Genomic DNA, 226,046 nt, shown 5'->3' on the forward strand with positions numbered 1-226,046 from the left:
GCTGGTCCGAACCGGGCTCAGTCGAAAATTCCTTGATGTTGCCGAGGCACTGACGTGTTTCACCAAGGGTGGTTTCGGGTCTGCGACGGTTCTTGTCTGTGGCATGTTCGCGGCCATTTCGGGATCGGACGCAGCTGGTGCGGCCGCGGTCGGACGTATGACTATCGCACGCTTGGTCGAAAGCGGCTATCCGCGCCCCTATGCCTGCGCTCTGGTGGCGGCAGGCGCCTGTACCGGCATTTTGATCCCACCGTCGATCGCTTATATCATCATCGGCCTTGTTCTGGGGATATCCGCATCGACCTTGTTCCTTGCGGCCTTGATCCCGGGGATCGCGATCCTGTTGTCGATCCTGATCACGAACCTGATCGTGAACCGCATCTACGCCTATGAAGGTGGCGGACAGATGACGATGGCCGAATGGTTGGGTAATCTGGGCCGTGCTCTAAAATCCGGTTGGTATGCGTTTATCGTGCCGGGCATCATCTTTTACGGCATATTCTCGGGCCGCCTGACACCAACAGAAGCGGGTGCAACGGCCGTCGTCGTGACAATCATCATGGGCTTTATTCTGCGGACGCTGTCCCTTGCGGATTTTCCCGCCATGCTAGTCAGTTCGGCAAAGGTGAACGGCGTCATCCTTCCCATAATCGCTTTCTCGGCTCCGCTGGCCGAAGCGCTGGCCATCATGGGCGTGCCGCAAGGTTTTGTGACATCGGTGACCGGGCTGACGGATGAACCATGGTTACTTATCCTGCTGATGATCGGAATCCTAATCGCCGCCGGTTGCGTTATGGAAACCACGCCGAATATCGTGATCCTTGCGCCTATCCTGAAACCACTCGCGGACAACATCGGCATGAACGAGATACAGTTCTGCATCATGATGATCACAGCTCTTGGCGTAGGCTTCATCACGCCGCCATTGGGGCTCAACCTGTTCGTGGTGTCTGGCATAACCGGGGAATCCATCCTCAAGATTGCCGCCCGTGCCGTTCCCTTTGTTCTTTGCATGTTCTTGGTTGTGTTGCTGATTGCTTATATGCCAGCGATTTCGACTACATTCTTGCCTGAAATCTACAAATAGGACCTCGCTAAGATGAAACGTGAATACCTGAAAAAAGCGACCCTAACCGCTAAATCGGATGCTTCCGAAGTCCACGAGACGGTCAGGACAATTCTGGCCGATATCGAAACGGGCGGAGATGCAAAGGCTCTGGAATACGCAGCCAAGTTCGACCGTTACGATGGCAATGTCCTATTGACCGCCGAGGAAATCGAGGCTGCAGCCGCGCTCGTGCCGGAAAAGCTGAAAGCGGACATCCGGTTTGCACATGACAACGTCAAACGGTTTGCCGAGGCGCAAAAGGCCACGGTATCCGATGTCGAGGTTGAGATCGTACCGGGCATGGTTGCGGGGCAAAAGGCGATCCCGGTTGATGCGGCGGGCTGTTATGTGCCCGGTGGTCGCTATAGCCACATTGCGTCAGCCATCATGACGGTGACAACGGCCAAAGTTGCAGGCTGTGGTCACATCACCGCTTGCTCGCCCCCCCGTCCGGGTGTGGGTGTTGCCCCGGCCATCATCTATGCGGCGCACCTGTGTGGTGCGGACAAGATCATGGCGCTGGGTGGCGTTCAGGGCGTGGCCGCAATGACGTTCGGACTGTTTGGCCTACCCAAGGCCAACATCCTTGTGGGGCCGGGCAATCAGTTTGTCGCAGAAGCCAAGCGTATTCTCTTTGGCCGCGTAGGGATCGACATGATCGCGGGCCCAACGGACAGTTTGATCCTGGCAGATGCGACCGCTGATCCACATATCGTGGCAACGGATTTGGTCAGCCAGGCCGAGCATGGCTATAATTCGCCTGTTTGGCTGGTCACAGATGACCGGGTGTTGGCCGAAAAGGTGATGGAGCTTGTGCCTGCCCTGATCGATGATCTGCCCGAAGTGAACCGCGACAACGCCTTTGCCGCCTGGCGCGATTATGCCGAAGTGATCGTATGTCCAGACCGCGAGGAAATGGCCGCGTGCTCCGATGATTACGCGCCCGAACATCTGACGGTACAGGCCGAAGATCTGGATTGGTGGCTTGATCGGCTCACCTGTTACGGCTCGCTGTTCCTTGGGGAAGAGACAACCGTTTCCTATGGCGACAAGGCAACGGGCACCAACCATGTGCTGCCAACGTCAGGGGCCGCGAATTATACCGGCGGTTTGTCGGTCCATAAATACATGAAGATCGTCACTTGGCAGCGCGCCACACGCGAAGGTGCCAAGCAGGTGGCCGAAGCCACAGCGCGCATTTCCCGCCTTGAGGGGATGGAAGGGCACGCCCGTGCTGCGGATGTTCGTCTGGCCAAGTATTTCCCGGATGAAGCGTTCGACCTGACTGCAAATGGCTGATCCACGATCTCTGTTTGACCTGACTGGCCGTGTGGCCTGTGTAACCGGCGCCAGCTCCGGCCTCGGGCGGCGTGCGGTCATCGCACTGGCAAGCGCCGGGGCCCGCGTGGTGGGCGTAGCCCGGCGCGAAGACGCCCTGCAGCGCTTGCAAAACGAGGTCGGCAAAGATGTGGATTACGTTGCAGCAGATGTCGCCGACCGTGATGCACTCTCGCACTTGGTAGAAGCGGTCAGCGCACCGTTCGGCGCGCCAGACATCATTGTGCACGCCGCTGGCATCAACATCCGTCAGACGGCGGATGACGTGACCCCGGAAGGCTGGGATCAGACCGTGGCGCTGAACATCTCGGCTCCGTTTTTTCTGAGCCAGGCGTTGGTGCCCGCGATGAAAGCCAAGGGGTGGGGGCGGATCGTGAATTTTGCGTCGCTCCAAACCACGCGCGCTTTTCCCGGTGGCATCGCCTATGGGACGACCAAGGCGGGCATTGCCCAACTGACCCGCGCTATGGCCGAGGCGTGGTCGACTTATGGCATCACAGCCAATGCGATTGGGCCTGGGTTTTTTCCGACAGAACTGACCGAGGCCGTCTTTGCCGATCCGAACCGAGCCACGCGCAATGCCGCCCAGACCTGCATCGGACGCAATGGCCGTTTGGAAGACATGGACGGCCCCATGCTGTTTCTCTGCTCGGACGCGTCCGGTTACGTGACCGGACAAACCCTAATGGTCGACGGAGGGTTCACAGCAAAATGAAAGCGTTGGTCTATGAAGGCGTCGAAACGCTTGGTGTGCGAGAAGTCCCCAACCCGACAGTCGGTCAGGGCCAGTCGCTGGTTCGTATCGAAGCCTCGGGCATCTGCGGGTCGGACATGCATGCCTATCTTGGCCACGACGACAGGCGCCCTGCGCCCCTGATCCTTGGCCATGAGGCCGCAGGTGTGATTGAAGGCGGCGCCCGTGACGGCGAACGGGTCACGATCAACCCGCTGGTCAGTTGTGGCACCTGTCCCGCGTGTCAGACGGGCCGCGATAATCTGTGCCCGGACCGTATGATCATTTCCATGCCGCCGCGCGAAGGGGCCTTTGCCCAATATGTGGCAATGCAAGGCAGCAATCTTATCGTGGTGCCGGATCATGTTCCGTTGCAAAAGGCTGCGCTGGCCGAACCTCTGGCCGTCAGTTGGCATTCCATACGGTTGGGGCTGATGGCGCTTGATCCGGGTGCCCGCCGCACCGCGCTTGTGCTGGGGGGCGGGGCCATTGGTCTTGCTGCGGCCCTTGCCCTCAAGGCACAAGGGGTCGATGACGTAACTGTTGCGGAACCCAGCGACAAGCGACGCACATTCCTGGAAGATCAATGCTTAGTGAAATCTGTACCCGCGGGGGCAGGGCAGTATGGCATCGTGGTCGACGCCGTCGGATACGCGGCAACACGCGCCGCAGCCTCTGCCATGGCTGAACCCGGGGGTGTCATCGTTCACATCGGTCTGGGTGAAGATACAGGCGGCCTCGATATCCGGCGGATGACCTTGCAAGAGGTGACGTTCATCGGAACCTATACCTACACGCCGCAGGACTTCCGGGATACCTGTGCGGCACTTTTCGATGGCGCGCTTGGCCCGCTGGATTGGGCGGAACATCGCAGCCTTGATGATGGACCGCAGGCGTTTGCCGATCTACGCTCGGGCGCGGTTGCGGCCCCCAAGATCATCCTCGACCCGTGGGCCTGACCCCTATGATCACCAACCAAATGGAGACACAGCATGTATCATAAAATCCTCGTCCCGATGGCGCTGGACCATGGCGTGTCGATCCATACGCTCGAGATCGCCAAAGCGCTGAGCGCGAAGGATGCCCAGATATTCGCCCTTCACGTCCATGAGGCGCCCCAAGGCTCGGTCAGTGCCTATCTGGACGAAGAAACGGTTGCCGCCGGGTTTGAAAAAGCGCGCGCTGATCTTGAGGGTAAATTGTCTGGACATCCCGGTGTCACGCCGGTGATTGTAAAGGGACATTCGGCCCGCACTATCATTGACTATTCCGAGGCGCATGGCATCGACTGCATCGTGATTGGATCCCACAAGCCCGGCCTCAGAGACTATTTCCTTGGCTCCACAGCTGCCCGCGTCGTGCGGCACGCAGGCTGTGCCGTCCATGTGCATCGCGCGTCCTCTTGAGGACGCCCTCCACCTCTTTCAAGAAAGGCTCTTCTGGAACATGAACATAGACAAGAAGATCACCGACGATCTTGTCGCGAATGATATCTCATTCGTGACGACGGTGCCCTGCAAACAGCTTGCGGGCGTTATCGAAGAAATCGACCAACACCCGGATATCTTCCATATTCCGTCGAACAAGGAAGACGAGGGCATGGGCCTATGTGCCGGTGCGTGGATGGGTGGAAAACGCCCTGCGATCATCATGCAGAACACAGCCATTGGGGTGACGATCAACACTCTTGCGACGTTGATCCAGTATTACCGGATGCCTCTGCCGATGTTGATCAGCTACCGCGGAGAGCTCCGCGAACCTGTGGCGTGTCAGGTGGAAATGGCGGTGCATACCAAGGCGCTGCTGGCGCAGATGAATATCCCCACCTACCACTTCCATCACCAGAAGGATGTGGAAGAGCTGGATATGATCCTGAAGTATACCTTTATGTGCAACAAACCCGTGGCAATCCTGACCGATGCCAATTTCTGGGGAGGCTATGGCGACCAATGATCCGTTCTGAAATCCTCAAGGAAATTGCACCTCAACTTCGTGATCAACTAGTGGTCTGCAACATTGGCATCCCCAGCCAAGAACTGCATGCCATCGACGATCAACCAACGAATTTCTACATGCTCGGCACGATGGGCCTCGCTTCGTCAATCGGCTTGGGTCTGGCGCTGGCTCAGCCAAAAACCGTGATCTCTATCGATGGGGACGGGTCGGTGTTGACCAATCTGGGCACCTTGCCAACCATTGGGAACAATATGCCCCCGAATTTCATCCTGATGGTCATCGACAACGGATCATATGGATCAACCGGTGATCAGCCGACCTATACAGGGCGCAAAACCGATCTGGCGGGCATGGCGCGTGCGGCCGGATGTGACAATGTCGTTGAAGTACAGGATGTTGATACCGGCAAAGCACTGCAAGAGGCGATGGACGCACAGGTCGGCACGGTCATGATCGTGAAATGCGACAGCGGAAATGCCAAGATGCCAGTCATTACAATGGACCCGGTGATCATCAAGGATCGCTTTATGAAAGCGGTGGCTGGTTGATGAACCGCGCCGCGCGAATTCATTCCAGTGAGGATGCGCGGCGTTTGGCCAAGGCACGTCTGCCTTGGATGGTGTTTGACTATATCGATGGAGCCGCAGGGTCAGAAACAGGGGCTGCGCGTAACCGCGCTGCTCTGGATGACATTTGCCTTGAACCCCGAATATTGAAAGACGTCAGCAATCGGTCTTTGGACATGCCGCTGTTTGGCAAGATTGCCAAGCGGCCCTTTGGCATTGCGCCGATGGGGATGTGCAACCTGTCCAGACCTGGTGCCGATCTGATGCTAGCGCGGTTGGCCGCACGCGAATCCGTGCCCTTGGGGGTATCGACCGTCGCCTCAACCCCGCTGGAAAAGCTGATCGAGGTCGCCGAGGGGCACGCGTGGTTCCAGCTTTATTTCAGCGGGGACGGAACGGGGTCGTTCAAGCTGGCAAAGCGGGCGCAAGATGCCGGATACGAAACCCTGATCGTCACCGTTGACGTGCCCGAGGTTGGTCGCCGTCCGCGTGAGCTGCGCCATGGTTTTACCATGCCGTTTCGTATCGGCCCACGCCAGTTTCTGGACTTTGCCCTGCACCCGCAATGGTCGCTTATGTCACTTGCCGCAGGTCGTCCGCAGATGGCAAATTTCGAGATGCCGGGCTTTGAATTCGACCGCACCGAAAGCCGCGCGAGGGCGACTTGGACAACATTGAAGGCTCTGCGCGATTTGTGGCAGGGCAATCTGGTAGTAAAAGGCGTGACCAACGCCGAGGATGCGCTGCAGCTGAAATCCGAAGGCGTTGACGCCATTCAAGTGTCAAATCATGGCGCACGGCAACTTGAAAGCGCACCCGCTGCCGTTCACGCGCTGGGCCGGATACGAGACAGCGTTGGTGCGGATTTTCCGCTATTCTACGACAGTGGCTTACGATCTGGCGAAGACGTTCTGAAAGCCCTCGATCAGAGTGCAAATTACGTGTTTTTTGGGCGCGTATTGCAATTTGCCATCGCCGCGGCCGGCGAAGAAGGTTTGCATAGACTGTGGAATATCCTCAGCGAAGAGTTGTCCAGTGCACTTGCTCAGGTTGGTCGGACGAAACTGACCTGAAGCAACTGAACAAATGTGAATGCCGTCGGTAATGCCTCTAACGCACTCGATCCGGATGCCGTTACGAACTATTTTGCCCCGGATGCTGTGTTCGACTACGCCAGCGGCTCGAGGTGTTTGCCCGCAGGTTCGAGAGCACTAAGACCCTGAATTGGGAAGCGTTGGGAAACCTAAGCAGCCCTTCATTTCAGACGCGCATGCGTGCGCTTTGCAGGAATCGAAAGCCGATCACGTTTCTTTCGCCGACCGCGATTTTAGCCAGTTTACGACTTGCATCACCGCGTGTTGGTTTGCGGCCGAACGCTCTATGAGGAGGTAAAAATCGCTACCACCGATGTCTCTTGCCGCACCAACCTCTACCAGGCGTCCTGCCTCAAGATCTCGGGAAACCATGAAACGGCTGACAAGGGCCACACCCTGCCGCGCGATCGCAGCGTCAACTGCAAGCGCTGTCTGGCTTAATCGAAGGCCGCGTTGCGATTTGTCACGAACCCCTAGGTCTGCAAGGTATCGCGGCCAAAGGTCATGCGTGTCATGAATTTTGGGCAGGCGTGCAAGGTCATCTGGTGTTAACGAATTGAATCCGTCGCTGATAAATTCGGGTGCGGCGACGGCAATCACCTCTTGTCTGAAAATAAGCGCCGCCCGAAGCGCGGCGCCAAACGGCGGCGATCCCTGCCGGACGGCAAGGTCGATCCCGTCGCTGTGAAAGCTGGAGACTTTTTCAGTGGCCATGATCCGCAAGTCGATTTCCGGATGGCTCTCAGCAAAGTCCGGCAGATTCGGGATCAACCATCTGGCAGCAAAAGTCGGGGTGACGCTTATTATAACCTTGTCCGGTTCCGGCTTTAGCTCGGCGGTTGCTGATCTAAGGCTCGCAAAGGCAACCGATATACGTGCGTGATAGCTACGGCCAACCGAGGTGAACTCCAATCCTTTGGGCACCCTTTCGAACAATGTGACTTCTAGGTGAGCTTCCAGCAGTCGCACCTGCTGCGCCACCGCCCCTTGTGTTACGCCCAACTCATCGGCAGCGGCGCGGAAACTGAGGCGGCGCCCAGCGACTTCGAAAGCCCGTAAACCGTTGAGGGGAGGAAGATCAGCCATGAGACAATAGTATTTCTACTGTAATGAAACATCAAATCTCAATCGAACGACCCATCGAAACGGGATATTTTCGCAGAATACATAAGGGGAATCGTCAGATGGCAGTAGAAAAAGTAGCTTTGATTACCGCGGGCGGGAGTGGCATGGGGGCTGACGCGGCGCGCCGGCTTGCCAAAGATGGCTTCAAAGTCGGCATCCTCTCTTCTTCGGGTAAAGGCGAAGCACTCGGCGCCGAGCTGGGTGGTTTTGGCGTCACTGGTTCTAACCTCAGTGGTGACGATCTGACTGCTTTGGTCAAGGGCGCGACGGAGCGTTGGGGCCGCGTCGATGTCTTGGTCAATTCCGCCGGTCATGGCCCGAAAGGGCCCGTATTAGAGATCGGTGACGATGACTGGCATCAAGGGATGGAGGTCTATCTGATGAATGTTATCCGCCCAACACGGCTGGTGACACCCTTGATGCAGCAACAGGGCAGGGGGGTGATTATCAACATCTCTACGTTCGCGGCGTTCGAGCCCGATCCGCTGTTTCCAACATCAGGCGTCTTCCGGGCAGGATTGGCCGCCTTTGCCAAACTCTATTCCGATAAATATGCCGCAGAGAATATTCGCATGAATAACATCCTGCCGGGTTTCATCGACAGCCTGCCCGAAACAGAAGACCGCAAAGCCCGGATTCCGATGGGGCGTTACGGTCATGCTGCGGAGGTCTCTTCGCTTGTCTCATGGCTGGCGTCTGAAGGCGGTGGTTATATGACGGGTCAAAACTTGCGCGTTGACGGAGGATTGACCCGCGCTGTCTGAGGCAACGTATCTGTTTGCACAACATCAAGCCTCAATGCATTTGTGCATTGCCTGAGGCAGTACAAAAGGAAGCGGGCCGGTCGGCACAATGCCGATCGGTAGGTTGATGCCGTAAACTTGCTGCATCAGGTCGTCGGTGAGGATATTTGAAGGTGTGCCAGAGCCCCAGACAGTGCCCTGTGACATCACGTAAATACAGTCTGCAAATAACGCGGTGAGGTTCAGATCGTGCATCACCACCACCACACCTCCACCTTGGGCGGCAAATTCGCTTGCGATACCAAGGACCGTAAATTGATGCGCGATATCCAGGCTGGCAACCGGTTCGTCCAGTAAAAGCCAGCTGGGATGATCGGCCCGTTGTGCCTGCCAGACCTGCGTCAAAACACGGGCTAACTGTACGCGCTGCTGCTCACCCCCGGACAGGGTCTGGTAAGACCTCTGCTCGAACCCTGCTAGGTCGACATGTGCCAGGGCGGTAGTGACCGAACCGTCATCTTGTGCGGCCAACCCGTTTGCCAGCCCCAGTCTGACAATCTCGTGCACTTTGAAAGGAAAGGCCACGCTGGTCGATTGTGGCAGCACGCCCCGTTTCGCGGCCAGTTGCCAGGGCTTTAACTCTGAGATGTCGTGGCCGTTCAGGGTGACGGTTCCGGTCGAGGCAATCTCTCCGGCCAATGCCTTTAGTAAGGTCGACTTGCCCGATCCGTTCGGCCCGATGATTGCGGTGACCTGACCGGGATCGGCCTTGAAATTCACGTCGTGCAAGATGTCCTTTCGGCCCAGACTGACGCAGATGTTCTTACCTTGCATGATTTACATTCCCATAATGCCGTGGCGGCGCAGGAGGATCCAAAGAAAGACCGGTGCGCCGAGAATTGCCGTGACGATCCCGATTGGCAGTTCCGCCGGGGCCACCACGACCCGGCTGATCATGTCGGCGCATAGCAGCAGACTGGCACCCAGCAGGGCGGAGTTCATCAAAAGCCTGTGGTGGTCCGGCCCCGTGGCCAGCCGTAGCAAATGGGGGACCACAATTCCGATGAACCCGATGCCGCCGGACACGGCAACAGCGGCCCCGGTGGCCCCGGCAACGGCCAGAATGGCAATGTTCTTGCTGCGCTGAACCGGGATGCCCATGTGATGGGCCACCGCCTCTCCCATCGCCAGACCGTTAAGCGCGCGAGCCAGAAATTGTGTGCTTGCAAGGGCAACCAAAATGATAGGCGCAGCCGAGGCGATTTTGGTCCAGGTTGCCCCAGCTAACGATCCCATTCCCCAGAACGTCAGGTCGCGTAATTGCTGATCATCGGCCATGTAGACCAGAACACCCGATGCAGCGCCGGATAAGGCACCTAATGCAATGCCGGCCAGTAGCATAGTTGCGACCGATGTCCGCCCTCCGCTGGTCGAGACACGGTATAGGATCAGAACAGACGCCCAGCCACCAAGAAAAGCAGCAATGGCCACTAACCCGTTTCCGGTCCAGACCAAAACCGACACTGGCACGTGGCTGCCAAGCATGATGGCTGAAATTGCGCCCAGACCTGCGCCCGCGCTGACGCCGACAATTCCGGGGTCCGCCAACGGGTTTCGGAAAAGCCCTTGCATGACCACCCCTGAAACAGCCAGTGCGGCACCGACCAGAATCCCCATGGCAAGCCGGGGCAAGCGTATGTCCCAAAGGACAATCCGATTCAGGTCAGACAGGGACCGCCCATTGATTAGGTCGATCACCGCCATGTTTAACGACGCATCCGAAGCACCGACTGAAATGCTTGCGGCGCTGGTCAGGCCAAGCAATACTAGTAAGGCCAAAGTAACCCGCCGTGCGGTTGCTCGCCGATTGTACCCAGGTGCCTCGGCGCTCATATGATCCAACGTCAGCGTCATGAGCCACCTTCATCCTGCAGGGCTGCTGACAGATCAGAAATGGCACTGGCGGTTCTAGGGCCAAACCCAAGAAGATATGCACCCTGCATGCGGATCAGCATCTTGTTCTGGCCCGCCGGGGTCAGCTTGACTGCGGGCAGTGAAAAGAGCGCGGCATCCTCGGTATTATTATCACCCCGCCGATCCATCATAAGGATGACATCAGGCGCAGCCGACACCAGCGCTTCGGGCGTCATTGGCTTGTAACCTGACACTTTGGCGGCGGCATTTACACCGCCAGCCAATCGAATGATGCTGTCTGCTTGGGTATCCACACCTCCCACTGTGATCCGGTTATCCTGCACCGACAGAACAAACAGAACCCGTTTCGGGTTGGATCCTGCGGCACTACTAGCCGCCAATTCCGCCTGATTGATCTGGCGTATGGTTTGCGCTGCCAATCCCTCGGCAGCAACGTCAGCTCCCAGCACGGCCCCAACGGTTTGGATTTTTTCGACCACGCCTTCCAGAGAGAACCCATCCTTGATCGTGACGTATTGCACGCCCGCTTCCTGCAGAACCGCAATCGCCTCTGGTGGTCCTGAACCTTCAAGCGCCAGGACCAAGTCTGGTTCTACCGACAAAACGCCTTCGGGCGACAGCGCGCGTCGGTATCCGATATCGGGCAGGTTCATCGCTTCTGTCGGGTAGGTTGATGTTCGGTCGCGACCAACAAGCCTGTCTTGCTGACCCAGAGCGTAGACGATTTCAGTGATGGAACTGCCGATCGCGATGATCCGCTTTGGTTCGTCGTCCGCAGCCTGCGCGACCTGTGTACTTAGCAGCATAGCCAAGGCAGGCCAGATCACTCGCATCCTGTTCATGTCAGCGCGGCCTCGGGTTGGGGTTCAAGTGCGGCAACTAACTCATTCCAGATTGGGCGATGGTCGGTATCGCCGGTGCGCTGACCAAATATCTGGAAGATCAGCCCACCTTCTGCATCGAACGCCTCGACCGAGACGGCGGGGCCGCGCTGAGTCGGTTTGGTGACAGCCCAGACCTCTGCAATATGGTCCGTCCTCAGATGCAGATTGAAACGCGGGTCAAGCACATTGAACCAGGGTCCCATCTGCTTGATCGTTCCGATAAGGCCACCGTGAATTTCGATACATCCACGATTGCCAACAAAGATCATCACCTCAATTTCCTTGTCGCACACCTGTTCGAACATTGGTGATATTACCGACGGCGTCAGTTCCCTGACAAGCGGTTGGCCGGCGATGCGATAGGCCCCCAATCGGTTCATCTTGAGCTTTGAGGTCAAGCGCATGAACTGGTGGGTGTCCGTCATCTTGGCCCATTCCGCACGTAGGATTTCCGTCTTTTCGGGGTTGGCCTTGGGCGCTTCGGTCGGTCGGCGCGGTTCTAAATCAAGAGTTTGCGATTGGTCCTCAGACGCAAGGGCGCTGACAAGCTTATCCCAATGGTCCAGATCCGATCCTTCGCGCAGGAATATCTTGTGCACCGCATCGCCTGCGGCATCAAAGACCTGAAGCGAGCGTTTCACACCGCTGTCGGTTTTGCGTTCGATCGCAAAGGCATGGACCCAGTGGCTGGGAAACATGCGCAAATCAATCTCATCCGTCAGAACCATCGAGGCATGCGCGCCCGAATGGTAATTGTCGTATTGTCCGACCTTTTCGATCACGCAGGAGATATTGCGCGTCAACGCCATGACCTCTCCCAACCCGTTGAGCATTGGGAAAATGTCATCAAGGCTAGCCGACAGCCGCGTTACGTCCAGCCCAGCGAAGGCTGCAACCAGCTGCCCTTCGGTCAATCCAAGCGATTCTGCCAGATCGCGGTCACGCTTACCGCTGTTTTGCGCATAGGCTGCGCGAATTTGATCGGGGGTGTTAGGCACCTGTTCCGTCATGGGGTTTCCCATCTTACGAGTTGATTTTCGGAGGTGCTGGCCCGGCTGCCGATTTCCTCGGCTGCCCGCTGGCAAGAGCCGTCAGAACGACTGCGATTTATTGTTGACTGTTTTAGTAACCTTTATTAACGAGCACAAGTCGCCAAAATCGGCGAGTCTAAAAAACAATAAAACAGACTGACCAAAGCCAGCATGGCGCAAGCATTTCAGGTCCTCCTACTGTTTCGAAGGGACAGAGATGCGTGTGCAAATACGGAAGATAGCTTTGCTGGGAACGGCTTCGTGCCTCAGCATGATTGCGGCTGGCGCTATGGCGCAAGAACAAGACGATGGTTTCCTGGGCACCCTGATACTTGGGGAAAGCAAACGAGAGATTCAGACAGACACTGCCGTGCCGGTCACAAATATTGATCAGGAAGAGATCAACGACCGGCAGGCCAATACGGTTGCAGAGCTGATCGACTCGGTTCCGGGGGTAAGCCTGGTGAACGGCTCGACCCCTCAGGGATCGGGCATCAATATTCGCGGCTATGGTGCAAACGGCACGTTCGGAACCGACCAGAAGGTACTGATCCTGGTCGATGGCGCCACAACGGGCGCGGAAGAGCTGTATCGGATCGGCAACCAGCTTTTTACTGACCCCCAGCTTTACAAAAGCGTCTCGGTCATTCGGGGCACTGTCGGTTCATTCGAATATGGGTCCGGGGTTGTTGGTGGTGTCGTTCAGCTGGAAACCAAGGGCGCGTCAGATTTCACCGGTGGAGAGCCGGGTTTCCGTTTCCGTCAAACCTTTGAAGGGTATTCCAACGGTAACGGATTTGCCTCGTCCTCTATCCTGGCTTGGCAGCCGAATACCCAAACGGAATTTCTGTTCAACTACGCCTATCGGGATCAGGACGATCAGGAGGATGGAAACGGCAATACGATCGGCAACAGCGCGTTCACGCTGCCGTCGCTTCTGGCTAAGGGCAAATACAGCTTCGGCAACGATCTCGAACATTCGTTCACCGCATCCTACAACCAGTCCACATCTGAAGAGCGCGACGTCCCTTATGACTCGTTTGGCACCACGTCGGATGCCTTTGGTAATGTAGACCGTGATATCGAAACAAAGATCGGTATCCTGCGGTATCAATATCAACCCGTTGGAAATGATCTGGTCGATCTGGATGTGAACCTCAGCTATTCTGAGCAGGCGATCGAAAGCAGCTATGTTTCCGGGTCTTCCAGCCTTGAGGGCACGCCATTCTTCCCTGGAATTCAGGCTCTGGCTGATGCCACGCATAACTATGAAACGACAAAGCTGACGATCAAGAACACGTCGTATTTCCAGACCGGCATCGCCTCGCATGATCTGCGGGCAGGGATTGAATTCATCAACCGCGAACGGTTGGACGCGGCATCGGCGCCGGGTGGAACCGACCGTCGATTTGCCCTGTTTGCTGTGGACGATGTGCAGATCGGTGACAATCTGACGATTACCCCCGCGGTGCGATATGAGACGCAGGACATCGACGGTGATGATGACGCCGCGGCCCCGTTCAACGAAAGCTATGACAACAACGCGCTTATGGGCGGGTTGTCGGCGCGGTACGCGTTCAACAGCGGTTTCGCGATCTTTGGTGGTGCGGCCTACACGGAAAGCCTGCCGATCATCGATGATCTGGGCACGCCGCTTTACATGACGCAACCCGAGAGATCCCGCACGTGGGAAGCTGGTTTTTCCTATGATCGCGGTGACGTGTTTGCCGAGGGCGACGTGATCCGCGCCAAGGTCAATTTCTATCAAACGACCCTGTGGGATATCACCTCCTACGTCTCTGGCACCCCGTCTCAACCCCTGTCCGAAGTGGAAACAAAAGGCGCCGAGATCGAAGCCTCTTATGCCAATGCGGGTGGGTTCTACGTCGATTTCAACTCGAACATCGTGACGGGTACGGAAACCAGCGCCACCGGCGATGACTCGCGTTGGCGGAATGAGCCGTCGGATTCCGCGCGCCTGACATTGGGCAAGCGGTTCGGTCAGACGTTGGACGTCAGCTGGGAAATCTTCGGTGCCCGGGCCGGAACGGACTCGAGCGGGGACGCGACCGCGGGATACGGAGTAAACTCTCTGCGTGCGACCTACATGCCGCAAGAGGGTGTGTTTGAAGGCTTTGAGCTGCGCGCCGGTATCGAGAACATCCTTGATAAGGACTACCGCCCGAACCTGTCGACCCGCAATTCGACGGGCCGGACCTTCAAGCTCGGCCTGGCCAAAACCTTCTGATCCCAAGGAAAGGACCCGTTATGCGAAGTGCGGCAGCAAACAAAGCCAGCGCTGTCCTGTCGACCCTGCTCTCAGTCTTGGGGGCAGGGATCGCCAGCGCAGAAGAGGTGCCCAAGACTGGCGGCGTATCAATCGAACTCAGCTCTGCCGAAGCAAGGGGGCAAAACTGTCTGCTCAGCTTTGTCGCCGAAAATATGCATGAGGTCGACATCAACGGTGCGGTCTATGAAACCGTCCTGTTTGGCAAAAACGGTGCGGTCGCGTTAATTACCCTGCTGGATTTCGAAGAACTGCCCGCAGGCCGCCCACGGGTCAGGCAGTTTCAATTCACCGACATGGCCTGTGACCAGATCAGCCGGATTCTGTTCAACGGCGTGCAGGAATGCATGACCCAGAGCGGTAACAAAGATGCCTGCATGAATGGCCTCAGTCTAAAAAGCCGCCTTGAAACTGAGATGATTGGATAAAGCTATGTCCGAAATGCTGCAAAAACTGATGGAAATCATGCAATTAGGGGGCCCGGTGGTGGCGATCCTGATTGCAGCCTCAATCGCGACCCTCGCCTTGGTCTTTTACAAAATCTGGCAATACAAAGCGGCGGGAGTCGGCCGTCACGTCGAATTGTCAAGGGCGATCGACGCATGGGACCGAGAAGACCCCACGGCCGCCAGAATATACCTGAACAAAAGCCGTAGTTACCTGGCGCCGGTGATCGCAATGGCATTGTCCGGGAATGATCGCACCTTGTCCGAACGGGTCGATGCCGAGGCTGAGACGCGATTTGCAAAACTGGAACAGGGTCTCAACGTGCTGGATATCGTCTCGCAACTTGCGCCCCTGCTTGGATTGTTCGGCACAGTGCTGGGCATGATCGAAGCCTTCCAGACCCTGCAGGGGGCAGGCAACGCTGTTGATCCCTCGCTGCTGGCCGGAGGGATCTGGGTCGCACTGATGACAACGGCGGCGGGGCTGGCTGTGGCCATGCCGACGTCACTGATCCTGACCTGGTTTGAGGCCCGCGTGAACCGAGAACGCGTCTTTACCAACCGTGCGCTCAGAACAATATTTGCCCCCGGCCATGCCGAGGAGACCGAGCAAACGGCAGGGGCGTCAATTACGGCGCTGGTACATGGCGCTTAATGTGCAAAGAAAGCGGCGCAAACGCCTGTCAATGACGTCGCTTATAGATGTCATCTTTTTGCTGCTGTTGTTTTTCATGCTGACATCCACATTCTCAAAATTTTCCGAGATTCAGTTTTCGACGGCCTCCGTCGGCGGCGCGGAGCCAGACCAAGCCATCCGGTTTATTAAACTGGATGCAGACCGAATTCTGGTCGATGGTGCGCCTGTACCATTGGCGCAGGTCGCCCCAATGCTGCTCGACGCCAATTCCCAAATCGCGCTCATCAGCCTCGGACCAAAAGCAACCTCTCAGCAGCTGATTGATCTGCTCATCGTGCTGGCACCTGTCGAAAACTTGCGCACTCAGGTTTTGGGCTGATGCAGTTGAAATCGAAGCCCAGACAAAGCCGAGAGCCAACCATCGCGCTGATCAATGTCGTGTTCCTGATGCTTATATTCTTCATGATCGCAGGCACCCTTACGCCGCCGCTCAACGGATCGGTTCAGCTTGTCGAAACGATGGATCTGGAGGGACGCGAGCCGCCTGATGCATTGGTTATCCGTGCGGATGGCACACTTGAATATCGCGGGGCAGAGCTGACCAATGCTGCGGCCTATGTAGAGCGGGCGGCTGTTGATCTGCCCTTTGATGCGGTTCGGATCGTGCCGGATCGATCCTTGCCTGCGGTTGCGCTCAAACAGATCAGCGATGACTTGCGCGGGTTGGGTGCAAGTCAGGTTTATGTCGTGACCGAAAGGGGATTACGGTGATAACCAAATCCCGCGCGGTGGTTCTGATTTCTGTCGCATTGGCCGTAGCGACACATGGCCTTGCGCTTTTGGATTATTCGACCGCCGAACAGGTGCAGGTCGAAGGTGGCGGAGAGGAGAGGGCCGCCGCGCTGGGATCTGTATTCAAGGACTTCGTCGCCGGAACAAATGCACCAGCACCGGCCAGCACGCGCAAGAAACCGGCAGCACCTCATCGGTTGCAACCCAAGGCCCGCCCTGTCAAGCAGCAGCGCACAACGTCGCCGCAAACTCTCAGCCCGGTTGTGAGCAGCGCTACGGCCGCGACCGCTGTTGCGCCAAGCCCTCTCAGGCCTCAGGACGCTGAAACAACGAACAGACAGGGTGATGCTGCTTCGGTGTTGCCGACCGAGGATGCCAAGCCGCCGGAACCGAAGAAACAGGTAAGCAATCAAACTGCCACCGCGCATGGCAACGCGAAACAATCGGGGAAGAAAGGTGACGCCACCGGGAAAACCACGAAAGGCGCGGCAAATGTTGCTACATCCACGTCAGCGCTGACCGCATCCGGCAATGCTGACGCCAGCAACTATGCCGGACAGATTAAACGCAAGATTATCCGCGCCCGGAGAAAGAGCGCCAATATTCGAGGTGCCGCGTTGGTGGCCTTTCGAATAGCTGAGAACGGGACATTGCAGACGGTTGGAATAGTACGCAGTTCGGGATCAAAGCGGTTGGATCAGATCGCCCTTGCCCAGGTGAAAGCGGCTGCACCCTTCCCGCCACCTCCGGCAGGGGTGAGACGAGATTATTCTTTCGAAATCATCGGGCAGCGATAGGTGTCATATCCGATCGAGCCAAAGGGCCCCTTTATAAAGATGGGGACACGGCTGCGCTTTGCGCCATCAACTATGAACACCGGTGATCATGGCGACAATTTCGTTCTTGTCGGTCTCGGCAGTTGTTCTGACACCTATCTGTTCACCCCGGCGTAAAACGCAGATGCGGTCGGCAAGACGAAAAACCTGATCCAGGGAATGGCTGATGATCAAGATTGCCAGATTGCGATCCTTAAGTGACGCGACGAGGTCCTCAACCTTTGCAGTCTCTGCAACGCCAAGTGCTGCAGTGGGTTCATCCAGAAGGATCAATTTGCTGGCCCAATGGGTTGCTCGCGCGATAGCAATGCCCTGTCTTTGGCCTCCGCTCAAATCACGTATGGCTGCGCGCTCAGAGGGGATGCGCACGTCAAGCTGATCAACAAGGCTTTGGGTTTCGGCACGCATGCGTGCTTTATCCAGCAGTCCAAAGGGTTTGCGCGTCAGTTCGCGGCCCAGAAACATGTTCATATAAACCGGCTGTTCGTCAGCCAATGCGAGGTCCTGATAGACCACCTCAATACCATGTGATCGAGCCGCGCTTGCATCCGAAAAACCGACTTCTTCGCCGTCAAGCGCGATCTCGCCGCTGGTTGGTCGATGCACGCCAGAGATGATCTTGACGAGCGTGGATTTACCCGCGCCATTATCACCGACCAGAGCCACGATTTCACCGGGGTAGAGGTCCAGTGAAAAATTCTGGATCGCGACCACTCCGCCAAAAGATTTGTGGATTTGCTTGAGGGAAAGAACCGGAGTCATTGCGCAAATGCTCCCGGCCAGCTGACGTGGTCGCCAAAGCCGTTTTCGATTGAGGTAAGCTCTGGCATTCCGCTGTCTACGCCTTTTATCCCGGCAACCAAAGCGCGGGTCACAAAGGCCTGCCCACGGAAACCGAAGACAACCGTGTCGCCTGGTGCGGGGTTTTGATCACTGTCGCTGTCGATCATGGCGTAGTAATCTATTGCGGAATAATCAGGAATTTCGACATTTCGCAGGGCTGACCGGCTGATTGTCGGGCTGCTGCTGACCAGCGCCCGAACCTGGTATTTCGGGAAAACCGGATCGATATAGAGCCCGCCGCCAAAGCAATAGGCTTTCCCGCCGTGATGGTGCGAGACCTCGGAAAGGTAAAGTACGGCGGGATCCTCAGGAAGGTCTTCTACCGCATGGAGAGGCGTCGTGCCATGTAGGCCATTGCCCGGTTCAACCTGCGTGGCCCCGGCTTCGGCTAATGCCGGAAGAACAGCTGAAGATGTCGTTCCGGGGGCATTGATTTCGACCTCCGTACGCCCAGCACGCGCCAGAGCTTCTGCAGCCATGTTGAGCGTGTGGAGGTTTGGGGTCGGCACAACCTTGCGGTCATCCTGGTCGAAAAGCAGGGCGGGAAAGGTCGTAATGCCTGCAAAGCGCCCGCCCTGCAGCGCATCCAAACGGTCAGCCACTGCCAGGATATCATTCGCGTCAAATCCCCCCTCGTGGCCACGATAAAACGTATCCCCTTCAGTCTGGATGCGCGCCATCAGTGCCTGTTCTCTCTCGGCCCGAGCAGAGGCGTCTGCCGCCTCTTTTGCCTTGTTGTCCGAGAATACCGTCCAATAGTCCGGGCGTAGTTTGGCTGCGGCGAAGAGAGCTTCTTGGCGGGGCACCTGTACAAGGTGACCCAAATGACCTGTCCTTAAGCCAGCGCGGTCACATGCCAAGGCGCAGGCCATATCCACGGCGACGGACCGGCTGATGCCACCGCGCATGACCGCCTGACAAAAGCCGGAATGGCGGCCCACCTGTTTGGTCATGGCAAAAGTTGCAAGGCCATGCCCACGGGCCACATCAGAGAAAAGGCGCGCGTTGCGTTCGACGGCATCCAAGTCAAGCACATAGGCGTTTGCGGGGATCTTCCCTTGTTGATGCAAGGCCATGGCGGCCTCGATGAACTTGGGGTTGCGGCGTATGAGAAGATCAAGAAACATTGGGTTGCTCCGGTGTCTATCGGCGGATTTCGCGGAGTGAAATTGCTACGGCGATCAGTATGATCAGCCCGCGTACGATCATCTGGTCCGAGACCTGCAGCCCCATCAGGATCAGCCCGTTATTCAGCATTCCCATCATGAGCGAGCCCAAAAGCGCACCTATTATGGATCCCTTGCCGCCATTAAGCGCAGTGCCACCTACGATGACAGCGGCAATGACTGTCATCAGATCGCTTTCGCCCATTGTATATTTGGCGGCTTGAATACGCCCGGCATAGAGCAAACCAGCCAGCCCAGCGGTTGCGCCGCACAAGGTCAGAACCATCAGCCGGATACGGGGAACCCTGATGCCAGAGACTTGGGCTGCGCGGGCATTGTCCCCAACGGCCAGAACGTGTGCGCCAAAACGTGTGTGCCGGTAGATGACATGGCCAATCAGCACTGCAATCACGGTCCAGATAACAAGTGAAGGTACACCAAACAGCTTGCCCGAGCCGAAGACCCCGGTGAAAGTCCCGTTAACGACAGGAATGGATCGCAGATCGGTCATCGAACGCGCAATTCCGGCAAATAACCCCATGGTGGCCAAGGTCACCAGAAATGATGGCAACCGCAGATAGGCCACCAAAGCACCATTGAACGCGCCGATCAGAATGCCTGCGCCAAGCCCCGCTGCGACACCCAGGATCATTGGGCCGTTCTGCATCGCAACAGCTGCCGAGAGGGCTGCAACTGCAACGACAGAGCCAAAACTCAGGTCGATCTCTCCGGCTGACAGGGCAAAGACCAATCCGATGGCCATGATCGTGGCTGGGGCTGTCTGAAGGACGATATTTGTCAGATTCCGACTGGTCAGAAACCCGTCATCGTAGAGAGTGATCCCAAAAAACAGAAAGATCGCAAGAAAGCCGAAATAAATGACGCAGCGCTGTAGATCCAAGTCGCGCATACGTTGAAAAGCCTGTTCCATGGATGCCTCTGGGAATATCCGGTTGCGGCAGGTCGCCAGAGGCGACCTGCCCATCAGGTCTCTACTTCGATGTCAGACTGGCTGGTGCATCAATATTCAGCGAGTTTTGCCATCCATCGGCAACGTTGTCCGCTGTCACTGTCAATGCAGGGGCTACAACAAAGGATGGTACGTCCTCGCCCAGCAGGTCGAGCACGGCACTGGCGGCCATTGCACGCCCCAGTTCATAGGCTTCATCGGCAACAATCGCCGCGACATTCCCACCCTGAACCATATCAAGGGCAATCGGCTCTGACAGATCCAATGTCACGATCTTGGTCGAGGTGTTTCCGTTCGTCCGCAGCGCTGCAAGAATACCCTCTGCCGGACCAGCCCAGGTTACGTAGATTCCACCCAGGTCTGGGTTTTTCAGCAGCATAGCATTGGCAATCTCTTCGGCGCGCGCAGGATCAGAAATGCCTTGTTCTGCAACGATTGTGATGTTCGGATAGTCGTTCTCAATCGTGGTCTTGAAAGCGTTGTCGCGCTGATTGGTCACATAATAATCTGCGTCGTGGTAAATCCATCCAACTGTTCCTTCATTGCCCATGGCAGCCGCAAGCGCATCCGCCGCTTGTTTGCCCATCTGAAACAGATCATCCGTCACGATTGCCGCATAATCGTCCGGGTGCTTGTAGCCGGCCGGCAGGTTCGAGAGGAAACTTAGGGCAACTCCGGCCTCTTTTGCCTCTGCAAATGCTGCGGCAGAGGTCACCGGGTCCAGAGGAAGCGACAGAATGATATTGGGCGATTTGGCCATGACCGTCTCGATATCGCTACGTTGTTTTGCAGCATCAAATCCTGCGCTTGTCACGGCAACGACCTCGATCCCCAGACGCGCAAATTCATCGCTGGCACCTGCTGTTACCGCATTCACAAAGTCGGATTGGTCATGCCACAGCAAAGCAGCTGAATATCCAGCCTCTTTCACCTTTTCGACATCATCATCAGCGACAACAACCATTGATGAAGGGGTGGCACTTTCCCCCGCTGGACCGATGGTTTCGGCGTATAAGCTGCTCGCTAGCGCGAACATCGCGGTAGCGGCAAATGTGCTTCTAACAAGTGACATGTTTGTCCTCCTCAGTTTGGATGCATTGCGAGTGTGTCCGACGCACCGAACTGCGCTATGAAAAGCGCAAAGGCTCGGACGGCGGCGAGGTATTCTTCGACCTCAATTCGTTCTTCAAAAGTATGCGCCACGGCGATATCACCCGGTGCGCAGTAAACGGTTGGACAGCCGATCTGTTCTGTTAAAAATGGCATCTCAGACCAGTAGGGCGCGCCGCCGATTTCTACTTTTCGGGACAGAGTTTGCTGTACACAGTTTTGCAACAGGCGAACCGCCTCAGTATCGGGGTCGTTTTCAACTGGTGAGCCGCCCTTGGGATGATCACGACCGGCTGGGTAGTCGATGCACACCTCTATGCCCGTGGGTAGGTGATCCAGGCCAAGCGCTGATTCCAATGCTGCCACTGCAACATCAAGCATTTCGCCAGGTCTAAGTTTCCGGATCAGCGAGAGCCTGCATTCTCCGGGCACTGCGATAAACCCGCCGCCATCGATATGCGTCACCAGAACAGAAGAGGCACCGACAAGGTCATGACGCGGGCCCGCGTTCAGTTCTTTTTCATGATCCCAGATTTTCGACAGAAGCGTATGCGTTGCTTTCAATGCATCGACCCCCAATTCGGGTCGGCCGAAATACGCTGTTTTTCCAGTTATCGTGATCTCGGCGATAAAGAACCCGATCTGGGCGGAATAAATGTCCAAACTCGTTGGCTCGACATAGATCGCGAAATCAGGACGGGGGATTTCGGCGGACTTGATGCGTCCAACCAGATCTTTCGCCCCGGCGCTGACGCCGCTGCCAGGTTCACCGCTTTCTTCGTCACCGATGAAGGCAAAGGTCAGACTGGCTGAAGGCATAACGCCAAGTTTTTGCAGCAGGCGATACCCGGCAATCGCAGCGCAGATCCCACCCTTGAGGTCGCTTGCCCCACGCGACCAGATGTGCCCGTCCTGTTGGGCCGCGCCGAATGGATTTTTGCGTGCATCGTCTTCCCAATATTCCTCCCAGCCCCGGATATGCACCGTATCCGTATGGCCCAAAATCATGAGGTTGGGTCCCTCCACAGAAGCAATTCCCCAGACATTTTCGCGTTCACCCGTGAAACAGCCCCGTCCGGTATTCAGCCCCAGGGCCATAAGTTGCTGGTCCAGAAAACGCGCAAAACGTGTTTCATTGCCCGTCACGCTTTCGATGGACAGGGCATCGCGCAACAGAGTCAGGTCTGCATCAGCATCCTGTTCTTGACTCAAGCGTTCTGAAAGAGCCTTAGCGGTCATGACATACTTGCCTTGAAGGTATCGAGCGCTGGAGGTGGTACGTTGATCTCGGCACCTTTCTGACCCTCGGCGAAAAGAGAGATATGTAGGTGCGACAGGGCTATAGACACACCTCCGGCAAGGGCAGCATGCGGACCCAGCTTTGAGGGCTGGATCTCTATTTCACGGGGGTAGCACTGGGCGGCAAAGCGTCTGATCCGGTGCATCAACTCGTCACGCGCGCCGATAGAGCCCCCCATCACGATAAGGGACGGATCAAGGACCGCTACAATCGACGCCGAAGCCCGCGCGATCTGATAAGCGACATTGTCCAGCGTTTGCTCGGCTGCTTTGTCGCCGTTGTTGGCAGCCTCAAAGATCGCAGGAACTGAGCAAGTTTTGCCCGTGAGCGTCCTGTATCCGCCAATGATTGCATCAGTGGCGGTTACGCGTTCCAGCGCGCCTATTTTATGGCTTTCCTTTGCAATGGGATCGGCACCAAAGGGAAGAAAACCTATTTCGCCAGCTGCACCAGATGCGCCGCGCAACAAAATACCTCCGACGACGATTCCTGCACCAATTCCGGTTCCGACGGAAACGAAGACCAGATCATCCTGGTCGCTTCGATGATCCATCCAATGCTCGCCCAGAGCGGCAAGGTTGACGTCATTTTCGACAAGGATTTCTATCCCAAGCCGTTCGTTCAAAGTGCCAGCAAGATCAATCTGATCCAGCCCGGTTATGTTAGGCGCCATCAGGACCGCGCCGGTCCTGCTGTCCGGCACGCCTGGGACACCGACGACAGCGATTTTCAATTCGCCTGACGGGCATTGGGGGTCGTCTGCGGTTGCGCGAACCATACGGGCAACCTGATCGACCACTTGTCTGCCGCCGCTTTGTTCTGTCGGCTCTACGCGCTCGGCCAGAACGCGACCGGTCAGATCGCATAGTGCGACCCTGATCTTTGTTCCACCCAGATCGACGCTGGCGACCGTTGCCGCATCCGGAGCGATTTCATATACCACAGCGCGGCGTCCGACATGCCCCTCGGTCTGACCGACTGTCCGCACCCAGCCATCGCTTTCTAGGTTTCCGACAATTTCCGAGATTGTCTGTTTCGAAAGACCGGTCAGCTTCGACACGCTGGCGCGCGAAATGGGCCCATAGGTCGCAATCGCCTGAACGACCGCACTTTGAGACATTCGTCGAGAGATTTTCGTCTGCGCTGCCACGTCGATTCCATTTATTCGTTCTGTTACCGAACTAAATATGGAGAGCGATTTGAGTCAACCCCGTTTTTCTGCGCTAAAGCATGAAATACGAAAAATGAGCCTGCTGCGTCCGGGTTGAATTTTGGCTAAAGGCTTGGAAGCCGTTCTGAAATTCGGTGCTGGGTCAGAAGGTTTGGGTAAGGGTGCCCGAACCAGAAAGAATCTGATTGCGGGCTAAGAAAACCGGCTTATCCCAAGATGGTCTCGATCTTTTCAAGGGTCGCAATATTTACAGCCACGCCTTGTGTGGCCGAGGCGACGCGTTTTGCGCGTCGGCCATCGCCAGGCAAATGTGCATCGTCTTGCGATCGAATGGCACCGACGAGTTCCTCGATGCCCTGAGCAAAGCCACCCGACGACGATGTCGCCACAGGGTCGATCGCAATGAAAAACTGTCCGGTCTTGGGCGGACCGCCAGCGGTTCCGGAAAAGGGCGAGGCGTTGATGCCCAGAGTGGCCCCTGTAAGAGCGGCCGCCATAACTTCGGTCAGAAGGGCCACACCGACGCCCTTGTACCCACCAGAAGGTGCCATGGAGCCCTTGAGGCCCACATTGGGATCAGTGGTCGGGTTGCCCTCGGCGTCCAATGCCCACCCAACGGGGATCGGCTTTCCTTCTCTGGCATGTTTCATGACCTCGCTCTTGGCGATTGTACTGGCGCTTTGATCGATCAGCAGGGCGGGTTGCCCATCTGTACCGGGTACGGCAACGGAAAAGGGGTTGGTCCCTACAACCGGCTTTGCGCCACCCGATGGCGCGATCGAGGCTGGCGCGTTGGTAAAACCAAGCCCGACCAGCCCGGCCTGTGCCAGACGATAGGTGTGATAGCCCAGCACGCCGCAGTTATAGCTGTTGCAGATGCTCAGCACGGCAACGCCCTGTTCGCGCGCAGCGGTGATCAGCGTCTCATACCCGAGATCGATGGCTGAATGGGCAAATCCGGTTGCGGCATCTACGGTAACTACACCTGGCTTGGGCCGTGTCATGACCGGTTTGGCAAGCCCGTCGACCTTGCCACATTGGACATGCTCACAATAGATCGGGATATAGGCCAGTCCATGGCTTGCCACGCCGTCCGCCTCGGTTGCCGCGGTCGCAACCGCCAGCGGGCGGGCGTTTTCCGGTGAAGTCCCCGCAGCAACAAGCGCGCGAAACGACAGGTCTTCGATTTCGTTCAGAGTAAGGGTCCGGGTCTCGGTCAAATCAGTACCTCATCAGTCATTATCAGAAAGCCCGGCCCCTGCACCCAGCAGGCGGGATTCCTCGGTTGCGGGGGCATAGGTGCGGTGGGCAAAGCGATTCAGCGTTGCCCAAGCCTGATCAGTCGGGGCGGCGCGGGTTTGATGTGGGCGGGGGCCTGTGCGCTGTTCCCCCAGCGAAACTACCACCCTGCGCGCCTGGGCGGGTAAGGTATCTGGGGTCGACACGGAATACCCATCACATGCCGCCAGATGCCCATCACAATCAAGCACCACACAGCCCTTGAGTTCACGTGCCGCATAGGCAGCAAAGGGCAGTAACAGGGCAGGGATTGCAATGTTGGCCATCTCAACCGGTCCGGCGCGCAGCTGTTCGGCACAATCCGACAGCAAGGTGCCAGTGGCCAGAGGGCACAAAGCGCCCTTGCCCTGCCATGGGCCCTGCATCGCATCTGGTCTGTGATCTGCCGGCGCCGCAGCCAAACCCAAGTCCAGCAGGTGGGCCAGCTCTGCAGTCCCGTCCAGCCCATGCCCGCACAACCAGCGTGTGGCCTTGGCGGCCTCTTCTGCCAGACCCCAGGCATAACCTGCCCCTCGGGCAGCGCGTTTAGAGGTGGCTTCGATCTCGTTCAGTGAATAGGTCATTGCGGCAACTCCGGATAAACCCAAAGATCGGCATTTTCCGGCGTTAACTCATCAGGATATGGTGCGCCGGAATACATGCAGATCCGCACCCAGCGGTCCGACCGGGGGTCAAAATGGGTTGCCCCAAAAAACGACAGCTTGGCCCGCAGCATGTCGATAGGCAGGACAGCGGCGCTGATCGTGTTGTCGTGGATTTCACCATAGGGGGCTACTCGGCTCATTTGAGCGCGGCGCAGGGTGTGGCGATGTTCAGGATGGCGCAGCAGAAACTCTGCAACGGAGGAGCGAGTATCCCATTCGGCAAGCGCCTTATTCGTCATCGCGGCGTCACGGGCCGGGGCAAGGGGCTGTTCGTAACCGGCTATCGGTTCCTCAAAGCGCTCACCCAGTCGCGGCTCCAGCTTCTCCTCGGAGACATACCAGGCCCGCGCACAGTTTTCCGCTGCGTTCCAATCCAGATCCAAGGCCCAGCCAAAACTGTTACTGATCAGATCGCGCGCAGCGCCTACCGACATTGATCCATCAATCACATGGGCACTTGAATTACTGTCGGCCATACAACAGCTCAGCCCATCGACCAATTCGCCATAGGGCTCAAGGATAAGCGAGGCGAGCAGTTCCTGGCCCTCCTCGCTCAGCGCGGATTGCGACCACAGGATCAACCGATCCCAGGGTTGGTTCTGCGTCAGATCATCCCTGTCCAGATACCCAGAGATTGCCTGCAGATCGTTGTTGAGCGCCGCCAGCTTATCGCGCTGGACCGGGTGCTCAGACTGCCACCAGGACATCGAGAGTTTGCTACGATCATAGATGCCACGGAATTGACGGGCCTCATCTTCCGAGGCGGTCAAGAGCGACCGTACGCGGGCGATGGCCTCCTCTCGCGCCATGATCCAGTTGTTGAACAAGATCGGATGGTTGACGATGAACGGGGCCATGCCCAGACCTGTGGAATTGCCAATGCCGAGCCAACTGGCGATCTGCGGATCTAACTGCGCGGTTTGATCGCCGCCCTTCACTTGGGCCATATGCTGCACCAGATCGCGCACAAAGGTCCGGGTCAGGTAGACCGACAACATCTCGGTCTGGAACGGGCCGTTGACCTCGGGGCGACTGGCTGTTTTCTCGCGATCTGCAGCCCCAAACTTGCCGGAACCATACACGGCGGTTGTCCGCATCAGGTAGCCAACCTGATAAATCTGTTCCAGATCGGGTTGTTGACCAGCGGCCAGACGGTCGACCACATGTGCCCACAGGCGGACTGACCGGTTGGCGCGCGACAATGACAGTTCTGACTCGCTGACGCGACCGGCCTCTTGCACTGGTACGTTTTGCGACAGGCGGTGAATATCATCCGCCGTCGGAATGCCGTCAAATAGCGCGAAGGTGGCATCCCAGGCCTCGGCGATGACCCGGTCCGAGCGTTTTTCGGGCGGCAGATCATGGGCAAACGCCACAAGAGAATATGCGTGATCAGGGCCTTGCGCGGTATAGACTGCATGGCCAACGCCGTGTTCGTCAATCTCGAACGCAGGGCGGGAAAAACTCCAGTTTTCCTGCGCCATACGGCGGGTCAGTTGCCGCATAAAGCTGAGACGGCATTGATGCAGCGAGCCCAGCCGCGACAGCCGCATGACCATCGCGGGATCACGTCTGACATTTTCAGTCTGCACGCGTGTATTCATAGTGTTACCCTTGTGGGACGAAGTTCTCGGCAAAGAACTGATACCAGTTCCTGCCCATGATCCCGGCCACTTCGTCATCGTTCAGGCCGGTCGCGCGTAACCCTTGTTCGATGTTCCCAAAATCTCGGTTGTCCTGAAACCAGCCCGGCATGGGCGGAAAGCCTGGTGCCGAAGCGGATCCCTCGCCATAGTCGATTTCCTTGGTCCAGCGGCCAACCCGCATCCATTCCACAATGCTGTCGGGTTGATCCTGACACAGGTCTGTGCCGATCCCCAGATGCTGCGCGCCGTATTTGTCGGCGGCGCGCGCGATCATCTCGCAAAAACTGTCCAGCGTGCAGTCGGATTTATCTTTCAGATGGTGGGGATAAACCGAAAAGCCAAGCATCCCGCCATTTTCCGTCACTGCACGAATGACATCGTCACGCTTGTTACGCAGCGCGGGCGACCAATCATACGGGTTCGCGTGAGTGATGGCTATGGGACGCTCGGACAATTCAGCGGCCTCGATGGTGGAACGGTCCGCCGAATGACTCATGTCCACTACAAGACCTACGCGGTTCATCTCTTTGATCACCTGCTTGCCCATACGGGTGATGCCTGTGTCTTCGGCCTCATAACAGCCGGTCGCCAGCAAGGACTGGTTGTTATAGGTCAGCTGCATGAAACGGGCGCCAAGATCGTGCAGGATTTCGACTAGCCCGATATCGTCTTCGATGGGCGAGGGGTTCTGAAAGCCAAAGAACACAGCCGTCCGGCCCGTTTTACGAGCCGTATCGATATCGCTGGCCCAGCGCCCTTTCATGATCAGGTCCGGGTATTGTTCGAACCAGCGGTTCCATTTCTCGAAATTCAGAACCGTTTCGCGAAAGTTCTCGTGGTACGAGATGGTGACGTGGATCGCGTCCACGCCCCCGTCACGCAGTTGGCGGAAAATCTTTTCCGACCAGTTGGCATATTGTAGCCCGTCGATCCGCATCACACGGGGCCCGCGCTGATATAGGCGGTTTTGACCGTGGTATAGAACTCGGCCGCAGCCTTACCCTGTTCGCGCGGCCCGTAAGAGCTGTCGCCGCGGCCGCCAAAAGGCACGTGGTAGTCGGTGCCTGCAGTGGGCAGGTTCACAGTCACAACACCAGTGCGCGCATTGCGACGGAAATGCGTGGCGCGGGCCAGCGATTTGGTCACGATGCCCGAGGTCAGGCCAAAGTTGGTGTCGTTGACGACGCTCAGCGCTTCGTCATAGCTGCCAACCTTGATGACACTGGTCAGGGGTGCGAACATTTCTTCGCGGTTGATGCGCATGTCGTTGTTGGTGTTCAGAAACACGCCCGGCGTCATGTAGAACCCGTCATGAGGCATCTCCAGCCGGGTTCCGCCACAGGCCAGCTCGGCCCCTTCGGATTTGCCCAGATCAACATAGGCCAGGTTTTCGCTCAGCTGCTGTTGGCTGACGACGGGACCCATCTGCACGCCTTCCTCCAGCGCGTGGCCGACCTTCATCGCTTGCGCACCGGCCACCAGCTTTTCGACAAACGCGTCATGGATACCCGCATGCACAACAAGGCGCGAAGACGCCGTACATTTCTGTCCGGTGCCGCCAAACGCTCCTCCCAATGCCAGAGTAACGGCCAGATCCAGATCGGCATCGTCCATCACAGCCAGCGCGTTTTTTGATCCCATTTCCATCTGAACTTTGGTCAGGTTCTGGATGGCGGCTGCTGCGATACCCTTGCCGACCGGGACTGACCCGGTAAAGGAAATTGCATTGACCTTGGGGCTTTCGACCAGGCGTTGCCCGATGCTGCGCCCCGAACCCATGACCAGACTGAACAGACCTTTGGGGATGTCCTGACGTTCGATGATTTCGGTCAGTGCGACAGCGGATGCCGGGGTGATGTTGGCGGGTTTCCACACAACCGCGTTGCCATAGCACAGTGCTGGAGCAATCTTCCACGAGGCAGTCGCGGTAGGGAAGTTCCATGGGCTGATGATGGCGACAACGCCGACAGCTTCGCGGCGAACGTCTACTTCGATATCGGGGCGCACAGAATCTGCGTTCTCACCGATTTGACGCAGGCATTCAGCTGCGTAGTAGGTAAAGAACTGCCCGGCGCGGAACACTTCGCCTTTGCCTTCGGCCAGCGGCTTGCCTTCTTCGCGCGCCAAGAGCGTACCCAGTTCTTCGGCCCGGGCCATCATTTCATTGCCGATAGCGTTCAGAACGGCTTGCTTCCGTTCGATGCCATAGGCGGCCCATTCAGCCTGTGCAACACGGGCTTGATCCAGCGTCGCCTCAAGCTGGTCAGCGCTGGCCTGTGCAAACATGCCGACCAGATCGCTCAGGTCCGAAGGATTGCGGTTTTCGATTTCAGACTCACCTGCCAGCCATTCGCCAGCAATCAGATTCAGTTGTGTCACGTTACGCCCCAGTGCGATTTCATTTGACCTAGGATGGATTTTTTGGCGAACATCAGTCAAACTCAATTAAATGAAACAAATTGCAGAAAAATTGAAGTATGGCGATCAAGATTGAAACACTGCGCAGTTTTTGCACGGTTGTGCAGACTGGTAATCTGACCGAGGCCGCCGACCGTCTTGGGCGAACGCAATCGGCGGTGTCAATGACGCTGAAGCAGCTTGAGGAGCACCTGGGTAAGAAGCTGTTCGAGGGAGAGCGCAAAAACCGACTGTCAGAAGTGGGTCGGCAGGTTCATGATTTGGCTTTGAAGCAGGTCAGACAGTTCGATCAAACAGTTCAGGATATCGAGGCAATAGCCAGCGCAGAGTACGGCCTGTTGCGGATCGTGTCTGTGCCGTCGGTGGCGGCTCTTGCCTTTCCCAAGGTGCTGAGTCACATGAATAGCCATTTCCCCGATATCAGGATCGAGCTCCGCGATACCGATACACAGCAGGTACTGGACGCGGTTGTGCAAGGAAAAGCGGATATCGGCATTGCATCCGGATATCTTGCGCTAAACGGGGTCACAGCCACGCCCTTGTTCGAAGACAGGTTTGGGGTGGTTTGCACGGCTGCTCACCCGCTGGCACAGCAATCGGAGATGCCAACCATCGAACAGGTGGCTTCGGTTCCCTTCATACGCAATGCTCTGTGCGATCTGGTTCAGTCCCCGCGGTTTCACGCGGCGATTTCGAAGGCCGGTGTGACCATTCAGAACACCCATTCACTGATCGCATTGGTGCGCACCGAGGAATGGGTGACGGTTTTGCCGCAAACCGTTGCACGGTCTCTTCCTGAGGCTATCGTCTTCCGTCCTATAGCTGATCTCGAAGATCAAAGGCAGGTGTATCTTTATGTCTCGCAACGCTCGCGCTTTCAAACGCTGACGGACGCGTTTGGGGACTTCATCCTGAAGCAGGATCTTGTACTGGGATCTGAGAACTGACTGGATAAAATCTGTGCCCCTGTCTGAGATGGCGCCGCTTAGGGGATATTGATGGCAGGCAAGCCCGCTCAAGAATCGGCTGTACCTGTTTCAGGCGTCATATCGATCAAGATCAGAATAAACCGAAACTAACCTGCGAGAAAGCCGCATAAATCGATTTGTGGCATGTTGTTCTTGATGGGTCATGTGTCGGCATGTTTGAATTTTCCTGTCAAACCGGCGCGCCCGGTAACTGGCTAAGAAAGGGGGATGGAACGTCATCCCGATGTCGTTTGACAGGCGTACCGCTGCCCAGAGGGTAAGAAGAACAGCGCCTCGAACGCCCAACACGGAGAAATAATATGAACAAACTCACTATGTTACTGGGAGGCGCGTCGATGATGGTCGCTGTGCCTGCTTTTGCTGCTGACATTGTGATCGGTGTGCCGAACTGGCCATCGGTAAATGCAACAGCGCACATTCTAAAGGTTGCGATCGAACAAAATCTGGGGCTCGAGGTCGAGCTTCAGAATGGCACCAACCCGATCGTGTTCGAGGCGATGGATTCCGGCGCCATGCACGTACACCCCGAAGTGTGGATGCCGAACCAGCAGAACCTGCATGACACCTATGTAACCGAAAAGGGTACAGTTACCTTCAATTCCAATGGCGTTGAGGCGTTTCAGGGAATGTGTGTCGACAAGGCGACCGCTGATGCCAATGATATCCGGTCCATTGACGACCTGACCAATCCTGACATCGCGGCACTGTTCGACAGCAATGGCGACGGGCAGGGCGAAGTATGGATCGGTGCCCCCGGCTGGGCGTCGACCAATGTCGAGAAAATCCGGGCCAAATCATATGGCTATGACCAGGTCATGGAATTGACCGAGATAGACGAAACCGTCGCCTATGCGAACCTTGATAACGCGATCAAAGCGGGTGAGCCTTGGGTGGGTTTCTGCTATACGCCGCATTACGTGTTTGAACTGCATGATCTTCAGATCCTGGAAGAGCCAGCCTATGACGCAGCAAAATGGAATGTCCTGCAGCCCACGGATGATCCGGATTGGCTGGAGAAATCCGAAGCAGGTGTCGCCTGGGATTTGGCCTATCTGCACCTTCACTATGCCAAATCTCTTGAGGATGAGTACCCCGAGGTTGCTCGGCTGTTGTCCAACATGAAACTGGATACTGCCGCTGTCTCGGCCATGACTTATGCGCTTGTCATAGATGGCAAAGAGCCGCTCGCATATGCCGAAGAATGGGTCGGTGCGAACGAAGATGCGGTTCTGAACTGGATGTCAGAGTGATCGGTAACGCTCGGAACTGAATTACAGATAGGCCGCCGGGAATGCCTGGCGGCCTGTTTTGCATTGAAGGGGCAAGTATGACCGAAACAGTCGTTAAACTGACAGATGTCTGGAAGATTTTCGGTGCGCGGGCAGAGGAGGCTATGACCGCAGTACGGGATGAAGGGATTGGAAAGCCGGAAGTTCTCGAAAGGTATAACTGCGTGGTTGGCGTGCAGGGCGCGTCTTTCGAAGTTCCGCGCGGCGAGATTTTCTGCATCATGGGCTTGTCGGGGTCGGGTAAATCGACCCTGGTGCGCCACGTGAACCGCTTGATCGAGCCGACCTCAGGCAAGATCGAGATTCTGGGCCAGGACGTATCCAAAATATCCGAGGCTGAACTGCGCCGTATCCGCGCGCAGCAGATCGGGATGGTTTTCCAGCATATGGCGCTGATGCCGCACCGATCTGTCAGAGACAATGTGGCCTATCCTCTGGAAATTCGCAAAGTGTCCAAGTCCAAGCGCTGGGCAGTCTCGGACCATGCGCTGGGTCTGGTGGACCTAACCGGGTACGAAGATCGCCTGCCCAAAGAATTGTCGGGCGGGATGCAGCAGCGTGTTGGGATTGCCCGCGCGCTGGCCTCTGATCCGGAAATCCTGTTAATGGACGAGCCCTTTTCTGCGCTCGATCCGCTGATCAGGCTGCAGTTGCAGGACCAGTTCAAAGCGCTGGTCGCCCAGTTGCAGAAGACCACATTGTTCATCACCCATGATCTGGACGAAGCTATCCGCATTGGCCACCGGATTGCGATCATGAAAGATGGTGTCATCGTTCAGATCGGCACACCGGAAGACATCGTGATGAATCCGGCCGATGACTATGTGCGCGAGTTTGTTCAGGGCATTTCCAAGTTGAAACTGGTCAAGGCACACTCGATCATGGAGCCACTGGACAGCTATTCCGGCCCGACCGACGGCGCGCCGCGCGCGGATGAGGGGGCCGATCTGGATCAGTTGATCGACCTGGCTGTCGACACGGACCTGCCGGTGATCATCACCGATGCAGGGCAAGACGTCGGCGTCGTCACCAAACCGCGCCTGCTGCGCGGAATTCAGGGGGGCAAAAATGACTGATGCAACCACCGAAGTGAAAGTCACCGCCGCCTCGGATATCGAGGTCGACCACGAGGCGCTGGATCGCTCGATCCACAAATTCGCAGGTCCGAACGGGGACTATTACGTCAGGGCGTTTCACAAGATCCATGACGCAACCAGTGCGGTTCCGAATACGTTCAACCGCTGGGCTGCGGTTCTGGGGCCATTTTGGTCGGCATCGCGGGCGATATGGGGGATGTTCTGGACCTTCCTGATCCTTGAAATCATCGCCTGGGTACAGATCGGGCGCGGTGCCTGGGGCAACCCGGGTGCTGATATGGCGGAACGTGCCGAACGTCAGCAAGCGCGCGCAGACGAGCTGTTGGCCCGGGCGGCTGACGCGACAGAAAAGGCCGATATCGACCGCTTTACCAAGCTGGCAGAGAACATCCAGAAAGCCGCCGATACCAGCTTTGGAAAAGCCGCGGCCGCGCAGTCTGAAGCGCTGAGCATCATGATCACCGGATTGCTGATGCTGCTGGTCTTCAAACTGGCACAGGGCTTCTATGCCGACCGCGTCTATGAAAAACAGTATTCAAAATGGCGGACCGATCCGGACAGTACCGAAAGTGGTCAGTCCAGGCGAAATATGGTGCTGGGGGCTGTGCTTGTTGCGGCGATTGGGCCGTTGATTGTCTACAAATTCACGGTCAATGCCTCGCTGGCCATGTTGGATGCATTCCCCGAAAAAGAAGTGTCCGCACTGATATTGGGTGAGGGCGGCGGGACCTTGTTTTCAAACCTTGCAAGCTGGATGGAGGCGCAGATAGATGCGGCCGCTCTTGCTGGCGGGGACGTATTCGATGGGATCGTCGCTGGGGTTCGGTCAGTTCTGGATGCCCTGACCATTGCGCTGATCGGGTCGCCTTGGCCGGTTGTGATGTTGGTGATATGTGTGACGGCTTGGCGGGCTGCAGGCCCCCGAGTGGCGATCTTCACGGCGTCTTCATTGGCCTATATCGCCTTGCTGGGATATTGGGATGTGGCGATGGAAACCGTGGCGCTGGTCGGTGCGGCGGTGCTGTTATGCGTTGTTTTTGGCATTCCACTGGGCATTTGGTTTGGCAAGTCCAGGCGTGCCTACCGCGCGGCAGAGCCCGTGCTGGACTTGATGCAGACTTTGCCGGCCTTCGTCTATCTGATCCCGATCATCGCCTTCTTTGGCACTGGCAACCCGCCGGGCATTCTGGCCACGATCATCTTTGGCATGCCGCCGGTCATCCGGCTGACCGCGCTGGGCATGCGCGGGGTGCCCGACAGTATCAAAGAGGCTGCTGTGGCCTTTGGGGCTTCGAAATGGCAGTTGCTGAAGGATGTCGAGATACCTCTGGCCTTGCCGTCGATCATGACCGGGGTGAACCAGACCATCCTAATGTGCCTATCGATGGTGGTGATCATTTCGCTGATCGGTGGCGGAGGGCTGGGCAAGGAAATCCTTGAGGCGTTACAATACGCAGCCAAGGGGCCCGGCCTGTTAGGCGGCTTTGCCATTTTGTTCCTTGCTATGGTCATGGACCGTATTGTTCAGGGCGCATTCCGGCGAGAAGACGAAAGAATCTGAACTTCTATGCCCTTGGCCCAGGCCGGGGGCATTTTTTTACCGGAGGATGAAATGGTCGACCGCTATGAGCAGTCCATGATGGACAATTTGTACTGGTGGGGCATACCGACGATGTTTCGCTGCCCCAATATCGGACCCGAGGGGCAGGATATTGCACTTGTTGGTGTGCCGCATTCGACCGGAAACGGGACAACCGAAAGGGATCAGCATCTGGGCCCGCGCGCCTTGCGGAATGTCTCGGCGGTACAGCGCAGGGTCCATTCGGTTTTTGAGATCGACCCCTGGAGCCGCGCCAAGATTGCCGATGTCGGCGATGTACCCTTTCCGCGCGCCAACGACAACGAAGACTGCATCGAACGCATTACCGCCTTTTACAAAGGCATAGATGCGGCAGGTGCGCGCCCGGTATCCGTTGGCGGTGACCATTCCATTACCGGCGGGATCGTACAGGCGCTGGGATGTGGGAAGCTGGCCGGAGGAGAGCCGATCAGCTTTCTGCATCTGGATGCGCATACGGATGTGTTCACCAAGGTCGACCACTTTCTGGGGGCAAAGAAATCGGCAGCCCATTGGGGGGCTTATCTGGCCGATCAGGGGCAGGTTGATCCAGCCCGTTCGATGCAAATCGGCCTGCGAGGCCATCCGCGCAGCCTGGACTGGCTGCAGCCTTCTTACGACTATGGGTACAACATCGTCACCATGCGCGAATTCCGTCAGCGCGGGCTTGCAGATGTAGTGGCGCAGACCAAAGAGGTTCTAGGCGAACGACCGGTCTATATTACCTTCGATCTGGATTGCCTTGATCCGACAATCGCTCCGGCGGTTTCTAATCTGGAACCGGGCGAAAAGGGGTTCGATATTGATGAGGCCGTGGGTATCCTGCGTGCCGCGCGCGGTTTGAACATTGTCGGCGGTGACGTTGTTTGCATGATGCCGACTAAGGACAGCCCCAACAACATCACCGCCCTGACCGCGGCGGCGGTGATGTTCGAGATGATCTCGATGATTGCCGAAAACACCGGTTAGCGGCGGGCGTCTACGGCCTGTGCCAGAACACACAGTAGCTCGAACATCAGTGAGATGCCCAGCCAGGCCGTGCCCCCAGCGGCATCGAAGGGGGGCGCGACCTCAACCAGATCAGCGCCGACCAGATTGACGCCGCTTAACTGGCGGATCACCTGCTGCGCCTGAAAACTGTTCGGCCCGCCGATCTCTGGCGTGCCGGTACCGGGGGCATAGGTGGGGTCCACAAAGTCGATGTCATAGGTGCAATAGGTCTGACCTGTTCCGACGATCTCCCGCACCTCCGCCATGACATCGTCAATGCCGCGGTCGAACAGTTCTTCGATGCGGATGATGCGGATGCCCTGTGCCTCGGCCCAATCGATATCGTCTGTGTTATAGGACGTCCCGCGTATGCCGACTTGGACAAAGCGCTTGGGGTCCACAAGGCCCTCTTCAACGGCACGACGAAACGGTGTGCCATGGGTGTATTTGTAGCCACCGAAATAGCTGTCGAACAGGTCGGTGTGGCTGTCGAATTGAATAAGGCCTAACGGTTCCGACTTGGCCAGAGCGCGCAAGACGGGCAGGGTGGTCAGGTGGTCGCCGCCCGCGGTTAGCGGCGTTATGCCCCGTTCGGTCAGATCGTCATAGAAAGACGTGACTCGGTTCATGGTGTCTTCGATGTCCACCGGATTCGGCGCAACATCACCCAGATCGGCACAATTCACCATCGAAAACGGCGCAACCCCGGTGACCGGGTTCATTGCCCGGATCATGGTGGAAAAGTCGCGCAACTGCCGAGGCCCATGCCGGGCGCCTGGGCGGTTTGTGGTGCCGCCATCCCACGGGATCCCGATGATCCCAATATCAACTTCGTTGATCCGGTCGTCCTTGGGGGTCAGTTCGGGAAGGCGCATGAACGTGGGGACACCAGCGAAACGCGCAAGCTCCATTGCCGAGACCGGCTGAAAGAAGGGATTTGTCATGAGGGCCTCATCTGAGTGTATGTGCTGCAAGCCTACTGGCTAGAGTCGGTCGACGTAAGTCTAATAGAGAATGCGAAACCGTCTGCGGATTTCAGCGTCCTGTTCTTCGGTCAGGTATTGCGGATGATGTCGTGCCAGGATGTCCTTTGCGTGCCGGCGGGCAACAGTCCACGCATCTGCGGCCCCTTCGGTCTGCCATGTCCGGGGTTCGTTCCGGTCAGCCAGCGCTGGATAGAAGTAGTCCCGTTCCATCGCAGCATAGGTGTGGGCGCTTCCCAGAAAATGACCGTCGCCTAGTACCGCATGACAAATGGCGTCGAATCCCAGGTTTTCGTCGGTCACTTCGATGCCGCGCAAAGCGCGATAGGTGTGAGAGTGCATTTCGTCGTCAAGAACGAACCCTTCGAAACTGGCGCCCAGCAAGGATGCGGTCATGCCCGAGCTTTCGTAGATCAGATTGCCGCCAGCCAGCGCTGCAGCCAGCGAGGTCATTCCTTTCTCGGCTCCGTACTGTGCGTCGACAGCTTTCGCATCAGTCATCGAGGCGGCCACACCCGAAGGCAGCCCCAGCGCGTTGGTGATCTGCGCCGACGCCGCGTTCAGGATGGCGGTCTCACCGCTGCCGCCTGCGAAAGAACCGGTGCGCAAATCGACGATGAAAGGCCAGTTGGAAAACACCATCGGAAAGCCGGGTTTGATCGCATTGACCATAACAAGGCTGGCCAGTGTCTCGGCCAAAGATTGCGCCAGAAACCCGGCAAGTGTTGCAGGGGCGGTGGCGCCTGCCTGTGCAGCGGTAATGCAGGACATCGGGATATTATGGGCGATACATTCATAGACAACGTCCACCGCATCTTCGCCATAACGCAGTGGTGAAATCACCGGACTTATGTGGGCTTTCAGGAACGGCCGCTTGGCAAACTCGCCTGGCCCGCCTGCAACGATGTCGAGCATTTCGACGATCGGGGCCACATGTTCGGCAAGGGTAAACGACGTGGCAATCGGTTTGGTGGTATTGCGAACCAGAGCGTAAACCGTGTTCGCGTCCAGATCGAAAACATCTGGCAGATCAGTCGCGACACAGCAGCGCGTAAACCAGCTGACATTGGCCAGCGTATCCTGAAGCCGCGTGAAATCATGCAGATCGGCCAGCGTGGACGGGCGATAGTGGCCGCTCTCCAGATCCAGCGTCTGCACCGCCGCACCGCCGGTACCAAAGAACACACGATTTCCGCCCACTTCGATCGAGCGCGCTTCGTCCCGGCCATGAAACGAGAAAGTCTTGGCAGCGGACCCAATAGCGTCTTCAACCATGTTTCGAGGAAATAGCAGCCGCCCTTGCTGTCCGGATTGTGCACCGGCTAACCGCAGATCGTTGGCCAGCCTGTCCGGGACCTCGCCCATGCCGAGAGTTTCCAGAAGCCTTAAGGCGGTATTGTATATTTGTTTGACTTCGGATTGTGTCAAAGGTTGAAAGCGACCACCGGCTTGCCCGGGGGGGCACGGATCTATGGCGGGCTCTGCTGCGCGTTGCGCAAGACGCGCATTTCGACCGCTTCTTTTACTGCCCTTTGACAACGCCCAATCCTTTTCATGTCAGAAGTCCCGGAACCGTAAAGGGCGATGCGGGGTCTCTGCAAAAGGGAAATGCGCCTTTCAGAATCCTCAATCGTAGTTTCGATTTTTCAGCACAAGCCATTCGTAAGCTGTTGCGAAGACCCGTTTTCAGCAAAACCTATTGGGGTTCAGAGGAGCAAAGCCAATGAAGTCGCGGACAAAAGTAGTGGTAATTGGTGGCGGGATCGCAGGGTGCTCAACTCTGTATCACCTGACGCAAGAAGGATGGGCAGATGTCGTCCTGGTCGAACGAAACGAGTTGACCTCTGGTACCACCTGGCATTCAGCCGCGCAGGTGACGAATTTTGGAACAAACCAGACCATGGTTGGACTGAAATCCCATTCGATCAAACTGTACCAAGACCTGTCTGCGAATCCCGACTATCCCATCAATTACCACCATGGTGACGGCGGAATCAGGTTGGCGAACACCCAAGCGCAAATGCAGGGATACCGACATTTCGCTTCGATGGCCCGGGGTATGGATGTCCATTTCGAGGTTATTGATGCCGAAGAATGCGCTCGGCGGCACCCTCTGATCTCGACCGAAAACCTAATTGGCGGGCTGTGGGATCCTTTGGACGGGGATATTGATCCGGCTCAGCTGTGTCAGGCGTTGGCCCGGGCCGCACGTTTGGCCGGGGCCGAGGTGTACCGGAATACCCCGGTTGTCGGGTTGATCCAACACAAGGATGACACCTGGACGGTGCAGACCGAACACGGTGATATCGACTGTGACATCGTGGTGAATGCCTGCGGATATCGTGTAAACGAAGTGGGCGCCTTGATGGGGGTGCACCACCCCGTGGCCTCGATGGAGCATCAGTATTTTCTGACGGAAGAAATTCCTGCAATCCGTGATGCGGGCCACCGAATGCCTTTGCTGCGATGTCCGATCAGCGATTTCTACTGTCGACAAGAAAAGAACGGCCTCTTGCTGGGGTTCTATGAACTGGGCTGCAAGACCTGGGGCATGGACGGGATCGATCCAAATTTTGTAAATGCGCTTTGCCCGGACGATCTGGACCGCGTGTCGGACGTGCTGGAAGGCGCTTTTGCTCGGATGCCTGCGCTGTTAGAGGCCGGGATTCACACGGTCGTCAACGGGCCGATAACCTATACGATTGATGGTGCACCACTTGTCGGGCCGATCCCGGGCAAGCGCAACGCCTTCTGTATTATCGGCCTGCGGGCTGGATTGGGTGAGGGCGGTGGCCATGGTTGGCTGTTGGCCCAGCAGATTGTGCATGGAGAGGCCTGTTATGACACCTGGTGCCTGGACCCGCGTCGGTTCACGGGCCACGCAAATGTGGAATTGACGGCGCTAAAGGCAGTTGAAGATTACCAGAATGAATTCCGCTTTCACCTCCCGCATGAACACCGCCCTGCAGGAAGGCCCGCCAAGACCACAGCGCTGACCCCGGTTCTAGCGGCCGAGGGCGCCGAATTCACTGTCGTCAATGGATGGGAAAGGGTGGATTACATCAAGCCTGACCCAAGCTTTGAGCCGACCCTCAGTTTCGATTTTGACGAAACCTATGATCTGGTCGGGGCCGAGGTGGCAAATGTTCAGTCCAATGTCGGGTTGTCCGAGGTGAATGGTTTCAACCGTATCGAGATTACCGGCGCGGATCGGCATGCCTTTCTGGATCGTCTGTTTTGCGGTGATGTCACGCGCCGCGACGGCAGGGTTGGGCTGGGTTATCTTTTGAACCATCACGGGATGGTCAAAGCCGAAGCGACTGTGGCGAACCTGCCCGCCAGCGATCGCGGTCCTGCCCGGGTCTGGTATGGCTCGGCGGCGGCAAGTGAATTCCACGATATGGATTGGCTAAAGCAGAACCGCCACCCCGATGAAGACGTGCATTTACGCAGTCTGACCAACGACTGCACCATTCTGATCCTTGCCGGCCCGAAATCACGTGATGTGCTGGCGTCCTGCGCGCGCGGTGATTGGTCCCCGGCAGCTTTTCCATGGCTGAGCGTCAGGGAGTGCTTTGTTGGCTTCGCTCCGGCAACGGTAATGGCGGTGAGTTTTTCTGGCGAACTTGCATATGAAATCCACGTTCCCAACCCTTCGCTTTATAGCGCATATCTGGCGCTGCGGCGGGCTGGGGAGCGCTTCGGCCTCAAGTTGTTTGGCGCTCGGGCGATCGACTCCATGCGGATGGAAAAGACGTTCCTGCACTGGAAGGCTGATTTGATCACTGAGTTTGATCCTTTTGAAACAGGTCTGAATCGGTTTGTGAGGTTGGAAAAGGGCGACTTCATCGGGCGCGATGCCCTGCTGAACCGTGATGCTGATGGGCCGCGCAGAAAACTCGTGCCGCTCCGGTTGGAAACAGGACAGGGACCTGCCCATGCCGGGGCTTCGCTGATGCTGGGTGACACGGTTGTCGGGACAATCACCTCGGCCGAGTGGGGGCACCGCACCGGCCTCAATCTTGCCCATGGATTTGTCGATCCGTCACTTGCAGAAATCGGGTGCAAGATTGAGTTGGATCACTGTGGAATACGGGTCAACGCAACGGTGATCGCGCCTTCGCCCTATGACCCGGACCAAAGCAGGCTCCGGGCTTGACGCAGAACGGGCTGCAAGTTCATCATTGCAATGAGGGGCGTTCTTTGTTTCGCTAGTTTTGATGTAATCGAAACAACGGACTCTAAATGTGCCAAAGTCGCTAAGCCTCCGCTGGCTGGAAGTCTTTCAGTTGGTCGCAAAGTCAGGATCGATCCAACAGGTCGCATCGGAAACCGGTTTGTCCATCAGCACAGTTTCCAATCACCTACGAAGCCTTGAGACCGCGTTGGGCATTGATTTGGTGGATCACGGGCGTCGTCCAATGGGTCTGACACCTGCCGGTGAAGTCTATGCGCGCCATGTCCGCGATGGGCTGATCGTTTTGAAAAAGGCCGAGGCGGAGATCCGGTCGGGTAACTGGCGCCATGCGACGGATTTGAGGCTGGCACTGATTGATGATTTCGACAATCAAATCTCGCCAGACCTGTTTCGGTTTCTTGCGCATGCTTTGCCGCGCTGCAGTTTTCGGCATTTCACACGCCCCAGCCATGAGATCATTGCCAAGTTGCAGGAACATAAGCTGGATGCAGGGGTGGCGACCCGACCGTTCGAACGGACCGAGGGCCTGATCGAATACCCGTTGATGCGCGACCCTTTTATCGTTGTTTTGCCCGGAGCGTTCAGTGGCATGCCCGAGGAGATGTTTTCATCAAACGCAGAATTGCCGTTGCTGCGCTATTCGCGTGATTACGTGATCGGCAAGCAAATTGAGATACAGCTCAGGCGAGGTAAATTTGATCTGCCCAACAGGTTCGAACTGGAATGCAATCAGTCGATCATAGGATTGGTCGCTGAAGGCACCGGTTGGACCATCACCACGGCCGCAAGTTTTCATAGGGCCCACAGATTTCACGACCAAGTTCGGGTGGTGCCATTTCCCGGCCGAAACTTTGTAAGAACAGTGTCTTTATTCACGACCGACGTATACCCCGAGACCACTTCGAAGCTAATCCAGAGAGCGATGGGAAAGCTCATCCGTCAACATTTTACCGACCCGATGTGCGCAAGTCACGCCTGGTTGAAAGGTGAGTTTCGCACCATGGAAAACGAGGCCGCCTGAAGTCAGCCGGGTCGCCCCAGCGATTGGCGTTCGACCAAATTGGTTCGCAACTGTACATTGCAACTTTCGGTGGGCTTTTCGATCAATCCAACCAGTTCCAGCGCAGCCCGTCGACCCATTTCCCGATGTGGGACATGCACGGTCGTCAAGCCTGGATCGGTGATCTGCGCCAGTTCGATATCGTCGAACCCTGTGACGGAGACGTCCTGAGGAACTCTAAGCCCCATCTCCTTGGCCCGGCGCGACGCACCGATAGCCAGAACATCGTTCCCGCACAGCACCGCTGTTGGTCGATCTTGCCGAGACATCAGACGGGAAAACGCCTCTGCCCCGTTTTCGATTTCATATGGCGTTTCTACGATCGTCAGCCGGTCATTTGGGATGTTGTTGCGGCGCATTGCTTCTTGCACCCCTTCGATCCTCAGTCGGGCACGGTCGTTTCCGGTGCTGACACCAGAAATCATACCCAGGGTTCGGTGACCCAGCTTGATCACTTGATTTGCCAGTTCGGCCATGGCCGCACGGTTGTCAAATCCGACCGAAGGGACTGGTGCGTCTGCCTGAAACGACCAGGCTATCAGAACGGGAATCCTGCGCTTTGCGAGATAGTCATAGATCCGCGAGTCTCGATCATGCCCGATCAGCAGCAACCCATCCGCCCCCCGTGCGACCAGGTTGCGTATCTGCTCTTCTTCGATCTCAGGCTGATAGGCCGAACTAGAGACAAGCAGGGTATAGCCATGCTGGCGCAGCTCTTCCTGAAAGGCCTGAAGTCCACGCGCAAAGATCGCGTTTTCCATGGTGGGAATGATGGCGCCGATGGTGTGCGACCGTCTGGCAGCCATAACACGTGCGGCAAAATTCGGCGTGTATCCCAAAGCGTCAACGGCAGACTGAACCCGATCACGCGTAGCCTGCACCACCAGGTTCGGAGAATTGAGGCAACGTGATACCGTGGCGGTCGATACGCCCGCGAGTTTCGCAACATCCTCCAGGGTCGGTGCAGTTTTTGCCTTTGGCATTGTCAAACCTGAAATTTGATTTTGCAAATATGTGTAAGCTCTGCGCCGTTCAGGTGAAAGCGAAATGTAACCGCTTACAGAGATTGATTGCTTTGTCGCAGGCAAACCGGTGCCGGCTTGGCTCAGGAAAATACCAACCCGTCGCGATTTTGTGGGTGGATATTCAGAACGTAGAAACTTCAAGTATAAAATATTTTTACTTGAAGGGATGAGCCGCCTGGTCTAGCGTTTCAGGTAAAGCTGCGAATGGGGGAAGGTAACGATGCGTGTTGCATGTCTCGGCGGCGGGCCGGCTGGCCTCTATTTCGGGATTTCAATGAAGCTCCGCGATCCGGATGCCGAAGTGGTTGTTATCGAGCGAAACCGCCCAGATGACACCTTTGGCTGGGGCGTCGTGTTGTCTGATGAGACGCTGGATAACCTTGCCGCCAATGACGCAGCCAGCGCGGCGGTGATACGTAAACACTTTGCCTATTGGGATGACGTAGCACTTGTGCATAAAGGTCAGCGCACCGTGTCCAGCGGCCACGGATTTTGCGGGATCGGACGCAAGCAACTGCTGCTCATTTTGCAAGACCGAGCGCGCGAGCTTGGTGTCGAGATGCGCTTTGAGACCGAGGCGGCATCAGCCTCGGACTATATGATGAACTACGACGTCGTTGTGGCTTCGGACGGGCTGAACTCCAAGTCACGGGCCGAGTTCGCAGATGTTTTTCGACCCGATATAGACCAACGACGGTGTCAGTTCGTCTGGCTGGGTACGCATCAGAAGTTTGACGACGCCTTCACCTTTATTTTTGAGGAAACGCCAAAGGGCTGGGTCTGGGCACATGCCTATCAGTTCGACCGGGATACGGCGACTTTCATCGTGGAATGCTCGCAACAGACCTTCGATGCTTTTGGGTTTGGTGAGATGACCAAGCAAGAGTCGATCGCTTTGTGCGAAGACATTTTCAAAGATCATTTGGGCGGCCATCCCTTGATGAGCAATGCCAGTCATATCCGCGGCTCGGCCTGGCTGCGGTTTCCTAGGGTCTTGTGCGAAAAATGGAGTTACAAAAACCTGGTATTGCTGGGAGATGCCGCAGCGACCGCACATTTTTCCATTGGCTCGGGAACAAAGCTAGCACTGGAAAGCGCTATAGCGCTGGCTGACTTTCTCCATAAAGAAGATACGCTTGAAGCGGCTTTCGCGAGGTATGAGGACGAGCGTCGTCTTGAAGTGTTGCGCCTGCAATCGGCAGCGCGGAACTCGGTCGAATGGTTCGAGAATGTCGAACGTTACCTCGATCAGGATTCGGTTCAGTTGAATTACGCGATGCTGACACGGTCTCAGCGGATCAGCCACGAGAACCTGCGCCAACGCGATGCCAACTGGCTGGGGCATGCCGAGGCATGGTTCATGCAACAGTCTGGGGGCGCGGTTGATGGTCAGGCCCGGCCCCCGATGTTTGCGCCATTTCGCCTGCGGGGGATGCAGTTGAAGAACCGGATCGTGGTGTCACCCATGGCACAGTACAAGGCGGTTGATGGGTGCCCGGTTGACTGGCACCTGATCCATTACGGTGAAAGGGCCAAAGGTGGCGCCGGGCTGGTATACACCGAAATGACCTGTGTCAGCGCCGAAGGCCGGATCACCCCAGGATGCCCGGGGCTTTATGAGCCCGAACACGAGGCCGCATGGGCTCGACTCACCGAATTTGTCCATGCGGAAACCGACGCCAAAATATGCTGTCAAATCGGCCATTCGGGCCGCAAAGGTTCAACCTGCATCGGGTGGGAAGGAATGGACCAGCCGCTGAAGGAAGGAAACTGGCCTTTGATATCAGCTTCGGCGATCCCTTGGTCCGACGGTAACGCTGTGCCCAGCGCGATGGATCGTGCAGATATGGATAGGGTCACGTCCCAATTTGTGACCGCAACCCGGATGGCAGATCGTGCTGGGTTTGACATGATCGAACTGCATGCGGCGCATGGCTACCTCATCTCGTCCTTTATCTCTCCTTTGTCGAACACGCGCGACGACATGTATGGGGGCAGTCTTGAAAACCGTATGCGTTATCCGCTTGAAGTTTTTTCAGCTATGCGGTCGACCTGGCCCAAAGATAAGCCGATGGCGGTGCGCATTTCTGCCAATGACTGGGTCGGACCGACTGGCGTGACGCCGCAACAAGCTGTGGATATAGCGGCGATGTTCGATGCGGCGGGTGCAGATATCGTGGATGTTTCCGCCGGGCAGACTTCGACCGATGCCAACCCAGTTTACGGCCGTATGTTCCAGACCCCTTTCGCGGACCGCATTAGAAACGAATGCGGCATCAGTACAATGGCGGTGGGGAACATCTATGAAGCCGATCACGTAAATTCGATTCTCATGGCCGGTCGTGCGGATCTGGTGTGCCTTGCCCGGCCTCATCTGGACGATCCGTACTGGACCTTGCACGCGGCTACGGCGTTGGGGGACCGGCAGGAAACTTGGCCCCGCCCCTATGAAGCCGGGCGGGATCAGGCTTGGCGCCTGGCAGATCGCATGGCGGAAACGGCGGGTGAAGTATGAAACATGTCGTCATAACCGGCGGCGGCACCGGCGTTGGTGCGGCTATAGCCCAAGACTTCGCGAATGGCGGAGCAGCCGTTACCATTTTGGGCCGTACAGAGGCCAAGCTGCAGCAGCAAGCTTTGCCGTATGTCCTTTGTGATGTGACCGATGACAAGCAGGTCCGAGCTGCTATTGAAACAGCAAGGGCAGAACGCGGCCCGATTTCAATAGCGGTTGCGAATGCCGGCGCGGCCCATTCGCTTCCGTTTCATCGGATGACCGCCGATGATCTGCGGACCCTGACGGATGTGAATCTGGTGGGTGTTTTCAATCTATGGCAGGCGGCTTTGCCTGACATGCAAGCCGCAGGAGCGGGCCGTCTGATTGCCATCGCGTCCACCGCCGGATTGAAGGGCTATCCTTATGTTTCCGGCTATTGTGCGACAAAACATGCGGTGGTCGGGCTGACGCGGTCTCTGGCGGTCGAACTTGCGGCGACGGGCATCACTGTCAATGCGGTTTGCCCGGGGTTTGTGGAAACGCCGATGTTGGATCGCTCGATTGCGAACATCGTCGAGAAGACGGGAATGAGCTCAGAAAATGCGGTGAAAAGCCTGAAAAAGATAAACCCACAGGGTCGTTTCATCCAGGTCGAAGACGTAGCAGGTGCCGTGAGGTGGTTGTGCTCGGATGCGGCAAATTCAGTCAATGGCCACGCGCTTAGCCTGTCCGGAGGCGAGATATGAACCCAAACCCGCTTCAAGCACCATTGGAAGATCCATCCAAAGAGAGGTTGCGGTTATGGCTGCGGCTGCTCAAGACCACGCGTGGCATCGAGGCAGCGCTAAGAGAGAACCTCAGGTTAGAGTTCGACACGACACTGCCGCGTTTCGACGTGATGGCAGCCCTGTCGCGGTTCGAAGATGGGCTGAAGATGAGCGAAATCTCGGGTGCGCTGCGCGTTTCGAACGGGAATGTGACCGGAATCGTGGATCGGCTGGCTGATGACGGCCTGCTAGTGCGCGTACCTGTGCCTGGGGATCGTCGTGCCCATCGCGTACGCATGACACAAAAAGGGTGCGAGGAATTCGCACGTCAGGCCGCGGCGCATGAGGCTTGGATATCCGATATGCTTGGCCAGTTTTCCGCCGAGGACGCCCGCACTCTGACAACCGAACTCACTATTTCGGAGGAAATCGATGGCCAGTGACGTCAAACATTTTCGCTGCGAAATCCGGAACCGGGTTGCAACGATTGCACTGAACCGACCAGAGCGTAAGAACCCTTTGACCTTCGACAGCTATGCCGAACTACGTGATTGGTTCAGGGATCTGGTCTATTCAGAAGAGGTAGATGCAGTGGTGTTCGCCTCAAATGGTGGCAATTTCAGCTCGGGCGGCGATGTGCACGATATCATCGGTCCGCTAACGCGCATGAAGATGAAGGACCTGTTGCTCTTCACGCGAATGACCGGAGATCTCGTCAAGGCGATTGTGAATTGTGGCAAGCCGGTGATTGCCGCGGTGGACGGTATTTGCGTGGGGGCCGGGGCCATCATCGCTATGGCTGCGGATTTGCGTATCGCCACCCCGCAGGCCAAATGTGCATTCCTGTTCACGCGGGTGGGGCTGGCAGGGTGCGATATGGGGGCCTGCGCCATCCTGCCCCGTATTATCGGGCAGGGGCGTACGGCCGAACTGCTCTATACCGGACGCAGCATGACCGCTGATGAGGGGCTTTCCTGGGGGTTCTACAATGCGGTGGTTGATCCATCCGAGCTTGACGCTACCGCGCAATCTCTGGCTGACCGTATCGTGGCAGGCCCCAATTTTGCGCATATGATGACCAAGACCATGCTGGCGCAGGAGTGGTCTATGTCGATCGAACAGGCAATCGAAGCAGAGGCGCAGGCCCAGGCGATCTGTATGCAAACCGGAGATTTTGAACGCGCCTACAAGGCCTTTGTTGCAAAAGACAAACCAGTATTCGAGGGCGATTGATGGCAGATCAGAGCTTTCTTTCGTGGCCATTCTTTGACCCTCATCACCGGGGCTGGGCGGATCGGGTGCAAGAGGTCGCTCGGGGACTGACTATTGACCATGGCGACCCGGACCAGGCTTGTCGCGATCTGGTCCGCCAGCTGGGCGACGCCGGGCTGCTGCAGCCTACTTCGGACGAAAGCGGCCGTTTGGATGTCAGGACGCTGTGCCTCAGCCGTGAAACACTTGCCCGCCATGATGGGTTGGCCGATTTCGCCTTTGCAATGCAGGGGCTTGGAACCGGTGCGATCTCGTTGTTCGGCTCAAAAGGCCAAAAGGCGCATTGGCTGCCGCAAACGCGCTCTGGTCAGGCTATCGCGGCCTTTGCATTGACTGAACCTCAATCGGGGTCGGATGTGGCAAATTCGACAATGACGGCTATCCGTGATGGCAACGACTTTGTCCTGAACGGTGAAAAGACATGGATATCGAACGGGGGTATCGCAGATGTCTACACCCTGTTCGCCCGTACTGGCGAGGCACCCGGGGCCAAAGGGTTGTCAGCTTTTATCATCACTCCTGATCTGAAGGGTTTCGAAGTTGTCGGGCGACTGGACACAATCGCGCCACACCCATTGGCGACGTTGCGTTTCAATGATTTGCGTGTGCCGGCTAGCGCGATGATCGGTCAAGCTGGCGCAGGATTTCGTATTGCAATGTCTGTGCTGGACCTGTTCCGCCCGACGGTGGCGGCCGCTGCGCTGGGATTTGCACGACGCGCGCTGGATGAGGCGCTGACACGGGTATCGGAACGGCAGGTGCAAGGCGCCCCGTTGTTTGAATTGCAGATGGTGCAGGGGCACATCGCCGAGATGGCATTAGATGTCGATGCTTCGGCGCTTTTGATCTATCGGGCAGCGTGGGCCAAGGACAGCGGAGCGGCGCGCATCACACGTGAGGCGGCGATGGCCAAGCTGTTTGCTACCGATCAGGCGCAGTTGATTATCGACAAGGCGGTTCAGTTGTTTGGTGGCGATGGGGTGCGTTCTGGGATGGCGGTTGAATCTCTGTACCGAGAAATCCGTGCCTTGCGCATCTACGAGGGCGCCTCGGACGTTCAAAAAGTAATCATTGCACGTCAGACGATGGCCGCGCACATGGAGGGAAGGTGATGCTTGGACCGTCTGCACATACCGACACGTTCAGCCGCGATAACCTGCCCCCCCAGGATCAGTGGCCCGACTTCCTGTTGGCGGGTTTTGCATATTCCGATCATGTGAATGCAGCATATGAGCTGACCGATGCCATGGTTGCCAAGGGCTTTGGTGATCATACCGCTTTGATCGGCAATGGTCGGCAACGAACTTATAAAGAGCTCAGCGACTGGACCAACAGGCTGGCACATGTATTGGTCGATGACTTGGGGGTCGAGCCGGGAAACCGGGTGCTGATCCGATCGGCTAACAATCCGGCAATGGTTGCGTGCTGGCTTGCCGCAACCAAGGTGGGTGCGGTCGTCGTCAATACTATGCCGATGTTGCGCGCTGCAGAACTGACGAAAACTGTCGATAAGGCGGAAATCCAGTTTGCATTATGTGATACCCGGCTGATCGACGAAATACAGTCCTGCGCCAGTGATAGCCGGTTCCTGCAGCGGGTCGTCGGGTTCGACGGAACTTCAAACCACGATGCCGAGCTTGATCGTCTAGCACTTGAAAAGCCGGTACAGTTCGATTGCGTTAAAACCGGGCGCGACGACGTGGCCTTGTTGGGTTTCACCTCCGGCTCGACAGGTGAGCCCAAGGCCACCATGCATTTTCACAGAGATATTCTGATCATTGCCGACAGCTATGCGCGTGAGGTGTTGCAGGTCGTTCCAGAGGACGTTTTTGTTGGTTCTCCACCTTTGGCCTTCACATTCGGGTTGGGTGGTTTGGCGGTGTTTCCGTTGCGGTTCGGCGCGACTGCAACCCTGTTAGAACAAGCCTCGCCTGCGGGCATGATCGAGATAATCGAAAAATACAAAGCGACTGTCTGTTTCACTGCGCCAACCGCCTATCGGGTCATGCTGCAGGCGATGGATGACGGTGTAGATCTGTCTAGTCTGCGTGCGGCTGTGTCGGCGGGCGAGACCTTACCGCAGCCAATCTATGACGAGTGGATTTCCAAGACAGGCAAACCAATGCTCGACGGGATCGGCGCGACCGAGATGTTGCACATCTTTATTTCAAACCGGTTTGACGATCACCGCCCAGCCAGTACCGGCAGGCCGGTTACCGGATATGAGGCCAAAGTACTAAACCCAGACGGAACTGAAGCTGCAGTTGGGGATATCGGACGCCTGGCTGTTCGTGGTCCGACAGGGTGCCGGTATCTGAATGATAAGCGGCAGGCGGGTTATGTGACAGATGGGTGGAATATCACTGGTGACAGCTTTTATCGGGACGCAGAGGGGTATTTTCATTTTTCTGCGCGCAATGACGACATGATTATCTCGGCCGGATACAACATAGCCGGACCCGAAGTCGAAGCCGCACTTCTGGCGCATGAGGTCGTTGCGGAATGCGCGGTGATCGGCGTCCCAGATGCTGAAAGGGGTCATATTGTCCAAGCACATATTGTTCTGGCTTCAGGCACGGCTGATGACGCTATGCGCGAAGCCCTTCAGGCTCATGTGAAATCTATGATTGCCCCGTATAAATACCCGCGCTCGATCCGGTTCTGCGATGGTTTGCCCAAAACCGCGACCGGAAAAATCCAGCGTTTCCGCCTGAAATCATGATCAATGTATGTAGAATATAGCGGGAAGAAAGAATGTAAGAAAAAGACCGAATTGCCAAAGGCATAGACCGAACGTTGAGAATAATGACATAAATCGCGTTCATAGGGCCAACGAAGGGAGAAGACGATGAAGAGACTATTGGCGGCTGCAGCGATCACCGCGCTGTGCGCGACGGGTGTTACAGCGGAAGTTAAGGTGGGGATGATCACAACGCTTTCAGGCGGCGGGGCCGGTTTGGGCATCGACGTACGGGATGGGTTCATGCTTGCGATTGCTCAATCGGGGCGGAATGATATCGAGGTGGTGATCGAAGACGACCAGCGCAAACCGGATATCGCGGTACAGCTGTCAGACAAGATGATCCAATCCGAACGTGTAGATGTGATGACCGGTATCATCTGGTCAAACCTGGCGATGGCGGTTGTGCCAGCCGCCGTGAACCAGGACGTTTTCTATCTGTCACCCAATGCGGGCCCGTCACCTCTGGCGGGGAAGGGCTGTCACCAGAACTATTTCAACGTCGCCTGGCAGAACGACAACCTGCACGAGGCCGCGGGCGCATACGCCAATGGTGCGGGTTACAAGAGCAGCTTCATACTTGCTCCGAATTACCCGGCGGGTGTCGACGCGCTGACTGGCTATAAACGCTTTTTCGAAGGTGATCTGGCCGGTGAGATCTATACCGAGCTTGGCCAGACTGATTATGCAGCTGAAATCGCGCAAATCCGCGCAAGCGATGCGGATAGCGTCTTTTTCTTCCTGCCCGGCGGGATGGGGATTTCGTTTCTGAAGCAATATGCCGACAGCGGGATCGATCTTCCAGTTGTTGGCCCAGCCTTCAGCTTTGATCAGGGCATTCTGCAGGCGGTAGGCGATGCGGCGCTGGGCGTGGTGAACACTTCGCAGTGGAACAAGGATATCGACAACCCGACCAACGCTGCCTTTGTTGAAAGCTTTCAGGCAGAATACGGACGTCTGCCCTCGCTTTACGCCAGTCAGGGATTCGATACCGCTAACCTGTTGCTTGCCGCGCTTGACAAGGCTGACCCGTCAGATGCGGATGCCTTCCGCGAAGCGCTGAGGGCGGCGGATTTCAACAGCACACGAGGGGATTTCAGCTTTGGCCCGAACCATCATCCGGTTCAGACCATCTATGCGCGCGAAGTGATCAAAGAAGGTGATGTATTTACCAATAAGATCCTTGGCGTAGCTCTTGAAAACCACTCTGATGCCTACGCGGCCGAGTGCAAAATGTAACTGAATTTCTGCCTGCCCCTAAAAGTGGGCGGGCAGATCACCGGAGTTTCCATGTCCTCGATCCTGATTATCGAGCAGATCCTGAACGGGCTGCAGTTCGGCGTCATGTTGTTTTTGATGGCTGCTGGCCTGACGCTGATCTTCGGGGTGATGGGCCTGATCAACCTGGCCCATGGCTCTTTGTACATGGTGGGTGCATTTGCCGCTGCAGCAGTTGCAGGGGCGACCGGGTCATTTCTGCTTGCTCTGATTGCTGCTCTGGCTGCGGCCGCACTGGCAGGGGTGATCGTAGAAATGCTCGTTATCCGGCGGCTTTATCAGGCACCACATTTGGATCAGGTTCTGGCCACCTTTGCACTGATCCTGATCTTTTCCGAAGGGACAAGGTGGGTCTTTGGGTCTTTCCCATTGTTCCTGGATATTCCAGCGGCACTTTCGGGTCCGATCACGCTGCAGGGCGGGATCGAATATCCCCTCTATCGCCTAACCCTGATCGGGATTGGTCTTGCTGTTGCAGTAGGTTTGTGGGCCCTGATCGAACGCACGCGTTTGGGTGTGCAGATACGGGCCGGTAAGAACGACCGGGAAATGATTGCCGCACTGGGCGTCGACATCTCGAAACTTTATACGTTGGTATTTGCACTAGGGGCGGGGCTGGCGGGGCTTGCCGGTGCTTTGGTTGGGGCAATTCAGTCGGTACAGGTGGGCATGGGTGAACCTGTTCTGATCCTGGCCTTCGTGGTTATCGTAATCGGTGGCATAGGCTCGGTTCGAGGGGCGTTCATCGGGGCGCTGTTGGTTGGGCTAACCGACACGCTGGGCGGGGTTTTCCTGCCCGAGCTGTTCAAACTGTTCATGGAACCGGGAGCCGCTCAGAAAAGCGGCTCGGCTCTGGCATCAATGGGAATCTATGTCCTGATGGGATTGGTCCTGATCTGGCGCCCAACAGGTCTGTTCGGAGCCCGCGCATGAGAATGAATGAAAGATACATCAATGGCCTGATGATCGCCGGCCTGCTGGCGCTGCCCCTTTGGGCGCTGGCCGCGGACCAGCCCTTCACAATCACGCTTGTGACGCGGGCGGTGATCTTGGCGCTTGCAGCGGTTGGTCTGAATGTCATCCTGGGAATTGGGGGGTTGGTCAGCTTTGGCCATGCTGTTTTCTTCGGGATCGGCGGCTATGCGATGGGCATTCTGACCTATCACGCGCAGACCTACACGGCACTGGATCTGGGCTTGATTTCTATCGAAGGCAGTAAATCCATGCCCGTGATCTGGATAGTTGCGATGCTTACTTCGGGCATTGCTGCCTTTTTCGTCGGTCTTCTGTCCCTAAGAACGTCAGGCGTTTATTTCATTATGATTACGCTGGCCTTCGGACAGATGTTTTACTACTTCGCGATTTCTTGGGCGCAATACGGGGGCGAAGACGGATTATCCATCTATGTTCGCAACGGTTTTCCCGGCCTCAACACATTGGATCCGATCCAGTTTTACGGCATCTGTTTCGCGCTGCTATGTCTCGTCCTGTTCCTGTTTGCGCGGATGCAAGCCGCGCCATTCGGGCTGGCTCTTAATGCGACGCGGCAATCTACGGCGCGGGTCGAGACCGTGGGATTGAACCCCATGCGTCTGAAACTTCTGGCCTTTGTTCTGTCCGGCGCTGTCACTGGTCTGGCCGGGGCGCTGTTTGCCGATCTCAACCGGTTCGTTTCGCCGTCTATGTTCAGTTGGCAGCTTTCTGGCGAATTGATTGTGCTGATAATCATCGGAGGTGTCGGGCGCCTGATGGGTCCGGTAATTGGGGCTTGCGTGTTTGTCGCGCTCGAGCATTTTCTGGGCGAACTAACCGATTTTTGGCATGTATATTTGGGTGTTGTTCTGCTGTGCATCGTTCTGTTTGGTCGCGGTGGCCTGATTGGGCTGCTAACCGGGAAAGAGGGGGCACATGTCTGATCCGGTCCTTGCCACCGAGAGTCTGAACAAAAGCTTTGGTGCGTTAAAGGCTACGGATAACGTCTCGATTGATCTCAGGCCAGGAGAGATCCACGCCATCATTGGTCCGAATGGAGCGGGAAAATCCACGTTGATCCAGCAGATCTGCGGAGGTTTGCAACAGGATTCGGGGCGTGTTTTGCTGTGCGGACAGGATGTGTCGGACCTTGGCACGCAAAAGCGGGCAAGGGCAGGGATGGGGCGGACGTTCCAGATATCGGAACTGTGCATGGAAGATACGATTCTGGAAAACGTCGTGTTGAGCGCCATGGGTGCGGAAAACCTCGTATGGCGGTTCTGGAAACCTGCCTTGAAACGGCCAGAGCTGCTCGAAAGGGCCGAGGCTGCGCTGGAAAGGGTGGGCCTGGGCGATGAACGCGAAACGCGTTGTGCAAATCTCAGCCATGGTCAACGCCGCCAGCTTGAAGTCGCCGTGGCTTTGACTTTGTCACCTCGGGTCTTTGTCATGGATGAACCGATGGCCGGGCTTGGCGCTGGAGGGTCCAAGCGGTTGACCGGGTTTCTTGACGGTCTGCGGGAAGAGGCGCCCATCCTCCTTGTCGAACATGATATGGACGCCGTTTTTGCGCTGGCTGACCGGATCAGCGTATTGGTCTATGGCAAGGTGATCGCAACCGGGACGGCAGATGAAATCCGCGCAAGCCGTGAGGTGCGCGATGCCTATCTGGGGGATGAGGCATGACTTTGTTGCGGGTAGAAAACCTGACCGCGACATACGGCGTCAGTCAGGCTTTATTTGGTGTCGATCTTTCTCTGGCGCAGGGCGAGGTTACAGCCCTTATGGGGCGCAATGGGATGGGCAAGACCACGACTGTCAAAGCCATTTGCCGGATGATCCGGTCCGAGGGCACCTTGTCGCTGAACAATCAGAATCTGCACGCTTTGCCCAGCTATAAGGTCGCGCGTCTTGGTGTCGGGCTGGTACCCGAGGGGCGCCGGTGCTTTGCCGATCTGACGGTGCGCGAGAATCTGATCGCCGCTGCCAGACCCGGTGACTGGACATTGCAGAAGGTGGCTGAACTGTTCCCACGGCTAGAGGAACGTCAGGGCCAAGGGGCAGCCTCACTATCCGGCGGAGAACAACAGATGCTGGCTATCGGGCGCGCCCTGATGACAAATCCGCAGCTCTTGATCCTCGATGAAGCAACCGAAGGGCTGGCTCCGATCGTGCGACAGGAAATCTGGTCGGTCTTGCATCGCCTGAAACAGGAAACCAATGTTTCGATCCTGTTGATCGACAAGTCTCTGAAAGAGTTGGCGCTGGTGTCTGACCGCGCGGTCATTCTTGAGCGCGGTAAAACAGTCTGGTCTGGCGCGATGGTGGATCTCGGTCATGACATCACAGAAAAATATGTGGGGGTCTGATGACTTTTGAATTCCACCAAAAGGTTCTGTTCAAACATTGCGACCCGGCGGGGATTGTCTTTTTCCCGCGCTATTTCGAGATGATCAATGATTGCGTTGAGACCTATTTCGATCAGGTGCTATGCAAACCGTTTGAAGAGATTCATCCTGTTGGCGCAGTGCCTACCGCACAGATACAAACCCGATTTTCAGCGCCCAGCCGTCACGGTGACCATTTGATATTCCGGATGAAGATCACAAAGATCGGACGCAGTTCAGCCGAATACTCGGTCGTAGCCAGTTGTGCGCAAGAGGAGCGACTGACAAGCGTAGCAACGCTTGTTCATGTAGATTCAAAGGGCGGTCCAACGGCCTGGCCCGCAGACATCCGTAAAAAACTCGAGGCATTCAGGGACGACGCGCTATGAGCCACAAGACAATTCACCCCGACGGCTGGTTGCCTGCCAAAGGATATGCCAATGGCGTTTTGACCAAAGATGGAACGTTACATATCGGCGGACAAATAGGATGGGACGCGAACAAGAAATTTGTCAGCGGCGGGTTCATCGGACAGATGAAACAGGCGCTGAAGAATATCGTTGATATTGTCGAGGCCGCTGGTGGCTCGGCCCGCGATGTGACCCGCCTGACCTGGTTCGTAACTGACAAACGCGAATATCTGTCTCTGCAAGCCGAAGTTGGGGCCGCCTATCGTGAGGTTTTCGGCAGGCATTTTCCTGCGATGTCAATGATCATCGTGGCGGGTTTGGTCGAAGACGAGGCCTTGTTGGAAATTGAAGCGACAGCACATTTATCCTGAAGGCAAGCGACATTGAAACCGGCCCAGCGGAATGAATATGAGCGATTTTCACCATAGGAGGTGAGAATTCTGCCAAACCTCTTTTCTGAAATCACAGGGCCGCCGAAGCGGGTTGCAGCGGCCTAAATCGCGCTGGATTTAGTACTCGTACCGGAGTGAAAAGGCCAACGTGCAGGGCGTAACCAAGTCATTTGGGCGACCGATTGAATGGTGAAGGGAGACAAAGACAAACTTCCGCCGCTATTTCGTCAGATCAATCACAAATTCATATTTCAAACAGATCCTCAACAAAACATGAGGGTCGACGCAGTGAATAGAGTCACAAGGCATCTAAGTCTCGAAAGACGGCGGTTGTCGCTGATTGCGGCTCTGGCTTTTGCCTCAGGTTTCACTCTTTACGCACATATAGATGCAACGCGTTTCGGATTGCCCGTCCCGGTTGTTATCGGCCTGATCTATATGGCTGTCATTGTATGCGCGACGGCTCTATCCACCTATTTCCTTCCAGGCTTGCGCCGCGTCACGGATACGGTGGCGATGACGCGTCTGGCATTTGCTCTTTGGGTGGCCGGAACCCAAAGCCATGAGATCGCAGCCTCGCCCACAATCAGCGCCGCCGTTGTGGTAGGGGGCGCGATCTTCGTGTTGCAAACGGGTTCTTTGGTTCAAAAGCTGGCCGGTAATCGACCGGATTTCGGCTTTGTCCCTCACATTGTTGGAAACACGCGTCTGTTTCTGGCCTGGTTGGATAACGCCTGCGAATATCAGGGTGCCCGGGTCCAGCCGGTATTTGCAGGAAAGACGCCTCGAACGGTGGTCTGATGGCAAAACTCTGGTTTATTTGGTCAGCGTTGCACAGGCCGTCTGGGCCCATCTAAGGGCCAGAGGCGAAAGATGCGGCCCGACCTGTCTGAGAACCTTGGCATGATAGTCATTGATCCAGTCAATTTCTGACTGGTTCAGCATATCTGGCATCAACATATCCGTCTGGATCGGGATCCAGGTCATGTTCGAGAACTCCAGAAATCCGTCATCTGCCTCGACAATCTCGAACAGGTTTTCGATGCGAATGCCGAACCTGCCGGCCTCGTAATATCCCGGCTCGATCGACATAACCATGCCAGGCATCAGGTCGACCGGGTTGTAAGGTTTGCCAATGCGCTGCGGATGTTCATGGACAGACAACCGGTGGCCAATTCCATGACCCGTACCGTGGTCATAATCCAATCCCAGATCCCACAGCGGGCGGCGACAGATTGCATCAATGTGATGGCCCTGTGTGCCTGCAGGAAAGCGCAGCGTGGCCAGAGCGTGAAAGGCCTTGAACACTGCGGTATAGGCCCGGTCATATCCATCAGGCCGCTGAGGCCCGAACGAAAAGCTGCGCGTGGCATCCGTTGTGCCGGTGTCGTACTGCCCCCCGGAATCCAGCAGGTATGTGCCCCGCGGTTGGATCGGAACGGTATTGTTGGCCTCGGTCGCGTAATGGCACATCGCGGCATTGCCATCGGCGGCCGAGATTGTGTTGAAGCTTTCGTGGATGAACCCATCCTGAGCGCGGCGGAAGGCCAATACCCGCTGTTCTGCTTCACGCTCGGTCACCGGTTCAGCCTGTTTCTGTACCTGAGCCGCCAGCCAGGCGCAGAATTCGGTCCAGGCGATCCCGTCCCGGATATGGCAAGCGCGCAACCCTTCCAGTTCCGTTGTATTCTTGCGGGCTTTGGTTTTGCTTAACAATCCGTTGACCGGCACGCCCTTCGCTCCGGTACGCTCCAGCACTTGTTTGACCGCCGTCGGCGAAAAATCGGGGTCGAAAATCACAGCCTGGCCGGGCGCTGTGAGATCACTGAGTGTAGACAGAAAACCATCCGGCGCCTGAACCGAAACATTTTCCGGCATGTGGTCAGTGACATCGGCATCCAGTTTTTGGTCAGACACGAACCAGTGCACTTGGCCCGAGCTTTGCAACAGAAGGAAAGAGTTGGGAACAGGGTTGAAAGCCACGTCTGAGCCACGCACATTAAGCAGCCAGGCGATGTTGTCGGGCTGAGTTTCCACCAGCAAGTCGGCCTCTCGGCGTGTTAGCTCTGTGGCCAGATCCGAGATCTTATCACCCGCCGCCCGGCCCGAAAACTGAAGTGGAAATGGCTCGATCTGTCCTTGGGGGGCAGCGGGTTGGTCGGTCCAGATTGCATCGACCGGATTTGAAGCCGTCGCTACCATCGCGGCACCGCTGCCTTCCAGCCCGTGCTCAAATCGGTCAAACCAGACCGGCGGTAGGTGCATCGAGTCAAAGCCGATTTTCCATCCTTTCTGTGCAACGGCGGCCAGCCAGTATTCGGGCGGCTCGTTAAACAGATGATGGTGCGAGAAAACAGCCTCGGCACACTGGTTTGCAGCCTGCACCACATAGCGGCCATCGACAAATAAAGCGACAGTTTCGGGTGTGACGATGGCCATGCCTGCCGAGCCGCTGAAGCCAGTTACAAAGGCGAGGCGTTCATCATGAGGGGCAACATATTCGCCCTGATGTGCGTCGTAGCGGGGTACGATAAAGGCATCCAGACCTTGTGCTTTAAGCTCTGCGCGCAAGGCCGAAACAATCGCGGATCGGTCGGTTCCGGGGGCATCAAGCATCGGCATTTATCTCTTCAACATGGTGACAGGCGACCTCGCCACGATTTTCAGAAGGCATCAGGGCAGGCACTTTGGTTTCGCATATGTTGCTGGCGTGAGGGCACCGGACATGGAACGGACACCCTGAGGGCATGTTCAGTGGTGAAGGCAGCTCTCCCTCAAGCCGCTTGACGGCACCGCGGTTGTCGGGGTCCAGCGAAGGGGCGGCTGAAAGCAGAGCTTGGCTGTAAGGGTGGGAGGGGGCGGAAAACAAGGTTTCGCTGTCGCCGATTTCAACGATCCGCCCAAGGTAGATTACCGCGACCCGGTTTGAAACATGACGGACAAGCCGCAGGTCATGGGCCACAAACAGGATTGTCAGATCAAGTTCCCGCTGCAGGTCCAGCAACAGGTTTACCACCTGCGCCTGAACCGAAACATCTAGTGCCGAGACCAGTTCGTCCGCAATCAGAACTTCGGGTTCGACCGCCAATGCGCGCGCAATGGCGATCCGCTGACGCTGACCTCCGGAGAATTCGTGCGGCAGCTTGTCTTGCGCGTCCTTCGGAAGGCGGACCAGATCAAGCAACTCGGCCACACGGTCGGGAATTTCTGCTTCTGGGCGCATGTTGTGAACGCTCAGGGCTTCGGTCAGAATTTGCCCTGTTGTCATCCGGGGATTGAGCGATGAATAGGGGTCCTGAAACATCATCTGAACCCGGCGGTTATAGGTGCGGTCAGCTTTGATTTCGCCGTCGAATATGTCCTGACCTTCAAAGTGGATTGAACCGTCGCTGGGCTTATGAAGGCGCACGATACACCGGGCTAGTGTGGACTTTCCACACCCGGACTCTCCGACGACGCCCAGAGTTTCGCCGCGGGTCAGATCTAGGCTGACACCATTCAGCGCCCGTACTTCGCGACCAGGACGCCGCGAAATGACATCGCCGATGCTGCGGCCCATTGGGAACCGCAGATGCAGGTCACGGATTTGCATCAGGGCGGTCATGCGGCGTTCCCTTGGGTTTTGGTTATCGGGTTGAAACAGGCGACCTGTCTATGTTCGGTGATCAGGGTCATCGATGGGCGCTCTTGCGTGCAGGCGTCTATGCAGGCGGCACAGCGCAGTGCAAACGCGCATCCGGCAGGCAGGGCATCCAGTGCCGGCGGCACTCCGGGAACAGAATATAGCGGCGTGCGAGGAGCGATGTTTTCGGGCACAGACCGCATCAGACCCACAGTGTAGGGGTGATGCGGTGCCCGCAGCACATCGCGGACCGGCCCTTGTTCGACGATCCGCCCCGCATACATAACGGCCACGTTGTCGCAAGTCTGGGCAACCACGCCAAGATCATGGGTGACCAGCACAACCCCCATATCCATATCCTGCGCCAGTCGCAGGATCAGATCGAGGATCTGCGCCTGAATGGTCACGTCCAGTGCTGTGGTGGGTTCATCCGCCAGCAACAGTTTGGGTTCTGCGGCAAGCGCTATTGCGATCATGACCCGCTGGCGCATTCCGCCGGAAAATTGGTGAGGATAATCCTTCAAGCGTTGCGCTGCCGAGGGAATGCCGACGAGGTCCAGCATTTCGATTGCCCGATCCAAGCGCGCGGCGCGGGGCAGGTCGGTATGGGCACGCAGGGTCTCTTCCAGTTGCAGTCCGACTGTCAGCAGCGGGTTCAGCGAGGTCATCGGTTCCTGAAAAATCATCGCGATTTCGCGACCCTGAAACCGACGAAGAGCCCTGTCTGACATGGATATCAGATCACGCCCATTCCAGCGCACCTGGCCGGTCACGTCGCCATAGCGGCGCGCCAGCCCTATGATCGAGCGCAACGTGACGCTCTTGCCCGAACCGCTTTCGCCGACCAGCCCCAAAACCTCACCCCGGTTCACGCCGAAACTGACATCGCGAAGCGCAGGCAACGCTCGACCGTTCTTGTGAAAGGTTGTGCTTAGCCCGGTTACTTCTAGAAGTTTCGTTTGGTCCTGCATCGCTATCCCCGCGGTCTCAGCAGATCGGCAAGCCCATCGCCCAAAAGCGAAAAGCCAAGGCCGGTCAGAACGATGGCGATGCCGGGCATCAGGCTCAGCCACCAGGCGGTCGAGATAAAGTTGCGCCCTTCGGCGATCAGCACACCCCATTCGGCTTGCGGTGGTTGCGCCCCCAACCCCAGATAGCCAAGGGATGACCCCAGCAAGATCACCAGCGCCATGTCAGTCATCCAATAGACAATAACCGGTGTTATCGCGTTTGGCAGCAAGTGGCGGAAGATGATGCGGCTGTCGGAATATCCCATCACCACCCCGGCCGAGGCATAGTCATTCCCCATTTGAGCGATTACCTCGGCCCGCATCAGGCGCGCATAATAGACCCAGTAAACAACTGAAATCGCGATATACATGTTGATCAGGCCCGGCCCTAGAACCGCAACCACGGCAATGACAAGAACCAGGAAAGGAAAGGTGATTACGGCGTCAACGATGCGGCCAAAGATCATGTCCGCGATGCCGCGATAGTACCCGACCAGCGCGCCAACCGTTATACCGGTGACCAATGCGAATACAGTCCCGAAAATTGCCATCTGCATGTTGACCTGATAGGCCCAGATGACGCGGGATAGGCTGTCGCGCCCTAACAGATCAGTGCCGAACGGATGTGCCCAGGATGGTGGTTGGCGCAGGGCCTGATAGTCGATTGCACTTGGGTCATAGGGCGCGAATACGCCGGGAAACAGGGCAAGCAGCACCGAAAACCCGATGATGATGCACCCGGCCACGAACCCAGGCTTGCGCAAGGCCCGCTGCATGAAGGTGGGGCGCTGCGAGGTGCTGTTGAAGGTCGCGTCACTCATTGCAGGCGCATCCTTGGGTCAAGGCGACTCTGAAACAGGTCGGTCATCAGGAAAACCACGGAAACCAGAACAGCAAATGTCAGGGTCAGCCCCTGAATCAGGGGGTAGTCGCGGGCAAAGATAGCCTCGAGCATCAGGCGCCCCATTCCGGGCACGGCGAATACGGTTTCGGTGACCAATGTCCCGCTCATCAGATTGCCGATGGACAGGCCCAGCAGGGTTACCGTTGAAATCAGCGCATTGCGCAGGACGTGGCGACCCAGAACCAAACGAGGCGGCAGGCCTTTGGCACGCGCGAACTGGACATATTCGGCGTCCAGAACCTCGATAATCGCGCTGCGCAGGTTCCGCATGATGATGGCCGAGGTGTAAAGCGCTACGGTCACTGAAGGCAGGAACAGGTGATAGAGCCGCTCGGTAAAGGTGTCGCCATATCCTCCGACCGGAAACAGGCGCAGCTGTGCTGCCAGAAAGGTCAACAGAACGAGGCCAATATAGAACACCGGCATCGACAGCCCGATCTGAAAGACGGTGCGGATCACCGCATCAGGCCAGCGGCCCCGGTTGAGCGCAGCAACAAAGGCCAGCGGACCGGCAATCAGCAGCGACAAAACCACCGAATACACGGTCAGGAAGACAGTGATAGGAAGACGGTCAGAAATCACATTGATCACATCCGAGCGCATCAGGATAGACCGACCCAGATCGCCCTGCACGGTATTGGTAAGGAACAGCCAGAATTGCACCAGCATAGGTTCGGTCAACCCAAGCCGTTCACGGATGGCCTGGATGTCGGCGTCCGAGGCACGATCACCGGCCATCGCAATGGCAGGGTCCCCCGGTAGCAATCGAACAAGAAGAAAAATAATGATCATGACCAGGAAAAAGGTCGGGATCATCATCAGGAGTCGTTTGAAGATATAGGACAGGCTGGACAAAGCGAGCTCCGCAAATTTGTCCCGCCGCCTGAAAGCGGCGGGACCAGGGGTCTTACCTTAGCGGCTGACGGTTGCTTGATCGAAGATATTGTTGCCCAGAGGGGTCTGGACATAGCCTTCGACAGCCGAGCCAACAGCAACGGCAAAGGGCGTCTCATACATGAACAGCAGGGGGGCTGCCTCGGCATAGAGCTCTTGCATTCGGGCGAATTTCGCTTTGCGCGCCTCGGCGTCCATTTCACCGGCGGCTTCGTCGAACAGGGTGTTGAACTCGGCGTTTTCCCAGCCGGTTCCTACCGCCTTGGCTGTGGGCGTGTGGCCCAGCCAGCCCACCACTTGGCTGGGATCATTTACATCGTTGACCCAGCCATAGGTGTGAATGTCAAACTCACCTGATCGGTTCTTTGCGCCGCGTGTTGCGCCGTCCACTTGCTCGACCACAAGATCGACGCCCAGAGGAGCCCACATCTGCTGAAGCGCCGCAAAGATGGTCGCATCGTCCGCAGAACCTGCCAGCGTGGTAAAGGTGATTTCGGTTCCATCGGCAAACCCGGCCTCGGCCAACAATGCCTTGGCCTTGTCCACGTCATAGCCATAGAGCGGGGTCATGTCGGCGGCATATTGGGTAGCCTTGGCCATCAACGGCGAGCTCATCGGTTGACCCGCGCCATGCAGTACCAGCCCGATCAACGCTTCTTTGTTGGTGCCATAGTTCAGCGCCTGCCGGACGCGGGCGTCGGCCAGTGGGTTGGCAGAACCATCGGCTCGGTTATCGCGCGTATTGATTGGCGAATAGATGATCCGCGTGGACGGATAGAGGTTCATGTTGATGTTAGAATCCTGCTCCAGCTCGGCCACACGGCTGAACGGGATGAATTCTGCGGCATCAACTTCTCCGGCCTGCAAACTCAGGATGCGGGTTGCGTCATCCGGGATGATCTCAAAATGTACGGCATCCAGATAGGGCAGAGCTTTGCCGTCTGCGCCCATGCGCCAATAGTTTTCATTGGCGCAGAAATCCATCGATGCACCTTGTTCAAAGCCACACAGATAGAAGGGGCCAGAGCCTACTCCGGCGGCTGTGGCGGCAAATATCGCAGCGGATTTTTCCTGATCTGTTGCACCTTCTGCGGCCTCAAAGGCCGCTTTGGACACGATTGCCGTGTTGAATGTGGCCAGCATGGACAGGATGGTTGGATCCGGGCTGCCAAGGGCAACCGTGATCGCGTTTCCATCTGCGGTAACCGCGTCGATCGAACCCAGCAAGCCAGCCCAGGGGCTCAGGTCGGGATTGCGCGCTCGGTCGAGGGAAAAGACTACATCGTCACCTGACATGGGCGTACCGTTTGCGAATTTGATCCCCTCGCGCAGGGTCAGCGAAACCGTTTTACCATCGTCAGAGACTGTATAGGTCTCAGCAAGGCCGGGTTCGACGGAATTGCCGTCGGCACTGCTCCGCAGCAGGGTGTCGAACAGGCTGCCGACCATCCAGATATCAGGGTTGCGATCCGCATAGATCGGATCAATCAGGCGCGACCCGTCATAGCGTGCAAAGTTGAGTGTGCCGCCTCTTTCCTGTGCCAAAGCAGGCATGGCCAGGGTGGCGGCAACGGTTAGTCCCAAAACCGTCTTCAGTTTCATAATCAGTCCTCCCGCAGAATGAATTCATGCTCGGGGCGACCATATCCGATTCTTAACAATACTAAAGCTTTTTTTAGTGGTGGGTGAAAAATGGCCAAATGTATTTAGGCTGACCTCTGTTCGGTTGGTCAATTTAACTTGCCACAAAGCCGGAATCATTGATCGGAGAGGTTGTTACCCAAAGCTCTACGGCTTCTACGTCCCCCAATACGACTGAGAAATGACGGGTAGATGTGTCGTGGTGAACGACGTCACCTGGCGACATAATGAAAACCTTGTCACCAAGGTGATATTCAAGCCGTCCCGAGATCAGATAGCAAAACGCCTCGCCCTCATGCCGCATCTTTTCGGAAACGTGCCCCGGGGGGCGATGAACGATCTGTGGGTTGAACAATGCACCGGTAAAACCAGGGCCCAGCTTCTCATAAAACCTGCCCCGCATACCCAGGGAATATGTCTGGCGGTTGTCCTTTGCCACATATTCGCTGAACACCTCGGGTACGCTGAGCAGCTTTTCGATGCTGGTTTGAAGTGCAGCGGCAATCGCCATCAGCGAGGTCAGCGAGGGTGAGCTCAGGCCGCGCTCGACCTGAGACAGAAAGCCCGTTGTCAGATCAGAGGTCTGTGCGACCTTGTCCAAAGTCAGGCCCATCGCCTTGCGCCGCCTGCGAATTGCCTGCCCCAACTCGGTCGGCGTGCCCTTCGGCTTTGATTTGTCGCGCGCGTTTGCTGCGTTCATTCCCTGTCTCCCGGAATCGTGGGTTGCCGCGCATTCAACCGGATCGCAGAGGAAATATCAAAATTTTTTTTAGCAGAGGTAAATTTTTTTGGGAAAATCCGGGTGTAAACCTTCAAACCTCTCAATTTTTCCAACGGCTTAGTATCTAGCGAAACAGAATCAGAGTCTGATTGAGTGACGCCGATCCGCCGAGATCATGTCGCGGATGTTCTGGACGATTTGTTCCGCATGGGCGCTCGCCAATCGGTCGGCCTCGGTGATGTCCTGGGCCGCTATAGCTGCGATTATGTCGTCATGTTCCAGGGAATACCGATCCGGTAACCGATCCCCAAAGGACGAATAATAGGGCCGCATGATCCGTTGCCCTTCGTTCAGCAATCTGCGCGTCAGGCTTTCGTAATATGGGTTGCGCCCTGCTTTGGCGATTGCATTATGAAGCTCTGCATTTTTTGCGATCATGGTCAGAACGTCATTTTTGGCAGCTGCATCCGAAAATTCCTGCTGCCGCATGCGAATGTCGCACAGATCCTGGTCCGTTCGGTATTCGGCGGCCAGCCGGGTTGTAACGCGATACATCAGGGTCATCGCATCAAAGAATGTGTGAAGATTCAAAAAGTCTATGGGCGCCACGATGCTCGCGCGGTTCGGCAGTGTCGCCACCAACCCTTCCGACGTCAGCCTGACAAGGGCTTCACGGATCGGGGTGCGCGACATCGAGAACCGCTCGCTCAGCTTGGCCTCGTCTATGGCGCTGCCGGGCGCAAGGGCGAGGTCGATGATTTCGTCCCGCAGGGTTTCATAGACGAACTGAACGCCTGATCCACGTTTGCGGCCGGCTTCGACCGGCTTTCGTTTTTCCATGTCAGAGCATTCCCTAGCCGCTGGATCGCGGTCCATCTGCGTTCGCACATCAATTTTGCCACACGTACCGGTGCTAAGTCGAGTGTTAATCCCAGCCAAAAACCAGTTGTTTTTCACGTATTTTAGGGCCTTATTCCTTCTTGTCGAAAATTTGTCGACAAATAAAATATTTAAAGTAGACTGACGGTAAGATTACACGAATCCCTAACCCGGTGGGGCATTCCACCGGCCCGGCAATAAAATACGGAGACCCAAATCGTGAACCCGAATGTCTTTTCCGGATGCATCCCGGCCCTGATGACGCCCTGTCGCGCGGATCGCAGTCCTGACTTTGAGGCGCTTGTGCGTAAAGGTCATGAGCTGATCGAGACGGGCATGTCCGCGGTTGTCTATTGTGGCTCGATGGGTGATTGGCCCCTTTTGACCGATGCGCAGCGTATGCAGGGCGTCGAGGCGTTGGTCGGGGCTGGTATCCCGGTGATCGTGGGAACAGGCGCGATCAATTCGGCCTTGGCAATCCAGCATGCCGCACACGCGCAGAAAGTGGGCGCCAGCGGATTGATGGTCATTCCACGTGTACTGTCACGCGGCGCGTCCATGACTGCGCAGCGGCACCACTTCAAAGGCATTCTGGCCGCGGCACCGGATCTTCCCGCAGTGATCTACAACAGCCCTTATTACGGATTTACCACCCGTGCGGATCTGTTCTTTGATCTGCGCAAGGACCACCCGAACCTGATCGGTTACAAGGAATTCGGCGGCGCCGAAGATCTGCGCTATGCGTCCGAAAACATCACCAGCGGTGATGACAGTGTTTCCCTGATGGTCGGCGTGGATACCGCGGTGTTCCACGGGATCGTGAATTGTGGCGCAACCGGCGCCATCACTGGGATCGGGAATGTGCTGCCCCATGAGATTCTGCATCTGGTGGATTTGTGTCAGGCGGCGGCCAAGGGCAATGCCAACGCGCGTGCCCGGGCGTTGGAGCTTGAGGCGGCTTTGGTCGTTTTGTCGTCCTTCGACGAAGGCACCGATCTTGTGCTCTACTACAAACACTTAATGGTTATGACGGGTCATCCCGAATACACGCATCATTTCAACGAAACAGATGCCCTTACTGACAGCCAGCGCGGCTATGTTGAACAACAGTTCAGACTGTTCCGTACCTGGTACGAGAACTGGAGCAGTCAGGCCGGTTCTTCGGCGCAAAATGCAGCGTGAGGATTGGGTATGTCGTTGAATAATGGATATGTTTTTCGCGGTCAGCACTTGATTGGCGGTCAGTGGGTTGGAGCTGATGAAAGCTTTGCCTCCAGCCCCGTCTCGGGTGAGGGGAGCAACTTTGCTGCGGGAACGCCTGAGTTGGTTGATCAGGCCTGTACCCTGGCCGAGGCTGCCTTTGGAGATTACGCCAATCGCAGCCGAGGGGATCGAGCCAGATTCCTGAATGCTATCGCGGATGAGATCGAGGCCCGTGCCGAGGCCATCACCAGCATTGGCAGTGCAGAAACCGGTCTGCCCGAGATGCGTCTTCAAGGCGAGCGGGGACGCACGGTTGGTCAGTTGCGCATGTTTGCCGAATTCGTCCAGGATTGTGCGTATCTAGAGCGCCGCCATGATCTGGCGATGCCGGATCGCCAACCCGCCCCACGTCCTGACATCAAGATGATGCAGCGCCCGGTTGGCCCGGTGGCTGTTTTTGGCGCCTCGAACTTCCCCTTGGCATTTTCGGTTGCCGGAGGTGACACCGCATCGGCACTGGCCGCAGGTTGCCCGGTCGTGGTCAAAGGCCACCCCGCCCATCCGGGCACCGGCGAAATCGTCGCTGATGCCATCCACGCGGCGGCCAGGGCGACCGGTATGCCCGACGGCGTATTCTCATTGGTGCAAGGTGGGGACCGCAGCATCGGAGAAGCATTGGTAAAGCATCCGGCAATCCGTGCCGTGGGCTTTACCGGTGGGCTGGCCGGAGGCAGGGCGCTGTTTGACCTCTGCGCAAGCCGCCCAGACCCGATCCCGTTCTTTGGTGAATTGGGCTCGGTCAATCCGATGTTTGTTCTTCCAAACGCTATGGTCGCCAGAGGTGAAGAGATCGGCAAAGCCTGGGCGGGGTCGATGACCATGGGGGCAGGGCAGTTTTGCACCAATCCGGGCGTTGCCGTGATGATCACAGGCGATGATGCTGACCAATTTATCGATGCTGCTGCGAGTGCCCTGAGTACAGTGCCGTCACAGACCATGCTGACCGATGGGATTGCCGAGGCATTTCGATCCGGCCAATCGCATTTGGCCGAACATCCTGCCGTGCGCACGATCCATCAAGGTTCCACGGCAGGCCGTTCAGCTGAACCGGCGCTATTCGAAACCGATGCCGAAGCGTTTCTGGCTGATCCCAGCCTCAGCGAAGAAGTGTTTGGGCCCGCATCGCTGATTGTGCGCGTCGGCTCGGAAAAAGAGATGGTTGCCTTGTCAGCCCAGCTGGACGGGCAACTTACCGCCACGATCCAGATGGATGACAGCGACACTGCGCTGGCGCAGCAACTCTTCCCGATTCTGGAGCGCAAGGCCGGGCGGTTGCTGTTCAACGGCTTCCCAACCGGGGTCGAGGTGGTGGGGTCCATGGTCCATGGGGGGCCTTATCCTGCCAGCACGAATTTCGGCGCAACAAGCGTCGGCACAATGGCCATCCGCCGTTGGCTGCGACCCGTAGCATATCAGAACATGCCCGCCGCACTCAGCCCCGAAGATCTGGAAGGCTCGACGCAATAAGCGGTGAACCACAGGGCAGAGGCTAGAAATTTCCTCGGCCATATCAAAGGCTTTGGCCCCGGTGAACGGGGCCGGGCAGGGACACCAAGATCGGCTGTTCCGTATCATCCGCAACACTCTGCCATAGAAGCAGATCACCGGAAATTCCGCGTCATTCGACGTGCAAAATCGGGCTTTGGCCCATAACAGGAGGACAAGATGAAACTCTTCTCGAACTTTGCCGCCCTGGCGGTAACAGCCACGCTTGCAATGCCCGCAAGCGCCGCAGAAATTGAATGGAAGATGACCGCAGCGATTGGTGAAGGTTCATTCTTTTACCAGAACTTCATGGAACGATTTGCGGCTAATGTGGACACACTGACCGCGGGGCGCATGCATGTCCAACCTTTTGGCGCGGGCGTTCTGGCCCCGGCCTTCAAGGCGTATGAAGTAGTTCAGGACGGCATCGTCGAAGCCGGACATTCCACGCCGTCTTATCTGGTAAACCAGGACCCGACCAATGCCGTTTTCGCCAGCTTCCCCGGTGGCATGTCCGGCGAGGCGACCCTGCACTGGATCTATGAAGGCGGCGGTGAGCAGATGCTGCAGGATTTCCGCCGCGAAGAAATGGGTCTGCACACGCTGGTCGTTGGGGTCGGTACGTCCGAAGTGATGGCGCATTCGAACGTCAAGATCGAAACAACCAGCGATCTGAAGGGCGTCAAATACCGGACCTCGGGCGCATGGGCCGCTGTTCTACAGGAAAGCTTTGGCGGCGTTCCGACGGTTGTCCCGGGAAATGAAATCTACACTTTGCTGCAGCGTAAGGGTGTGGACGCGGTCGAATGGTCGACACCAGGAGGCAATATCTCTGAAGGTTTCCACGAGGTTGCGCCCTATATGATCATGCCCGGCGTGCATCAGCCGTCCTTTCTGTGGGAAGTCTTCGTCAAACAGGAAACTTGGGATGCTCTGCCCGAGGATATCAAGCTTCAGGTTACCGCAGCGGCCAAGCTGACAACATACGAAAGCTTCACACATTTCGGTCACACGGACATTCAAGCCATGGCTGCCTTCCGCGATACCAAAGTTGAAATCATCAACATGGTACCAGCGGAATCCGAAAAGATCCGCGCCGCCGGGCGCGATTGGGCCCGTAGCCAGGCTGCCAAAAAAGCCGAAGACGGAAGCGCCCGGATGCAAGAGGTTCTGGACAGCTACCTCACCTATCAAGCGAACTGGGCCGAGAATTCGGGTTATTTGGTTCGCGACAGCGCCGAATAGGCTCTGCCCTGACATTGGTTGGATGACCGGATATTCGTGCCGGTCATCCGTTTCCGGGGACATACATGACCACTATTCTCAGAGTCATCGACGCGATTGCCGGGGCGCTGGCCCTGCTGGGTCGATGCGTAATTTTTGCCCTGATCGTGGCAATGCTGTACGAGGTTGTTGCTCGCTATGCGTTTGGTGCGCCGACGCTTTGGGCGTTTGATATCTCGTACATGCTGAACGGTTCGGTTTTTCTGCTTGGGGCGGCTTATGCCCTGCGCTGTGACGTGCATGTCAGGATCGACTTTCTGTCTCAGCGTATGCCGATGCGGGCGCAGCAGCTGTTGAACGGTGCTGTCTTTCTGTTGGTCATGACACCGATCACGACCATCTTTGCCTGGGTTGCAAGCAAAAAAGCCTGGAAAGCACTGATCACCGGAGAGGTCGAAAGCGTCAGCCCCTGGGCGCCGGTTGTTTGGCCGTTTTACACGGTCATCGCCGTTGGTCTGGCGGCCTTGGCGCTGCAATTCCTGGCTGAGGCGATCAAGTTGCTTTCGGGGCGCAAGAACCCTGGTGAGGCACCGGGCGAACTGGACGGCATGGAAGAAAACCAATGACACCATTACTGATGTTTGCAGCCCTTTTTGTGTTGGTCTTTGCCGGAGTGCCGGTGGCCTTTTCGCTCATCATCATCTCCGTCGCCTTTGGCTACATGGTGTTCGGTGAGCTGATCTTTTTGCAGCTTTATGGTCCGCTGCTTCATACGGCTTCGAATTTCGTACTGGCAGCAATCCCTCTGTTCATTTTCATGGGGGCGATACTTGAGCGTTCGGGGATCGCGAAACGTCTGTTCTTTGCACTGCAGTTGTGGCTGGGCGGCTTGCCCGGTGGATTGGCGCTGTCGACGATTGCAATGTGCGCAGTTTTCGCCGCCGCATCCGGCGTTGTAGGCGCGGTCGAGATAGTTGTGGGGTTGATGGCCATCCCAGCCATGACCAAAGCGGGTTATCGTAATGACCTCATCGCGGGAACAATCTGTGCAGGGGGCTCACTGGGGACAATAATTCCACCCTCGGTCATTGTGGTCGTCTATGCGTCGATTGCGCAGCTGTCGATTGGCAAGCTGTTTGCCGCATCTATCCTGCCCGGCTTGCTGATGGTGGTATTCTTCGTGCTTTATATTTTGGTGCGCAGCATGGTCCGACCTGCTGACGCTCCTCCGTTGCCACAGGCAGAGCGCGCGATGTCAACCGGCCGTAAGATGAAGGTGACGTTGACGGCATTGTTGCCCCCGCTGGCATTGATTGTCCTGGTGCTGGGCTCGCTTCTGGCCGGTGTTGCCTCGGCCACCGAAGCTGCCGCAGTCGGGGCCGCCGGTACGATCCTGCTGGCTTTGATGTTTCGGGAACTAAACCTGAAACTGATGTCCGAGGCACTGAATGTGACCCTGCGCATCACCGCTATGATCATGTTGATCGTGGCCGGAGGAACGATGTTCACCAGCATCTTTGCGGTCACCGGAGGTGGACAGCTGGTGCGCGATACCGTTGCCGGGATCGGGTATGGCAATGCCGGTATCATCGCATTCTTTTTGTTGGTGGTTTTTTTCGCGGGCTTTGTACTGGACTGGGTGTCGATCGTTCTGATTTTCATTCCGATCTTTGCCCCGATCGTGAAATCCGCCGGAATTGATCCGATCTGGTTTGCCATGATGGTTCTAGTGGTGATTCAGACTTCGTATCTGACACCGCCAATGGCACCGTCGATTTTCTATCTTCGCTCAATCGCTCCGCGTGACATGAGCTATGGGCAGATGTATCGCGGCGTGTTGCCCTTTGTAGGGGCGCAAATGCTGGTTCTTGTGGTTATCATCCTGATCCCCGAAGTGGCGACATGGTTGCCAGAGATATTGGTCGGGCTTTGACATAGATCTTGGTCTTGCCCCTTCAGATGCCTGGCCCTGTTCAATGGGCTAGGTCATCGCCCTAGTTGTTTCGAAAGATCTTTCGGTTCCGGTAACTTGTCCGCATTCTGCGCCGCCCATTGATGCATCTCATACAGCAGTGGAAGCAGGCTTTGACCCAGAGGTGTGAGGCTGTATTCGACATGCGGCGGTATGGTCTTGAAGTCTTTGCGAGAGACAAAGCCCGTCGTCTGCAACTCGGTCAGCTGGCGCGTTAACGTTCGATGTGTGATGCGCCCGAGGTTTCGCTGAAGCTGGTTGAACCGGCAGTCCCCCTGCGAAAGCCAGTAGATGATCAACAGCTTCCATCGACCTGAGATCGCCGAGATCAATGCTTCGATCTGACAATGATCCTCTAACTCATCATGTTTCAAGGCAGTATCCTAGATGACCGTACTTGTTCGTGTGAACGTGCAATTTTAGATAGTGGTCAGAACGTTATGCCGCAACGGGGGGACCCTATGGCGAAGAAGAAAATTGTGATCATTGGCGGGGGCTATGTCGGGTTTGAAGTTGCCCGGGAACTGGACGCTTGCGCGGACGTCACCCTGATTGAGCAACGCGAAGCGTTCGTGCATCCGCCTGCAGCGATCCGCGCGCTGGTTGAACCCGCCTTGCTGGACCAGATCATCCTGCCATACGACAATCTGCTGCAATCGGGTAAGGTCGTGCGCGGGCGCGCCGTTTCGGTTTCTGAAACCGAGGTCACTTTAGAATCTGGAGCTGTCTTTCCGGCGGACTATATCCTGATCGCCACCGGATCATCCTATGCAGCGCCGTTCAAGCCGTCGGGTGACAGCATTGCGGATTTTCAGCAAGCGAGCAAAGACGTCAGCGCGCAACTGGCCAAGGCGAATTCAGTTGTGATCGTAGGGGCAGGCGCTGTCGGTACAGAGCTTGCGGGCGAAACAGCCTCGGCACATCCGGGTAAATCCATCACCCTGGTTTCGTCGGATGATACCTTGTTTCCCAAGTACCCGGCCAAGCTAGGCGCGCAGCTCAAAGGTAAGTTGGAACGGCTGGGCGTCACTGTCATTCTCGGCCAGAGGGCGCAGGATTTACGCCATTTGGATCGGCCCTACGAAGGATCCGTGAGCTTGACCGACGGTAGAGTGATCGCGGCAGATCTTATATTTCCGGTGGTTGGATCGAAACCCCAATCGTCTTTGGTTCAAAGCCTTCCGGGCGTGTCGGCTGATGCATTGGGTAGGGTCAAAACCGACAAATGGTTGCGACCGTCAAGCTATCCGAATGTCTTCGTCGGCGGTGACATTGCCGACATTGGCGACGGAATGACAATCGTAGCAACGGCACGGCAGAATCCCTGGCTGATCAAAACGCTTAAGAAAGTAATCGAGGGCGCACCCGTTGAAAGTCAGAAACCCTACGCGCCCTGGAAAAAAGCACCCATTCTGGTGCCCCTTGGCCCAGTCATCGGCAGCAGTTGGCTTTTTGTGACAGTGGGTGACTGGATCACACGCAAGATAAAGGGGAAAGATATTTTCATTCCCAAATATCGAAAGGCTTTTGGGATTTCGAGCTCGGGAAAATAGTTCCTCCTGAACATTGCGATTTGCTAATGTTCAGGTATCCCGCACAGATGATGTCTGTGACATTCGTGTTGGCCTGCCTCTAGTCGTGTGCGAGGTTGCGACTGGCTTGTACCTGCTGAATATCTTTCGGCCATGTGGAACGGATATAGGCCAGAACATCCCATATGCCGTCATCAGTCAAAGTGCCTTCGAAACCCGGCATGCCACTGTTGAAATTCTTGACGCCGCGTGCGGCCAGTGTCTTTGCACCGCCGAATTTGGTGTAGTCAAACAAAAGCAGGCTATCATGGTGCCATGTGTGCCCGGTCACGTCATGTGGTGGAGCAGGCATCACACCGTCTTCACCCGGTGTTTGCCAGTTGGGTTGGCCTTCCAGGTTAACGCCGTGGCACGCGGCGCATTGATCTACGTAGAGCCTCTGTCCATTCGCCACGTCTCTGTCTGTAAACGTATGATCCGCGGCAACGCTGGAATAAATGCTGCATAGGACCAAAATAAATAAGTGCCTGGTCATCTCCACCCACCTCAATTCGGAAGCGTCAGAACAGTTGTTAGTGTCGCCGTAGTTGTCAGCACCGCCAGAACGATCAGCGCCTCAACTTCGATGGATCGGGCGAGGTGCTGCGCCGCCTTGGTATCTCCGTCCAGCATTGCCGGAACAAATCGAAGCTTGTTCGCGGCGGCTAGGATCAATAGCAGCCCTACAAATAGTACTTTGAGCAACAGGGCCTGCCCATAACCAGTGGAAATGAGCGCTCGGATATCACCAACAAGCAACCAAGCCATCCAGAAACCTGCGACGATCAATGCGGGTACCATCAGTGCCGCAGCTTGGCCAAACCTATGCCCAAGTGCAGCAGCAGCTGCAATTTGCTCAGGTTGAAGAGCCATACTCCGCAGCGGGCTGAAGATGCCTACCCAGAAAGCTACACAGAGCAGGTGTGCTAGTAACAAGAGTTGGGTACCAAAATTCTCTAGATCCGATAGGTGCCCGATCTGTGCAAAGGACCACAGAGCCATCGTGCCACCCACAAGTGCGATCCCTAAACCAAAGCGCGGAACAGACAATCCGACAAGGATCATTGCTGCGCCTATCACTCGATAAACAAATACATCGCCTACGGATGTCTGCCAGAGTAATCCAAGCATCTCGGGGTCGACCAGCCCATCCGCTCCGCCCGTCAAGAGGGCTCCACGAAGCATGAACCCCAGTGCCGTCGCAATGAGAGCAAGCCATGCCAAGGCCATGGATTGGCGTTTCATCGCCAGGCTTATCGGTGTGACCAAGCTGGAATAGAGACACTTAACGACCACAAGGCCAGTGGCCCCCGCAAAGCCGATATAGAGTGCTAGCTTTGCGAGGATTGCAGCAATTCCCCAGATGTCTGGCATGCTCATTCCACAGTAAAGGTAAACGCGCCCTGCATCGCATGACCGTCCTCACCTAAACCGCGCCACTCGATGACATAGGTGCCCGCGCCATTGCCTGGCAATGGAATTTTGAACTTCTGAGCAAATCTTGCCTGGTCGCCCAAATCCAGTCGTACTGCCCCGTGTTCTTCGTGTGCCATCTCTATCCGGGTCAGCCGGATGTCTTTCGAGAAATTGAGGCCAACTTCAGCAGGCACAGTCGTTACTGTGGTTCCGTCTGCAGGTGTTGTTTCTGTGACCTTGGAATGCGCCAGCGCAAAACTGGGGAGCGCAGCCAAGAGTATAAGCATTACAATCTTCTTCATGGGCCTATCCTCAATTTATTCCGTTGGCGCGCTGGATTTCACGAATGTAGGCGATCACCATAGCGACGTCACCTCGCGTCAAGCCGTCGACGGGCGGCATGTCTCCAAACTGCCAATGGTGACTTCTTACACCCTGTGAAACCGCCCTCTGAAACGCTTCATCAGCGTGGTGACTAGGTTCGTATATCTTGTGGATCAGTGGCGGTCCTGCGCCGTCAATTCCGACCGCATTGACTCCGTGGCAAGTGGCACAGGAGGCATCAAAGACCCGCTGGCCGATTGCTGCATTGCCCTCAATAGGTGGCATCTGAATTGCGACTAGGTCGATTCTTGAAACTGTCGCCTGAGGGCTGGATTCTGCGATTGGGTCTGAACGAAAAACTATGAAAGCGGCAACAGCCGAGATGACGCAAGCGCCGATTAACAAGTGACTTTTCTTCATGGGTTGAACCTGACTTTGTGGAGGCTGGAAGTGCTGCGGCACATCGCAAACAGCCGCAAGGGCCGGTCACTTAGGCGCGCGCGGATCTTGGCAGCTTCAAAGGTCAGGGGGTCTGTAGGGGCTATCTGGTTCAGTCAACTTGGATTGGGATCCAATCTGGAACTCTCGGTCAAGCTGATATTGATTCCACACGACTTGGCTGTTCTGCGAGATCAGTACGACGGCTTGGCAAAGCAAGGGGTTACACTCTCCGGTACCGGCATTATCCGTGTCGTGATGGCTGCTTTGGGCCGAGATGTCAGGGATGCTTTTCACCGCGGCGGAGTGTCCTGCCGATTGCATATGGTCCCCGCAGTGAAGCCCGACGCAGGCATGAGACTCGCTAACAAATCCGGCCAGAATGACCAGAAGACTCGTCAATAGCGCAAATGTGTATCGTCGGATGACCATGATTCCGGACGCTAATGCAGCGGAACACACAAGACAACGCCTGCAGCTTCATTATGCGCCGCGCCGTTCTAAAGGAAATTACAACGCTGATTTTCGTGATGGGGCATTCCCCGCTCTTGTCCGGCGCGCGATTCTCATCAAATGCAGAGAGTCCGGGTCTATTTTGATTTCTATCAGTCGGGCCTAGCAACTGATTAGCGGCCAAACGGCAACACAGGTCGCAGCAGTGCCAACGCCGACGATCGGATAGTAGAGGAACTTACTCTGGGATTCAGTGGTCGCATCAATCTTCTGGAAGGTTAGTCACATCGTATATGCTTTGTGCATTGGCCGTTGGGCCGTTGTTCGATTTGTTGCATTTAAATCCGTCGAATAGTCGAGGTCTTCTCGCCACTCTCGCAGCAAATACTCCAAGTCGGAAATATGGTTTCCCAAGATCTTCTCATCGACGCGTGAGTTTGTGTATTGATGCAGATGTTGTAACTGCCCTTGCTGGCGAGAGCATCGGTCTGGCCAGCTACCGGCGATATTCTGGCGAAACTCATGTCTGACACGCTGCGGTGTCTGGCTGGGGTGGGCAGCGCTGGTTGCGAACGTAGCATCGCGTGCGGGTGGGGAATGTCTCTTTTGGGCCGACCTTATCTTTATTGGGAAAAGTTGGTCCTCAGTATATGCGCCGTTTCGTGACATCGTTCATGGGCTTGCAAAGCTGATTGCCAGCGCTTCTACCGCGTCCCCGTAGGTTGGGTATAGACCGGCGCGTTGTTCAAAGGCGTAAGCCTGAAAATAGTCCCAAAATAAGGTCACTTCCGTTCCAAAATAGTCTTTGAGCAAAGGAGTATTGCAAAGGTCGGCGCGTAGACAAAATTCAACCTCGCTGAAAAACACAACTACAGTGTCGATCTGCGCTTCGATTTCTTTGAGTGTATCTGCATCGCCTGTTTTGAGATTTTCCAATAGGTTCGCCCCGATCTGCTTACGGGCCAGTTGCCGGGCTCGCTCGGGCAAGTCCGCGGGTACTTCGCCCGCAGCTTTGATTGCGGGGATCAGAACGTTGCCTAGTTGGGTGTATGTTTCGCGTGCACCGGTTTTCTGCCAGTCCGACATCAACTCGATGGAGCGCTCCTTTTTTGTGTCGAGGTAGCCCTGATAGAAGTTCAACGCCGAGACCCCGGCCGAGGCGGCAATAGCGATCAGTGACAAAAGGCGAAAGGTGCTCTCAATTCGTTCCCATGCGGTTTTAGGCGCGGGGGCCGTGTCGGCGGTGGCAATTCGGCGGCCAAGCGGGCCGTCGTCTCCTGGTTCGACATCCTCGTCCGCCTGTACAGGTTCAAGAACACCGGAAAGTTCGGCTGCGCCCGGGTCCAGATCATTGGAACGCGTACGCCTAATCGACCGTTTGTCAGTTGGAGCAGTCAACGCGGACCTCAAATGTCAGTGTTTTGTCCTTTTCGAATTGCGCGGTTTCGACCTCGCGCGCAAGACAATCAAGCGCCGGTTCGGGTATTAGAAACGCCTGGTCCAGCTGCACCGGCCCCCCTCCATCGGTTTGCACGTCCGGAAGCGCAGTCGCACTGCGATCTAAACCACATGCGGACAAATCAACAAGGTGCACCTCTGAGTTGTTCTGTGATGCCGCCAAGCGTTCGTCGTTCAGCCGCTTGAGATAGCATTTCGCGAGCAGTTCGTTCAAAGTGACCTTTTCGGCGCAAAACCCGCAATCCGCAAAAACCGGCGGTGCGACGAGGGCACACGCGATGCAAATGGAGGCCGCTGATGTCAGGTTCTTCATTGTGTGTGTCCACCCAGGAGTCTTGACAGACAAGGATAAGCGCGACTCAGTTGTTTTGTGAACCCGTTTTGAGGCGTGCGTATAAGATGAGTTCGGGTCGGTACTCAAAGTGCATTCCATCGAAGTGGTGCCATTTGCCTCCCCAGATAAACCCAAAGCGTTCCATTTGCTGAACGAGCGCAACTGGGTATTGATTTTCGTAGGCCCCGGCGTTGCCTTCAGGAGCGCCTGACCAGCGCCAATAGCCGCCAAGCTGCGTGTTGAAGTCGACCGCGATACCAAAACTGTGCGCGCTTAGCCGTGGCGTGCCAGCGATACGACGCCAGTTAAAGCTTCCGCCGACTTGGGTGAAATATGGGTCAAAATCCTCACCACTGGCAGCCATCGCATCGAACGCAGCTTGTAATTGATGTGCAGCGCAGTGGTGGCTGTTCAAGGCAAAACGGGCGCGGCGCTTCGGCCCCTGGTATTCTGCGCGCCAGAGCCGGGCTGCAACCTGAGTTTCTGTTTGCCCATAAAGTGCGCGGAAGAAGGCGTCGTTGCGGGCGCGGCCTGGGTCGAACCAGGGTGTGTCACGCGCCGCGAGGTCAAAGGTCAACGGATAAATCTGCGCGAACTGGTCGATGATGGAGGCGTTCGCCAGCCGTTCCTTCGGCGGACCGTTATGAGCCGCGCCAAGTGGCAGCGTCTGGCCGCCCGTTGTCAGCGTTTTCGCTGCTTCGTCGACGGTCAGGCCGGGATATGCGGTCTCAAGTGCTGTGGCGATTGCGGACCGACCCTGCGGTAATGGCATCGCCAGAAAATCGCGGGGGACGCAGCCATCTGCACGCGCAAAACTCGGCAAGAGTCCAAGCGCAAGAGAGACAGCGACTAGCCGCGATATTAGCATCCATTGGCCCTTTCGAGCGCTTGCAGACGCTGCACCTCGCCTTGTTCGGCTGCTGTCAGGCGCGGGTTTCGAGTGGTGCATTGGCTTGTGTCAAAGGCAGCCCGCGCACGCGTGGACTGAAAGCAGAAGCCGTTGTTATGAAAGATGAGGTTGCGCGAGTACCAAAGCTGTTCGCAGGTGCTGGGCGGCGAAGGCACTGGTGCCACGGCCCTTTCGGCGGGTTGGGTAGCGGCACTGAGCGTGTCGATCCGGTCCTGAGCAGCGGCGGCATAGATGGGGCAGCCCGCGTGCATGGTCATGAACGCTTCCAGCGCGGAGGTGCTAGACGTGGTTTGTAGCACTTCCCAGTCAGCGCGTGCCGCGTCGCATGGGCTGATCTGAGGGGCAGAGGGTTGGGGCGTTGGAACAGTTACTGGGAGCGGGGCGGGGCCGCCGCGCTCAAAGGTAAATGTGCCCTGTAGCTGGTCGTAGTAAGCTGGGAACTGGTTGTGGTTCACACTGGCAGCCAGTTTACGCACGTCGGTCCGCACAAGGCGCACTAGCTCGTTCAGAGGTAGGCCGGGTGTGGTCATCCGCTCCAGCAGGGAGCGAGTGAAGACCGAGTTGGGGTTTGGGTCATTGTCCGACAGTCGGTCCAGCGCAGTCTGGCCTGTACCGGCAGAAAAGAGGACGAAGGCCCCTTCGGCCGGCTCCATTCGCGATAGCCCGCTCGAGCGGCCCACGGACCGGGTACCTTGGGTGGGGAATGGGTTGTCGCGGCAGGCATCGAGTATCATCAGTGCCACGCGCGCACCGCGGGACTGGATTACATCAAGGATCTGGTCAGCAGCGATGCTTTCGCCGGTCACAAAATCTTCTTCGCCCGGACGCACTTGGGGTACGTCGGTGGGCAGCAGGTAATTGCGACCTTCTACTTCGATGCCGTGTCCTGCAAAGTAGAACACGACCTCGTCTCCAGGACTGATCTGGCGAGAGAAATCTACAAGGCCGCGCCGCAGGTCCAGCCGCTCGGGGTCGATCAGTTCGGTGACCACAAATCCGAGTTCGCTCAGCGTGGCAGAGACGGCTCGAGCGTCATTGCCTGCCTTTTGCAGGTCGTTAATATTTTCATAGCTGTCGATCCCAATAACCATCGCCAGCCGTTCCTCGGCAGTGGCGAGCGAACCGCATAGCAGTGTGGCGGCGATCCACATAAATAAACGCAAAACGGTCTCCTTAACGTTTGTCGTACCGCTCTGAATTTAAGGCTAACGTGTGTGTGAGGTCGTGTCCAACTTCACCTAGAAAGCCGGGCGGAGCGTTGTCCACATTTTTGACAATGTCGACATCCAGAGAAATGGATGATGCAAATCTTTGCTTTCGCTGCTGCGCTGAAGTTGGATGTCCGCTCCGACGCGCAGAATCTCACTGGAACCAGCCAAGTTCCAGCCGTGCGGTGCCATTAATTTGGGGCAACGTAGTGGTTTGAGGGTGCCGGTGTTTCTGCTTCTTTGATCTGCGTTCAGACGCGCTTATTGAGAACTTTGAACCAAAGATATATTTTGACCGGATTGCGAACGAAAAGGAAAGTTCATGATCAGAACTACTGCACTGACGCTCTTAGCTCTCCTCTCGGCAACCTCGGCATTCGCAACTGTCGGGCTGTATTGCGAGGCCCCTGATGGATCAGGCGCTGTATTTGATGTCGGATTGGGAACTGTCCCTGGTCTCGCAGTTGTAAGCGCGACCATTCACGCAGACGGCAAACACTGGAGCCTTACTGAAGTCGATGGTGCGATACCAATCATCGTGGCACAGGGGGCCGATGTCGATATGCGTACTGTAATCGACTTTGCCGATCCCGAATACAGTCGGATCGTTGCCTCGGTTCGATTGATAACCGCTGTCGAAGGAGACAAATCCGTCACTGTAGGCACGCTCACGATTCCGGAAATCGGTGCCTTCCCGCTGGTTTGTGAAGGGCCGTAGCCGTTCGATGTTGTGCAATGTACCGGGGGCTAGCTCGGCGGAAGCGGTGATCCCAAATTCTGCTTTGCTTAAATGTCTGAAATGGGCCGCGAGAGAGAGTAGTTTTAGATTGGAGGTGCTGCACGTTCTGTGACCAATTGTCTGGCTACGACTCTTTCGCGATGAATCATGTACAACCCTGCACTGATGATGATTGCAATACCAAGTAGGCTAAGCGTGTTCGGAAAGTCATTGAAGACAAGATAGCCGAACAGGGTCGCTACCGGCAGCTCAAAGTACTGCAAAGGTGCCAATGTGGCTGAAGGCGCGAACGAAAGCGCATAGGTCATCATCATGTGGCTCACCGTTGCAAAAAAACCAGCTCCCAACAGCCACAACAAAGCGATGTCTGTCGGCCAAACAGGATCGAACAGCTCCGAACCAGAGCCTTGCGCAAATATTAAGATTGGAATGGAAAACAGGCTGGCAATCAGGCCAGTGTGGAATTGCAGAGCCACGGGATGCATCCGACGTGACAATCCTCGCGTCACAAGAATGTAGAAAGCGAAAGCAACTGCCGTACCAAGCGGAATTATTGCAACCGCGCCGAAGGCCGCGAAACTGGGCTGGATGACGAACATTACTCCAACAAACCCGACAAGAGCTGCCCCGACACGACGCGGACCTACGTCTTCACCAAGGTAAAACTTACCAACCAACAAGACAATGAACGGGGCCACAAACACGATTGCCAACGCATCGGCGAGTGGCATCACACGGATGGCAGCAATGAAGCAAAAAGTTGCGAACAGCAAAAGTAATGAGCGGAATGCGAGTACGATCAATTTGCCTCGCGCTACATGCAACGACAGCCCCATTATCCAGACGAACGGGGCCATCAACACGCACTGCACTACAAAGCGAGCAGCCGTAATCTGCCCAACTGGTACGCTAGCCGACGCGAGTTTTGCAGCTACGTCCAGCAAAGGAGCGGTGAGGCAAAATCCAAGCATCAGTGCAACTCCTGCAAGGATGCGATCCGTAGATTGAGGTATGGAATCAGCCGAGGACATCTCATCTTGTAGAAACGTCGCTAAACGCGTGTCTGTTCTCTATGCGACGCGGAGCAAAAATCCCTCAACTTGCGAGTTGGGGGTGGGTTAGAATTTGCGCTAGCAACGAACAGCAGGTTCGATGAGATGCGCAGCAGCAGATGGCCGGTTCAAAATTGGTCTACAAGCTCTTGATCTCGATTGCTGCTGCGATGGCAAAGGCGTCTTCAAGCTCGACGCTCAGATGCCGAACCGTGCTTACCATCTTTGCATGACCCAAGAGCAACTGAATCGCCCGAAGACTTCCTGTCTTTTCTTGTAGAACTGCGTGACTTTGGTCCGGCGCATTGATGGAGTTCCTTAGGCGCTGGCCTCGAAGCCAATGGGCTTCATCCAGTCCCGGACAATCCGCGCATACTGACGTGTTGAGATCTTCAGGAAAACTAAGTGATAGATCCACGGTCACAGCAATTACTTTCTTTTCAAGGGAGACACATAGAAAAAGCTGTAATTCCGACCCCTGTGAAGCTCTTGGTGATTGATCTGCTTGTTCGCGAATTCGAATTGGTTACTATTGTCGCATGACAAATTGGAAACCATCCCGAGATACGCTGAGTTCACCGCTGCATACGAGCCTTGCCACGATGATTGCAGGCGCGATCGAAGACGGCAGTTTGTCACCTGGACAGAAATTACCCACACACCGGAAACTGGCCGATGACCTGAGGTTGAGCGTTAATACCGTCAGCAAAGCTTACGACATTCTGCGTCGCCAAAACCTGATCGATGGTCAGATTGGGCGTGGCAGCTATGTTGTCGACACTGACAAAACCGACGGACAGCCATTCAAGTTGGAGTCAGAACCTCGAAACTTGTTCGACATGTCGATTTCGCGCCCCTTGTTTAATGGCCTGCATGTTGAGGCGATGCAATCAACGCTGAGGACTTTGCATGCCGGGCTCGACCCGGCCATATATCTTTCTACACGCCCGAATGTAGGCCACGAAACTCACCGAAAAACGGGAGTCAAATGGCTTTCACATTGCGGCCTTGAGACAAATGCAGATTCAGTCCTCATGACGAATGGGGTAACGCATGGAATGTCGGCAGCAATGTCTGCGATATTGCGTCCTGGCGACGTCATTCTGTCAGATATGGTCACGCATCACCTCTTGGTTTCGAGTGTCGCATATTTCGGATACCGACATGTTGGCCTTGAAACTGATGAGCACGGAATCCTGCCCGATGCATTGGAAAAGGCGTGCGTTGATAAGTCCCCTAAAGCATTGTATTTATTACCATCTCTTGCCAACCCTAATGTACATATGATGCCAGAGGAACGTCGGCGCCAAATTGCTGCAATCGCCCGCAAACATAGGCTGCATATTATTGAAAACGATGCGTTTGGTCCGGTCGCAGCGGATCGCCAGCCGCCTGTTTCGATGTTCGCACCAGAACTGTCGGTCTACCTGACGACGTTCACCAAATGCACGGTCAGCGGGTTGCGTGCGGGTTATGCCGTTGCTCCGGACCATTTGCTTCCTGCATTGACAGCGAGACTGATCGTATTTGGTTGGATGGCAACGCCGCTGATCTGCGAACTTGCCTCACGCTGGGTGGAAGATGGCACAGCACAAGCGCTGGCGGATTGGCAGCGCGCGGAAATTGTCAAGCGGTATCACATAGCAACGCAAGAGCTTGCTGGTTTTAAATGGACGGGCCATCCGGCCAGTTTGCATCTTTGGTTGCAGCTCCCTCCAGATTGGGATTCCAACAGTTTTGTCGCCCATGCCCGCGAACTAAATGTTGCGGTGTCCCCCGAAAGCCCATTCCTTTCTCCCAAGGCTACCCCAACAAATGCAGTGCGCATTTCGGTGGGAAGCATTCGCGAAATCGAACGTTTTCGCCAAGCTCTGAAGCTTCTGGCCGGTTTACTTTTGCGCCCACGCGAGCCTTTGCCGCAATTCGCTTACTAGAATGTAGCGCAACAATATAATAATTGACTCGCAGTACAATCTTCGGGATGTGGTGGAACATCACTAACAAAGAAGGTGATATCTGGGAGGATATGATGACCAAGACTGCACGTTTTACCCTGCGCGTCTGCGCACCCCTTGCTGCTGCATTGCTAACCTCAACTGCCGCTTATGCGGACAATTGGCGCTATGCTATGGAAGAGGGGCTGACAGATCCGCAAGGCCTGTACGCCACCAAGTTCAAAGAGGAAATCGAAGCCAACTCGGATCACACAGTCCAGATTTATCCTGTGGGTACGCTTGGTGAATCGGCCGACGCCATGGAGCAGGCCCAGGCTGGATTGCTGCAGTTCATTGATCAATCTCCAGGTTTCACCGGTGCGTTGATCCCAGAGGCCGAAGCCTTTCTGGTGCCATATATCCAGCCGACGGACCCTCAAGTCGTGCGCAAGTTTTTCAAAGAAGGCGTCGCTGTAAACGAGATGTTCCACGATATCTATCGCGAACAGGGATTGGAATTGTTGTCGGTGTTCCCGGAAGGTGAAATGGTGGTCACCACAATGGAGGAATTTCGGACACCTGCCGATTTGGAAGGTATGAAAATTCGGACCATGACCTCACCATTGCTTTTGGAGACTTACACGGCCTTTGGCGCTTCCCCGATTGCTATGCCTTGGGGCGAGCTGATCGGCGGACTGAAAACTAAAATGGTTGACGGGCAAGAAAACCCGGCAATTTGGATCGAGGCCTATGATCTGGATAACCTGACTAATGTGATGACCTATACCGGACATGGTCAGTACACGACTGCTGTGATGGCAAATGCAGAGTTTTACGACGCGCTAAGCGATGCGGACAAAGAACTTGTTCAGAATGCGTCGCAAGTCGCACTCGATTATATTCTTGATGTTGCCGTCGAACTGGATGCAACCGGTCTGGCAAAAATTCAGGAGAGCAATCCGGGCTACACAATAAACCGGCTAACCGAGGAAGAGCGTGCACCCTTTAAAGAACGTGCAAAAGCGGTCGAAGCAGCCTTTGTCGAAAGAGCGGGCGAACGTGGCGCTGCCATCCTCGAGCAAATGAAGAAGGATCTAGCGGCTGCGCAGCAGTAGCGCTTTGCCACAGGCATCCATCACGTTTGCGATGTGTTCATCTGAAAAATCGGTGCAGGCCCAGAACCATAGTTCGGGCCTGCAATTTGGAAATAGTAAACCGGCGATCAGCCTATATTGCGAATGTTCGGGGGGAATATGAGCGAAACGACGAAGAAAAAGTCGGGCCTTGCCGGAATTGTTGATGGCATTGACAAGGGGATCGCTGCGCTTGAGCGGGTGATCATGGCCACAGGCGTCATTCTGATGGCAGTCAACACCATCGCAAATGTCATCAGCCGGTTTGTTTTCAACCACTCCATTATATTCGCCGAAGAGTTGAACAGTATATTCATATTGTTGGTGACATTTGCTGGTATCGGCTACGCCGCGCGCCATGGTCGGCATATCCGCATGTCCGCCATCTCAGACGCGTTACCCGAACGGGTCAGAAAAATCTTGATGGTTGTAGTCACGGGAGTCACCGCTGTGCTGTTGCTGCTCTTGGCGTGGTACGCTGTGCAATACATCATCAGCATGTACGCCAAGGGGCGGGTCTATCCTGCCCTCGGATTCCCTGTTTATCTCAGCTACATCTGGGTGCCGATTGGGCTGTTTGTGACCGGGGTTCAATACGCGCTCACTTTCATCAAAAATCTTCAGGAACCTGAAATCTACCTGTCAACTGATCTGCGAGAAGCAGATGCGCGGGAACTGGAAGTGGAGCTTTAACCATGGCACTCTTAATGTTTTCCGCAATGGTTGTCCTGCTGCTTATGGGTTTCCCGATGATGGTACCCCTCATTGCCGGCGCGTTCATCGGCGTGATCGAGTTGTTTGGCACAATCGACAAAACTGAGTTTATGATTCAGCAAATGTTGGGTGGTATCCGGCCCTCTTCATTGATCGCCGTGCCTATGTTCATTCTGGCAGCGGATATCATGACACGTGGCCAGTCCGCAGGGCGGCTGATTGATATGGTCATGGCCTTTGTTCGCCATGTTCGAGGGGGGTTGGCCGTCAGTACAGCTGCGGCTTGTGCATTGTTCGGTGCCGTGTCCGGGTCCACCCAAGCCACGGTCGTTGCGGTGGGAACGCCACTCAGGCCCCGAATGCTGAAAGGTGGCTACAAGGATTCTTTCATTTTGGCCCTGATCGTCAACTCAAGTGACATCGCGTTCCTGATCCCGCCCAGTATTGGTATGATCATCTACGGTGTAGTTGCCAAGGCCTCCATCCCTGAACTGTTCATCGCGGGCATCGGGCCCGGATTGTTAATCCTGTTCATGTTCTCGGTCTACAGTATGATCTACGCCAAAATAAATGACGTCCCCACTGAACCGGCCGCCACATGGTGCGAACGCGCGGTAGCGGTTAAACGGGCCTTGTGGCCGCTGGGTTTCCCGGTTCTGATCATCGGCGGCATCTTCTTCGGCGTTTTCAGCCCGACCGAAGCCGCAGCAATCAGCGTGGCCTATGCGGTGTTGCTGGAAGTCTTCATTTTCAAAACAATGAAAATCACCGGCCTATACCAGGTCGCCCTGTCAACGGGCATGGTAACGGCGGTAGTTTTTATTTTGGTGGGTGCAGGTGCTGCCTTTGCCTGGGTTCTGTCATTCGCGCAGATACCGCAACAGATTTTGGGCGCTCTTGGCATTGATGAAATGGGGCAGATCGGCGTCCTGTTCACAATCGCGATTGCGTTCTTCATCGGCTGTATGTTCGTGGATCCCATCGTGGTCATCTTGATCTTTGTTCCGATCTTTGCGCCCGTGGTCGAGAAAACCGGGCTGGACCCAATTCTGGTCGGCACTTTGATCACATTGCAGGCCGCCATCGGCTCGGCCACCCCGCCGTTCGGATGCGATATCTTCACGGCGGTAGCGGTGTTCAAACGTCCCTATCTGGAAGTAATCAGAGGAACGCCGCCTTTCGTGATCATGCTTTTGAGTGTCTCGGTCTTGATGATCTTCTTCCCGCAGGTGGCACTGTTTTTGCGCGACATCGCATTTAACAAATAAAAGGAGCGACAAATGTTCAAATCAATACTCGCTGCTTTTGACGGGTCTGAAGGATCAGAGGCCGCCCTTCGCAAAGCCGCTGAATTGGCTAAGTTGTGTGATGCGGAAATGTTGGTACTGACGCTCTACCGTCATCATTCGATACTGGAAGGATCGATGTATGTCATTGATGCAGAAAAGCCCGATGATATTGACGGGATCATGCGCGATCACGCAAAGATTACTGCTGAACGCGGCGCGTCCATTGCGCGCGAGGCGGGGTGCGAGAACATCCGGGCCTTTGTCAAAGGCGGGCCAACGGCGCGAACTATCGTCAGCTTTTCCAAAGAACATGAGAATGACCTGATCGTCATGGGCAGCCGGGGATTGGGATCGATTGAGGGCTATTTGCTGGGCAGCGTCTCTCACAAGGTGACCAGCCTTGCGCAATGCCCGGTTCTGGTGGTGTGAGGATGGCAAAGGCTTTGGATATACAATCTTCGACTTCGTCTGTGGCTCTCGCGCTGGATGCTCGCCCTGTCACACATCGTATCGGGCTGGTCACGCTGGCCACGGATCATACGACGGAAACTGACTTCGCACGCATTCTGCAAGGGCATGATGTGGGCGTATATGTAAACCGGATCGGGTTTGAAAACCCAACCACACATGAAAGCCTTTTGAAGACAGGGCCGCTGTTGACCGATGCCGCAGCAGAGATCCTGCCTGGCGAGGCGCTAGATGTATTGGTGTATGGATGCACTGCAGCTTCGGTAGTGTTGGGGAACGACAAAGTGGCCGAGCACATGAACAGCGCAAAGCCAGGCACGCCTTGCGTCACACCCAGCTCGGCTGCCTTTGATGCATTTGAGGCTTTGGGGGTAAAAAAAGTAAGCGTTCTTACGCCCTATACGCAGGATGTGACGGATTCTCTGGTCACCTATTTCTCGCAACACGGCCTCGATGTGGTGAACGCAGTTTGCTTTGGATTGTCCGATGATCGCGACATGGCGCGCGTCTCAAGGGACAGCATTATCGAAGGTGGTGTTGCTGCGTGCGATCTCGATGCTGATGCGCTTTTTATTTCCTGTACGGCGGTGCGTGCCGCCCCATGTGTCGCACAATTGGAGGCCCGAATTGGCAAACCGGTTGTTACCTCCAATCAGGCGATGGTTTGGCGCTGCATGAGGCATCTTGGGATTACTTCGGATTATCCCGCGGGCGGTATGTTGTTCAGTAAATAGGAAAAAAGTCAGGACAAGAGATGAGCTCTGAAATCACACTTCAGGATAGTTTTGCTGCGCGCGCGCGGATCGCACAGTCGATCCGGGTCACGCCGACGGTGTCGTCAGACGCGCTCAGCAAAGCCACCGGCGGTGATATTCGCCTCAAGCTGGAGCAAGGCCAGATCACCGGCAGTTTCAAGCTGCGCGGGGCATCCAATGCTGTGTTGTCACTTAGCGATGCGCAGCGCGCCAAAGGTGTGGTGGGTGTATCGACGGGCAATCACGGGCGCGGTTTGGCCTATGCGGCAAAGCAGGCCGGGGTGCGGTGTATCATCTGCATGTCGGAACTGGTGCCGCAAAACAAGGTGGACGGCATCAAGGCGCAAGGCGCAGAGGTGCGCATTGTCGGGCGTTCTCAGGATGACGCACAGGTAGAAGTTGACAGGCTGGTCGCCGATGGGATGGTCATGCTTCCCCCGTTTGATCATCGCGATATCATTGCCGGGCAAAGCACCGTTGCACTGGAAATGCTGGAACAATCCCCGGATCTTGAAACGGTTCTGGTGCCGCTGTCGGGCGGCGGACTGATTTCCGGCGTCGGGATGGTGATGAAGGCGGTTAATCCGCAGGTCCGCGTTATCGGAATTTCGATGGAGCGCGGGGCGGCTATGTATGAAAGCCAGAAGGCGGGGAAACCGGTTCTGGTCGAAGAACTGTCGACACTGGCCGACTCGCTGGGCGGTGGGGTTGGATTGGACAACCAGCACACTTTTGCCATGACTCGTGCCTTTGTTGATGATCTGATTCTTGTGACCGAGACCGAGATTGCTGCTGCCATCCGTCACGCCTATTGGCAGGAACGTCAGATCATTGAAGGGTCCGGCAGTGTCGGCATTGCCGCGCTTCTGGCGGGAAAAATCAAAGACCCAGGTCGGTGCGTCGCGCTGATCTCGGGGCAAAACATCGACATGCAGCTGCATCACCGGATCATTTCCGGCGAAGATGTGGATGTGACGGCGGAGGGGTAGGATGCCGGAGATCAAAATACTGACCGAGGCCGAACTGCGAGATCTGGTGCCACTGGATATGGACGCGGTGGACTGCATTGAACAGGGCTTTACGACGCTCGCCGGGGGCAAGGTTATCATGCCGCCGATCATGACACTGATGGTCCCCGATCATAATGGCGAGGTATGTGTAAAGTCTGCTTATGTCCCCGGCATAGACAGCTTTGCCATGAAGATGAGTCCCGGCTTTTTCGATAATCCCAAGCTGGGCCTGCCCAGCACATCAGGCTTGATGGTGCTATTCTCAAGCACCACTGGCGTTCTGGAAGCTTTGCTTCTGGATAATGGTTATCTCACGGATGTGCGCACCGCCGCTGCGGGAGCGGTATCTGCGCGCCACCTTGCGCGCGAGGACGCGACACGCGCGTGTATCATCGGTGCTGGTGTGCAGGCGAAGCTACAACTCAAGGCGCTGACCCTTGTGCGCGGCATCGAAAGCGCTGTGATCTGGGCGCGGGATGCGGCCAAGGCCGAAACATTGGCGTCCAGCCTTCGCGAAGAACTTGGGGTCGACGTCACGGCCAGCACTGATAGGGCGGGTGCCGTGTCCTCGGCAGATATCATCGTCACGACAACCCCTTCGGCGACCCCGCTGATCAAAGCGGACTGGCTGCAACCGGGGCAGCTTGTCATTGCGATGGGTTCGGATCAGGAACACAAGGTCGAGCTTGACCCGGGTTGTCTTGCCAAGGCAACGCTCTATGTGCCCGACAGCCAAGCCCAATGCGCCCTCAAAGGCGAGCTGCGCAGCGCCATTGCGGTAGGCATTTTCCCGGCTGATGACAGGTTTGCTGAACTGGGTGATATCACCTCCGACAAGGCGCCGGGGCGACAATCCGACAGTGACATCATTATTGCTGACCTGACAGGTACGGGTGTCCAGGACACCGCCATTGCCACGCTTGCTCGCCAGCGCGCGGAAAACTCAGGCAAAGGCACCACGTTTTCAAGCTAACAACGGATTAACTCTATGCCAGAACCAAAACTCCACTTCTCACGCGATGAGTTCAGCCAGCGCATTGCAAAAACCCGCGCCGCCATGGCCGAACGTGGGCTTGACCTTCTGATCGTGACGGACCCTTCGAACATGAACTGGCTGACCGGCTATGACGGTTGGTCTTTCTACGTGCATCAATGCGTCGTGCTGAGTCTCACTGGCGAGCCGGTCTGGTACGGCCGTGGACAAGATGCCAATGGCGCGCTTCGCACCTGCTTTATGGATCCCGCCAATATCATCGGTTACCCGGACCATTATGTACAATCCACCGAACGTCACCCGATGGATTACCTGTCGGCACAGCTGGCCGATCGTAAGCTGGATAAGGGCCATATCGGCGTTGAGATGGACAACTACTGGTTCACAGCTGCGGCCTTTGCCGCGCTACAGCACCACATGCCAAATGCCAAATTTTCCGATGCGACTGCGTTGGTCAACTGGCAGCGTGCGGTAAAATCTGAAACCGAGCTGGAATATATGCGCCAAGCGGGCCGCATAGTGGGCCGTATGCATGAACGTATCTTTGAAAAGGTCGAGCCGGGCATCCGCAAATGCGATCTGGTGGCCGAAATCTATGATGCGGCCTTACGCTATGACGCACAGATCGGTGCGGGCGGAGACTATCCCGCGCTGGTGCCACTTTTGCCCTCAGGCGCGGATGCCTCAGCCCCGCATTTGACATGGGACGATCAGCCAATGAAATCCGGCGAAGGCACGTTTTTCGAGATCGCAGGTGTAGTCAAACGCTACCACTGCCCGCTGTCGCGCACGGTCTTCCTTGGAAAGCCCACGCAAACATTCCTCGACGCTGAAAAGGCTGTGCTTGAGGGCATGGAGGCCGGGCTGGAGGCTGCAAAAGAGGGCAACCTCTGTGAAGATGTCGCCATTGCCTTCTTCAGCGTGCTAAAGAAATACGGGATCACCAAAGATAACCGCACCGGTTACCCGATCGGTGTCAGCTACCCGCCCGACTGGGGTGAACGGACCTTCTCGCTTCGTCCCGGCGACAAGACGATTCTGCAGGAGAACATGACCCTGCACTTCATGACCGGCCTCTGGATGGAGGATTGGGGTTTTGAGATTACTGAAAGCATCCGCATCACCAGAACCGGCCATGAGTGCCTGGCCAACGTGCCCCGCAAAATGGTTGTGAAGGACTGAGTAATGACACCCAACCCAATTTCCCCGACGATCCCGCTGGATAGCGATGGTATCCACCACGGTTTCCTACGGCTGCCTTACAGCCGGGATGACAGTGCTTGGGGGTCAATTATGATCCCGCTAACGGTTATCAAAAACGGAGATGGGCCTACGGCTTTGCTGACCGGCGCCAACCATGGCGATGAATATGAAGGGCCCGTGGCGTTGCAAGAACTGACGGTTACGCTAAAGCCCGAGGACATCACCGGACGCGTGATCATCGTGCCTGCCTTCAATTATCCCGCTTATCGCGCCGGCTTACGCACCTCGCCCATCGACAAAGGCAATATGAACCGTGCCTTTCCGGGCCGGCCAGATGGCACCCCGACCGAAAAGATTGCCGACTATTTCCAGCGCGTTCTTTTGCCAATGGCCGATATTGCGGTGGATTTTCACTCGGGCGGAAAAACGCTGGATTTCGTGCCCTTCGCGGCGGCCCATATCCTTGAAGATAAAGCCAATGAAGCGGCCTGTTTCGCCGCGATGGCCGCCTTTAACGCCCCCTATTCGGTGCAGCTACTGGAGATCGACAATGTCGGAATGTACGACACGGCGGTCGAAGATATGGGTAAGGTTCTGGTTTCAACAGAATTGGGCGGTGGTGGCTCTGCCACAGCCAAGTCGATTGCCGTTGCAAAAAAGGGCCTGCGCAATGTGCTGATCCACGCAGGAATTCTGAAGGGCGAGATGCAGATTGATCCAACCGTGCGCCTGGATATGCCCGATGGTAACTGCTTCGTGTTCTCGGAAAACGATGGCCTCTACGAGCCGATGGTTGATCTTGGTGAACAGGTCAACCAAGGCGATGTTGTGGCCCGCATTTGGCCCGTTGATCGCACCGGGATTGCCCCGATTGAATACCGTGCCAAAGTTACGGGCCTTTTGATCAGTCGCCACTTTCCCGGTCTCATCAAAGCGGGCGATTGCGCGGCGGTGATCGGGTTGAACGTTGGATAACTTTATTCCCCGGAGGTGAGACCATGCGGCTCGACGCCCGCGATCTGGATATTCTACGGGTGCTTTCAACCGACGGGCGCATCACAAAAACGGCTTTGGCCGACCGCGTTGGCCTGTCGCCCACCCCCTGCTGGGAGCGGCTAAAAAAGTTGGAAAAAGCCGGGTTGATCAAGCGATATAGAGCCGAGATCAACCTGCGCAAACTTGGGCCACATGTAACTGTCTTTGTTGCGGCCGAACTGTCCGATCATACCGCCGCCAGCTTTCAGGCTTTTGAGGCCGCTATGCAACGCTATGAAGAAGTGTTGGCTTGCTGGGCGCTTGGCGGAGGATTTGATTACATCCTGCAAATCGTGACGCGCGATATCGATGCCTATCAACGCCTGATTGATGAAATGCTCAATGCTGACATAGGTCTGGAAAAGTATTTTACCTATATTGTCACCAAACCAGTGAAGGGTCAGGGCGTTCCGCCGATTTCCCTCATAGCTGGATGGCAGGAGTAACCCTCTGCCTGAGAGATGGTTGACAGCAGAATACTCTGCTTTGGCCCTGAAATTTGGTCTCATCCTTTGCCTGTAATGCCCGACATTGTCGGGCATCGAGGGAGAGGTATCCATGAAAGACACTGCACTTTCTGCGCGCGATGATATTGCTGACAAATCTTTGGCGCGCAGTTTTTCCTATGTGAATGGTAAATGGTGTGCAGCTTCGTCGGGTTACACCATCCGCGTCACCGATCCGGCAACTGGCGATGTTATCGGTGAGGCCGCCAGCCTTTCGGCAGAGGAATCCTCTGCCGCCGTGGATGCGGCACAAGCTGCCTTTCCGACCTGGTCGGGCCTCTTGCCACAAGACCGATCCGCCATTCTGCGCCGTTGGTTCGACCTGATGCTGCACCACAAAGAAGATCTGGCACGGATCATGGTACTGGAACAGGGCAAGCCCCTGTCCGAGGCGCGCGGTGAAATTGATTATGCTGCGTCTTTTGTAGAATTCTACGCCGAAGAGGCCAAGCGACCCAATATTGAAGGCGTCACCAGCCATCTGCCCGATGCCGAGGTCGAGGTTTGGCTAGAGCCGGTCGGGGTGGTGGCAATGATCACACCGTGGAATTTCCCTGCTGCCATGCTGACCCGCAAAGCAGCAGCAGCCATGGCAGTGGGATGTACGGTTGTGGCTCACCCCTCAGGTGAAACCCCGTTTTCGGCCCTCGCGTTGGCTGAACTGGCGGAAAAGGCGGGTATTCCGGCGGGCGTGTTCAACGTGGTCACCGGCCAGGCCTCGACCGTGGTCGAACCTTGGACGAAAGACACCCGTGTTCGGGCACTCTCGTTCACAGGCTCCACCGAAATCGGACGGTTACTTTACCGTCAGTCCGCCGACACAGTGAAAAAACTTGTAATGGAACTAGGCGGGCATGCACCGGTGATTGTGTTCAAAGGGGCCGATCTTGAAATTGCGGTTTCTGAAACGATCAAGGCCAAATTCGCCACATCCGGGCAGGACTGTCTTGGCGCCAATCGGATATTTGTGGAGCGCTCAATTTATGACGCATTCTGCTCGCAGTTTACCGAAGCGACCCGCAGGCTGTCCCTTGGCATCGGTATGGACGACCCCGATATCGGCCCTCTGATGAATGAAAAGGCGGTTCAAAAGCAGGAAGAACATGTCGCCGATGCGCTGGCCAAGGGGGCCAAATTGGCGTGCGGAGGTGCAAGGGATCCTCTCGGCCCGCTGTTTTATCAGCCCACGGTTCTGACCGACGTGCCCGCCGATGCCGTGGTTATGTCAGAGGAAACATTTGGCCCTGTGGCGGCCATTGCGCCCTTTGATACCGAAGAAGAGGTGATCGCCCGGGCCAATGACACCGAATACGGTCTGGTTGCGTATCTGCACAGCCATGACCCACGCCGTATTTACCGCGTATCTCGTGCATTGCAATTTGGCATGGTGGCGGTGAATCGCACCAAGGTCACCGGCGCGCCGATCCCCTTTGGCGGCACCAAACAATCCGGTCTGGGCCGTGAGGGGGCAAGACGGGGAATGGAAGAGTTTACCGAAATCAAATATGTCTGCCGCGACTGGGCATGAGGAGTGAAAAGATGCTGAAGAACGATCAACTTGACCAATGGGACCGCGAGAACTTTTTCCATCCCTCCACTCATCTGGCCCAGCACGCGCGGGGCGAAACAGCGACCCGTGTGATCAAAACCGCAAGCGGGGTCCATATCGAAGACCGTGATGGTACCAAATTGCTGGACGCCTTTGCAGGACTTTATTGCGTGAATGTGGGCTATGGCCGTCAGGAAATTGCCGAAGCGATTGCGGATCAAGCCCGCGAATTGGCCTATTATCATTCCTACGTAGGCCACGGCACAGAAGCCTCCATCACCCTGTCCAAGATGATCCTTGATCGCGCGCCTTCGAATATGTCCAAGGTCTATTTCGGCCTGGGCGGTTCAGATGCAAATGAAACCAACGTCAAATTAATATGGTATTACAACAATATCCTGGGTCGCCCCGAAAAGAAAAAGATCATCTCGCGCTGGCGCGGGTATCATGGCTCGGGCCTTGTCACCGGGTCGCTGACTGGGCTGGAACTATTCCACAAAAAGTTCGATCTGCCGCTCACGCAGGTGGTTCATACCGAAGCGCCCTATTATTTCCGCCGCGATAATCTGGACCAAAGCGAAGCCGAATTCGTCGCGCATTGCGTTACTGAACTGGAGGCGCTGATTGAACGTGAAGGCGCTGATACAATCGCCGCGTTTATTGGCGAGCCGGTGTTGGGAACCGGCGGTATCGTGCCCCCGCCCGAAGGCTACTGGGCCGCCATCCAGACCGTATTGCACAAGCATGATATCCTGTTGGTTGCCGATGAGGTTGTGACCGGGTTTGGCCGCCTGGGCAGCATGTTCGGGTCGGAGCATTACGGCTTGGAATCCGATATCATCACCATCGCCAAAGGCCTCACCTCGGCCTACGCGCCGCTGTCAGGTTCGATTGTTTCTGAAAAAGTGTGGAAGGTGCTGGAACAGGGCACGGATGAAAACGGCGCCATCGGCCACGGCTGGACCTATTCGGCACACCCGATCGGGGCCGCGGCCGGTGTGGCAAACCTCAAACTGATTGATGATCTGAACCTGATCGAAAACGCAGGCAAAGTCGGCGCTTATCTGAAGCAGTCGATGAAGGATGCACTGTCAGCACACGCCAATGTTGGCGATGTGCGCGGCGAAGGAATGTTGTGCGCGGTCGAGTTCGTGAAGGATAAAGATAGCCGCACCTTCTTTGACACCGCGGACAAGATCGGCCCGCAAGTCTCAGCCGCTCTTTTGGCACAGGATAAGGTCATCGCACGCGCTATGCCGCAAGGCGACATCTTGGGCTTCGCGCCACCGTTTTGCCTGAGTCGTGAAGAAGCTGATACCGTCGTCGCGGCAACTCTGCGCGCGGTTACAGCAGTATTGGGCTAGGGGATGTCTGTCTCGTCCATCCTTGGCTGAGTTGACAGCGGTAAACATTACCGCATCAAACTCTGGGGTGGGCGCAGCACTCGATTGAGACCGCTTTGATTTGGCAATATTGCCTGGATCAGGCCGCAATTCCAAGATTCCTTACTACAAGGCCCAATCCGGTCAAAGCGGCCAGGATTGAAACTTGAAACCAGCACACGTCACTATTGTCGCAATGTGCTACAGACCAGATGATTATCAATCATGGGTGGAGCGGCGGAAAAGTCCGCAACGTGTGGGTTGCCTTTCCTGTAGCCAGACAGACGATTAAGCAGGAGGAGCTCAAGCGGAAGTTGGAAGATTTCGAAGTTCCGCAAAGGAATTTTGAAGAGATGTTCGAACCGGTCGCCGAAATTCTGTCAAAATCTTGGAAAGTATGGAAAAAAAGCGACTATAGGGGCAAGAGAGCGCTGCTTAGAATGCTATTTGTTCAGAAGGGAAGCTACTCTTCCAAATCGGGTCTTCGAACCGGTGAATTATCTTTTCCATTCAGATTCTTAAGTGACGCAAATTATCTGAATGAGGTTTTGGTGGAGCCTAGGGGAGTCGAACCCCTGACCTCTTGCATGCCATGCAAGCGCTCTCCCAACTGAGCTAAGGCCCCATACAGGTACTGCAGAAGCAGTGGGCGGACGTTTATGAGACAGTGGCGCTAAGCGCAAGTCCAAAAACAGGCGTCGCCGTTAAAATTTTGCAACCAGATTGCAAATGGCGCGAGGCGGCGCGAGGCCGCCTCTGACCGTGATCAGCTATCGTCCTCTGCTGGAATGTCAGTGATGTCGTCCAGCGGAACTTCATCACTGCTGTCATCATCGTCATCCAGCAGATCATCATCCAGATCGACTTCGACTTCGTCGTCGTCATCCAGAACCAGTTCTTCCTCAGGCGCGTTTTCACGCGCCTTGGCCGATGCAGCATCTTCTGCATCTGCTGCGATCATCCGGCTTTTACCGGTTTCGAGTTCCACGATCTCGCCGGTATAAGGGCTAACGATCGGGTCTTTGTTCAGGTCATAAAACCGTTTACCGGTGGTCGGGCAAACGCGCTTTACACCCCATTCTTCCTTGGGCATGTCCAATCCCCTTGATATCAGGTGAGTCGTATCGACGATTCAGGTCAGGTGCCACAAGCAGCGGGCACTGTCAAAGCCTTTGAGCAGGAGAAACAGACCTATGGGAGATCACGCACTGCCAGGATCGCCTCCGGTGCCGCTGACATTGCGCAAATCGGCGCGGGCACGGCGGATCAGTCTGCGTATATCCCAGTTGGACGGGCGTGTTACACTGACCTATCCAAACGGTGTCGCTGAATCCGATGCGTTGAACTTTGCCCGCCAAAAAGAAAGCTGGATTCGGCAGCACCTGAGTGATCGGCCAGACCCCTCGGTGGTTCAATTTGGGCAGCATATTCCTGTTGAGGGCACCCAACGGCGCATTGTCCGGGCAACGGGCCGACGCGTTCTGTTGCAGGCGGATCAGATTTCAGTACCTGAAGGCGCTGAAGCGCGACGTTTGGCGCGCTTTTTGAAAGAACTGGCACGCGACCGGCTGACCGGCGCATGTGATGACTACGCAGCGATGTTGGGTAGGGCTTATGCCAGCATCTCTATTCGGGATACCCGATCGCGCTGGGGATCATGCAGTTCTGAGGGTGGGTTGATGTTTTCCTGGCGGCTGATTCTCGCTCCACCAGACGTCCTGCATTATGTTGCCGCACATGAGGTGGCGCATCTGGCCGAGATGAACCATTCCCCAGCCTTTTGGGCCCAGGTCGAGTGGTTATTCGGAGATTACAAAGAACAGCGGCGCTGGCTGCGCGACAACGGGGCGCAGCTGCACCAGTACAGATTTGACACGCCTGCGAGTTGACCTGTGCGGTGTTTGTGATCACATAGAGACATGTTGAACACACGCCCCTCGGAAACGCAGACCGCAACGCATGACCGGGTGTACCGGGCCCTGCGATCCCGCATCATGCATGGTGATATCGCCCCCGGTCAGGCACTGACCTTACGGGGAATTGGCAAAGAGTTTGGTGTCTCAATGACACCGGCCCGAGAGGCGGTGCGTCGGCTTGCGGCTGAAGGGGCGTTGTTTCTGTCTTCCTCGGGCCGCGTTTCTACGCCTGAGTTGACCAATGACCGGATCGAGGAGTTGGCCGCGCTGCGGGCTTTGCTTGAGGTCGAGCTGGCCAGCCGGGCATTGCCGCGTGCGCATATTGCCCTGATTGACCGATTGCAGAGCATCAACATGACGGTAGCCGAGATGGTCACCAAACGTGATGCCGTTGGATATATTCGCACCAATTTGGAGTTTCACCGAACTCTGTATCTGCGGGCGCAGGCCCCAGCGATGCTGGCGATTGCCGAAACCGTATGGTTGCAGCTTGGGCCGACGATGCGCGCGCTTTATGGGCGGCTGCGGCGAACGGAACCACCGCATCACCACAAGCTGATAATTGCGGCGCTAAAGGCCGGGGATGAGCCGGGTCTGCGCCTTGCGGTTCGCTCGGATGTTACACAGGGCCTGCGGATGCTGGTCAGCTAAGCGGCTTGTTGCCGAAGCTGCCGAAATCGCCCGGTTCGGTATCGCTGTTCTGGCCCCGGCGATTTCTCTGCGCTAGGCTGTGAGAAATCACAATAAGAGCAGTTTTCAACCATGATTGATCGACGGTTATTTTCCCTTGGGCTGGGCTCCGGCTTGTTGGTTGCCTGTACGGACAGCGTGCCTTCTTCTTCGGCGCCGGCCGCGCGCATGCAACCGGTTCGGAACGCGGGCTGGGACGCCTGGGTGGCGGGCTTCAAAAGCCGCGCGGCCGCACAGGGGATTTCGCAAAGCACAATTAACCGCGCCTTCCAGGGCGCCGGATATCTGCCCGGAGTGATCGAGCGGGACCGAAATCAGGTCGAGTTCAAGAGGTCGCTTGAAGACTACCTGGCGATTGCAACCTCAGATGAACGGATCGCGACCGGCAAGCAAATGCTGGTGCGTCATGCGGGAACGCTGTCTCAGATCGAGGCGCAGTACGGCGTGGACAAAGAAGTTGTCGTGGCAATTTGGGGGCTTGAAAGCCGTTATGGTGCGCGGCGTGGGGATGTGCCTGTTGTATCGGCCCTGTCGACGCTGGCCTATGACGGTCGGCGCGGGCAGTTCTTTGAGAGCCAACTGATGGCAGCGATGAAGATTCTGCAGAACGGCGACACGACGCCTGCCAACATGACAGGCAGTTGGGCTGGTGCTATGGGGCACACGCAGTTCATCCCGACCTCTTATCTGGCCTATGCGGTGGATTTCACCGGCGATGGACGGCGCGATATCTGGTCCGACGATCCAACGGATTCGCTGGCATCAACGGCGGCTTATCTGGCGCGTTCCGGTTGGGTGCGTGGACAGCCCTGGGGCGGTGAGGCCGGGGCGGTCTCAGGCACTCCGGTTGCCGTGCTGCAACCCCAGGTGCCGGGGCCCCGCATCGCCGTGTTCCGCAATTTTCAGGTGATTAAACGGTACAATAACTCGGACAGCTACGCGATCGGGGTAGGGCATCTATCAGACCGGATTGCCGGAGGCGCGCCGTTCCAGGCCTCTTTCGGACCGGATGCGACTGGTCTGACGCTTGAAGATCGCAAAGAGCTGCAGCGCCGCCTGACATCCGCCGGGTACGACACCGAAGGCGCAGATGGTGTAGTCGGTAAAAACACGACATCCGCGATTTTTGCGTACCAGCGGGCCAATGGGTTGCCCGCGACCGGAGAGCCCTCAGTTGCGCTGCTGAGGCAGTTGGGGGGCTGAGGAGGGTTACGCAGCCAGCCCTTTTGAGCCGATGTCGAGGAATTTTTGACGACGATCTCTGATCAGGGCGGCAGAATCCTTGCCGTCCAGATCCTTGAGCATCGCCGTAATTGCATCCCGCACGGAGTCCACGGTCGCGGCGCGATCACGATGTGCGCCGCCTTTGGGTTCCGAAATGATCCGGTCGCAAACGCCCAGCTTGTGCAGGTCTTGCGCGGTCAGCCGCAACGCTTCGGCTGCTTCGCGCATTTTCTCTGAATCTTTCCAAAGGATCGAGGCGCAGCCTTCGGGTGAAATGACCGAATAGACCGAATGTTCCAGCATCGCGACACGGTTTGCCGTTGCAAAAGCCACCGCACCGCCTGATCCACCTTCGCCGATGATGACCGAGACCAACGGGACGCCGATCTTCAGGCACATTTCGGTCGAGCGGGCAATCGCCTCGGACTGGCCGCGCTCTTCGGCGCCTTTGCCGGGATAGGCGCCAGCCGTGTCGATCAAGGTGATAACCGGCAGTCCAAAGCGTCCTGCCATCTCCATCAGTCGGACAGCCTTGCGATACCCTTCGGGGCGAGCCATTCCGAAATTGCGTTCGATGCGCGATTTGGTGTCGCTGCCCTTTTCGTGGCCGATCACCATAACAGGTTGATCGTTGAACCGCGCCAGACCGCCGATCACGGCCAGGTCGTCAGCAAAATTCCGATCGCCTGCCAGAGGTGTGAATTCGGTGAACAGATCTTCCACGTAGTCTTTGCAATGGGGACGTCCAGGGTGACGAGCGACCTGACATTTTCTCCATGGCGTCAGATCGGCATAGAGTTCGTCCAACAGCTTTTCAGCCTTGGCGTCCAAAGCGGCGGCCTCTGCGGCCACATCCATCTCTTCATTGGCGCGCGCCAGTGCACGCAGTTCCTCGGCCTTTCCTTCGATCTCGGCCAAGGGTTTTTCGAATTCCAAATACTGGGTCATGACGCCTCTTAACGCGGAAGTTCTCTGCTATATGGCCTGACGTCGCGTCGGATGCAACTCAGCAAGATCTGAAGGGTTGGCAAGGGTGCCGGCATTCGTCAAGCAGTTGCAGGCCTGTATACGCTCTTACCCCGACCACAGAACAGGGTAGAGCGACGCGACTAGCAGCCCCGCCATCACCCAGTTGAACAGCATCAACCGGCGCGGATTCGTGAGTACTCGCGCCATTTGCTGCCCAAGCACCGTCCACGTGCTGACCGAGGGCAAATTGATTGCGCCGAAAACAATCGCGACAATGACGATGGCGTTCAAGGTGCGGTCGGGGGTGTATACGGTTGTTGCTGTCAGGGCCATGGCCCAGGCTTTTGGATTGACCCATTGGAATGCTGCGGCCTGTAAAAACGTCATCGGTGTTCCCGCAGGCGCGCCCGCTTCGGCTGGGGCCGAATGCGCGATTTTCCATGCCAGATACAGCAGATAGGCCACCGACGCCGCTTTCAACACGGTATAGCTGATCGGATAGGCATCAAACACCTGTACCAGCCCCGTTCCGACCAGAAGGACCATGACTGTAAAGCCCAATCCGATTCCGAACATATGTGGGATTGTGCGTCGAAACCCGAAATTCGCGCCCGAGGCCATCAGCATCAGGTTGTTGGGTCCCGGCGTGATCGACGAGACGAAGGCAAAGGTGACGAGGGCAAAAAGCAATTCAGGATTCATAGCGCAGATAATTGATGGAATCCGCCCAAATGAAATTGCGTTTGCGCTGGTTATTGCGGTAATTCTGCAATTAATGATCAAGTTGGATGAAATAAATCGCCATATATTGCGTGAGCTGACACGTGATGGGCGGATAAGCAACCTTGAATTGGCCGATCGGGTCGGGCTGTCAGCCTCGGCCTGTTTGCGCCGTGTTCAGGAATTAGAGCGCGCGGGCGTGATCTCGGGCTATCGTGCTGTATTGAACCCACCTGCGCTGGGCATCGGCTTTGTCGCCTATATTGGCGTGGGGCTGGGCGAACATACAAAGGCCGCTCAGGAAGGGTTCGAGCGTGCATTGCAGCGCGCGCCTGAAGTGGTGGAGTGCCATAACATCACCGGCACGATCGAATACCTGTTGCGCGTGGAATGTGCAGATCTGTCGTCTTACAAAACTTTTCACACCGAAGTTCTGGGGACTTTGCCCCATGTCACGTCGATCACGTCCTATGTCGTCATGGGCTCGCCCAAGGATATGCGGGCCTGACATTGGAAAGATGATTCTGTACCGGCTTGCCGGAGTTGGATTCACGTTTTACTGTCTTGCCAAAGAATTGACCAAAAATGGGGACAACCCCAACCGGTCGTATTCAGGGAGAAGACGATGAAACTTGTTCGGACCGGAGCACTGGTCGCAACTTTGGTGATGATTGCGGGTGCATCTTTTGCAGCTCCGTTAAAACTGCAACCTGCCAACCCACAGCCCAGCCCCAAGGCGGGATTGAATGTGAATTACTTTGGCACTGGCAATCAACACAAGAAGATCCGAGATCTGAGCCATGCAAAAAGCATGCTGTCTAAAGCGCAGCCCGGACAACCGTTGCGGGGCTTGGATTACAGGGACACCAGTAAGGGTCAGGACGTCATGACGTTTGACGGCGCTTACAATGTCGCCGCCGAGATTACGGGGTACATGCGGTTCGACTCTGCTGGAATCTACGAGTTGGAAACGTGGTCAAATGACGGGATAGAGGCATTCGTCGGAGGCCAGAACATTGGACAAGTCTCGGGCATTCAGGGCTGCGAGGCCAATCAGCGGACCGAAGTCGATGTGCCCAAAGCAGGGTGGTACGCGCTCAAGATCATCTATTTCCAGAAGCTCGGAACATCCTGTCTGATGATGAAATCTGGTAAAAAGGGCGAAAGGTTCACCTGGACACCCAATGATGTCTTCGGACGGTAAGAAAAAGGCGCCCGGTGAGGCGCCTTTCTACTTTTAGCTATTGGCAGCGATCAATTCGGCCTGGGCCACGATCACCTCGGCCTGTTTGATCGAGGCGATATCGACCAGACGCCCTTTGTAGACCGTCGCACCTTCGCCATTGGCCTTGGCTTGCTCCATGGCGGCCAAGATTTCGCGGGCCTCTGACACCGCCTCGTCCGAGGGGGTGAAGACCTGGTTGGCCAGCGCGATCTGTTTGGGGTGGATTGCCCATTTGCCGACCATGCCCAAAGTGGCAGAACGTTTGGCCTGCGCGATATAGCCTTCGTCATCGCTGAAATCGCCGAACGGTCCATCCACCGGCAGCACGCCATGGGTGCGGCAGGCGGCAACGATGGCGGCCTGCGCCCAGTGCCACGGGTCGGACCAGTGTTTTTCACCTTCGCGCAGCATGTAATAATTTTCCTGCGTGCCGCCGATGCCAGTTGTCTGCATGCCCATCGAGGCCGCAAAGTCGGCGGCCCCAAGGCTCATGGCTTGCATCCGGGGGGACGAGGCAGCGATTTCTTCGACATGGGCGAGGCCAGCTGCGGATTCGATGATGACCTCAAAGCTGATTGGTTTGGTACGGCCTTTTGCGCGTTCGATGGCGGTGACCAACGCGTCCACCGCATAGACATCCGCCGCACAACCGACCTTGGGGATCATGATCTGGTCCAGTCGATCTCCGGCCTGCTCCATCACATCTACGACATCGCGGTACCAGTAAGGCGTATCCAGCCCGTTGATTCGTACGGACATGTATTTAGTGCTCCAATCGAGGGTGTTCAGCGCCTCGATGACATTGGCACGCGCTGTGTCCTTGTCAGATGGTGCAACCGAATCCTCAAGATCAAGATTGATCACATCCGCCGCAGAGGCCGCCATCTTGGGGAAGAGCTTGGTGTTCGACCCGGGGCCGAACAACTGACAACGGTTAGGGCGCGCGGGGGCGGCGGGTTGAATGCGAAAGCTCATCTGGACCTCGTGCAGGAAAGGAAATTGCGATTTTGTTGTCTTATGAGGTATTAAATTGCGCAGGTCTCCGCAAGCACGTTTGTGCATCTGCGGCAATGCAGTCGCAGCATTCGCCGCAATGCGCCATGTCTCTGGTGATTAAAGTTTAATCGCTTTAAAAACTTGAAAGAATTTTGCGCAAGCTACGATATTTGCGCGAAATTTTCCTGCGGGATCCAGCGATGCTGGGCGAAATCGAGAAACACTCGCCTTGCCCGTCCCATAGCCTGCGCCAGAATCAAAGGAGTGCACCGCAATGATCGAGACACCGTATCTGTTGTTTTTGGGCGATGCGCCCGACCAGCTGGCGGCCAAGGTTGCCGTTGGAATCAAGGACTGGCGTCCGGAAAACGCCGTGGGTCAATACCGGATGGAGGGCTGTAAAGCCGATCTGGGCCTGACCGACATGTCCCTTGCTAAGGCCAAAGAGGCCGGGGCCAAGACTTTGGTCATTGGCGTGGCCAATCGTGGCGGTGTGATCAGTCAGGAATGGAAAAAGGTGCTGGTCATGGCGTTGGAGGAAGGTTTCGACCTGGCCTCGGGCCTGCACAACCTTTTGTGTGATGAACCCGATCTAGTCGCAGTCGCCGAAGCAACAGGCCGCAAGCTGCATGATGTGCGGGTTCCGTCGGTCGACTATCCAATCGCCAACGGAATCAAACGTAAAGGTAAGCGCTGTCTTGCCGTGGGCACCGATTGTTCGGTTGGCAAGATGTACACCGCGATGGCCATGGACGCCGAGATGCGCAAGCGTGGCATGAAGTCGACCTTTCGAGCTACTGGCCAGACTGGCATTCTGATCACCGGTGACGGTGTACCGCTGGACGCGGTGATCGCAGATTTCATGGCGGGATCGGTCGAATGGCTGACACCCGACAATGATGACGACCACTGGGATTTGATCGAAGGGCAAGGGTCACTGTTTCATGTGTCATATTCCGGTGTGACAATGGCGTTGATCCATGGCGGTCAACCGGACGCGTTGATCCTGTCCCATGAACCCACCCGCGAGCATATGCGCGGTCTGCCGAACTATAGTTTGCCATCTTTGCAGGCTCTGCGGGACACGTCGCTGGCGCTGGCCAAGGTTGCCAATCCTGAGTGTCAGGTCATCGGTGTTTCGGTCAACACGCAGCATATGAGCGAAGCAGACGCATCCGCCTATCTGGCACAGGTCGAAGCTGACATGGGGCTGCCCGCGACGGACCCGTTCCGTTTTGGTGCAGGCAAGCTGGTCGACGCGCTGGCAGCAGTATAAAGCGGTCTGGTCCCGCCGGCCCGGATCTAAATTGGAAAATCCGGGCGGCTCTGCCAGGAAAAGGTATGTTATGCAAATTGACGTCTCTCGCGATGTGTTCAGGCTGGCTCAGGTCTTTACGATTTCACGTGGGTCACGGACCGAGGCCAAGGTTCTGACTGTACGCATTTCTGACGGCCAGTATCAGGGCTGGGGCGAATGTGTGCCCTATGCGCGTTATGGTGAAACACTGGATTCGGTCGAGGCTGAAATTGCCGGATTGCCCGACAGTTTCGACCGAGTGCAACTGATGGACTTATTGCCTGCGGGCGCTGCACGGAATGCCGTAGATTGTGCGCTGTGGGATCTTGAGGCCAAGCGAGCCGGTAAACGTGTCTGGGATCTGGTTGGACTGCCTCAGCCTGGCCCCGAAATCACGGCCTATACATTGTCGTTGGACACCGCCGAGGTGATGCAGGCGCAGGCGGCTGCGAATGCACATCGCCCGCTTTTAAAGATCAAACTGGGCACGCCGGATGACATGCCCCGACTTGAAGCCGTTCGCGCAGGCGCACCGGATGCGACGATCATCGTGGACGCAAATGAAGGTTGGTCCGCCGCCGTTTACACCGATCTTGCGCCACATCTTGTGCGCCTGGGTGTGGCCTTGGTCGAGCAACCTCTGCCCGCCGGTGACGATGAAGCGCTGATCGGGATGGAGCGCCCGGTTCCCGTATGCGCCGACGAATCCTGCCATGATCGTGCCAGCCTGCCCAAACTGAAGGGCAAATATGATGTGATCAACATCAAGCTCGACAAGACCGGAGGTCTGACCGAAGCGCTGGAGCTGCGCAAAGCGGCGATTGCTGAAGGCTATGACATCATGGTCGGCTGTATGGTCGGCAGCTCTTTGGCGATGGCCCCTGCGACATTGCTGGCGCAGGGTGCGATGGTAACGGACCTTGACGGACCACTTCTGTTGGCCGAAGACCGCGACAACCCGCTGACTTTTGATGATGCCGGAGTGTACCCGCCATTGGCGGCGCTCTGGGGCTAAGGAGATTGACATGACCCGCACCGTTTATGTGAATGGCGACTACCTGCCCGAAACCGAAGCCACAGTGTCGATCTTTGATCGTGGCTTCCTGATGGCCGATGCCGTGTATGAGGTGACCAGCGTTCTGGACGGCAAGCTGATCGACTTCGAAGGCCACGCGGTCCGCCTCAAGCGCTCGCTGGACGAATTGCAGATGGCTGAACCCTGCTCGAAGGACGAGCTGCTGGAGATCCACCGCAAGCTGGTTGAGTTGAACGGCATTGAAGAGGGGCTGGTCTATCTTCAGGTCACGCGCGGCAGCGACGGCGACCGGGATTTTGCATTTCCTGCGGCTGATACCAAACCCACACTGGTTTTGTTCACCCAAAACAAGCCGGGTCTGGCAGACAGCCCTGCTGCCCGGAAAGGTGCCAAGGTCATCTCGATCGAGGATATCCGTTGGGGCCGGCGCGACATCAAGACGACACAGCTGCTCTATCCCTCGCTGGGCAAGATGATGGCCAAGGCCGCGGGCTGTGATGATGCCTGGATGGTCGAAGGCGGTTATGTGACCGAGGGCACCAGCAACAACGCGTATTTTGTCAAAGGCAACAAGATTGTCACCCGGCCGTTGTCGAGCGACATCCTGCACGGCATCACCCGCAAGGCCGTTCTGCGAATGGCAGCTGAAGCGCAGATGGTTGTCGAAGAACGCCTGTTCACTATCGACGAGGCCAAAGAGGCTGATGAGGCGTTCACCACCTCTGCCAGTGCTTTTGTCATGCCTGTGGTTGAAATTGACGGCACAGCGCTGGGCGACGGCACGCCGGGACCCATAGCCAAACGTCTGCGCGAGATTTATCTGGACGAAAGCCGCAAGGCAGCACTCTAAAGAAATCCCATGCTGGGCGTTTGTGTGGCATGGGGTGGTCGCAACGAATTTGACAACATTTGGTGCCGCGTGCAGGTCTTGGTCGGGATGAACGGCGCAAAGAGGGTGCGGCACCAAAATCTCTGAGCGCGATCTGAACACGATAGTTGGTGATCCTGCATCCTGACAGGCCGCTTTGAGAATAGGCATACTCAGCCTGACAAAGGGTATTGGTATGGCCGAAACCAGGCGGCATATTACGCGCTGAGTTGCGGTTTTCAGGAGCCAACTTCACACATGATGATGGCGAAGCCCCTACGTGTTGCTGGTGTAGCTAGGGGACAGGGGGCCGGAGATGCCCCGTCACACGACTAATGGGCCTCAATGGCCGCTATTGGCGCCGATGAAAATGTTGGTCTATCATGTCCTCCTGTGGTCCATTTCAAATGAGTTAACTTATGGCCGATCCATACTCTGACCTCGGCGCGCAAGACACCACCCTTCAAGAGCGGATCGCAACAGCAATGGAAGTGCGCTGTTTAGAGCCTGCGCAGATTGCAATTCGCAAAGCCTACATGGAAAACCTGAGGCTCCCCAAAGGTGCACGGGCGCTGGAGCTTGGTTCAGGAACAGGACACGTTACCCGAGATTTGTTGGAGCTTGCAGGAGCCGCAACGGCTCATGGAATTGAACCCTCGCCCGTCATGGTCGCACGGGCCCAGAAGAGCTTTGGGGATGATGATCGACTTAGCTTTGATATCGGGGATGCCAAAAACACAGGTTTTGAAAGCGAGACCTTTGACCTTGTGTTAATGCACACGTTGTTGTGCCACGTCCCTGGACCTGAAGACGTTGTTCAAGAGGCCTTCCGCCTTTTGAAGCCCGGAGGTGTGCTGGCAATTTGCGATGGCGACTACAGTACCGCAACTGCGCAGATCGCGGACTTTGATCCGCTCGATCAACTCATCAAATTCATGATCAATCAAAATGTCACTAATCTTTGGATAATGCGTCAGATTTCAGGCATCCTGGTCGATGCCGGATTTCAACTTGGGGCCCGGAAAGGTCATGGATATGTGGCAGAAGGGGAAGCGACCTATTTTCTCACCGTAATTGAACGCGGAGCGGACCGCATGGTGGAAGAGGGTCTGTTATTTTCCGAAACTGCAGAGGCTTTGAAATCAGAAGCGAAACGCAGAGTATCTGCCAAGATGTTTTTTGGTTTTATGTCCTATGTGAGCCAAATCGCAAATAAACCCAAGATCGTTTGACCGTTCTCAGTAATCGGGCAGACAGACATTGCACAGCATCCGGCCTTCTTGGTTCAAAGCGGACCCTACCAGTAACAAAAAAGGCCGCCCCAAACGGAACGGCCCTTTATTCACTGTCTCTTTACAGAGGATCAGGCGGTCAGAGCAGCCTGAGCCTGGGCGACGATCGCACCGAACGCTTCCGGTTCGTGCACGGCCAGATCGGCCAGAACTTTACGGTCCACTTCAATACCGGCCAGGTTCAGGCCGTTGATGAAGCGGGAATATGTCAGGGCTTCGTCATGCGAACGTACAGCAGCGTTGATACGCTGGATCCACAGCGCGCGGAAGTTACGCTTGCGGTTCTTACGGTCGCGGGTTGCATATTGGTTGGCCTTGTCTACGGCCTGACGGGCAACCTTGAAGGTGCTTTTGCGGCGGCCATAGTAACCTTTGGCGGCCTTGATAACCTTCTTGTGACGGGCGTGAGTTACGGTTCCACCTTTAACGCGGGACATGTCTTAATCTCCTCTTATCGATCGTAGGGCATATAGCCCTTGACGATTTTGGCGTCGGGGGCGGACAGGGTGGTGTTGCCACGAGCATCGCGGATGAATTTCTTGGTCCGCTTGATCATGCCGTGACGTTTGCCGGCCTGGCCAGCAAGGACCTTACCGGTCGCAGTCACCTTAAAGCGCTTTTTGGCGCTCGACTTTGTCTTCATCTTAGGCATTTCCGTCTCCTTTCGGGGTTCGGTTCGAAACGCGACTCGGCATGCCATCTCGGCCGGTCACGCGATCAGAAGCGCCGTTTACGCAAGTTCGACCATACTGGCAAGGGGGTTTTGGATGGAATCTGCAATTTTAGCAGCCCAGTCAGGCACCGGGGCGACGCAGGCCGCCCCGGTGGTCTATTTAGTGACCGTATTTGCGGATCTCACCGCTTTTCAGTCTTTCACTATACGATGCCAGTTCCTGACGAACGATCTTCATCAGGAAGTAGAGCGCAAAGACGTTCACAACCGCCATCGCAAAGATCGCCGCATCCGAGAAGTCGATAACCGGGCCGAGGTTGGCCGCAGCACCGATCACCACGAAGACGCAGAAGATGATCTTGAACACCAGCTCTTTGGTGTGCCCCTCACCGAACAGATAGGTCCAGGCCTTGAGGCCATAGTAGGACCAGCTGATCATAGTCGAGAAAGCAAACAGGATCACCGCAATCGCCAGAACATAGGGGAACCAGCTGAACGCGCTGCCAAAGGCGGCAGAGGTCAGGCTGACGCCCGAGTTGCCGTCAACGGTCGCAATAGCGCTTCCTGCTTCGTTCAACATATAGTTGCCGGTCTCGGGGTCGATGATCAACTGCTGAGTAATGATGATCACCAGCGCAGTCATGGTACAGATCACGACCGTATCGATGAACGGCTCAAGCAGCGAAACAAAGCCTTCTGTGATCGGCTCCTTTGTGCGCACCGCCGAGTGGGCAATCGCAGCAGACCCAACGCCGGCCTCGTTCGAGAACGCGGCCCGTTTGAAGCCCTGGATCAGAGCACCGACCATGCCGCCGGCCACACCAAGACCGGTAAACGCACCGGCAAAGATCTGACCAAAGGCCCAACCGATCATATCCGCATTCATGACGATGATGACCAGAGCCGCCGCGACATACATCACGCCCATAAAGGGCACAACTTTTTCAGTCACTCGCGCGATGGATTTAAGTCCACCGACGATCACCATGAACACGACAACCGCAAAGACCACACCGGTGATCCAACCCGGGTAATTCCCGACGATGCCTGCAATCTGCTGATGCGCCTGATTGGCCTGGAACATGTTGCCCCCGCCCAGCGCTCCAAGAATACAGAAGATCGAGAACACAACCGCCAGGATCTTACCTCCGGGTAGGCCAAGCTCGTCAAAACCCTTGGACATATAGTACATCGGGCCGCCCGAGACGCTGCCGTCTTCGTATTCGTTGCGATACTTGACGCCAAGTGTACATTCGGTGAATTTTGACGCCATGCCCAGAAGACCAGCCAGGATCATCCAGAAGGTCGCCCCGGGGCCACCAATGCCAACAGCAACGGCAACGCCTGCGATATTGCCAAGCCCGACCGTGCCCGACAGGGCAGTGGCCAATGCCTGAAAGTGGCTAACCTCACCCGCATCGTTGGGATCGGAATAGTCGCCTTTGACCAGACTTATCGCGTGGCCGAAAAAGCGCATCTGCACAAAAGCAAAGTACAGAGTAAAGACCGACGCCGCGATAACCAACCACATCACGATCCAGGGAAATCCTGTCCCGGGAATTGGTGCGAATATGAAGCTAACGAATGGCCCAGTGATATCAGCAAAAGCCTGATTGATCTTTTCGTCCAACCCGGGCGCCTCTTGCGCGGCGACGGGGCTGGCCATCAGGGTGGCGACTGCCAATCCCAGTTGAGATAGTGTTTTCATTCCTGTGCCTCCCTCAATTCACGACCGTGACCGGTACATCGGCATGCATCACAAGGTTCTGTGTTGAGCTGCCGAAGATACGCTTTTTGAGGCCATCTGCGGACGAGCGTCCAACGACAATCTGTACGGCCTTGCTGTCTACCGTGATGGCATTCAGCGTTTCAGCCACATCTCCGTGGCGCACCACTCCGGTCGCGGCGAAGCCCGCGGCCTTCAGGGCGTCGACGGCGGGTGCCACCACCCGTGTCGTTGCTAGTTCAATCTCCTCCTCACGCCGCATGTGCCGCTTTGCGTTTTCTTCAGGTGTCTGAAAAGTGTAGGGCGACCATTCAATGACATATGCAACCAGAAGCTCGCATGAACCAATTCTTTCAGCCAAATCTTTGGCGAAGGCGATGGCACGTTCTCCGGATTCTGTCCCGTCCAGTCCTATGACAATTTTTGTTGTCATCTCGTTCCTCCATTTATTGTTCATTTGACCGGGGCCCGTGCCCCCGGCAGGGCAGCCGGAACTTGGAGCATTTATTGTAGACTGCCCTCAAGTCAGTATCAGGAAAAATCACTAGGAAATGGTATTATTTTTGGTCTATTATCAGTAAATTATCCCATTATGCGCCAAAATTACAGGGAATTTTCCTAATGGACAGAGAATTGGACAAGATCGATCAACGCATCCTGCGGGAATTGGAAGCCAATGGCCGCCTGCCGATCGTCGAGCTTGCCATGCGGGTAAACCTGACCAACACCCCGTGCTCAGAGCGTGTAAAACGACTGGAAAGAACCGGCTATATCACCGGATACAGCGCCGTTCTGGACAAGGAGCGGTTGGGTCTCGGGCATATGACGGTTGTGCAGGTTTCCCTGGCTGCAACGTCTGAGAACTCATTGGATAAATTCAACGATGCCGTGCGCGATGTCACCGAAATCGAAAGCTGCCTGATGGTGGCGGGGTCGTTTGACTATCTGTTAACCGTTCGCACACGCGACATCGCCCATTTCCGCCAGACCCTGGGGGAAAAGATCAATAAGCTTCCGGGCATTCACCAGACCAGTTCCTTTACCGTGATGGAAATCGTCAAGGAACCGGTCGGGCAGAATGTCATACCCGCCTGATCAGCCAGGATCCGTGTTATAGATCAGCCTTTCGTCGCAAGGCGCGATCCGCAGGATATTGGTCGTGCCGGGCACGTTGAACGGAACACCGGCGGTGACAACGATCTGATCCGTGTCAGTTGCAAATCCACCAGAACGAGCAGCACGGGCGGCGCTGACGACCGCCCCTTTGAAACGCTCAAGCTCGGGCGTCATTACGCAATGGCAGCCCCAGCTCAGGCATAACCGACGGGCCGTTCCCTTTGCCGGGGTCATTGCAATGATCGGAACTCCGGGGCGTTCGCGCGCGGTCAACAGCGCAGTTGTGCCGCTTTGAGTGAAACAACAGATGGCCTTGATATCCGTTTTCTCGGCAATTTCGCGAGCGGCGGCGACGATACCATCGGCCACGGTTGTTCCCTTTGCCGTGCGCGATGCTGCGATAATCTGATCATAAGTGGGGTCGGCTTCGACCTCGATGGCGACCTTGTTCATGGTCTGCACGGCCTCGATCGGATATGAGCCAGCGGCAGATTCCGCACTCAGCATGATGGCATCCGTGCCTTCGTAGATTGCGGTTGCCACATCTGAAACCTCGGCGCGCGTGGGCATCGGGCTTTCGATCATGCTTTCCAGCATCTGTGTGGCCACAATAACCGGCTTGGCGGCGCTACGGCACCGGCGGACCAGACGTTTCTGGATCGGGGGCACCGCGGAAACCGGTAGCTCCACGCCCAGATCTCCGCGCGCAACCATAATGCCGTCAGAGGCATCGAGGATGTCGTCAAACGCTTCAACCGCAGCAGGCTTTTCAATCTTGGACAGGATCGAAGCACGCCCATCGGCCAGTGCCCGAGCCTCAAAAACATCCTTGGCCCGCTGAACGAAACTCAGCGCCAACCAATCCACACCCAGCTGGCAGACGAATTCCAGATCACCACGATCCTTGGCGGACAACGCGGCCAAGGGCAGCACGACATCCGGCACGTTCACGCCTTTTCGGTTCGAAATTGTCCCGCCGACCTCGACGGTACAATTCGCATGATCCTGGCCGCAATCCTGTACGATCAGGCGAATTTTACCATCATTGACCAAGAGGCGCGCACCGGGTTCCAGCGCAGCAAAAATCTCGGGATGGGGCAGGCATACGCGGCCTGCGTCGCCCGGGGCCGGATCCAGATCCAACCGAAACACGGCACCCTCGATCAGCTCTTCCGCATCATTGGCAAATACGCCGACACGCAGCTTTGGCCCCTGCAGATCTGCAAGAATGGCGATAGGGCTGTCCAGATCCTTTTCGACCTGACGGATGATCCGGTGCCGCTCGCGGATTTCGTCATGACTGCCATGGCTCATGTTCAGGCGAAATACGTCGGCTCCGGCTTCGTGCAATGCGCGAATGGTGTCATAGTCATTGGACGCCGGCCCCAGCGTCGCCACGATTTTCACATTTCTCAGGCGTCGCATTGACCTTGTTCTCCTCAAATCATGTCCTGAATTTGCGCGAATGTTACCGCAAACATCGACTCTGCCCGCTTATTGCGCAATTCCCTTTCCGAAGCAACTGTCCTAAACCTGCCGGAAACAACATGACAGGCTTATGACGTATTCTCCGTTTTTTATCCATGGCGCGGATCGCCCTTCCCGCTGGCTGATCACATGTGACCACGCGACCAATACTGTTCCACCGGGAATCAATGGTGGGGATCTTGGCTTGCCGCGTGAGGATATGGAGCGCCACATCGCCTATGACGTGGGCGCCTATGAAGTATCGAAACATCTGGGTGAAATTCTGAACGCGCCTGTGATCGCCGCGAATTTCTCGCGCCTTGTGATCGATCCGAACCGAGGCGAGGACGACCCGACTCTTGTGATGAAACTGTATGATGGGTCAATCATTCCCGGCAACCGTAGCGCCGATGCGGATGAGCGCGAGCGGCGTCTGAACATATGTTACCGCCCTTACCATAGGGCATTGGCTGAGCTGGCCGCACTGCCCCATGCGGTGATCGTGTCGATGCATTCTTTCACCCGGCAGTTGCGTGGACGCGAACCGCGTCCCTGGCATGTCGGTGTGCTGCACACTCCGGATGAGCGTTTTTCGCGCCCACTGATCCACCGGTTGCAGGCTGAAAAGGACCTATGTGTTGGCGTCAATGAACCCTATACTGGCGTTCTGCCGGGCGATGCGATCGACAAGCATTGCACTGCCTTTGGCCGCCCTAATGCGTTAATCGAACTGCGCAATGACCTGATCGCCGATCACGCGGGGCAGCGTGCATGGGCCGAGCGTCTGGGAATTGTCCTGGAAGACGCCCTTTCGCATAGCGAATTGTGACTTTCGGCAGCTGAGAGCGCACGCACCATTGAGCGACCACGCCCGAAACCCCATATATCAGGCGAAAGGAGGCGATCATGACGCAAGAGCTTTTGACATCTGTTTTCGGCTGGATGGTGGTGATCAACCTTGCTGTGTTACTATTTTCGACCCTGATGGTCGTGCTGATGCAGGATTGGGCGGCTGGCATCCATAGTCGGATGTTCCAGATGGACCGCGCGGATGTAAAACGTGCGTATTTCAGGTATCTGGCCAATTACAAAATTCTGGTGCTTATCTTTTCCATCGTGCCCTGGCTGGCGTTGAAACTGGCCTAGCGCACTGAGGTGTTGCTGATGATTGAAACGGCCCGCTTTGGTTGTTAGGTCATCTTGAACATATTGGGCAAGCATCCGGAGCGAGAACATGGACCAGAAAACTGAAACCGAACTTCAGGCCGCCGCATTCCGCAGGTTGCAGCAGCACCTGATGGAAGACAGGACCGATGTTCAGAACATCGACATGATGAACCTGGCCGGATTTTGCCGCAACTGCCTGTCGCGCTGGTATCAGGAAGCGGCCAATGAACAGGGCATTGAGATGGACAAGGACGAAGCCCGTCAGATCTTTTACGGGATGACCATGAGCGAATGGAAAGCCAAGTATCAGACCGAAGCCAGCCCTGAAAAACAGGCGGCTTTTGAAGTCTCATTCGAAGAAAATGTCGGCAAAAAGAGCTGAACGTGAAAATAGAAAGGCCCACCATTCCAGCGGGCCTTTTCTCAGTGAGGCGGCTGTCAACAAAGGTTTCACTGCCTCCGCTACATTCGCTTCTTACGGTTGTTCCGATCCGAAAGCCACTGGCGCGGCGAATTGCGCAAATGCCCAGCTTTACCTCAGCGCTCCTAAAGATTTGCCTTTATGGCCTGCGCCCGACATTTACGCTTTCTCCGAATTAAGGGATGGTTCTTCTGCTGACTTTCAGTGCAAGAAAGAATGTCTTTGCTCTTACTGACGGGTATGAAACGTGTTGAAACTGATCAAGAATGCGCGGCTCTATACGCCTGAGCCTGTTGGTCTAGGCCATATTCTCACCGCGGGGGAACGCATTATTTACCTCGGTAGCGCTCAACCCGAACTGCCGGATCCGCTTCAGGCTGAAGTCGTTGACGTCGAAGGTGCATCGGTTGTTCCGGGTTTGATCGACGGACATGCGCATATCACGGGTGGTGGCGGTGAAACCGGGCCAGCCAGCCGGGTGCCGCCGATGGTCTTGTCCTCGTTCACCCGTGCCGGGGTCACGTCGGTTGTCGGGGTGTTGGGGACGGACGATCTGACCCGCAACACGCAGACGTTGGTGCAGCAGGCCTATGGGCTGCGGGAGGAGGGGCTTTCGGCTTGGTGTCACACTGGTGGCTATCACGTCCCACTGACTACCCTGACCGGTTCCGCCCGGGGTGATATCGTATTCCTTGATCCGGTTATCGGCGTTGGGGAGCTGGCGATCAGTGATCACCGGTCAAGCCAACCGACACTGGACGAGTTTCTGCGGATCGCAAGTGAGGCGCATGTCGCGGGCCTGATGACCGGCAAGGCAGGGATCGTGCATTGCCATATGGGCGACGGCGACAGGGGCCTGTCGATGTTGGAACAGGCAATCGCGACCTGCGAAATCCCCGCACGCGTCTTCAATCCAACTCATGTCAATCGCAACAAACCCCTCTTTGAACAGGCTGTCGCGTTGGCGCGGCACGGATGTTACATCGACGCGACCGCATTCCCATGCGAGCATATCGAGCCGGGCATATCAGCCGCCGAGGCCTATATCCAATTCCGCGATCAAGGTGGCCGCGCGGACCGGTTCACCATCAGCTCTGACGGGGGTGGCTGCCTGCCGGCCTTTGACCGTGAGGGCAATCTGACACGGTTTGGTGTGGGGTTGTCCGACACTCTGCCTGAAACACTGCGCGACCTGACCGATAAAGGAATGCCTCTGTCTGATGCGCTTGCTCCGATGACCTCTAATGTCGCCGATCTGCTCAGGCTACATCGAAAGGGCCGTTTGAAAGTGGGTATGGACGCCGATCTGGTGGTTCTTGACGAAAACACCGCTGTGCGGCATGTGATGGCCCGGGGGGAATGGCATGTCCGCGATGGCCAGATAGCCCGGCGCGGCATGTATGAACAGATTTGAACGTCCGCGCGGTCCCCGGTGGCTGCCCGCTATAGCTCCGGAAGGTAGTTAAGATATGTGCCCTGCACCCATTGATGCAGAGACCCCGCGCGGGTTCATCATCCCGATCGGTGGTGGCGAAGACCGCGTCAAGGAAATGCAGATTCACCGCAAATTCGTGGAGCTGTCCGGCGGCGGCGATGCCGATATTGTCGTGATCCCGACAGCCTCGATGCTGGAAGAAACAGGGCCGGATTATAACCGCATATTCTCTGAGCTTGGAGCGGGTCAGGTTGAGTTCCTGCCCATCTCGCGTCGCGCCGATTGCGACAATCCCGACTATGCCGAGATGTTGGACCGCGCCACCGGGATATTCATGACCGGCGGGAACCAGCTGCGCTTGTCGGCGATTCTGGGTGGCACGCTTGTTGCTCAAAAAATCCGGCGCCGGAATGCGGCGGGGATACCGATTGCGGGAACCTCAGCCGGGGCGTCGGTCATGTCCGAGCATATGGTTGCAGGCGGCAGCAGCAATTCGGCCCCGGCTGAAGGCAATATCACTCTGGCCCCGGGCATGGGTTTGACCAATGCCGTCATCATTGACCAGCATTTCACGCAGCGTAACCGCCTGGGGCGCCTGTTAACTGCCTCATCTTTCAACCCTTTCCTGATCGGGTTGGGCGTTGACGAAGACACGGCGGCCTTCATTGGGCCCGATAACGTCCTTGAGGTAGTGGGCAGCGGAACGGTCACTGTGGTGGATGCCAGCCATCTGACGCATTCATCGATGTGGGATGCCCGCCGCGGAGAGGCGTTGAGCCTTCTGGGACTTCGGCTTGACGTTCTGGGCGAAGGGTGCCGTTATGATCTGACGGCTCGCCAGGCGTTTCCGCCGGATGAGCATATGGCGTTCTGTACATTGCCGGACCTGTCCGGGGACGAGGGCGCCGGCGGGGGAAAATAAAAACTAACCAACAGGGTGCCTCATGAAAGTAATTTCGACCAACGTCTTTGTCGGCCCGAATGTTTGGGCAAGTTTTCCGGTTATTCGCCACGTTATCGATCTGGGTATTCTGGAAGAATGGCCTTCGGCAAAAATTGGTTCGGAATTTATCGACGCTCTGGTCGCTGCACTTCCCGGTTTGGCAGAACATGGCTGTTCCTATCGCGAACCCGGCGGGTTCATCCGCCGCCTGCGCGAAGATGAAGGCACCTGGCTGGGTCATGTGCTGGAACATTGCGCTATCGAGGTGCAGAACGTAGCCGGTACGGATGTGACTTTTGGCCGAACGCGCGGCACTGGCGAACCCGGCCAGTACAACATGGTCTATGAATACCGCCAGCGCGATGTCGGACTGGATGCGGGCAAGCTGGCGATGCGTCTGCTAATGCATCTGTTGCCACACTCCCTCAAGGACCAGGTGGATTACGACTTTGATCCAGATTTCAACTGGGATGATGAGTTACGCAGCTTTGTGCTGCGGGCGCAGCGCAAAGAATTTGGCCCCTCGACCGGCTCGTTGGTCAAGGCGGCACAAGAGCGGGACATTCCGTGGATCAGGCTGAACTCTGGCTCGCTGGTGCAGTTCGGACACGGGAAGTATCAGAAACGCATCCAGGCTACCATCACTTCTGAGACCAAACATATCTCGGTCGAGATTTCCTGCGACAAGGAAGATACCCACAATCTGCTGAACGATCTGGGCCTGCCGGTACCACAGCAGCGCATGGTCTATTCGGCGCGCGAGGCGGCAAAAGCAGCGGGACGTATTGGATTTCCTGTCGTAGTCAAGCCGCTCGACGCCAATCATGGGCGCGGTGTTTCGATCAATCTGAATTCAGAGTCCGAGGTCGAGGCCGGTTTTGCCGAAGCCAAGGAACATTCTCGCAGCAGGGCCATTCTGGTGGAGAGCTTCATCACCGGTTTTGACCACCGAATGCTGGTTGTGAACAACAAACTGGTTGCGGTGGCCAAGCGTGTCCCCGGACATGTCGTTGGTGACGGCACACACACGATTGCCGAACTGGTTGACATCGTGAACCAGGATCCGCGCCGTGGCATCGGACACGAGAAAGTGCTGACCATGCTGGAAATCGACAATCAGGCCAAACGCCTGATGGAGAATGCGGGCGTGACCGAAGAAACCGTGCTGTCGGAAGGCGAGATCTTCTATCTCCGTTCAACGGCAAATCTGTCGACGGGGGGGACAGCGATTGATCTGACGGATGTGGTGCATCCTGACAATCGTGACATGGCCGAACGCGCCATAATGGCGGTTGGATTGGATGTGGGAGGTGTGGATTTTCTGATCGACGACATCACCAAATCCTACAAGGATATTGGCGGTGCTATCGTCGAGGTGAACGCCGCCCCGGGCTTTCGGATGCACGTGGCGCCGTCCGAAGGTCAGCCCCGCGACGTGGCGGGCAGAGTGATCGACATGTTGTTCCCCGCCACCGAAGAAACCCGCATCCCGATTGCGGCGATCACAGGCACCAACGGCAAGACGACGACCTCGCGGATGCTGGGGCATATTATGAAAACCAGCAGCAAGACCGTTGGCATGACCTCGACCGATGGCGTCTATGTGGACGGTAAACTAAGCGTCAAGGGCGACATGACGGGACCGAAATCCGCACAGATCGTCCTGCGTGATCCGGCGGTCGATTTTGCGGTGATGGAAACCGCACGCGGCGGGCTTGTGCGGTCCGGTCTGGGCTATCAGCGGTCGAACGTGGCGGCGTGTCTGAATGTCTCGGCCGATCATCTGGGTCTCGGCGGCATAAACACGGTCGAGGAGCTGGCCGTTGTCAAGCGCGTGGTGGTTGAAAGCGCTGTGGATACTGCAGTGCTGAATGCCGATGACATCAACTGTCTGAAAATGGCCGACTACGCTCAAGCGGATCAGATTTTCTATGTCACGACCAATCCAGCGCACAGTCTGGTCAAGGAACATATCAAGGCCGGCGGCAAGGCTATCGTGCTTGAAAAAGGCATGAATGGCGACATGCTGACCATCTATGACAACGGGCTTCATATCCCGGTTCTGTGGTCGCATCTGATCCCGGCGACGTTGGAAGGCAAGGCAATTTTCAACGTCCAGAATGCGATGTTCGCCGCCGCGATGGCCTATAGTTTCGGCGTGGATCTGGATAATATCCGTCATGGGTTGCGCACCTTCGATACCAGCTATTTCCAGGCACCTGGACGGATGAATGTCTATGACGAACATCCCTTCAAGGTGATCCTCGATTATGGCCATAACCCCGCCGCGCTGAAAGCGATGGCGGCGCTGGCCGATCAGTTAGAGATCAAGGGCCGCAGGCTGTGCGTTGTAGCGATGCCTGGCGACCGGCGCGACGAAGATATTGTTGATGGGGCCGCCGCCCTGGCCGGACATTTTGATCATTTCATCTGCAAGGCAGATGACCGCCGTCGCGGGCGCGGGCATGACGAGGTGCCGCAGATGATGCGTCAAGCCCTGATCGACAACGGCGTGGATGCCGCAGCCATCACGGTCATCCCCGACGAGGTCGAAGCGGTCAGTGCCGCGTTGGAGCAGGCCGGACAGGGCGATCTGTTGGTGATCTTTGGTGATGACACAACGCGCTGCTGGAAACAGATCATCTATTTCAATTCTGATGGCGAAGAACCCGAGGTCGCACCTGTGGCAGCCCCCGCCGAAACTTCGTTTGAAGATATGTTCGAAGGCGACCAGAACCTGATCCGGGATGAGCGTGGCGTGCGTCTGGCCCGTGAAATCAGCGAAGACGCGGATTGAGCGGAGGCACCGGAATGGACCGGATCGAAGAGCTTGAGACCGCGCTGACAATAGAAAGCGCGACCGTTGACCATATTCAGGTGGATGACGCCCGGCGTCTGACCGGGCCGGGCCTGCTATGGAACCGACCCGGCGCGGTGATGGATGTCTTCTTCACTGATATCGACGCGACGCAGATCACTGACTTGTGGGAGAAGCATGCGCGCCGGGTTCTGGACGCACTGGGCTGGCAAGGACAGGGTCTGATCCACCGTACCTTTACGGGCGGCGTCAATCTGGCGATCTCAGCACCGATGGATCAACTCTATTCCGGGATATTCGCAGCGCAAACCGCATGGCATTTCTGTGCTGCGGAACTGCTGGCATCCGAGCCCGGAGATTTCGATCAGATGGTTGCGGATGTCAAAGGCGTCATGGAAATGGAAGCCAATCCCGCACTGATCGCCTTGATCGCCGCGGCTGAGGCGCATGGCGTGGATATCCTTTGCGATGATGACGAGGTGTCGATCGGGCATGGCACAGGCAGTCAGACTTGGCCTGTTGATGGGCTGCCCACCCCGGGTGAGGTGGACTGGTCTGCGCTGCATGATATCCCGGTCGCGTTCATCACTGGAACCAACGGCAAGACCACTACGACCCGGCTGCTTGAGGCTATCGCGCGCGCTTCGGGCAAGGTTGCTGGGCTAACCTCGACCGAGTTTGTCCGCGTGGGCGATGATATTCTGGACCGTGGCGATTACTCGGGCCCCGGCGGCGGGCGGATGTTGCTGCGCGATAAAAGGCTGGAGGTTGCCTGCCTTGAAGTCGCCCGTGGGGGCATCCTGCGCCGGGGTCTGCCGACCCGCGCCGCCACGGCGGCGGCTGTCACCAATGTGGCCAACGACCATCTGGGCCAATATGGGGTCAACACGGTGCCGGAACTGGCCCAGGCCAAATTCGCCGTACATCGAACATTGGCCGAGGGGGGCGTGCTGGCCCTGAATGCCGATGACGGCTTTGTCCGTGCCGAGGCGGAGAATACCTCGGCGAATATCTGGTGGTTTTCGCTGGACGCGCAGAACGACCTGATCCGCCGGGCGCGCGATGCAGACAGGTGCTGCGCCTATGTGCGGCAGGGTGATATCGTGTTTTTCGACGGCACAGCGGAACAGGTGGTGATCGCAGTTTCCGATGTCCCCCTGACCATGGGCGGCGCTGCGAAATACAATATCCTGAACGCGCTGGCGGCCTTGTGCCTAGCTTTGGCGCTGGACTTGCCCGTTCAGGCGGCTCGGGATGGGTTGGCCGGGTTCAAACCAGACGCTAAGGATAATCCAGGCCGTTGCAACGAGTTCCGATACAACGGCGCACGGGTCTTTGTGGATTTTGCACATAACCCGCATTCGATTTCCGCCGTTTGCGAGGCGCTGTCGAGCCTGCCTGCTAAACGGCGTTTCATCATGCTCAGCCATGCGGGCGACAGATCGGATCAGGATATCCGCGACGTGACCGCCACAGCGCTGAATTTCCACCCCAACGTGGTCGTCGCAACCGAGTTGGAAGGATATCTAAGAGGCCGCGAATTAGGAGAAATCTCTGACCTGATCGAACGGACGGCCTTGGACCATGGGTATGATGCGAAACAGATACTCAGGGCGACGTCGCCCACTCAGGCCGCCTCAATGATACTTGAACAGCTAGAGCCGGGTGATATCGCTTTGCTGCTGGTTCTGTCCGATCGTGACGCTGTTCTCGCTATGCTCGACGGGTAAGAACAGAGGCGCGTGTCGGGATCACAGAGAGGGCGTGTTAGGAAATGAGTTTTTGGGCGGTCGGCAGTCCACATCCGACGCCCTCACCCAATATCAATACGGCCCTATCGTATATCCGCCTCATCCTCGGATTTTTTGCTCTGCGCATTGCATCATACAGTCCCGCAATTCGAGGCCGAGTTAGCTGGTGCGACGCCGTTCAAAGGGCATTGAGCCCCTGATCATTGGCCGTTGGGGCAGGTATGATACCTGCCCTCAACTTGCTCGTGGCTGCCGAAACGGGCTCTAGCTGCCGGCTGAGACGTGCGACGAACCCTGCGGGATCACCTCGTATCCAGGCTCTTCTGGTTCGTCATCCGCCATTTCCGCAGGGAAGCCGGGGGCAAGGATGGAAAGACCGGTGGCGTCCTCTAACCGACGGATAATGTTGGGCGATAGCTCGCGATCGCCATAGCGTGCAATGCCGTCGTCAAAAATCTGGCAAATCAAGGGAGAGACTTCCAGCGGCACATTGTTTCGTTCGGCAATACTCTGGAACAGGCCCACATCTTTTTTCACCAGATCCATGGTGAATGAGATATCGCGCGAACCGTTCAGGATTACCTGGCTTTCGGTAACATGGGAAAAGCTGTTACCGGACGAAATTTTGATCGCCTCGTAGGCTGTGTTCAGGTCCATACCTGCAGCCTTCGCCGTCACCAACGCTTCGGCATTGGCGACCAGATGGACGGTGGCCAGATAATTGGTAAGTACCTTGAGCATCGAGGCGCTGCCAAGCTCACCGGTATGCAGGATACGGCGTCCCATTGTCTTCAGTAACGGCAGAACTCGCTCGAACGTTGAGCGGTCACAGCCCGCAAAGATCGAGATATTTCCAGTGTCGGCGCGGTGGCAACCGCCAGATACCGGGCAATCGACTGCGGCACCACCGGCGGCGATGACGATACCGCCAAGGCGTTCGGCTTCGGCTTGGTCAGTGGTAGACATCTCCAGCCAGATCTTGCCTTCTTTCACCTCTGGCAGCATCTCCTGCATGACAGCGTCCGATGCGGCAGGCGAGGGTAGGCAGGTGATGACGACATCGCAATCACGCATCAATGCTGCGGCATTTTCTGCCAACTTGGCACCCTTGGCCGCCGCCGCTTCCATCAGGTCGCGGTTTAGATCAAGAACCGTCAGGTCGATTCCGTTCCGCAACAGGCTGCCTGAAAGCTTTCCGCCGACATTACCAAGTCCAATGAACCCTACTTTCATCTTCTATTCCTTCCGAGTGTACGAAAAATCCAAACAAACAGATCCGCTAGGTGAGCGGTCGATAAGCGATTCCCGAGAACAAGGTGCCACCGACCCCTTTGTCTGATGAACGACGTTGGAACCTGCAATAACGCCAGGACCGGCCGCGTTTGCCACGAAGTCGAAGCCAAGCGCCGGATTGGCCACGAATGCGGCAATCCTGACTTTCGTCGATGAGACGTCTGGTTTGATCAAGTCCAGATTCCCTGTTCGGATTTGAGACAATTCAAAAACTTGTATCGCGACCTGAGCCGCAAGTGAAAATGATAAAACAGGCTATCTACCACAAAAATTATTTGTCTCTAGATTAGATCAAACCCAATACCCATGGTTGGTTACGCAGCTTCGAGGCAGCGGCCCGACATTTGAACGTTTCGCATATCGATGTCGACCTGTTCAAAGCTTGGCTGCGTGGACAGTTTGCCCCGGATTAGGGATATGCGAGAGATGGTCAGGACAAAACTTGCGGCAGCCTAGCTGTACATGGTCGGCTACGTAGGTCAGCTTCGGTGGAGCCAGTGCGATATTGTCGAAACAAGGCATATCTCAACGTCATTTGCCCACCCGTTTCGGAGCTTCAAAGAAAACCAGAGGTGCAAAGATGAGATGGTGCTGCTGGAGAGAATTGAACTCTCGACCTCTCCCTTACCAAGGGAGTGCTCTACCTCTGAGCTACAGCAGCCTATCCATTTTCAGGGCATCACGACATATGCCCTACTAATACCCTACTAATTTTCACCACGCCCCGCTAACTCACTGTTCGAACACACAAACCTGGAATGGACCTACCCATTACCAAGGGAGTGCTCTACCTCTGAGCTACAGCAGCGCTGTGGGCGGGTGATTAGACTCAAACGAAACGCGGCGCAAGGGTGTCTGGACGGTTTTTTTCGCCTCCTGTAGAGAAAGGTTATGGCAGATAAAAATACACCTAAAAAACACGGCAGATCCGGCGATGTGCGCGAAGAGCGGCTGAAAGCAGCGCTCAAGGCGAATATGGCGCGGCGTAAGGCGCAGGCTAAGGCGCGGGCAACCCAGAACGGCAAAGCCGACAAAGACGAGGGATAAGAGCAGATGGATTCGATTCTGGTGACAGGCAACGGGCCGCTTAAAGGTCAGATACCGATTGCAGGGGCAAAAAACGCGTGTCTGACGCTGATGCCGGCGACCTTGCTCAGCGAAGAACCGCTGACGCTGACCAATGCGCCTCGGCTGAGCGACATCAAGACGATGACGGCTTTGCTGCAGTCCTTGGGGGCCGAGGTGTCGTCATTGCAGGATGGTCAGGTGATCGCAATGTCCAGCCACGACCTGACCAGTCAGACGGCGGACTATGACATCGTGCGAAAGATGCGCGCGTCAAACCTTGTGCTGGGTCCTTTGCTGGCGCGGTTCGGGCAGGCGGTCGTCTCGCTGCCCGGAGGCTGTGCAATCGGCGCGCGTCCGATGGATCTGCACGTCGAAGGGCTCGAGGCGCTGGGCGCTGAGATTGAGCTTAAGGACGGGTATCTGCATGCCAAAGCTGTGGGCGGGTTGAAAGGTGCCGTGCATGAGATGCGATTTGCATCCGTGGGCGCGACCGAGAACATTGTCATGGCGGCCACGCTGGCTAAAGGCACAACGGTTCTGAAGAACGCGGCGCGCGAACCTGAAATTGTCGATTTGGTCGAGTGTCTGAGGAAGATGGGTGCCCAGATTTCCGGTGAAGGCACGCCGACCATCGAAATTCAAGGCGTAGACCGGTTGCATGGTGCCACTCATCAGGTGGTCACTGACCGGATCGAGCTGGGCACCTATATGCTGGCCCCGGCGATCTGCGGAGGCGAGGTCGAACTGTTGGGCGGGCGGATGTCTCTGGTGGAATCATTTGCCGGGAAACTGGATGCGGCGGGCGTGAATGTCTCGGAAACAGCAAACGGTCTTTTGGTCGCCCGCAAGAACGGGCGTGTCAAAGCCGTGGATGTCGTGACCGAGCCGTTCCCGGGTTTTCCGACCGACCTGCAGGCCCAGATGATGGCGCTGATGTGCACGGCCGAAGGTACCTCGGTGCTCGAAGAACGCATTTTCGAGAACCGTTTCATGCACGCCCCCGAATTGGTGCGGATGGGCGCGAATATCGAAGTGCACGGTGGCACGGCAACCGTGACTGGTGTCGAACGTCTGAAGGGCGCACCGGTGATGGCGACAGATCTGCGCGCTTCGGTTTCGCTGATACTGGCGGGGCTGGCTGCTGAAGGTGAAACAACTGTCAGCAGGGTCTATCATCTGGATCGTGGGTATGAGCATGTTGTGCGCAAGCTGGAAGGCGTGGGCGCCAAAATTGAACGGATCAAAGACCAATGACAGACGCAAGTTTCCACGATGGGCGTGAGGCTCCACTGAATCTGGGTGCAGAGGATGGGGATGACCTTCAGGTGATCTCGACTTTGACACAGGATGCGGTGTTCCCCGTATCCGAAATGACTTGGCACCCGTCGCAGCGCCGCTTTGGCCTGTTGCTGAACCGTTTCCGCTGGGAGGACAAGGATGCGGCCACGCGCCGGGGCCGTCCATTCGAAAGGGTGCAGTCTGTGCTGGTGTTCGCTTCCGTTCTAACCGTGGCCAGCCAGGGTATCGACCGTAGCGAGAAGGATTTGGTGATGTCCTTGCTTTCGGTCGATTTTGAACCCGGCGAAGACGGCGCGGGTCAGATTTTGCTTACATTGGCCGGAGATGGCGCGATCCGTCTATCGGTCGAGGCAATAGACGTCACGCTCAAGGATGTAACCCGCCCCTATCAGGCGCCTTCGGGGCAAGCGCCGCATCATGCAGAATAAGCGCGGTATCGCGCAGGCCTTCTCAGAACCACCCGCTGGTCTGATGTTGCGCCGCGCGACCGTGTTTGATGTCTTTGATCTAAGCCGGGTTCTGATCCGTTCGATCACGCAGCTGTGCGAGGCGGATCATGGCGATGATCCGCAGGCCGTTGCGGAATGGACCGCCAATAAAGACCCGGAGACCATTCGGGGTTGGATAAAGGCCGGAGCGCAGATTTGGCTGGCCGAGCGCGCAGGTCAGGTTGCGGCTGTCGGCGGATTGCGTGAGGGCGGCGAGATCACGCTGCTCTATATCGACCCGGCTCATACCGGTCTTGGGGTGGGAAGCGCGTTGTTGGCCCGGCTGGAACAGGAACTGGCTGCTGCCGGTTGCACCGAGGCACAGCTTGAGGGGACACGGACGGCCCAGGCGTTTTATATCCGGCATGGCTGGAAACCGACTGGCGGCTGCGCGGCGCGCAAAAGCATATCCTGTTTTGAGATGCGCAAATCGCTGCACCCGGCGGACTGAGGGTTGAGGACAGCCCATCCCGGCGATATGTCCCGGTGAAACGCTACGGAGTGCCAGATCATGCCCGTTTTTCTAGACACCACGTCGCCCGAGTTTGACGCGGCTTTTCAGACCCTGCTGTCGGCCAAGCGCGAAGACAGCCCGGATGTGGATGCCATTGTCGCGCAGATCATTGACGATGTGCGGGTCCGTGGGGATGAGGCGGTAATCGAACTGACGGCCAAATTCGACCGGTTAGAGCTGACACCGGATACGCTGGCTTTTTCGGCAGAGGAAATCGACGCCGCCATTGCGCAGGTCTCGGACGCGGATCGTCAGGCGCTCGAACTGGCAGCCGAACGCATCCGGGCCTATCACGAGAAACAGATGCCCGCCGATCACCAATGGACGGATGAGGCCGGGGCGACCCTTGGCTGGCGCTGGTCCGCAGTGTCTGCGGCGGGGCTGTATGTGCCGGGAGGGCTGGCCTCGTATCCGTCGTCGGTTCTGATGAACGCGATACCGGCCAATGTCGCAGGGGTCGAGCGTCTGGCCATCGCCGTGCCTACCCCAGACGGTCAGGCGAACCCTCTGGTCCTTTTGGCCGCGCGCCTGTCAGGCGTGACTACGGTCTATCGCATCGGCGGGGCGCAGGCGATTGCGGCACTGGCCTATGGAACAGATACCATCGCAGCGGTGGACAAGATCACAGGCCCCGGAAACGCCTTTGTCGCCGCGGCCAAGCGCCGTGTCTTTGGCAAGGTCGGCATCGACATGATTGCGGGCCCGTCTGAGATTTTGGTTATTGCTGACAAAGACAACGACCCCGACTGGATTGCACTGGATCTACTCAGCCAGGCTGAGCATGACGAAAGTGCTCAGTCGATCCTGATCACGGATAGCGCCGATTTTGGACGGGCCGTGGCGCAAGCCGTGGAAAAACGTCTTGAAACCCTGCAACGCCGGGCCATAGCCGGGGCCAGTTGGCGCGATTTTGGTGCGGTGATCACTGTGGGCAGTCTGGATGAGGCAGCCTCTCTGTCGAACCGAATTGCCCCGGAACACCTTGAGCTATGCGTCGCAGATCCCGTCGCTCTGAGCGAAAAGACAATTCACGCAGGTGCAATCTTTCTTGGTCAGTACACGCCCGAGGCAATCGGGGATTATGTTGGTGGGCCTAATCACGTCCTACCCACCGCCCGGTCGGCGCGTTTTTCTTCCGGTCTGAGTGTGATGGATTTCCTTAAACGCACGACTCTCAGCCAGATGACACCCGAAGCCCTGCGGGCAATCGGGCCAGCGGCAGAGCAACTTGCGCAGTCGGAAAGCCTTGAGGCGCACGGGCTGTCCGTGACCGCACGGTTGAAACGATTGAACGGTTGATCACCTATGGTCAGAGGGTCACACCTGCAATTACCTCATCCGATCTTCCCCGATAGGGCTTGAAATCAAGGGGCAAATTGCGGCGCTCTTTATGTGCGACCGGATCTAAAGGAGGTTGATTTGGAACGTGTGGCGACCCTCTGGATCGGTAAGCGCTTTAGCTTTTTGGAACATCTGTGCCTGAAGTCCTTCGCCGATGTCGACCAGAAGCCAATCGTCTATCACTATGGCGATCTTGAAGACATTCCGGATTATATCGAGCCGCGCGATGCCCGCGAAATTTATGATACTCCCGAGATCTACCGCGATCCGATAACCCGATCCGTGGCCGTTCATGCAGATCTTTTCCGTCTGCAGTTGATGCAAAAAACCGACTATATCTGGGCCGATGCGGATGCTTATGCGGTCCGGCCATTCGAGACAAAGAACGGGTATCTTTTTCCGAATGCGAACCTCAAGAAACAACGGATCATGAACGGTGTACTTGCGTTGCCCAGCGACAGTCCGGGGCTGCAAGCCATGTGCAAATATGCTTTTGACAGCGATCTGGTGCCGCCATGGTGGACACAAGAGCATAAGGAAACCTACAGCCAAATGTTCAACGGGTCGACCTATTGGAGCCTGCCAATTTTCAGCTTTGGTCCGCCCATGCTGTTTCACTTTCTTTATGGCACACCAGAGCATGAGATGGCTGTGCAAAGGTCGGTCCTCTATCCTATCCCATTGCGATATCGCGGCCTTTGGAATGACCCCGACCTTTCCAAACTGGATTTTTTGAAGTGGGACCAACAGATGTCTGTCCATTTTTTTGGATCCTGGTTCCGAAAGATCTTTCTTGGCCGCCAAATCAACTCTGGTTCACTGGTCGATACGCTGTTGCGCAAACACGGAATAGATCCGTCCGAACACCCGCTTTGACGATTTTCGTCGGACGGCCCGTCACTGCGTTGCCCATTTATTTCCATTGGGATAAGTCTGTCCCGACCTGAACGGACCAAACGACCATGACCCGAATTTCGCACATCGAACTGGATGATAGAAACTTGCCCCCGCCGACACCCGAGATCGAGCAGGAGCGCAAGGTGGCAATCTATGATCTGCTTGAGGAAAACGCTTTCGCGCTGCCCAAACGCGATGATCGTGTGGTTCCGGAAGGGCCGTATCATGTGCAACTCTCGATCCGTGACAAGCGTTTGGTCTTCGACATTGCCACCGAAGCCGAAGAAAAAGCGGCCGAGTTCCATCTGTCCCTTGGACCATTCAGGCAGGTGGTCAAGGACTACTTCCAGATCTGTGAAAGCTATTTCGACGCCGTAAAGACTTTGCCGCCCAGCCAGATCGAAACCATCGACATGGCCCGGCGCGGTATCCATAATGAAGGCAGTCGGGTGTTGCAGGAACGTCTGGAAGGCAAGGCCGAAGTTGATTCAGACACAGCCCGTCGCCTGTTTACGTTGATCTGCGTATTGCATTTCGGGGGGTGACGGGTGACGTCTCTGCCGCAGTCCATCTTGTTCTGTTGCGACCACAATTCGGTCCGGTCTCCGATGGCCGAAGGCATCATGAAGAAGTTTTATGGCACCGGCACCTATGTGCAATCCGCCGGGGTGCACAACGATCTTGAGATCGATGGCTTTTGCATTTCGGTCTGTCATGAAATCGACGTCGAGCTTTCACGTCACCGGTCCCGGTCGTTTGATGAAATGCAGGAATGGGGCGACGACCTCAGCTCGTTCGATCTGATTGTAGCGCTGTCGCCGGCCAGCCAGCGCCGTGCGCTGGATTTGACGCGGGTTTTTCATCTGGATGTCGATTATTGGCCAATAATGGACCCTACCGGGCTGGGCGAAAGCCGCGAGGAAAAGTTACATCACTACCGACAGACCCGCGATCAGATCATTCAGCATCTGAAGGACCGCTGGGGTGAACCAACGGAGTGACCATGAACGAAACCGTCAAAACCTATTTCGAAGCCTTCAACGCCGGGGACGTAACCGGCATGCTGGCCTGTTTGTCCGACGATGTGGCCCATCATGTGAACGAAGGCCAGATACGAGTGGGCAAAGAGAAATTCGCAGCTTTTTGTGACCACATGAACCGCTGCTATCGCGAGAACCTCACCGATATCGTTGTGTTCGCGGCCGAGGGCGGTACCCGTGCCGCCGCTGAATTCATCGTGAACGGCACCTATCTTGAGACGGATGAAGGCCTGCCCAAAGCACACGGGCAGACCTACCGCCTACCAGCCGGGTCGTTCTTTGACCTGAAGGATGGCAAGATCACGCGGGTCACCACCTTTTACAACCTGGCCGACTGGATCAAGCAGGTCTCGAATGGCTGAGGTCACAGGCGTTCGCGCCTTGACCGGGGCGGCGCTTGAGGCGGCTCTGGATGACGTCGCTCGCTTGCGGATCGAGGTGTTTCGGGCATGGCCGTATCTTTATGACGGCGATCTGGAATACGAGCGGAAATACCTGCAATCCTACCGTGACAGCGACAGATCCATCGTTGTTGGTGCCTTTGACGGGGATCGTCTGATCGGCGCATCGACCGGCGCCCCGCTAGTCGACCATGCCGCCGATTTCGCGGCGGCCTTCGATGGCTCTGGGCTGGACTTGTCCCAGATCTTCTACTGCGCCGAATCTGTCTTGCTGCCCAACTATCGCGGGCAGGGCGTGGGGCATAGGTTCTTTGACCTGCGCGAAGCCCATGCGCGCAACTTTGGCTTCACCAAATGCGCCTTTTGCGGTGTGCAACGCACGACCGATCACCCGATGCGGCCTGATACCAACCGCCCGCTGGATGCTTTTTGGAGCGCGCGGAAGTATGAGCCGTTGCCCGGCGCTGTCGCGCAGTTTTCGTGGAAGGATGTCGGCGAAGAAGGCGAGACGCTGAAGCCGTTGCAGTTTTGGATCAGGGATATCACGGCTTAGATTTTATAGCTGACGTTTGCGCCCAAGAAGGCCGTATTTTACGGCCCAAGCCCTGATTGACCGGCGTTTCCGCCTTTGCTGTCTCGGAGTTGATTTTGATAGCGCTCCACCCGTTCGGTTGAATTCGTACACGTCGATAATCCGTTCGGCGCAACCGCAGGCTTCTCCCATGCCAACCTTTGTGTAATAGAACTTTTCGAAACTTTCCCGGTTTTGCATCGCAACTCTCCTAATCTTATTTAGCCATTTCAGGCTTGAGATGCCAACTCACAATCCCTTGCAGGGCCGGTATATGCGCATATGTTCCTGTACTTTTCAGGGCGCCCTCAACTAGTGTTCGCCAAACCAGCGCAATGAAAGTTACTCCATGAAAGCTGCCACCGCCGCCTATAACCTCGACTGGCTCGAAAACTGGGCGCAGTATGAAGATAAGCTCGCCCGCTGGGTCTCGGATGCCGCAGGGCAGGGGGCAGATCTTCTCGTTTTCCCCGAGTATGGCGCGATGGAATTGTCGACTTTGGATGGGGCCGAAGTAGCGGGTGATCTAGAGCGTTCGATCCGTGCTGTTTCAGATCGGATGGGGGAAGTGCAGGCCCTGCATTCGCGCCTGGCTCAAGAGCATGAGACCTACATCCTGGGCGCATCCGCTCCGGTGATTGACGGGTCAGGCCGTCCGGTAAACCGGGCTGTGCTCTACGCTCCGAACGGGGCGTTTGACCATCAGGACAAACAGATCATGACCCGCTTTGAACGCGAAGACTGGGATATCGCGCCGGGCGGACCACTAAAATTGTTTGATACCCCACTTGGAAAAATCGGAATCCTGATCTGCTATGACAGTGAATTCCCCTTGCTGGGCAGAGCCCTAAGTGAGGCGGATATAATCCTGGTTCCCTCATGCACCGAGGCGTTGGCAGGGTACTGGCGTGTCCGCATCGGGGCTATGTCGCGTGCGCTGGAAAACCAATGTGTTACGGTCATGGCGTCTCTGGTGGGCAAAAACGAATGGTCCGATGCGGTGGATATGAATACAGGAACGGGTGGTATTTTTGGTCCACCTGACAAGGGTTTTCCCGCGACCGGAGTGTTAGCAGAGGGTGCGCTGAACCAACCTGGCTGGACCTATGCCGACGTCGACCTGACAACGATCGCCAATGTGCGCCGGGATGGCCATGTGTTGAACCGCGCCCATTGGGACGAGCAGTGCGGTCGAGTCGAAACAGTCACAATATCCTCTCTTTAGGTGAATACGCCCTTGAAATAAGCCCCAAATAGGCTCATTTAGGCGCACATCCCCGCAGATTCTGCGGGTGCAACGTAATTATGGAGACAACATGGCCAAGGAAGATACGCTCGAATTTCCCGGTGTCGTGAAGGAACTCCTGCCTAATGCGACGTTTCGGGTCGAGCTGGAAAACGGCCATGAGATCATCGCACATACGGCAGGCAAGATGCGCAAGAACCGCATCCGTGTTCTGGCTGGCGACAAAGTTCAAGTCGAGATGACCCCCTACGATCTGACCAAAGGTCGGATCAACTATCGCTTTAAGTAACGCCTGATACATGGCGTTTATTCTCGGATCGGGCAGTCCAAGGCGGCTGGACCTGCTGGCGCAGCTTGGCGTACAGCCCGACGCCATCCGTGCCCCTGACATTGACGAAACGCCTTTGAAGGGTGAGTTGCCGGTGCCTTATTGCCACCGGATCACACGCGCCAAAGTGCAAGCAGTTCCCGCCGAAAGCGATGATGTCACGCTGTGTGCTGACACTACGGTTGCGCTGGGTCGGCGCATCTTGGGAAAGCCTGAAGATGCAGGTCAGGCGGCCGAGTTTCTGCACGCTCTGTCTGGACGGCGGCACCGGGTGATTACCTCGGTTGCGGTTCGGCGCGGCGACCGCATATCGCAACGCGATGTGGTGTCTCAGGTCAAGGTCAAGCGCCTGTCGGATGTTGAGATCAATGCCTATCTGGCAACCGGTGACTGGCAAGGCAAAGCCGGTGCATATGCAATCCAGGGGCCTGCAGGGGCGTTCATCCCATGGATTTCCGGCTCATTTACCGGCATCGTGGGACTACCATTATCCGAGACTGCCGCTTTGCTGCAGGGCATCGGCTATCCTTTGTATCGCGAGGCACTATGAAGGGGCGTACCATCGTTTTAGACCACATCAACAACCGCGAGGCAGCGGCGTTGATGGTGGACGGAAAGCTTGACGATTTCCTGATTGCTTCCGAAGCCCCGGCACCCGGTACTATCTACCGGGCGCGGGCGGATCGCCCGGTCAAGGGGCAGGGTGGGATGTTTCTGGCCACGCCGGACGGCCAGGCCTTTTTGCGACAGGTCAAAGGATTGGCCCCCGGAGAGCTCAAGCTGGTCCAGGTGACCGGTTTTGTCGAACCCGGAAAGGCGCTGCCGGTGACGGATCGCGTGCTGTTTAAAAGCCGCTTTGCGATTGTCACACCGGATGCGCCTGGCCTGAATATCTCGCGCAGTATCCGGGATGAGGAAGAACGCGACCGCTTGCTGGAAATTGCACATGAGGCGATGGCGGGCAGCGAACACGGGTTGATCCTGCGGTCCTGCTGTCAGGGCGAGAATGCCCAAGAGATTGCTGAAGATATCGGCGTCATGCTGGCTCATGCCGATGCTGTGATGAACGATCCCGGTACCGAGCCTGAGGTTCTGCTCGCAGGTGATGGGCCGCATGTTTTGGCCTGGCGCGACTGGACCGACCCGGCCGAGGTCGTCACCGAGCCCGGCGCCTTTGAGGCGCATGGTGTCTTGGATGCATTGGATCAGGCGGGCGGAATATCAGAACCATTGGCCGGGGGCGGACACATCTATATCCAGCCCACCCGCGCCCTGGTGGCCGTAGATGTAAACACGGGTTCAGACACCTCGATGGCCGCCGGAACCAAGGCCAATTTCGCCTGCGCAAAAGCACTGCCACGTGCATTGCGTGTCCGTGGGTTGGGGGGGCAGATCACGCTCGACCTCGCTCCAATGCCCAAGAAAGACCGGCGCGGTTTCGAAGCCGCTTTGCGATCTGCATTCAAGTCTGATCCGATCGAGACGATTCTGGCAGGATGGACCCCGTTGGGTCACTATGAGTTGCAACGCAAACGCGGCCGGATTTCCCTTGCGGAGGTGCTGAAATGAGCTGTCCGATCTGTCACGAACCAACGGTGTCTCAATTCCGTCCTTTTTGTTCGAAACGCTGTGCAAACATTGATTTGGCCAAGTGGCTGAACGGGTCTTACGCGGTTCCTTCGCAGCGTGAAGAAGACGTTGAACAGGATGTTTCTTCAACTGAAACTGAGATGCCGCGCCCACATTGAAAAAATGTAAAAAAGCCTCTGGACACTGCCAGTAGCAAGTCATAGAACGCCTCCACCCAACGGTAAAAGCCGTATCCGTGCCCGGGTAGCTCAGGGGTAGAGCAGTGGATTGAAAATCCTCGTGTCGGTGGTTCGATTCCGCCCCCGGGCACCACTTAATCATATGATATTGCTAGATATTATCATCCAACCCCCTCAGGGTTTGACACTTTTTCCGAAGGGTTTGACAACTTTCGATCTACGTTCGTTCTCCTGCTCCAGCCTTTCCATTGTGACCCGGTTGCGATCTGCAAGGTTCGCGGACCGGGAATAGTGACGGGCCATCGACGGAGTTTTTTGCCCAAGCAGGTCCGCAATCTGGCGTTCCTCAAGCCCCGCCTCGCGCAGCGTCGTGGCCACGGTATGCCGCAGCCCCTTGAGGGTCAGGCCCGGCTGCACCATACCCTCAGCCTCTAGTTTCTTCTTGAATCGGTGCCAGACCGTCGAAAAGCCGTTGTAGGTCCACGGCTTCCCGCTAGACGTTGCAAGAATGGTCACCGCGTCGTGGGCCGGCGCAGCGTCCAGAGCAACTTGCAGCGTCGGACCGATCGGAATGGCGACCTCTTGCCCGGTCTTGCCCCGGACGCCCCAGATCGTGTTGCCATCGATCTGGCGACGAGTCAGCTTGAGCGCGTCGGACGGATCAAGGCCAGTGTTCATAATGAGTGCGACCGCCGTCCGAACGTGAGGCGCGGCCCGGTCCAGCACAACCGCCCGTTCCTCGACCGTCCAGGGACGGTTGGCATAGGGCCGATCTTTCGGTCGCGGCTTGGGAATGACATCCGCTGCGTAGTCCCGATCGATCAGCCCTTTCGGAATGGCATAGCGAAAGACTTGGCTCAGGAATGTGCGGACCATGTTTGCGCGCCGCCAGCCGATCTTTCCCGCCGCCTTGTCATGGATGCCCGACACAAGGGGTGTCGTGATCGCGGAAACGGGCGTGTCGCGGATCGGGTGCAAGAAGTCAGCACACTTGCGGTAGTCGCGCTTGGTAGCGTCCGCCAGATTTCCAAAGTGCTCAGTCTGAAAATAGAAATTGACCAGCCCGGCAAGCGTTCCCGGCTTGGGGGTTTGCGCCTTCCGCGCCTCTGCAATGACCGCAACACGGGCGCACTCCGCGAAGAACCCAGCCGATCCCAGCGGGTTCTTTTTCAGGTCGATCTTGTGGCCCGTAGCGCGATGATAGCAGCGCGGTATCCCGTGTCGATCATCGAATATCTTAAAGCCCTTCACCCTTATCCGCGTCATTACAGCTTGCCGAGGATGGCGTCTTGCGTCGCCATCTCAGCCCCTTCCTTCATCGCATCAATCCACTTGTCCAAGTCACGCTTGTCCCACAGGATCGAGCCGGGACGCATCTCAACCGGTTGAACCGGGCAGGTTGTCTTGAAGTGTTTGACCGGCAGGCCGGTATAGTCCGCCGCCTCAGACTGTTTCAGCATTCGCTTCTCGACGACACTGATGTTAAGGTTGGCGTTAGCCATCAGCATCCCCACATTCTGAATTCGGCTTCATCCGTCTCATTTATCCAGTCTCGCAGTCTCCGGCTCCAATCTTGAGCCTGCGCTCGACTTCGCCGCGGATGCCAGCTACGTCGAACGCCATTTCGATCAGGACCGAATACTCTTCGCCCTCAACAAGAGGCGTGCCGGTTTCTTGTCCCTGTGGCCCTTTCACATGTTCCTTTTGTCGCGGAATTTTCACTTCCACGGCGTTGGGGAAATCATTCAGCTTGGACCTGAGGTCACACGCGATTTCACCGGCCACACCTGCCGGAATGTCTTGCTCAATCAGGCGCGCGTAGACAAACAACGCGACTAGGTCGTCCTGATTGAAATATCGGGTGCCGCCCTTCTTAACAGCCGGCGCGCAGGGGTAGCGATCAGCCGCGACTGCTTCGTTGAACCGCTGCTTGTTTATGCCGGCCACCTTACATGCAGTTGTTCCAGGGTGCATAATTTCGACTGCCATACCCGTCCTCCTCGGCCTATTGTATGAGACAATAGGACATGCTATTGCTTCATGCAATAGGCTTATTTCTCCGCTAGTCGCAGAAAGACTTCCGAGCGGCCCTCAACATCCGCCGTGTGTCACCATGCGCCAAGTCAGGGGACAACTGCGGGAGGTTGCGTTGACAAGTGAGCAAGCCAGTGACGGAAAGTCCAAAGCGCGTGATCCAAAAGGGGTATCGCGCTATTCCGAGTTCTATTTCGACAAGGCCGGAACCACCTATGGTGGCGTCATACTTTGGCGGCTGCATGCGTGGTGGCGCACGTCTATCCTAACCGATGAAGACGGCTATAAGTGGACTGTAGTGTCGCTCCGGAAGTTGGCGGACACATTGAAGATGGATCGCAAAACCATGGAGCGTCACGTCAAGAAACTTGAGACGATGGGGCTTATCGAAACGAGGATGGGTACGTTTCGGAACCTTCCGCAGAAAGAGATTAGGGTTCTCCTCGATGAGGGAATGGTACCGGTCACGAAAAGTTCCCATGTTGTCGCCGAACCCGGCTCACCCTCTGGGGGTTCCGTTACCCAAGACAAAGGTGCTTAGGTACCCTAGGGAGGGGGCAGAATTGCCCCAGGGAGGGGGCGGAAAGGGGCCAGATTATACGTATAAGGACTTCTACATACACTCAACGAATACGCAGCCACCCTGAAACAGGTCGGCTGCTTCTTGTCAGAATTTTTCAGGGTCTATCAGGGGAGAAATTCGTCAGGGGGAGAAGTATACGCACAAATAGGTACGATAGAGCCTGGACGTCCAACAAGCAGCATTGCGGCTCGTAGGTCTCTAACCAGGAGGCTCGACAATTTCTTTTGCTTCATGTGGCAGAATAGCTTTCTTCGACCTTGGTGAATCGGAAGCTCCGGGCACCGTCTTTGCTTGATCGATAACGACGGGAATGGCAGTGAACTTGAGTTCACTTGGCCGCCCAGACAGATCGACTGTCAGGCTGCGGCTTCAATGTGATCTGCAAATATCCGCAACGCCGCTGCCGCCGCATCTCGTTCATCCCGCGCTTGCAACGCATGGTTATTGACCTGCATCAGGGCTTTAATTTGGCGCGCATCACCAGCCTCACATGCGGCAACAGCTTGTTCGATGATTTCGATGAAATTTGTTGGGTGGGTCATAGATTGATCCCGTGGGTTCTATGCCGGGTTTTTCCCGCCATTCCTGCTAAATCCTAAATGATTTCCTGCCAACCTGTAAGAAGAATCATGGTAAAATATTGTTATTAAATACTTAAATCGGGCTCAGGATTTTCCATCTTAGTCTTTGAGATGTCCATCACTCTTATCTAAGTAGATGGTCTCCGACAAACTCGGGGCGATGGACAGCGACCAAATCGCGGTGCACTCAAGTTCACTGATCCCGTTTGGCCCCAACACCGGACGTTCGTGCAAGGCGCAGCGAATTCAAACTCAGAGCCCAAATCTACCGATGCTGCAGCTAGTTCGAATGGGCGTGATGAGCACAGAACGGACGTCCCCGGGTTTGATCACTCCTCCTGCCGACTCTTGAGAAGAGGCAATTATACACACGCATAAGCCACCTATGGATTTACATCTAAAGAAGCTTTCGTTGGAACGAAGGTCACTAAATTCGAGCCTGGCTTCAACTTTCCACCTGTAAACAATTGTACATGATCTAAAATTCTTTTCAGTTTTTTGCTATTAGGCCTGTCTGTACAAATCATCGCTACAAACAAGGCGAATTTTGGCTTGGAGCGTTTCTCTGCCCCTGTTTCGCCGATAACAAGGAGGAAAGAAATGTTCAAGATTTCAGCGGGTCTCGGGTGCGTATTTGCTGCGGCAATCACCGCTTCGGCGGCCCAGGCAAACGAATGCGGTGAAGTATCACTGATGCAGGCCGATTGGGGGTCAGCGCAAATTGTGACCGCGGTCTCGAAGTTTCTGATGGAGCAAGGCTATGGTTGCGAAGTGACCACGGTTCCGCTCTCGAGCAACCCTGCGCTGGCATCCGTTTCCGAGACAGGAGAGCCCGATATTCTGACTGAAATCTGGACAAACGGCGCGCCGGCTTACCAAGGGCTGGTTGACTCAGGTGCAATCATTCCTGTGACCGAAGTTCTATCAGATGGCGGTGTCGAAGGGTTCTTTGTTCCGAACTACCTTGTGGAGGAGCATCCGGAACTGGCAACAATTGAAGGCATCGCAGCCAACCCCGAACTCGTCGGAAATCGCTTTCACAACTGCCCCGAGGGATGGACCTGTCTAAATGTCAGCACCAACCTGATGAAGGCAGGCGGGCTGATTGATGCAGGCATTGAAAACTTCGTGCATGGATCAGGCGAAACCCTTGCGGCTTCGATCGCTGCCGCCTACGAAAACAAAGAGCCATGGTTCGGCTTTTATTGGGCACCAACATCGGTACTGGGCAAATACCCGATGACTCTGGTCGATATGGGCCCCCATGACCCTGAAAAGCACGCCTGCAACATCACAGCGGAATGCGCGACGCCAGAAATGAGCGCCTTCCCCCGCAGTGAAGTCGTTACAGTTCTGTCGAAAGAATTCATGGCCGAAAACGCAGCAGTGTCTGACCTGATGACAAATCTGTCCTTCACCAACGCACAGATGGGCGAAACGCTGGCATGGGTTGAAGACAACAATGCCTCCTACGATGAAGGCGCGGTGCATTTCCTAACAACCTACAAGGATGTCTGGGGGGCGTGGCTTAACGATGCTGCGCGCGACAAACTTTCCGCATTGCTGCAGTAAACTGCATGGACAGGGGCATCCTCAGCGATGCCCCTAACGCACTGAAGTTGATCGGAAAGTGGGATAAATGGCCTTCTATGACAAGTTATTCAGCGCATTGGGTTTGAGCGAATGGTGTGGCACGTCAGATGACAAAGCGCCTCTTTCGCTGGCGGACCTTGCGGCGCAAGCAGGAGGAGAAGAGGCCTCTGGGCCGCTCATTCCAATTCCCTCGTTTGATAATCTGCACGAAAGCTGCAACCGCATATGGCAGTCGCGCGATGTAACCAACGGGATCGAAGAAGGGTTTCTGGCAGCCAAACCGGTCCTGAAAACCGTTCTGGACCCGATCACACAGCCATTGAGCTGGATATTGGATGGCGCACTTTGGCTGTTTGAAGCGACGCCATGGTTCATCATGGTCCCGCTTCTGGTGGCGATTTCCTGGTACGCGTCGCGTTCGCGCCCTGTGACGATCTTCGTCGCCGTCTCGATTATGCTGCTGGCCGTCGTAGACCACTACGATGTGGCGATGCAGACTCTGTCGATCATCTTTGTATGTACGACGATATCGGTGCTGTTCGGTGTACCCATTGGCATTGCCATGTCGAAATCTGACCGATTGCAAAAAAGCGTGGTTCCGTTACTCGACCTGCTGCAGACCCTGCCGACCTTCGTGTACCTGATCCCTCTGATTTTCTTGTTCTCGGTCACGGAATCCAAACTCTACGGGATTGCAATCATCCTTTACGCGATTGTCCCTGTGATCCGCCTGACCGATCTGGGCATCCGGCTTGTCGACAGGGACGTGATTGAGGCGGCCAATGCCTTTGGCATGACAGATCGCCAGAAACTGTTGCGGGTGCAACTCCCTTTGGCGTTGCCCAATATCATGGCCGGAATAAACCAGACCATCATGATGAGCCTTGCCATGGTCGTGATCGCCTCTCTTGTTTCGGCACCCGGTCTGGGCGTGAACGTGTTGCGCGGTATCCGGAACCTTGAACTGGGTGTGGGCATCGTCGCTGGCATCGGCATCGTGCTGCTCGCAGTGATCCTTGATCGCGTGTCCAAAGCAGCTCTCACACGGGTCGATAAAACCCAAGTCAAACACTAAGGAGCCTGTTCGATGACACAACCAATGGTCAGCCTGTCCGGGCTCTATAAAATCTTTGGCACCCGCGACAAGGACGTGTTGCAGCATGTCAAAGGAGGCATGGGCAAGGAAGAATTGTTGGCACGGCACGGGCACGTATTGGGTCTCAACAACATCAACGTCGATATGCAGGCGGGCGAAATCACAGTTGTCATGGGCCTGTCAGGCTCGGGCAAATCCACGCTGATCCGCCACCTGAACCGATTGATCGAACCCACTGCGGGCGAGATCATCGTGCAGGGTGAGGATGTGATGCAACTGTCCGAGGACGGGTTGCGCCATGCTCGACAGGAAAAGATGTCGATGGTGTTCCAGAAGTTCGCGTTATTGCCGCACAAAACCGTGCTGAAGAACGCAGGCATGCCGCTCTCGGTGCGCGGCGAGGACGAGGCGACTTGCGACCGTGAAGCCGCCAAGTGGCTGGATCGCGTGGGTCTGAGCGGGTTCGAGAACCATTATCCAGCGCAATTGTCCGGTGGGATGCAACAGCGTGTGGGCATTGCCCGGGCGCTGACCGCGAACACACCGATCATGCTGATGGACGAGGCTTTCTCGGCTCTTGACCCACTGATCCGAACCGACATGCAGGACCTGCTGCTCGAGCTGCAAAAAGAGCTGCACAAGACCATCATCTTCATCACTCACGATCTAGATGAGGCGTTGAAGCTGGCCGATCACCTTGTGATCCTTAAAGACGGCTTTGTCGTGCAGCAGGGCGAGCCGCAGCATATTCTGTTGAACCCCAACGATCCTTACATCGAAGACTTCGTGAGCGACATCAACCGAGCACGGGTTCTGCGGGTCCGCTCGATCATGACCCCGCTGGACGGTGGCCAAGTGCCAGAAGATGCCCATGGCGAAGTGGACGTGAACGACACGCTCGAAAGCATGATCGCGCGGTCCGGCGGGGATACGTCACACGCCTATGTCGTCAAGGATGGGGAGAAGACAGTCGGCTCACTGGATATGACTGAACTGGTTCGCGCACTCGTCCCTCGCGTCGCATCCGAAGCAGGCGCACGTCAGTCCTGACGCGCGCTGACGACAAAGCTGGAATTCATCAGATCAGGCCCGAAATAGCCGCATGGTTGGGTCGGCTTCGATCTGTTCGAACAGCCAGTCAACAAACGTATCGAGCTTTGGGTTGGGTGCACGTTCTTTTTGCGTCGCCAGATACCAGCTGCCTGGCTCGGGCACCGAAATATCAAACGGTTTGACCAGGCGCTCCCTTTCAAGGTCACGCGTGCAAAACGGTGCTCTTGCGACGCTGATACCGTGATTTTTTAGAACAGCTTCACGGACCAGCGGGTAATTGTCGAAAACAGAGCCAAATTTCATCGTTTCGCGATCTAAGCCCGCCGCATCCAACCAGCAGTCCCAGTCATCCGGCTCATTCCATGTGTTTGGGACACTCAGCAACAGGAAATTTCTTAGCTCTTCCAGCGGCATTCCACCGCTTGCGGCTTTCAAGGCCTCCGGAGCACATACCGGGTAGATATCCGTTTCGAACAAGGGGCTATAGTCAAACCGTTTGTCAAATGGTGGCGCGTTGAACACGCCCACATCGAACCGGTGCATGTCATAATCACCGTCTTCAAAGGTAGAGACGATGCGCACGCGTGTGTCCGGATTATCCTGAAGAAAGTCTGCCAATCTGGGCTGTAACCACATTGTATTGAAACTTGCGTAGGACTGAACGAGCAACACGTCCGGTTCCTCAGGTGTCTGGATGCGCCGAGTGGCTTTGATGATTCCCTGAATGTGTTCGCGTATTGGCGGGTAATATTGCTCGCCAGCCGGTGTTAGCTCGACCGAACGGCTTGTGCGTTCCAGTAGTTTAACACCGATTGTTGTTTCTAATGCTTTGACCTGGTGGCTGACTGCCGCATGCGTCACACAAATCTCGTCAGCGGCCTTTCGGAAACTCTTGTGACGCGCCACCGCCTCAAAAGCGCGCAGTGAAACCAGCGTGGGCATGTGAGTGGTCATTGCTGCATCTCCTCTATGAAATCAATTCTGCTTACCCTCAAGCAGAGTTATCCGACGACGGGCGCGAATATAGCAGGGTATTGATACTCTTTTTCATAACCTGTCAGGGGGTAGCACGCAATTCGCGGTGCGATGTGATCGGTTAGAATTTCTTGATGAAAGGAAATTTCTTTCAATTCTTCAACTGGGTGAGAAATGCCAGATTAGCAGATAGAGATGTTATGGGATTCCACCTTCATGCCACCACTTTCACCTTCGCCAAATGCATATGGCTATCCGTTGCTGATTAAACACTTGCTGGCCGGATCCCAGCTCGCGTCAGCCAGCCAAGAGATCGTCAGCGGCACCGAAATGCGACTGAGCTACGCGGACTTGGGCAAACGCGTGCGCCAACTTGCCAATTCTTTAAAGGCGAGCGGGATACATGAGGGCATGCGCGTCGGTGTCATGGATTGGGATACGCACCGTTATCTTGAGTGTTTTTTCGCGATCCCGATGATGGGCGCGTCCCTTTTCACGATCAACGTGCGTCTGTCTCCTGCTCAGGTTCTTTATACGATCAACCATGGGCAACCGGATCTGATCATCGTGCACCGCGATTTCATGCCGCTCATTGAGGGTATCAAATCGGGCTTTGATCGGGACATCATCATCGTGCCGATTGGAGACGGAGAAGGGTATGAAGAGTGGATAGGCAAAGCCCCAGGCTGCTTTGACTTCCCGGACTTCGATGAAAACCAAACGGCAACCCTGTTTTATACGACCGGGACCACCGGCAATCCCAAGGGGGTGAGCTATTCACACCGGCAGTTGGTCCTTCACACATTGGGCTTGATCGCAGGTTTCGGCGCATGGCCCGGGAATGCCGGATTTCATCGCGGCGACGTCTACATGCCGCTGACGCCCTTGTTTCACGTCCACGGCTGGGGATTTCCATATGCCGCAACGATGCTGGGGCTGCGTCAGGTCTATCCCGGTCGATATGACCCTGACACAATCTTGCGATTGATTGCAGACGAAAACGTCACCTTTTCACACTGCGTGCCCACGGTTCTGTCAATGGTGCTCGACCATCCGGGCTGCCCACAAATTGACCTGGACAGATGGAAAGTGATCATTGGCGGGGCCGCTTTGCCGCGAGGCCTGCAGGACCGCGCCGCGGCGGCAGGCATATCCTTGCATGCGGCCTATGGGATGTCCGAAACCTGTCCGTTTCTGACGGTGGCCGATTTGTCCAGCAATGACCCCGAGATGCAGGCGCAAACCGGCTTTCCCGGCCCTCTTGTCGACCTTCGTGTTGTGACACCGGATATGCAGGACGCCCCACATGACGGCGAAACAACCGGCGAAGTTGTTGCTCGGGCGCCCTGGTTGACACAAGGCTATCTGGATAATGCGCAAGCCTCGGATGAGCTTTGGGACGGTGGGTATCTGCATACCGGGGATGTTGGGTATATCCGCGAGAATGGATCGCTGCAGATTACTGACCGCCTCAAGGATGTGATCAAGACCGGCGGCGAATGGATATCCTCACTGGCACTGGAAAACATAGCATCGTCTTGCAGCGGCGTTGAGGACGTCGCAGCAATCGGGCTGCCGCACGCGAAATGGGGCGAAAGGCCAGTGTTGGTTGCTCAAGCCGCAAAGGATGCCGACCCGGATCTTGTGCGCTTGAGAGTCATGGAAGAAATCCAGTCGCGTGTCGGTGAAGGCGAGATCTCAAAATGGGCAGTTCCAGACGAGATAATCTTTGTCGACCGCCTACCTAAAACCAGCGTCGGCAAGCTCGACAAGAAACTCGTGCGGCAAGATATTTCAACGCGCTCGGACCTAAAATCATGACAGACAAACAACGTCGTATTCAGGCGCTTATTCAATCCATTGTCACCTATCTGCAGGCTCACAGAGCTGCCACGCGCGGCGTTGATCTGACGTTGGACAAGCTGGCAGCCATGGACCTGTCCGATGAGAAGCTCATTGACTTACCTCCCCAAGGAACCCGGCACGATGAGGTACTGAAGAACGCCATCGCCGGGATTGTCGCCCCCGAATTGCAGGAAATCGCAGGTTGTCTGAAAGCGGCCAAGGATGATCTAATCTGGCGCGAAGACAACGCCCAATTCTATCCCCCTGGTGCCGAATTGGGCGAGGGATACACAAAGTGTAACCTACATACTCTGCTGATCGGGCCGGATGCATGTGGATATCACCATCTCGATTTCAACCTTGGCATTTTCATGCTGGGACCAAGGACGCTGTATCGCGACCACAACCACGACGCGCCAGAGCTGTACCTGAACCTGTCCGAGAAATCTGGTTGGCGGTTTGGCACCCGTGACTGGCAGGATTATCCGGCTGGATCACTTATCTGGAACGCGGCGGGCGATCCCCACGCCACCCGGGTCTATGACCAGCCATTCATCTCCGTCTTTGTCTGGCTCGAGAACGTGAATTCACCCTGCAACGTAATCCACTTCGACGATTGGGCAGAGATCGAACAAGATCTTGCCAAACAGTCCAATTGAGGTTTCCAAACATGATTTCCATTAAACACACCGAGGGTGTCGCTTTCATTGAGCTGAATGCCCCGCCAGTGAACGCTCTTGGTCTCAAGATGCGACAGGCGCTTTCCTCGGCCATCCACGAGTTGGACGCCGATGAACAGGTCAAAGCTATCGTTCTATGCTCGGCTCTGCCGCTCTTTTGCGGCGGCGCTGACATCGTCGAGTTCCGTACCGGGGCAGTTTGGGACAAGCCGGACCTGCCAGCCCTGTGTGAAACGATTGAAACCAGCAAAAAACCCATTATCGCCGCGATAGCAGGTCCCGCTATGGGTGGTGCGCTGGAGATCGCGCTTGCCTGTGATTACCGTGTCGCCACGCCGGATGCCGTGATGGGCCTACCTGAGATCAAACTGGGGCTGCTGCCTGGTGCCGGAGGCACCCAACGACTACCCCGGATTGCCGGTCTGGAAGCGGCAACGCAAATGATCCTCTCGGGTGATCCCGTGAAAGGCGAATATGCCCTGTCTTGTGGGCTGGTCGACGCGCTGCTTGAAAACAACCAGGATTTTCGCGCGCATGTTTTGGACTTCGCCACCCGTGTCAGCCATGAGGGCGATCCGAAACGCAGTTGCGCGGATATGACCGTCACACACCCCGATCCGAAGGGTTATCTCGCGGGTTTCCGAGACCAGATAGCGCACACGTCCAAAAACCTTGTCGCACCTGAACGATGCTTGGTATCCATCGAGGCCGCGTGCGAATTGCCGCTGGCTGAGGGGTTGGCACAAGAGAAGGCAGGTTTCGCTGAACTGCTCGACACACCTCAATCGCGCGCGGGGCGGCACCTGTTCTTTGCAGAGCGTGAATGCACCAAGGTTCCGGGAGTTACCCGTGCGGACCGACCACGTAACATTTCATCGGTCGCCGTGATCGGTGCCGGAACAATGGGGCGCGGCATTGCCATCGCCTTTCTGCAGGCGGGATATCCGGTCACGCTTCTTGAAACCACGCAAGGCGCGCTCGAACAGGGGCTGGAAAAGGTCCGGGAGCATTTTCAGCGTGCGGCTCAAAAAGGGCGGCTCAGTGCCGATCGGGCAGAGGCCATCGTATCCAACGCCACCGGGACGCTCAGCTACGGCGACCTCGCAGAGGCCGACCTGATCATTGAAGCGGCGTTTGAAAGCATGAATGTCAAACGCCAGATTTTCGAAGCGTTGGGCCAGCACGCCAAACCCGGCGCGATACTGGCCTCAAACACATCGACGTTGGATCTTGATGAAATCGCCGCGGTCACATCCCGTCCGGAGGATGTGATTGGTCTCCATTTCTTCAGCCCGGCCAATGTCATGCGCTTGCTGGAGGTGGTGCGCGGCGCCAAGACCGCTCCGGATGTCATTTCAACAGCAATCACAGTCGCAAAGAAGATCCGAAAGCTCCCTGTCACGGTTGGCGTGTGCTACGGCTTTGTTGGAAACCGGATGCTCGAGCCATACTTCCGCGAAGGTTCTCGTCTGCTTCTTGAGGGGGCGACGCCGAAACAGGTGGATGACGTCCTTGAGAACTTCGGCATGGCCATGGGCATTCACGCGATGGCAGATCTGGCCGGGGTCGATGTGGGCGCACGCGTACGCCAGGAACGGCGAAGTGAAATCGCACATGACCCGACTTACCAGGCTGTGCAGGACAAACTGTTTGAGTTGGGCCGACTGGGCCAGAAAACCGGGCGAGGAAGCTATGTCTACGACGGCCGGACACGAGTTGAAGATCCCGAGGTTGTTCAAATCAGCGCCGAGTTAGCAGACTTACATGGAGTGACGCCCCGGGACATCGACGATCAGGAAATCCTTGAGCGATCCCTCTATCCCTTAATCAACGAGGGCTTTCTCATCCTTGAAGAGGGCATTGCAACGCGCCCGGGTGATTGCGACCTGATCTGGGTCAATGGTTATGGCTTTCCAAACTGGCGCGGCGGCCCGATGCACTACGCCGACGAGATTGGATTGAGCCAGATTCTGGAACGCATGAACCACTATCGGCAGTCGCTTGGCGCCTATGGCGAGATGTGGTTCACGCCTGCGCCTTTGTTGGAAGAACTCGCAACCTCGGGCGTGACACTTACCGCGTTTTTTGATGCCAAAAAGGAAAAATCATGAGAGAAGCCGTTATCGTCTCAACCGCCCGAACCCCGATTGGGGTTGCCTTCAAGGGTGCGCTGAACAACATCAAATCCCCTACCATGATGGGGCACGCCATTCAGCACGCTGTTGAACGTGCAGGCGTGGACCCCGGTTCGATCGAAGATGTCGTCATCGGATCGGTCCTTACGGCGGGGACAGCAGGCATGAATGTCGCTCGTTTGTCGGCGCTGGCGGCGGGCCTTCCCAATACGGTGGCAGGACAGACGATCGACAGGCAATGTTCCTCCGGGTTGATGGCCATTGCGACGGCCGCAAAGCAGGTCATTGTGGATGGTCAGAATGTCGCCGTGGCAGGCGGGCAGGAAAATATTTCCACCCTGCAGAATGCCTATCTGAAATGGGCGGGCGATGAGAAAGATCCAAACGTTATCGCCCAATCTGAACATGCCTATATGCCGATGCTGATGACGGCGGAAAATGTGGCGCAGGCATATGGGATCAGTCGTGACGCCCAGGATGAATATGCTGCACTTTCCCAAGGTCGGACGGCCCGGGCTCAGGCTGCTGGCGCCTTTGATGACGAGATTGTCCCGATCACTGCGATAAAGCGGGTCAAGAATCGCGAAACCGGAGAGGAAACCCTGGAAGAAGTGACCTTGTCAAAAGACGAAGGCAACAGGCCGGGTACGACGGCCGAAACACTTGGCCAGCTGAACCCGGTTGTCGAAGGAGGCGTGATCACTGCCGGAAACGCAAGCCAGCTTTCTGACGGTGCCTCGGCGTGTGTGCTCATGGAAGGCAAAATGGCTGAGCAGCGGGGCCTCACACCGCTAGGTATCTATCGCGGCATGGCTGTTGCAGGAAACGCACCGGAAGAGATGGGGGTCGGCCCAATCTATGCCATTCCAAAGCTGCTTAAGAATGCAGGTCTTCGCATCGAAGACATCGGCCTTTGGGAGCTTAACGAAGCCTTTGCCTGCCAGGTTCTCTATTGCCGCGACCACCTTGGGATCGATCCCGAAATCTACAACGTGAACGGCGGTGCGATATCGATTGGCCACCCCTACGGCATGACAGGTGCGAGACAAGTCGGGCACGCTCTGCTTGAGGGGAGGCGTCGTGGCGTAAAATACGTGGTGACCTCCATGTGTGTTGGCGGAGGCATGGGGGCCGCAGCGTTGTTCGAAGTCGCCTGACCCCACTGAAATGAGTTCAAGCAGAGCGTTATCTGGTTGAGACATTGACATTCTGTCATCTGGGAAAGCCGCCATCTGCAAGCCTGCATTTCATGTCGACCGGAATTGGTGATACCTCCTGAGGCGTTATGACCAATGTCACGCCAACGATCCTTTCCACGGTTTCCAGCCAGTTTGTCGATGACTGGCTGGCAGCGCTGCGTGCCCTATGCCCAGAGGCGCAGATGGCGTCGCTGCTTAGCCGGTCCGGTCTGAACGCGGATACGCGCTCGCCGAATGGTCGCGTCACGCTGGATCAGATCGTTTGCCTCTATCAACTTGCCGCAGTTGAGACCGGTGATGAGATGATGGGGCTTTGGAGCAGACCCGTCCGGCCGAGGGCCCTACAACATCTTCTGACTACTGTCAGGGAAGCCACGTCTCTTGCATCGGCGCTCTACCGGTTTTCAACGTTCTGGAACTTGTTGCTGGATGATTACCAGTTTGATCTGGAGGACGCCGACAACGCGTTGGTGCTTACCCTGAAACCACAAGGCGAAGTGCCGCTTCAGCGGTTTGGGCATATGCTGATCCTCAAACTTGCCCACGGGCTCATGTCTTGGCTGGCAGGGCATGAGATTCCGGTTAAGGCCGTTGATTTCGCGTTTGATCGACCGGACTTTGATCAGGATTACGCGATTATCTTTCCTGCACCGCTGCGGTTTGGCCAACCCGCCACCGCCATCGCGTTTGATCCGAATGTAATGGGCCCTGTGCAGACTCGAAGCACAGCTGATCTTGACCGGTTTTTGCAAAACGCGCCGCGAGACTGGATTTTTACCTCTTCCCGCGAACACACCCAATCGCTGCGGGTGCGCACGTATCTGGGTCAGACAGGTTGGGATTCGGCGACCTTAACACAGACTGCATCCGCAATGCACATGACCCCGCGCACCCTGATCCGCAGGCTACACGCGGATGGCACGTCGTTTCAGGCCATAAAGGATGCCCTGCGGCGCGACATCGCAATCCGTGATCTTCAGGCGGGGCGCAAAAGCGTTGAAGCCATCGCACATGATGTCGGATTTTCGTCGGCGGCCAATTTCCACCGGGCCTTTCAACGCTGGACCGGAAGCACGCCCAGCTCATACCGCAAATCACAAACATAAGCTGCCATTTGTCACTTTTGGACAATTATCTGTCAGCGCACGAGATAGAGCTTAACGGGCTGGCTCGCTAAATCTTGCCGCATAGAAGCATTTTCAGCTGAAGTTTCGCCTTCATAGCTCATCAGTCTGGCCATCCACTATTGCCGGGTTGTGGCGTCATCTGAGAACAATCGCCATTGAAAGGATCCACCAATGTCAGACAAACTCGCCACCATACTCCAGGCCGCACGCGACCACGCCGAGCAGGTCATCCTGCCCAATGTGGACGCCTGGAACGCCACGAAGACATGGCCCCGTGATGCGTCGGACAAGGCCGGGGCCGCTGGCCTGACCGGGCTCTACGCCCCCGAAGAGTTTGGCGGCCAGGGCTTGCCACTTTCAGAGGGCATTCAGGTCTACGAACAGCTGGGGCTCGGAGATGGCGCTTATGCTTTTGCCCTGTCGATGCATAACATCTGCACCTTCGCGGGCTGCGGCTATGGCACAGATGCCTTCAAGGAAAAATGGGCACGGGATCTGACCTCGGGCCGCAAACTGGCGAACTTTGCACTGACCGAACCGCAATCCGGATCGGATGCCACAAACATGTATTCGCGAGCCGTGATCAATAACGACGGCACATGGACGATCAGCGGTGCGAAGGCATGGGTCAGCCTGGCGACCGAGGCTGATATCTATTTCACCGTGGTCAAAACCAGTGACGCACTCGGCCACAAGGATATGGCGATGATCGCCATTCCCGCCGACGCGCCGGGCCTCAGCTTTGGACCGCTCTATGATACCCCGTCCTACAGCTTCCTGCCTCTGGCCGAGATGTACATGGACAAGGTCGTGGTGAGTGGAGACAACATCATCCTGCCCATTGGCCAGGGCCTGCAAGGTTCACTCATGGCGATCGACATCGCCCGCGTCTCAATCGCGTCAGGATGTTGTGGATTGATGCAAGCCGCATTGGATACGGCGCTGTCCTATTCCAAGAACCGCAAGATGTTCGGTGGCAAGAACCTCGATCTGGACGGGATCCAGTGGATGCTGGGCGAAGTTGCGACCGATCTTGAAGCCTCGAAACTGCTTTACCGCAAGGCGGCAAAGGCCCTTGGCACGCCCGAGGGCCCACTGATGGCCGCCCATGCCAAACGGTTTGTGCCAGATGCCGCAGTGAAGGCTGCAAATACCTGCACGCAAGTGCTGGGCGGCATGGGGCTGTTGCAGCCTTATGGTCTGGATCGTTTGTCCCGTCTTGCACAAATGCTGCGGATCGTGGACGGGACGACGGAAATCAGCCGCGTGGTCATCGGGCGGGCCTTGCAGAAACGTGCGGCAAGCTTGCCTGACCTGCCAGTACCGAAAGGATTTGGTGAAACCGGCTGAACGTCCCACCCCCCGGTGAAGCGGAACCAACCTGAAAATCTCCTCACTGATCGGTAAAATCGAAAGATCGGCCGCACACGTGCGGCCGGTTACTCGAGATTGCAGACCTTGGTGCAAACGCAGCGAATTCACCCTTTGTCCCGCTCACCTGCTTTTTGCCACCTCGTTCTGAACGTCCGGAATGCGCGGCTAGCGGCCCGCTGCATGAGCGAACACTTAGGCGATGTCGAATGTCTGATAAGGGCTCTAACCGCAAGTTGGTGCAAGCCGCAGAGAAGGTCCGGTGCGAGCCCATTTTGACCGATGCTGCAAGGCGCACGAACGTCTACTATGGGACAAGCAATGCAATAGCGCTGGCCGGAGGCGATAATGCGAAGTACAATGTGGCGACGGATTGATGTCGTAGGCCCAGAAGCCTGTTCGGCTAACGGTAACGGAACTTCTCGCGCAACCTCGTGCATGGCTGTCTACGTAGTTGAAAATTCTCCCGTCAGAACAGCTTATTCCGTGACCAGTAATGTCGAACGGTTGCTGGGTGATCGCGGTCGGTTATGATGCCGATTGGTTCAGAGACGCGTTGAAAGTCAGAGGGACAAGCGTGTGCATCCCAGGCTGCAATCGGATCGAGATCATGTTTAGCAGATTGAAGGACGGGCGCCGTGTGGGGACGCGGTACGACAGGTGTCCCAAGGTTTTCTTCTCAGCAATCGCTCTCGCTGCTTTGATCACCAATTGGCTATGAGCCCTGAGCCTAGTCTTTCAGGTCGTCGCGTTGCCAATATCTCCTGACTCTTGGTCCCCTAGCTGCGCACATAAAGGTATTAGAAGTCATTGATTATGATTGACTATCTCGACAACACGTGAAAATTGCTTAAGGAGAAGATCCTGACATAACCTCTGCCATAGGTTGTCAGTAAAACGAGAGGGTCGATTATATGAGATTTGGAGCTTTGATCCCCGCTACTGCTTTGCTTACAGGCACATTCATGGCGTCAACCGGGATAGCTGAAAACAGCATCGTTGAGACCCCTGCGCCGAGCAACCTTGCTGTGTGTCTGGGTGAGCAACATATGACTGTGCCGTTGGTACCACAGTTGCAGATCATACAGCCCGATGGATCGTTGAAAGATTTTCGATCCATGGATCGAATGACACCGGAACAACTCCAGAAGATTTTCGATGAAGCGCCGTTGAAGGCCAAAGCCATTGTTTTTGGCCCTTACGGAAGGCAGCCACCTCTGCTGGACACACTCCTTGGTCAGAAATCGCCTTACAAAATTCGCGAGCTCAGGCTCTACGCTGGGATATGGGAGGATTTCGAAAGTTGGATGGGGACCCATCCAAAGAACAGAAAGCTTCAATCCGGCACCAAGCTTTTTGTTCCTAAAGATGCAAAGTTGTTTGGTTCGCCTGTCAAGGCATCTTGCGACCAAGGCCTAGTACTCGATAGCGAAGACCCAACGAGGCGAAGCTGCCTACTGACGGGGTTACGCCAAAACAATTCGATGGTTTCCGTAGCCTTCAATACAGCGTCCGATTTAGACGGTCACTGGCCTACTTCTGTTGCGAGTTGGGAAACATTGGGTATGAGCGAGTGGTCTAGGCCCTTGTTAGAGCTCGAAAAAGCAATCCAAAATCTTGAAATCAAAGAAGCTGATAAAAACATATGCAACTAAATCAAGAGCAACTTACATTTCTCAAAGCGGTGATAGACGGCGAGTTTTCCAGCAATGTTCTTTTTGAAGGCACGCCTGACGAAATACTCAAGGCAGATTATGTCGCAAGAAATATTCCCAGCCGCGATCTTCATGCAAACCGAAGCGGGCATTGAGCAGGTGGCCACTGAGCCGACATTCGCCGCGATTGCAGCAACTGTCGTTGCTAACGGCGGCTTTGCGCAGAAAGCTGACTTTGCAAAGTTACCGTTCAAAGTTTCGCTTGCCTAATTTGACCGGCCCAGATGGTCGGAGGCTCTTCGTGGAAGTGCGGCGCTTTAGATTGTTGGCCTATTTGAAGTAAATTTGGGTACGGAGCATTGTTGGGCTACATCAGCCAACGTAAGCGCCAGGGATTAAAGGCAATACGAAATCCAATTTTCCAGATGACAATTGACGAACTATTGGTCGATTAATCTCATTACCCGAGCAAAACCTACCCAGCGAGCTTCAGCGCTGCTTTCGTTTGACCGAAATAATGCACCCAGAGTGTTTTGGATGACGAGCAGGTACATCCCGGGCCATTGCGTCCACGTTTCCGAGGTGCCGCAATGCTCCGTTGTTCAGTAACACGCCCCGCCCAGCGTCATACCGGCGCTGTCCAAATCCGCTGGCAACGCATTCCCAGTTTTCCTTGGCCGCCGCGTTGCGGAATCTCGGTAGGTCGTGCGGGTCATGCCGTCCAGGTGTTGCTGCGACGTGATCGTGTTTCTTTGAATTACGTTGGTGGGTTAAATGGTGGGTCACTTGTGTTGTGCCAGGTTGCTGAACAGTACCGGTTGTCGGCCTCGGCTTTGGGCGCATGATTGTCACGACGCCTTGTGGCTTCGGATGTCCTGGGACGGCCACGTGAGTTGCCGTAGGTTTTGGTGTCAACTGTGGAACCTGGCCAGGAACCGCGGTGGGAACCTGATTGGGGGTTGCGGTTGGGACAAGCGGTGGCGTCGCTGTAGTGCCGCTGGGTTGCGGAACACGACCTGGCACTGCGACTGGTATTTGGTTGGGTATTGCTGTTGGCACAAGGGGCGGCACAGCCGTCGGGCCAGTAACTTGAGGCGGAACCTGGCCAGGGATAGCTATCGGAACTTGATTGGGAGTTGCAGTCGGAACTTGCGGCGGCACCGCGGTAGGACCGGTAGCCAATGAGGGAACCTGATTTGGAACAGCTGTCGGAACCCGGTTTGGTGTCGCGTTTGGTGTCAAAGGCGGAACTAGGGTCGGCGCTAGGACCGGCGTGGGAACCTGACCTGGAACCGCTATTGGTGTCGCAATAGGAACCTGACCGGGAATTGCGTTCGGGACCGCGCCCGGCGCAAGGACTGGAACAGTAACTGATGTGGGCGTTTGCTGTGTTCCTTTAGGCGGCAACTGATTTGCCACCGGCTGCGTTGGGCCGGTAATTTGATTGCCTGCCCCTTGCCCACCGGCCTGCCCACATCCTTGGCTCGACTGGTGCGGATTCCCTACGCCACGGCACCACCCAAAATGATTTCCCTGCGCGACGACCTGCGTAGCGGCCAGCTCTGCGCCCAAACAAGCTGCGGTAAGTAAAACAATGCAGTTCCGTTTCATAACATCCTCACCAACTTGTTGTCAGAGCAAGATACGCGCCAGGATCGCCTGAGTCGGTCAAAGGGCCATCTCTCAAAGGGACACCGACATATCCGGACAGGAATAGGTTTTGCTTAAACTCAATGTCCAAACCCAGACCTGTCGATGCCAGTGTAGCATTATCAACTTCAAAACTCGCTGGGTCATTGTTCGAGATGTAACCCACGTCGAAAAAGACAAAAGGCGTTAAGCGATGAATGCTTTGGGAACTTGGAAAGTAGGAGTGCGACACTTCGAAAATCGCGGAAATCCCGGAATCACCGTCTACTTCGTCGAAACGATATCCGCGCAAAGCATAACGATCACCAAGGAAGTACTCCTCGACCGAGGGCAGCCGGTCGGTTGTGAACTGGCCCCAGATCTCGGTGCGCCAAGCTGTGTTGGGTGCCAAAGCCGTTAGTGGGCTTTCGTATCCGATGCCGCCCCGCAGATGCCAGAACGAAGAGTCTCCGTCGTCAAAATTTGCGTCTGTCGTGTCATTGTCATTGTCACCAAAAGATAAGGTTAGCCCCGCTTCCAGAGCTTGCCCTTTTGGATAGTTTTGCCCGTAAAGATACGTAAGACCAACAACGCTCGCGTCACTGGACAATGGAACGCCGCCACTGACTGAGTCCGCTTTTGAAAGGCGATAATCCAGCAGAAAATATCCATATCGGGCTACATCGCGGATCACGGGGTAACCCATCGCGACGGTGAAGTTCTCGCCGTCAATATCCGTTCTTGCAAAATCCCCCGAGAGGTCACGTTTTGCGTTTATGTTGCCGTAGAAAATCTCACCGTAGAGACCATTGCTGTTCAGCGGCGTGCGATAGGTAACAGCGCCCCACAAAGAGTGTTCGTCGTCTTTGTCCCAATTGTAATTGCCTGATCCCTCAAAGCGCAGTAAATCCCCGACGGTCAGCGTCGAATAAAACTCTTGTACGACATAGAAGCTGAGCGCTTCTCCAAGCTCACGCGGAGGGTTGTCGAGTGTCGCACTCCCGGCTTGTTTGCGCAGAGGCTCTCCCAATACTCTCAGCCTAGCACCTGCCTGATCCGGATAATCAAGTTCGGTCGACAATTCCAAATCAGGTATGTCCTCAGCCAACATAACCGCCCGCTCAAATTGTTTGAGAGTTATTGGATATGCGGTGGTGAGGGGGCGAAAGATCTTTTCCAAGGTTTGGAACGTGCGCGTATCTACACCTTCAATTTCGATGGTTTGAATACGCCCTTCATCAACAACAATGCTCTGCCCATCGGGGCCAGGCCAGGCCTCAGCCAAAAAATAGCCGTCTTCTCGGTAGATCTGCGTGATCGTTGATGCGACCTCCACCGCTGTGATGCGCCCTGACCGATCAAAGGCCAACTGACCGGCAAAAGTTAACAGCTCATCTGAATCATACACCGTTACGCCGCTGACAGAGTGCTGTGATGCTATGTCCCAAGTTTGTGCAATGCTGTATTTTGGAACTGAAACAATGGCCACAAAAGTGCAAATGATCGCAATTACAACCGAGTTGGTTACGGGCATTTTCTACAACCTTAGCATGATTGAGCATGTTAAAACCCAAACCTATTACGAGGTTTGAATGTCTAAGCTTGCCGTTATTCAAATTTGATCACGACTGGTGCTTTCGAGATACACAGCAAACAGACTACAATGCGCCTTCGTCGCCAAGGAACTCGATACCAGCTGTCGCGCCATCACTGTAGGCAATGCAATTCCACGGAGCGCGATCCGCACCTACGCCGACAGTAACTTGTGTTCCCGCCTCGCTAAACGCAGATGAGAGCACCACGACTTGCGAATTGTTCGTCGCGTTGGCTACATCCCGTAAACATGCCTGCTGAGCGGGCGTGAGCTCGGCGGACGCGCTGGACGTACTCGTGTCGTCGCAGGCTGCAAGCAATGCGAAACATGTCATGCCTGCAATCATAACCTTCTTGTTAGTCATTTTTTTCTCCCTCAGGTTCCTTTGAAATTAGTGAAATTGGATGCGCATGTTTGAAGCTTTTGCGTCTGTGCAGCCAACAGAACACACCTCGATCCTTTGACTACCTTTCCCAAAAACTTGCCGCGGGGGGCTTGTGGGGCAGAACGACATTACGTTGACTACCGAGGCCGCCAACAACGCGTGATGGCCGTATGACGTCACTGGTAAAAGCTAGAGCGAACTTGGGAGAGAGGGCGAGTACGTTAAGTCTGAGCATCGTGTTCTCCCAAGCCAGATTATTGTGAAGTGCCTTCCGACCGCCGGCACTCACTCCAGCAGTCGGAAGGGCCCGGTAGATCGGGCGACAGCGACAACAACGGAGGTAAAAAAAGTTGTGTCGAATTCGTATGTTCGAATATATTTTTTCATAAATCAACATTTTTTCCGCGCGTAAACTTCTTTACGCTCTCGTACGATAGGCTTCTGCTTTCAAACAAAAAGGTAAGTGGGAGTACCCAGAGGGGAGAGTGTGTTCTCCTGAGCGGCGAAATGTTTTGAGACCGCACAGAAACTGAGAAAGGAATGAAAGATGGGATTCGGTGAAGCAGTTAAAACGTGTTTCTCGAAATACTTCCAGTTCTCCGGGCGGGCTATACGCACAGAATACTGGTGGTTCTTCTTGTTTGTGGTTCTCGTAAGTGCCGTTTTTGCCGGGTTGGATTCGATCCTGTTCGGGACAAACCCCGAAACAGGCCAAGGATCTCGGGTTCTGTCCTCTGTTTTTCAACTGGCCGTTCTCATACCAATGCTAGCCGCCGGTTGGCGGAGGCTGCATGATACAGGACGACCTGGTTGGTACTTGCTGCTGCCGATGGTGCTCAGCATTACAACGCTTTTTGTTATGCTGGGTGGGGTGGCGTTCTTTTCGGTATTGGAGCAAGGGACCGAAAACCCCGATGCATTGCGAGGACCCGCGGCAGTCCTGGGCTTGACCGGTATTGTCGTTGTCTCAATTCTGCAATTCGTTCTGTCGATTCTGATGATCTGGTGGCTGACACGACCTTCCCAAGAAGGCGCAAACGAATACGGCGCACCTGCTTCCTGACCTCGCTGTGGGGGCAACAGGTCGGAATCTCTGCTGAATGAAAGTGCAAACCGCAACACCATGGAGAGAGAAAATGAGTTTCAGACCGATTTCCATTGGAACGCTAATGATGGCAATGGCGACCACAGCATCGGCGGAGTGGTCGTTCAGTTCCGGGCCTAATCCCAATGCATTTATTCAGACCGGAAACATGACGCTAGAGCTTCAGTGTAACCGTATTCGCTTTGCTCCAGCTGGATATGAGGACAGCCAGGACATTGCGGAGAAGCAAGGGCTTTCCTTTCGTTTTTTGAAGAACGGCACCACCGAGGTTGGGGCATTTCAGGTTGGCGCTGAAAACGCTGTGTTGCAGATCGTTGACAATTATCCCGTCGAGATCAGTTTCAATAGTCAGCAGGACTATGGTTTTGTATTGGACCAGCTTGCGGCCAATGCATCGGTTAATTTGTCGATGATTGATCAAGATGTCAGCTATGGAATCTTCGACTTAAAAGGTTCCCGCGCGGCAATTCGGTCCCTTCGTTCTGAGTGCGCTTCGGATGCCAGCCAGGGAGCCTCCTATGAAGCACCCGAAGGCATCGTCTATTGTGGAGGCGGTGCGATAAAACGCGTGATCGAACCTATGATTTTGGAAAACCCGGAGGGGGAGTGGGACGCGCGAGTGGCAGTCAGCGGCGAGTGGATCAGAGCCATGACGGCCTACAGTTACTTCGGAAACTCTGAGCCACCGGCCGGATTTGTCGTCGCCCTGCTTGGGGAAGACAGGTCCGAATTTCTGATTTTTAGCGAAGGCTCGGCAAACTGGCTGGAGTACGGGGACTACAGGTATGATCAATGCAATTGATGCCAGCCTCCAACCAGCTTCCCAAACAGTGCGCCAGTTGAAAGGTTTGGTTTCCGGGATTGTGCTTGTTTCGGGTCTAGTTTGGACCTCACCAGCTGCAGCGGCTGATGTTTCGCAACTTCCGCCTGGTTTTGCGGGCCCGTGACGCTGTACTGTCGAAGTCGATTATTATAATTGGGTTACCGCTGATGACCCGCGAAGGTATGGGGAGTCAGTGGCACTTCGACGATCTTGACGTCTACTACCAGAACTGTGTGACAGGCGGACCTGGTTCATTCGTAGTCCCGGTGCTTGACTGGCAGGGCTTTGCGGAGGGCGTACGAAGAAAATTGGTACTGGAAATTGGGTCAGCGCCAGCAATAGGAGAGGTTATGAAGGCGCAACTTGCCTCACCCTCAGACTGCCTGATTGGCGAGAAGATCTGGGAACGGAACCAACATATCTGGAGCGAACCCTAGAATCGGCCTTTGCATCAACCAGCCGTGGCTCGATACAAAAAAGCCAGCAGCAATATTCTAAGGGAAACTAGTTTTCCGCGCTTCCAATGGATCCGCACAAATGATGGTGAATCTTCGACACGGTGCGAGTAGACAAACTTATTGACATCGATTTGTACGAACCGAGCGAAATTTGTACGCTTATGGTTAATTCGCTAAGCTCTGCGACGGGCATTTCCAACTGCTAGATCAACCGTTCACTGCCGCTAAGACGACCGCTGACGATCGATTCCGGGGGCTGAAGACTGGTCGCTGGTGCTGGCGGGTTGGGTGGGGAGCGGACGTACACGCGTAGTACTGCCAGGAACTGGTTAGAGCCCAGAGTGACAGATGCTGCGCTAGCTAGGAATGGCAGCGGTGCGCTAATGTCGACTCTGCAAAGTTGAACGAACGGAATACACGGAACTTTTATCGCGCTCTCATCCGTTCTGGTGCAGAATTCTCCAAACCGGTCGATGATCGAATTCGCAGCTGGTGAAAAAAATCACGCTTTGACTGTCATCTGAAGCATTAGTCACTCGCTCAAAAGAGCCGAAAGCTGCTTCGCTCCCTTCTGAAGTATGCCCAGAAACGACATCAGACTGTTGACGTCATGACGTTGTGTCGGCGCGTGAACCGAAAGCGTGCCTACCAATCGGCCTTGTCCATCCTGAACGGGTACTGCTAGGGCAGTCATTCCGGTCATGAATTCCTCGTCATCGGTGGAATAACTATTCTCAGAGATACGTCGGATCTCCGATCGCAATGCCTTGGGATCGGTCAGCGAGCGTTCGGTTTGTGGTTGTAGATGTCCTGCCGAAAGAAACCCATCCAGCTTTCTTTGCCGTAGTGTGGACAGGTACATCTTGCCGCTGGCCGTGCAATGGAAGGGCACCTGTGTCCCGACCGGCAGTTGAATTCGCAGGGGCCACTTCGTTTCCACCCGGTCGAGATAGATCATGCCCTCGCGGTCTGGAATGGCGAGATTACATGTCTCGCCAACAGTTTCAGCCACACTGCGCAAGATCGCCAGTCGTGCAGTGCGCAAATGCTCGGACGACATGGTGTTGACCGATAGCAGTCGCAGCCGGTGTCCCGGGCCATATGATCTGCCATCGAGATCCCGCTGCAGAAACCCCTCGGCTTCTGCGGTTTGCAGCAGACGGTGAATTGTTGGCTTGGCCAGACCTAATGCCTCAATCAGATCCGATGGTTTTACGGAAACGCCACGCCGCGCCACCTCCTCGAGGATCAGCAGGAGGCGGAGGTTGGTCGGTATTTGAGTTTCTTTTTCTTGTGTTTCCGTCTCGGCCATCCTGCAACAGTCTAGTTATTTGGCAGCAGTATCAAGGCCAGATCGGGCACAAGCGACACTAAAATCCAAACCGAAAGAAGCGCCACCAGATAGGGTACCGTATACCGAAGCAACCGGAAATAGGGTACTCCTGTTACTCCTGAAGCCACATAGAGGTTCAGCCCATAAGGTGGTGTGATGAATCCAATGGACGCCCCCACAAGGAAGATCACCGAGAAATGGATTGGATCAATCCCAACCGAGGCCGCGATTGGCGCAAGAATTGGGGCGAGAATTATGGTTACAGGTAGGCTTTCCAGAACCATACCCGAGAAGAAGACAATCACCATCGACGTGAACAGAACCGCATAGTACCCACCCATCGAGGTTACAAAATCTCCAATGGTTTGTTGCGCGCCGAGCAATGACAAGATCTGTTGCATCACAACTGATATCGCGATCAGCGGCGCGAGGATGCCGGTGATCTGTGCCGAGCGGATGACGATCGAGGGGATCTCGGGGATCGTAAAGCCTTCGACCACGAACATTTCGGCGTAACTCTTCTCGGTTGGCGATATGTCGTTTCTGGCCCCCATAATCCGGTTGATCGGATAGCTGACCAAACCAGCGATCACACAGAAGCCAACTGTCACGCCCGCGGCTTCTGTCGGGGAAAACTTGCCTGTGTAGATGCCCCACAGCACCAGCCCAATGGCGAAAAATCCAAGCCAGGCGCCAAATGCCGTTTTCAGTACCCGGTTGAGCTGCAAAGGGATCAGATGGCCCCACCCGTTCATGCGGCAAATGATCCAGCACGCGAATTGCATACCAAAGACCATGAGCGCGCCCGGAAGAATGCCCGCCACGAACAACTCGGAAATAGGAAGGTTCATCAAGAAGCCATAGACGATGAAGATAATGGACGGCGGGATTATGATCCCTACAGTACCTCCTGCCGCAGCGGTCGCCGCGCTGAACCGTTCGTCATAGCCACCTTTGACCATCTCGGGGTGCAGCATCGAACCAATTGTGGCTGTCGTCGCCGAGTTTGATCCCGAAATCGCCGCGAATAACCCGCAGGCACCAAGCGATGCCATCGCCAACCCGCCACGTATCCAGCCCAGACAGGCATAGGCGAAATCGCTGAGCCTTCGGGCAATACCAGACTTGTTGATCAGGTCTCCGGTCAGGATAAAGAGCGGCATCGCGAGCAGGGCAAAGCCTTTGTTGAACACGTTCAACAGTTCGGCCCCCATATTGTCCAGCGTCAAGCCAAGGACGAATGAGCAGCCGATCACCCAATAGCCGATGACCAAAAACACCGGCACGCCCAGCATGAACAGAAAGGTAACCCCAAGTGAGATCAGTGTAACCAAAGTTCCGTCTGTCATCAGTCTGCTCCGATCACGGCCTGCTTGATCAGCGGCTCACCTGTTTTCCAGTTTTGCAGATCGTCGGCGAGGTTCTGAAACACACGCCCGATCATCAAAAAGAACGAAAGAGGTGCGGCCAGCAAAAACCACCACTGCATGATATTGTCCGTGCCGAGAACGATCTGAAAATTTGACGCCGATAACGCAACCAGTCGCGTGGTCGTCACGATGACGATCACCGCAAAGATGAACCACAGCACCGCATCAAGGATCAAACAGGCCAACTGCCCGCCTCGAGGCATTGCGGTGCGGAACTCATTGAAACTCAGATGCGTCCGCAGGCGAACATTGTACGTGGCCCCGAACCACGCCATCACCATAAACAACAAGGGAGGGATAGTGGTGGACCACGGTTCTTGATCGTTGAACACGAATCGGTCGATCACGCCCCAGAAAATGATCAACGCAATCGCGAGGTAAGAATATACCATCACCGACCGCTCCAGATGGCGCTCGATAAACGGCACTGTCCGATAGATCAGCATGATCACGAATCCGCCCATGGCTGAAACAACCGCGCCCAACACCCATGCGGCGTCCGATTCCAGCGCTGATTGAATCTCGAACGAATCCTGGCTGAGAAAGGCACTGAAGATCGCGCCTGTGTCTGCCCAAAACGACATGTACCCCGTCCTCCCAGTCGGTGTGTAATAGAACCGGCCCGCTTGGGGCCGGTTCGTCTTTTGTATCAGGCTTCGCCTTTCCACCAACGGCGAGGTTCTACGTTTTCCGGCAGGGTGTCTGCCGGAATCTCACGCGCGATGTCGTAGATTTCCTGATAGGTATCGATGCCACCGGCCCATTTGTTCAAACGCTCACGCCACTGCGCCCAAGGTTCGGGGTTGTAGTTCGGGGCGCACATCTCTTCGGCCAGTTTGATCTGATCATCTGGCAGGAATGCCGGACGTACTCCATTTTCGGCGAAGATAGTATCAGGCAGCTGCGGTTCCGAGAAACCGACGGTGTTCAGCAAAGCCGCTTCATTGGCACCTTGAATCAAAGCCTGCGTAAAGTAGGAAGACTCCATCACAGCATCCTGAAGCTCCCCGCCCAGACTGTCGAACACTTTGGCCGACATTGAGGTATGTTCAGTGCCGCAGAAGAATTTCAGGTTGACTGACTGCGACACCACTGGAGCCATGTTGGCATATGCGACGGCCGATGCCCACGTTTCAGCCCCGTCGATCAGCCCCGTCTTCAACGCATCCAGAGTTTCTTCCCATGCAACCGGTACCGGATTCAGGTTCAACAGCTGCATCGCAATGCGTCCCAGCTGTGTACCCGTCACACGGTTCTTTGTACCGAACAGCTCTTCCAGTTTGGTGACGGTCGGCTTGTCGGCAAAGGTCGATCCCATTTGCAGGCCGCGCAATTCACAGTGGGTAAACAGGAACTTCAGGCCGTGCCGTTTCTCCAGCGGATCACGCAGAATGCGCTGGCTCGCCGGGCTGTAGAAGAAGTGATACTGCGCTGCCCGGCTGGGGAACATGTAAGCATAGTCCAGCACGTTGAGATACGGCGCGCCTCCAGCCGAGTTCTGGGTCGAGGCCGCGTAAATATCAACAATGCCCTGCTGGGTTTTTTCAACACAGCTCAGCTGGCCGCAGATCTGGTTATCGCCAATGAACTCGATCCGAATTTCACCGTCCGTGCGCTCTTCCAGATCGCGTGCAAACTCGATCGCGCCGGCGCGTTCGATCAGCAGATTGCGGGTGTTAAAGCCCGATGCGCCGAATTTAAGCGTGTGCTTTGGCTCTTTCGAGAAGCGCTTTTCATAGGTTGATTCGGCTGCCTGCGCCAGATTCGCCAGGCTCATCGCGCCACCGAACCCGCCTGCCGCCAGCAGTGTCGAACTCATGCCATACCGCCCGGCCACACGAAAAAAATCTCGCCGGGAAATGCCACTTAGTTTCTTACCGATCTCCATTGCTTACCTCCCTGATCGCAATTAATGAGACGTTTTGTATCAAAAAAGGCTAGTATATTTCTCGCATCTTGCATAGAGTTTTTTTCAGTCGCGTCGGGAGGAGACAGTTATGGAAGTCGATTATGCGGTAGTCGGAGCAGGATCTTCGGGCTGTGTCATTGCCAACCGTTTGAGTGCTGATCCCAATACGACCGTCGCATTGCTGGAGGCTGGCGGTCGCGACACCAACCCGTGGATTCACATTCCGGTCGGTTATTTCAAAACAATGCACAACCCGTCGGTTGACTGGTGCTATCGCACTGAACCCGATCCGGGGCTTAATGGACGATCCATAGACTGGCCACGAGGCAAGGTGCTGGGTGGCTCATCCTCGCTGAACGGGCTGCTTTATGTCCGCGGCCAGAAAGAAGACTACGATCGCTGGCGGCAAATGGGCAATGAGGGATGGGGGTGGGACGATGTCTTGCCCCTGTTTAAACGCTGCGAAGATCAAGAACGCGGTGAAGATGAGTTTCACGGCATTGGCGGGCCTTTGTCTGTTTCGAACATGCGCATTCAACGCCCCATCTGCGACGCCTGGGTTGCCGCGGCACAGGCCGCAGGCTACCCGTTCAACCCCGACTACAACGGTGCTGAACAAGAGGGCGTGGGGTATTTCCAACTGACCACCCGCAACGGCCGTCGCTGCAGCGCGGCTGTGGCTTATCTCAAACCCATTCGAAGTCGTCAGAATCTGAACATCATCACCAACGCATTTGTGACGCGCGTGGTTTTGGACGGGAAAAAGGCGACCGGGCTGGTTTACCGGGACAGGTCAGGGGTCGAGCAAACTCTGAAGGTTCGACGCGAGATTATCCTGTCTGGCGGCGCGATCAATTCGCCCCAGATCCTGATGTTGTCGGGGATTGGAGACCCGGACCACCTCAAAGAAAACGGAATCGAACCGCTTCACACCCTGTCTGGCGTCGGTAAGGGCTTGCAGGATCATTTACAGGCGCGCCTGGTGTTCAAGTGCAATGAACCAACACTGAATGATGAAGTCCGCAGCCTGTTCAATCAGGCGCGCATCGCTCTGAAATATGCACTGTTCCGTGCAGGGCCTATGACAATGGCGGCCAGCCTCGCCACCGGCTTTATGAAAACGCGCCCGGATGTAGAGACACCCGATATACAGTTTCATGTCCAACCCTGGTCCGCTGACAGCCCGGGCGAGGGCGTACACCCGTTCTCGGCCTTTACAATGTCGGTCTGCCAGCTGCGCCCGGAAAGCAGGGGGGAGTTGCGCTTGAACGGCCCCGATCCGTCCAAACATGTCAAGATCATACCGAACTACTTGTCCACAGAAACAGATTGCAGAACCATCGTCGATGGCGTGAATATCGCGCGGCGAATTGCCAAGAAAGACCCTCTGGCCTCGAAGATTTCGGAAGAGTTTCGACCAACAGCAGATCTGAATTGCAACGACTATGACGCTACGCTGGATTGGGCTAGGTCGAATTCGACCTCAATCTACCACCCAACCGGCACCTGTGCGATGGGAAGCTCTGAGGCATCTGTTGTCGATCCTAAACTAAGGGTTCACGGACTAGAAAATCTGCGCGTGGCCGATTGTTCAATCATGCCCGAAATCGTCAGTGGCAACACCAACGCACCGGCAATAATGATCGGGGAAAAGGCGAGCGATTTGATAATCGCGGGTGCCTGACAGGCCCTCCATCTTGCCTGTGTGCGATGCAGAATGCCCAAAACACTCGCAACCGATGGATCGGTGTGCCAGTCGCGCAAGCTCAAGCTGTTCTGTTGATTATGTCTGATCGCAACTCGCACTTTGCCAACTCTTGTCTCATGACTGACCGTGATCTGGGAGGGCGACTCTTGGTCAACGATCTGTGCTGCATCCAGTTCAGATTCTGACGTCAAGCCAATCTCGCGAAACATGCATAAGCGGTCGCGGACACTACTTGCTTTTCCAATAGTTCAAATCGGAACGTCCACTTTCCTATTTTTGGCGTACAAGTACTTCACTTGCAGAGAGATATACACAGCTCTGGGTCGAGAGCCTGAGCCTGGCTACGGGCACTGCGTCGGTGAACCCTATTGGCCGCTAAGTCCCGCAACCCGGTCATTCACCAGTCTTCACCCAACGTCCGCTTTCATCTAAACCGAGCAACCTCTTGCATCTAAATAAAGAAGCAACTGCAGGAGTTTGATCCATGAAGTACCTGTCTGCCCTCGGCGTTCTCGCCGGGGGTTTTCTTTTGCACCCACCGCCCAAGGCTGTCCTGACGACGATCCGGCATCGTTGCCATAACCGTCGCTGTGTGAACCCGCGTCATCTGACCATCGGTGACCGCCGTGATAACCTTGAGGATGAGCGTGACCGGCAGGCGAACGGGGTCGATTGGGATATGCTATAGACCTGTGGCTATGCAGAAATCTCGACTTCGGAACAGCTAACCCGCTCCCCCCGCAACGTGGGAGGGGCACCCCCGCAGAACCCGCTATGATTGTTAACGGGTGGTTCGGGTGGCTGGGGCATAAACGGGGGCATTTCTCGGAGGGTTTAGCCCCAAGAGCCTGTTGTCGTTCTATGATCTGATGAACTGGCTGGGGTGGTAGGATTCGAACCTACGATACACAGTACCAAAAACTGCTGCCTTACCACTTGGCTACACCCCAACGGTGAGGCGCTATCTACGATTGTTGTTGGTAGGGTTCAAGAGCTTTCAGGTAAAAAATTAGGCCAGTTATAAAAAAAATTCAGAGCATCTTTCACGGGTCATGTTAGCAGCACCTCTTCCTGCCAGAAGGTGTTGAACATGGTTTGACGGCAACGGCTGTGAATTGGCCCTTCCGCCAATGAAGCATGACTCTGCGGACAGATGTTGAACGGCTGGGCCGGGCGAGGATTCGTCTGGCAGGCGGACAGGAAGCAGGTTTTCGATTGGTTTAACGAGGGCGAGTGGCAGTCGCGAATGTGGTCTTTCTGGCGCTGCACTCCTTTGTTGCGCCTCCTGCTTACGTAGGGCGGCCCAATGCCGAAGCAGATAACAAGAATAAGCAAGTTCGAGAGTGGCGGATCGGGAACTTCATTGCCGGTTGCTCTGAGATCAGCGCTACTCGCGAATCTCTGAGGGATCGACGCCCCAAAGGTTGGATTTCAGGGCCCAGCCACGATAGCCACCTGCAGAGATGCGACACCACTCGATCGTGCAGGTTCCAAGCCGCGCGACAACGCCGGTTTCAAACCGCGCACTGACCTGCGAGTTTGGGTCCGGGTTGGAATAGACCGGCAGCAAGTCGGATTCGATCAGTACTGTGCGCACGCCAGACAACAAGGCGTAATGGACCCACCCCCCTGCGCCATCGCGGTCCTGAACCTTTCTCCAGTTGCCATATTCCGCTGTCACCTGCAAAGGCATCCCACGCCGTTTGAACACCCAGTCGATTCGATGCGACAGGGATGGTCCTCTGCGCACGTTTCCCTCGGCCGCTTTCATGGAAACATACCGTGGCAAAGGCAGATTCGTGACCTGGCCGCGCTTATCCTGTGCGCTGGCCACTAAGGGACCAAGCACAAGCATAATTACTGAAAAAAGCGCCAGAATCCGGCGATTTACTGGTAGGAGAACACTCACTGACAGTCTGCTCTTATGCCTGTTAATTTTGCTTCGAAAAAAGGTTGGATCAATGCCCAGGGGTTCTTGTGCCCCGCCTTATCCTGCGCCACGATGCCATGACGCGCGAAAGTTTGCAAAGCAGTGGGAGTACACAGGTGCCTAGAGAACGTCTGAGTGTTGTCGTTACGCGACGGTTGCCCGAGGCTGTTGAAACCCGATTGAGCGAGCTTTTCGATGTCCGGTTGCGTGCGGACGACGCACCCATGACCCGAGAAGAGCTTGTAGCGGCCGTACAAGAAGCGGATGTACTTGTACCAACGGTTACAGACTCGATTGATGGCGGGTTGCTGGGGCGGGCGGGTGAAAGGCTGCGACTGATCGCCAACTATGGGGCAGGGGTTGACAATATCGATGTCGCAACCGCCCGTCAGCGCGGCATCCTTGTGTCGAATACGCCCGGTGTGCTGACCGACGATACTGCGGATATGACCATGGCGCTGATATTGGCCGTGACCCGCCGCATCCCCGAGGGGTTGTCCGTCATGCAAAAAGGGGACTGGCAAGGATGGTCACCCAACGCGTTGCTGGGTGGGCGGATCGGTGGGCGGCGTCTTGGCATTTTGGGGATGGGCCGGATTGGTCAGGCGGTTGCCCGTCGTGCCAGTGCCTTCGGAATGCAGATACATTACCACAACCGTCGTAGGTTGAGGCCGGAGACAGAGCAAGAGCTTGAGGCGACCTATTGGGAAAGCCTTGATCAGATGGTCGCGCGGATGGATGTGATCTCGGTCAACTGCCCGTCTACGCCTTCGACTTTCCACCTGATGAATGCCCGGCGGCTAAAGCTGATGAAGCCGAGTGCAGTGCTCGTCAATACGTCACGTGGCGAAGTAGTCGATGAAAACGCGCTAACCCGCCAAATCCGGTCAGGCGATATCGCAGGTGCAGGTCTTGACGTTTATGAACACGGAACGAAGGTGAACCCTCGCCTACGGCAGTTGGCGAACGTGGTTCTGTTGCCGCATATGGGATCTGCCACGCTTGAGGGGCGGATCGAAATGGGCGAAAAAGTTATCATAAATATCAAGACATTCGAAGACGGCCACCGACCACCGGACCAGGTTGTTCCGTCCATGTTATAGTAGGCGGCTTGGTGGCCAGACGATACAAAGTCAATTTTTCAGGAGGATACTATGAAACGAAGTCTGATTTCGGGATTGCTTTTGGCAACCATGACCTTTGCCGGGCCGTTGGCCTCTCAGGAAGCTGCGGATGCGGTTGCACCTGAGGGTGGTACTGACGGGCAGGTTCAAGGCCTGACCGCAGAAGTCATAGCCTCACTCGAAGCGAAATTGGCCGGTGAACCCGTGACGTCGCAGAACTGGATGGTGGCCGCGGCCAACCCTCTAGCGGTTGAGGCTGGGGCCAAGGTGCTGCGGGCAGGCGGTTCGGCGGCTGATGCGATGGTTGCCGTGCAGGTTGTACTTGGTTTGGTCGAGCCGCAATCCTCGGGCCTTGGTGGTGGTGCATTTCTGGTCTGGTATGATGCGGCCTCTGGCAAGTTGACAACACTGGACGGACGTGAAGCCGCCCCGCTTGAGGCCACCCATCGTCTGTTTCAGGACGAGAATGGCGAACCGCTGAAATTCTTTGATGCGGTTGTCGGGGGACTTTCTGTCGGCACACCCGGCACCCCGGCTTTGTTGGAAGAGGCGCATCGCCGCTGGGGCCGCAGTCCGTGGCCCGGCCTGTTTTCTGACGGCATTAATTTGGCTGATGAGGGTTTTTTGGTTTCCCCTCGATTGGCCAGCCTTGTTGAGAATGACGCGGAACGCCTGTCGCGATTTCCCGAGACAGCCGCGTATTTCCTGCCGGAAGGACAGCCGCTTGCACAGGGGCAGCGGTTGACGAACCCGGCCTATGCGGAAACGCTGCGCATCATGGCTGCGGAAGGATCGGCTGGATTCTACGGAGGAGAGATTGCCGCCGGGATCGTCAGCGCGGTTCGCAACGCGCCTGGGAATCCAGGCGTGCTGTCTGGTACAGATCTGGCGCTTTATCAGGTCATCGAACGTGACCCCGTCTGCGCCACCTACCGCGTTTATGAAGTCTGCGGAATGGGCCCGCCATCCTCAGGGGCGCTGACGGTCGGGCAGATTCTGGGCATGTTGAACGGCTATGATCTGGCAGCGTCAGGCCCCGAAGATATCAGATCCTGGCGGCTGATCGGGGATGCTTCGCGTTTGGCTTTTGCCGACCGTGGACGCTATATGGCTGACCATGATTTTGTCCCGATGCCGACACAGGGGCTGGTCGATCCTGCCTATTTGTCCGAACGGGGCGCGTTGCTGAGCGGTGAGGCCGCATTGATCGACGCCGTTCCGGGGAATCCCGAATTTGACCATGCCTCGAACTGGGCGGATGATATCTCGCTGGAACTTCCGTCGACCTCGCATATTTCGATCGTGGACCAGTATGGCAATGTGCTGTCCATGACCACGACGATCGAAAACGGCTTTGGATCGCGGCTGATGACCAACGGGTTCTTGCTGAACAATGAGCTGACGGATTTCTCGTTCAAAACCCACAGTGATGGCGTTCCGATTGCCAACCGTCTGGAACCGGGCAAGCGTCCGCGCTCATCTATGAGTCCGACCATTGTGATGCAGGACGGTGCACCGGTTCTGGCCATCGGGTCGCCGGGCGGAAGCCGGATTATCGGCTATGTTGCCACGTCGATCATCGCTTGGGCAGATTGGGATATGGATGTGCAACAGGCCTTGGCACTGCCGCATCTGGTCAATCGTTTCGGCACGTTCGACGTGGAACAGGGCACCGGGGCCGAAGGGCTTTCGGATGCGCTGACCGAACTTGGCTATGAGGTCAACGCGCGTGATCTGACATCAGGTCTTCATGCCATCGAGATCGGGGACATGCTGACAGGCGGTGCCGATCCGCGACGTGAGGGCATTGCGCTGGGCGAATAGTCTAGCGGCCAGTCAGAAAGGGAAAGCATGGTGCAGGCAAAGTCGCTTCGGCGAAACGAGGCGGGGATTGAAACGGTCGTCGGCATTCTGAAACAGCAATTCGGCGACCGTTTGCAAACGGGTCAGGCGATCCGCGAGCAGCACGGGCATACGACCACATGGATCGAAAACCAGCCCCCTGATGCGGTGGTGTTTCCGCATTCGACCCAGGAAGTCTCGGAAATCGTCAAGGCCTGCGCCACGCATAAGGTCCCTGTGATTGCCTTTGGCACCGGAACCTCACTGGAAGGGCATGTGAACGCGCCAGCCGGTGGCATTTCGGTCGATCTGTCTCAGATGAACAAGGTACTGGCCGTTCATTCCGATGATTTGGATTGTGTCGTGCAACCAGGTGTAACGCGAGAGGAGCTGAATACTCATCTGCGTGATCAGGGTCTGTTCTTTCCGATTGATCCCGGTGCGAACGCCTCGCTGGGCGGTATGGCGGCGACCCGTGCTTCGGGAACCAATGCGGTGCGCTATGGCACGATGAAGGACAATATCCTTAGCCTTGAGGCCGTGATGCCGGACGGGCAAATCATCCGAACCGGGCAGCGGGCCAGAAAGTCGTCGGCCGGGTATGACTTGACCCGCCTGATGGTAGGCGCAGAGGGCACGCTGGGCATCATCACAGAACTCACTCTGCGTCTGCAAGGCATCCCCGAAGCGATCACCTCGGTGCGTTGTGTGTTTCCTTCTGTCGACGCGGCTTGTCAGGCTGTAATGATGACGATCCAGTACGGCGTTCCCGTGGCACGGATCGAGTTGTTGGACGAGGTGTCGGTGAAGGCCGCAAACGCCTATTCGGGACTGGCCTTACCGGAAACCCCGCTTTTGCTGTTGGAGTTTCATGGATCAACTGGTGGTGCGGTCGAGCAGGCTGAGACATTTGGTCAGATCGCCGAAGAGTTCGGCGGCACAGATTTCGCGGCCACTTCGACAACCGAAGAACGCAACAAACTCTGGCAGGCACGCCATGATATGTATTGGGCCAGCTTGCAGTTGCGCCCCGGTGCGCGGGGCATATCAACCGATGTTTGCGTACCGATCTCGCGACTGGCAGAATGCGTGACTGCGACCCGGAACAAGGCCAAGGAACTTGGGCTTTTGGCGCCGATTGTCGGGCATGTAGGGGACGGTAATTTTCACACCTTGCTGTTGATCGACATGGAAAACGCCGACGAAGTGGCCAAAGCGGACGGGTTTGTTGGGTGGTTGAATGACCTTGCGATCGAGATGGAGGGAACCTGTACCGGGGAACATGGGATCGGGCAAGGAAAGCGGTCATACCTGGCCAAGGAGCTAGGGGCAGCGCTGACCTTTATGGAGGCGGTGAAAAAGGCGCTTGATCCCGACAATATCATGAACCCTGGAAAAATATTTCCGGCTCGGGACGGGTAAAAACCGCGCGGATTATTCCGTATCTAGGCCACAAGGATGCCTCAATTTTCAAAGATTCTGCGCGAAATAAGCAGTGAATGAATATTGAGGTAATTTGATGGACGCGTTGCGGCTGATCGGGTTTGCGCTGATTGTTGGATTTGTTGTCGCCGGGCTGGATTACTACCAGCAGGATAAGAAACAGGAAGGTACGCTGTCGGCAAACGGCTATGTGGAAACGCTCAAAACGCGGTTCGCCCTTTATCATGAAGAACTGGATGCCGAAGCGGCAGAGCGCGACCGCCAGAAGCGTTGGCGCGCAGGGGGCAAGCCCTATATGCCGGTCCCGGATTCAGAGCTTTCGCGTCGGGCAATAATGGACAGTGACTTCACGCTCGATGCGCGTGAAGGGGGGGGCTTGAAATCAGTCAGCGAGGCTGCGCGCCCGCTTGCCAGTAAGGTGGCCGTTCAAAAAGCTGAAATACAGGCCAAAAAACTGGATAAGGCAAGCTGGGTTTATGAAAAGGCTGGTCACACTTACTGGATTGAGATCAAACTGCGGCAGGAGGCTTCCGCGGATTCACTTGCAGGCAATATCGCAAGATCGATCGACTCGATGGATTTCGGTGCCAGCAACTATGCTCCGTTCGGTGTGATCGGGGGCGTTGCCTATTTTCAGTTCGTCGAAGCTGAGTACAGCCCGATCCATCTCGATGTCCGTAAAGTCTGGTCGATGATCACTGCCAAAGTGACGGATCTGACAGAGCCGGTTGGGTTCCAGATCTATACGGGCACCCTGGGTCTGGGTGAGGAAATACGTGTTGAGATGTACACGGATGCCCCGGAGCAGGATGTGCGCATATTCCTCAGCCAGCTTGACTATGATGGGATGAACGCGTTGCTTAGCCGACCGGTGCCTGGTGTAGGAAACGAGGCGGTTACCGACCCGGATGGCGGCATTGAGCGCGCCTTGCAAATGGCCGAAGTCCGGGTCGAGTTCACCCGGCTGCGCAGCGAGATTGCTCAGTTGCGGATCGAAAACATCAACGGGTTGGCCTTGCTTGCCAATACAATGGCGGCACAACACGGGTTGCCATCTGATGCTTTCGATCTGACGGCAAACAATATCCAATCCCCGGATGATTTGATCCAGATCGGGTATCGCAAAGGGTTGGCTGGCCTGGAAATTGAAAACGCAGATGCGGATGGATCTGGCGGCAGTGTTTTTGGGCGACTTTTCGGGAAGCTAACGGGTGGGTCGGAAGAAAAAGAGGTCGAACCGAAAAGCTCGAGCGGTTTGTTCGGCGGCCTGAAGTCGTTTTTTAAAGGTTCAGAAACTGCCGATGCTTCTGGGAAACGTGTGAACGAAGCATCCGAGATTCGTGTGAACAAGGGTGGCGCAGGGTCTTCGGGCAAATGCGCCTTCAAAGATGCGCGCAAGACCTGCTCGCTGTCTGGCGGCTGAGAAAGTTCAAAACTTTTAGGAAAAACGACCCCCAGATGTCTGAGGGTCGTTTTTTTTATATCACTGGTCGGATGAATGTCGCGCGGTGGGCGCTGATTGCGCCATATGGTGGCAACAGATTCCAAGGGGAGACACCCGGCTATGAAAACCCAAGTCAAAGCACTGGTCGTTGGCGGCGGCGCCGTCGGCACTTCGATTGCCTATCATCTGGCCAAGGCAGGCTGGGACGATGTCATGCTAATTGAGCGGGACGAACTGACATCAGGTTCGACCTGGCATGCGGCGGGTTTGCTGCCGCTGTTCAACATGTCCTATGCGACCACGCATATCCACAAATACTCGGTCGATTTCTACAAGCAGCTTGAAGATGAGACCGGCCTGAACGCGGGTTTCGCCGTGGTTGGCAACCTGCGCATGGCGCAGACCCAGGAGCGCATGGACGAATACATGCTGTACGCGTCCACCGCCGAAACCTGTGACGTTGCCTATGAATGGCTGACTCCGGACCAGATTAAGGAACGCTGGCCGCTGATCGAGACCTCGGACCTGAAGGGCGCGATCTATCACACCGAGGACGGCTATATTAACCCAGCAGACGTGACACAGGCGATGGCCAAGGGTGCGCGTCAACGCGGTGTTGAGATCGTTCGCAAGCTGCAGGCCGATGCCTTCCATTGGAATGGCACTCATTGGGAAGTCACCTGCACCAAAATGGTCGAGAAGGGCGGTAACCTCATTCCGTCGGATGAGCAGGTGGTTATCACCGCCGAGCATGTCGTGACCGCATCGGGCAACCACGCACAGCGGACCGCGAAAATGCTGGGCATCAAGATGCCCGCGATCCCGGTCGAACACACCTTCATCGTCATGGACAAAGACCCTGAGCTGGTCAAATGGCGTGAAGCGGGCAACCCCGAACACCCTGTTGTCCGCGATGCCGACAACGAATCCTACGCACGCGAGGAACGCGGCGGCTGGATTTTGGGGATCTATGAACATGGTGCGCCGGCGCAGTTCGAACACGGCGTGCCGGACAGCTTCCGTGCTGATCTGTTCCCGCTCGATCTCGACCGGATTGCAGATCAGTATATGGCAATGGCCGAGCGCGTGCCGTCCTGTGCCGAATCCGGCCTGAAAGACGATTTCAACGGCCCGATCTGCTACACACCCGACGGTAACCCGCTGGTTGGACCCGCGCCGGGTCTGCGCAATATGTGGCTGGCCGAGGGCTTCAGCTTTGGTATCACCGCTGCGGGTGGCACCGGTTATTATCTGGCCCAGATGATGGTCGATGGAGAAGCCGAGATCGACATGGCCTCGCTGGACCCCAAACGCTATAGCAGCAACTGGATGACCACCGAGTTCGCGGCGCGCAAGAACGAAGAGTGCTATGAGCACGTCTACATCCTGCACCACCCCGATGAAGAACGCGCTGCCTGCCGCCCGCTGCGGACTGTTCCGGCTTATGATCGTCAGAAAGCGCGTGGCGCACAGTTTGGCTGGGTTAACGGCTGGGAGCGCCCGAACTACTTCGGTCCGCTGGATGCACCCGAAAACTTCGACCATGATGCCCGCTCGTTCCGCCGCGGTGGCTGGTGGCAGCATGCCGTTGACGAAGCAAAGGCGATCCGCGAAGGCGTTGGCCTGATCGACGCATCGGCCTTCACAAAGCATGTCGTCAAAGGCCCCGGTGCGACCCAGTTCCTGGATTGGTTCACCTGCAACAAGCTGCCCAAGGTCGGTCGTATCAACCTGACCTACGCGCTGACCTCGCACGGTACCACCCGCACCGAATACACCATCGTCCGTAACGGCGAGAACAACTACTACATCGTCTCTGCCGGTGCCTGGACTGAGTACGACGCCGATTACCTGCGCAAGGCGGCCGAGGACAAGATGGAGGAGTTCGGTTACATCGAGATCCAGGATGTGACCACTCAGTGGGGCGTTTTTGCCATTGCCGGACCCAAATCGCGGGACGTTCTGAAAGAGGTCATCAAAGACGCCGTTCCGGAAACCGCACTGTCCAACAAGCGCTTCCCATGGTTGTCGGCCCGTCAGATCGAACTGGGCATGTGCCCGGTCAACGCGATCCGTGTGGCCTATACCGGTGAGCTGGGTTGGGAACTGCACCACCCGATTGAAATGCAGAACTACCTGTTCGACCTGCTGGAAAAAGCGGGTGAGAAGCATGGCATGAAGCTGGTCGGCGCACGCGCCCAGAACTGGCTGCGTCAGGAGAAATCCTATCGCGCCTTCGGCACCGAACTGGGCCGCGACGCGACCCCGCTGGAAGCCGACCTGCCACGCTTTGTTGACCTGTCCAAGGACTTCTATGGCAAGACCAAGCTGGAAGAGACCGGCGTGCGCGTGAAATGCTGCACCCTGCTGATCGACGGACCGGAGGATGCCGATCCGTGGGGCCGTGAAGTGTTGTATACGCCGGAAGGTGAACGCGTCGGTCGTCTGACTTCGGGTGGCTATTCAGTAGCCTTCGAGAAATCCATCGGCATGGGTTATGTAAAGCCCGATCTGGCGGTGGAAGGCACCAAGCTGAAGGTCAAGCTTCAGGACAAATTGTGGGATGCGGTCGTCACTTGCGATAGCCCCTATGATCCGAAAAACGAGGTCATCCGCAAGGACGGCTGATCTGGATAAGAACGGCGGCACCTTTTTGGTGCCGCCTTCAAATGCCCGCAGCACGCGGGCTTTTTTCATGCACTCAGCTCGTCGAAGCAGTCCAGCGCCTTAGAGGCGTACATCATCGACGGCCCGCCCCCCATCTGAACCGCCATGGACAGAACGTCCGAAACCTCGTCACGTGACGCGCCGGCTTTGATCAAAGCTTCGGTGTGCAGCATGATACAGGGTTCGCATCGGTCCGCTATGGATATGCCAAGAGCGATGAATTCTTTGGTCTTGTAGTCCAGCGTTCCGCCTTGCTTGACCGCCGCGCCAAGCGCACCGAAGGCGCGGGCGGTATCAGGGATTGCGCCGTTCAAATTGCGAAGACCTTTTCGCGTGTCGTTGATCTTTTCCTGCCAGGGCATGCTACATTCCATTTAACATCGTGTGTTTGGAATATGTTTAGTTGGCCTCGGTCGGGCTTTGATCTGGATCAGGTGTCAGATTTTTCCACGATGAAGGCCAGGTTATTTGCAGGCATCTCCGCGACTTCCAGGATTTTCAGGTCGTGATTGGCCAAAAGCTCAGAAACGTCTCCGTCGTTTTTATATCCGATTTCAGCATCCTGCTGGACCAGAGCTGTATGAAATCGTTGATCTCCCGCGCTGGTCAGGCGATTGTTGCGCATGAAAGGACCATAAAGGATCAACCGGCCATTCGCGTTCAGTGCTTGCGCTGCCTCGCCGACAAGCGTTTCCACTTCGGCCCAGCTGATCAGGTGCAAGAGATTGATCAGAACGATCAGATCCCTGCCGCCAAACGGCTGATGCCAACCCTCGATGGTTGCATCCAGAGCTTCTGCTTTGGACACATTCGGCAGGCCCGCGGTGTAGGCATTGATGCTGGCCCGCCGTTCGGATTCAACCTCACTGGGTTGCCAATGCATGCCGGGGCGGCATTCGGCAAAGGCTGCGATGTGCTGACCGGTGCCACTTGCCAGTTCCAGCGCTTGTCCGGTCAAAGGGGCGAACCGGTCCAGAAGGTCGCACAAAGCCCTGACGTTACGGCTGGCTGCCGGAGCGACCAACTGACCGTTCTCTCCTACAGTCGCGACGCTGGCGTTGGAGGGTAACGGGCGCTTGTTCATCTGTGCAACCTGTCTGGTCTCAGAGAGGCGATGGTCGCCGTGTCCAGACTTGATTGGTTGCCGACTGTCAGATCCGCTACCAGTTGGGATGCAGCAGGGGCCGTCTGAAACCCGTAACCACCCTGACCGGCAGACCAGATAAACGTAGGATCGGTCGGATCGGGCCCCAAAACCAGGCTGCCATCCGGTGCGAAACTGCGCAAGCCCGCCCAGTTGGTTTCGACCCGTGTCACAGGCTCGGTGACCATTGCCTCGTACCGGGCCAAGCCCTCGGCCAGAACCATGTCATCGGCAAATGCATCATGGGCGGCGGTCGGATCGGCATCGGCAGGTGAGACCAGCAATTTGCCCGCGTCGGGTTTAGCATACCAGCTTTCGCCCGCACCCAACATCATGGGCCAGGCGCGCAAGTCATGCCCGCCGGGGGCCGGGATACGGGCCATTGAGCGGCGGCGCGGCTGGATACCAATCGGCGCGATACCGGCCATCGCCGCGATTTCGTCAACCCAGGCGCCGGCTGCATTGACGATGTGTCGTGCCTCAAAGCTCTCAGTGGCCTCGACGATCCAGTGCCTATGTTTGCGAATTGCCGTGACGCTTTGCCGAGTCAGAACGGATCCACCATTCCCACGGATCGTCCGGGCGAAATCCTGCATCATGCGGTCGGTATCTATATCTTGTTCACTGTCGCTGTGCGCCGCGAACCCGACGGTTTCGGGGTTCAGGATTGGGATAAGGGATTGTGCCGCGTCAAAGGAAATCTGTCGGCCGCCAAGTTGATCGGCATCCCGGTGAAACACATCGTGTTGGTCTTTCCCGCCGATCAGAACCCAGCCGCGTGGCGACAGATAGTCATTCGTCTCAAAATGCGCTGCGCTGGCAAGGTTGAGGGCAATAACAGCAGGCGGACCATAGGCGGGTGCAAACATAGCCGCGGACCGGCCTGATGCGTGATAGCCCAGCGCCTCTTCGCCTTCGAGCACGGTGACCTGGCCGCGCTCTGACAACCGCGCGCCCGCGCTAAGCCCGGCAATACCGCCGCCGATAATCAGGAAATCTATCATGTCGCCCCTTTGCTGGCCGCAGTCGTGATTTTCTGACGTCGAATGCGCCCTGCACGACCGTAGAATTCTAATTGAGACTTTAAGCAGGGTTGAATTTGCGCATCAACCCATCCAAAGAAGTGGAAAGCATTTAGAGGAGGGCAGGGTGAGCACAGCAGATTTACACCCATTGGCCACGGGGCACATTCCGTCTTACGTGACCCAGGCGGATGGCAGCGATTTTCTTTTGACGGTCATGTTCATTTTCACGGTTGTGGTGATCATCCTGATCGGCGTTGGCTATTTCACCCTGCATTCGATCCCCGAAAAGCTCGCGCATGAATCCAACCACCCGCAGTTTCAGCTTGTGGGAATTCTTGCGCTGTTGGCTTTGTTCACTCATAACGGATTGTTCTGGATTGCAGCCATTCTGGTCGCCGGATTCCAGTTTCCCGACATAGGTGCGCCCTTGCGTGCCATTGCCGATGCGATCCGATCTTTGGCGCCGCAACCGCCTGCTGATCCCGATCCCGTTCCATCCCCCGAACCCGTCGCGCAGCAGGAGCAATAGGACATGCTTGAAACACTGATGTGCGCGCTGGTCACAGTGCTGCCCGATTATCTGTTCCGCCGCTTTGTGCAGGGAAAACGCATCGGGCATGAGATAACCCTGTTCACCATGTGGTACGAGCTGCGCTGGGGTCTGACAACCTGTGCCATTATGGCGCTGACCGTGATCACCACTCTGTTCTATTTTCACCCGGCCAGCAAAACTGCGGCCTCGTATTTCCGCACGGTGACGATCCTGCCGCAACTGGGTGGGCGAGTGTCCGAGGTCTATGTCTCCAACAATCAACAGGTTGTTGCTGGGCAGCCAATCTTCCGGATCGAGGACTTTACTCAGACTGCAATGGTTGAGGCAGCGCATGCGCAGATCGCGCAAGTTCAGGCATCACTGAAAGTCGCGGAGACCGATCTGGCCGAGGCCGCCGCCGGGATCGCTGGCGCAAAAGCGGCGCTGGATCAGGCGCTAGAGGACTTGCAACGCAATACGACCCTGCGGGACGAAGGGTCAAGCGCCGTCCGCCTGGCCGAGATTGACCGGCTGGAAAACCTTGTCGCTGAACGAGAGGCCAAGCTGGTTGCGGCTGAATCGCAACGCGCTGCCGTCGTACAGCAAATCGAAGAGCTGATCCCGGCCCAACTGGCCAGCGCCAATGCGAACCTGGATGCTGCTTTGACCGAGCTGGACAAGACTGTGATCAACGCGGGTGTGACGGGGAGGATCGAACAGTTCGGCTTGCAGGTTGGCGATTACGTCAGTCCTCTGCTACGTCCAGCAGGTATTCTTGTACCGTCAAATTCCGGGCATGACCGCTTTCAGGCTGCGTTCAATCAGATGTCGGCGCAGGTTATCAAACCCGGCATGGTCGGAGAGCTGGGCTGCATGACCAAGCCGTTCACGGTTATTCCGGTTGTGGTGGTCGAAGTTCAGGATGTGATCCCATCGGGACAAATTCGCCCGTCAGACGAGCTTAGAGACGTGCAGTCCAACAAGGTGCCGGGCTCGATCCTGGTTTATTTTGAACCGCTTTATAAGGGCATGGCGGATGATATCCCGCCCGGCAGCAACTGTCTGGCGAATGTCTACACCGATAACCACGAGCGGCTGGAGCATGAAGATTTGGGCTTTTGGCAATCTGCTTTCCTGCATGTGGTCGACACGATCGGCGTGGTTCATGCGGCGGGCCTGCGCCTGCGTTTGATCCTGATGCCGGTGAACACGCTGGTTCTGACTGGGCATTAACGGCTCTTACGTAGATCAGAATTTGCCGTTGTCATTCTTCCACTCGCTACGGGGCGCTATGGTTTCCATAGTGCCCCAATGCTCGACGATCACGCCGTCAGCGACCCGAAACAGATCATAAAAGCTGGTATGTTTTCCGTGACTGGCACCTTCGCTCATGCACAGGACGAAATTCCCTTCTGCCAGCACACGATGGACGCGGTGATACTGAACGATCAACTCCGCGTCTGATCTAGCTTCAAGCACCATGCGATAGGCGTCGATGCCGTCAACGCCATCGGGATCGTGTTGTATCAGGTTCGCATCAACAAACACCTTCATCCGCTGGGTTTTCCGGTCTATCAGGACCGTTTGCGAGAAGTTGCCAACCAATTCCCGGTTCTGTTCGGTTCTGTCAATATCCGTGATTTCAGTTGGCCCATCAAGCATGCCGCGTCCCGAAGCGTTTGGGCCGCGCAGGGGCTGAATGTTATCCCAGTGCTCAACAGCTTTGCTGTCTTCAAACCGAAAGACCTCGAACGCGGCCTTAACTTCGGCAAAATCATATTCGTTATGGGCAAAAGCGAATTCGCCATCTTCAAAAACGCGAACAAATTTAACCTTGGGATTTGTTTTCGACAGGCGGGCAAACAACGTGGCCAGCCCCTCGCTGCCTTCATGGGTCTGGGGATTGTGCTGGATGTATTTTTCTTCGTTGACGACGGTTGCGGCCTCGGCATCCCCGGTTTCGATACCTTTCAACAGTTTCTGCAGCAATTCGCGTTTTGAATTCATCTGGTCCTCGTTGATCGGTAGAGCCGCGGATCAATGTGCTTGGCGCTGGTTTCGGGCTATCGAAGATCAAGAGTGGCATAAAACAGGTGGCAAAATCAAAAAAGGCCCGCACATGGCGGGCCTTTCTGCGTTATCCTGTGCCGCCTTACTGCGGAATCTCACCTTCCAAGCCTTCGACATAGAAGTTCATGCCGGCCAGTGTACCGTCGTCTGCGGTCTCGCCTTCGGCCAGCCAGTCACTACCGTCCTGCTTTTTCAGCGGTCCGGTGAAGGGGTGGTATTCACCCGCGGCCATGGCCGCTTTCAGCGCCAGTGCCTCTTCTTTGACGTCAGCGGGAACCGCGTCCGAGATTTCGCCGATTGCAACCATGCCTTCGCGGATGCCATCCCATGTATTGGCGCTTTCCCATGTGCCATCCATGACGGCCTGGGTCCGTGCAATATAGTAAGGCGCCCAGTCATCGATGATCGACGAGACGCGCGGGTACGGAGCGTATTCGCTCATGTCCGAGGCCTGGCCGAAAGTGATGACGTTGCCCGCCTCTTGCGCAGCTGCTTGCGGTGCGGTCGAGTCGGTGTGCTGCAGGATCACGTCCGCGCCCTGTTCGATCAGAACAGTGGCGGCATCTGCTTCTTTCGCCGGATCGAACCAAGTGTAGGCCCAGATGATCTTGAACTCGACATCCGGGTTGACCTTCTTGGCGTGGATATAGGCCGAGTTGATTCCGCGGACCACTTCGGGGATCGGATAGGACCCGATATAGCCAACAATGTTCGACTTGGTCATCTTGCCCGCGATATGGCCCTGTACCGCACGACCTTCATAGAAACGCGCCGAATAAACCGAAACGTTGTCGGCTGTTTTGTAGCCGGTCGCGTGTTCGAACTTCACGTTCGGGAATTTCTTGGCCACGTTGATGGTCGGATCCATGTATCCGAACGAGGTGGTAAAGATCAGGTCTGCACCTTCCAGCGCCATCTGGGTCATCACCCGCTCTGCATCCGGGCCTTCGGGCACGGATTCAACAAACACGGTTTCGACTTTGTCGCCGAACTCTTCCTCAACCGCCAGACGGCCCTTGTTATGTTCATAGGTCCAGCCGCCGTCGCCCACCGGGCCGACAAATACAAAGCCGACCTTGGTTTTGTCTTCGGCTATGGCAGTAGTTGCCAAACCCAGCGCCATGGCGGCGCTTGCCAGAAATGTAGTAATTTTCATGTGTTACTCCCCAAGTTGGTTCAGTTGTCCCCGTCTAATGCGAGGCATGGAATATCCGGCCGAGTGAGGCAGGTGCGCTGCTTTTGTCGGCGGAAAGGATCACAAGCACAAGGATCGTGATGATGTAGGGCGACATTGCCAGATACTCGACCGGGATGGCAACGCCCGCTGCCTGCAAATTCAGCTGCAACACGGTGATACCGCCGAACAAATAGGCACCCAGCAGGGCGCGCCATGGCTTCCAACTGGCGAAGACGACCAAGGCCAGGGCGATCCAGCCGACACCGGCTGTCATGCCCTCGGTCCACTGTGGCACCCGGATCAAGCTGATATAGGCCCCACCCAGCCCGGCACAGGCACCGCCGAACAGGATCGCCATGATGCGGATCTTGATCACCTTATAGCCAAGCGCATGCGCCGCATCGTGGTTTTCACCTACCGCGCGCAGGATCAGTCCGACGCGAGTGTATTTAAGCGTAGCCCAGACGGCCGCTGTCAAAGCGATGCCGACATAAAGGATCGGGTCATGCTGAAACAGGATCGGGCCGATCACCGGAATATCGCTGATCACCGGGATATGGATATCGCCCATGCTGGGGGGTTTGACACCCACATAGCTTTGACCGAGCAGGGCGCTGAACCCTAAACCAAACAGAGTAAGCGCCAGGCCGCTGGCAACCTGATTGGCCAGCGCCACCTGCGTCAGCAGCACAAACAGCAGGGACAGTACTGCACCGCCTATGGCGGCGGCGACAAAGCCCAGCCAGGGCGACCCAGTCTCGACCGAGATCGCAAAACCGCTGATCGCGCCAACGATCATCATGCCCTCTACGCCAAGGTTCAGAACTCCTGCTTTTTCGACGACCAATTCACCGATCGCGGCCAGAAGCAGGGGGGTTGCAGCCACCATAAGTGACGCGACCAGAAGTACGGGATTAATCTCACCAAGGTCCATGATTACGCCACCTCGCTACGGGCCGCACGGATGCGGTAGTTGGTCAAAAGGTCGAAGGCCAGCAGGAAGAACAGCAGCATCCCCTGGAATACTTGAATGGCCGCGGCAGGAAGACCCATTTGGGACTGCGCAATTTCACCACCGATATAGGTCAATGCCATTAGACCACCGGCTAGTAGGATGCCCACCGGATGCAGTCGACCCAGAAAGGCCACGATGATCGCGGTAAAGCCATAGCCGACGTTAAAGTCGATGCTGACAACACCCGAGGGGCCCGAGACTTCGAACATCCCTGCCAGCCCGGCCAGTGCGCCTGACAGGCCAAGACAGAACAGGATCAGCCGTGCTGGGTTTACCCCGGCGAATTTGGCTGCGCGCGGGGCCTCACCCGTCAGGCGGATGTGAAAGCCCAGCATGTGCCGGTTCAGCAGGATATAGGAAAAGATCACGGCTATCAGTGCGGTCACAACGCCCCAATGCATCCCCGATCCTGCGATCAGCTCGGCATTATGCGCACTCTCATAGGATTGCAGATTGCGTGAACCCGGAAAACCGAACCCTTCGGGGTTTTTCAGCAGTCCCAGCGAGACCGAGGCCATCATCTGTTCAGCCACATAGACCAGCATCAGCGAGACCAGAATTTCATTGGTGCCAAAGCGCACCTTCAGAAAGGCCGGAATAGAGGCCCAGAGCCAACCGCCAAGCGCACCTGCCATCACCATGATCGGAAAGACATACCAGGCATCCAGCGGGTAAAAGGCCAGCCCGGCCCCCGCACCAAAGATGGCGCCCATGATATACTGACCCTCGGCGCCGATGTTCCAGATACCGGCGCGGAAGCCTAACGACAGGCCAATCGCAATCAGCACCAACGGCGCGCCCTTCACCAACAGCTGCGGGCGGTAATAAAAGGCGAATTCACCGAACAGAGGCTCCCAGAAAATGGTGCCGATGGCCTGAACCGGGTTTTTACCCAGGACGGCAAACAATATGCCGCCAAACAGCATCGTCGCCAGTACCGCCACAAGCGGGGTCGCATAAGACCACGCCTTGGACGGCTGTGGCCGTTTCTCCAATACAATCATCTGCTCACACCCCCGTCGTCATATTTTGTTTTGCATCAGACATGGGCTACCTCCATGCCATGTGCACCACCCATCATCAGGCCGATCTCATCCACGGTCAGACCCGTGGTTGTGCGTGGCGCGCTGAGCCTGCCTTCGTTCAGGGCGGCAAAGCTGTCCGAGATTTCCATCAATTCGTCCAGATCCTGGCTGATGCAGACCACCGCCGTGCCCTTGGCGGCAAGGTCCAGAATGGCCTGCCGGATCGACGCAGCGGCAGCGGCGTCCACCCCCCATGTGGGTTGGTTCACGACCAGCACATCGGGGTTCTGCAATACCTCGCGCCCGATCACGAATTTCTGTAGGTTGCCGCCTGACAATGACCGGGCCGCATTCTCGGGCCCCGGCGTGCGCACATCAAAGGTGCTGATGATCTTTTCAGCAAAGCTTTTGGCATCTGCCCATTTCAAGAACCCGTTGCTTTCCAACCCTTCGCGGACCGATCCGGTCAGCAGGGCGTTTTCGGTCAGGCTCATGTCTGGGGCGGCTGCATGTCCCAACCGCTCTTCGGGGGCGGTCAGTACGCCCAGCTTGCGCCGTGCGGTTGGGCCCAGTTTGCCAATCGGCTGGCCATCGAATTTGATCGCATCGGCAGCTGTCTGGATTTCGCCAGACAGGACACCCAGCAGTTCGTCCTGTCCGTTGCCGGCAACACCGCCAATTCCCAGCACTTCGCCCTTGCGAACTGTCATGTGGACATTCTTCAGCGCGGTGCCGAATTCAGACGGCGAGGGCACGGAAAGCCCGCTGACATCCAGCGCGACCTCGCCGAACTCGCGGCCCCCGCGCTCAGGTGTTTGCAGGGTTGAACCGACCATCAACTCGGCCATCTCCCGGGCCGAGGTTTCAGACGGAACGCATTCGCCCACATTCTTGCCCAGACGCAGGATCGTAGCGTGGTCGCATAGGGTGCGGATTTCTTCAAGCTTGTGCGAGATATACAGGATCGATGTGCCTTCAGACCGCAATTTATTCAGCGTTTCGAAAAGGATATCGACTTCTTGCGGAGTCAGAACACTGGTTGGTTCGTCCATGATCAAAAGCTTTGGATCCTGCAGAAGGCAGCGAATGATCTCAACCCGTTGGCGTTCCCCCGCAGACAGGTCGCCGACTGTACGAAAGGGGTCCAGCGGTAGGCCGTAGGTTTCCGAAACTTCCCGAATGCGCGAGGCCAGGTCGCCCATTGGCGGCGGGTTCTCCATCCCCAATGCGATGTTCTCGGCCACGTTCAGCGCGTCGAACAGCGAAAAATGCTGAAATACCATCGCGATTCCGTCAGCACGCGCGGCACGCGGCTCGGGCGGAGCAAAGGGTTGGCCACGCAACAGCATGGTGCCGCTGTCGGGCTTCACCAAGCCATAGATCATTTTGACCAGCGTGGATTTTCCCGCGCCGTTTTCGCCCAACAGGGCATGAACTTCGCCCTCACCGATGTCAAAGGACACCTGATCATTGGCCACGACGCCGGGATAGGCTTTGGTCAGTCCTTGCAAACTTAGCAGTGGAGTGGTCACGCGCTCAGATCCTTCTTCAAATTGTTTTGCCCGATCGGGCGCAGCAGTTGTGCTGCGACGCCCACGGCAATCATCTGCGGGTGCTTGCCCAGGCCCGGGTCGCCAATCGGGCAGGTGATCCGGCTGATCCGCTCGGGCGAGTGCCCCAGCGCCGCCAGCCGAGACCGGAACCGCGCCCATTTCGTAGCCGAGCCGATCAGCCCCGCAAAGCGGAAATCGTGCGAAAGCAGACGGTTGCACAATTCCAAGTCCAGATTGTGTGAATAAGTCAGCACCAGATGTTCAGCATCACGCGGCGCATGCCGAACCAGTTCCGCTGGTTTCGCGGCAGGGACAGCGGTGACTCCGTTCGGTACGGTTTCCGGAAACCGCTTGGATCCTGTATCGACCCAAGTGATTGCGAGATCGGGCAGCGGTGACAGGACATCCACCAAGGCGCGACCGACGTGACCCGCGCCCCAGACCCACAGTGTACGCGCGGGTTTGTGGACCGGCTCGACCATCCAGCCTTCGATCAGCTGTGCCTCTGGTGCAATCCCCTGTCCGCGGGCTTCGGTCAACAGGCGTTTGACCGACAGTGGCATGTCCTGGCCCGATGTTGGTCGCGCGATGATGCTGTCGTCCAGATCGTTGATGTTGTTGCGGTCATAGACCTCGCTTAGCAAGGAAACAGCGCCACCACAGCACTGGCCCATGTCGGGGCCAAGCGCGTGATGGGTCAGGCGCGATTGGGCGGTTTGTATCCGCGCCGCTTCGGCTGCCTGAAACTCAAGTGTGCCGCCGCCGATCGTGCCGGATTGCCCGTCCTGCCAGACCAGCATTGCGGCACCAACCTCGCGTGGGGACGAGCCCTTGATCCCGGCGATGACTACCCGGATCACGCGCCCATGGGTTTTGACCGCCTCCCTCAAAGTCTCAAGGTCAAATCCCATCAGTCGTCCCCCTTCATCCTTTGGACACCATTCCAGACTTCTTCTGCCGTGGCGGGGGCATCCAATGCGGGGTAGCTGTTTCCGCAGGCCGCCACCGCATTCGACAGTGCCAGCCAGGCGGATATCCCAAGCATGAATGGAGGTTCGCCTACTGCTTTCGAGCGATAGATCGTGTCCTCACGGTTTTCAGCCTCCCAAAGCGCAACGTTGAAGATGTCGGGGCGGTCGGAACAAGCTGGGATCTTGTAGGTCGATGGCGCATGGGTGCGCAGATTGCCTGTGCCATCCCAGACGAGTTCTTCGGTCGTCAACCAACCCGCGCCCTGCACATAGCCACCTTCGACCTGACCGATATCCAGCGCAGGGTTCAGCGACGCGCCCGCGTCATGCAGGATATCCGTGCGTAAGATGCGGTTCTCACCGGTTAGTGTGTCCACGGCAACTTCGGTGATCGAGCCGCCATAGGCGAAGTAGAAAAACGGACGACCTTGGCCTTTGATCCGGTCCCATTCGATCTTGGGTGTCTTATAGAAGCCGGTGGCCGAAAGGCTGATGCGGCCCTGATAGGTCAGCGCAGCCGCTTCGGCAAAGGTATAGCGTTCCTCACCAACCGATACATGACCATCCCCGAAAGTGACGGCCGACGGGTCGGCCTGATGTCGCTCGGCCAGATACTCTGCCATCCGGTCGCGGATCGTGTCACAGGCGGCTTTCACCGCCATGCCGTTGAGATCGCTTCCCGAGGATGCCGCCGTTGCCGAGGTGTTCGGCACTTTGGCCGTGTCTGTGGCGGTGATCTTCACCATCTCTAGCGGAATACCAAAGCGTGAGGCGGCAACCTGGGCCACTTTTTGAAACAGGCCCTGGCCCATCTCGGTACCGCCATGGTTCAGGTGCACGGACCCGTCCTGGTACACATGCACCAGCGCGCCGGCCTGATTCAGATGGGTCAGAGTGAAGGAAATGCCGAACTTGACCGGAGAGAAGGCGATGCCCTTTTTGATCACGCTGTTCTCGGCATTCCATTTCTGAATTGCTGCCTTGCGCGCGGCATAGTCGCTGGAATTCAACAAGGCTTCGGTCATGCCGTGAAGTTCGAAATCTTCGACTTCCATGCCATAAGGGGTGGTGTTTGGCGTATCGCCGTCATTGCGATCAGGGGCATGGTCATCGGTACCCGCCGGGGCAGCGTAATAGTTCCTGCGGCGCAGTTCGACCGGGTCCAGACCCAGCTCATGCGCGGCGTGGTCCATGACGCGTTCGATTCCAACCATACCCTGAGGGCCTCCAAACCCCCGATAGGCGGTGGCAGATTGGGTGTTGGTTTTCAGCCGGTGACTTTCGATCCGCGCATTGGGCAGCAGATACGCATTGTCGGAATGCAGCATCGCCCGGTCCGCGACGGGCAGCGACAGGTCTTGTGCCCATCCGCATATGGCATGGTGCAGAAAGGATACCCCCTGAATATGCCCATCCTGATCGAACCCGGCCCTATAGCCAATGCGAAAGGCATGCCGCTTACCGGTGATGATCATGTCGTCATCGCGGTCATAGCGCATCTTGCAGGCTGTGCCGGTTGCCCGCGCAGCCACTGCGCAGGAAACAGCCAGAGCGTTGCCCTGGCTTTCCTTGCCCCCGAACCCGCCGCCCATGCGCCGGGTTTCAACGCGCACAGCATGCATGGGAACGCCCAGAGCTTCTGCCACTTTGTGCTGAATCTCAGTTGGGTGCTGGGTCGAGCTGTGGACCAGCATATCAGCACCCTCATTCGGCACCGCCAGTGCAGCCTGACCTTCCAGATAGAAATGCTCTTGCCCGCCAAGCTCAAAACTGCCTTCGATCACATGCGCAGCGCCTGCGATGGCGGCGTCTGCATCACCTTTGGTGTAGATGCGCGGGCCGTCCTCGAACCGACTGTCGGCGGCCAGCGCCCCTTCAATCGTCAGAATTGGTGTTTCTTCAGTATAGTCGATCTTGCCCAGTCGTGCAGCTTTGCGCGCGGCCAGATGGCTGGTGGCGACAACCAGAAACACGGGCTGCCCGATATAGTGGACAGAGCCGTCCGACAACAAAGGTTCATCGTGAATGGACGGTGAGACATCATTCGCAAAGGGCAGGTCTTCGGCGGTCATCACCATGACGACACCGTCAGCGGCCTTGACTGCAGACAGGTCAATCGCGGCGATTGTGCCCTTGGCGATGGGGCTGAGACCAAAGGCCAGATGTAACGTGCCTTTTGGTGTTGGGATATCGTCCACATAGCGGGCCGAACCGGAGACATGCAGCGGCGCGGCGTCATGAGGCAGTGGCTTTGTCACGCTCATGCCGACACCTCCAGCACATTGGTTACCTGGCCCTGATCTTCAAGGAAATAACGCTCCAGCATCGCTTTCGCCGTCTCAAGGCGGTAATGAGCCGAGGCGCGCATATCTGACATTGGCGCGTAATCCTCGGCAAACATCGTCAGAGCGGATTGAACGGTAGCAGCTGTCCATGGCTTGCCGGTCAACGAAGCTTCGACTTGAGTGGCGCGTTTCGGAACGCCCGCCATGCCGCCAAATGCGATGCGCGCCTGAGTGACGGTACCTTCAGCAACGGTAATGTTGAAACACCCACAAACGGCCGAGATATCCTGATCAAACCGCTTGCTGAGCTTGTAGCATTTCAACCGATCCGCCTGGCGCGGGAAGCTTACGGCTTCGACGAATTCTCCGGGTATTCGATCCTGTTTTCCATAGTCGATGAAGAACTCTTCCAAGGGCAGCGTTCGCCTTGTGTCGCCTTTGCGCAGGTGCAGGCTGGCGCCCAGGGCAATCAGTGCAGGCGGGTTGTCACCGATTGGTGACCCATTGGCGATATTACCGCCTACGGTTGCGGCGTGCCGCACCTGTACGCTGGCATAGCGGCGGATCATTTCAGCATAAGAGGGGTGCAGATCCCCCAGCGCTTCGCCCATGCGGTTCATATCGACCATGGCACCAAGACGAATTTCATTGTCAGTAACCGTGATCTGTTTCAGATCATCGCAACCGTTCATGAAGATTACTGTTTTCAGGTCGCGCAACTGTTTGGTGACCCAAAGGCCTACATCGGTCGCGCCAGCGACCAGGGTGGCCTCTGGGTGTTCGGCATAAATGGCGGCAAGCTCGTCCGAGGACCGCGGCAGCATAGGAGACGCGGCGGGTGCTGCGTCAGGTTTGTCCTTGACCCAGACGGGAACAGGGTGCTTTTCGGCGGCTTTGGCGGCACGGATAATCGGCGCATAGCCCGTGCAGCGGCACAGGTTCCCGGCCAGCTGTGTGTCGTGATCGGTTGCACCATTCGCATGTCCGGCCACCATCGACATTACAAAGCCGGGGGTGCAAAAGCCACATTGCGACCCGTGCAGATCAACCATTGCCTGCTGAACCGGGTGGGCCTGCCCATCCGGGCTGCTGGCGCCTTCGACGGTGCGCACCGCTTTGCCGTGGAGCTGAGGCAGGAACAGAATGCAGGAGTTCAGAGCTTTGGCTCCTCCCTGATCCGTCACCATGACAGTGCAGGCACCGCAATCACCTTCGTTGCAGCCCTCTTTGGTGCCGGTCAGAGAGCGATCCTCGCGCAGCCAATCCAACAAGGTGACTGTCGGATCGACATTCGCCAACTCCACTGTCTCTCCGTTCAGAAGAAACGTGATATCCATTCGTGAAACCCGTCGCGTTACCGAATTGCGCCTCTGAATGCTCTCCTTCGATGCGACGTAGAAAGAGTGCGGGCGGATAGCTTGCCACTAGATGTTAGAAACAGCGCAGCCAATCTGGCAAGAAAAACCGCGCTTCTGATGTATCATTTCATTGGTCCGAGCCTTGTGTTTCATGTGGTTTCGATGTTCATCACCTTGAAACTAAAAGGTTTTGTAGCATGTTTCACCCTCAGAGTCCGAAGCACCTTATGGATTTCCCGAACAATCAACGCATGTTTTTTTGGCAATCCGAACCTACGGTTCAGGCTTTTGTACCATCACCGGCTGCGATAGCGTGGGCGGCATGAGCAGCACTCCACGATTCATCCACCTCCGCGTTCACACCGAATATTCCCTGTTGGAAGGCGCCGTACGGCTCAAAAAGCTGCCCGGCCTGTGTGAAAAGCTTGAGATGCCCGCCGTCGCCGTCACGGACACCAACAGCATGTTCTCTGCGTTGGAGTTTTCGGTCACCGCCAGCGGGGCGGGTGTTCAGCCGATCATGGGGTGCCAGGTCGATCTGACCTATCTGCAGGCGCAACCGGGCGAGAAAGCGAAAGCCCCCGCGCCGCTGGTGCTGCTGGCGCAGTCAGAGGTCGGGTATGAAAACCTAATGAAGCTCAGCTCTTGCCTGTATGTGGACAAGGGCGGGCAGTTGCCGCAGGTGACATTGGATGAACTGGCAGAGCGCTCGGATGGTCTGATCTGCCTGTCTGGCGGCCCTGACGGACCGGTGGGTCGCTTGTTGCAGCAAGGGCAGCGCCCAGCGGCCGAGGTCTTGGTGGATCGCCTTGCAACCATGTTCCCGGATCGTCTGTATGTCGAACTACAGCGCCATCCAGGCGAGGGTGGTCAGCCCGAGGCCGAACGTCTGACCGAGCGCGGCCATGTTGAAATGGCCTATGCCAAGAACCTTCCGCTGGTGGCTACCAACGATGTCTACTTCCCGACCACGGACATGTACGAAGCGCATGATGCGCTGATCTGTATTGCCGAGGGCGCTTATGTCGATCAGCAGGATGGCCGCCGCCGTCTGACCGCACAGCATTATTTCAAGTCGCAGCAGGAAATGGCAACCCTGTTCGCCGATCTGCCCGAAGCAATCGAAAACACGGTCGAGATCGCCAGGCGCTGTGCGTTCATGGCCTATCGCCGTGATCCGATCCTGCCGAAATTCGCCGATGACGAGGTGGCCGAGCTGCGCCGCATCGCCAATGAAGGTCTGCAGAAACGTCTGGCCGTGATCCCGCATGCGGTAACCCCTGAAGAGTATCAGAAGCGGCTGGATTTCGAACTGGACATCATCGAGGGCATGGGGTTTCCGGGTTATTTCCTGATCGTTGCCGATTTCATCCAATGGTCAAAGGATCAGGACATCCCGGTTGGGCCGGGGCGGGGCTCGGGCGCGGGGTCGCTGGTGGCCTATGCGCTGACGATCACCGACCTTGATCCGTTGCGTTATTCGCTGCTGTTCGAACGTTTCCTGAACCCCGAACGGGTATCGATGCCTGACTTCGATATCGACTTCTGCATGGACCGCCGCGAAGAGGTGATCCGCTACGTGCAGCAGAAATATGGGCGCGACAAGGTTGGGCAGATCATAACTTTTGGCGCGCTGCTGTCGAAGGCCGCCGTGCGTGACATCGGGCGGGTTTTGCAGATGCCATACGGGCAGGTGGATCGCCTGTCCAAGATGATCCCGGTCGAAGGGGTGAAACCCGTCTCGATTGAAAAGGCGCTTAAAGACGAACCGCGTCTGCGTGAAGAGGCGCGTAATGAAGAGGTTGTCGATCGCCTGCTCACCTACGGCCAACAAGTCGAGGGGCTGTTGCGGAACGCATCGACCCACGCGGCTGGCGTGGTGATTGGCGACCGTCCGCTGGATGCGCTGGTGCCGCTGTATCAGGATCCGCGTTCCGACATGCCTGCGACCCAGTTCAACATGAAATGGGTAGAACAGGCCGGTCTGGTTAAATTCGACTTTCTGGGCCTGAAAACCCTGACCGTGATCCAGAATGCGATGGATCTGATCTTCAAATCCGGGCGCGACCTGCACATCGCTGCTGATGGCACCGAGCTGTACGAAGCCGCCGAAGGGGCCGCGAACCAGATTAACGCCATCCCGCTGGATGATGAAGCGACTTACAAACTCTACTCAGCGGCCAAGACCGTAGCGGTGTTCCAAGTGGAATCCTCGGGCATGATGGATGCGCTCAAGCGGATGAAACCGGATTGTATCGAGGATATCATCGCCCTCGTCGCGCTATACCGTCCGGGCCCGATGGAGAACATCCCCAAGTTCTGCGAGGTCAAGAACAAGCTGAGCGAACGGGACACGCTGCATCCTTCCATCGACCATATCCTGGACGAAACCCAAGGCATTATCGTCTACCAGGAACAGGTTATGCAGATTGCTCAGGAAATGGCGGGCTATAGCCTTGGCGGAGCGGATTTGTTGCGCCGCGCGATGGGTAAGAAAATTCAGGAGGCGATGGATGCCGAGCGGCCTAAGTTCCTCAAAGGCGCTGCTGAGAATGACGTGGACGAGGCTAAGGCGACCGAGGTCTGGAACCTGTTGGATAAATTCGCCAACTATGGCTTCAACAAATCCCACGCTGCCGCCTATGCCGTGGTCAGCTATCAGACCGGCTGGTTGAAGGCGAACCACCCGGTCGAGTTCATGGCCGGGGTCATGAACTGCGATATCCATCTGACTGACAAGCTGGCGGTTTACTTCGAGGAAGTCCGCAAAGGGTTGGAACTGCCTTACATACCGCCCTGCGTGAACCGCTCGCAATCCACGTTTGACGTGGTGGATCAGCATCTGGTTTACGCGCTGGGCGCGTTGAAAAACGTCGGCGTTGAGGCGATGAATTTGGTAGTAGAAGGACGTGCAGGCAAACCGTTCGTCAACCTCTTCGACTTTGCCCGCCGCGTTGATCTGAAGAAGGTCGGCAAGCGGCCCTTGGAAATGCTAGCGCGTGCTGGCGCGTTTGATGAACTCGACAAGAACCGCCGCCGCGTCTTCGAAAGCCTTGATCCACTGGTGCAATATTCAGCTGCGATCCACGATCAGAAGAACTCGAACCAGGTATCGCTGTTCGGCGAGGCGGGCGACGACCTGCCCGAGCCACGCCTTTCGCCGACGCCGGACTGGTTGCCTGCCGAGCGTTTGAGCGAAGAGTTCAAGGCCATCGGATTTTACCTGTCCGGCCACCCGCTGGATGATTATATGCCTGCCCTAAAACGCAAGCAGGTACTGACACTGGATGAGGTGATGGAAAAGGCACGCTCGGGTCCGCTGATCGCCAAGATGGCCGGTGTAGTGGCTGGGCGGCAGGAACGGAAATCTGCGCGCGGAAACCGGTTTGCCTTTGCCCAACTTTCTGACCCTACAGGTGCCTATGAGGTCACACTGTTTTCCGAAACGCTGGAGAAATCCCGTGAGTTTCTGGAAACCGGTGCACAGGTGGTGCTGACCGCCGAAGCAACGATGGAGGCCGATCAACTCAAACTGCTAGGCCGGTCCGTCGGGCCGGTAGATGCGGTCGTGGCCGAGGCAGGGGCGACCGGGCTGCGCATTTTTGTTGACCAGTCGCAGGTTCTGCCCACAGTTGCCAAAGTTCTGGAAGATGCCGCTGGCGCAGCCAAGGGGGCTGCGAAAGGGCCTATCCATCTGTGCCTGCTTGATCCTGGCCTGCCGGGAGATGTCGAGATGGACCTTGGCCAGGAATTCCCAATCAACCCGCAGATCAAAGGGGCGATCAAGTCGCTGGACGGCGTGATGTCGGTTGAGGAAATCTGACAGCCCCGGAAAAGTTGCCTGACATTCGCCCGCCGGATAGGCTGAGGACTGAAAGAGATTTTCTGGTGATGCCACAGGAGGGCAACCATATGACGATCCCACATTTCGGTTTTCGAACATTGATATTGGCCGCGTCGATGGCCATGGTCACCGCCGGGTCGGCGGTGGCGGACGACAAGAAGAAAAAGAACACCATCGAAGGCGCGTTGATCGGGGCGGGCGTCGGTGCTTTGATTGGTGATGGCAAGGGCGCGGCAATCGGCGGCGTGGCCGGGGCCCTTATTGGACATAACTGGAAATGACTACGATGCGTTTGACCCAAATGAAAACCGCTCTCGCAAGCCTGTGCATGATCGTTCCGGGCATGGCCATCGCCGATGAAACTGCTGAACAAATGGTTCAGGACGCATTGCCCGTCATGTATCATACCTGTGCAACGGTGGTTGAAGAGTCGGACGGTGATGAGGCCTATATCTTTGCGGTTGTCGAGAAGATGACAGCACTGTCGATCTATAACCGCCAGATTGATATCAATGATCACGCAAGCACGGACGAGGACAAAGCGAAACTGCGCGAGACCTTCATAGCCGCATTGAGAGAGGGCTGCGCCGAGGACCAGCATGCCCTGTTGGGCGGGGTTGTCGACAATGCGGTGAAAACGACGCTCGGCTTGTAATCGCTCAGTAATGCGGTGGGCGTTCGTCTCCTAGGATGATGCCGCCTGATCCTTCTTGTGCCCGTTCACCTTCGCGGCGCATCAGCACCTCAACCCGGCGGGTCAAGTTGTCGATCTCATCCTGCTGCCGCGTGACGATTGTGTTCAGATCTTCGACCGTACGGGTCAGATGGGCGATTTGCTCTTCCAGATGTTGCATTGGAAACTCCTGTCTCGCGCCGGTCATAACGGCACCGGCTGTGCAAGGCCAGCGAAAGCGCGCCTTGCCCCGAAACGGGCCATGGGATAGACCGCGCGCGGAACACTTAACGCCCAAGGACGCCCCAAATGGCCAAGCCCAAGAAACAGCCCCGCCCCAAGGCCGTAACGCCGAAGGGGTTTCGCGACTATTTTGGCGAGGAAGTCACGCAGCGCACCGAGATGCTGCGGACCATCGCGGGCGTCTATCATCGCTATGGCTTTGACGCTCTGGAAAGCAGCGCGGTCGAAACGGTCGAGGCGCTGGGCAAGTTCCTGCCTGACGTGGATCGCCCGAACGAAGGCGTCTTTGCCTGGCAGGAATTCGATGAGAACGACAAGGGCGATTGGATGGCCCTGCGCTATGACCTGACCGCGCCTCTGGCCCGAGTCTACGCGCAGCACCGCAACGATCTGCCCACACCCTATCGCCGCTATGCGATGGGTCCGGTCTGGCGTAACGAAAAGCCCGGGCCGGGGCGGTTTCGTCAGTTTTATCAATGTGATGCGGATACGGTGGGTACCGCATCAATGGCGGCGGATGCCGAGATTTGCGCCATGTTGTCGGATACGCTGGAAACCGTGGGCATCCCGCGCGGTGACTATCTGGTGCGGGTGAATAATCGCAAGGTACTGAACGGCGTGCTCGAGGCGATGGGTCTGGGCGAAGACGCCGCCGCCCGTGACAGCGTGCTGCGCACCATCGACAAGTTCGATAAGGTGGGCAAAGCAGGCGTGCGCGAATTGCTGACCAAGGGTCGTTTGGACGCGTCAGGTGCCTTCATCGACGGCGTGGGTCTAAGCGATGATCAGGCAGAACCGGTCATCGCCTTCCTGACCTCCAAAGCTGCAGATACCACAGGAACGTTGGCCAATCTGCGTGCCGCCGTGGGCGACAGCCAAATCGGTGCGGATGGCATTGGCGAACTGGAACAGATCGGGACCTTGCTGGAAGCTGGCGGCTATGGCGCGGATCGGATCGAGATTGACCCATCGGTCGTGCGTGGGTTGGGCTATTACACCGGTCCGGTCTATGAGGCCGAGTTGACCTTTGATATCTTTGACGAGAAAGGCCGCAAGCGGCAGTTCGGCTCTGTCGCAGGCGGCGGGCGCTATGACGATCTGGTCAAGCGTTTCACTGGACAGGAAGTGCCAGCGACTGGTGTCTCCATTGGTGTCGACCGCCTGTTGGCTGCTCTGCGCGAAAAGGGACGGATCAGCGCACAGGCCAAGGGGCCGGTGGTTGTCACCGTGATGGATCGCGACCGCATGGCGGATTATCAGGCCATGGTGGCCGAGCTGCGCAATGCAGGTATCCGGGCCGAGGTGTATCTGGGCAACCCCAAGAACTTTGGCAATCAGCTGAAATATGCGGACAAGCGGAACTCACCCATCGCGGTGATCGAAGGCGGCGACGAAAAGGCGAACGGGATCGTGCAGATCAAGGACCTGATCCTTGGTGCCAAGATCGCCGAAAGCGCCACGCTTGAGGAATGGAAAGAACGCCCCAGCCAGTTCGAGGTGCCGCGCGGTGATCTGGTCGCCAAGGTGCGCGAAATTCTGGACAGTCAGGACTGAGCCATGGCCAACCGTACTCAGATACAGGCGCGCGCCGCGATGATGCGCGTGCGTTTCGAGACCGCAGGTGCCCGGGTTGTTGATCCGCCTCTGTTGCAACCGGCTGAAACGTTGCTGGACCTCTATGGGGAAGACATTCGCGCCCGTGCTTACGTGACCTCGGATGCGCTGCATGGTGAACAAATGCTGCGCCCGGATTTTACGCTGCCGGTGGTGCAAATGCACATGTCCGACGGTGCCGAACCGGCGCGCTATACCTATTCGGGAGAGGTGTTTCGGCGGCAGGAACACGATCCGGATCGCGCGAATGAATATATCCAGGTCGGGTATGAGGTGTTTGATCGCACCGATCCGGCCAGTGCCGATGCCGAAGTGTTTTCGCTGTTTGCGCTGCAACTGCGTGGGTTGCCTCTGCGGGCGGCAACCGGGGATATCGGTATCCTGACCGCTGCTGTCCAGGGGCTTAGGACTTCCGACCGGCGCAAGGCGGCCCTGATGCGCCATCTGTGGCGGCCCCGCCGTTTTCGCGTCTTGCTGGACCGTTTCGCTGGGCGCAAGCCGGGGCCTGAAGGACGCAAGACCTTACTCGAGGCTGCTGACCCTTTGGCAACCGACGCGCCTATGATCGGCAAGCGCCGCGCCTCTGAAATTCAGGCACGGATCGAAGCCCTGCGTGAGGATCGTGATACCCCACCGATTTCCGACAACGAACTGGCCGGGTTGGAAACCCTGCTGAACGTCCGAGAAACCATGCCCTTTGCGCTTGAACAGCTGCGCGACGTGGCGGTGGACTTGCCGCAGATCACCCCGGCACTGGACCGGCTTGAGGCGCGGATCGCGGCCTTGCAAGCGCGCGGCGTGGATGTGGACAGGTTGGATTTCGAAGCGTCTTATGGCCGGACCTCGATGGAGTATTATGACGGGTTTGTCTTTGGTTTCTACGCCGAGGGCCGGCCGGATTTGCCACCCATTGCCACTGGGGGGCGCTATGATGCACTGACCCGCCACTTGGGCAAAGGGGCAGAAATCCCCGCAGTTGGCGGCGTGCTGCGCCCGGACCTGATGCTGGAGATTGAGGAGGACGCGCAATGAGCCTGAAACTGGGCGTGCCTTCAAAGGGCCGGTTGATGGAAAAGGCCTTTTCGTGGTTCGAAAAGCGCGGCATCACCCTGTCTCGCAGTGGGTCGGACCGCGAATATGCCGGTAAGGTGGAAGGGATCGAGGGTGTCTCGCTGATCCTGTTATCGGCGGGGGAAATTCCGCGTGAATTGGCTGCTGGTCGCATTCATCTTGGCGTCACCGGAATTGATCTGGTGCATGAAAAACTGCCGCGCTGGGAACAGCAGGTCGAAGAAGTTTCTCCGCTTGGGTTTGGCAAGGCCGATCTGATCATCGCTACGCCAGCCTGCTGGGTCGACGTGGACACGCTTGATGACCTTGACGCGGCGGCGGCGGCTTTTCGCAAGACCCACGGCCACCGCCTGCGGATTGCCACCAAATACCACCGGTTGGTGCGTGAATTTCTGACAGATGCGGGCGTGGCCGATTATACGCTGGTCGACAGCCAGGGGGCGACCGAAGGCACGGTAGTGAATGAAACCGCCGAAGCGATTGCCGATATCACATCAACGGGGGAAACCCTGCGCGCCAACCACCTGAAAATCCTGACAGACGGGTTGATCCTGCAATCGCAAGCAACCCTATGGCGCAGCCGGGTGGCCAAGTATACGGACGAAGACAAGGATGTTCTGACTGAGGTGCTCGACCGTCTGGCCTGATTACAGCACGCCGATATCCGCCAGCGCGCGGTTCAGATCATCGGGCAGGGCATCGTCCTGCGCGCGGGTTTTTGGCAGATCGGCGGGGGTGTCCTCGGGCTTGAGATAACGCCACCCCTGAAAGGGGCGCTTCAGGGCGTTCTGGGTGCGATGAACCTCAGGATCCAGAATAATGGCGCAGCGGCGAATGCCGTCATCCCTGATCACTTCGTCCATACGTAGGATGCGCTGACGGCATTGCACAACGCCTTTGATCACCCAATAGATTGATCCGCCATTCAGAATCTCTGCCTCGCGTTTGGGCCACATGCGTGTCACGTGGCGCGGCAATCTGTCCTCGTACAGAGGCATGCGACTCTCCTGCCATGCGATCAGCGTGTCGACGCTTTCTGATCCGACGGACAGTTTTATGAGGTTTACGTACTTATCCACAGCTTTCCCACAGAGTCGTCCCAAGGCTACCTTTATATTGTAGCCTTCTGCACCGCTTCATCAAGGTGTTGTGGTGAAGGTGCGAATTGGGCTAATCTGGATACCTCTTTCAAGACAGGGAATCACCAATGAGCCGCTTTGCCGCCCCCATCGCCGAGCAGATCTGGGACATGAAATACCGCTTTAAACAGGCGGATGGAACACCCATCGACCAAACGGTTGAAGACAGCTGGCGCCGTATCGCTCGCGATCTGGCCCGCGTGGAACAGGACCCTGCTCATTGGGAAGACAAGTTCTTTGAGGCGTTGGAGGATTTCAAATATCTGCCCGCCGGACGCATCACCGCCGGTGCGGGCACTGCACGCCGGGTGACCCTGTTCAACTGTTTTGTCATGGGAACCATACCAGACAGCATGGGCGGTATTTTCGATATGTTGAAAGAGGCCGCCCTGACCATGCAGCAGGGTGGGGGGATCGGCTATGATTTCTCAACCATTCGTCCGCGTGGGGCGGATGTACACGGGGTGGCGGCGGACGCCTCGGGGCCGCTGAGCTTTATGGATGTGTGGGACGCGATGTGCCGCACGATCATGTCCGCGGGGTCGCGCCGCGGGGCGATGATGGCGACCATGCGCTGCGATCATCCCGATATCGAACAGTTCATCACCGCCAAATCCGACCCGGCCCGTCTGCGCATGTTCAACATGTCGGTTCTGGTGACAGATCCGTTCATGGAGGCAGTCAAGGCCGATGGCCCGTGGGAACTGGTGTTTGATGGCAAGGTCTATCACACCATCCAGGCCCGCGATCTATGGAACAAGATCATGCAGGCCACTTACGACTATGCCGAGCCAGGTGTGATCTTCATCGATCGGATCAATGCGGCCAACAACCTCAGCTATGTCGAGACCATCGCGGCGACGAACCCCTGCGGTGAACAGCCCCTGCCGCCGTATGGCGCCTGTCTGTTGGGCTCGATCAACCTGGCGCGTCTGGTGGCCGGACCGTTCGAGGATGCCGCACATCTCGATGAGGCCGCGCTGCAAGAGCTGGTCGCCACCGCCGTTCGCATGATGGACAATGTGGTCGACGCCTCGAAATTTCCGCTGGCCGAACAAGAGGCTGAGGCGCAAGACAAACGCCGCATTGGTTTGGGTGTCACCGGGCTGGCCGATGCACTGTTGATGCTGGGTCTACGCTATGGCTCTGACGAGGCGGCGCGTCAGACCGAGCGCTGGTTGCACGCAATCGCCCGCGCCGCGTATCTGGCGTCAGTCGATTTGGCAAAGGAAAAGGGGGCGTTTCCCTTGTTCGAAGCCGAGAAATACCTGGCCAGCGGCACAATGCTGCAGATGGATGACGACGTACGCGATGCGATCCGCGAACACGGCATCCGCAACGCGCTGCTGACGTCGATTGCCCCGACGGGGACGATTTCCCTGTACGCGGGCAACGTCTCTTCGGGGATCGAGCCGGTCTTTGCCTATGCGTATACGCGCAAGGTCCTGCAAAAAGATGGCTCGCGCACCGAAGAAGAAGTCGTGGATTACGCCGTTCAGATGTGGCGCGACAAGTTTGGTGATAAGGACCTGCCCGACTATTTCGTCAACGCGCAGACGCTGCCTCCGTCTGATCATGTCAAGATGCAGGCGGCGGCACAGAAATGGATCGACAGCTCGATTTCCAAGACGATCAACTGCCCCGAGGATATCAGCTTTGACGCTTTCAAAGATGTCTACATGCAGGCCTGGGATCAGGGCTGCAAAGGGTGCACGACCTATCGCCCCAACGATGTGACGGGGTCGGTTCTGACCGTATCAGAGAGTGCCGACAAAGCTCCTGGAGAAAGCGCGGATGCGCCGCACGAGGTTGATGGCGGCGATGTCATCTACATGTCCGAACCGCTGGACCGCCCACAATCGCTTGAGGGGTCAACATATAAGTTGAAATGGCCCGACAGCGAGCATGCGATTTACCTGACCATAAATGACATTGTCATTGGCGGCCGCCGTCGTCCGTTCGAGGTATTCATCAACTCCAAGAACATGGAGCATTATGCATGGACGCTTGCGCTGACCCGCATGATCTCGGCCGTGTTCCGTCGGGGCGGCGATGTGTCCTTTGTGGTCGAGGAACTCAAGGCGGTGTTCGACCCGCGTGGCGGGGCCTGGGTGAAAGGCAAATACATCCCCTCGATCCTGGCCGCGATTGGCGGAGTGATCGAGCAGCACCTGATCAATATAGGCTTCCTTGAGGGCGAAGGGATGGGGCTGAAATCCGACCCTCAGGCGCAAGTGGTCAACCTCGACGGCCCCCGCGGCAAAGCCTGCCCGTCCTGCGGTCAGTTCGACATGGTGATGATCGAAGGATGCATGACCTGCCGTAGCTGCGGTCACTCTAAATGCGGGTGATCTGAAGTAGTGGGTTTGTTGTTGATACACCAAGCAATTGAGACCCAAATCAGCGATTTTTTCGCCCAAAGACAAGGTCTTTGTCGCCCAAGTATCAAAATCCCCTTGTTATCATAGGGGCGGGAAAGCGTTTGATTTTCTTAACAGATGTTTTCTCAGCCAGTATCAATAGTACGAAGGTATTGACGTGCGTCTGGCAATAGGGCTGTTTCATTCTATGACGACATCACAGCATATCTTTCTCATACGATTTTTCTGATCTGCCCCTTTTAGGGCCGACCGTTGGCTGCTTCTCAATTCTACTCTTCTTCGCACGTTGTCGGTCGGTTTTTCTCACTGGATAGATGAGGGAACTGCTATGAAGACCATCAAACTCCTACTCGCCACTGATCCCAATTTTGAAAAAGATGCTCTTACGCATCGGTTCACTGAATATTTGACGAAATTGCGCAAAACGCGGCTGGCCAGAGAATTCATCGGAGACGATGAACATTCGGTCGATCTCGGCGGAGATGATTTCGATAAAGCTGCTCGCGAACTATCGGATGGTGTCGCGCTAAATTGAGATGACAAGCGGCGCATCAAAAATCTAGTTCAGCGCATCCCACAACACAGGGCTGACGCCTCAGGTCTTGGGCATCTCTCGGAGAAAGAAATCCAACGACTGCGCCCACTAATGTATGAGGTTCGCTTGGTGGAGCCGAGAGACGAGCACTGGGTGGACGAGACAGTATCTTCTTTACATGAAGAAATGCCGTGGATGTCTGCCGCCACCAAAGAGGGCTGGCACGCGTTGCGGCGCATCTCTAGTACCAAAGATACAATCTCGTTGCCGAAGGACAGGTCCGTGTACATATAGTCGGTGAGAAAGCTCCATTTCCCGTTACTGGCGGCAAAGGCTCCCATATAGGCAAAGTCCAGATTCTCAAGCGCGTCGCCAAACATGAGTGCGCCCTTGATCTGCCCTGAGGGTGTATCGATTGCGGTTTTGGTCTCGGGCGCGAACAGGTAGATCGTTGCCTCGTAGTTCCAGTCAGTATTCTGAGCAGACGCGGGCCCGGATGCCGGCAACTGCCGGCACGATTGCGGTCAAGATCGTTTTTAAAAGGCAGTGCCTTTTGAGCTAACATTTCATTGTGTGCCGGGTGGCTTCAGAGATAGCAGAAGCTGAGCAGCTCAGCGGTCCACTCTGAGGTCCCGGATTCTGGCAAGAGCAGTCACTCGCTATCTCCTTGCAGTGCAGGTTTTCCTTCCAGCTCTGCCTGTGCGGCCAGAAGTGCGGGATGTTCCGGATTGGCTGACAGAGCTTCTGCCACAACCGCGGCGGCAGCAACGCGTCCTTGGGTTGCCGCTGTGATCCTGGCCAGCATCATCCATGCATCCAGCCGTTGCGGATCCAGCCGCACCACCTCGCGGAACGCGGATGTGGCCATGCCCATGTTGCGCATGGTCAGTGCCACACCGCCCAGTTGGAGGTGGGTTTCAGGAAAATCGAGCCGGTTTGCCATGGCATCCTGCCATTCAGCCATGGCGGCTTGCAGCTCTCTGGCGGTTCCATTCTGGAGGCCGTTCTCCGTATCACCCAGCATCGCGCGGGCAGCGGCCATGCGCACATTGCGGGCAGGGTCGGCAAAGACATCGGCCAGGCGCTTGCCCCTTTCCTGAAGCGGTGCAAGGCGCTGCAGAGAGGCCGCGGCAGCGCGGACAAGCGGATCCCGGTCCCGCAGCAGGTCTGTCAGCCTAGCGGCGAACAGCGGGTCGTTGGACTGCTCCAAAAGCCAGAGCGCAGTGGCCCGCACGATGCCCGGCTGGCTGGTATTCTGCGCCAGCGCTGTCAAGTCGCCAGCGGCCGCTGCCGCATCGGCACGCCCCCGCGCCAGCACCTCCCCGTAATGCCGGCCACGGTTTCTGTCGTCTGGATACCAAGCGGAAATCTGTGCAGCTGCCCAGGCTGCGTCCTGGCCGCGGTGGCAGGCGGTGCAGGCATCCGGTGCTCCCGTCACCGGCGAAAGGTCCGGCCGGGGAATGCGGAAGGAGTGATCGGCGCGCCAGTCGTTGCCCATGTAGACGCGTTCTGGCATGTGGCAGGACTGGCACTTCGCTCCGGCGCTGTTTTCCGGGTGGAAGTGATGTGCAGGGCTGTCGTAGTCCGCTGCTGTGAGTGTTGGGAAGTCCGGATTGCCCGCCGGGCTGTGGCATTGGGTGCAAAGGCCGTTGCCTTCTGCCTTCAGGTCCAGACTGTGTGCGCCGTGGCAATTCAGGCAAGTCACGCCCCGAGCGTGCATCTTAGATTGCAGAAAGGAGCCGTAGACATAGACCTCGTCCTGGATCTGCCCGTCCGCGTGGTAAAGTCCTGGGCGCAATAGTGCGAGCGTATAGGCATCATGAAAACGCGTGCCTGGCACCGGGTTGCCGTCCAAGTTGGCTTCGCGTCTGGAATGGCACGTCGCGCATTGTTCGACTGCCTGCCGAGGATCGGCGAAATCCACAGGAAATCCATGGTTTGCGGGCGGCGGTGTCCTTGTCGTTTCCCATGTATCAGCCCAATCAACATGGTCCTTTCCCGGTCCGTGGCAAGCCTCGCAGCCAACGCCTATTTCGACCTGGGTTGATGCATAGCTTAAACGGCGTGCGTCGTAGTTTTTGCGGAACCCGGTGGCGTGGCACTCCGCACAGCGCGCATTCCAGGTCTTGTAGGGACCCGTCCAATGCAGACCATCCAACGGAGGTAGGGTCTGGTCCGGATAAAGGTGGAACCACTTCCCCTCTTCGGTGTCCCAGACCACGTCAAAACTCTGCAGCTGCCCCGGTTCGGTCTCGAGAAGATATTGCTGCAGCGGTTCGATCCCCGCAACCGAATGCACTTTGTATTCCGCATGCGATCCATCCTTTTCGATCACCTCGACGTAGTATCCGCCCTCAGCTCCTGTCTGAAACCGGGCGGTCATACCGTCATGGTGAAAGGCCGTTCCGCCGAAGTCACCTGCGACCGTCTCCTGCGACGGCGTTGTCCAGGCCTGAGCGTGATGCGATCCTGCCCAGCCTGCGGCACTGTCCTTATGGCAACCGGTGCAACGATCCGACCCCAAGTAGCCGTCAAGGCTCTGGGCCATCGCTGGCAGACCCAGCAGCAAGAGAAGGATCAAGACTACAATCTGCATTTTCAGAGGGCCATCCGATTTTCTGGGTCGTTCATGGACAGGGATGGTGCAGGGCTTCATTCGCGGCTCGGCCAGATCCGCTCCCAATCACGGGCCATGTCGATTACCAGCCAACCGCGGCTGGCTGCTTCATCAAGTCCGCGTGCAAGCTGCCCGATATGGCTTTCACGGCCGTAAGCGTATTCGCGTTCGCTGTCAGTATGGTGCAGCAGGATGCCCAGCCGCGCACCATCGCCCGCAGTAGTCCACTCAAGCATCTGGAAGTCTCCATCGGAATTTCCCACTGCGATCACCGGCCGGCGCCCGATGCGGGCCTCGATAGCAACGGGCTTACCTGCCTTGTCGTCGATGAAGAATAAACCGGGGTCCTTCATCACCCGCGGCGGTCCGTCCCCGGCGGAATAACTGCCATTTCCGATGGATCCGATGACCTGCTCGGGCGGAATGTTATAGGCACTTTCAGAGAACACCCGGATGAAATGCAGGCCGCCGCCTGAGGCGATGTAGGTACGGAAGCCTTCATCGCGTAGATAGGTCAAGAGCTCCAGCATGGGTTGATAGACCATTTGGTCATAGGCCAGGCCTGTGCCGGAATGCCTGGCCGTGTCCAGCCAGCTGCGCACGGCCGCTTGGAACTCGTCCACCGTCAGGCCGGAGTGGGTGGTGGAGACGATTTCCAAGAGTCCCTCAGTGCCCGAGGCGGCCACTGTCTCCATGTCGCCTTCGACTGCGGCCCGCAGCACGTCAGACGTGAGCACCCCGGGATCAGCGGCAGCCATTTCTTTCAATCGGTCGATGGCAAATAGCAGTTGAAAGTAGACCGGCTGTTCTGCCCAGAGCGTGCCGTCATTGTCGAAGGTCGCAATACGCGCGGCCGGGGTGACATAATCAGGTGAATCCGGGTCCGTTATGCCTTCGACAAACGCAATGATCCGATCCTTGGTGGCCGTATCCGTCCAAGACGGCAAAGGGTCAGCGAGCGGAGCTGATGCAAACAGAATTGTCAAAGGAATTGAAATTAGCAGAGCACGCATAGGGACAACCTCCGCAAATGCAGGGAAAGGGATGCCGAGGCAACCGGAAAATTAGGCGCCCCGACGGAATTCTCCGTCGGGACGAAGTGGGATGAGTCTACTGCGAGCCGCCCGGCTGCGACAGCTTCTCCATTACCTTGTCGAGGCTGAACGAAGCCGCCTCCTGCCGTGGCGGGTATTCTTCGAAGGTTGCCAGGAACTGCCCAACATAAGCCTGGGCCGGCACCAGCATGAAGGCGTGGTCCATCAGCCAGTCGTAATAGGTGTTCGACGTCCGGTAACCGCGTTCATAAGGGTCGCGGCGCAGGTTGAAGATCAGCGGCACGCGCAGCGGCGTCAGCGGTTCCATCCAGGCCCGGAGAGTTCCCCAGGCCTTCTGCTCGAGGAAGGTGATCTTCCAGTTGTTGAGCCGGATCGCCGCGAGGTCGCCGTCGTCAGTGAAGTAGAAGATCTCATTACGCGGGCTCTTGTCCGTGTCACCCTTGAGCATTGGCAATAGGTTGTAGCCGTCGAGATGGACGCGATACTCGCGGCCTGCCATTTCCGGAACGGTGATGCCTTCGAGCAAATCTTCCTTGATGGTTTCATTGCCTGCAGCGGCCAGGAATGTTGGCAGCCAATCCATGTGATGCACGATCTCGTTCGAGATCGTTCCGGGCGCGATATTACTGGGCCAGCGGACCATAGCAGGCACCCGCCAGGCGCCTTCCCACTGGGTGTTCTTCTCGCCCCAGAACGGGGTCATTCCGGCATCCGGCCATGTGTTCATATGGACGCCGTTATCAGTGGAATAGAACACGATGGTGTTATCGGCGATGCCGAGCTCGTCAAGCTTTTCGAGGAACTTGCCGATATCCATGTCGTGTTCGATCATGCCGGCAGTGTATTCATCAGCTTTTTCCCCATTGTATAACTCATCCGCGAGCGCGCGGTTCTCTTCGCTGACGTGGGTACGGAAATGCATCCGTGTGCCGCTCCACCACAGGAACCAAGGGGTGCCGGCGTTGGTCTGTTCCTCCATCCAGGCAATTGCAGCATCTGATGTCTCGTCGTCCACAATCTCCATCCGCTTCCGGGTCAGAGCCCCGGTATCCTCGATATTCTGCGTGATTTCATTTTCGCCGTAGGTCGCGGTCACGTTCAAAACACCACGCGGACCGAACCGTTCAAGGAACGTCGTGCCGTCTGCGAACACCATATCCTTCGGGTAGTCCTCGTTTTCCGGCTCTTCTTCGGCGTTCAGATGGTAGAGATTTCCGAAAAACACATCGAAACCGTGGTTCGTCGGAAGGTGTTCATCCCGGTCTCCCAGATGGTTCTTGCCGAATTGACCGGTGGCATAGCCTTCGGCTTTGAGGAGGCCGGCAATGGTGGGATCTTCGATCTGCATACCTTCCTTGGCACCGGGCAGGCCGACCTTGGAAAGGCCGGTGCGGAAGACCGACTGGCCCATGATAAAGGATGACCGGCCAGCCGTGCAGGATTGTTCACCGTAGTAGTCGGTGAAGATCATACCTTCTCTGGCAACCCGGTCGATATTCGGCGTTTGATAACCCATCAACCCCATTGTGTATGCGGAGATATTGGACTGGCCGATGTCGTCGCCCCAAATGACGAGAACGTTCGGCTTGCCGCCCGCGCTGCCTTCTTGGGCAAGCGCCGGCGCAATCCCAATGCTTAAAATCAGGAACCCGGCCGCGACGGCCCTGTTCAAATACGAAACTGGCATAATCGGTCACTCCCTCACATTCGCTAACAGTGAAACTTGAGTTGGTCGCAGACAAGCACCAAGCGAGAGGCTTTGCTCGCCTTTGTCCGCCCGTAGAACATTTCGAGTGGGATCAACTATCCATAAGTTGAATGTATGGCGCAACACTTTCTTTTTTTTGGGCAATCTTTCGGTTGTCGGCCATTGTGTCTAGGCCGTTGCGGACCGGCACGTCATCAGGAACTGCCATGGCCTAGCCATGGCCTGCAAGCGGAGTCCTTGGCGCACAAGCCGGAGGCCCACGCGCACAGCAGGCTTTCCGATCATCTTTGTCGATGAAAGTCAGGACACAGACCCGGCCTTTGTGGATGCGCTCCGCGAAGTGGCGCAGGCGGTTTCACTAGGCTTCTGTCTCGGCTTCTATGGCGATCCGGTGCAGAAAATTTACATGCAAGGTGCCGGACAAATTCCGCCTGAAGAGGGATGGGAGATGTCTGACGTCAGCGCCAACCCGACGTTGACGTATTACAATATCATCGAATGCTGCGTTTGCTTCGATGGCCGCTATGAGCCGATTGTGTTGAAAAACTCGAATATCTGACGGCTGCATTTTTCCGCCAGAATCCGTTACGGCGGCTAAATTGAAACCCTGTGCTTGGTAGGGGCCCTGAGAGCCGCGGACATTGTCAACGCGAGTTCCCCCTCGACGAATTCTCGGAAAGGCCTCCTGCAGGCAAGTATTTCACCCATCTTCACGAAAATCGGAGTTTTTCAACACGATCAGCCCAGTCTGCACTAAGGTGAGATGCACCAACCTAGAGACCGGGTTGTTGGAGCGAACATTCATAGGGCAGCGTCTACGCGTAAGTCTGCACAGGACTAAGACGTTTGGCAATCAACAGATAGTCCACGGCACTTGCGGGGTCCCCCGCAAACTGGAGATAGAAATCCATGAAGAGGTTAGCCTCGTATCCGTTAGGTTCGAGGATAAGTGACTGATGCACAGCGTCGACGGCTGCATTTGCGTCGCCGCTGGCGACATATACGCCTCCCAGAGCAATGTGCCCGCACGCAAAATCCCTTTCGAGCGTCATCCGAATGCCGTGACGGGCGACTAAACTTCTGAAAGTGGCGCATCCTTCCAGTAGCCCGAATGGCAGATTTCGGGATCAGCCGAGAAGATCGAACCTTTGGCTCAACTGCAGCTTTGGGCCGTTACTTTGACGATGGAACCATCCAAAGAACGATGCAATGTCTGGCTGTGTGTCCGGCTAACCAACTTTTACGACCATCTTTCCAAAGTTTCCCCCGGCCAGCAGTTGATTGAATGCTTCCGGAGCATTTTCAAGCCCCTCAACCACATGTTCCTTGTAGCTTATTGAACCGTTTTTGAGCCAAGCCGTCATATCGCGGACAAACTCCTGATACACGTCGGCACCAAAGTTGTCGAAGATTATGAAACCCTGCATTCTGACTTTCATCCGCAGGATCGTGCCCATGATCGCAGGGCCCATATCCGGGCCGTCCGGTAGGCCGGGCAGGTTGTACCAGGATACAATCCCGCAGACGGGCACCCGTGCAAACGGGTTCAAGAGCGGCAATACGGCATAGAGAACTTTGCCGCCAACGTTTTCGAAATACACGTCAATTCCACTTGGACAAGCCTCGCGCAGTTGCGCTGCCAGATCATCAGATCGATGGTCCAAACATGCGTCAAATCCAAGGTTTTCGACTACATGAGCACATTTTTCAGAACCGCCTGCGATGCCCACTACGCGACATCCTTTTAGCTTTGCGATCTGACCGACTGTTGCGCCTACCGGGCCGGCTGCGGCAGCCACAACAACTGTTTCACCGGCTTTTGGCTCCCCGATTTTCAGAAGCCCGGCATAAGCCGTGTAGCCTGGCATTCCGAGAATTCCGAGCGACCAAGACGGGTTGTCCGGAGATTTACCCAACTTAACGACCTGCGTTCCGTCTGAGACAGCAAAATCCTGCCACCCGCTTGTATTGAGCACATACTCTCCGACTTCGTATCCTTCGATGTTGGATTTGACCACCTGCCCGACGACCTGCGCCGTCATAACACCGCCAATCGGAACGGGTTCGGCATAGGATTTTGCGTCATTCATTCGGCCACGCATGTAAGGATCCAACGACAGGTACACCGTACGTACCAGCATTTCGTCTGGTCCAGGTTCAGGAACGCTCGTGGTTTCCAGGCGCAATGTATTCTCGTCCGGTTGTCCGGTTGGGCGATTGGCGAGAACAATACGACGATTGGTGGCGGATGCTTGGGGCATTGTGACCTCTCATAAGACGGCTTTCTTGCAACAGAGACCAAATTCCGCTGCAGAGCAACACGACAGCACCAACGAGTTCGAAAAACCTATAGACGTGGCCCAATCACGCACGATCTGCGCATTGAAATGCCCAAACGCTCATGGAAACGCCCTGCTAAAAAGTAATCAAACCCGACCCTAGGTTCGTCTTCCATTCACCTCTCGACTGAGGTTCTGGTTCCTTCAAGAATCTCGAAATGGAGGGGTCTCCGAGTCTTGCTTTGCAGGTCTGAAGCCTGCTCATGGGGCTGACCAGAAGCCAGGACATAAAAGACTTCAATCGTGACCAAGTCACAGCCGCACAATTTACTGTCGATGGTCATATCGAAGAGAGCGAGATCGCGTTGGTGAGCTGCAAGCGCACGCAGCGTCTCAAATGCAGCGCGAGTGGAGGATCTGGTGCCGCTGTTCAGCGGAAAGGATAACCATTCATGCAGACCGTGGCGGCGATTAGTGGTCGAATTTACAGGTCGCAGGACAAAGCCAACTGTTGTCTCTATTGACCAAATGACTGGTTTTGGCCCAAGCAGTTAGGTCAGATCTGTGGGCTTTTCCGAATGCCATCATTCGTTGCTTTGTATCAAAAGCAATTCTCGCAATAGTGATAGCTGGCCAACAATCACCAAGTAATTCGTATTGGCGACATCGCCCAGACCATTGTGGCCTCTTTGTCAGTCCGGTTGCGGAACCGATGCGCGATCATTGAAGGGTAGGAAAAGCTGTCGCCTTTGCGAAGAACTATGATTTCTTCACCAAGGCGCAGCTCCACTTCGCCACTCAAGACGATCGCATGTTGCTCGCCCTCGAAAGAATAACCTTCCTGGGGTTCAGGCGGTGTACCGGCTCCTGGGCGGAACCGTGACAGGATCAGATAGCATTGTCCGGATAGTGTGCTGGATAGCAGTTCGTCTTCGAATCCCAACTCCTGGGTTGTTCGCGTGTACATGTTGGAAAGCGCCCTGCGATTTTCTTTGCGTACGACATGTTTGCGTTCCAATGGTCCGACACCCGATTGCTTGGGAAAGAACCAGTTGGGATCGACCGAGAGCGCTTCACTGATCTCTCGCAGAAGCTCCGCCGATGCTTTTGCTGATCCCAGCTCGATCCGGCTCAGATACGCCGTCGAGCAGGATACCGTTTCCGAAAGGTCTTGTAACGTCAGGCCACGCGCCTTGCGCACTTCGCGGATTTCGCTGCCAAGCCGTTGAGTGTCAGTATCAGTAACGTTGCTATTCATGCATTCGGGATAAGAGATTTTTGTTGATTTTTCGAGTAAAATTCAACTTAGTTGAAAATTGGGTTATAATTCAACTTACCACATCTGTCCGGGAGATCGCTATGCGCTTTGATTTGATTGCCAATTTCAGTCCTGGTGAGACGATTCCCTGGACCCGGACACTGGAGATGATCCTCGAACAATGTTCGCTGGCAGAGCAGGCTGGATTCACGACCGCCTGGTTCACAGAACATCACTTTGCCCATAACGGCTATATGAACGCACCGCCCAACCCGATCCAGATGGGTACGCATGTGGCTGCTCATTGCAAAAAACTGCGGGTTGGAACTGCACCCATTATCTTGCCGGACTGGCACCCATTGCGCGTGGCCGAAGACGCGGCGATGCTGGATAACATGTCGCTGGGCCGGTTCGATTTTGGTGTCGCCAAGGGCATCAATGAGCGCTCGACCATCCAGTTCAACTCGGATGCGGATCGGCGCGACAACGCCAAGGTGATGCGCCTCTATCAAGAGAGCCTGGATATTATTCTGAAGGCGTGGACCAACGACGCCTTCACCCATCAAGGTGAGTTCTATGAGTTCCCAGTTCCAGGCTGGAAAGAAACCAACCGTTTTTTTGAACCGCTGGACCCGCGCTATCACGACGAGAATGGCGAGTATAAAGCGATATACGTGCATCCACGCCCGTATTCTGATCCGCACCCGCCGGTCTGGCTCATGTCGAATGCGCCTCCCACATTCAAGCTTGCTGGTGAAAAAGGGTGGGGTGTGATCTCGATGGCCGCTGGACCCAAGGCGACACTGGCCTGCTGGGAACCCTACCGCGAGGCGCTGTCCAAACGTGAAGGGCGCGATGTGAAACCAGGAGAAGGCGTTGGCGTCTGCACGGCGTTCTATGTCGGTGAAAGCATGGAGGAGGCGGTGAACACCATTCGTGGCCCGATCAATGCCTATTACGAATTCCTCGGCGGGTCGCGCCCCAAGGGCGAGTGGACAAAACATGGCTATCTTGATGTCGGTGAAGAGATGACTTCTGAGGACGAAGAGATGGATTGGTTCGATTTCCTCAATAAACGCGGGATCATTGTGGTTGGTGACGCCGAATATGTAGCGGATCGTTTTGCCGAGCGGCAGGAAACCATCGGCCTCGACCACCTCATGTTGATGCAGCAATACACTGGCGTTCCCTACGAGAAAATCCTGTCCAGTTGGCATCGACTGTTTGAGCATGTCGTTCCAAAATTCGGGACACAATCCATCGCGCAGAAAAGGATGTTGGAGCATGCTTGAAATTTGGGGGCGGCCCTATTCATCAAACGTTATTCCGGTGATTTGGACAGCCAATGAGTTGGGATTGGACTATACGCTGCAACTGGCCGGGGGCAGCTTTGGCAAGCTCGACACTGATTTGTACGCGCAGATCAATCCCAACAAAATGATCCCGACGATCCGCGATGGAGATTTCGCGCTTTGGGAAAGCCTCGCCATTGTGCGGTATCTCTGCGACCGGTACGGCGCGGGTACGTTTAGTCCCTCTGACCTACAGACCCGCGCCATCGCGGATCAATGGATGGAGTGGTCTGCCAGCCGCGCTTTCGGGCCGGTGATTTACCTGTTTTTTGCAACTGTACGCACCCAATTCGAACAACGGGACCAGGAACAGATCGCCAAACTTCGCGATGAGGCGCATGAAGCGCTGACCATTCTGGATCAGCACCTTGCGGATAAGGCCTATGTCTGTGGCGACAGCTTTACCATGGCGGATATTCCGCTGGGTTGCGTGGCGTATCGCTATTTCAATGTCGAGGTCGACCGCCCACCGTTGCCCAATGTCGAAGCGTGGTATGAACGATTGGCAGAACGCCCCGCATACCGGGGTCACGTCATGCGCCATTTTGGCACAAACCCGGATGAGTGGGCCGCCCTTGAAAAGGCCTGCGTCAGCGAGGGAGTTCTGTGATGGACCTGCGTGACTTTCGCCGTGCGCTTGGCGCTTTTCCGACAGGGGTCACAATCGTGGCCACTTATGACCCCGAGGGCATGCCATGGGGCCTGACCGCCAACTCCTTCACCTCGGTCTCACTCGAGCCGCCTGTGATCTCTGTCTGTGTCGCAAAATCGGGTCGCGTGTTCCCGACGCTGTCCAGGTCTGATCATTTCGCGGTCAACATCCTTTCCGCGGATCAGAAAGCTCTGGCGTTGCATTTTGCCAGCAATGTGGAAAACCGGTTTGCCGATACGGAATGGACTCCTGGGGCCAAGACGCCTTTGGTCCCCGGTGCATCTGCGCATCTGGAATGCACCGTGCACAACCGGGTTGATGCGGGTGATCATGAAATCCTCTTAGGACGTGTCGTGAACTATGCCCATGCACCCGTTCCTCCGCTGGTCTTTTGTCGCGGCGCGTTCTTTTCCGCGCCCCAATCGGAGGCAGTATCATGAGTGATCACCTGACTTTCCACACCCGGTTCAGCCCTGACGAATTCGACGCGCAGTACAATTTGCGGGCTGGGCGGCCGGACTATGAAGTGACCGTCATTCCCGGGTGGAGCCGCGACAGCGCGCACGCGCGTGCAACATCCGATTGCAGCCTAGATATCCGCTATGGAGAAGGTGAAAAACAAAAGCTGGATGTCTTCCGCTGCGCGGACACCGCCGCACCGACATTGGTCTATTTCCACGGCGGCTATTGGCAGCGTGGCGACAAATCGATCTACAGCTTCATTGCGCCGCCGTTTGTTGAGGCGGGGTTCAATGTTGTTGTCATCGGATACGATCTTTGCCCGTCTGTGACCATCACGAGAATTTCAGAAGAAGCGCGTGAGGCCATGTCCTTTGTCTGGCGCAACGCGGGCGCATTGGGCATCAATCCAGACCGTCTCTGCGTTATGGGCCATTCCGCTGGCGGCCATATTACCCAGATGATGATGGCGACCGATTGGCCGGCATTTGACGATGACTTGCCAACAGACCTGATTAAATCTGGCATTCCGGTCTCACCGCTCAGCTATCTTGAGCCGGTCCGCCTGACCGAGGCTTTGAATGCGGGCATCCAAATGGATCCGGCAGAAGCCCAGGCCGAAAGCCCGATGACCAAGCACCCTCCGGGTACCAATGCCCCTCAGCTGGTCGTCGTCGGCGGCGCGGAAACCGATGAGTTCCACAGGCAGGCACGAATGTATGTCGAAAAATACGAAACAGCAGACCGCAAGATGGGTCTCTATTTCGTGCCCGATGTGGATCACTTTGACGAACTGAATGTGCTGGTCGACCCGGCGAGCACATTCTTCAAACACACTTGCGATATGCTTCAAGGAAAAGGACCAAAATCATGACCGCTTTGACCCGAGACCTAGTCGACTCTGTCGGTGACGCGTTTAACGCCAATGACATCGATGCCGTAATGAGACACTTCGCAACCGACGCTACATTTGATCACGCTGTTGGCCCCGAAGAACATGGCGTGCGTCTGGAAGGAGCCGAAACCATTCGTGGTGCTTTTGCAGCCCTGTTTGAAAAGGTCGCGAATGTGCATTGGGAAACGCTCGACTGCGCTATTTCCGGCAACAAGGCTTATTGCGAATATCGCCGTACAGCCGTGCACAAGGATGGTTCAAAAGAAGAGTTTCTAAGCGTTGACATCCTAACCTACCGAGACGGGCTGATTGTCCATAAAGATACGTATTACAAGCAACGTACAAGCTGACCCGACAGCCTTTGATGCAGCCAAGCACGCAGCAGTTTTGTAAGAGGGAACCTATCTCGCTTTGACAAACCGCTGCGTCGGCAATCAAGCTCCGTTTCGCGCAATCCGTTATTGCGTAATGAAAAGATGCGCAAACAGCTAAGGCCCAAACTTGGCATTACCAATGGGAACAAGGATCGGTTCGAGGAACTGCACAGGATTGTCGAAGAGAGTGAGAAGAAGCGCTTTACCATCATCGGATGATGGAAAGCTGATCAGAGCTGCTCAGGGGCACGCTGAAGATGTAGATTTCTAACTAGATCCTGAGACGCCATCGGAAGCACTGCATCACCGTATTCAGCTCTTAGCTTAAAAGTACCGGTGTCACAGTAAAGGGGGCGAGAGGTCACATAGCCTCCAAGGTATGCGCGAGGCCATTTCGAATGTGGTCTTCCAATAACCTCTTTGCCGTGTTCGCGTCTCTGGCCAATGCTGCATCGAACATACCCTTATGCTCCTTGATGGCCTCTTCGCCACGATTGGTCAGCACGAGCATCTGATAACGTAAGTATTTGTCGTAGATGATCGAGTGCAGCGACAGAAGATTTTTGGAGTTGCAGGCCGCGATCATCGCTTGGTGGAACTCCCAATCATAACGTTTCCAGGTTTCTTTCTCGGATTCGTCGCCCTTGAGAAGTTGCCGTTCTATCAGGTGCAGTTTGTGATGCGCGGCAACGAGGTTGCCTTCCCAATCCGTGTCGCCGTTCGCAATGGACAACTCCAACGCGTGGCATTCCAACAGGACACGCAGCTCTGATATTTCGGTCAGGTCTTCTCGGGAGACCGGCGCAACCAGGAATCCCCGTTGTTCGGGAGCTTCGACAAACCCATCGCTGGCAAGCCTGTTTAGGGTTTCACGAAGTGTCGAAAGGCTCGCCGCATAGCGTTCCTTCAATGCGTCCAGCTTCAGTTTGGAACCGGGTTGCAGCGCCCCGAAGATGATATCCCGCTTGATGCGCTGATAGGTGCTTGCACCTATCGTAGACGGCTGTTTCGCCATGCGTTTCACCCGATATTCTCAGTTTCTTCGTTCAATTAGCATTTTTAGGAGACATCAGCAATCCCAACTGATGTATGGTAAAAATAAAAATATCATACATTATTGCGGAATCGCGAAAACCCCAATACCTTCATGTCCAAATTGAGCAATGTAGCTCAGTCGCAAATGTCGGTTTCGGGATTTTTCGAACCATCCGGAAGGAAGCAAAAGTGTCTAAGAACTTTCGCATTGCCATTGTTGGCATTGGCCTTGTTGGACGCCGCCACGCAGACGCTATCCGGGCGTTGCGCCATGTTGACCTTGTTGCGGTCGTCGATCCCAGTGACGAAGGCCGTGCTTACGCCGTTGAGCACGGGGTGGCATGCTACGAGACCCTTGAGGAGATGTTTGCAACTCAGACGCCGGACGGCGCTGTGCTTGCGACCCCTACGACGCTTCATGTCGAACAAGGCCTTACATGTGTGCGACATGGGTGTCCTGTTCTCGTCGAAAAACCGATCGCCGTGGAAGCTGCCGCAGCACTGGAGCTTGTCCAGGAAGCGGAGAGGGCCAATGTGCCACTGATGGTCGGACATCATCGTCGGCATAACCCCCTGATCAAGTCAGCCAAAGAAGCTATTGTTGATGGGAGGATTGGGGATGTTCGTGCTGTCCACGCGAATTGCTGGTTCTATAAGCCCGACGAATATTTTGATGCCGCGCCCTGGCGAAAGAAACCCGGTGCAGGACCCATTTCGGTCAATCTTGTCCATGATGTGGACCTTCTGCGGTATCTGGCCGGAGAGGTCGTGACAGTACAGGCGCAGTCGGCTTCATCGCAACGCGGTTATGACAACGAAGATGTCGCCGGGGCGCTGTTGACGTTTGAAAGCGGAGCGATTGGGACCATAAGCGTGTCCGACAGCATCGTCGCCCCGTGGAGCTGGGAGATGACGTCTCAGGAATATCCAATCTATCCGTCGACAGCGGAGAGTAGCTACATGATCGGTGGTTCTCATGGGTCGTTGTCCGTACCTGATCTTCGACTATGGAACTACCAAAGTGATCATCGGGATTGGTGGACGCCAATCTCATCAACCGTGTTGAAGAAGGGTGCATCTGATCCGCTGGTCAATCAACTCAGGCACTTTGTTGAAGTTGCTCGGCACGAAGCAGATCCGATTGTGTCCGGATGGGAAGGTTTCAGAACACTTCAAGTCATTGAAGCTATACAGAATTCCTGCAGAATGGGCGAGAAGGTCAGGATAAAAAGCCTGCTAAATACGCCAAAGGCAAATGTATCAGTAGTATAAAATATCTGATATTTTGTAAAAAATCTTGCAAAATGTCCAAAATAGGTCAAAACTCTGAATCGCAAAAAAGAAGCTTCATGATGTCTCAGGGAGGAGCAAAGTGATTACCAAACTTACCCGTAGGGCTGCAGTATCAGCCCTGGTCGCAACCGGTGTTCTGTTTAGCGCAACAAGTGGTGCGCTGGCGGAAGACAAAGTGCAACTTCGCCTCGCAACATCAGGATCGGAGACCGACCAGCGCTCGGTCGCCATGGCAGATGTCTTCGCGCCAATGGTTGCCGAGTTCGCAAATTATGAGCCCAGCTATAACGGCACAATCTTTGCACAGGGCACCGAACTTGACGCCATCAGCCGGGGCAACCTGGAAATGTCGATTACCTCGGCGCAGGAACTCGCGCAGTTCTTCCCCGAGTTTTCGATCTTTACTGCTGGCTATGTCCACCAGGACGCCGCGCATCAGGTGGCTGTCTTTACCGATCCCTTGATGGATGCGTTCAAGCAAAAGGCTGAGGAAGAGCTGGGTGTTAAACTCCTGTCGGTTATGTATCTGGGCCGACGTCAGGTGAACCTGCGCCAGCCCAAAGATGAACTGACCGTGACGACACCAGCGGACTTGGACGGCGTGAATCTTCGGATGCCGGGCACAGACGCATGGCAATTTCTAGGCAAGGCTCTGGGTGCAGCCCCGACGCCAATGGCCTTCTCAGAGGTTTACACCGCTCTATCGACAGGTGCGGTTGACGGTCAGGACAACCCACTGCCGACCGTGGTGGACGCCAAGTTCTATGAAGTGACCAATCAGATCGTTCTAACGTCGCATCTGGTGGACCTTAACTATATCGCCATTGGCAAGGGTGTCTGGGACGGGCTGACACCGGAACAGCAGGCTAAAGTTCAGGAAGCCGCAGACGCAGCCGCGGAATCTGGTCGCCAAAAGCAGCTTCAGAAAGAAGAGGACCTTGTCAGCTTCCTGAAAGAGCAAGGGATGGAGATTTACGAACCTGATCTCGCTGCGTTCCGCAATCAGGTACAGTCCATGTATCTGGACAGCGAATTCGCTGACTCTTGGCCCGAGGGGGTTCTGGATCGGATTAACGCTCTGGGCAACTAAGTCCAGCAAGACAAGAGAGGGAGAACCGCAATGAAGGCCTTTATCAAGGGGTTCTCCCGACTGACCGAAGCGATTGCCGGCGGGATGCTGGCGGCAATCTTCCTGATCTTCCTTCTGCAAATTCTCTTGCGGTATTTTTTTACACCCGCCGGTTGGACGCTAGAATTGATCGGCATTCTTTGGGTCTGGGTGATCTTCTTCAGCTGCGCCTTTATCGTGCGCGAACGGGATCATGTGAAGTTCGACATCATCTATCTTTCGGTGCCGACGCGCGTTCGCCAGATCTTTGCAATGCTGGCGGCCGCAGCGATTGTGATCGGGATGCTCTATAGCTTCCTGCCGACCTGGGACTACATCGACTGGATGAAAATCCGCAAGACAGCGACTGTCCGCAATCCGTTCTCGGGCGAGAAGATACCGTTGCGCACTGTGTTTTCGATATATGCGGTATTCATGCTGGTCGTAGCAGCGCGATACGCGTGGTTATTCTTCGACGTCTTGCGCAATGGCCCTCCAAAAACAGAGTTGGAACTGGTCGTTGGGTACAACGTGGTTGACGATCATCCCCGTGTCGACGTCGTAGACGACGAGGAAGCTAATAAATGAGTATCGAACTTCTTTCCTGCCTGCTCGCTCTTTTTCTTCTGGCGGGCATTGGGACACCTATTGGGTATTCCATCCTCTTAGCCTCATTGGTGTATTTAGGCACGGCCGGACTGGATGTCGCCCTAGCGGGCGAGAAGATCCTACAAGGCTTCTACAAAAGCACGATCCTGCTTGCCGTGCCTTTGTTCATTGTCGCCGCCAATATCATGAATGCGGGGTCGATCACGGATCGACTGCTGAACTTCTGCGTTGCGGCGGTCGGGCGTTTCAAGGGTGGCCTCGGACACGTAAACGTAGTGGCATCTCTGATCTTTTCCGGCATGTCCGGCTCTGCTGTCGCGGATGCGGCGGGAATTGGTAAAATCATCATTGAGATGATGACCAAAGATGGCCGCTATAGCCGAGGCTATGCAGCCGCAATCACGGCTGCCTCGGCAACAATCGGCCCTATCATTCCGCCCTCAATCCCGATGGTATTGTACGCGCTTGTTTCCAAGGCCTCTATCGGTTCGTTATTTCTGGCCGGTATTCTGCCGGGACTGATAATGGGCGTCGTCCTCATGGCGATGAACTATTATCTGGCCGGAAAGCGGAACTTTGCCTTGGAAGAACCTGTTCCGTTGCGCGAATTGCCCGCCAAAACCGCCAATGCGTTTCCTGCGCTGCTAATGCCCGCCATCCTGCTCTATGGCATCTACGGGGGTGTCACGACACCGACCGAGGCCGCGGCCGTGGCCGCACTCTATGCCCTGCTGCTGGCAGGGTTCTTCTATCGCGCCTTGTCGTTCCGTGGCCTTTATCAGGTCTTCGTTGACAGCGCCCGTTCTTCTGCAGCGGTTGGAGTTGTCATTGGTGGCGCGTTCATTTTGAACTTCATCGTGATTCAGGAGCAAATCCCACAGTCTATCTCGGCGCTGCTGGAAGGTTCGGATGTCAGTCCGATCGTCTTCTTGATCCTCGTCAACTTGCTGATCCTTGCCCTGGGGTGCGTTTTGGACGCGACAACGATCATTCTGGTGATTGTGCCCTTGTTCATCCCCACTTGCGAAGCGCTTGGTATTGATCTGGTGCATTTCGGTGTGCTGGTCGTCGTGAATTCGATGATCGGTCTGATCACGCCGCCCTACGGGATTCTGCTGTTCGTAATTAATGCTGTTTCGGATATTCCACTGCGTGAAATCATTTCCGAGATTTGGGCCTTCTTGGCGGTGTTGATTTTCGCCTTGGTGATCATGATGCTGATGCCCGATCTGGTTCTGTGGTTGCCGCGTATGTTTGGGTATCAGGGGTAATGTGTCTCTCGGTTTCGACAACGTCGATCCCCGGTGATCTGGCCGAAAAACTAAGTGCAATCGCTGACGCGGGCTTTAGCGGTGTCGAGTTGCATGAACCGGATTTGACCGCTTTTGACGGGCCACCATCGCGAATTCGGGACATTGCATCAGATCTCGGACTAAAGATTTGTCTGCTGCAACCCTTCCATAACCTTGAAGGCCAGGCCGACAGCGAGCGGGATCGTGCCTTTGATCGGCTGAAGCGCAAACTCGATCTGATGAGCGAGTTGGGAACGGATCTGCTGCTAATTGGCTCTGCATTCGAAGTGGACCCTGCTGCCACCGAGGATCAGGTGATCTCAGACCTCAGCGAAGCGACCGAGATTGCAAAAGGGATAGGGCTTCGCTTGGCCTATATGGGTTTGCCGTGGTCCGATCTCATTCGCTCGGACGAACAGGCTTTGCGCGTCGTCGAGGCGATTGACAGCCCTTACTTTGGACTGGCTTTAAACTCTTTCTTCTCGCTCGCTGACGGTTCCAAACCCGCCCGCCTTAGGGACATTCCCGGAGAGCGATTGTTCCATGTGCAACTGTCCGATGCGCCCCGGCTTGAGATGGATATTCGCAGACTCAAAAGGCACTTCGGGCTTCTACCTGGGCTTGGATCGCTTAACCTAACAGGCTTCGTGCGCGTGCTGGCCAGGGCAGGATACATAGGACCCTGGTCTATCGCCCGTGTGAACGAAGTGGCGGCACAGCCCGGTGCCCGAACACTGGCCCGGGACAGCTATAGGTCCCTGGTCAACCTTTTGGACGAGGTATCACGGACCGAGCCGAAAGCAGACTTTGGAACCCCAAACCTGCCAGAACGCGTTTATGCGTCCGGCTTCGAATTCGTAGAGTTTGCAGCCGATGAAACAAGCGGGGCACAACTGGCAGACTTGCTGTCAGCAATGTGTTTTCGAATGGAGCGAAAGCACGTCACCAAGTCTGTCGAATTGTGGCGGCAAGGCGCGATCAACATCGTTGTGAATACCGAAAAAGAAGGCTTTGCCCATTCGGCGTTTCTGGGCCATGGCCCATCGGTCTGTGACATGGGATTGCGTGTCAAAGATGCGGATCAGACGGTTCAACGTGCAACCGCGCTGGGCGCCCCGAATTTCTTACAACCGGTGGGAACAGGAGAGCTGGATATCCCTGCAATCCGTGGTGTTGGTGGCAACGTCGTTCATTTCATCGATGAGAAATCCGATCTGCATCGGGTTTGGGATATCGAATTCGAACCGGTTGTCAAAACCAAAGCCATGCAACCCGCCGGATTGCGCCGTATCGACCATCTGGCACAGACAATGCGCCACGATGAAATGCAAAGCTGGCTGCTGTATTACATCTCGACCTTCGACATGGCAAAGTCGCCAATCGTGAACGTGGCCGACCCGTCGGGCGTCGTGCAAAGCCAGGCCATCGAAAGCCCCGAAGGCGAAGTGCGTCTGAACTTGAACGGGGCCGTCGGTCGCCGAACGCTGGCGGCATCGTTCCTTGAAGAAGGCTTTGGGGCAGGCGTTCAACATATCGCCTTCCAGTCCGACGATATTTTTGAAACCTCTGCTCAACTGCTTAAGTCTGGTTTCCCCAGCCTGACTATTCCAGAAAACTACTATGCTGATCTGCAGGCGACTTTTGGGGTGAGTGACGAACTGATCACCCAACTGCATGGGGGCAATATCCTCTATGATCGCGCGGGGGGAGCAGAGTATTTTCAGATCTATAGCCGTCCCGTTTTCAACGGTTTTTTCTTTGAAATCGTTGAACGCCGCGCTGGTTATGCAGGTTTTGGCGCGCGCAACGCCCCTATTCGCCTCGCCGCGCAAAGGAAAACTCAGGCGGCGAAAGAGGTGCAAACGCCATGAGCGCGCTGGATGAAAACATGACAAGTGATGAGCGCGCCGTTCGCCAATGGTGGCGCACCTCCATCATCGATATGAAGCCCGGGTACATCGCATTTCGTGGCAACGCCATAGAGGACCTGATCGGGAATGTATCCTTTCCGCAGATGATCTGGATGATGGTGCGAGGCGATCTGCCGGGCGATGCTCAGGCGCGCCTGTTTGAGGCCGCTCTGGTCGCAGGTGTGGATCACGGCCCGCAAGCTCCCTCGATTGCGGCTGCGCGCATGGCTGCTACTTGTGGAGTAGGTCTCAATAATGCGATGGCGACTGCAGTGAATATGCTGGGCGATGTACATGGCGGAGCAGGCGAGCAGTGCGCCGAGCTTTATTATGATATCGCCGATCGCATGGATGCCGGGGCATCGCTGAATGATGCTGTTCGGAATGGTCTAGACAGTTGGCGCGAGACTTACGGCAAGATCGTTTCAGGTTTCGGACACCGGTTTCACAAGCCCGTCGATCCGCGTGCACCCCGGCTGATGCAGCTCGTTCGCAATGCGGCAAATGAAGGCACCGTTTCAGGTCGCTTTGCAGACATCGGAGAAGGGGTTCAGGCCGAACTTGGTCGTCAACGGGGTGGTCGGCCGATTGCGATGAACATCGATGGCGCGACAGCCGTGATCTTTTGCGAACTTGGCTTTCCCGCGCCCCTGTCGCGGGGGTTGTTTTGCTTGTCCCGTTCGGTTGGAATACTTGCCCACGCCTGGGAACAGATGAACCAGGGCGGTCGGAACAAAGGCCCTATGCCCCCGAATTACTTACCCCTCTACGAAGACAGGAATGATGAGATGTGAGACATCGAAATCTTTCCGGTCCGGCTCTGTTGGCGTTGGTCGTGTAAACGATGTCGATCTAAAACCACATTCAAAAATTCCCAATGCCAAAGTCATGATCTGCGGCAACCTCGATCTTCTAGAAAACCGCACCAAGGCCGATCAATACGGCATCGCCAGAGCCTGCGCGCCTTGATGGCGCCAGGGTTCCGGCTGATTGGCCTGCCTATTCCGGTGATGATCACGGCGCAGACGCGTCCGATTTAACGATGCCTCTGTGGGGCCTCACCAGTTTAGAGTGATTAGATTTCCATTTAAGTCGCTGTAAAAAAATAATTAAACCTGCTCGGGAGCCCGTCCGGTGGTTTCAGTTTAAGCCGTGTCGCTAAGAGTTGATATTTTACGAAATATCAGATATTTTTTACTAAGTATGATGAAAATTAGATTCGCAGACGTATGGAGCTGTCGTTCATGGTGAAACCCGAAGAGGCCGGCTCATGCCCCTCTCTCTATTCCTTGGCGCATCTGACGCTGATCGGCTGCACGCCGCCCGAGCTAGTCTACATTGCTGCCCGGGCCGGTTACGATGCCGTCAGCCCGCGATTCATTCCGATGCATGTGCCCGGTGAGTTTACTCAATCCCCGATCGACAAGGCACAGGTGCAGGCCACCAAAACCGCTCTTTCTACTACGGGTTTGAAAGTTCTTGATGTCGAGCTTGCGCGCATCACCGAAGATGTCGACCCGCGCAGTTTTGAACCTTCTCTGGAAATAGGCGGAGAGCTTGGTGCAAAGCGCATGATCATGAGCGCGTGGACCAACACCCGCGATGATCGCGACTTCCTGATCGACGTCTATTCCGAGACCTGCGAACTGGCCGCGCCCTACGGGCTGACGGTCGATCTGGAGTTCCCCAGCTTTTCACGCCTGCGTACACTGGACGAGGCGCTGGATATTGTCCGCGCCTCCGATCAGCCGAATGGCGGTATTCTGGTCGATACGCTTTATCTGCACCTAAGCCGGGTGGATCTGGGAGAACTGCTGCACGTCCCTTCGGACCTGTTTCACTTTCTGCATATCTCTGACTGTCTACCAGGCATCGCGGATACGCGTGAGGGCATGATCCAACTGGCCCGCGATGCGCGGCTTTATCCCGGTGAAGGTTGGATTGATTTCACCGGCATCATCGAGCGGATGCCCCCTGTCGACTATTCCATTGAACTACCCAACCAAAGCCGCGTTGCCGAGTTGGGATACGAAGAGCACGCGCGTCGCTGTCTGAGCCACGCCAAGCGAACATTCGGTGAGGCGCGATCTCAGCGCCGCATGCCCAATGCAGCAATTCTAAAACACCAAGAGGATCATCATGGGCAAAGAGCTCACTGAAGACGACCGCCGACTGGCGGCTGATATGTTGGAACGTGCCCGCGCGGCCATGGCCAAAATCGAGGATTGGGAACAGGACAGGCTGGACCGTCTGTCTCAGGCCATAGCGTGGTACGCGGGGAACGAAAAAACCTTTACGCGATTGGCTCAGCAGGGGGTGGACGAAAGCGGCATTGGTGACCGCGAAGGACGCCCTGCAAAGCGGTTCAAAATACACATGGTACTGCGCGATGTCCTGCGCACCCCGTCGACTGGGATCGTCGAGGTTGATGAGGAAAAAGGCCTGGTGAAATACGCCAAGCCTGCGGGTGTGATCGCATCCCTGATCCCAATGACAAACCCGGCGATGACACCACCGGTGACCGGTGTTTCCGCCGCTAACGCCCGTAATGCGGTCATCTTCAGCCCGCATCCACGCACAGCAGTCACGACCTATGAAATCGTCGAGGTTATGCGCGCAGCCTGTCGAGCAGCAGGAGCCCCGGAAGACTTGTTCCAATCGATCCGCAAACCTTCGATCCCTCTTACCCAGCACCTGATGGAGATTTGTGATCTGACGCTGGCAACAGGTGGGAAGCCGATGGTCAAAGCGGCCTATAGTTCAGGGCGTCCGGCTTACGGTGTCGGCGCAGGCAATTCGTCTATAGTCATTGATGAAACTGCGGATCTGGATATCGCTGCCCAGAATACACGGATTTCAAAAACGTCTGACTTTGGGTCTGGTTGTTCGGCAGATGGCAACATTATCATTCAGCGCTCGGTTTACGTTGATATGGTTAAGGCGCTTGAAGCCGAAGGTGGTTATCTTTGTTCTGACGTAGAGAAGGCCATGCTTGAAGCGGCAATGTGGGATGAGAAAGGAAACCGTACGTTCCCGACCATCGCCTGTCCGCCTCAGCAAACGGCCAAAGTCGCCGGTTTCTCGATCCCCGGAGATCGCAAATTCCTGATGGTCGAAAATCAGGGGAAAATCGGCCCGCAGCACAAGTTCTCCAAGGAAAAACTGACTACTCTGATGGCGCTTTATCACTTCGACACGTTCGATGACGCGCTGGAAATGGTCAGCCAGATTTACAACACCGGGGGCAAGGGCCATTCCTGCGGCATCTACAGCCACAATGACGATCACATTGACAGGTTGGCGCGTCTGGCTCCGGTCAGCCGTATGATGGTTCGACAGCCTCAGTCCAAGGCCAATGCGGGCGCCTGGACCAATGGCATGCCTATGACCAGCAGCCTCGGCTGCGGCATCTGGGGCGGCAACATCACCAATGAAAACGTCACCATGAAACATATGATGAACTACACTTGGGTCAGTCGTCCTACGCCTGAGGATCGCCCCTCGGAGCCGGACCTGTTCGGTGAATTCTACGGACAGGAGGTCGCGTGATGGACGGAGCGAAACTGGAAGGCAAAACCGTTGCCGAACATATCGTTGATTTCCTCGAACGCCGTGAGGTCAAGCACGTATTCGGCCTGTGCGGGCACACGAACATCGCGGTTCTGGCCGCGCTGGCGGAAAGTCCTATCGATTTCGTAACTGTGCGGCACGAACAGATCGCCAGCCACGCGGCGGACGCTTATGCGCGGGTTACAGGCAAGGCCTCGGTGGTGCTGTCCCATCTCTCCCCGGGACTAACTAATTGCGCCACCGGGGTCGCCAACGCGGCGTTGGATTGTATCCCCATGGTCGTGATCGCGGGTGACATTCCTACGCATTACTATGGCAAGCATCCGCATCAGGAGGTTAACCTGCACGCGGACGCTGCCCAGTGGGAGATTTATCGCCCCTTTGTCAAACGCGCCTGGCGGGTGGACCGCGCAGACCTGATGGCTGAGATACTGGAGAAGGCGTTCCATCTGGCCGAAAGTGGCCAGCCCGGGCCGGTGCTGGTCAATGTCCCTATGGACATTTTTTCAGAGGTGATCCCCGCGGACAGTTTCGACCGTATCCGCGACAACACGCGCGCGCTCAAGAAACCGTCGATTGACGATGAGACAGCGCGAGAGATTGTCGAAGCGTTGGTTAAAGCCGAAAACCCAGTCGCTTATGTCGGTGGTGGTATTCTTCTGGCACAGGCCAGCGAAGAGTTGCGAGAATTCGTTGAACATATGGGCCTACCAGTCGCGCATTCCCTGATGGGGAAAGGCGCGTTGCGGGACGACCATCCGCTTGTGTTGGGAATGACTGGGTTTTGGGGCACCGAATTGGTCAACCAGTCTTGCCTGAATGCGGACTACATCTTTGCCGTGGGCACTCGGTTCAAAGAGGCCGATTGCTCCAGTTGGTATCCCGGATACACGTTCAATATTCCCGGCTCAAAGGTTATCCATATCGACATCGAGCCGCAAGAAATTGGTCGGAACTATCCCACCGAGATCGGCGTTGTTGCGGATGCCAAGGCCGCGTTGCGCGTCCTCAACCGGGTTGCCCGCAAAATGTATCCGGGCGGTTTCAAGCGCCCCGCTGTTGAACAAAAGATTGCTGATTTCCGGATGGGCTTCAAAGCGCGCAATGTGGAAATGGCCACTTCATCAGCGTTTCCGATGATGCCCGAGCGTATTCTGGCAGATACCCGCAAGGCTCTGCCCGAGGATGCCATCATCACAACGGATGTCGGATGGAACAAGAACGGCGTCGGACAACAATTCGATATCCTGAAACCCGGTTCGATCCTGACCCCAGGTGGTTTTGCTACAATGGGTTTTGGCCCTCCGGGCGCGATCGGCGCGAAGCTGGCAGCACCTGATCGTGTGGTGATCAGCCTGGTTGGTGATGGTGGTTTCGGCCAAAACCCGTCGATGCTTGCGACTGCGGTCGAGCTTGATCTGGGTATCATCTGGCTGGTTATGAACAACAACGCCTTCGGCACGATCGCAGGTCTTCAGAAGGCGCATTACGGTTTAACCTATGGTACAACCTTCCCAGGGTCGGCCGAAGCGCCGGCCAACGGACCGGGTTATGCAGAAATTGCACGGGCCTACGGCGCAGAGGGGCACAGGCTGGGCGCTGCTGACGAGCTGTTGCCCGCATTGGAAGCGGCGATAGCCAGCGGCAAACCCACTGTTCTTGATGTCCCAATGATCAATAATCCGACACCAACGACCGGACATTGGAACATCTTGGACATATACTCACCAGACAAAGATGTATCCCACGTAGCGACGTGAAAAGCCTGTTCGAGGAACGCCTCACCGGGGGTATGCCTCGAACAGACCTGCAGTGGTTTCATTCTCGCAGAGGTGAGCGAAGAAACATCAAACAGCATCACCAGTAGCGGGCTACAAAAAGAGGAACACCTTCAAAGCGCCGGGGTCCTTCAGACATTGCGTGGCAACGTTTGGCGCATGATGTTGAATGCGGAGTTGAGGGGCCGGGTTTAACTCCTGCTTTCCTCATCCCAAGGAATTCCGCTAGTGTCGGCACCGACCTGATATGAGTGATGCCGCCACATGATCGAAATCCGCGACCTGCAACTGCTCAGCGCTTTGGCGCGGCACCGGCATTTTGCAAAGGCAGCCGAGGAATGCGGGATTTCCCAGCCTGCGTTTTCAATGCGTATTCGCAACCTAGAGGATCGGTTGGGCGTGTCCATCGTCCGCCGCGCCAACCGGTTTCAGGGCCTGACCGAAGAGGGCGAGATGATCGTCCAGCGGGCGCGGCGCATTCTGGACGACACCAAGGCCTTGGAACAGCAGGTGCAGGCGGCAAAGGGGGAAATCACGGGGACTCTGATACTGGGCGTGATCCCGACTGCAATCGCCTTTACGGGCCGGTTGATCAAGCGTCTGCAGCAGGCGCATCCGCGCATCATCACTCGGATCGAAACGATGTCGGCAACGGCCATTCAACATCGGCTGGACGAAGGCAGTCTGGATGCGGGCATCACATATGGCGACAGTATCGGCACCGATTTGCGGCAGGTACAGTCGCTGTATGAAGAAACCTATGTCCTGTTGATCCCGTCTCATATGACAGACGAAACGGGGCCAATTCCCTGGGCGCGGGTCGCCGAATTTCCGGTCAGCCTACTTGAACCGCAGATGC

At 56.4% G+C, this 226,046-nt stretch carries 218 protein-coding genes, 4 tRNA genes and 2 pseudogenes (2 of these 224 cut by a window edge); 139 read left to right on the forward strand and 85 right to left on the reverse strand.

Annotated features, from left to right (window positions below):
• The 8 genes in view from AC2FJ5_RS07540 to AC2FJ5_RS07575 are tightly spaced (at most 40 nt apart) and all read left to right on the forward strand, a layout consistent with a single transcriptional unit that may run on beyond the window.
• Positions 1-1,087: the 3' portion of a TRAP transporter large permease gene (locus tag AC2FJ5_RS07540; RefSeq protein WP_142637703.1), read on the forward strand. 242 nt of this gene lie to the left of the window's left edge; the window shows 1,087 of its 1,329 coding nt (coding positions 243-1,329); the start codon falls outside the window, past its left edge; it ends in the stop codon at positions 1,085-1,087.
• A 12-nt stretch (positions 1,088-1,099) separates the two neighbouring features.
• Positions 1,100-2,407: a histidinol dehydrogenase gene (gene hisD, locus AC2FJ5_RS07545; protein WP_271949931.1), complete on the forward strand. Its 1,308-nt coding sequence runs from the start codon at positions 1,100-1,102 to the stop codon at positions 2,405-2,407.
• Positions 2,400-3,161 carry an SDR family NAD(P)-dependent oxidoreductase gene (locus tag AC2FJ5_RS07550; RefSeq protein ID WP_496792960.1) on the forward strand — a complete coding sequence of 254 codons (762 nt, stop codon included), beginning with the start codon at positions 2,400-2,402 and terminating at the stop codon, positions 3,159-3,161. The genes hisD (AC2FJ5_RS07545) and AC2FJ5_RS07550 overlap by 8 nt, the downstream gene beginning before the upstream one ends.
• Positions 3,158-4,138, forward strand: a complete 981-nt coding sequence (locus tag AC2FJ5_RS07555) for a zinc-dependent alcohol dehydrogenase (protein WP_496792961.1) — start codon at positions 3,158-3,160, stop codon at positions 4,136-4,138. Before AC2FJ5_RS07550 ends, AC2FJ5_RS07555 begins: the two co-directional genes overlap by 4 nt.
• Positions 4,139-4,171: 33 nt before the next feature.
• Positions 4,172-4,585 (forward strand): universal stress protein, encoded by a 414-nt coding sequence (locus AC2FJ5_RS07560; protein ID WP_496792962.1) that lies wholly within the window; start codon positions 4,172-4,174, stop codon positions 4,583-4,585.
• A gap of 40 nt (positions 4,586-4,625) precedes the next feature.
• Entirely contained in the window at positions 4,626-5,132 is a 507-nt protein-coding gene (comD, locus tag AC2FJ5_RS07565) for a sulfopyruvate decarboxylase subunit alpha (protein ID WP_142637714.1), read from the forward strand.
• Entirely contained in the window at positions 5,129-5,683 is a 555-nt protein-coding gene (comE, locus tag AC2FJ5_RS07570; RefSeq protein ID WP_496701293.1) for a sulfopyruvate decarboxylase subunit beta, read from the forward strand. Before comD ends, comE begins: the two co-directional genes overlap by 4 nt.
• Positions 5,683-6,774: an alpha-hydroxy acid oxidase gene (locus AC2FJ5_RS07575; RefSeq protein WP_496792964.1), complete on the forward strand. Its 1,092-nt coding sequence runs from the start codon at positions 5,683-5,685 to the stop codon at positions 6,772-6,774. The genes comE and AC2FJ5_RS07575 overlap by 1 nt, the downstream gene beginning before the upstream one ends.
• 228 nt (positions 6,775-7,002) lie before the next feature.
• On the opposite strand, the gene AC2FJ5_RS07580 is transcribed toward AC2FJ5_RS07575, so the two are convergent.
• Positions 7,003-7,881 (reverse strand): LysR substrate-binding domain-containing protein, encoded by an 879-nt coding sequence (locus tag AC2FJ5_RS07580; RefSeq protein ID WP_496701289.1) that lies wholly within the window; start codon positions 7,879-7,881, stop codon positions 7,003-7,005.
• A gap of 98 nt (positions 7,882-7,979) precedes the next feature.
• Between AC2FJ5_RS07580 and AC2FJ5_RS07585 the strand changes: the two genes are divergently transcribed.
• Positions 7,980-8,684: an SDR family oxidoreductase gene (locus AC2FJ5_RS07585; protein ID WP_496792966.1), complete on the forward strand. Its 705-nt coding sequence runs from the start codon at positions 7,980-7,982 to the stop codon at positions 8,682-8,684.
• 24 nt (positions 8,685-8,708) lie between these two features.
• Here AC2FJ5_RS07585 and AC2FJ5_RS07590 read toward each other — a convergent pair whose 3' ends face one another.
• From AC2FJ5_RS07590 to AC2FJ5_RS07605, 4 genes are read right to left on the reverse strand one after another with little or no spacing between them, the layout of a single operon-like run.
• Positions 8,709-9,497 carry a heme ABC transporter ATP-binding protein gene (locus AC2FJ5_RS07590; RefSeq protein WP_496792968.1) on the reverse strand — a complete coding sequence of 263 codons (789 nt, stop codon included), beginning with the start codon at positions 9,495-9,497 and terminating at the stop codon, positions 8,709-8,711.
• Positions 9,498-9,500: 3 nt separating this feature from the next.
• Entirely contained in the window at positions 9,501-10,577 is a 1,077-nt protein-coding gene (locus AC2FJ5_RS07595) for a FecCD family ABC transporter permease (RefSeq protein WP_496692067.1), read from the reverse strand.
• Entirely contained in the window at positions 10,574-11,440 is an 867-nt protein-coding gene (locus tag AC2FJ5_RS07600) for a heme/hemin ABC transporter substrate-binding protein (RefSeq protein WP_496692068.1), read from the reverse strand. Before AC2FJ5_RS07600 ends, AC2FJ5_RS07595 begins: the two co-directional genes overlap by 4 nt.
• Positions 11,437-12,492: a hemin-degrading factor gene (locus AC2FJ5_RS07605; protein WP_496708903.1), complete on the reverse strand. Its 1,056-nt coding sequence runs from the start codon at positions 12,490-12,492 to the stop codon at positions 11,437-11,439. The genes AC2FJ5_RS07600 and AC2FJ5_RS07605 overlap by 4 nt, the downstream gene beginning before the upstream one ends.
• 238 nt (positions 12,493-12,730) lie before the next feature.
• Between AC2FJ5_RS07605 and AC2FJ5_RS07610 the strand changes: the two genes are divergently transcribed.
• The 6 genes from AC2FJ5_RS07610 to AC2FJ5_RS07635 are packed head-to-tail and all read left to right on the forward strand — an operon-like array spanning position 12,731 to position 17,472.
• A complete protein-coding gene (locus AC2FJ5_RS07610; protein WP_496708902.1) occupies positions 12,731-14,761 on the forward strand; it encodes a TonB-dependent receptor domain-containing protein in 2,031 nt (676 codons plus the stop codon).
• Between the two features lie 20 nt (positions 14,762-14,781).
• Entirely contained in the window at positions 14,782-15,228 is a 447-nt protein-coding gene (locus AC2FJ5_RS07615) for a hypothetical protein (protein ID WP_496792970.1), read from the forward strand.
• A gap of 4 nt (positions 15,229-15,232) precedes the next feature.
• On the forward strand, positions 15,233-15,901 hold the full coding sequence (locus AC2FJ5_RS07620) for a MotA/TolQ/ExbB proton channel family protein (protein ID WP_496792972.1): 669 nt from the start codon (positions 15,233-15,235) through the stop codon (positions 15,899-15,901).
• Complete coding sequence (locus AC2FJ5_RS07625) at positions 15,891-16,262, forward strand: biopolymer transporter ExbD (protein ID WP_496792974.1); 372 nt, start codon at positions 15,891-15,893, stop codon at positions 16,260-16,262. Before AC2FJ5_RS07620 ends, AC2FJ5_RS07625 begins: the two co-directional genes overlap by 11 nt.
• Positions 16,262-16,654, forward strand: coding sequence for an ExbD/TolR family protein (locus tag AC2FJ5_RS07630; protein ID WP_496701276.1), 393 nt, complete (start codon positions 16,262-16,264; stop codon positions 16,652-16,654). Before AC2FJ5_RS07625 ends, AC2FJ5_RS07630 begins: the two co-directional genes overlap by 1 nt.
• Positions 16,651-17,472, forward strand: coding sequence for an energy transducer TonB (locus AC2FJ5_RS07635; protein WP_496792976.1), 822 nt, complete (start codon positions 16,651-16,653; stop codon positions 17,470-17,472). Before AC2FJ5_RS07630 ends, AC2FJ5_RS07635 begins: the two co-directional genes overlap by 4 nt.
• Positions 17,473-17,538: 66 nt before the next feature.
• On the opposite strand, the gene AC2FJ5_RS07640 is transcribed toward AC2FJ5_RS07635, so the two are convergent.
• The 11 genes from AC2FJ5_RS07640 to AC2FJ5_RS07690 form a co-directional block, all read right to left on the reverse strand.
• Positions 17,539-18,273: an ATP-binding cassette domain-containing protein gene (locus tag AC2FJ5_RS07640; protein ID WP_496692973.1), complete on the reverse strand. Its 735-nt coding sequence runs from the start codon at positions 18,271-18,273 to the stop codon at positions 17,539-17,541.
• On the reverse strand, positions 18,270-19,481 hold the full coding sequence (locus AC2FJ5_RS07645) for an alanine racemase (protein WP_496701272.1): 1,212 nt from the start codon (positions 19,479-19,481) through the stop codon (positions 18,270-18,272). Before AC2FJ5_RS07645 ends, AC2FJ5_RS07640 begins: the two co-directional genes overlap by 4 nt.
• A 16-nt stretch (positions 19,482-19,497) precedes the next feature.
• Positions 19,498-20,505 carry an ABC transporter permease gene (locus AC2FJ5_RS07650; RefSeq protein WP_271949969.1) on the reverse strand — a complete coding sequence of 336 codons (1,008 nt, stop codon included), beginning with the start codon at positions 20,503-20,505 and terminating at the stop codon, positions 19,498-19,500.
• A gap of 7 nt (positions 20,506-20,512) precedes the next feature.
• On the reverse strand, positions 20,513-21,562 hold the full coding sequence (locus AC2FJ5_RS07655; protein WP_496792978.1) for a substrate-binding domain-containing protein: 1,050 nt from the start codon (positions 21,560-21,562) through the stop codon (positions 20,513-20,515).
• An 11-nt stretch (positions 21,563-21,573) separates the two neighbouring features.
• Complete coding sequence (locus AC2FJ5_RS07660; protein ID WP_496792980.1) at positions 21,574-22,839, reverse strand: M20 family metallopeptidase; 1,266 nt, start codon at positions 22,837-22,839, stop codon at positions 21,574-21,576.
• Entirely contained in the window at positions 22,836-24,020 is a 1,185-nt protein-coding gene (locus AC2FJ5_RS07665; RefSeq protein WP_496749295.1) for an ROK family transcriptional regulator, read from the reverse strand. Before AC2FJ5_RS07665 ends, AC2FJ5_RS07660 begins: the two co-directional genes overlap by 4 nt.
• A gap of 257 nt (positions 24,021-24,277) precedes the next feature.
• Complete coding sequence (locus tag AC2FJ5_RS07670; RefSeq protein WP_496696706.1) at positions 24,278-25,291, reverse strand: Ldh family oxidoreductase; 1,014 nt, start codon at positions 25,289-25,291, stop codon at positions 24,278-24,280.
• 12 nt (positions 25,292-25,303) lie between these two features.
• On the reverse strand, positions 25,304-25,933 hold the full coding sequence (locus AC2FJ5_RS07675; RefSeq protein WP_496678016.1) for a DUF3726 domain-containing protein: 630 nt from the start codon (positions 25,931-25,933) through the stop codon (positions 25,304-25,306).
• Positions 25,930-27,618, reverse strand: coding sequence for a hypothetical protein (locus tag AC2FJ5_RS07680; protein ID WP_496792983.1), 1,689 nt, complete (start codon positions 27,616-27,618; stop codon positions 25,930-25,932). Before AC2FJ5_RS07680 ends, AC2FJ5_RS07675 begins: the two co-directional genes overlap by 4 nt.
• Before the next feature lie 4 nt (positions 27,619-27,622).
• Positions 27,623-28,597 carry a membrane dipeptidase gene (locus tag AC2FJ5_RS07685; protein WP_142637759.1) on the reverse strand — a complete coding sequence of 325 codons (975 nt, stop codon included), beginning with the start codon at positions 28,595-28,597 and terminating at the stop codon, positions 27,623-27,625.
• Complete coding sequence (locus AC2FJ5_RS07690) at positions 28,597-30,039, reverse strand: aldehyde dehydrogenase family protein (protein ID WP_496792985.1); 1,443 nt, start codon at positions 30,037-30,039, stop codon at positions 28,597-28,599. The genes AC2FJ5_RS07685 and AC2FJ5_RS07690 overlap by 1 nt, the downstream gene beginning before the upstream one ends.
• Before the next feature lie 98 nt (positions 30,040-30,137).
• Here AC2FJ5_RS07690 and AC2FJ5_RS07695 point away from each other — a divergent pair, with 98 nt between their 5' ends.
• The 5 genes from AC2FJ5_RS07695 (at position 30,138) to AC2FJ5_RS07715 (ending at position 36,040) form a co-directional block, all read left to right on the forward strand.
• Positions 30,138-31,025, forward strand: a complete 888-nt coding sequence (locus tag AC2FJ5_RS07695) for a LysR family transcriptional regulator (protein ID WP_496792987.1) — start codon at positions 30,138-30,140, stop codon at positions 31,023-31,025.
• 341 nt (positions 31,026-31,366) lie between these two features.
• Positions 31,367-32,317, forward strand: coding sequence for an ABC transporter substrate-binding protein (locus tag AC2FJ5_RS07700; RefSeq protein ID WP_142637765.1), 951 nt, complete (start codon positions 31,367-31,369; stop codon positions 32,315-32,317).
• A gap of 77 nt (positions 32,318-32,394) precedes the next feature.
• Entirely contained in the window at positions 32,395-33,432 is a 1,038-nt protein-coding gene (locus AC2FJ5_RS07705; RefSeq protein ID WP_142637767.1) for a quaternary amine ABC transporter ATP-binding protein, read from the forward strand.
• Positions 33,425-35,014 carry an ABC transporter permease gene (locus AC2FJ5_RS07710; protein WP_496792991.1) on the forward strand — a complete coding sequence of 530 codons (1,590 nt, stop codon included), beginning with the start codon at positions 33,425-33,427 and terminating at the stop codon, positions 35,012-35,014. Before AC2FJ5_RS07705 ends, AC2FJ5_RS07710 begins: the two co-directional genes overlap by 8 nt.
• A gap of 51 nt (positions 35,015-35,065) precedes the next feature.
• Positions 35,066-36,040, forward strand: a complete 975-nt coding sequence (locus AC2FJ5_RS07715) for an arginase family protein (protein WP_496696714.1) — start codon at positions 35,066-35,068, stop codon at positions 36,038-36,040.
• Here the strand turns inward: AC2FJ5_RS07715 and speB are convergent.
• Together speB and AC2FJ5_RS07725 are read right to left on the reverse strand one after the other, a co-directional pair.
• A complete protein-coding gene (speB, locus tag AC2FJ5_RS07720; RefSeq protein WP_496792993.1) occupies positions 36,037-37,005 on the reverse strand; it encodes an agmatinase in 969 nt (322 codons plus the stop codon). The two genes, AC2FJ5_RS07715 and speB, sit on opposite strands and share 4 nt — an antisense overlap.
• Positions 37,006-37,065: 60 nt before the next feature.
• The gene (locus AC2FJ5_RS07725) at positions 37,066-38,583 is read right to left on the reverse strand and encodes a trimethylamine methyltransferase family protein (protein WP_496701256.1); all 1,518 of its coding nucleotides are present in this window, start codon (positions 38,581-38,583) and stop codon (positions 37,066-37,068) included.
• Positions 38,584-38,767: 184 nt separating this feature from the next.
• Here AC2FJ5_RS07725 and AC2FJ5_RS07730 point away from each other — a divergent pair, with 184 nt between their 5' ends.
• Both AC2FJ5_RS07730 and AC2FJ5_RS07735 read left to right on the forward strand, forming a co-directional pair.
• Positions 38,768-41,203, forward strand: a complete 2,436-nt coding sequence (locus tag AC2FJ5_RS07730) for a GcvT family protein (RefSeq protein ID WP_496792995.1) — start codon at positions 38,768-38,770, stop codon at positions 41,201-41,203.
• A gap of 88 nt (positions 41,204-41,291) precedes the next feature.
• Positions 41,292-42,263, forward strand: a complete 972-nt coding sequence (locus AC2FJ5_RS07735; protein WP_271949993.1) for a LysR family transcriptional regulator — start codon at positions 41,292-41,294, stop codon at positions 42,261-42,263.
• Between the two features lie 2 nt (positions 42,264-42,265).
• On the opposite strand, the gene AC2FJ5_RS07740 is transcribed toward AC2FJ5_RS07735, so the two are convergent.
• Positions 42,266-43,285 carry a LacI family DNA-binding transcriptional regulator gene (locus tag AC2FJ5_RS07740; protein WP_281973175.1) on the reverse strand — a complete coding sequence of 340 codons (1,020 nt, stop codon included), beginning with the start codon at positions 43,283-43,285 and terminating at the stop codon, positions 42,266-42,268.
• Positions 43,286-43,547: 262 nt separating this feature from the next.
• On the opposite strand from AC2FJ5_RS07740, the gene AC2FJ5_RS07745 reads away from it, so the two are divergent.
• The 14 genes from AC2FJ5_RS07745 to AC2FJ5_RS07810 all read left to right on the forward strand — a co-directional run bounded on the left by AC2FJ5_RS07745 (position 43,548) and on the right by AC2FJ5_RS07810 (position 56,843).
• A complete protein-coding gene (locus tag AC2FJ5_RS07745) occupies positions 43,548-45,842 on the forward strand; it encodes a bifunctional salicylyl-CoA 5-hydroxylase/oxidoreductase (protein WP_496792997.1) in 2,295 nt (764 codons plus the stop codon).
• Positions 45,839-46,570, forward strand: coding sequence for an SDR family NAD(P)-dependent oxidoreductase (locus AC2FJ5_RS07750; protein WP_496792999.1), 732 nt, complete (start codon positions 45,839-45,841; stop codon positions 46,568-46,570). The genes AC2FJ5_RS07745 and AC2FJ5_RS07750 overlap by 4 nt, the downstream gene beginning before the upstream one ends.
• Positions 46,567-47,034, forward strand: coding sequence for a MarR family winged helix-turn-helix transcriptional regulator (locus tag AC2FJ5_RS07755; RefSeq protein ID WP_496692987.1), 468 nt, complete (start codon positions 46,567-46,569; stop codon positions 47,032-47,034). The genes AC2FJ5_RS07750 and AC2FJ5_RS07755 overlap by 4 nt, the downstream gene beginning before the upstream one ends.
• Entirely contained in the window at positions 47,024-47,824 is an 801-nt protein-coding gene (locus AC2FJ5_RS07760; RefSeq protein ID WP_271949998.1) for an enoyl-CoA hydratase family protein, read from the forward strand. Before AC2FJ5_RS07755 ends, AC2FJ5_RS07760 begins: the two co-directional genes overlap by 11 nt.
• Positions 47,824-48,975 carry an acyl-CoA dehydrogenase family protein gene (locus AC2FJ5_RS07765; RefSeq protein WP_496793000.1) on the forward strand — a complete coding sequence of 384 codons (1,152 nt, stop codon included), beginning with the start codon at positions 47,824-47,826 and terminating at the stop codon, positions 48,973-48,975. Before AC2FJ5_RS07760 ends, AC2FJ5_RS07765 begins: the two co-directional genes overlap by 1 nt.
• The gene (locus AC2FJ5_RS07770; RefSeq protein ID WP_496793002.1) at positions 48,975-50,585 is read left to right on the forward strand and encodes an AMP-binding protein; all 1,611 of its coding nucleotides are present in this window, start codon (positions 48,975-48,977) and stop codon (positions 50,583-50,585) included. Before AC2FJ5_RS07765 ends, AC2FJ5_RS07770 begins: the two co-directional genes overlap by 1 nt.
• Positions 50,586-50,711: 126 nt before the next feature.
• A complete protein-coding gene (locus tag AC2FJ5_RS07775) occupies positions 50,712-51,842 on the forward strand; it encodes an ABC transporter substrate-binding protein (protein ID WP_496701247.1) in 1,131 nt (376 codons plus the stop codon).
• 51 nt (positions 51,843-51,893) lie between these two features.
• Positions 51,894-52,814, forward strand: coding sequence for a branched-chain amino acid ABC transporter permease (locus AC2FJ5_RS07780; protein ID WP_281995512.1), 921 nt, complete (start codon positions 51,894-51,896; stop codon positions 52,812-52,814).
• Between the two features lie 2 nt (positions 52,815-52,816).
• Positions 52,817-53,797, forward strand: a complete 981-nt coding sequence (locus AC2FJ5_RS07785; RefSeq protein WP_496789287.1) for a branched-chain amino acid ABC transporter permease — start codon at positions 52,817-52,819, stop codon at positions 53,795-53,797.
• A complete protein-coding gene (locus AC2FJ5_RS07790) occupies positions 53,790-54,539 on the forward strand; it encodes an ABC transporter ATP-binding protein (RefSeq protein ID WP_496793003.1) in 750 nt (249 codons plus the stop codon). The genes AC2FJ5_RS07785 and AC2FJ5_RS07790 overlap by 8 nt, the downstream gene beginning before the upstream one ends.
• Complete coding sequence (locus tag AC2FJ5_RS07795; protein WP_496702295.1) at positions 54,536-55,222, forward strand: ABC transporter ATP-binding protein; 687 nt, start codon at positions 54,536-54,538, stop codon at positions 55,220-55,222. The genes AC2FJ5_RS07790 and AC2FJ5_RS07795 overlap by 4 nt, the downstream gene beginning before the upstream one ends.
• Positions 55,222-55,629: an acyl-CoA thioesterase gene (locus AC2FJ5_RS07800; protein WP_142637803.1), complete on the forward strand. Its 408-nt coding sequence runs from the start codon at positions 55,222-55,224 to the stop codon at positions 55,627-55,629. The genes AC2FJ5_RS07795 and AC2FJ5_RS07800 overlap by 1 nt, the downstream gene beginning before the upstream one ends.
• Positions 55,626-56,021, forward strand: coding sequence for a RidA family protein (locus AC2FJ5_RS07805; protein WP_496793005.1), 396 nt, complete (start codon positions 55,626-55,628; stop codon positions 56,019-56,021). Before AC2FJ5_RS07800 ends, AC2FJ5_RS07805 begins: the two co-directional genes overlap by 4 nt.
• A gap of 309 nt (positions 56,022-56,330) precedes the next feature.
• Positions 56,331-56,843, forward strand: a complete 513-nt coding sequence (locus tag AC2FJ5_RS07810; protein WP_496793007.1) for a hypothetical protein — start codon at positions 56,331-56,333, stop codon at positions 56,841-56,843.
• Positions 56,844-56,858: 15 nt separating this feature from the next.
• On the opposite strand, the gene AC2FJ5_RS07815 is transcribed toward AC2FJ5_RS07810, so the two are convergent.
• The 8 genes from AC2FJ5_RS07815 to AC2FJ5_RS07850 form a co-directional block, all read right to left on the reverse strand.
• On the reverse strand, positions 56,859-58,658 hold the full coding sequence (locus tag AC2FJ5_RS07815) for an aminopeptidase P family protein (protein ID WP_496793009.1): 1,800 nt from the start codon (positions 58,656-58,658) through the stop codon (positions 56,859-56,861).
• Positions 58,651-59,646: an ABC transporter ATP-binding protein gene (locus AC2FJ5_RS07820; protein ID WP_496793011.1), complete on the reverse strand. Its 996-nt coding sequence runs from the start codon at positions 59,644-59,646 to the stop codon at positions 58,651-58,653. Before AC2FJ5_RS07820 ends, AC2FJ5_RS07815 begins: the two co-directional genes overlap by 8 nt.
• The gene (locus AC2FJ5_RS07825) at positions 59,643-60,635 is read right to left on the reverse strand and encodes an ABC transporter ATP-binding protein (RefSeq protein WP_496793013.1); all 993 of its coding nucleotides are present in this window, start codon (positions 60,633-60,635) and stop codon (positions 59,643-59,645) included. The genes AC2FJ5_RS07820 and AC2FJ5_RS07825 overlap by 4 nt, the downstream gene beginning before the upstream one ends.
• Before the next feature lie 2 nt (positions 60,636-60,637).
• Entirely contained in the window at positions 60,638-61,495 is an 858-nt protein-coding gene (locus tag AC2FJ5_RS07830) for an ABC transporter permease (RefSeq protein ID WP_496701234.1), read from the reverse strand.
• Positions 61,492-62,433 (reverse strand): ABC transporter permease, encoded by a 942-nt coding sequence (locus AC2FJ5_RS07835; RefSeq protein WP_142637818.1) that lies wholly within the window; start codon positions 62,431-62,433, stop codon positions 61,492-61,494. The genes AC2FJ5_RS07830 and AC2FJ5_RS07835 overlap by 4 nt, the downstream gene beginning before the upstream one ends.
• A gap of 57 nt (positions 62,434-62,490) precedes the next feature.
• Entirely contained in the window at positions 62,491-64,074 is a 1,584-nt protein-coding gene (locus AC2FJ5_RS07840; RefSeq protein WP_271950020.1) for an ABC transporter substrate-binding protein, read from the reverse strand.
• 133 nt (positions 64,075-64,207) lie between these two features.
• Positions 64,208-64,813, reverse strand: a complete 606-nt coding sequence (locus AC2FJ5_RS07845) for a helix-turn-helix domain-containing protein (protein WP_281973159.1) — start codon at positions 64,811-64,813, stop codon at positions 64,208-64,210.
• A 159-nt stretch (positions 64,814-64,972) separates the two neighbouring features.
• Positions 64,973-65,674 carry a GntR family transcriptional regulator gene (locus AC2FJ5_RS07850; protein WP_496793015.1) on the reverse strand — a complete coding sequence of 234 codons (702 nt, stop codon included), beginning with the start codon at positions 65,672-65,674 and terminating at the stop codon, positions 64,973-64,975.
• A gap of 258 nt (positions 65,675-65,932) precedes the next feature.
• Here AC2FJ5_RS07850 and AC2FJ5_RS07855 point away from each other — a divergent pair, with 258 nt between their 5' ends.
• From AC2FJ5_RS07855 to AC2FJ5_RS07875, 5 genes are all read left to right on the forward strand, one after another.
• The gene (locus AC2FJ5_RS07855) at positions 65,933-66,895 is read left to right on the forward strand and encodes a dihydrodipicolinate synthase family protein (RefSeq protein WP_496793017.1); all 963 of its coding nucleotides are present in this window, start codon (positions 65,933-65,935) and stop codon (positions 66,893-66,895) included.
• A 9-nt stretch (positions 66,896-66,904) separates the two neighbouring features.
• On the forward strand, positions 66,905-68,443 hold the full coding sequence (locus tag AC2FJ5_RS07860) for an aldehyde dehydrogenase (NADP(+)) (protein WP_496793019.1): 1,539 nt from the start codon (positions 66,905-66,907) through the stop codon (positions 68,441-68,443).
• 198 nt (positions 68,444-68,641) lie between these two features.
• On the forward strand, positions 68,642-69,706 hold the full coding sequence (dctP, locus tag AC2FJ5_RS07865) for a TRAP transporter substrate-binding protein DctP (protein WP_496793021.1): 1,065 nt from the start codon (positions 68,642-68,644) through the stop codon (positions 69,704-69,706).
• A 65-nt stretch (positions 69,707-69,771) separates the two neighbouring features.
• Positions 69,772-70,311 carry a TRAP transporter small permease subunit gene (locus AC2FJ5_RS07870; protein ID WP_142637832.1) on the forward strand — a complete coding sequence of 180 codons (540 nt, stop codon included), beginning with the start codon at positions 69,772-69,774 and terminating at the stop codon, positions 70,309-70,311.
• Complete coding sequence (locus AC2FJ5_RS07875; protein ID WP_271950034.1) at positions 70,308-71,618, forward strand: TRAP transporter large permease; 1,311 nt, start codon at positions 70,308-70,310, stop codon at positions 71,616-71,618. The genes AC2FJ5_RS07870 and AC2FJ5_RS07875 overlap by 4 nt, the downstream gene beginning before the upstream one ends.
• 53 nt (positions 71,619-71,671) lie before the next feature.
• Here the strand turns inward: AC2FJ5_RS07875 and AC2FJ5_RS07880 are convergent, their stop codons facing one another.
• On the reverse strand, positions 71,672-72,031 hold the full coding sequence (locus AC2FJ5_RS07880; RefSeq protein WP_142637835.1) for a winged helix-turn-helix transcriptional regulator: 360 nt from the start codon (positions 72,029-72,031) through the stop codon (positions 71,672-71,674).
• Between the two features lie 87 nt (positions 72,032-72,118).
• Here AC2FJ5_RS07880 and AC2FJ5_RS07885 point away from each other — a divergent pair, with 87 nt between their 5' ends.
• The gene (locus tag AC2FJ5_RS07885) at positions 72,119-73,210 is read left to right on the forward strand and encodes an NAD(P)/FAD-dependent oxidoreductase (protein WP_496677999.1); all 1,092 of its coding nucleotides are present in this window, start codon (positions 72,119-72,121) and stop codon (positions 73,208-73,210) included.
• A gap of 79 nt (positions 73,211-73,289) precedes the next feature.
• On the opposite strand, the gene AC2FJ5_RS07890 is transcribed toward AC2FJ5_RS07885, so the two are convergent.
• The 9 genes from AC2FJ5_RS07890 to AC2FJ5_RS07930 form a co-directional block, all read right to left on the reverse strand.
• Positions 73,290-73,724, reverse strand: a complete 435-nt coding sequence (locus tag AC2FJ5_RS07890) for a c-type cytochrome (protein ID WP_496693001.1) — start codon at positions 73,722-73,724, stop codon at positions 73,290-73,292.
• Between the two features lie 11 nt (positions 73,725-73,735).
• Positions 73,736-74,608 carry a CopD family protein gene (locus AC2FJ5_RS07895; RefSeq protein ID WP_496693002.1) on the reverse strand — a complete coding sequence of 291 codons (873 nt, stop codon included), beginning with the start codon at positions 74,606-74,608 and terminating at the stop codon, positions 73,736-73,738.
• Entirely contained in the window at positions 74,605-74,946 is a 342-nt protein-coding gene (locus AC2FJ5_RS07900; protein WP_281973150.1) for a copper resistance CopC family protein, read from the reverse strand. Before AC2FJ5_RS07900 ends, AC2FJ5_RS07895 begins: the two co-directional genes overlap by 4 nt.
• Before the next feature lie 10 nt (positions 74,947-74,956).
• Complete coding sequence (locus AC2FJ5_RS07905) at positions 74,957-75,388, reverse strand: c-type cytochrome (RefSeq protein ID WP_496793023.1); 432 nt, start codon at positions 75,386-75,388, stop codon at positions 74,957-74,959.
• 633 nt (positions 75,389-76,021) lie between these two features.
• Positions 76,022-76,126 carry a ubiquinol-cytochrome c reductase iron-sulfur subunit N-terminal domain-containing protein gene (locus AC2FJ5_RS07910; protein WP_496793131.1) on the reverse strand — a complete coding sequence of 35 codons (105 nt, stop codon included), beginning with the start codon at positions 76,124-76,126 and terminating at the stop codon, positions 76,022-76,024.
• Between the two features lie 405 nt (positions 76,127-76,531).
• Entirely contained in the window at positions 76,532-77,257 is a 726-nt protein-coding gene (locus AC2FJ5_RS07915; RefSeq protein ID WP_496701225.1) for a hypothetical protein, read from the reverse strand.
• The gene (locus AC2FJ5_RS07920) at positions 77,241-77,630 is read right to left on the reverse strand and encodes a hypothetical protein (RefSeq protein WP_496693006.1); all 390 of its coding nucleotides are present in this window, start codon (positions 77,628-77,630) and stop codon (positions 77,241-77,243) included. The genes AC2FJ5_RS07915 and AC2FJ5_RS07920 overlap by 17 nt, the downstream gene beginning before the upstream one ends.
• Before the next feature lie 46 nt (positions 77,631-77,676).
• Positions 77,677-78,519 carry a M15 family metallopeptidase gene (locus AC2FJ5_RS07925; protein WP_496708872.1) on the reverse strand — a complete coding sequence of 281 codons (843 nt, stop codon included), beginning with the start codon at positions 78,517-78,519 and terminating at the stop codon, positions 77,677-77,679.
• Positions 78,513-79,724: a caspase family protein gene (locus tag AC2FJ5_RS07930; RefSeq protein ID WP_496701222.1), complete on the reverse strand. Its 1,212-nt coding sequence runs from the start codon at positions 79,722-79,724 to the stop codon at positions 78,513-78,515. Before AC2FJ5_RS07930 ends, AC2FJ5_RS07925 begins: the two co-directional genes overlap by 7 nt.
• Positions 79,725-80,091: 367 nt before the next feature.
• Here AC2FJ5_RS07930 and AC2FJ5_RS07935 point away from each other — a divergent pair, with 367 nt between their 5' ends.
• The gene (locus AC2FJ5_RS07935; protein ID WP_271950041.1) at positions 80,092-80,487 is read left to right on the forward strand and encodes a hypothetical protein; all 396 of its coding nucleotides are present in this window, start codon (positions 80,092-80,094) and stop codon (positions 80,485-80,487) included.
• Positions 80,488-80,591: 104 nt separating this feature from the next.
• Here the strand turns inward: AC2FJ5_RS07935 and AC2FJ5_RS07940 are convergent, their stop codons facing one another.
• Both AC2FJ5_RS07940 and AC2FJ5_RS07945 read right to left on the reverse strand, forming a co-directional pair.
• Positions 80,592-81,539: a DMT family transporter gene (locus tag AC2FJ5_RS07940; protein ID WP_334223312.1), complete on the reverse strand. Its 948-nt coding sequence runs from the start codon at positions 81,537-81,539 to the stop codon at positions 80,592-80,594.
• A 160-nt stretch (positions 81,540-81,699) separates the two neighbouring features.
• Positions 81,700-81,956 (reverse strand): annotated as a pseudogene (locus AC2FJ5_RS07945) (site-specific integrase); the annotation flags it as partial.
• A gap of 143 nt (positions 81,957-82,099) precedes the next feature.
• On the opposite strand from AC2FJ5_RS07945, the gene ehuR reads away from it, so the two are divergent.
• The 13 genes from ehuR (at position 82,100) to AC2FJ5_RS08010 (ending at position 95,514) form a co-directional block, all read left to right on the forward strand.
• Complete coding sequence (gene ehuR, locus AC2FJ5_RS07950; RefSeq protein WP_496752125.1) at positions 82,100-83,494, forward strand: MocR-like ectoine utilization transcription factor EhuR; 1,395 nt, start codon at positions 82,100-82,102, stop codon at positions 83,492-83,494.
• 95 nt (positions 83,495-83,589) lie between these two features.
• Positions 83,590-84,609, forward strand: a complete 1,020-nt coding sequence (gene dctP, locus AC2FJ5_RS07955; protein WP_142637852.1) for a TRAP transporter substrate-binding protein DctP — start codon at positions 83,590-83,592, stop codon at positions 84,607-84,609.
• A gap of 138 nt (positions 84,610-84,747) precedes the next feature.
• Positions 84,748-85,320, forward strand: a complete 573-nt coding sequence (locus tag AC2FJ5_RS07960; protein WP_281973146.1) for a TRAP transporter small permease — start codon at positions 84,748-84,750, stop codon at positions 85,318-85,320.
• 2 nt (positions 85,321-85,322) lie between these two features.
• The gene (locus AC2FJ5_RS07965; RefSeq protein ID WP_496677990.1) at positions 85,323-86,609 is read left to right on the forward strand and encodes a TRAP transporter large permease; all 1,287 of its coding nucleotides are present in this window, start codon (positions 85,323-85,325) and stop codon (positions 86,607-86,609) included.
• 12 nt (positions 86,610-86,621) lie between these two features.
• Entirely contained in the window at positions 86,622-87,059 is a 438-nt protein-coding gene (locus AC2FJ5_RS07970) for a universal stress protein (protein WP_496689996.1), read from the forward strand.
• Between the two features lie 2 nt (positions 87,060-87,061).
• A complete protein-coding gene (gene eutA, locus AC2FJ5_RS07975) occupies positions 87,062-87,832 on the forward strand; it encodes an ectoine utilization protein EutA (protein ID WP_496793025.1) in 771 nt (256 codons plus the stop codon).
• A gap of 20 nt (positions 87,833-87,852) precedes the next feature.
• Positions 87,853-88,842 (forward strand): hydroxyectoine utilization dehydratase EutB, encoded by a 990-nt coding sequence (gene eutB, locus AC2FJ5_RS07980; protein ID WP_496708869.1) that lies wholly within the window; start codon positions 87,853-87,855, stop codon positions 88,840-88,842.
• A gap of 1 nt (position 88,843) precedes the next feature.
• On the forward strand, positions 88,844-89,836 hold the full coding sequence (gene eutC / locus AC2FJ5_RS07985; protein ID WP_496793027.1) for an ectoine utilization protein EutC: 993 nt from the start codon (positions 88,844-88,846) through the stop codon (positions 89,834-89,836).
• Between the two features lie 15 nt (positions 89,837-89,851).
• Positions 89,852-91,039 carry an ectoine hydrolase DoeA gene (doeA, locus tag AC2FJ5_RS07990; RefSeq protein ID WP_496701207.1) on the forward strand — a complete coding sequence of 396 codons (1,188 nt, stop codon included), beginning with the start codon at positions 89,852-89,854 and terminating at the stop codon, positions 91,037-91,039.
• Positions 91,040-91,042: 3 nt separating this feature from the next.
• Positions 91,043-92,035, forward strand: a complete 993-nt coding sequence (doeB, locus tag AC2FJ5_RS07995) for a N(2)-acetyl-L-2,4-diaminobutanoate deacetylase DoeB (RefSeq protein WP_496793028.1) — start codon at positions 91,043-91,045, stop codon at positions 92,033-92,035.
• A gap of 23 nt (positions 92,036-92,058) precedes the next feature.
• Positions 92,059-92,541: an Lrp/AsnC family transcriptional regulator gene (locus AC2FJ5_RS08000; RefSeq protein ID WP_142637871.1), complete on the forward strand. Its 483-nt coding sequence runs from the start codon at positions 92,059-92,061 to the stop codon at positions 92,539-92,541.
• A gap of 112 nt (positions 92,542-92,653) precedes the next feature.
• Positions 92,654-94,129 carry an NAD-dependent succinate-semialdehyde dehydrogenase gene (locus tag AC2FJ5_RS08005; protein ID WP_496793030.1) on the forward strand — a complete coding sequence of 492 codons (1,476 nt, stop codon included), beginning with the start codon at positions 92,654-92,656 and terminating at the stop codon, positions 94,127-94,129.
• An 11-nt stretch (positions 94,130-94,140) separates the two neighbouring features.
• On the forward strand, positions 94,141-95,514 hold the full coding sequence (locus AC2FJ5_RS08010; RefSeq protein WP_496793031.1) for an aspartate aminotransferase family protein: 1,374 nt from the start codon (positions 94,141-94,143) through the stop codon (positions 95,512-95,514).
• Positions 95,515-96,081: 567 nt separating this feature from the next.
• On the opposite strand, the gene AC2FJ5_RS08015 is transcribed toward AC2FJ5_RS08010, so the two are convergent.
• Positions 96,082-96,157, reverse strand: a tRNA-Ala gene (locus AC2FJ5_RS08015).
• 141 nt (positions 96,158-96,298) lie between these two features.
• Complete coding sequence (locus AC2FJ5_RS08020) at positions 96,299-96,625, reverse strand: TIGR02300 family protein (protein ID WP_496693020.1); 327 nt, start codon at positions 96,623-96,625, stop codon at positions 96,299-96,301.
• A gap of 100 nt (positions 96,626-96,725) precedes the next feature.
• On the opposite strand from AC2FJ5_RS08020, the gene AC2FJ5_RS08025 reads away from it, so the two are divergent.
• The 3 genes from AC2FJ5_RS08025 (at position 96,726) to AC2FJ5_RS08035 (ending at position 99,341) form a co-directional block, all read left to right on the forward strand.
• A complete protein-coding gene (locus tag AC2FJ5_RS08025) occupies positions 96,726-97,421 on the forward strand; it encodes a M48 family metallopeptidase (RefSeq protein WP_496701200.1) in 696 nt (231 codons plus the stop codon).
• A gap of 30 nt (positions 97,422-97,451) precedes the next feature.
• Positions 97,452-98,099 carry a GntR family transcriptional regulator gene (locus tag AC2FJ5_RS08030; protein WP_271950069.1) on the forward strand — a complete coding sequence of 216 codons (648 nt, stop codon included), beginning with the start codon at positions 97,452-97,454 and terminating at the stop codon, positions 98,097-98,099.
• A gap of 111 nt (positions 98,100-98,210) precedes the next feature.
• On the forward strand, positions 98,211-99,341 hold the full coding sequence (locus tag AC2FJ5_RS08035) for a lytic murein transglycosylase (protein WP_496793032.1): 1,131 nt from the start codon (positions 98,211-98,213) through the stop codon (positions 99,339-99,341).
• A gap of 6 nt (positions 99,342-99,347) precedes the next feature.
• Here AC2FJ5_RS08035 and AC2FJ5_RS08040 read toward each other — a convergent pair whose 3' ends face one another.
• Together AC2FJ5_RS08040 and AC2FJ5_RS08045 are read right to left on the reverse strand one after the other, a co-directional pair.
• Positions 99,348-100,310, reverse strand: a complete 963-nt coding sequence (locus tag AC2FJ5_RS08040) for an acetyl-CoA carboxylase carboxyltransferase subunit alpha (protein WP_142637885.1) — start codon at positions 100,308-100,310, stop codon at positions 99,348-99,350.
• Between the two features lie 126 nt (positions 100,311-100,436).
• Complete coding sequence (locus AC2FJ5_RS08045; RefSeq protein ID WP_496793033.1) at positions 100,437-101,033, reverse strand: LysE family translocator; 597 nt, start codon at positions 101,031-101,033, stop codon at positions 100,437-100,439.
• A gap of 73 nt (positions 101,034-101,106) precedes the next feature.
• Here AC2FJ5_RS08045 and AC2FJ5_RS08050 point away from each other — a divergent pair, with 73 nt between their 5' ends.
• Both AC2FJ5_RS08050 and AC2FJ5_RS08055 read left to right on the forward strand, forming a co-directional pair.
• On the forward strand, positions 101,107-101,559 hold the full coding sequence (locus tag AC2FJ5_RS08050; RefSeq protein ID WP_496793034.1) for an Lrp/AsnC family transcriptional regulator: 453 nt from the start codon (positions 101,107-101,109) through the stop codon (positions 101,557-101,559).
• A gap of 117 nt (positions 101,560-101,676) precedes the next feature.
• Positions 101,677-102,255 (forward strand): PA14 domain-containing protein, encoded by a 579-nt coding sequence (locus tag AC2FJ5_RS08055; RefSeq protein WP_142637891.1) that lies wholly within the window; start codon positions 101,677-101,679, stop codon positions 102,253-102,255.
• A gap of 33 nt (positions 102,256-102,288) precedes the next feature.
• Here the strand turns inward: AC2FJ5_RS08055 and AC2FJ5_RS08060 are convergent, their stop codons facing one another.
• Complete coding sequence (locus AC2FJ5_RS08060) at positions 102,289-103,251, reverse strand: L-malyl-CoA/beta-methylmalyl-CoA lyase (RefSeq protein WP_496702238.1); 963 nt, start codon at positions 103,249-103,251, stop codon at positions 102,289-102,291.
• A gap of 295 nt (positions 103,252-103,546) precedes the next feature.
• Here AC2FJ5_RS08060 and dgcN point away from each other — a divergent pair, with 295 nt between their 5' ends.
• The 4 genes from dgcN to AC2FJ5_RS08080 all read left to right on the forward strand — a co-directional run bounded on the left by dgcN (position 103,547) and on the right by AC2FJ5_RS08080 (position 107,705).
• The gene (gene dgcN / locus AC2FJ5_RS08065) at positions 103,547-104,548 is read left to right on the forward strand and encodes an N-acetyltransferase DgcN (RefSeq protein ID WP_496793035.1); all 1,002 of its coding nucleotides are present in this window, start codon (positions 103,547-103,549) and stop codon (positions 104,546-104,548) included.
• Between the two features lie 70 nt (positions 104,549-104,618).
• Positions 104,619-105,584, forward strand: coding sequence for an N-acetyl-D-Glu racemase DgcA (dgcA, locus tag AC2FJ5_RS08070; RefSeq protein ID WP_496693026.1), 966 nt, complete (start codon positions 104,619-104,621; stop codon positions 105,582-105,584).
• 10 nt (positions 105,585-105,594) lie between these two features.
• On the forward strand, positions 105,595-106,455 hold the full coding sequence (locus AC2FJ5_RS08075; RefSeq protein WP_496693027.1) for a D-amino-acid transaminase: 861 nt from the start codon (positions 105,595-105,597) through the stop codon (positions 106,453-106,455).
• A 437-nt stretch (positions 106,456-106,892) separates the two neighbouring features.
• Positions 106,893-107,705 (forward strand): methyltransferase domain-containing protein, encoded by an 813-nt coding sequence (locus AC2FJ5_RS08080; RefSeq protein WP_496793036.1) that lies wholly within the window; start codon positions 106,893-106,895, stop codon positions 107,703-107,705.
• A 131-nt stretch (positions 107,706-107,836) separates the two neighbouring features.
• Here AC2FJ5_RS08080 and rplT read toward each other — a convergent pair whose 3' ends face one another.
• From rplT to AC2FJ5_RS08100, 4 genes are all read right to left on the reverse strand, one after another.
• A complete protein-coding gene (rplT, locus tag AC2FJ5_RS08085; protein WP_142637903.1) occupies positions 107,837-108,202 on the reverse strand; it encodes a 50S ribosomal protein L20 in 366 nt (121 codons plus the stop codon).
• Positions 108,203-108,216: 14 nt separating this feature from the next.
• Positions 108,217-108,417, reverse strand: coding sequence for a 50S ribosomal protein L35 (gene rpmI, locus AC2FJ5_RS08090; protein ID WP_010443552.1), 201 nt, complete (start codon positions 108,415-108,417; stop codon positions 108,217-108,219).
• A gap of 181 nt (positions 108,418-108,598) precedes the next feature.
• Positions 108,599-110,146 carry an alanine/glycine:cation symporter family protein gene (locus tag AC2FJ5_RS08095; RefSeq protein ID WP_496708861.1) on the reverse strand — a complete coding sequence of 516 codons (1,548 nt, stop codon included), beginning with the start codon at positions 110,144-110,146 and terminating at the stop codon, positions 108,599-108,601.
• A 13-nt stretch (positions 110,147-110,159) separates the two neighbouring features.
• Complete coding sequence (locus AC2FJ5_RS08100; protein ID WP_142637907.1) at positions 110,160-110,597, reverse strand: universal stress protein; 438 nt, start codon at positions 110,595-110,597, stop codon at positions 110,160-110,162.
• A gap of 188 nt (positions 110,598-110,785) precedes the next feature.
• Here AC2FJ5_RS08100 and AC2FJ5_RS08105 point away from each other — a divergent pair, with 188 nt between their 5' ends.
• Positions 110,786-111,259 (forward strand): Lrp/AsnC family transcriptional regulator, encoded by a 474-nt coding sequence (locus AC2FJ5_RS08105; protein ID WP_142637909.1) that lies wholly within the window; start codon positions 110,786-110,788, stop codon positions 111,257-111,259.
• On the opposite strand, the gene pyk is transcribed toward AC2FJ5_RS08105, so the two are convergent.
• Positions 111,260-112,705 (reverse strand): pyruvate kinase, encoded by a 1,446-nt coding sequence (gene pyk / locus AC2FJ5_RS08110; protein ID WP_142637911.1) that lies wholly within the window; start codon positions 112,703-112,705, stop codon positions 111,260-111,262. It abuts the gene before it with no gap.
• A gap of 133 nt (positions 112,706-112,838) precedes the next feature.
• Between pyk and AC2FJ5_RS08115 the strand changes: the two genes are divergently transcribed.
• The 7 genes from AC2FJ5_RS08115 (at position 112,839) to AC2FJ5_RS08145 (ending at position 121,261) form a co-directional block, all read left to right on the forward strand.
• On the forward strand, positions 112,839-113,576 hold the full coding sequence (locus tag AC2FJ5_RS08115; protein WP_496708860.1) for an N-formylglutamate amidohydrolase: 738 nt from the start codon (positions 112,839-112,841) through the stop codon (positions 113,574-113,576).
• 77 nt (positions 113,577-113,653) lie between these two features.
• Complete coding sequence (locus tag AC2FJ5_RS08120; protein WP_496696785.1) at positions 113,654-113,893, forward strand: DUF6868 family protein; 240 nt, start codon at positions 113,654-113,656, stop codon at positions 113,891-113,893.
• A gap of 88 nt (positions 113,894-113,981) precedes the next feature.
• A complete protein-coding gene (locus AC2FJ5_RS08125) occupies positions 113,982-114,296 on the forward strand; it encodes a DUF1244 domain-containing protein (RefSeq protein WP_142637917.1) in 315 nt (104 codons plus the stop codon).
• A gap of 286 nt (positions 114,297-114,582) precedes the next feature.
• The gene (gene iadA, locus AC2FJ5_RS08130) at positions 114,583-115,749 is read left to right on the forward strand and encodes a beta-aspartyl-peptidase (protein WP_282027701.1); all 1,167 of its coding nucleotides are present in this window, start codon (positions 114,583-114,585) and stop codon (positions 115,747-115,749) included.
• A gap of 55 nt (positions 115,750-115,804) precedes the next feature.
• Entirely contained in the window at positions 115,805-116,692 is an 888-nt protein-coding gene (locus AC2FJ5_RS08135) for a cyanophycinase (protein WP_142637921.1), read from the forward strand.
• A gap of 22 nt (positions 116,693-116,714) precedes the next feature.
• Positions 116,715-119,510, forward strand: coding sequence for a cyanophycin synthetase (gene cphA / locus AC2FJ5_RS08140; protein WP_496793038.1), 2,796 nt, complete (start codon positions 116,715-116,717; stop codon positions 119,508-119,510).
• Between the two features lie 14 nt (positions 119,511-119,524).
• Positions 119,525-121,261, forward strand: a complete 1,737-nt coding sequence (locus AC2FJ5_RS08145; RefSeq protein ID WP_496793039.1) for a Mur ligase family protein — start codon at positions 119,525-119,527, stop codon at positions 121,259-121,261.
• 285 nt (positions 121,262-121,546) lie between these two features.
• On the opposite strand, the gene AC2FJ5_RS08150 is transcribed toward AC2FJ5_RS08145, so the two are convergent.
• Positions 121,547-122,515 carry an NAD(P)-dependent oxidoreductase gene (locus AC2FJ5_RS08150; RefSeq protein WP_496702225.1) on the reverse strand — a complete coding sequence of 323 codons (969 nt, stop codon included), beginning with the start codon at positions 122,513-122,515 and terminating at the stop codon, positions 121,547-121,549.
• Positions 122,516-123,161: 646 nt separating this feature from the next.
• A tRNA-Thr gene (locus AC2FJ5_RS08155) sits at positions 123,162-123,236 on the reverse strand.
• 230 nt (positions 123,237-123,466) lie between these two features.
• Between AC2FJ5_RS08155 and AC2FJ5_RS08160 the strand changes: the two genes are divergently transcribed.
• From AC2FJ5_RS08160 to AC2FJ5_RS08235, 16 genes are all read left to right on the forward strand, one after another.
• A complete protein-coding gene (locus AC2FJ5_RS08160) occupies positions 123,467-123,622 on the forward strand; it encodes a hypothetical protein (protein ID WP_496696796.1) in 156 nt (51 codons plus the stop codon).
• Positions 123,623-123,628: 6 nt separating this feature from the next.
• Positions 123,629-124,897 carry a UDP-N-acetylglucosamine 1-carboxyvinyltransferase gene (murA, locus tag AC2FJ5_RS08165; protein WP_281973612.1) on the forward strand — a complete coding sequence of 423 codons (1,269 nt, stop codon included), beginning with the start codon at positions 123,629-123,631 and terminating at the stop codon, positions 124,895-124,897.
• The gene (locus tag AC2FJ5_RS08170; RefSeq protein ID WP_281973613.1) at positions 124,894-125,370 is read left to right on the forward strand and encodes a DUF2948 family protein; all 477 of its coding nucleotides are present in this window, start codon (positions 124,894-124,896) and stop codon (positions 125,368-125,370) included. Before murA ends, AC2FJ5_RS08170 begins: the two co-directional genes overlap by 4 nt.
• Positions 125,360-125,881, forward strand: coding sequence for a GNAT family N-acetyltransferase (locus tag AC2FJ5_RS08175; protein WP_496793040.1), 522 nt, complete (start codon positions 125,360-125,362; stop codon positions 125,879-125,881). The genes AC2FJ5_RS08170 and AC2FJ5_RS08175 overlap by 11 nt, the downstream gene beginning before the upstream one ends.
• 60 nt (positions 125,882-125,941) lie before the next feature.
• On the forward strand, positions 125,942-127,243 hold the full coding sequence (hisD, locus tag AC2FJ5_RS08180) for a histidinol dehydrogenase (protein ID WP_496793041.1): 1,302 nt from the start codon (positions 125,942-125,944) through the stop codon (positions 127,241-127,243).
• Positions 127,244-127,363: 120 nt separating this feature from the next.
• On the forward strand, positions 127,364-128,161 hold the full coding sequence (locus AC2FJ5_RS08185) for a hypothetical protein (RefSeq protein ID WP_496793043.1): 798 nt from the start codon (positions 127,364-127,366) through the stop codon (positions 128,159-128,161).
• Between the two features lie 86 nt (positions 128,162-128,247).
• Positions 128,248-128,727 carry a UPF0262 family protein gene (locus tag AC2FJ5_RS08190; RefSeq protein WP_496793044.1) on the forward strand — a complete coding sequence of 160 codons (480 nt, stop codon included), beginning with the start codon at positions 128,248-128,250 and terminating at the stop codon, positions 128,725-128,727.
• A gap of 3 nt (positions 128,728-128,730) precedes the next feature.
• Positions 128,731-129,183, forward strand: coding sequence for an arsenate-mycothiol transferase ArsC (locus AC2FJ5_RS08195; protein WP_142639018.1), 453 nt, complete (start codon positions 128,731-128,733; stop codon positions 129,181-129,183).
• Positions 129,184-129,185: 2 nt separating this feature from the next.
• A complete protein-coding gene (locus AC2FJ5_RS08200) occupies positions 129,186-129,584 on the forward strand; it encodes a ketosteroid isomerase-related protein (RefSeq protein WP_496793045.1) in 399 nt (132 codons plus the stop codon).
• Positions 129,577-130,176 carry a GNAT family N-acetyltransferase gene (locus AC2FJ5_RS08205; RefSeq protein WP_496793046.1) on the forward strand — a complete coding sequence of 200 codons (600 nt, stop codon included), beginning with the start codon at positions 129,577-129,579 and terminating at the stop codon, positions 130,174-130,176. Before AC2FJ5_RS08200 ends, AC2FJ5_RS08205 begins: the two co-directional genes overlap by 8 nt.
• Before the next feature lie 367 nt (positions 130,177-130,543).
• Entirely contained in the window at positions 130,544-131,419 is an 876-nt protein-coding gene (locus AC2FJ5_RS08210) for a carbon-nitrogen hydrolase family protein (protein ID WP_496793048.1), read from the forward strand.
• Between the two features lie 91 nt (positions 131,420-131,510).
• Positions 131,511-131,729, forward strand: a complete 219-nt coding sequence (gene infA, locus AC2FJ5_RS08215) for a translation initiation factor IF-1 (protein ID WP_005978431.1) — start codon at positions 131,511-131,513, stop codon at positions 131,727-131,729.
• 10 nt (positions 131,730-131,739) lie between these two features.
• A complete protein-coding gene (locus AC2FJ5_RS08220) occupies positions 131,740-132,318 on the forward strand; it encodes a Maf family protein (protein WP_496692242.1) in 579 nt (192 codons plus the stop codon).
• Positions 132,315-133,337 carry a ribonuclease E/G gene (locus AC2FJ5_RS08225; protein WP_496793049.1) on the forward strand — a complete coding sequence of 341 codons (1,023 nt, stop codon included), beginning with the start codon at positions 132,315-132,317 and terminating at the stop codon, positions 133,335-133,337. The genes AC2FJ5_RS08220 and AC2FJ5_RS08225 overlap by 4 nt, the downstream gene beginning before the upstream one ends.
• Positions 133,334-133,516, forward strand: a complete 183-nt coding sequence (locus tag AC2FJ5_RS08230) for a DNA gyrase inhibitor YacG (RefSeq protein ID WP_496701171.1) — start codon at positions 133,334-133,336, stop codon at positions 133,514-133,516. The genes AC2FJ5_RS08225 and AC2FJ5_RS08230 overlap by 4 nt, the downstream gene beginning before the upstream one ends.
• A 79-nt stretch (positions 133,517-133,595) precedes the next feature.
• Positions 133,596-133,670 (forward strand) — tRNA-Phe (locus AC2FJ5_RS08235).
• Between the two features lie 41 nt (positions 133,671-133,711).
• On the opposite strand, the gene AC2FJ5_RS08240 is transcribed toward AC2FJ5_RS08235, so the two are convergent.
• Genes AC2FJ5_RS08240 through AC2FJ5_RS08250 form a run of 3 tightly spaced genes read right to left on the reverse strand, consistent with a single transcriptional unit; the run spans position 133,712 to position 135,526 of the window.
• A complete protein-coding gene (locus AC2FJ5_RS08240) occupies positions 133,712-134,803 on the reverse strand; it encodes a tyrosine-type recombinase/integrase (protein ID WP_496793050.1) in 1,092 nt (363 codons plus the stop codon).
• Positions 134,803-135,039 (reverse strand): hypothetical protein, encoded by a 237-nt coding sequence (locus AC2FJ5_RS08245; protein WP_496708846.1) that lies wholly within the window; start codon positions 135,037-135,039, stop codon positions 134,803-134,805. The genes AC2FJ5_RS08240 and AC2FJ5_RS08245 overlap by 1 nt, the downstream gene beginning before the upstream one ends.
• Positions 135,040-135,079: 40 nt before the next feature.
• Complete coding sequence (locus AC2FJ5_RS08250) at positions 135,080-135,526, reverse strand: hypothetical protein (RefSeq protein WP_496708845.1); 447 nt, start codon at positions 135,524-135,526, stop codon at positions 135,080-135,082.
• Positions 135,527-135,686: 160 nt separating this feature from the next.
• Here AC2FJ5_RS08250 and AC2FJ5_RS08255 point away from each other — a divergent pair, with 160 nt between their 5' ends.
• Positions 135,687-136,112: a hypothetical protein gene (locus tag AC2FJ5_RS08255; protein WP_496793052.1), complete on the forward strand. Its 426-nt coding sequence runs from the start codon at positions 135,687-135,689 to the stop codon at positions 136,110-136,112.
• 398 nt (positions 136,113-136,510) lie between these two features.
• Here AC2FJ5_RS08255 and AC2FJ5_RS08260 read toward each other — a convergent pair whose 3' ends face one another.
• A complete protein-coding gene (locus tag AC2FJ5_RS08260) occupies positions 136,511-136,696 on the reverse strand; it encodes a hypothetical protein (protein ID WP_496708843.1) in 186 nt (61 codons plus the stop codon).
• 639 nt (positions 136,697-137,335) lie between these two features.
• Between AC2FJ5_RS08260 and AC2FJ5_RS08265 the strand changes: the two genes are divergently transcribed.
• The 3 genes from AC2FJ5_RS08265 to AC2FJ5_RS08275 all read left to right on the forward strand — a co-directional run bounded on the left by AC2FJ5_RS08265 (position 137,336) and on the right by AC2FJ5_RS08275 (position 140,474).
• Positions 137,336-138,307, forward strand: a complete 972-nt coding sequence (locus AC2FJ5_RS08265; RefSeq protein ID WP_058274113.1) for an ABC transporter substrate-binding protein — start codon at positions 137,336-137,338, stop codon at positions 138,305-138,307.
• Positions 138,308-138,374: 67 nt separating this feature from the next.
• Positions 138,375-139,403, forward strand: coding sequence for an ABC transporter permease (locus AC2FJ5_RS08270; protein WP_271952652.1), 1,029 nt, complete (start codon positions 138,375-138,377; stop codon positions 139,401-139,403).
• 12 nt (positions 139,404-139,415) lie between these two features.
• Positions 139,416-140,474: a quaternary amine ABC transporter ATP-binding protein gene (locus AC2FJ5_RS08275; RefSeq protein WP_074738238.1), complete on the forward strand. Its 1,059-nt coding sequence runs from the start codon at positions 139,416-139,418 to the stop codon at positions 140,472-140,474.
• 33 nt (positions 140,475-140,507) lie between these two features.
• Here AC2FJ5_RS08275 and AC2FJ5_RS08280 read toward each other — a convergent pair whose 3' ends face one another.
• Positions 140,508-141,431: a LysR substrate-binding domain-containing protein gene (locus AC2FJ5_RS08280; protein ID WP_074738240.1), complete on the reverse strand. Its 924-nt coding sequence runs from the start codon at positions 141,429-141,431 to the stop codon at positions 140,508-140,510.
• 237 nt (positions 141,432-141,668) lie between these two features.
• On the opposite strand from AC2FJ5_RS08280, the gene AC2FJ5_RS08285 reads away from it, so the two are divergent.
• The 10 genes and pseudogenes from AC2FJ5_RS08285 (at position 141,669) to AC2FJ5_RS08330 (ending at position 151,734) form a co-directional block, all read left to right on the forward strand.
• Positions 141,669-143,273, forward strand: a complete 1,605-nt coding sequence (locus AC2FJ5_RS08285; RefSeq protein ID WP_496793053.1) for a fatty acid--CoA ligase — start codon at positions 141,669-141,671, stop codon at positions 143,271-143,273.
• A complete protein-coding gene (locus AC2FJ5_RS08290; RefSeq protein ID WP_496793055.1) occupies positions 143,270-143,956 on the forward strand; it encodes a dimethylsulfonioproprionate lyase family protein in 687 nt (228 codons plus the stop codon). The genes AC2FJ5_RS08285 and AC2FJ5_RS08290 overlap by 4 nt, the downstream gene beginning before the upstream one ends.
• Before the next feature lie 11 nt (positions 143,957-143,967).
• Positions 143,968-146,088: a 3-hydroxyacyl-CoA dehydrogenase NAD-binding domain-containing protein gene (locus AC2FJ5_RS08295; protein WP_496793056.1), complete on the forward strand. Its 2,121-nt coding sequence runs from the start codon at positions 143,968-143,970 to the stop codon at positions 146,086-146,088.
• Positions 146,085-147,269 (forward strand): acetyl-CoA C-acyltransferase, encoded by a 1,185-nt coding sequence (locus AC2FJ5_RS08300; protein WP_496793057.1) that lies wholly within the window; start codon positions 146,085-146,087, stop codon positions 147,267-147,269. Before AC2FJ5_RS08295 ends, AC2FJ5_RS08300 begins: the two co-directional genes overlap by 4 nt.
• A 128-nt stretch (positions 147,270-147,397) precedes the next feature.
• A complete protein-coding gene (locus AC2FJ5_RS08305) occupies positions 147,398-148,417 on the forward strand; it encodes an AraC family transcriptional regulator (RefSeq protein ID WP_496793058.1) in 1,020 nt (339 codons plus the stop codon).
• 192 nt (positions 148,418-148,609) lie between these two features.
• Positions 148,610-149,788, forward strand: a complete 1,179-nt coding sequence (locus AC2FJ5_RS08310) for an acyl-CoA dehydrogenase family protein (protein ID WP_496793060.1) — start codon at positions 148,610-148,612, stop codon at positions 149,786-149,788.
• Between the two features lie 230 nt (positions 149,789-150,018).
• Entirely contained in the window at positions 150,019-150,186 is a 168-nt protein-coding gene (locus AC2FJ5_RS08315; RefSeq protein WP_496793061.1) for a hypothetical protein, read from the forward strand.
• Between the two features lie 134 nt (positions 150,187-150,320).
• Positions 150,321-150,530: pseudogene (locus AC2FJ5_RS08320) on the forward strand (IS5/IS1182 family transposase); the annotation flags it as partial.
• Between the two features lie 244 nt (positions 150,531-150,774).
• Positions 150,775-151,464: a hypothetical protein gene (locus tag AC2FJ5_RS08325; protein WP_496793062.1), complete on the forward strand. Its 690-nt coding sequence runs from the start codon at positions 150,775-150,777 to the stop codon at positions 151,462-151,464.
• Positions 151,465-151,518: 54 nt separating this feature from the next.
• Positions 151,519-151,734 carry a hypothetical protein gene (locus tag AC2FJ5_RS08330; RefSeq protein WP_496793064.1) on the forward strand — a complete coding sequence of 72 codons (216 nt, stop codon included), beginning with the start codon at positions 151,519-151,521 and terminating at the stop codon, positions 151,732-151,734.
• Positions 151,735-153,082: 1,348 nt separating this feature from the next.
• Here the strand turns inward: AC2FJ5_RS08330 and AC2FJ5_RS08335 are convergent.
• A complete protein-coding gene (locus AC2FJ5_RS08335; protein WP_496793065.1) occupies positions 153,083-154,582 on the reverse strand; it encodes a ShlB/FhaC/HecB family hemolysin secretion/activation protein in 1,500 nt (499 codons plus the stop codon).
• Positions 154,583-154,751: 169 nt separating this feature from the next.
• Positions 154,752-155,051, reverse strand: coding sequence for a hypothetical protein (locus tag AC2FJ5_RS08340; protein WP_496793066.1), 300 nt, complete (start codon positions 155,049-155,051; stop codon positions 154,752-154,754).
• 568 nt (positions 155,052-155,619) lie between these two features.
• Between AC2FJ5_RS08340 and AC2FJ5_RS08345 the strand changes: the two genes are divergently transcribed.
• The 3 genes from AC2FJ5_RS08345 to AC2FJ5_RS08355 all read left to right on the forward strand — a co-directional run bounded on the left by AC2FJ5_RS08345 (position 155,620) and on the right by AC2FJ5_RS08355 (position 157,437).
• On the forward strand, positions 155,620-156,135 hold the full coding sequence (locus AC2FJ5_RS08345) for a DUF805 domain-containing protein (protein ID WP_496793068.1): 516 nt from the start codon (positions 155,620-155,622) through the stop codon (positions 156,133-156,135).
• A 73-nt stretch (positions 156,136-156,208) separates the two neighbouring features.
• The gene (locus AC2FJ5_RS08350; protein WP_496705453.1) at positions 156,209-156,979 is read left to right on the forward strand and encodes a hypothetical protein; all 771 of its coding nucleotides are present in this window, start codon (positions 156,209-156,211) and stop codon (positions 156,977-156,979) included.
• A gap of 107 nt (positions 156,980-157,086) precedes the next feature.
• On the forward strand, positions 157,087-157,437 hold the full coding sequence (locus tag AC2FJ5_RS08355; protein WP_496793069.1) for a DUF1194 domain-containing protein: 351 nt from the start codon (positions 157,087-157,089) through the stop codon (positions 157,435-157,437).
• A gap of 553 nt (positions 157,438-157,990) precedes the next feature.
• Here the strand turns inward: AC2FJ5_RS08355 and AC2FJ5_RS08360 are convergent.
• The 4 genes from AC2FJ5_RS08360 to AC2FJ5_RS08375 all read right to left on the reverse strand — a co-directional run bounded on the left by AC2FJ5_RS08360 (position 157,991) and on the right by AC2FJ5_RS08375 (position 162,109).
• The gene (locus tag AC2FJ5_RS08360) at positions 157,991-158,770 is read right to left on the reverse strand and encodes an IclR family transcriptional regulator (protein WP_496678596.1); all 780 of its coding nucleotides are present in this window, start codon (positions 158,768-158,770) and stop codon (positions 157,991-157,993) included.
• Between the two features lie 11 nt (positions 158,771-158,781).
• On the reverse strand, positions 158,782-160,140 hold the full coding sequence (locus AC2FJ5_RS08365) for a TRAP transporter large permease (protein WP_496701159.1): 1,359 nt from the start codon (positions 160,138-160,140) through the stop codon (positions 158,782-158,784).
• Positions 160,140-160,805 (reverse strand): TRAP transporter small permease, encoded by a 666-nt coding sequence (locus AC2FJ5_RS08370; RefSeq protein WP_142638249.1) that lies wholly within the window; start codon positions 160,803-160,805, stop codon positions 160,140-160,142. Before AC2FJ5_RS08370 ends, AC2FJ5_RS08365 begins: the two co-directional genes overlap by 1 nt.
• Positions 160,806-160,870: 65 nt before the next feature.
• Positions 160,871-162,109: a TRAP transporter substrate-binding protein gene (locus AC2FJ5_RS08375; protein ID WP_142638251.1), complete on the reverse strand. Its 1,239-nt coding sequence runs from the start codon at positions 162,107-162,109 to the stop codon at positions 160,871-160,873.
• 109 nt (positions 162,110-162,218) lie between these two features.
• Here AC2FJ5_RS08375 and AC2FJ5_RS08380 point away from each other — a divergent pair, with 109 nt between their 5' ends.
• Together AC2FJ5_RS08380 and AC2FJ5_RS08385 are read left to right on the forward strand one after the other, a co-directional pair.
• Complete coding sequence (locus AC2FJ5_RS08380) at positions 162,219-163,814, forward strand: GMC family oxidoreductase (RefSeq protein WP_496793070.1); 1,596 nt, start codon at positions 162,219-162,221, stop codon at positions 163,812-163,814.
• A gap of 508 nt (positions 163,815-164,322) precedes the next feature.
• On the forward strand, positions 164,323-164,526 hold the full coding sequence (locus tag AC2FJ5_RS08385; RefSeq protein ID WP_496692260.1) for a hypothetical protein: 204 nt from the start codon (positions 164,323-164,325) through the stop codon (positions 164,524-164,526).
• A 187-nt stretch (positions 164,527-164,713) separates the two neighbouring features.
• Here AC2FJ5_RS08385 and AC2FJ5_RS08390 read toward each other — a convergent pair.
• Positions 164,714-164,788, reverse strand: a tRNA-Gln gene (locus AC2FJ5_RS08390).
• A 437-nt stretch (positions 164,789-165,225) separates the two neighbouring features.
• On the reverse strand, positions 165,226-165,693 hold the full coding sequence (locus AC2FJ5_RS08395; protein WP_282022367.1) for an SH3 domain-containing protein: 468 nt from the start codon (positions 165,691-165,693) through the stop codon (positions 165,226-165,228).
• A gap of 191 nt (positions 165,694-165,884) precedes the next feature.
• Between AC2FJ5_RS08395 and AC2FJ5_RS08400 the strand changes: the two genes are divergently transcribed.
• From AC2FJ5_RS08400 to AC2FJ5_RS08420, 5 genes are all read left to right on the forward strand, one after another.
• Complete coding sequence (locus AC2FJ5_RS08400) at positions 165,885-166,871, forward strand: 2-hydroxyacid dehydrogenase (RefSeq protein ID WP_496729275.1); 987 nt, start codon at positions 165,885-165,887, stop codon at positions 166,869-166,871.
• Between the two features lie 51 nt (positions 166,872-166,922).
• A complete protein-coding gene (gene ggt / locus AC2FJ5_RS08405; protein WP_496793071.1) occupies positions 166,923-168,716 on the forward strand; it encodes a gamma-glutamyltransferase in 1,794 nt (597 codons plus the stop codon).
• Positions 168,717-168,743: 27 nt separating this feature from the next.
• On the forward strand, positions 168,744-170,156 hold the full coding sequence (locus AC2FJ5_RS08410; protein WP_496793073.1) for an FAD-binding oxidoreductase: 1,413 nt from the start codon (positions 168,744-168,746) through the stop codon (positions 170,154-170,156).
• A gap of 97 nt (positions 170,157-170,253) precedes the next feature.
• Positions 170,254-171,600, forward strand: a complete 1,347-nt coding sequence (locus tag AC2FJ5_RS08415; protein ID WP_496793074.1) for a hypothetical protein — start codon at positions 170,254-170,256, stop codon at positions 171,598-171,600.
• Positions 171,601-171,741: 141 nt separating this feature from the next.
• The gene (locus tag AC2FJ5_RS08420) at positions 171,742-174,249 is read left to right on the forward strand and encodes a GcvT family protein (protein WP_496793075.1); all 2,508 of its coding nucleotides are present in this window, start codon (positions 171,742-171,744) and stop codon (positions 174,247-174,249) included.
• A gap of 65 nt (positions 174,250-174,314) precedes the next feature.
• Here AC2FJ5_RS08420 and AC2FJ5_RS08425 read toward each other — a convergent pair whose 3' ends face one another.
• From AC2FJ5_RS08425 to AC2FJ5_RS08435, 3 genes are all read right to left on the reverse strand, one after another.
• The gene (locus tag AC2FJ5_RS08425) at positions 174,315-174,650 is read right to left on the reverse strand and encodes a carboxymuconolactone decarboxylase family protein (RefSeq protein WP_142638962.1); all 336 of its coding nucleotides are present in this window, start codon (positions 174,648-174,650) and stop codon (positions 174,315-174,317) included.
• Positions 174,651-174,718: 68 nt separating this feature from the next.
• Complete coding sequence (locus AC2FJ5_RS08430; RefSeq protein ID WP_496793076.1) at positions 174,719-175,372, reverse strand: DUF938 domain-containing protein; 654 nt, start codon at positions 175,370-175,372, stop codon at positions 174,719-174,721.
• Positions 175,369-176,436 carry an NAD(P)/FAD-dependent oxidoreductase gene (locus AC2FJ5_RS08435; protein WP_281973636.1) on the reverse strand — a complete coding sequence of 356 codons (1,068 nt, stop codon included), beginning with the start codon at positions 176,434-176,436 and terminating at the stop codon, positions 175,369-175,371. The genes AC2FJ5_RS08430 and AC2FJ5_RS08435 overlap by 4 nt, the downstream gene beginning before the upstream one ends.
• A 145-nt stretch (positions 176,437-176,581) precedes the next feature.
• Between AC2FJ5_RS08435 and AC2FJ5_RS08440 the strand changes: the two genes are divergently transcribed.
• Positions 176,582-176,986 (forward strand): hypothetical protein, encoded by a 405-nt coding sequence (locus AC2FJ5_RS08440; protein WP_142638956.1) that lies wholly within the window; start codon positions 176,582-176,584, stop codon positions 176,984-176,986.
• Positions 176,987-176,989: 3 nt separating this feature from the next.
• Entirely contained in the window at positions 176,990-178,222 is a 1,233-nt protein-coding gene (locus AC2FJ5_RS08445; RefSeq protein WP_496703855.1) for an HlyD family secretion protein, read from the forward strand.
• Positions 178,223-178,237: 15 nt separating this feature from the next.
• Here AC2FJ5_RS08445 and AC2FJ5_RS08450 read toward each other — a convergent pair whose 3' ends face one another.
• The 8 genes from AC2FJ5_RS08450 to xdhA all read right to left on the reverse strand — a co-directional run bounded on the left by AC2FJ5_RS08450 (position 178,238) and on the right by xdhA (position 188,422).
• Positions 178,238-178,996, reverse strand: a complete 759-nt coding sequence (locus AC2FJ5_RS08450) for a nuclear transport factor 2 family protein (protein WP_496793078.1) — start codon at positions 178,994-178,996, stop codon at positions 178,238-178,240.
• Between the two features lie 145 nt (positions 178,997-179,141).
• Entirely contained in the window at positions 179,142-180,215 is a 1,074-nt protein-coding gene (locus tag AC2FJ5_RS08455; protein WP_281973637.1) for a BMP family ABC transporter substrate-binding protein, read from the reverse strand.
• Positions 180,216-180,249: 34 nt separating this feature from the next.
• Positions 180,250-181,170, reverse strand: coding sequence for an ABC transporter permease (locus AC2FJ5_RS08460; protein ID WP_142638949.1), 921 nt, complete (start codon positions 181,168-181,170; stop codon positions 180,250-180,252).
• A gap of 2 nt (positions 181,171-181,172) precedes the next feature.
• The gene (locus tag AC2FJ5_RS08465; RefSeq protein ID WP_142638948.1) at positions 181,173-182,255 is read right to left on the reverse strand and encodes an ABC transporter permease; all 1,083 of its coding nucleotides are present in this window, start codon (positions 182,253-182,255) and stop codon (positions 181,173-181,175) included.
• A 35-nt stretch (positions 182,256-182,290) separates the two neighbouring features.
• On the reverse strand, positions 182,291-183,808 hold the full coding sequence (locus tag AC2FJ5_RS08470; RefSeq protein ID WP_496793079.1) for an ABC transporter ATP-binding protein: 1,518 nt from the start codon (positions 183,806-183,808) through the stop codon (positions 182,291-182,293).
• Entirely contained in the window at positions 183,805-184,740 is a 936-nt protein-coding gene (gene xdhC, locus AC2FJ5_RS08475) for a xanthine dehydrogenase accessory protein XdhC (RefSeq protein ID WP_496793080.1), read from the reverse strand. The genes AC2FJ5_RS08470 and xdhC overlap by 4 nt, the downstream gene beginning before the upstream one ends.
• Positions 184,740-187,064 (reverse strand): xanthine dehydrogenase molybdopterin binding subunit, encoded by a 2,325-nt coding sequence (xdhB, locus tag AC2FJ5_RS08480; RefSeq protein ID WP_496793081.1) that lies wholly within the window; start codon positions 187,062-187,064, stop codon positions 184,740-184,742. Before xdhB ends, xdhC begins: the two co-directional genes overlap by 1 nt.
• Complete coding sequence (gene xdhA, locus AC2FJ5_RS08485) at positions 187,061-188,422, reverse strand: xanthine dehydrogenase small subunit (protein ID WP_496793083.1); 1,362 nt, start codon at positions 188,420-188,422, stop codon at positions 187,061-187,063. Before xdhA ends, xdhB begins: the two co-directional genes overlap by 4 nt.
• Before the next feature lie 343 nt (positions 188,423-188,765).
• Between xdhA and dnaE the strand changes: the two genes are divergently transcribed.
• The 3 genes from dnaE (at position 188,766) to AC2FJ5_RS08500 (ending at position 192,942) form a co-directional block, all read left to right on the forward strand.
• Complete coding sequence (gene dnaE, locus AC2FJ5_RS08490; RefSeq protein ID WP_282022353.1) at positions 188,766-192,266, forward strand: DNA polymerase III subunit alpha; 3,501 nt, start codon at positions 188,766-188,768, stop codon at positions 192,264-192,266.
• A gap of 89 nt (positions 192,267-192,355) precedes the next feature.
• Positions 192,356-192,568, forward strand: coding sequence for a YMGG-like glycine zipper-containing protein (locus AC2FJ5_RS08495; RefSeq protein WP_496793084.1), 213 nt, complete (start codon positions 192,356-192,358; stop codon positions 192,566-192,568).
• A gap of 20 nt (positions 192,569-192,588) precedes the next feature.
• Positions 192,589-192,942, forward strand: coding sequence for a hypothetical protein (locus AC2FJ5_RS08500; protein WP_496793086.1), 354 nt, complete (start codon positions 192,589-192,591; stop codon positions 192,940-192,942).
• Between the two features lie 4 nt (positions 192,943-192,946).
• Here AC2FJ5_RS08500 and AC2FJ5_RS08505 read toward each other — a convergent pair whose 3' ends face one another.
• Positions 192,947-193,141, reverse strand: a complete 195-nt coding sequence (locus AC2FJ5_RS08505; RefSeq protein ID WP_142638896.1) for a SlyX family protein — start codon at positions 193,139-193,141, stop codon at positions 192,947-192,949.
• Between the two features lie 128 nt (positions 193,142-193,269).
• On the opposite strand from AC2FJ5_RS08505, the gene hisS reads away from it, so the two are divergent.
• Genes hisS through hisG form a run of 3 tightly spaced genes read left to right on the forward strand, consistent with a single transcriptional unit; the run spans position 193,270 to position 196,535 of the window.
• Positions 193,270-194,757: a histidine--tRNA ligase gene (gene hisS / locus AC2FJ5_RS08510; RefSeq protein WP_496793087.1), complete on the forward strand. Its 1,488-nt coding sequence runs from the start codon at positions 193,270-193,272 to the stop codon at positions 194,755-194,757.
• A gap of 3 nt (positions 194,758-194,760) precedes the next feature.
• Entirely contained in the window at positions 194,761-195,849 is a 1,089-nt protein-coding gene (locus AC2FJ5_RS08515; protein WP_496690531.1) for an ATP phosphoribosyltransferase regulatory subunit, read from the forward strand.
• On the forward strand, positions 195,846-196,535 hold the full coding sequence (gene hisG / locus AC2FJ5_RS08520) for an ATP phosphoribosyltransferase (protein WP_496793089.1): 690 nt from the start codon (positions 195,846-195,848) through the stop codon (positions 196,533-196,535). The genes AC2FJ5_RS08515 and hisG overlap by 4 nt, the downstream gene beginning before the upstream one ends.
• Here hisG and AC2FJ5_RS08525 read toward each other — a convergent pair whose 3' ends face one another.
• Positions 196,536-196,967 (reverse strand): DUF1489 family protein, encoded by a 432-nt coding sequence (locus tag AC2FJ5_RS08525; RefSeq protein WP_496793090.1) that lies wholly within the window; start codon positions 196,965-196,967, stop codon positions 196,536-196,538.
• Between the two features lie 128 nt (positions 196,968-197,095).
• On the opposite strand from AC2FJ5_RS08525, the gene AC2FJ5_RS08530 reads away from it, so the two are divergent.
• Together AC2FJ5_RS08530 and AC2FJ5_RS08535 are read left to right on the forward strand one after the other, a co-directional pair.
• A complete protein-coding gene (locus tag AC2FJ5_RS08530; RefSeq protein ID WP_142638886.1) occupies positions 197,096-199,378 on the forward strand; it encodes an adenosylcobalamin-dependent ribonucleoside-diphosphate reductase in 2,283 nt (760 codons plus the stop codon).
• Between the two features lie 358 nt (positions 199,379-199,736).
• Positions 199,737-199,943, forward strand: coding sequence for a hypothetical protein (locus AC2FJ5_RS08535; protein WP_496701124.1), 207 nt, complete (start codon positions 199,737-199,739; stop codon positions 199,941-199,943).
• Positions 199,944-199,972: 29 nt separating this feature from the next.
• Here AC2FJ5_RS08535 and AC2FJ5_RS08540 read toward each other — a convergent pair whose 3' ends face one another.
• The 4 genes from AC2FJ5_RS08540 to AC2FJ5_RS08555 all read right to left on the reverse strand — a co-directional run bounded on the left by AC2FJ5_RS08540 (position 199,973) and on the right by AC2FJ5_RS08555 (position 205,302).
• Entirely contained in the window at positions 199,973-200,449 is a 477-nt protein-coding gene (locus tag AC2FJ5_RS08540; protein ID WP_496793092.1) for a hypothetical protein, read from the reverse strand.
• Positions 200,450-200,595: 146 nt separating this feature from the next.
• On the reverse strand, positions 200,596-202,539 hold the full coding sequence (locus tag AC2FJ5_RS08545) for a multiheme c-type cytochrome (RefSeq protein ID WP_496793093.1): 1,944 nt from the start codon (positions 202,537-202,539) through the stop codon (positions 200,596-200,598).
• A 56-nt stretch (positions 202,540-202,595) separates the two neighbouring features.
• On the reverse strand, positions 202,596-203,573 hold the full coding sequence (locus AC2FJ5_RS08550) for an HAD family hydrolase (protein ID WP_281973651.1): 978 nt from the start codon (positions 203,571-203,573) through the stop codon (positions 202,596-202,598).
• A 97-nt stretch (positions 203,574-203,670) separates the two neighbouring features.
• Entirely contained in the window at positions 203,671-205,302 is a 1,632-nt protein-coding gene (locus AC2FJ5_RS08555; RefSeq protein WP_142638882.1) for an arylsulfatase, read from the reverse strand.
• A gap of 343 nt (positions 205,303-205,645) precedes the next feature.
• On the opposite strand from AC2FJ5_RS08555, the gene AC2FJ5_RS08560 reads away from it, so the two are divergent.
• Positions 205,646-205,882 (forward strand): hypothetical protein, encoded by a 237-nt coding sequence (locus AC2FJ5_RS08560; protein ID WP_496793094.1) that lies wholly within the window; start codon positions 205,646-205,648, stop codon positions 205,880-205,882.
• 256 nt (positions 205,883-206,138) lie between these two features.
• On the opposite strand, the gene AC2FJ5_RS08565 is transcribed toward AC2FJ5_RS08560, so the two are convergent.
• The 3 genes from AC2FJ5_RS08565 to AC2FJ5_RS08575 form a co-directional block, all read right to left on the reverse strand.
• A complete protein-coding gene (locus AC2FJ5_RS08565; RefSeq protein WP_496793095.1) occupies positions 206,139-206,375 on the reverse strand; it encodes a tetratricopeptide repeat protein in 237 nt (78 codons plus the stop codon).
• A 177-nt stretch (positions 206,376-206,552) separates the two neighbouring features.
• Positions 206,553-207,584: an NADPH-dependent curcumin/dihydrocurcumin reductase gene (curA, locus tag AC2FJ5_RS08570; RefSeq protein ID WP_281973653.1), complete on the reverse strand. Its 1,032-nt coding sequence runs from the start codon at positions 207,582-207,584 to the stop codon at positions 206,553-206,555.
• 658 nt (positions 207,585-208,242) lie between these two features.
• A complete protein-coding gene (locus AC2FJ5_RS08575) occupies positions 208,243-208,860 on the reverse strand; it encodes a helix-turn-helix domain-containing protein (protein ID WP_496692294.1) in 618 nt (205 codons plus the stop codon).
• Between the two features lie 101 nt (positions 208,861-208,961).
• Between AC2FJ5_RS08575 and AC2FJ5_RS08580 the strand changes: the two genes are divergently transcribed.
• From AC2FJ5_RS08580 to AC2FJ5_RS08600, 5 genes are read left to right on the forward strand one after another with little or no spacing between them, the layout of a single operon-like run.
• Positions 208,962-210,152, forward strand: a complete 1,191-nt coding sequence (locus tag AC2FJ5_RS08580; RefSeq protein WP_496789250.1) for an LLM class flavin-dependent oxidoreductase — start codon at positions 208,962-208,964, stop codon at positions 210,150-210,152.
• Positions 210,145-210,822 (forward strand): glutathione S-transferase family protein, encoded by a 678-nt coding sequence (locus tag AC2FJ5_RS08585; protein WP_496793096.1) that lies wholly within the window; start codon positions 210,145-210,147, stop codon positions 210,820-210,822. Before AC2FJ5_RS08580 ends, AC2FJ5_RS08585 begins: the two co-directional genes overlap by 8 nt.
• Positions 210,822-211,304 (forward strand): flavin reductase family protein, encoded by a 483-nt coding sequence (locus AC2FJ5_RS08590; protein WP_281973656.1) that lies wholly within the window; start codon positions 210,822-210,824, stop codon positions 211,302-211,304. Before AC2FJ5_RS08585 ends, AC2FJ5_RS08590 begins: the two co-directional genes overlap by 1 nt.
• Complete coding sequence (locus tag AC2FJ5_RS08595) at positions 211,301-212,197, forward strand: alpha/beta hydrolase (RefSeq protein ID WP_496696866.1); 897 nt, start codon at positions 211,301-211,303, stop codon at positions 212,195-212,197. Before AC2FJ5_RS08590 ends, AC2FJ5_RS08595 begins: the two co-directional genes overlap by 4 nt.
• Complete coding sequence (locus tag AC2FJ5_RS08600) at positions 212,194-212,568, forward strand: nuclear transport factor 2 family protein (RefSeq protein ID WP_271952617.1); 375 nt, start codon at positions 212,194-212,196, stop codon at positions 212,566-212,568. Before AC2FJ5_RS08595 ends, AC2FJ5_RS08600 begins: the two co-directional genes overlap by 4 nt.
• Before the next feature lie 385 nt (positions 212,569-212,953).
• Here AC2FJ5_RS08600 and AC2FJ5_RS08605 read toward each other — a convergent pair whose 3' ends face one another.
• Complete coding sequence (locus tag AC2FJ5_RS08605; RefSeq protein ID WP_496692299.1) at positions 212,954-213,607, reverse strand: GntR family transcriptional regulator; 654 nt, start codon at positions 213,605-213,607, stop codon at positions 212,954-212,956.
• Positions 213,608-213,681: 74 nt separating this feature from the next.
• Between AC2FJ5_RS08605 and AC2FJ5_RS08610 the strand changes: the two genes are divergently transcribed.
• From AC2FJ5_RS08610 to AC2FJ5_RS08655, 10 genes are all read left to right on the forward strand, one after another.
• Complete coding sequence (locus tag AC2FJ5_RS08610) at positions 213,682-214,899, forward strand: Gfo/Idh/MocA family protein (RefSeq protein ID WP_496793097.1); 1,218 nt, start codon at positions 213,682-213,684, stop codon at positions 214,897-214,899.
• 100 nt (positions 214,900-214,999) lie between these two features.
• Positions 215,000-216,010 carry a TRAP transporter substrate-binding protein DctP gene (gene dctP, locus AC2FJ5_RS08615; protein ID WP_496705418.1) on the forward strand — a complete coding sequence of 337 codons (1,011 nt, stop codon included), beginning with the start codon at positions 215,000-215,002 and terminating at the stop codon, positions 216,008-216,010.
• A gap of 30 nt (positions 216,011-216,040) precedes the next feature.
• Positions 216,041-216,616 (forward strand): TRAP transporter small permease, encoded by a 576-nt coding sequence (locus AC2FJ5_RS08620; protein ID WP_496692302.1) that lies wholly within the window; start codon positions 216,041-216,043, stop codon positions 216,614-216,616.
• Complete coding sequence (locus tag AC2FJ5_RS08625) at positions 216,613-217,908, forward strand: TRAP transporter large permease (RefSeq protein WP_496705417.1); 1,296 nt, start codon at positions 216,613-216,615, stop codon at positions 217,906-217,908. The genes AC2FJ5_RS08620 and AC2FJ5_RS08625 overlap by 4 nt, the downstream gene beginning before the upstream one ends.
• On the forward strand, positions 217,908-219,800 hold the full coding sequence (locus AC2FJ5_RS08630) for a bifunctional sugar phosphate isomerase/epimerase/4-hydroxyphenylpyruvate dioxygenase family protein (RefSeq protein WP_496793098.1): 1,893 nt from the start codon (positions 217,908-217,910) through the stop codon (positions 219,798-219,800). Before AC2FJ5_RS08625 ends, AC2FJ5_RS08630 begins: the two co-directional genes overlap by 1 nt.
• Before the next feature lie 17 nt (positions 219,801-219,817).
• Complete coding sequence (locus AC2FJ5_RS08635) at positions 219,818-220,633, forward strand: citryl-CoA lyase (RefSeq protein WP_496703867.1); 816 nt, start codon at positions 219,818-219,820, stop codon at positions 220,631-220,633.
• A 435-nt stretch (positions 220,634-221,068) separates the two neighbouring features.
• The gene (locus tag AC2FJ5_RS08640; protein WP_496701099.1) at positions 221,069-221,998 is read left to right on the forward strand and encodes a sugar phosphate isomerase/epimerase family protein; all 930 of its coding nucleotides are present in this window, start codon (positions 221,069-221,071) and stop codon (positions 221,996-221,998) included.
• The gene (locus AC2FJ5_RS08645) at positions 221,979-223,388 is read left to right on the forward strand and encodes an aldehyde dehydrogenase family protein (protein WP_496793099.1); all 1,410 of its coding nucleotides are present in this window, start codon (positions 221,979-221,981) and stop codon (positions 223,386-223,388) included. The genes AC2FJ5_RS08640 and AC2FJ5_RS08645 overlap by 20 nt, the downstream gene beginning before the upstream one ends.
• Positions 223,388-225,169, forward strand: coding sequence for a thiamine pyrophosphate-binding protein (locus AC2FJ5_RS08650; protein WP_496793101.1), 1,782 nt, complete (start codon positions 223,388-223,390; stop codon positions 225,167-225,169). Before AC2FJ5_RS08645 ends, AC2FJ5_RS08650 begins: the two co-directional genes overlap by 1 nt.
• A 282-nt stretch (positions 225,170-225,451) precedes the next feature.
• Positions 225,452-226,046 carry the 5' portion of a LysR family transcriptional regulator gene (locus tag AC2FJ5_RS08655; RefSeq protein ID WP_142640095.1) on the forward strand. The gene runs 287 nt beyond the window's last position, so only the first 595 of its 882 coding nucleotides appear in the window; the start codon lies at positions 225,452-225,454; its stop codon lies off the right edge, out of view.

The sequence above is a fragment of the Ruegeria sp. CDSA221 genome (genome assembly GCF_059611825.1).

What these genes read in the sequence shown, in the direction of transcription:
- hisD (WP_271949931.1), top strand. Translation starts at nt 1,100, where the DNA reads ATGAAACGTGAATACCTGAAAAAAGCGACCCTAACCGCTAAATCGGAT.
- AC2FJ5_RS07550 (WP_496792960.1), top strand. Translation starts at nt 2,400, where the DNA reads ATGGCTGATCCACGATCTCTGTTTGACCTGACTGGCCGTGTGGCCTGT.
- AC2FJ5_RS07555 (WP_496792961.1), top strand. Translation starts at nt 3,158, where the DNA reads ATGAAAGCGTTGGTCTATGAAGGCGTCGAAACGCTTGGTGTGCGAGAA.
- AC2FJ5_RS07560 (WP_496792962.1), top strand. Translation starts at nt 4,172, where the DNA reads ATGTATCATAAAATCCTCGTCCCGATGGCGCTGGACCATGGCGTGTCG.
- comD (WP_142637714.1), top strand. Translation starts at nt 4,626, where the DNA reads ATGAACATAGACAAGAAGATCACCGACGATCTTGTCGCGAATGATATC.
- comE (WP_496701293.1), top strand. Translation starts at nt 5,129, where the DNA reads ATGATCCGTTCTGAAATCCTCAAGGAAATTGCACCTCAACTTCGTGAT.
- AC2FJ5_RS07575 (WP_496792964.1), top strand. Translation starts at nt 5,683, where the DNA reads ATGAACCGCGCCGCGCGAATTCATTCCAGTGAGGATGCGCGGCGTTTG.
- AC2FJ5_RS07580 (WP_496701289.1), bottom strand. Translation starts at nt 7,881, where the DNA reads ATGGCTGATCTTCCTCCCCTCAACGGTTTACGGGCTTTCGAAGTCGCT.
- AC2FJ5_RS07585 (WP_496792966.1), top strand. Translation starts at nt 7,980, where the DNA reads ATGGCAGTAGAAAAAGTAGCTTTGATTACCGCGGGCGGGAGTGGCATG.
- AC2FJ5_RS07590 (WP_496792968.1), bottom strand. Translation starts at nt 9,497, where the DNA reads ATGCAAGGTAAGAACATCTGCGTCAGTCTGGGCCGAAAGGACATCTTG.
- AC2FJ5_RS07595 (WP_496692067.1), bottom strand. Translation starts at nt 10,577, where the DNA reads ATGACGCTGACGTTGGATCATATGAGCGCCGAGGCACCTGGGTACAAT.
- AC2FJ5_RS07600 (WP_496692068.1), bottom strand. Translation starts at nt 11,440, where the DNA reads ATGAACAGGATGCGAGTGATCTGGCCTGCCTTGGCTATGCTGCTAAGT.
- AC2FJ5_RS07605 (WP_496708903.1), bottom strand. Translation starts at nt 12,492, where the DNA reads ATGACGGAACAGGTGCCTAACACCCCCGATCAAATTCGCGCAGCCTAT.
- AC2FJ5_RS07610 (WP_496708902.1), top strand. Translation starts at nt 12,731, where the DNA reads ATGCGTGTGCAAATACGGAAGATAGCTTTGCTGGGAACGGCTTCGTGC.
- AC2FJ5_RS07615 (WP_496792970.1), top strand. Translation starts at nt 14,782, where the DNA reads ATGCGAAGTGCGGCAGCAAACAAAGCCAGCGCTGTCCTGTCGACCCTG.
- AC2FJ5_RS07620 (WP_496792972.1), top strand. Translation starts at nt 15,233, where the DNA reads ATGTCCGAAATGCTGCAAAAACTGATGGAAATCATGCAATTAGGGGGC.
- AC2FJ5_RS07625 (WP_496792974.1), top strand. Translation starts at nt 15,891, where the DNA reads ATGGCGCTTAATGTGCAAAGAAAGCGGCGCAAACGCCTGTCAATGACG.
- AC2FJ5_RS07630 (WP_496701276.1), top strand. Translation starts at nt 16,262, where the DNA reads ATGCAGTTGAAATCGAAGCCCAGACAAAGCCGAGAGCCAACCATCGCG.
- AC2FJ5_RS07640 (WP_496692973.1), bottom strand. Translation starts at nt 18,273, where the DNA reads ATGACTCCGGTTCTTTCCCTCAAGCAAATCCACAAATCTTTTGGCGGA.
- AC2FJ5_RS07645 (WP_496701272.1), bottom strand. Translation starts at nt 19,481, where the DNA reads ATGTTTCTTGATCTTCTCATACGCCGCAACCCCAAGTTCATCGAGGCC.
- AC2FJ5_RS07650 (WP_271949969.1), bottom strand. Translation starts at nt 20,505, where the DNA reads ATGGGCAGGTCGCCTCTGGCGACCTGCCGCAACCGGATATTCCCAGAG.
- AC2FJ5_RS07655 (WP_496792978.1), bottom strand. Translation starts at nt 21,562, where the DNA reads ATGTCACTTGTTAGAAGCACATTTGCCGCTACCGCGATGTTCGCGCTA.
- AC2FJ5_RS07660 (WP_496792980.1), bottom strand. Translation starts at nt 22,839, where the DNA reads ATGACCGCTAAGGCTCTTTCAGAACGCTTGAGTCAAGAACAGGATGCT.
- AC2FJ5_RS07665 (WP_496749295.1), bottom strand. Translation starts at nt 24,020, where the DNA reads ATGTCTCAAAGTGCGGTCGTTCAGGCGATTGCGACCTATGGGCCCATT.
- AC2FJ5_RS07675 (WP_496678016.1), bottom strand. Translation starts at nt 25,933, where the DNA reads ATGACCTATTCACTGAACGAGATCGAAGCCACCTCTAAACGCGCTGCC.
- AC2FJ5_RS07680 (WP_496792983.1), bottom strand. Translation starts at nt 27,618, where the DNA reads ATGAATACACGCGTGCAGACTGAAAATGTCAGACGTGATCCCGCGATG.
- AC2FJ5_RS07685 (WP_142637759.1), bottom strand. Translation starts at nt 28,597, where the DNA reads ATGCGGATCGACGGGCTACAATATGCCAACTGGTCGGAAAAGATTTTC.
- AC2FJ5_RS07695 (WP_496792987.1), top strand. Translation starts at nt 30,138, where the DNA reads ATGGCGATCAAGATTGAAACACTGCGCAGTTTTTGCACGGTTGTGCAG.
- AC2FJ5_RS07700 (WP_142637765.1), top strand. Translation starts at nt 31,367, where the DNA reads ATGAACAAACTCACTATGTTACTGGGAGGCGCGTCGATGATGGTCGCT.
- AC2FJ5_RS07705 (WP_142637767.1), top strand. Translation starts at nt 32,395, where the DNA reads ATGACCGAAACAGTCGTTAAACTGACAGATGTCTGGAAGATTTTCGGT.
- AC2FJ5_RS07710 (WP_496792991.1), top strand. Translation starts at nt 33,425, where the DNA reads ATGACTGATGCAACCACCGAAGTGAAAGTCACCGCCGCCTCGGATATC.
- AC2FJ5_RS07715 (WP_496696714.1), top strand. Translation starts at nt 35,066, where the DNA reads ATGGTCGACCGCTATGAGCAGTCCATGATGGACAATTTGTACTGGTGG.
- speB (WP_496792993.1), bottom strand. Translation starts at nt 37,005, where the DNA reads ATGACAAATCCCTTCTTTCAGCCGGTCTCGGCAATGGAGCTTGCGCGT.
- AC2FJ5_RS07730 (WP_496792995.1), top strand. Translation starts at nt 38,768, where the DNA reads ATGAAGTCGCGGACAAAAGTAGTGGTAATTGGTGGCGGGATCGCAGGG.
- AC2FJ5_RS07740 (WP_281973175.1), bottom strand. Translation starts at nt 43,285, where the DNA reads ATGCCAAAGGCAAAAACTGCACCGACCCTGGAGGATGTTGCGAAACTC.
- AC2FJ5_RS07745 (WP_496792997.1), top strand. Translation starts at nt 43,548, where the DNA reads ATGCGTGTTGCATGTCTCGGCGGCGGGCCGGCTGGCCTCTATTTCGGG.
- AC2FJ5_RS07750 (WP_496792999.1), top strand. Translation starts at nt 45,839, where the DNA reads ATGAAACATGTCGTCATAACCGGCGGCGGCACCGGCGTTGGTGCGGCT.
- AC2FJ5_RS07755 (WP_496692987.1), top strand. Translation starts at nt 46,567, where the DNA reads ATGAACCCAAACCCGCTTCAAGCACCATTGGAAGATCCATCCAAAGAG.
- AC2FJ5_RS07760 (WP_271949998.1), top strand. Translation starts at nt 47,024, where the DNA reads ATGGCCAGTGACGTCAAACATTTTCGCTGCGAAATCCGGAACCGGGTT.
- AC2FJ5_RS07765 (WP_496793000.1), top strand. Translation starts at nt 47,824, where the DNA reads ATGGCAGATCAGAGCTTTCTTTCGTGGCCATTCTTTGACCCTCATCAC.
- AC2FJ5_RS07770 (WP_496793002.1), top strand. Translation starts at nt 48,975, where the DNA reads ATGCTTGGACCGTCTGCACATACCGACACGTTCAGCCGCGATAACCTG.
- AC2FJ5_RS07775 (WP_496701247.1), top strand. Translation starts at nt 50,712, where the DNA reads ATGAAGAGACTATTGGCGGCTGCAGCGATCACCGCGCTGTGCGCGACG.
- AC2FJ5_RS07780 (WP_281995512.1), top strand. Translation starts at nt 51,894, where the DNA reads ATGTCCTCGATCCTGATTATCGAGCAGATCCTGAACGGGCTGCAGTTC.
- AC2FJ5_RS07785 (WP_496789287.1), top strand. Translation starts at nt 52,817, where the DNA reads ATGAATGAAAGATACATCAATGGCCTGATGATCGCCGGCCTGCTGGCG.
- AC2FJ5_RS07790 (WP_496793003.1), top strand. Translation starts at nt 53,790, where the DNA reads ATGTCTGATCCGGTCCTTGCCACCGAGAGTCTGAACAAAAGCTTTGGT.
- AC2FJ5_RS07795 (WP_496702295.1), top strand. Translation starts at nt 54,536, where the DNA reads ATGACTTTGTTGCGGGTAGAAAACCTGACCGCGACATACGGCGTCAGT.
- AC2FJ5_RS07800 (WP_142637803.1), top strand. Translation starts at nt 55,222, where the DNA reads ATGACTTTTGAATTCCACCAAAAGGTTCTGTTCAAACATTGCGACCCG.
- AC2FJ5_RS07805 (WP_496793005.1), top strand. Translation starts at nt 55,626, where the DNA reads ATGAGCCACAAGACAATTCACCCCGACGGCTGGTTGCCTGCCAAAGGA.
- AC2FJ5_RS07815 (WP_496793009.1), bottom strand. Translation starts at nt 58,658, where the DNA reads ATGCTTGATGCCCCCGGAACCGACCGATCCGCGATTGTTTCGGCCTTG.
- AC2FJ5_RS07820 (WP_496793011.1), bottom strand. Translation starts at nt 59,646, where the DNA reads ATGACCGCCCTGATGCAAATCCGTGACCTGCATCTGCGGTTCCCAATG.
- AC2FJ5_RS07825 (WP_496793013.1), bottom strand. Translation starts at nt 60,635, where the DNA reads ATGCAGGACCAAACGAAACTTCTAGAAGTAACCGGGCTAAGCACAACC.
- AC2FJ5_RS07830 (WP_496701234.1), bottom strand. Translation starts at nt 61,495, where the DNA reads ATGAGTGACGCGACCTTCAACAGCACCTCGCAGCGCCCCACCTTCATG.
- AC2FJ5_RS07840 (WP_271950020.1), bottom strand. Translation starts at nt 64,074, where the DNA reads ATGAAACTGAAGACGGTTTTGGGACTAACCGTTGCCGCCACCCTGGCC.
- AC2FJ5_RS07845 (WP_281973159.1), bottom strand. Translation starts at nt 64,813, where the DNA reads ATGAACGCAGCAAACGCGCGCGACAAATCAAAGCCGAAGGGCACGCCG.
- AC2FJ5_RS07850 (WP_496793015.1), bottom strand. Translation starts at nt 65,674, where the DNA reads ATGGAAAAACGAAAGCCGGTCGAAGCCGGCCGCAAACGTGGATCAGGC.
- AC2FJ5_RS07860 (WP_496793019.1), top strand. Translation starts at nt 66,905, where the DNA reads ATGTCGTTGAATAATGGATATGTTTTTCGCGGTCAGCACTTGATTGGC.
- dctP (WP_496793021.1), top strand. Translation starts at nt 68,642, where the DNA reads ATGAAACTCTTCTCGAACTTTGCCGCCCTGGCGGTAACAGCCACGCTT.
- AC2FJ5_RS07870 (WP_142637832.1), top strand. Translation starts at nt 69,772, where the DNA reads ATGACCACTATTCTCAGAGTCATCGACGCGATTGCCGGGGCGCTGGCC.
- AC2FJ5_RS07875 (WP_271950034.1), top strand. Translation starts at nt 70,308, where the DNA reads ATGACACCATTACTGATGTTTGCAGCCCTTTTTGTGTTGGTCTTTGCC.
- AC2FJ5_RS07885 (WP_496677999.1), top strand. Translation starts at nt 72,119, where the DNA reads ATGGCGAAGAAGAAAATTGTGATCATTGGCGGGGGCTATGTCGGGTTT.
- AC2FJ5_RS07890 (WP_496693001.1), bottom strand. Translation starts at nt 73,724, where the DNA reads ATGACCAGGCACTTATTTATTTTGGTCCTATGCAGCATTTATTCCAGC.
- AC2FJ5_RS07895 (WP_496693002.1), bottom strand. Translation starts at nt 74,608, where the DNA reads ATGAGCATGCCAGACATCTGGGGAATTGCTGCAATCCTCGCAAAGCTA.
- AC2FJ5_RS07900 (WP_281973150.1), bottom strand. Translation starts at nt 74,946, where the DNA reads ATGAAGAAGATTGTAATGCTTATACTCTTGGCTGCGCTCCCCAGTTTT.
- AC2FJ5_RS07905 (WP_496793023.1), bottom strand. Translation starts at nt 75,388, where the DNA reads ATGAAGAAAAGTCACTTGTTAATCGGCGCTTGCGTCATCTCGGCTGTT.
- AC2FJ5_RS07920 (WP_496693006.1), bottom strand. Translation starts at nt 77,630, where the DNA reads ATGAAGAACCTGACATCAGCGGCCTCCATTTGCATCGCGTGTGCCCTC.
- AC2FJ5_RS07925 (WP_496708872.1), bottom strand. Translation starts at nt 78,519, where the DNA reads ATGCTAATATCGCGGCTAGTCGCTGTCTCTCTTGCGCTTGGACTCTTG.
- AC2FJ5_RS07935 (WP_271950041.1), top strand. Translation starts at nt 80,092, where the DNA reads ATGATCAGAACTACTGCACTGACGCTCTTAGCTCTCCTCTCGGCAACC.
- AC2FJ5_RS07940 (WP_334223312.1), bottom strand. Translation starts at nt 81,539, where the DNA reads ATGTCCTCGGCTGATTCCATACCTCAATCTACGGATCGCATCCTTGCA.
- ehuR (WP_496752125.1), top strand. Translation starts at nt 82,100, where the DNA reads ATGACAAATTGGAAACCATCCCGAGATACGCTGAGTTCACCGCTGCAT.
- dctP (WP_142637852.1), top strand. Translation starts at nt 83,590, where the DNA reads ATGACCAAGACTGCACGTTTTACCCTGCGCGTCTGCGCACCCCTTGCT.
- AC2FJ5_RS07960 (WP_281973146.1), top strand. Translation starts at nt 84,748, where the DNA reads ATGAGCGAAACGACGAAGAAAAAGTCGGGCCTTGCCGGAATTGTTGAT.
- AC2FJ5_RS07965 (WP_496677990.1), top strand. Translation starts at nt 85,323, where the DNA reads ATGGCACTCTTAATGTTTTCCGCAATGGTTGTCCTGCTGCTTATGGGT.
- AC2FJ5_RS07970 (WP_496689996.1), top strand. Translation starts at nt 86,622, where the DNA reads ATGTTCAAATCAATACTCGCTGCTTTTGACGGGTCTGAAGGATCAGAG.
- eutA (WP_496793025.1), top strand. Translation starts at nt 87,062, where the DNA reads ATGGCAAAGGCTTTGGATATACAATCTTCGACTTCGTCTGTGGCTCTC.
- eutB (WP_496708869.1), top strand. Translation starts at nt 87,853, where the DNA reads ATGAGCTCTGAAATCACACTTCAGGATAGTTTTGCTGCGCGCGCGCGG.
- eutC (WP_496793027.1), top strand. Translation starts at nt 88,844, where the DNA reads ATGCCGGAGATCAAAATACTGACCGAGGCCGAACTGCGAGATCTGGTG.
- doeA (WP_496701207.1), top strand. Translation starts at nt 89,852, where the DNA reads ATGCCAGAACCAAAACTCCACTTCTCACGCGATGAGTTCAGCCAGCGC.
- doeB (WP_496793028.1), top strand. Translation starts at nt 91,043, where the DNA reads ATGACACCCAACCCAATTTCCCCGACGATCCCGCTGGATAGCGATGGT.
- AC2FJ5_RS08000 (WP_142637871.1), top strand. Translation starts at nt 92,059, where the DNA reads ATGCGGCTCGACGCCCGCGATCTGGATATTCTACGGGTGCTTTCAACC.
- AC2FJ5_RS08005 (WP_496793030.1), top strand. Translation starts at nt 92,654, where the DNA reads ATGAAAGACACTGCACTTTCTGCGCGCGATGATATTGCTGACAAATCT.
- AC2FJ5_RS08010 (WP_496793031.1), top strand. Translation starts at nt 94,141, where the DNA reads ATGCTGAAGAACGATCAACTTGACCAATGGGACCGCGAGAACTTTTTC.
- AC2FJ5_RS08020 (WP_496693020.1), bottom strand. Translation starts at nt 96,625, where the DNA reads ATGCCCAAGGAAGAATGGGGTGTAAAGCGCGTTTGCCCGACCACCGGT.
- AC2FJ5_RS08025 (WP_496701200.1), top strand. Translation starts at nt 96,726, where the DNA reads ATGGGAGATCACGCACTGCCAGGATCGCCTCCGGTGCCGCTGACATTG.
- AC2FJ5_RS08030 (WP_271950069.1), top strand. Translation starts at nt 97,452, where the DNA reads ATGTTGAACACACGCCCCTCGGAAACGCAGACCGCAACGCATGACCGG.
- AC2FJ5_RS08035 (WP_496793032.1), top strand. Translation starts at nt 98,211, where the DNA reads ATGATTGATCGACGGTTATTTTCCCTTGGGCTGGGCTCCGGCTTGTTG.
- AC2FJ5_RS08040 (WP_142637885.1), bottom strand. Translation starts at nt 100,310, where the DNA reads ATGACCCAGTATTTGGAATTCGAAAAACCCTTGGCCGAGATCGAAGGA.
- AC2FJ5_RS08045 (WP_496793033.1), bottom strand. Translation starts at nt 101,033, where the DNA reads ATGAATCCTGAATTGCTTTTTGCCCTCGTCACCTTTGCCTTCGTCTCG.
- AC2FJ5_RS08050 (WP_496793034.1), top strand. Translation starts at nt 101,107, where the DNA reads ATGATCAAGTTGGATGAAATAAATCGCCATATATTGCGTGAGCTGACA.
- AC2FJ5_RS08055 (WP_142637891.1), top strand. Translation starts at nt 101,677, where the DNA reads ATGAAACTTGTTCGGACCGGAGCACTGGTCGCAACTTTGGTGATGATT.
- AC2FJ5_RS08060 (WP_496702238.1), bottom strand. Translation starts at nt 103,251, where the DNA reads ATGAGCTTTCGCATTCAACCCGCCGCCCCCGCGCGCCCTAACCGTTGT.
- dgcN (WP_496793035.1), top strand. Translation starts at nt 103,547, where the DNA reads ATGATCGAGACACCGTATCTGTTGTTTTTGGGCGATGCGCCCGACCAG.
- dgcA (WP_496693026.1), top strand. Translation starts at nt 104,619, where the DNA reads ATGCAAATTGACGTCTCTCGCGATGTGTTCAGGCTGGCTCAGGTCTTT.
- AC2FJ5_RS08075 (WP_496693027.1), top strand. Translation starts at nt 105,595, where the DNA reads ATGACCCGCACCGTTTATGTGAATGGCGACTACCTGCCCGAAACCGAA.
- AC2FJ5_RS08080 (WP_496793036.1), top strand. Translation starts at nt 106,893, where the DNA reads ATGGCCGATCCATACTCTGACCTCGGCGCGCAAGACACCACCCTTCAA.
- rplT (WP_142637903.1), bottom strand. Translation starts at nt 108,202, where the DNA reads ATGTCCCGCGTTAAAGGTGGAACCGTAACTCACGCCCGTCACAAGAAG.
- rpmI (WP_010443552.1), bottom strand. Translation starts at nt 108,417, where the DNA reads ATGCCTAAGATGAAGACAAAGTCGAGCGCCAAAAAGCGCTTTAAGGTG.
- AC2FJ5_RS08095 (WP_496708861.1), bottom strand. Translation starts at nt 110,146, where the DNA reads ATGAAAACACTATCTCAACTGGGATTGGCAGTCGCCACCCTGATGGCC.
- AC2FJ5_RS08100 (WP_142637907.1), bottom strand. Translation starts at nt 110,597, where the DNA reads ATGACAACAAAAATTGTCATAGGACTGGACGGGACAGAATCCGGAGAA.
- AC2FJ5_RS08105 (WP_142637909.1), top strand. Translation starts at nt 110,786, where the DNA reads ATGGACAGAGAATTGGACAAGATCGATCAACGCATCCTGCGGGAATTG.
- pyk (WP_142637911.1), bottom strand. Translation starts at nt 112,705, where the DNA reads ATGCGACGCCTGAGAAATGTGAAAATCGTGGCGACGCTGGGGCCGGCG.
- AC2FJ5_RS08115 (WP_496708860.1), top strand. Translation starts at nt 112,839, where the DNA reads ATGACGTATTCTCCGTTTTTTATCCATGGCGCGGATCGCCCTTCCCGC.
- AC2FJ5_RS08120 (WP_496696785.1), top strand. Translation starts at nt 113,654, where the DNA reads ATGACGCAAGAGCTTTTGACATCTGTTTTCGGCTGGATGGTGGTGATC.
- AC2FJ5_RS08125 (WP_142637917.1), top strand. Translation starts at nt 113,982, where the DNA reads ATGGACCAGAAAACTGAAACCGAACTTCAGGCCGCCGCATTCCGCAGG.
- AC2FJ5_RS08135 (WP_142637921.1), top strand. Translation starts at nt 115,805, where the DNA reads ATGTGCCCTGCACCCATTGATGCAGAGACCCCGCGCGGGTTCATCATC.
- cphA (WP_496793038.1), top strand. Translation starts at nt 116,715, where the DNA reads ATGAAAGTAATTTCGACCAACGTCTTTGTCGGCCCGAATGTTTGGGCA.
- AC2FJ5_RS08145 (WP_496793039.1), top strand. Translation starts at nt 119,525, where the DNA reads ATGGACCGGATCGAAGAGCTTGAGACCGCGCTGACAATAGAAAGCGCG.
- AC2FJ5_RS08150 (WP_496702225.1), bottom strand. Translation starts at nt 122,515, where the DNA reads ATGAAAGTAGGGTTCATTGGACTTGGTAATGTCGGCGGAAAGCTTTCA.
- AC2FJ5_RS08160 (WP_496696796.1), top strand. Translation starts at nt 123,467, where the DNA reads ATGGCAGATAAAAATACACCTAAAAAACACGGCAGATCCGGCGATGTG.
- murA (WP_281973612.1), top strand. Translation starts at nt 123,629, where the DNA reads ATGGATTCGATTCTGGTGACAGGCAACGGGCCGCTTAAAGGTCAGATA.
- AC2FJ5_RS08170 (WP_281973613.1), top strand. Translation starts at nt 124,894, where the DNA reads ATGACAGACGCAAGTTTCCACGATGGGCGTGAGGCTCCACTGAATCTG.
- AC2FJ5_RS08175 (WP_496793040.1), top strand. Translation starts at nt 125,360, where the DNA reads ATGCAGAATAAGCGCGGTATCGCGCAGGCCTTCTCAGAACCACCCGCT.
- hisD (WP_496793041.1), top strand. Translation starts at nt 125,942, where the DNA reads ATGCCCGTTTTTCTAGACACCACGTCGCCCGAGTTTGACGCGGCTTTT.
- AC2FJ5_RS08190 (WP_496793044.1), top strand. Translation starts at nt 128,248, where the DNA reads ATGACCCGAATTTCGCACATCGAACTGGATGATAGAAACTTGCCCCCG.
- AC2FJ5_RS08200 (WP_496793045.1), top strand. Translation starts at nt 129,186, where the DNA reads ATGAACGAAACCGTCAAAACCTATTTCGAAGCCTTCAACGCCGGGGAC.
- AC2FJ5_RS08205 (WP_496793046.1), top strand. Translation starts at nt 129,577, where the DNA reads ATGGCTGAGGTCACAGGCGTTCGCGCCTTGACCGGGGCGGCGCTTGAG.
- AC2FJ5_RS08210 (WP_496793048.1), top strand. Translation starts at nt 130,544, where the DNA reads ATGAAAGCTGCCACCGCCGCCTATAACCTCGACTGGCTCGAAAACTGG.
- infA (WP_005978431.1), top strand. Translation starts at nt 131,511, where the DNA reads ATGGCCAAGGAAGATACGCTCGAATTTCCCGGTGTCGTGAAGGAACTC.
- AC2FJ5_RS08220 (WP_496692242.1), top strand. Translation starts at nt 131,740, where the DNA reads ATGGCGTTTATTCTCGGATCGGGCAGTCCAAGGCGGCTGGACCTGCTG.
- AC2FJ5_RS08225 (WP_496793049.1), top strand. Translation starts at nt 132,315, where the DNA reads ATGAAGGGGCGTACCATCGTTTTAGACCACATCAACAACCGCGAGGCA.
- AC2FJ5_RS08230 (WP_496701171.1), top strand. Translation starts at nt 133,334, where the DNA reads ATGAGCTGTCCGATCTGTCACGAACCAACGGTGTCTCAATTCCGTCCT.
- AC2FJ5_RS08240 (WP_496793050.1), bottom strand. Translation starts at nt 134,803, where the DNA reads ATGACGCGGATAAGGGTGAAGGGCTTTAAGATATTCGATGATCGACAC.
- AC2FJ5_RS08245 (WP_496708846.1), bottom strand. Translation starts at nt 135,039, where the DNA reads ATGGCTAACGCCAACCTTAACATCAGTGTCGTCGAGAAGCGAATGCTG.
- AC2FJ5_RS08250 (WP_496708845.1), bottom strand. Translation starts at nt 135,526, where the DNA reads ATGGCAGTCGAAATTATGCACCCTGGAACAACTGCATGTAAGGTGGCC.
- AC2FJ5_RS08260 (WP_496708843.1), bottom strand. Translation starts at nt 136,696, where the DNA reads ATGACCCACCCAACAAATTTCATCGAAATCATCGAACAAGCTGTTGCC.
- AC2FJ5_RS08265 (WP_058274113.1), top strand. Translation starts at nt 137,336, where the DNA reads ATGTTCAAGATTTCAGCGGGTCTCGGGTGCGTATTTGCTGCGGCAATC.
- AC2FJ5_RS08270 (WP_271952652.1), top strand. Translation starts at nt 138,375, where the DNA reads ATGGCCTTCTATGACAAGTTATTCAGCGCATTGGGTTTGAGCGAATGG.
- AC2FJ5_RS08275 (WP_074738238.1), top strand. Translation starts at nt 139,416, where the DNA reads ATGACACAACCAATGGTCAGCCTGTCCGGGCTCTATAAAATCTTTGGC.
- AC2FJ5_RS08280 (WP_074738240.1), bottom strand. Translation starts at nt 141,431, where the DNA reads ATGACCACTCACATGCCCACGCTGGTTTCACTGCGCGCTTTTGAGGCG.
- AC2FJ5_RS08285 (WP_496793053.1), top strand. Translation starts at nt 141,669, where the DNA reads ATGCCACCACTTTCACCTTCGCCAAATGCATATGGCTATCCGTTGCTG.
- AC2FJ5_RS08290 (WP_496793055.1), top strand. Translation starts at nt 143,270, where the DNA reads ATGACAGACAAACAACGTCGTATTCAGGCGCTTATTCAATCCATTGTC.
- AC2FJ5_RS08295 (WP_496793056.1), top strand. Translation starts at nt 143,968, where the DNA reads ATGATTTCCATTAAACACACCGAGGGTGTCGCTTTCATTGAGCTGAAT.
- AC2FJ5_RS08300 (WP_496793057.1), top strand. Translation starts at nt 146,085, where the DNA reads ATGAGAGAAGCCGTTATCGTCTCAACCGCCCGAACCCCGATTGGGGTT.
- AC2FJ5_RS08305 (WP_496793058.1), top strand. Translation starts at nt 147,398, where the DNA reads ATGACCAATGTCACGCCAACGATCCTTTCCACGGTTTCCAGCCAGTTT.
- AC2FJ5_RS08310 (WP_496793060.1), top strand. Translation starts at nt 148,610, where the DNA reads ATGTCAGACAAACTCGCCACCATACTCCAGGCCGCACGCGACCACGCC.
- AC2FJ5_RS08315 (WP_496793061.1), top strand. Translation starts at nt 150,019, where the DNA reads ATGTCTGATAAGGGCTCTAACCGCAAGTTGGTGCAAGCCGCAGAGAAG.
- AC2FJ5_RS08325 (WP_496793062.1), top strand. Translation starts at nt 150,775, where the DNA reads ATGGCGTCAACCGGGATAGCTGAAAACAGCATCGTTGAGACCCCTGCG.
- AC2FJ5_RS08330 (WP_496793064.1), top strand. Translation starts at nt 151,519, where the DNA reads ATGTTCTTTTTGAAGGCACGCCTGACGAAATACTCAAGGCAGATTATG.
- AC2FJ5_RS08340 (WP_496793066.1), bottom strand. Translation starts at nt 155,051, where the DNA reads ATGACTAACAAGAAGGTTATGATTGCAGGCATGACATGTTTCGCATTG.
- AC2FJ5_RS08345 (WP_496793068.1), top strand. Translation starts at nt 155,620, where the DNA reads ATGGGATTCGGTGAAGCAGTTAAAACGTGTTTCTCGAAATACTTCCAG.
- AC2FJ5_RS08350 (WP_496705453.1), top strand. Translation starts at nt 156,209, where the DNA reads ATGAGTTTCAGACCGATTTCCATTGGAACGCTAATGATGGCAATGGCG.
- AC2FJ5_RS08355 (WP_496793069.1), top strand. Translation starts at nt 157,087, where the DNA reads ATGTTTCGCAACTTCCGCCTGGTTTTGCGGGCCCGTGACGCTGTACTG.
- AC2FJ5_RS08360 (WP_496678596.1), bottom strand. Translation starts at nt 158,770, where the DNA reads ATGGCCGAGACGGAAACACAAGAAAAAGAAACTCAAATACCGACCAAC.
- AC2FJ5_RS08365 (WP_496701159.1), bottom strand. Translation starts at nt 160,140, where the DNA reads ATGACAGACGGAACTTTGGTTACACTGATCTCACTTGGGGTTACCTTT.
- AC2FJ5_RS08370 (WP_142638249.1), bottom strand. Translation starts at nt 160,805, where the DNA reads ATGTCGTTTTGGGCAGACACAGGCGCGATCTTCAGTGCCTTTCTCAGC.
- AC2FJ5_RS08375 (WP_142638251.1), bottom strand. Translation starts at nt 162,109, where the DNA reads ATGGAGATCGGTAAGAAACTAAGTGGCATTTCCCGGCGAGATTTTTTT.
- AC2FJ5_RS08380 (WP_496793070.1), top strand. Translation starts at nt 162,219, where the DNA reads ATGGAAGTCGATTATGCGGTAGTCGGAGCAGGATCTTCGGGCTGTGTC.
- AC2FJ5_RS08385 (WP_496692260.1), top strand. Translation starts at nt 164,323, where the DNA reads ATGAAGTACCTGTCTGCCCTCGGCGTTCTCGCCGGGGGTTTTCTTTTG.
- AC2FJ5_RS08395 (WP_282022367.1), bottom strand. Translation starts at nt 165,693, where the DNA reads ATGCTTGTGCTTGGTCCCTTAGTGGCCAGCGCACAGGATAAGCGCGGC.
- ggt (WP_496793071.1), top strand. Translation starts at nt 166,923, where the DNA reads ATGAAACGAAGTCTGATTTCGGGATTGCTTTTGGCAACCATGACCTTT.
- AC2FJ5_RS08410 (WP_496793073.1), top strand. Translation starts at nt 168,744, where the DNA reads ATGGTGCAGGCAAAGTCGCTTCGGCGAAACGAGGCGGGGATTGAAACG.
- AC2FJ5_RS08415 (WP_496793074.1), top strand. Translation starts at nt 170,254, where the DNA reads ATGGACGCGTTGCGGCTGATCGGGTTTGCGCTGATTGTTGGATTTGTT.
- AC2FJ5_RS08420 (WP_496793075.1), top strand. Translation starts at nt 171,742, where the DNA reads ATGAAAACCCAAGTCAAAGCACTGGTCGTTGGCGGCGGCGCCGTCGGC.
- AC2FJ5_RS08425 (WP_142638962.1), bottom strand. Translation starts at nt 174,650, where the DNA reads ATGCCCTGGCAGGAAAAGATCAACGACACGCGAAAAGGTCTTCGCAAT.
- AC2FJ5_RS08430 (WP_496793076.1), bottom strand. Translation starts at nt 175,372, where the DNA reads ATGAACAAGCGCCCGTTACCCTCCAACGCCAGCGTCGCGACTGTAGGA.
- AC2FJ5_RS08435 (WP_281973636.1), bottom strand. Translation starts at nt 176,436, where the DNA reads ATGATAGATTTCCTGATTATCGGCGGCGGTATTGCCGGGCTTAGCGCG.
- AC2FJ5_RS08445 (WP_496703855.1), top strand. Translation starts at nt 176,990, where the DNA reads ATGCTTGAAACACTGATGTGCGCGCTGGTCACAGTGCTGCCCGATTAT.
- AC2FJ5_RS08450 (WP_496793078.1), bottom strand. Translation starts at nt 178,996, where the DNA reads ATGAATTCAAAACGCGAATTGCTGCAGAAACTGTTGAAAGGTATCGAA.
- AC2FJ5_RS08455 (WP_281973637.1), bottom strand. Translation starts at nt 180,215, where the DNA reads ATGAAAATTACTACATTTCTGGCAAGCGCCGCCATGGCGCTGGGTTTG.
- AC2FJ5_RS08460 (WP_142638949.1), bottom strand. Translation starts at nt 181,170, where the DNA reads ATGGACCTTGGTGAGATTAATCCCGTACTTCTGGTCGCGTCACTTATG.
- AC2FJ5_RS08465 (WP_142638948.1), bottom strand. Translation starts at nt 182,255, where the DNA reads ATGATTGTATTGGAGAAACGGCCACAGCCGTCCAAGGCGTGGTCTTAT.
- xdhC (WP_496793080.1), bottom strand. Translation starts at nt 184,740, where the DNA reads ATGGGATTTGACCTTGAGACTTTGAGGGAGGCGGTCAAAACCCATGGG.
- xdhB (WP_496793081.1), bottom strand. Translation starts at nt 187,064, where the DNA reads ATGAGCGTGACAAAGCCACTGCCTCATGACGCCGCGCCGCTGCATGTC.
- xdhA (WP_496793083.1), bottom strand. Translation starts at nt 188,422, where the DNA reads ATGGATATCACGTTTCTTCTGAACGGAGAGACAGTGGAGTTGGCGAAT.
- dnaE (WP_282022353.1), top strand. Translation starts at nt 188,766, where the DNA reads ATGAGCAGCACTCCACGATTCATCCACCTCCGCGTTCACACCGAATAT.
- AC2FJ5_RS08495 (WP_496793084.1), top strand. Translation starts at nt 192,356, where the DNA reads ATGACGATCCCACATTTCGGTTTTCGAACATTGATATTGGCCGCGTCG.
- AC2FJ5_RS08500 (WP_496793086.1), top strand. Translation starts at nt 192,589, where the DNA reads ATGAAAACCGCTCTCGCAAGCCTGTGCATGATCGTTCCGGGCATGGCC.
- AC2FJ5_RS08505 (WP_142638896.1), bottom strand. Translation starts at nt 193,141, where the DNA reads ATGCAACATCTGGAAGAGCAAATCGCCCATCTGACCCGTACGGTCGAA.
- hisS (WP_496793087.1), top strand. Translation starts at nt 193,270, where the DNA reads ATGGCCAAGCCCAAGAAACAGCCCCGCCCCAAGGCCGTAACGCCGAAG.
- AC2FJ5_RS08515 (WP_496690531.1), top strand. Translation starts at nt 194,761, where the DNA reads ATGGCCAACCGTACTCAGATACAGGCGCGCGCCGCGATGATGCGCGTG.
- hisG (WP_496793089.1), top strand. Translation starts at nt 195,846, where the DNA reads ATGAGCCTGAAACTGGGCGTGCCTTCAAAGGGCCGGTTGATGGAAAAG.
- AC2FJ5_RS08530 (WP_142638886.1), top strand. Translation starts at nt 197,096, where the DNA reads ATGAGCCGCTTTGCCGCCCCCATCGCCGAGCAGATCTGGGACATGAAA.
- AC2FJ5_RS08535 (WP_496701124.1), top strand. Translation starts at nt 199,737, where the DNA reads ATGAAGACCATCAAACTCCTACTCGCCACTGATCCCAATTTTGAAAAA.
- AC2FJ5_RS08545 (WP_496793093.1), bottom strand. Translation starts at nt 202,539, where the DNA reads ATGCAGATTGTAGTCTTGATCCTTCTCTTGCTGCTGGGTCTGCCAGCG.
- AC2FJ5_RS08550 (WP_281973651.1), bottom strand. Translation starts at nt 203,573, where the DNA reads ATGCGTGCTCTGCTAATTTCAATTCCTTTGACAATTCTGTTTGCATCA.
- AC2FJ5_RS08555 (WP_142638882.1), bottom strand. Translation starts at nt 205,302, where the DNA reads ATGCCAGTTTCGTATTTGAACAGGGCCGTCGCGGCCGGGTTCCTGATT.
- AC2FJ5_RS08565 (WP_496793095.1), bottom strand. Translation starts at nt 206,375, where the DNA reads ATGACGCTCGAAAGGGATTTTGCGTGCGGGCACATTGCTCTGGGAGGC.
- curA (WP_281973653.1), bottom strand. Translation starts at nt 207,584, where the DNA reads ATGCCCCAAGCATCCGCCACCAATCGTCGTATTGTTCTCGCCAATCGC.
- AC2FJ5_RS08575 (WP_496692294.1), bottom strand. Translation starts at nt 208,860, where the DNA reads ATGAATAGCAACGTTACTGATACTGACACTCAACGGCTTGGCAGCGAA.
- AC2FJ5_RS08580 (WP_496789250.1), top strand. Translation starts at nt 208,962, where the DNA reads ATGCGCTTTGATTTGATTGCCAATTTCAGTCCTGGTGAGACGATTCCC.
- AC2FJ5_RS08585 (WP_496793096.1), top strand. Translation starts at nt 210,145, where the DNA reads ATGCTTGAAATTTGGGGGCGGCCCTATTCATCAAACGTTATTCCGGTG.
- AC2FJ5_RS08590 (WP_281973656.1), top strand. Translation starts at nt 210,822, where the DNA reads ATGGACCTGCGTGACTTTCGCCGTGCGCTTGGCGCTTTTCCGACAGGG.
- AC2FJ5_RS08595 (WP_496696866.1), top strand. Translation starts at nt 211,301, where the DNA reads ATGAGTGATCACCTGACTTTCCACACCCGGTTCAGCCCTGACGAATTC.
- AC2FJ5_RS08600 (WP_271952617.1), top strand. Translation starts at nt 212,194, where the DNA reads ATGACCGCTTTGACCCGAGACCTAGTCGACTCTGTCGGTGACGCGTTT.
- AC2FJ5_RS08605 (WP_496692299.1), bottom strand. Translation starts at nt 213,607, where the DNA reads ATGGCGAAACAGCCGTCTACGATAGGTGCAAGCACCTATCAGCGCATC.
- AC2FJ5_RS08610 (WP_496793097.1), top strand. Translation starts at nt 213,682, where the DNA reads ATGGTAAAAATAAAAATATCATACATTATTGCGGAATCGCGAAAACCC.
- AC2FJ5_RS08620 (WP_496692302.1), top strand. Translation starts at nt 216,041, where the DNA reads ATGAAGGCCTTTATCAAGGGGTTCTCCCGACTGACCGAAGCGATTGCC.
- AC2FJ5_RS08625 (WP_496705417.1), top strand. Translation starts at nt 216,613, where the DNA reads ATGAGTATCGAACTTCTTTCCTGCCTGCTCGCTCTTTTTCTTCTGGCG.
- AC2FJ5_RS08630 (WP_496793098.1), top strand. Translation starts at nt 217,908, where the DNA reads ATGTGTCTCTCGGTTTCGACAACGTCGATCCCCGGTGATCTGGCCGAA.
- AC2FJ5_RS08635 (WP_496703867.1), top strand. Translation starts at nt 219,818, where the DNA reads ATGACAAGTGATGAGCGCGCCGTTCGCCAATGGTGGCGCACCTCCATC.
- AC2FJ5_RS08640 (WP_496701099.1), top strand. Translation starts at nt 221,069, where the DNA reads ATGGAGCTGTCGTTCATGGTGAAACCCGAAGAGGCCGGCTCATGCCCC.
- AC2FJ5_RS08645 (WP_496793099.1), top strand. Translation starts at nt 221,979, where the DNA reads ATGGGCAAAGAGCTCACTGAAGACGACCGCCGACTGGCGGCTGATATG.
- AC2FJ5_RS08650 (WP_496793101.1), top strand. Translation starts at nt 223,388, where the DNA reads ATGGACGGAGCGAAACTGGAAGGCAAAACCGTTGCCGAACATATCGTT.